Raw genomic sequence first — 227,201 nt, forward strand, 5'->3', positions numbered from 1 at the left:
CTTCGCTTGCGCAGAGTTTCCGCCAAATCCAGCCCGTCCATGTCAGGCAGATCGTGATCGCAAAGGATCAGGTCGACCGACGCATCCACCGCCCTCAGTGCTTCGGTGCCTGTGGCGCAAACCGTCACCTCGGCCCCCAAACGCCGCAGCTGCTTGTTCAGAATGGCCCGATTGACGGCCAAATCCTCGACCACGAGGACATGTTTCAGCCTGTCCGCCAAGGCAGGCGGTGCCGGTTGAGGGCCTTCGGCGGTGGGCAGTGTGATGCGGAACCCAAAGCACGACCCCTTGCCGGCCTCGCTCTCGACCCAGATCGAGCCACCCATCAAGGTAATCAGGCGTTTGGTGATGGCCAGACCAAGGCCAGTGCCGTCAAAGGCGCGGGTCTTTTCGTTTTCGACCTGATTGAACTCGCCAAATATGTGCTCGATCTTGTCCGCTTCGATGCCGATTCCGGTGTCTTCGATCGCAATGTGGATGTCGCAGGTCTTCTGATCGGCATGCGGTACTCCGGTGACCCGGATCAGAACATGGCCTTGGGCGGTGAATTTGACCGCGTTGCCCACCAGATTGGTCAGCACCTGACGCACCCGGCCCGGATCACCCACGAACAGCGTCGGCAGGAACAGGTCATAGTCGACCAGCAAGGTCAGCCCCTTGTCGCGCACCGTGGGCTGCAGCAGCATCGCAACTTCGAGAATGCAACGTTCAAGATCGAAATCCTCGGGATGCAGCACAAGCTTGTCCGCTTCGATCTTGGAATAGTCCAGAACGTCATTGATGATGACCAGCAGCGCGTCCCCCGAATTGCGGATCGTCTCTACATAAAGCCTCTGCTCCTCATTCAGAGGCGTTTCCGACAGCAGGTCGGTCATCCCGACGATGCCATTCATCGGGGTCCGGATCTCATGGCTCATATTGGCAAGGAAAGCCGACTTGGCCCGGTTGGCAGCCTCGGCCTTCTCGCGCGCGGCCTGCAGTTGCGCCTCATGCTGGACCGAGGCCGTGATGTTCAGGGCCAGACTGACCACATCGCCGCCCTGCCCGCGCTGGTCGATCAGCTTGATATATTGCCCATTCCACAGCTGGATCACTTCGGGCGGCGGGTTGATCCGGGTCCAGCGGCGCATCATGCGGGTTTTCCATGCCTCGACCGGTTCCGACCCGATATCGATGATGCCCTCGGTGGTAAGCAGATCAAGAATGCGGGGATAGGATATCCCGGGCGCGACCTCATCCAGTCCTTCGAACACGCTCAGATAGGCTGTATTTGCGCTGATCAACCGATCACTGCCGTCGAAGAAGGCGAAACCGTCCTGGATCGTCTGGATCGAGTGCCAGAGGCGGCGTTCGGCCACTTCGATCTTGGCATTTGCAACGGTCAGGTCCGATTTGACCTTTTCATTCTCGCCACGCACGGTTTCGACCTCGGCCTCAGTCTCGCCAATACGCTTGGTCAGGGCCATCGCGTATTCACCCAGTTTGCGATTGGCCTCGGACAGTTCACTCTGCTTGAGTGCAAGCATGCGTTCGGCGGCCAGACGCGCCCGCCGTTCCTGTGCCAGTTTTTCTGCAAGACTCATGGTCATCTTCCCGGTCGGTTCGGGATCAGCATTCCCGCAGACCGTGAAAATCTGTTTAAGGCCAAAGGTCGATCAGCGCCGTCCTTCGCGCAACCAGCCCGCCAGCAGGAAGCCACCCGCCAACAGCAGCACCAGCCAGGGCGGCAACAGTCCGGCTTGGGTCACGTCACGGGTTTCATATGCCTCGCGCGGGGTCAGACCGATCCAGCCACGCCCGGCCGCAGGGCGCCCGGCGCGTACGTTGCGGATTGCCGGCAGCCCATCCTCGACCCGGATTACCCCGCCGCGCATCCCGGCCATGACCGGTTCAAGGATTTCAGCTGTTGCGATGGTGCGTTCGAATTCCCGCGGCGCCGCAGGGCCAAGGCCGATGACCGAGGACAGCTCACCTTCCTGCAGGCGATAGAGCCCAATTTCAGGCCCGAAATACTGCGCCTCGAACCGGCCGGGGGACAATTCGCGCAAGGGCACTTCAAGCGTGTCGCCATTGGGTCGGGTGACCGTGACAGGGCCCACCTCTTCGTTCAGGGTCTGGCGGATGATGCGCATTGACTGCCCGTTGGCCTCGGCCCACAGCGCCTCTTCTTCAAGCTCGGGTTCCTTCATCATCCAGTGGGCAAGGCGGCGCAGCAGTTCCAACTGCGGGCCACCGCCCTCGTAGCCGCGGCTCCACAGCCAGGCGTGGTCCGAAGCCAGCAGCGCCACGCGTCCTTCCCCCACCCGGTCCAACACCAGCAGAGGTCGATCTTCGACGCCGGTCATCAGCAGCTCGCCCGAGCGCTGTTTTACGTCGATCTGGCGCAGCCATGCGCCCCAATCGCCCGTCTCACCCAGATCGGCGGTCACCGGATGACGCTGGCCCAGGTCTGTCACCGTGGGCACGTAGCGTTCTTCGATGACCCGGGCCGAGGGCTGCGCCGGCAGGATCGCAGACAGGGGCGAGCGGAAGATGCTGTCGGCGGTGGCAAAGTCGGGTCCGGCCGCAATCAGCACCGCACCTCCGTCATTGATGTAGTTGGTCACGTTGTCCAGATAGATCGCCGGCAGGATGCCGCGCCGCTTGTAGCGGTCAAAGATGATCAGGTCGAAATCGTTGATCTTCTCCAGAAACAGCTCGCGCGTGGGGAATGCAATCAGCGACAGTTCGTCCACCGGAACCCCGTCCTGTTTCTCGGGCGGGCGCAGGATGGTGAAATGCACCAGGTCGACCGAGCTGTCGGATTTCAGCAGATTGCGCCAGGTTCGCCCGCCCGGATGCGGCTCGCCCGAGACCAACAGAACCCGAAGCCGATCGCGCACGCCGTTCATCTGGATCAAGGCGGTGTTGTTGCGGTCGGTCAGTTCGCCATCGGCCTGCGGAACCGTGAACTGGATGACGTTGCGCCCGCCATGGGGCAGGGTCACTGGCAGCTCGACATCCACACCGATCGGGATGCTGAACTGCTGCGGCTCGCCCCCGTCCACCGCGATCTCGAGTGGGGCGGACGCCGGACCGGCGGGCACCGCGCCACTGTCCTCGACCCGCAAGGTCAGAGTGACGGGCTCATCGATGATTGCAAAGGCCGGCGCGTTGCGCACGATCAGGCGGCGGTCCCAGTCCTGCGCGCGACCGGTCTGCAACAGGTGCATCGGCGCGGGCAGGTCTGGGGCCTGATCGACGTCATGCACGATGCCGTCCGACAAGACCAGAATTCCGGCGATCCGGGCGCGCGGTTCCTCGGCCAGCGCGGCATTCAGCGCCGCCATCACCTGGGTGCCTTCGTCTCCGTCACCGTCGCCCACGGTGATGCGGCGCAGTTCGGTGTTGTCGCGGGCCTCGATCTCGGCGGCCAGGGCCTCGGCGGTCTGCGCGGTCTGTTCGGCGCGGTCCGACAGGGTTTGGCTGGCGCTTTCATCCTCGATCATCAACACGATGTCGGTCAGCGGAGCGCGGTCCTCGATCTGGTAGACCGGGCCGGACAGAGCCGCCAGCAGCACCAATGCCGCCAACCCGCGCAACGCCCAACCCGACAAACCGCGCCACAGCGCCAGAACCGTCGCGGCCAGGGCGATCGCCCCGACAACCGCCAGAACGGGCCATGGGATCAGCGGGTCAAAGATGACGGAACCGGTCATTGGCCCAACCTGTCAAGCAGAGCAGGCACGTGCACCTGATCGGATTTGTAGTTCCCGGTCAGCACGTGCATGACCAGGTTGACGCCGAACCGGTTGGCCAACTCGCGCTGGCGTTCTCCGGCATAGCCGCGCCCGACCGGCAGCAGCGCCTGCCCGTTTCGGTCGATTGCCCAGGCCCCGGCCCAGTCGTTGCCACCGATCACCACCGGGGTGACGTTATCGTTTAGGTTGCGGAAGGGCATGCCTTCGATCTGTTCAGCGTCCAGGGGCGCGGCTTCGACCCAGACCTCGGTTCCGGCAAAGCGGCCGGGGAAATCCTGCAACAGGTAGAACGCACGGGTCAGGACGTGATCGCGGGGAACAGGCTCTAACGCAGGGATATTCAGCGGCGCAGCCAGTTGCTGCAGCTTGCGCCCATTAGGGCTCGAGGCGCCGAACCCGGCGATGTTGGCGTCCCGCGTGTCAAACAGGATCATCCCGCCGGACCGCAGATAGGCGTTCAGCTTGGCATAGGCCTCGGGCGAAGGCTGGGGCTGATTCGGTGTGATCGGCCAGTAGAGCAGCGGGAAGAGGGCCAGTTCGTCACGTTCGAGGTCCACGCCCATGGGCTCGGCCGGTTCGACGGACGTGCGGTAAAACAGGGTTTGCGACAGGCCGCGTAGCCCGGCATGGGCGACGTCGTCAATCTGGGCATTGCCGGTCAGTACATGTGCCAGCACCAATTCCTTGGTTGCCTGCAGCGCGAATTCGGTCTCCTCGGGCGTCTGCGCCTGCGCTTGCGGTGCGATCAGAACCGCGCCCAGCGCGACCGCCGCCGCCCGCGCCAGCCCCAGACGCCCCGACAGCGCCAGCGAGGCCACGACGTCAACCGTCAGCAGGATCAGGGCCAGGCTCAGCAGCAGGCCCCCGATAGGAGTTTCGGCGCTGACCTCCTGCCCCTTGATGGGAACATCCGCAGGCCAGCTGATCGGGCGCAGCGTGCTATCCTCGTTCAACACGTTCAGGGCCAGCTTCTGCTTGCCGCTTTCATACAGACCCGGGCGCAGGTCGGGCCCCGGGGCGCCGGACACCAGCGCCGGGCCATCGACACCGGCCAGATTGCCCGCATCGGACAGGGTTCCGAACCCGTCCATCACCTGAATCGGCTCCCACGTGGTGCCTTGCAGCTGTTCGACCTGCCGCGTCTTGGCCGCCGAGGCCACGGCCAGCCTGTCGAGCATTTCGACGAACAGGCCCGACAGCGGTAGGGTCGACCATTCGGCATCGGCGGTGACATGGAACAGCACCACCTGACCCAGGCCCAGCGGCTTGCGCGTCACCAGCGGGGTGCCGTCCGACAGCGCGGCGATCACCCGGTCGGCCAGGTTCGGGTCGGGCTGCGCCATCACCTGGGTGCTGACGGTCACATCGTCGGGGATGCGCAACCCGTAGAAGGGCGAACCTTCCTGGAAAGGCGCCAGCCCCTTGGCCTCGCCCCAGCTCATCGCGCCGCCGACCGAGCGGCCACCGCTGCGCAGCCGCACCGGCAAAAGGGCGTCTTCGGCATCGCGGCCCAGATCGCTGGCCGCCATGTGCGGACCGGCAAAGCGCAGCAACAGCCCGCCCTGCTCGACCCATTCGACCAATCCGGCCTGTTCGGCGGGGGTCAGCTTGGCCACATCGGCCAGCACGATCACATCCGGGTTGGCGGGCAGAACCTCGGCCAGCCCGCCCTCGACGAAATCGGCGGTGGGGATCAGCACCTGCGTCAGATAGTGAAGCGGCGACAGCAGCTCCAACCCCTCGCGGTTGACGGTTCCGGCGATCAGGGCAACCTCGCGCCGGCGCAGGCTGTCATCGGTCAGCGACACCGCCCCGGCCGACCGCTGGCCCTGCAGCTCGAACCGCGTGATGCGGGCCCGCAGTTCGGACGGCAACGCCAGATCGGCCTGCGCCTGGGTCGCGCCGCTGTCGAAGCTGACCTCGACCGATTGCAGAAGGCGCATCACACCCGCCGGGTCGCGCCCCTGCGCATTGATGGTGACGGTCTGCGCCGGTCCGGGCGTGGCGCGCACCGCGGTGAGTCGGATAGCCCCGTCCTGATAGGTGGCCGGCAGCAGCGCCAGGATCGGCGCCGCCGCGCGATAGACCGTGACCGCGCCCCGCGCCTGCAGCGCGGACAGCAGGCTTTCACGGCCCGGATAGTCCAGCTTGTCCGTGAACCAGTGCGTATCGAACCCGCCCTCGACCGCCGACAGGTCGGCCAGGGCCTGTTCGATCTGCGCCGCGTCCGGCTGCCACGGCTGCGGAACCAGCCCGGGCAGGCGATTGCGCCAGGCTTCGGCGGCCTGGAAGACCGGCGGTTCCGGCTCGGTCAGGCGCAGGATCGACACGGGGCGCCCGGCCCGTCCGGCTTCGGTCAGCTGCGCGTCGATCTGATCCAGCGTGGCGGGCCAGCGCGTGGCCCCGGCCCAGCTGGCATCCAGAACCAGCAGCAATGGCCCCGATCCGGACTCATCGCGCGACGGGTTCAGTACCGGGCCGGCCAGCCCAATGATGATCGCCGCCGCCGCCAGCATCCGCAGCAGCAACAGCCACCACGGGGTGCGGTCAGATACGCTCTCGTCGTCCTTCAGGCCCAGCAACAGGGTCACCGCGGGGAACAGCCGGCGGATCGGCGCGGGCGGCACGGCGCGCAGGATCAGCCACAGGATCGGCAGCGTCAGCAGACCCAGCAGCACCCATGGTGCGGTAAAGCCGATGCCCGCCAGAACCGTCATCGCGCCCCTCCGTCCAGCGCACGATAGAGCCACAACAGGGCCGCCTGCGCGCTGTCGCCCGTATGGTTCAGACCCAGCTGCCAACCGGTCACCCGGCACAGGCGGGTCAGGTCATCCTTGCGCCGCGCCAGCCGCGCCAGATAGCGCTCGCGCAGGTCGCCCGCCTTCAGTGTCTCGTGCCGGACCGTGCCACCGACGCTTTCGAAGATGGTGCGCCCGCGATAGGGGAAGTTCTCCTCACCCGGGTCCAGAACCTGCAGCAGCACACCGCGCACGCCGCGGTCGGCGGCCTTGGTCAGGGCCAGTTCGACCTCGTCCAGAGGGCCGAGGAAGTCAGAGATGAACACGGCGCGGGCATGGGGGATCATGGCGCGGTGCTCGGGCGGGGCATAATCGGCCTCGATATCTTCGGACAGGGCCTGCGCCAGCCGGATGATCTGGGCATTGCCGCGCCGGGGCGGCAGGGTTGTTCCGGTCAGGCCCACACGCTCGCCCCCGCGCACCAGAAGGATCGCCGTGGCCAACCCCAGAAGGCGGGCCCGGTCGGCCTTGGTGGGCAGAGATTTGTCGGACGCAAAGCGCATCGAGGCGCCCTGATCGACCCACAGCATGATCGACTGCGCAATCTGCCATTCGCGTTCGCGCACATATTGCTGATCGCCGCGGGCCGAGCGCCGGTGGTCGATCATCCGCCGGCTGTCGCCGATCTGGGCCGGCCGGTATTGCCAGAAATCATCGCCCAGCCCCGAACGCCGCCGGCCGTGATCGCCCAGCAGCACGGTTCCGGCCAGGTGTTCGGCCCGCGCCAACAAGGGCGGCAGCCGGGACGCCTCGGCCTCGGATCTTTCGCGAAGGGTGCGGGCCGCGTTCACGCCGCCGCCTCGGCCCGGACAAGCCCGGCCGCGGTGGTTTCGATCAGGTCGGCCAAGCTGTCACCGCGTGCCCGCGCGGCGAAGTTCAGTGCCATCCGGTGGCTGAGCACCGGGCGCGCCATGTCCAGCACGTCTTCGGCATTTGGGGCCAGCCGGCCCTGCAGCATCGCCCGCGCCCGCACCGTCATCATCAGCGCCTGCGCCGCGCGCGGACCTGGACCCCAGGCGACCGTCTCGGACACGCGCTCGGACACGCCGGGTTCCTCGGGGCGGAACGCGCGCACCAGATCGAGGATCAGTTCGACCACCGACTCGCCCACCGGCATCCGGCGCAGCAGAACCTGCGCGGCCAGCAGTTCTTCTTTGGTGAAGATCTGATGCGCCTCCTCCTCGGCCGCGCCGGTGGTGGCCAGCAGGATGTCACGCTCGGTCTGGCGGTCGGGATAGTTCACGTCGATCTGCACCAGAAAACGGTCAAGCTGGGCCTCGGGCAGCGGATAGGTGCCTTCCTGTTCGATCGGGTTCTGCGTGGCCAGAACGTGGAACGGCACGCCCAGCGCGCGGTCTTCGCCTGCGACGGTCACCGTGCGTTCCTGCATCGCCTGCAGCAGCGCCGACTGGGTGCGCGGGCTGGCGCGGTTGATCTCGTCCGCCATCAACAGTTCACAGAAGATCGGGCCGGGAATGAATCGGAAATGGCGGCTGCCATCCTCGGCGGTGTCCAGAACCTCGGACCCCAGAATGTCCGCCGGCATCAGGTCGGGCGTGAACTGGATGCGGTTGCCATGCAGGCCCATGACGGTGGACAGGGTTTCCACCAGCCGCGTCTTGCCCAGGCCCGGCAGCCCGATCAGCAGGGCATGACCGCCACACAGCAGCGAGGTCAGCGTCAGGTCAACGACCCTCTCCTGCCCGATGAAGCGGCGGGTGATCGAGGATTTGGCCCGTTGCAGTTTCTCTTCCAGCGCTTCGATCTCGGAGACGAGGTCGGCAGGTTCGGTCATGACTTTCCCTTCCGTGGACTTATTATGGTTGAAGTGTATCGCGCTGAGAGGAAATGGCAAAAACAATGAGCGGACAAAATCCTGTGAAACCGTCCCCTGAGGGTCTGGCGGCCTCGATCAAGGCGGCCAAACCGCGGGGTCTGCCCCCTGTCGACAGCTGGAATCCTCCGTTCTGCGGCGATCTGGACATGCGCATCGCGCACGATGGCACCTGGTATTACCTAGGGTCGCCCATCACCCGGTTCGAGCTTGTGAAGCTTTTTTCCTCAATTCTTAAGAAAGAAGGGGACGCCTATTTTCTGGTCACCCCTGTCGAAAAGGTCGGCATCATCGTCGAAGACGCACCGTTTGTGGCGGTCGATTTCGACCGGACCGGCGCGAACGAGGATCAGATTCTGACCTTTACCACCCATGTCGGCGATACTGTGACGGTAGGTCCGGATCACCCGATACGGGTTGCCATTGACCCGGAAACAAACGAGCCAAGACCCTACATATTGGTGCGATCGAACCTTGAGGCGCGGATCGACCGCAAGAGTTTCTACCGCCTTGTGGACATTGCCACGGAACGCGCCGGGCAGGTCGGGGTCTGGTCCGGCGGGCAGTTCTTTGTCTTGGGTCGCGCCGAAGAAGCGCCTTAGGCAACCCGTCGTGCGGGACGGTCTTGCGCAAGGACAACCGCCAGCGCCACGACTCCGGCGCCCAGCGCCCGGGTCCAGTTCCACTCCGAACCCAGAACCACCATGATGAGCATCACGTAGAACGGTGCCACATTGATGTGGAATGACGCCAGAGCAACACCCAGCCGGCCGATCGAAGCGATGAACAGGACCTGGCTGAGGCCTAGAGAGATCACGGCGTAGATCGCCAGCATTCCTGCCTGCTGCGGGTCGATCGGCGACGATGGCCAGACTTCGAACCCGAGGACGCTCGACAGATAGAAGAGCGCGCCGGCCATGAACGTGCCGCCGATCAGCGTGATCGTGGTACGTCCGGTTTGGCTGAGGTCCGGGAAGTCCCGCGCGGTCGCCATGCTGGCCCAACAGAAAAGCGCGGTCGAGGCGATGGCGCAGAGCGCACCCAACCCCAGCTGGGCCGGCGCCACCGCGCTGGTTGCGATCAGGCCGCCGATGATCGAAACAGCAACGCCCAGCGCGAAGTTCCAGCGCAATCTGCGCGTTCCGGCAGCCAGCTCGAGCAGTGTCGCAACCAAAGGCGCGCAGGACGCGATGATGGCAACGGTAACAGGATCGGTCAGTTTCTGCGCCAGGATGATCAGGAACATGCCCAAGCCAAGGCCAAACCCGCCCACTCGCATCGCATGGGCCCAACGCGCCCGCAGAACCGCGTCCGCGCCATCGATCCACAGCCAGATCGGGATCATCACGGCCACCGCCAGCATCAGCCGCGCAGCCAGCAAGGCAACCGGCGGCCAGGTCTGCAGCAGGATTTCGGCCGCCGGGAATCCGGCCGCCCAGGTTAGCATCGACGCCACCGCCAGCCCGTTTCCGGACAAGGCGGATTGCCGCGCACCGGGCACAGCGAAACTGGGCCCGCGAACGGGGTCCGGACTCATCGCCATCGGTTTCAATCCTTTTGTTGGTGCAGCGCCACGAAAATGATTCGCTGCAATACCCCGACCCTTCACATTCGGCCCGCGCCGGTCTGGCCGATTTTCGACATATTGTCGTTTTCAAACCCTTTCTCTGCGCACCGCCCGCGACTAAGGTCAGCATGCCATCGGACCGAGAGGACAATGCCCCGATTTGCCGCCAATATCTCGCTGCTCTTTGCCGAGCTGCCCTATCTCGACCGATTCAAGGCGGCTGCGGATGCTGGGTTCAAGGCGGTCGAAATCCTGTTCCCCTACGATATCGCGGCCAAGGAAACCCGCCGCGCGTTGATGACCAACGGTCTGGACCTGGTGCTGATCAACGCGCCGCCGCCCAACTATACCGGCGGCCAGCCCGGCTATGCGGCCGTTCCGGGGGGCGAGGGGCGGTTCCAGTCCGACATCCGCCGCGTCCTGCGCTATGCCGAGGCGCTGAAGCCCGGCCTGATCCATGTGATGGCGGGCTATGCCTCGGGGGCGGACGCACGGGACTGTTTTGTGCACAACCTGCAATGGGCCGCGGATTTTGCGCCGCATCAACGGTTCACGATCGAACCGCTGAACCCCGTCTCGCAACCGGGATACTTCCTGAATGACTATGATCTGGCCGCCGCGTGCCTGGACCGGATCGACCGTCCGAATGTGGGCCTGCAGTTCGACAGCTTTCATGCCCGGATGATCCATGGCGATGCACAGGCCATCTGGGACAGATTCCGCGACCGGATCGTACATGTTCAGATCGGATCGGCCCCCGACCGGTCGGAACCCGGCCGGGATGAGACCGATTTCCCCGCGTTGTTCGCAGCGATCGACGACAGCGGCTATGACGGCTGGGTCAGCGCCGAATACACGCCCTCGACGCGGCGCACCGACGCCTCTCTGCACTGGATGCGATAGGCCTGTGCACCTGCGCACTGGAAATCACATCTTGGATATCGCATACGAAGCGGCAATTCAGTAGAGGAACAGCCGCATGATCCCCGCCCGCTTTGCCCCCGTCCTGTTCGGATTGATCCTGTCGGGGCTGATGTCCTGCATCGTGACCTGCATCGCAACGGTCAAAGAGATCGGGCTTGGCCCCGAGACCTTTGCCAGCTGGATGGGCGCGTGGAGCATCAGCTGGCCGGTGGCCTTTGCGGTGGTTCTGGTCATGGCCCCGCTGACCCGGCGGCTGGTCGCGCTGTTGGTCAGGCCCGAGGCCTGACCTGCCGCGAAGATGGCCCGCTGGGCCTGATGAGCGGCACGGCGCTTGCCTAATGCGCCTCGGCCCAGTTGGCGCCTTTGCCCGCATCCACCGTCAGTTTCACGTCCAGCTTCACCGCCGGATCGGGCGCGTTTTCCATCACGTCTCGGGCAATCTCGATGGTCTGATCCACCGCGTCTTCGGCCACCTCGAACAGCAGTTCGTCGTGCACCTGCAGCAGCATCTTGGCCGGCAGCCCGTCGATCGCCTCGGGCATCCGCACCATCGCCCGGCGGATCACGTCCGCCGCTGTGCCCTGGATCGGCGCGTTGATCGCCGCCCGGCGGGCAAACCCCGCATGCGGCCCCTTGGCATTGATTTCTGTCGTGTGGATCTTGCGCCCGAACAGGGTCTGCACATAGCCATGCTCTTTGGCAAACGCGATGGTGTCATCCATATAGCGCCGGATGCCCGGGAAGCGTTCGAAATATCGGTCGATGAAGCCCTGCGCCTCGGCCCGCGGAATGCGCAGGTTGCGCGCCAGACCAAAGCCCGAAATGCCGTAGATCACGCCGAAATTGATCGCCTTGGCCTTGCGGCGGATCTCGGGCGTCATCTCGTCCAGCGGCACGTCGAACATTTCCGACGCGGTCATGGCGTGAATGTCCAGCCCGTCGGCAAAGGCCTGTTTCAAGGCCGGAATATCGGCGATATGCGCGAGGATGCGCAGCTCGATCTGTGAATAGTCGAGCGACACCAGCACGTTGCCCGGCTCGGCAATGAAGGCCTCGCGGATGCGGCGGCCTTCTTCGGTGCGCACCGGGATGTTCTGCAGGTTCGGATCGGTCGAGGCCAGACGCCCCGTGTTCGCCCCGGTGATGGCATAAGACGTATGCACCCGGCCCGTATCGGGGTTGATATGGGTCTGCAGCGCGTCGGTATAGGTCGATTTCAGCTTGGACAGCTGCCGCCAGTCCAGCACCCGGCGCGGCAGCTCATGCTCGGTCGCAAGATCTTCCAGCACGTCGGCGCCGGTCGAATACTTTCCGGTCTTGCCCTTCTTGCCGCCCTCAAGACCCATCTTGTCGAACAGGATCTCGCCCAACTGCGCGGGCGAGCCGACGTTGAAGGTTTCTCCGGCCAGCTCGTGGATTTCAGCCTCTAACCCGGCCATTTTCTGGGCAAAGGCGTTCGACATGCGGCTCAGCACATCGCGATCGACCTTGATGCCATGCATCTCCATCTCGGCCAGAACCGGCACCAGAGGGCGTTCAAGCGTTTCATAGACGGTGGTCACCTGAGCCCGGTGCAACTGCGGCTTGAACAGCTTCCACAGGCGCAGGGTGATGTCGGCATCCTCGGCGGCATAGGCGGTCGCCTCGTCGATCGGCACCTTGTCGAAGGTGATCGCCGATTTGCCCGAGCCCAGCAGCGGTTTGATCGGGATCGGCGTGTGGCCCAGATAGCGTTCGGACAGGGTGTCCATGCCGTGCCCATGCTCGCCCGCATGCATGGCATAGGACATCAGCATCGTGTCGTCGATCGGGGCCACATCCACGCCGTAGCGCGCAAAGATCTTGGCGTCGTATTTCATGTTCTGCCCGATCTTCAGGATCGACGGATCCTCGAGCACCGGCTTGAGCATCTGCAGCGCCTCATCCAGCGGCATCTGCCCCTCGGCCAGCGCGTCCGAGCCGAACAGGTCGTCGCTGGCCCCGTCGCGGTGGGTCAGCGGGATATAACAGGCCTCGCCCGGCTCGATGCAGAGCGAGATGCCGACCAGATCGGCGATCATTTCGTTTAGGCCCGTGGTCTCGGTGTCCACGGCCAGCCAGCCGCGCTCATAGGCCTGATCGTTCCATTTCCGCAGCGCGGCCGCATCGCGCACGCATTCGTATTTGCTGGAATCGAACGGAATGTCTTCGGCCTGCGGCTCATCTGCCGCCGGCGCCGGAGTATCCGCGATCACCGGCGGTTCGACGCCCAGCTTGTCGGCGATCCGCTTGGTCAGAGTGCGGAACTCCATCTCGGCCAGAAACTCCATCAGCTTGTCCGGATCGGGATCGCGCAGCTCCAGATCATCCAGCGTGAAGTCCAGCGGTGTTTCGCAATCCAGCTGCACCAGCCTTTTCGACAACTCGATCTGATCTCGTTTCTCGATCAGGGTTTCGCGGCGCTTGGGTTGCTTGATCTCCTCGGCGCGGTCCAGCAGCGTCTCCAGATCGCCGAACTCGTTGATCAGCAGCGCCGCCGTCTTGATCCCGATCCCCGGCGCACCCGGCACGTTGTCGACGCTGTCACCGGCCAGCGCCTGCACATCGACGACACGCTCAGGATAGACGCCGAATTTCTCGAACACTCCCTCGCGGTCGATGCGCTTGTTCTTCATGGCATCCAGCATCTCGACACCGTCGCCCACCAGCTGCATCAGGTCCTTGTCGGAACTGACGATGGTTACCCGCCCCCCGGCCTGGCGCGCCTGGCAGGCCAGCGTGGCGATGATGTCGTCGGCCTCGTACCCCTCCAGCTCTTTGCAGGCGATGTTGAAGGCCTCGGTCGCCTGCCGGGTCAGCGGGATCTGCGGGCGCAGGTCCTCGGGCATCGCCTCGCGGTTGGCCTTGTAGAGGTCGTACATGTCATTGCGGAAGGTGTGCGAGCCCTTGTCGAAGATCACTGCCAGATGGGTCGGCGCATCGGGGCCGTGGTCGCCATCCACGTAACGCTGCAGCATGTTGCAAAAGCCCGAAACGGCGCCAATCGGCAACCCGTCCGATTTCCGCGTTAGCGGCGGAAGGGCGTGATAGGCGCGAAAGATGAAGGCCGATCCGTCGATCAGATGCAGATGGCAGCCTTTTCCGAATCCCGTTGTCATCGCGCGCCCTTTCCCTCGTCTTTGCCAACCCAACTCATGGCATGGGCGCGCCGTCAGGGCCACCCGTCACGCGTGGCCGTCTGCTGTGTTCGGTCAAATTCTTCCGACCCGACAGGCCATGGGTGGTCAGGCCGCTGCTTCGTGCCCCTTCAGCACGTACTTGCAATCGCAATAGGGGCACTCGACCCAGCCCTGATCCTCGGGGATCTGCAACCAGACGCGCGGATGGCCCAGCGCGCCCTCGCCGCCATCACAGGCGACACGGCTTGTCTCGACTATCTTGGTTTCCGGAGCTTCGATTGTCACGGCGTGCGATCCTTCACTGGTTGTCGGCCTCGCGGGCATGCATTAGGTGCGTTTATGAGGTATCAGGAAACCGGGGGCAAGAGCCAGCAATGACCGATGCAGCGATCAGCCTTCGCGGCCTGCGCAAAACCTATCGCGGCAGCAAGGGCCAGCCCGAGAAACACGCGCTGAAGGGCATCGACCTGGATATCCCGCGCGGGTCGGTCTTTGGCATGCTGGGGCCGAACGGCGCAGGCAAATCGACCCTGATCAACATCCTGGCGGGGCTGGTGATCAAGACCGCCGGCCAGGTGACGATCTGGGGCTATGACCAGGACCGCAACCCGCGCCAGGCCCGCGCCGCCATCGGCGTGATGCCGCAGGAACTGAACCTCGACCCGTTCTTCACCCCGCGCGGCGCGCTCGAGGTTCAGGCGGGGCTCTATGGCGTGCCGAAATCACAAAGACGCAGCGACGAGATTCTCAAACTGGTCGGCCTCAGCGACAAGGCCGAGGCCTATGCCCGCACACTGTCGGGCGGGATGCGGCGTCGGCTGCTGCTGGCCAAGGCACTGGTGCACCACCCGAAAATTCTGGTGCTGGACGAACCCACCGCCGGCGTGGACATCGAGCTGCGCCAGATGCTGTGGGCCAATGTGCGCAAGCTGAATCAGCAGGGCATGACCATCATCCTGACCACCCATTACCTGGAAGAGGCGCAGGAAATGTGCGACGAAATCGCCATCATCAACCACGGCGAGAAGGTGGCGCAGGACAGCACCGCCAACCTGCTGGGCCGCATGGACGGACGCACCATGGTCATCACCCCCGAGGCCCCGGTAACCGCCCTGCCCGCCGCCCCCGGCGTTCAGGCCAGCCTGCGCGACGACGGCAGCCTGGCGCTGCACTACCGCAGCCCGGAAACCAGCGCCGAGCAAGTGCTCGAGGCGGTCCGCCAGGCCGGCATCCGCATCCGCGACGTGCGCACCGAAGAGGCCGATCTCGAGGACGTGTTCCTTGCCCTCACCTCCTCGCGCGCCGACGATGCCCCGGCCGACGATCAGGACCAGCCGCGCCGGGGCCTGCACCGGGTCAAGCTGTGACCCGGTCGATCCGCGCCTGATAGCAGTTGTTCCGGGCCGAGCGTACATGGATATAGGCCACCTCGGGGCGGGCAAGTATTGCATCCACCGCCGCGCTGATCCGTCCGGTGGGTGTCACGACGCCGGTACCGTAGACAATCCGGTCATCGCGGCCATAGCCCTTGATCAGATAATCGGGCGATGAGGTCAGAACCTCTGGCAGATCAGTCCCTTGATACCGTTCACAAGGGCTTGCACACAGAAAGATCGGCCCCGTTTCGGCATAAGGATGTGTCTCTGCAAAAGGCCGATGGGCCAGAATCAGCATTTCTGCACCTTCGGGAATGTGCTGCAAGCAATGGCGGCACGGATTTCCGGTTCCGGTTGATACCGCGCGTTCAGGCGCGTGTCCGTAGGCATCGGGCGCGCCTGCCTGAAAGGCGCGTACTTCGTCGGTGGGCAGGGCGGTGATCTTGAACATCTCGAGTCTCCTTTTGTTGCCCTGACAATGCGCCTGCCACACGCGGGCAGACGACCCGTTTCCTGCGCAATGCAGACAAGGACTCGAAAAAGAACAAAACAAGAATATAATGACGACTCGCCATGTATGCCGAGCTATCGATCACGTCGAACTTCACCTTTCTCACCGGGGCCTCGCACCCCGAGGAGTACATGGAGCGCGCCGTCACCCTGGGCCTGCCCGCCATCGCCATCGCCGATGACAACTCGGTGGCGGGCATCGTCCGCGCCCATACCCAGGCGCGCGAGATCGCCCGCAAGGTGCGTGAGCGCCGCGCGTGGGAGGAGCAGAACACGCCCATCGGCCCGCCCTGCCCCGATCACATCCCGAAACCGCCCTCGTTCCCGGTGCATGCGGTGCCGCGCCTGATCCCGGCGGCGCGGCTGCTCTTTACCGACGCCCCGCCCGTCACCGCCCTGCCCATCAACCGGCAGGGCTGGGCCAACCTGTGCCGCCTCCTGTCCACCGGACGGCTGCGCGCGGCCAAGGGCGACTGCATCCTGCACCTGTCCGACCTGCTGGAGTTTTCCGACGGCCTCCACCTGCTGCTCTGGCCACAGGCGGGCCGTCCGACCGGCGGCGCGAGCGGGTGGCGGACACAGGCGCAACAGCTGACGCGCCGCTTTACCGGGCGCATGCATTTGCTGATGCATCCGCGCTATGACGGAGCGGATTCGGCGTTTTTCCATTTGTTAGAGACTGAATCGTGCCATCTGGGCCTGCTCACCATCGCCAGCGCCGCGCCGATGATGCATCACGGCTCGCGCCGCCGGCTGGCCGATGTGCTGACCGCGATCCGGCTGCGCCGCAAGGTGGACGATCTGGGCCGTCACGCGCTGGCCAATGGCGAACAGCGCCTGCGCTCGGAACCCGAGATGCTGCGCATCTTCAAGGGGCACGAAGGCGCCGTGGCTCGCGCGTATGCGCTCAGCGAACAGCTCACCTTCTCGCTGGACGAGCTGCGCTATGAATACCCCAGCGAGGTCAGCGGCACCGAAACCCCCGCCCAGCGCCTGCATCGTCTGGCGCATGAGGGGTTGAAATGGCGCTATCCCGCTGGCGCACCCGAAAAGGTCAAGGCGATGCTGGCGCATGAGCTGACCCTGATCGGCAAGCTGAAATACGAGCCCTATTTCCTGACCGTCCGCGACATCGTGCAGTTCGCCCGCGGCCGCGGGATCCTGTGCCAGGGGCGCGGCTCGGCGGCCAATTCGGTGGTCTGCTATTGCCTGGGCGTCACCTCGGTCAGCCCCGAGATGGGCACCATGGTCTTTGAACGCTTCGTCTCCGAGGCGCGGGACGAGCCGCCCGACATCGACGTGGATTTCGAACATGAACGCCGCGAAGAGGTGATCCAGCACATCTATGAACGCTATGGCCGCCACCGCGCGGGGCTGTGCGCCACGGTGATCCACTATCGCGGCAAGCGCGCCATCCGCGAGGTGGGCCGCGCCATGGGCCTGACCGAGGACACGATTTCCGCCCTGTCCTCGCAGCTGTGGGGGTTCTTCTCGACCGCGGGGCTCGAGGCGGAACGGATGCGCGAGATCGGCCTCGACCCCGAGGATCGACGATTAAAACAGACTCTAACACTGGTGTATGAGATCAACGGCTTCCCCCGCCACCTGTCCCAGCATGTGGGCGGGTTCATCATCACCGAGGGCCGTCTGGACGAGCTGGTGCCCATCGAGAACGCCACGATGGAGGACCGCACGGTCATCTGCTGGGACAAGGACGACATCGACAGTCTGGGCATCCTCAAGGTCGATGTCCTGAGCCTTGGCATGCTGACCTGCATCCGCAAGGCCTTCGACCTGATCGCCCAGCACCATCAGACGAGTTACACGCTCGCCACCCTGCCGCCCGAGGACCCGGCGGTCTATGACATGCTGTGCCGCGCGGATTCGGTCGGCGTGTTCCAGGTGGAATCACGTGCGCAGATGAACTTCTTGCCCCGGATGCGGCCGCGCAATTTCTATGACCTGGTGATCGAGGTCGCCATCATCCGCCCCGGCCCCATCCAGGGCGACATGGTGCATCCCTATATCCGGCGTCGGAACGGCGAGGAGGAGGTCAGCTTCCCCTCGGACGCGCTGGGCGAGGTGCTGGGCAAGACGCTGGGCGTGCCGCTGTTTCAGGAACAGGCGATGCAGATCGCCATCGTCGGCGCGGGCTTCACCCCCGAACAGGCCGACCGGCTGCGGCGGTCGCTGGCGACCTTCAAGAAGCACGGCAATGTCAGCGAATTCCGCACCCTGTTCCTGCGCGGGATGCAGCGCAACGGCTATGACGCCGAATTTGCCGAGCGCTGTTTCTCGCAGATCGAGGGGTTCGGCTCCTACGGCTTCCCCGAAAGCCATGCGGCCAGCTTTGCGCTGCTGGTCTATGCCAGCGCCTGGATCAAGTGCCACCATCCGGGGATTTTTGCCTGCGCGCTGCTGAATTCGCAACCAATGGGGTTCTATGCCCCCGCCCAGATCGTGCGCGATGCGCGCGAGCATGGCGTGCAAGTGCGTCCGGTCTGCATCAATGCCAGCTTCTGGGACAACGTGATGGAGCCAGACGGCCATGGCGGGCTGGCCCTGCGGCTGGGCTTTCGCCAGATCAAGGGCCTGAGCGAAGAGGACGCCAGTTGGCTGACCGCCGCGCGCGGCAACGGCTACCACCAGGTTGACGACGTCTGGCGCCGCGCGGGCCTTGGCCCCTCGGTGATCGAGCGTCTGGCCGAGGCCGATGCCTTTGCCGCCTGCGGCCTGACCCGGCGCGAGGCGCTGTGGCAGGCCAAGGCGATCGCCACCGCCAAACCCCTGCCCCTGTTCGCGCAGGATCTGGAAGGCGAGGCGCTGGACGAACCCGCCGCCCATCTGCCGCAGATGTCGCTGGGCGAGCAGGTGGTCGAGGATTACGTCGCCACCCGCCTGAGCCTGCGGGCACACCCGGTGGCCCTGTTGCGGCACCTGCTGACGCCGGGGCAGCGCGACAATTCCGCCCCTGCATCCGGGCCGGAAAACGCGGTATCTGCCCTGAACAGAGCCTGAATCGAAAGCCTCGACCATGACCCGGCCCGTGATGCCCCCACGTTTTCCCGCCACGCCCGACCAGATCCGCGCGCAGGTCACCGCATTCTACGCCCGCGTCCGGCAGGACGCCCTGCTGGGCCCGATCTTCAACCGCCACGTCACCGACTGGCCCGCGCATGAGGACCGGATCGCCGCCTTCTGGCGCAACGCCATCCTGTACGAGCGCGGCTACAGCGGCAATCCGCAGCGTGTGCATATCGAGCGTCCGGACGTGAAACCCGAAATGTTTGCCCATTGGCTGGACCTGTTCGAAGAGGTCGCCCACGGCACCCTGCCCCCGGAAACGGCCACGCCCTGGGTGGCGCTGGCCCGACGCATCGGCGCGGGGATGCAGGCCGGTGTCGCGGCCGCCCGCCAACCGGCCGGGGCTCCGCCGATCCTGCGCTGAACGGCCGGCCCCGCGGGGATGTTAGCGGTAAAGTTTGGACTATCCGACTCTGCCGATTGGGTTTAATCAGACCTCAGACACCTGCCACAGCATCCAACCGCCCGAGACCAGCCAGATGAGCACACAGAACTCGACCCTGCAGGGACTTGGCTTTGCCTTTCTCGGGTTTGCCGTCTTTGCCACCCATGACGCACTGATCAAGACGCTGGGCGGCACCTATTCCGTGCTGCAGATCATCTTTTTCGCCACGCTGTTTTCCTTTGTGCCGATGGCGGTCACGATTCTGGCGGACAAGGCCACCGGAAACTTCCTGCCCCGCCATCCATGGTTGGTCATGCTGCGCTCGGGGCTGATGGTCACGGGTATGTCCTGCGCATTCTACGCCTTCTCAGTCCTGCCCCTGGCCGAGGTCTATTCGCTGCTGTTTTCCTTTCCGCTGATCGTCACCGTCCTGTCGATCCCGATACTGGGCGAGGTCGTGCGCGCCCAACGCTGGGCCGCGGTGGGCGTGGGTCTGATCGGGGTGCTGATCGTCCTGCGGCCCGGCGCGACCGAGATCACCCTGGGCCACCTTGCCGCCCTGACGGCCGCCTTCTGCAGCGCCTTCGCATCCGTACTGGTGCGCAAGATCGGAAACGAGGAACGCTCGGCGGTGCTGATTCTATATCCGATGCTGCTGGCGATCGCGGTCATGAGCCTGGCGCAACCGGCGGTCTATCAGCCACCTTCGCTGATCCATCTGGCGATGATGGCCTTGGTCGGCGTGTTCTCGGTGATCGCCCAGCACCTGATCATCCTGGCCTATCGCGCGGCGCCCGCTGGCGTGGTCGCGCCCAGCCAGTACAGCCAGATCATCTGGGCCACGATCTTCGGCGCAGTGTTCTTTGGGGAAAAGCCCGACAAATGGGTGGCCGTGGGGGCCGCGATCATCATCGCATCGGGCATCTTCGTCGTCTGGCGCGAAAGCCGGGCAAATGTATCGCCGAACAAGCCGGTTTTGCGCGTCCGCTCGCCGCGCTCTGACACCGGCGCCTCGGCGCGGCCAGGGTCGTAGTGCGGCTGCTACTGATCTTTAAGCCTGATCTTCAGGCCGCCGTTTTCACCTGTTTCCTCGAATTTCCCGGTGGCTCGTACCAAGTCGCTCAGCCGCTTGAAGCCATAGGTTCGCGTATCAAAATCCGGATAGTTCATGCTCAGCTGACTGCCTACCCAGCCAAGGCCCGCCCATCCGTCCGGTTCCTCGGATTTGAGCACGACATTCCGGATTAACTGGAATGCATGATTTATCTCTTTTTTGAGCTGAGCTGTCTTTGCCCTCTCGCCGCCATTCGTTTCTTCCTTTTTGATGTTCTCAATGCGAATGAAGCGGTTGCAGGCGTTTTTGAAGGCGCTGGGCGTCTTTTCCTCGCCGATCCCGAACACGCTCAAACCCTGCTCGCGGATGCGGCTGGCCAGGCGGGTGAAATCGCTGTCGGATGACACCAGAACGAACCCGTCGAAGCGGCCCGAGTGCAGAATGTCCATCGCGTCGATCACCAAGGCGATGTCTCCCGCGTTCTTGCCGGTTGTGTTGGCAAATTGCTGGTGCGGTACGATGGCGTATTCCGCCAGTTTATCGGCGCTCCAGCCCTGCGGGATACCGCCGGAAAAATCGCCGTAGATCCGGCGCAGACTGGCCTCGCCCAGTGTGGCAACTTCTTCGAAGATTTCGGCGACGTGTTTTGCCGGAACATTCTCGGCGTCAATCAGAACGGCAAGTCGTTCTGTGGTGGTGTTGGTCAACTTGGTCTCTCAATTCAGACGTAAAATTCTGAACTGAACATAGGAGGAAAAGCGGGCGGGTGTAACCCCGCCCTTGCAATTTCCGGCCTCAGTAAATCACCACCGACCGGATGCTTTCACCCTTGTGCATCAGGTCGAAGCCGGTGTTGATGTCGTCCAGACCCATGGTGTGGGTGATCATCGGGTCGATCTCGATCTTTCCTTCCATATACCAGTCGACGATCTTGGGCACGTCCGTGCGCCCACGCGCGCCGCCGAAGGCGGTGCCGCGCCACGACCGACCGGTGACCAGCTGGAACGGACGGGTCGAGATCTCGGCCCCTGCGGGCGCCACGCCGATGATGATGGATTCGCCCCAGCCCTTGTGCGCCGATTCCAGCGCCGCACGCATCACCTGCACGTTGCCGGTGGCGTCAAAGGTGTAATCCGCACCGCCCTTGGTCAGGTTCACCAGATAGGGGACAAGATCGCCCTCGACCTCGGAGGGATTGACGAAATCGGTCATGCCGAATTTTTTGGCCATCTCGACCTTGGCGGGGTTCAGATCGACGCCGACGATCTGATCGGCCCCGGCCAGACGCAGGCCCTGAATCACGTTCAGGCCGATGCCGCCCAGACCGAACACGATGGCGCGGCTGCCGATTTCAACCTTGGCGGTGTTGATCACGGCGCCGATGCCGGTGGTAACACCACAGCCGATATAGCAGATCTTGTCGAACGGCGCGTCCTCGCGCACCTTGGCCAGCGCGATTTCCGGCAGGACCGTGTGGTTCGAAAAGGTCGAGCAGCCCATGTAGTGCAGGATCGGATCCCCATCCAACGTCGAAAAACGCGAGGTGCCGTCGGGCATCAGGCCCTTGCCCTGCGTCTCGCGGATCGCCTGGCACAGGTTGGTCTTTGGGTGCAGGCAGTATTCGCACTCGCGACATTCGGGGGTGTAGAGCGGGATCACATGATCGCCCGGCTTCAGGCTGGTCACGCCCGGGCCGACCTCGACCACCACGCCGGCGCCCTCGTGGCCCAGAATTGCCGGAAACAGGCCTTCGGGGTCGGCGCCCGACAGGGTGAATTCGTCGGTATGGCAGATGCCGGTGGCCTTGATCTCGACCAGAACCTCGCCCGCCTTGGGGCCTTCGAGGTTCACGTCCATCACTTCCAAGGGCTTGCCCGCCTGAACGGCGACGGCGGCACGGGTTCGCATGTTGCTTGTCTCCCTGTCTTGTTTGACCCGACCCTGCGTCAAATACAGGGTGTTTTCAACTGCGCTTTCATGGCAGTCTCTGTAAGCTTTTGATATTTCAGAAACGACATTGCCGAAAAGAGGAGCGCCAATGTACCGGTTCATCCCGATCCTGATCGTCCTGGCCGCCTGCGCCGAAACCGACCTGCCCGAACCGGGCTCTGCCGAGGTGGATGTCGCCCCGGTGGATCTGGCCTTCTGCAAGGGCGAACCGTTTGCCCAGTCCGTGGGGCAACCGGTCTCGACCATTCAGGCCAGCCTGCCGGAACGGAGCCGCGTTCTGGGCCCCGATGACATCGCCACGCAGGATTACCGCATCGACCGGCTGAACGTCTATGTGAACGGAGCCGGGGTCATTCAGCGGCTGACCTGCGGATAAGGGCGGACTCGACTCGGGGCATGATTCTCAGATAAGAACAAAGTGAGAACACTTTGATGTCTGCCCGATGCCCAAACGCCGAATACTCTCGCTGTGGTTTCCCCGTTTGGGGGCCGAACGGCTGATCCGCGCCGCGCGGGGCCTGCACTCCGGGCCGCTGGCGGTGGTGGCCGAACAGTCGAACATGCAGGTCATCACCTCGCTGAACACTGATGCACAAGCAGCCGGTCTGCGCGTGGGCCAGCCGGTGCGCGATGCCCATGCCATGTGCGCCGCCCTTGTGACCCGCCCCCGCAACGCCCCGGCCGAGGCCGCTTTTCTGACCGCGCTGCGCCGCTGGGCGGGCAAGTTCAGCCCCTGGGTCGCCGAAGAGTCCCCCGATGGCCTGATCGTCGATCTGTCGGGCTGCGCCCATCTGTTCGGCGGCGAAGAGGCGCTGCTGGACGTGATCGAGACCGACTGCGCCGACATGGGGCTGAGCGTGCAGATGGGCATCGCCGACACGCTGGGCGCGGCCTGGGCGCTGGCGCGCTATGCCGGGCAAGAGGCCACCTCGGACCGCAATGGCGACGCCATTTCCCAAGAGGCCCGCGCCACCCGCGCCCGGGCTGGCAAACGGCGGCACTGGACCAAGGGCGGCGGCGCGCCGCAGGTGGTGGCCGCGGGCGGCGGGGCCCGGATCGCGCCGCCGGGGCAGGCCTATGGCGCGCTCAGCCCCCTGCCCATCGCGGCGCTGCGGCTGGACGACCAGACCGTGGCGCAGCTGAACCGGCTGGGCCTCCGGCGGATCGGCGACCTGTTGGGCCAGCCGCGTGCCAGTTTGGCCCGCCGGTTCGGGCGCGGGCTGGTGCTGCGGCTGGATCAGGCGATGGGCAGCGCACCCGAGCCGGTCTCGCCCGCGCGGCCCCCGCATCACTTTGCGGTGCGGATGACCCTGCCCAACCCGATCGGCCTGGCCGAGGACGTGATGGCCGCCATCGACCGGATGCTGCCGACCCTGTGCACGCGGCTGGAAGAAAAGGCACGCGGGGCGCGGACTCTGCGGCTCGAGGCGCACCGCACCGATCAGGCGGCCGAGATCGTCGAGATCGGGCTGGCCCGCCCGAGCCATGACAAACACCGCATTCGCCCTTTGTTAGAGATGAAAATCGACCAGATCGACGCGGGCTATGGAATCGACATGCTGCGCCTTGCGGCGGTGCAGACCGAGCCGGTGCATGCCCGCACCCTGACCGGCCATGCCGAAGCCAGCCGCGCCGTCCGCAACCGGCTGGAGGGGAACACCGCGCTGGACGACCTGATCGGCAAACTGGGCGCGCGGGTGGGGCTCGAGGCGATCACGCGGCAGCACCCGGCGGCCTCGCACATCCCCGAGAAAACCGCCCAGACGCTGGCGGCGGCCTGGTCGGAACCGGCGCGCGACTGGCCCGCCCCGCCGCGCCCGCGCCCCCTGCTGATGTGGCGGCCCGAGCCGGTGATGGCCCCCGACCGCCCCGATGTGCCCGCCAATTTCCGCTGGCGCGGGCGCGACTGGCACCTGGCGCAGGCCACCGGCCCGGAACGGATCGCCCCGGAATGGTGGCTGGATGACCCCAACTGGCGCAGCGGCGTGCGCGATTACTGGGTGGTGGTGACCGAACAGGGCGAGCGGCTATGGCTGTTCTACGGCCATGGCGGCACCATGTCGGCGGGCTGGTTCTGCCAAGGACGCTTTGGTTAGAGTCTATTTTCCGCGATAGACCAGAAGATCCGGAAGGTAATCGATCAGCCGGATGACCCACGAGAACGGCGCCGGAAAGTCGGTACGGAAGCGCCGGCGCGCCATTGCGCGCAGCACGCGCTGCGCGGCGTCTTCGGGCTCCATCAGCATCGGCATCTTGAAGCTGTTCTTGTCGGTCAGCCGGGTCTTGATGAACCCCGGATTGACGATGCGCACCGTCACCCCGGTTCCCGCCAGGTCATGCCGCATCGTTTCGGCCAGCGAGACCAGCGCCGCCTTGCTGGACCCGTACCCGATCGCCGCAGGCAGTCCGTGATAGCCCGCCAGCGACCCGATCAGGGTAATGTCGCCACGTCCCGCCTGCACCATGGCCGGCACGGTTTCCCCCAGAACCCGCAGCGCGCCTGAATAGTTCACGTCGCTGACGGCCAGCGCGGCTTCGGTCTTCCAGTCCTGCGCGCGCATCGGCTCATAGGCCCCGGCGTTGTAGACCAGACCGTCCACCGGGCCGACCTCGGCCACGGCGCGGCGCACCTGCGCCAGATCGGTCACGTCCAGCGGCACCGCACGGGCATGAGGCAGCGCAGCGCAGATCTGCTCCAGCCGCTCGGCATTGCGCGCGGACAGCACTAGGTGCGCGCCCTGACCGCCCAAGGCTTCGGCAAGCATCCGGCCCAGACCTTCGCTGGCGCCGATGATCCAATAGGTTTTTCCGTCAAAACTGCTCATGCCGGGCGGTTCGCATGTGCCGAAGCGTGAACAGCCGCGGTCTTGGATTGGGTTGTCTCGATCATAACACCTTTCATTACGCGGACGGGCAGACCCCGGATCACCAGCAACCGCGATTGGTGCAATCCTGACGCACTGCCCGCCGATCAGCGGGAAACAGGGAAAAACATGGCCCGGATTTGATCCGCTCCGGCCTACCCTGCGTATCTTATTGTAAAATGTCGCATAAAGAGGATGGCATGTTCGACGAAACCCGGGGCGTACGGAAAAAAATCGCAATTGTAGGCGCAGGCATCTCAGGATTATCAGCGGCTTATTACCTGTCAGAGAGTCACGACGTCACCCTGTACGAGGCCGAACCCCGTCTGGGCGGACATGCGCGCACGGTGATGGCCGGCCGCAATGGTGATCAACCGGTCGATACCGGGTTCATCGTCTTCAACTATGCCACCTATCCATACCTGACCAAGCTGTTCAGCGAGTTGGACGTGCCGGTCATCAAAAGCGAGATGAGCTTTGGCGCCACAATCGACAATGGTCGAATTGAATATGGCCTGAACAACCTGCGCACGATCACCGCGCAGAAGCGCAACCTCGTGCGGCCCTCCTACTACAAGATGATCGCCGACATCCTGCGCTTTGGCAAAGAAGCGCCCGAGGCCGCTCGGGATGATGACACCACGATTGGTGAACTGGTTGACCAGATGCGTCTGGGCCACTGGTTCCGCAACAATTACCTGATGCCGATGTGCGGCGCGATCTGGTCCACGCCGGTAGAGTTCGTTGATCAGTTCCCGGCACGGTCGCTGGTGCAGTTCTTCCGCAACCACGCCTTGCTGTCCAGCAAACGCGGCGCCCAGCACCAGTGGTGGACCGTAAAGGGTGGCAGCATCGAATATGTCCGCCGGATCGAATCCGCTCTGCGCGGCCGGGGTTGCGACATCCGCCTGGGCGCACCGGTCTCGAGCGTCGAACGCGACGCCTTGGGCGTGACCGTTCAGGCGCAGGGGCGCTCGGATCAATATGACGAGATCATCCTGGCCACCCATTCCGACCAGTCGCTGGCCATTCTGGGCCAGAACGCCACCGCCGACGAGGCCGCGGCCCTGGGCGCGATCCGCTATCAGCCGAACCGCGCGGTTCTGCACTGCGACCCCAGCCAGATGCCGCGCCGCCGCGCCTGCTGGTCCAGCTGGACTTACCGCTCGCAGGCGGGCAACGTGGGCGTGACCTACTGGATGAACCGGTTGCAGAACATCCCCGAAAGCGACCCCCTGTTCGTCACCCTGAACCCGTCTTCCGACATCGCGCCCGACAAGATCTATGACGAGGTGGAATTTGCCCATCCGGTGTTCGACAAGGCCGCGCTGAAAGCGCAGGGCCAGATCCGGGAAATGCAGGGCCGCAACCGGACCTGGTTCGCCGGCGCGTACAACCGGCACGGGTTCCACGAAGACGGAATCGCCAGCGCGATGCATGTGGTCGGGCTGTTGAACGGCGATCCGCAAACCATCGGAGCTGAAAATGCGATACCTGATCCAAGCGTCGCTGTCCCGGTTACGGCCAGCCCGTAACGCAGCGATCCTGAGCCTGGTTCTGCTGGCCCCTGCCGGGCTGGCGGCCACGCCCGTCACCAACGTGCTGCCCGATGCCGAGCTGCGTGGCACCGCCACCTTCCGGTTCCTCGGTCTGCCGATCTACGACGCGCAGCTGTTCACCAAAGGCGGCGGCCCGCTCAGCTGGTCGCAGGATTTCGGCCTGAAGCTGACCTATCGGAAATCGTTGAAGCAGAAGACGCTGATCGAATCCACGCTGGACGAGATGGCTCGGCAGGGCAACAGCGCCCCGATCGAGGCGCAGTTGAAAACCTGTTATCAGGCGGTCGGTGGCGGTGACAGCTATCTGGCCGTCACCAAAGGCCCCGACGCGATCGAGTTCTGGCGCAACGGGCGCAAGACCTGCACCCTCTCCTATCCGGGGATCAAGCGCAGTTTCATGTCGATCTTTCTGGGCAACAACACCCGGTCCGCCGCCTTTACGCGACAGCTGCGGGGTCAGTGATGCTGTATCCGCGTGTCAGCCTCTATGCGCTGATGCTTGCTGCGGCGGGTATCCCGCTCTACATCCATCTGCCGCGTTTCGCGGCAGTGAACCTCGGGATCGGCCTGGGCGTGATCGGTACGGTTCTGCTGCTGATCCGGCTGGTGGATCTGGTGCAAGACCCGCTGATCGGTTGGGCCATTGACCGCTGGCCCGGCGGGCAGATGGGCTTTGCCGTCTTGGCCGCAGGGGGTCTGGCAGTGGGTTTTCCGCTGTTGTTCTCACTGCCGCAGGGGGCGAGCGTCGGCGCCCTCGTGACGATCCTGATCCTGCTGTTTTCCGCCTACAGCCTGGGCACGATCCTGCTTTATGGTCGCAGCGCGACGCTGGCAAAACAGGCCACCCCGCGCGAGTTGATGACGCTCGCCGCCTTTCGTGAGGGCGGGCAACTGGCCGGCGTGGTCCTGGCCGCCAGCGCACCGGCGCTGTTCGTCGCCTTGGGCGCGGGCGCGCAGGGCTATCCGGCCTTCGGGCTGTTTCTGGGCGCGCTGGCGGTGGTCACCATGGTGCTGACATTGCCGATCTGGCGGCGCGCGCCCATCACCGGTCAGGGGTTGTCGTTCGACGGGCTGGGTCAGGCCGGGGCCCTGCGTCTGCTGGCGCTGGCGCTCGTCAACAGCCTGCCGGTTGCGATCACCTCGACGCTGTTCCTGTTCTTCGTCGAGGACCGGCTGCAATTGCCGGGCAAGGCCGGGCCGCTGCTGATCCTGTTCTTCCTCAGCGCCGGGGCCACAGTGCCGCTCTGGGCGCGGCTCAGCAACCGGATTGGCCCGAAACAGACTCTGATCATCGCGATGCCGCTGGCCATTCTGGGCTTTGTCGGGGCGGCCATGCTGGCGCCCGGCAATCTGGTCGGGTTCGCGGTGATCTGCCTGGCGTCGGGAGCGGCGCTGGGGGCGGACATGGTGGTTCTGCCGGCCATGTTCTCGGTGGTGCTGACACGCGCGGGGCTGAATGCCTCGGCGGCCTTCGGCATCTGGTCATTCGCCGGCAAACTGGGGCTGGCTTTGGCCGCATTCTTCACCCTTCCGCTGCTGGAGCGCAGCGGCTTCGTGCCCGGTCAGACGAATTCGGCGCAGGCGTTGGAAACGCTCAACCTGGCCTATGCCGTGCTGCCCTGCATCCTGAAACTCGGCGCGTTCGGAATGGTCCTGACGCTGCCTACAGAGGTACCCGCAAAATGACATTCCTTCTGATTGCCGCACTGGCCGTATTGGCCCTGATCGCGGTCAAAACCCGCCTTCTCAGCTTTCGCGCGCAATCGCCGTCGGACTATGCCGGAACCGGCCCCGATTTCTCGTTGAAGGATAATCTGAACGGAGAAATCCTGTCCGAAGGGCTGATCTATGGCCCGACCGGCAAGATGTCGAACAGCTTCGTTGCGCGGATGATCGGGGAATGGAACGGCAATTCCGGCACCCTGACCGAGTATTTCACCTATTCGAACGGCAAGCAGATGACCCGCAAATGGTACCTGACCATGGGCACAGGCAACAGCTTTACCGCAACCGCCGACGACATCGTCGGCGAAGGCCGCGGCGTGATCTCGGGCGCGACGGTCAAGCTGACCTATCGCATCGTTCTGCCCGAAGACGCCGGGGGCCATACCCTGGATGTGACAGACTGGATGTACCTGACCGAGAGCGGGGCGATCATGAACCGCTCGGAGATGCGCAAGTTCGGCCTGAAGGTGGCTGAGCTTGTCGCCACGATGCGCCCCGCCCCGCCGGAAAAGGCAGCGCATGTGCCCGGTGCAAACGGTCATGACCGCACCGCCGACCCGAGGGCCCTGCAATGACCCATCTCATCAAACGACTGGCCTTCGCGTGCCTGCTGCTGACGGCGGCCTGTGCCTTCAAACCAAAAGTTCCGACCACTTTTCTGTCGGACCGCCAGCTGAACCTCGAAGAGTTCTTTGAGGGCCACACCGTGGCCTATGGGCAGTTCCAGGACGTTCTGGGCAACATCCCGCGCCGGTTCACGGTCGACATCAACGGGACATGGGCCGGCCAGACGCTGACCCTGGTCGAGGATTTCGTCTATGATGACGGCGCCACGGAACAGCGCATCTGGACCCTGACCAAAACCGGCGAGGATACCTGGACCGGCACCGCGCCCGGCGTTCTGGGCACCGCGTCGGGAACCGAGCGCGGCGACACGTTCAACTGGAAATACCGCATCGACCTGCCGGTGAAAGACGGCACGATGCGCGTCGATTTCGACGACTGGATGTGGCTGCTGGACGATGACCGCCTGCTGAACCGCGCCTATGTCTCGCGTTTTGGCATCCGGCTGGGCGAAGTCGTGCTGTTCTTCGAAAAGAAATAACCACGCCGCGCGGCGTCTTGGTCAGTCTTTGGAAAAAGTGGTGAGCCGTGCAGGATTCGAACCTGCAACCCACTGATTAAGAGTCTTATTTCTCTTTTTTCGACAGCATTATGGGCAGTTCGATTGAGTGGCATACTCCCCTGCAAAATTGGAGTATTCACGTGCTGTGGTTGCTACAAGGCTCTCCCTAACTCCCCGCATTTTGCTTACCCTATGCTTACCTAAGTCATCTGGATGCAATACGCCCAATGCCAGACTAACAAAATCAAGTATCGATCGCATTTCAGCAACAAACCGGACGGTCGAAACGCAAGACACTTGGGCGATATGGGCCGACCTTGTCTTTGGGCGCCGCCCGCGAAATGGCACGCGCGCTTCTTGCTGACGTGGTGCGCGGCGGGGATCCTGTTGCGGATGCTCAAACGCTCAGGCATTCACCAACGGTGAACTCACTTGCAGCGATACATGACCGAACATGCGGAGCCAAAGAAACGTCCCGGTAGTGTTCGGAATGATCGGTCGATGCTGGACCGATACATTCTCCCCAAGCTTGGGGATTTAAAGGCATTGAAGTGACGCGTCAGCATGTTCAAAAGCTTCACAATCAAATGCGTGATACGACATATCAAGCCAATCGCACTCTGGCCCTCATGTCGAAAATGTTTGAACTGTCTGTGCGCTGGGGTCAGCGTTCTGACAATCCGGCGCGCGGTATAGAAAAGTTTCCCGAGAAAAAGCGGGACCGCTGGCTGTCAGACGATGAGCTGCAAAGGCTTTTGGTGGCTCTGTCAGAGCATCCAAATCAGGTTGCAGCCAACGCTATACGCCTGCAACTCCTGACAGGTGCACGGATCGGCGAAGTCCTGACGGTAAAATGGGAAGACTTCGATTTGGACCGCGCGGTGTGGACAAAGCCGTCGCACCACACAAAGCAAAAGCGACAAAAGCACCTGCCGATTTCGTCAGCAACCTGTGATTTGCTTGCGGCAATGAAAGCAGGGGCATCTCCTGAAAGTCGTTGGTTGTTTCCGGGACGCTCTCCGGACCAACCGTACAAGGATCTGAAGAAATTTTGGAGCTAGTTCACCACATCTGCAGGTCTTCAAGACTACCGTATCCACGACAATCGGCATACACATGCGTCGCATCTGGTTTCCAGCGGTCTGAGTCTGCCTATAGTCGGTCGGTTACTTGGACACACGAACCCGTCCACCACGCAACGCCATGCGCACCTCGCAGATGACCCATTGCGGCAGGCAGCGGATGTTATGGATAAGAAGATCGGCGGTCGTAGTTCCTGAAACCTGAGAGCTTTCCTCTGCTCAAGACTCGCGAGCGACAATTAGACTGCAGCTGCCGACACAGTGTCGATGTTCGGGGCGGAAGGGAATGGACGGAGATCTAAGATGTCCAAATCTCTACTTCCCGTTGTCACAACGCGTGGTCCGCCCTGGAACAAAGGCAGACTATGTGGACAAAAGCGACCATTGCAGCCAAAGCAAGTTTGGGCCACTCGCGCTCGGCTCGAACTTGCAAACAAGCTGAGAGACCTGGCATTGTTCAATCTTGCCATCGATAGCAAGTTGCGCGGGTGCGATCTCGTCCGCCTGAGGGCTAACGATCTTGCCGTTGGCAACACTGTTCGCGATCGGGTTTCCGTTGTTCAAAGTAAAACTGCGAAGCCGGTGCAATTTGAAGTGACGGAGAATACACGTGAAGTCGTGTCGCAATGGGTCTCTTCTCAATACATGCATGGACAACGGTATCTATTTCCGAGTCGTATGCATGCTTTAACGCATCTTTCGATCCGGCAATACGCTAGGCTTGTCCGGGAATGGGTGTCAGCGATTGGTCTCGATCCGTCCAGCTACGGCACGCTATTCGCTTAGGCGCACCAAAGCGGCTTTGATATACAGAAAGACCGGAAACCTAGGTGCCGTTCAACTTCTGCTCGGTCACAGCAAAGTGGACAGTACGGCGCGTTACCTTGGGGTCGAGCTTGAAGACGCGCTGAGTAATGCCGAACGTATCGATCTTTAACGAAATAGGCGGGCGGGATCTCCCACTCGCTGCTCCCAAGCAGACATTCGAATTCTCCGGTTCATCTTCCGCTCAGAGCCCATACCTCCGGAATGCTGCGAGGATACGAACGGCAGCTTTGCAACTTAATGCATCACGAATAGTGTAGGCGCATGAACGAATTCCGAAACGCCTAACCTTCCGACGCAACTCGGTGCTTTGAGATCGAAACTGCAGCCTATGAAGGCGACGAAGCAGCAACCTTCGAAAAGATATTCAGGAGGATCGAGATCTATCCCGATGGTTTCCTCGTTCTTGAGGAAAAAGGCGAGATTGTTGGCTTTATAAATTGCGGATGTGCCCATGAAGTCGAAATGTCTGATGAGGAATTTAAGGAGCTTGTCGGACATGACCCCGACGCACCAAACGTCGTAATAATGTCCGTTGTTGTTGATCCCGCGCATCAGGGCAAAGGTCTGTCACGGTCCTTGATGGTCGAATTCGTGGAGCGCATGAAAAGGATGGGTAAGTCGACAATCCACCTCATGTGCAAAGAGCATCACATCCCACTCTACGAGGGGTTTGGATACAGTTATTTACAGCCATCCGCTTCCGACCATGGAGGAATGACTTGGCATGAGATGTCTATGAAACTCTAAACTCATTGGAGTGAGAGAAGTGATACAACTTGAAAAGCCTTTGCGATTGGCCGTTGAATCTGATGCCCATGCACTTGCGGACTTGGTGAACTTTGCAGGCGAAGGCCTGCCGCTCCATGTCTGGACCGGGTTGGCACAAGATGGCGAGGATGCTTGGGCGGTCGGTCGCGCGCGACAGGCTGAAAAGGCACGAGAGGGGCAAGTGGTCGTAGTTGACTTTGGCAACGGGGCGGTTGCCGGTCTTACAGGCTATGGGATCGGATCTGAACCAGAAGAAATTGGAGATGACTTCCCAGCCTTGTTCCGTCCCTTGCAGGAGCTGGAAAACAAAGCGTTGGACAGCTGGTATGTCAATGTTCTGGCTTGCTACCCAGAGAACCGTGGTCAGGGACTTGGTTCAAAATTACTTGAAGTCGCCGACGAGATAGCCCGCGACGCAGGATACAACACTATGAGTGTTATTGTCGCCGATGAAAACGTGGGAGCCAGACGTTTATACGAGCGAAAGGGATACTCTGAGTTGGACAAAGCCCCATGCGTCAAAGACGGCTGGGCGACCGAAACAGAAAACTGGGTTCTCCTCGTCAAGTCGCTGTCCTGATATCGGGCGTAACCGGTGTTTCTAAGCGGAGGCCGCTCTCGCTTTTCGGCCGAAGGGGTGTTGGTGCTAACAATCAATCATATATGCTGTGCCCCTCGAGAGCCGCCGTTGGTCTGAGAGCAACGAAGGTCGGGAGTGTCCGCATAACGGTCGTTCGTGGGGACTGTAGCGAACGACCGCTTTGAGCCCGATTGATTGATGCCGCGTGGCTCCCCAATTACAGAAATGCGCTGAAATCTGACTTTGCAAAGGTGCCGTTCAAGCTTTTGCTCGCCTAACCAGACCGGCCCAGATAGCCGGAGACCCCTCTTGGAAGTGCGGCGCTTTAGATTGTTGGCCTAGTTTGACAAAACTTAGGTACTGAGCATTGTTGGGCTACGTCAGCCAACGTTAGTGCTAGGGGAATAAGGGCAATAAAAACTCCACCAAACCAGACGATATTGGACGATATATTGGTCGATTGGCCTCTTTGTCCGAGCAATAGCTACCAGACAAGCTTCAGCGCTGTTTTCGTTTAACCGAAATAATGCACCCAGAGTGTTTTGGATGCCGTGCTGGTACATCCCGCGCCATAGCGTCCACGTTTCCGAGGTGCCGCAACGCTCCGCTGTTCAGCAATACACCACGCCCTGCGTCGTAACGGCGCTGTCCAAATCCGCTGGCAACGCATTCCCAGTTTTCCTTGGCCGCTGCGTTGCGGAACCTGGGTAAGTCGTGCGGGTCATGCCGTCCAGGTGTTGCTGCGACATGATCGTGTTTCTTTGAATTGCTTTGGTGGGTCAAATGGTGGGTCACCTGTGTTGTGCCAGTTGGCTGGACAGTACCGGTCGTCGGCCTTGGCTTTGGGCGCATAACTGTCACTACGCCTTGTGGTTTTGGATGTCCTGGGACGGCCACGTGAGTTGCCGTAGGTTTTGGTGTCAACTGTGGAACTTGGCCAGGGACCGCTGTGGGAACCTGATTGGGAGTCGCGGTTGGAACGAGCGGTGGCACAGCAGTTTGACCGCTGGGTTGAGGCGGAACCTGACCAGGAACCGCGACTGGTATTTGGTTAGGTGTTGCTGTCGGCACCAGGGGCGGCACATTGGGTTGAGGCGGAACCTGGCCAGGGACAGCTATCGGAACTTGATTGGGAGTCGCAGTCGGAACTTGCGGCGGCACAGCAGTCGGTCCGGTAGCCAACGGCGGAACCTGATTGGGAACGGCTGTCGGAACCCGGTTTGGTGTCGGGTTTGGCACCAATGGCGGAGCTAGTGTCGGCGCTACGATCGGCGTTGGAACCTGACCGGGAACCGCTATTGGCGTCGCGATAGGAACCCGACCGGGAATTGCGTTCGGAACCGCGCCCGGCGCAAGGACCGGCACTGCAACGGACGTGGGCGTTTGCGGCGTTCCCCGAGGTGGCAACTGATTTGCCACCGGCTGCGTTGGGCCGGTAATTTGATTGCCTGGCCCTTGCCCACCGGTCTGCCCGCATCCTTGGCCGGACTGGTGTGGGTTCCCTACACCTCGGCACCAACCGTATTGGTTTCCGCGGGCAAAGACCTGCGTAGCGGCCAGTCCGGCAATCAAACAAGCTGCGGAAAGTAAAGCAATGCGGTTCCGTTTCATAACATCCTCACCAACTTGTTGTCAGAGCAAGATACGCGCCAGGATCGCCAGAGTCGGTCAAAGGACCGTCCCTCAAAGGAACACCGACATATCCGGACAAGAATAGGTTCTGCTTAAACTCAATGTCCAAACCCAGACCAGTCGATGCCAGTGTAGCACTTTCAACTTCAAAACTCGCAGGGTCATTGTTCGAGATGTAACCCACGTCGAAAAAGGCAAAGGGCGTCAAGCGATGTATGCTCTGGGACCTGGGGAAGTAGGAATGAGACACTTCGAAAATCGCGGAGATCCCAGAATCACCATCTACCTCGTCAAAACGATATCCGCGCAAAGCATAACGATCACCAAGGAAGTACTCCTCTACCGAGGGCAGCCGGTCGGTTGTGAACTGGCCCCAGATCTCAGTGCGCCACGCTGTGTTGGGCGACAAGCCCGTAAGCGGGCTTTCGTATCCAATGCCGCCCCGTAGATGCCAGAATGAGGAGTCGCCGTCGTCAAAATTCGCGTCCGTCGTATTATTGTTGCCAAACGATAAGGTTAATCCCGCCTCCAAAGTTTGCCCTTTTGAATAGTTTTGCCCATAGAGATACGTTAGGCCGACGACACCTGCGTCACTGGATAATGGCACGCCGCCACTGACTGAGTCCGCTTCGGAAAGGCGATAATCCAGCAGAAGATATCCATAACGGGCCACATCGCGGATCACCGGGTAGCCCAACGCGACGGTGAAGTTCTCGCCATCAACATCTGTCCTTGCAAACTCCCCCGAGAGATCACGTTTTGCGTTTATGTTTCCGTAGAAAACCTCACCGTAAAGACCATCGCTGTTCAGCGGCGTGCGATAGGTAACAGCACCCCACAAAGAGTGTTCGTCGTCTTTGTCCCAATTGTAGTTGCCAGACCCCTCAAATCGCAGCAAATCCCCGACGGTCAGCGTCGAATAAAACTCTTGTACGACATAGAAGCTGAGCGCTTCTCCCAGCTCACGCGGAGGGTTGTCGAGTGTCGCACTACCGGCTTGTTTGCGCAGAGGTTCGCCCAGTACCCTCAACCGAGCGCCAGCCTGATCCGGGTAATCAAGTTCGGTCGACACGTCCAAGTCGGGTATGTCCTCGGCTAACATGACCGCCCGCTCAAATTGTTTGAGAGTTATCGGGTATGCGGTGGTGAGTGGGCGAAAGATCTTCTCCAGGGTTTGGAACGTGCGCGTATCTACACCTTCAATTTCGATGGTTTGAATGCGCCCTTCATCCACAACTATGCTCTGCCCATCGGGTCCAGGCCAGGCCTCAGCCAAGAAATAACCGTCTTCTCGGTAGATTTGAGTGATCGTTGATGCGACCCCGTCCGCCGTGATGCGACCTGACCGATTGAAGGCCAATTGGCCGGCATAAGTTAGCAACTCATCCGCATCATATACCGTTACGCCGCTGACGGAGTGCCGGGATGCGATGTCCCAAGTTTGGGCAATGCCGTATTTTGGAACTGATACGACGGCTATAACAGTGCAAATGATCGCAAATACAACCGAGCTGAATACGTGCATTTTTTATAACCTTACGGAAATCGGGCATGTTCAAGCCCAATCTTATTACGACGTGCGCATGTGTGAACTTGACGCTATTCAAGTTTGATCATGGTTGGTGCTTTCCGGATACACACCTGAAAGGTCACAATGCGCCTTCGTCGCCCGGGAACTCGATACCGGCTGTCGTGCCATCACTGTAGGCGATACAATTCCACGGAGCCCGACCCTCTCCGACACCAACGGTGGCTTGTGTTCCAGCCTCGCTGAACGCGGATGAGAGCACGACGACTTGCGCGACGACGCCCAAATTCCGAGCGCATCTTTTTGAATGCGTAAGCTGTGAACTTGTCTATTTTATCACGATCAAGTGCTTGTTTCTGCCAGACGGTCTTGCCGTACCAACCGCCCGCATACTCTTCGACAATTTTGAAACTTCAAAGGTGTGCTGGGAGAGCGCCTGCTGGAAAGCAACACGCTGTGCGTCGGTAGAAAAGCGTCGATCTTCGCCGGTATGATTGGCGAGTTCCCGGCTATGGTAGTAGTCCAGAGAGCGGTAAGTTAGCCGGGCAAAGAAATCCCGCGCGAGCCTCGCAAATTCATCTCTCGAGGCAAAACTCGCAAGTGTCCTACGGATTTCCTGCGGTGTCGGTTCAAACAGGGTTGGCAACCGGTCGCGCAGCTGAATGGACAGGGTTTCCCGCAGCGCGACCTTCGCCAATTCTCCTACATCGGAAGATCCTCGGAGATCGAAGCTGTTGCGATCAACGGCACGATCCAAACCGGCCAGCAAGCCGGTCACTGTAACTGAGTTCCGACGTCGCAATGCCCAAATCAGCCAAAGCGTCTTCGAAGCCCGGAGCCCTTGCAAGCAAAGGCAGCCTCACGAGGAGATCACTTACAAACTGAAACCTGGGGTCACGACTCGCCAGTGCGAGATCGCTCTCAGATGCATCCGCTGCGGCCTCGGCGATCTCTTCGACCGACGTATCGGTTGCGATCAAATCAACGACCTCGCGCCACTTCTTGGACCGAGGCAACGTGCCAAGCCTGATGTGTCCCATCAGCTCTTCCCTCGCCTGCAAAGGCATGCAACCCTCGGGCGAATGTAAAGGGAAATATGGGCTCAGTCGCTTACCCTGTGCTTACCTGAAAGGAGCGCCTGGCACGAGATCGCCTCTCTGAGTCTTTGAAAAAGTGGTGAGCCGTGCAGGATTCGAACCTGCGACCCACTGATTAAAAGTCAGTTGCTCTACCAACTGAGCTAACGGCCCACTCTTTTCATCGGATCGTTGCGATCCGTGGCGCTGTCTAAGGCATTTTCCCGACCGGGTACAAGCCCTTTCTCGCACCGCGTTCCGCCTGAAATCATTGTGTTCCCGGCGTCCCGATAGGCGGCCTAATTAGGGTTGAGGCGGCGGGGGGTCAACCCCTTTTTTCAGGAATCTTCGCGCCGGGCTGGATTCATGTCTGCGGCAAGGCTATATGCCCGCCATGCAGCAACGATCCGACACCGGTTTGCCCTTCATGAAGATGCACGGGCTTGGCAATGACTTCGTCATTGTCGACGCGCGCGCGCATCCGGTGCAGATCACGCCGGCGCTGGCGCGCGGGATCGGACACCGGCAGTTCGGGGTCGGATTCGATCAGCTGGCCGTCATCGAAAACGGCGAATCGGATGCACATCTGGTGTTCTACAATGCTGATGGGTCGATCTCGGCCACGTGCGGCAACGCCACCCGTTGCATAGCGCGGTTCCTGATGCAGGAAAGCGGCAAGTCCGAATTGACGCTGACCACCAGCCACTGCACGCTGCAGGCGCGGGACGCGGGCGACGGGCTGACCTCGGTCAACATGGGGCACCCGCAGCTGGACTGGGCCGATATTCCATTGGCCGAAGAGGTGGATACGCTGGAACTGCCGATTGAAGGCGGACCGGTGGCCACCGGCATGGGCAACCCGCATTGCACCTTCTTCGTCGAAGACGCCGAGGCGATTCCGCTGGCAGAGTTTGGCGCACGCTATGAGCATCACCCGCTCTATCCGCAGCGCACCAATGTGCAGGTCGCCCAGATCATCGGGCCGGATCACATCCGTATGCGCGTCTGGGAACGCGGCGTGGGCATCACGCTGGCCTCGGGCTCGTCGTCCTGCGCCACGGCCGTGGCCGCGGCGCGGCGCGGCCTGACCGGATGCAAGGTGCAGATCGAACTGGACGGCGGCACCATCTGGATCGACTGGCGCGAGGACGGCGTCTGGATGACCGGCCCCACCTGCCATGTCTTCTCGGGCACGCTGACGCCCGATTTCCTGAGGACGCTGGGATGAATCCGCCGAAATTCACCACGCTGGGCTGCCGGCTCAACGCCTATGAGACCGAGGCGATGAAGGAGCTGTCGCAGCAGGCCGGGCTGACGGACGCGGTGATCGTGAACACCTGCGCCGTCACCACCGAAGCCGTCCGCAAGGCCCGGCAGGAGATCCGCAAGCTGCGCCGCGAGAACCCCAATGCCCGGCTGATCGTCACCGGCTGCGCGGCCCAGACCGAGCCCCAGACCTTTGCCGAGATGGAAGAGGTCGATGCGGTGATCGGCAACACCGAGAAGATGCGCCCCGAAACCTGGAAGGGCATGGCCGCCGATTTCATCGGCGAGACCGAGGCGATGCAGGTCGATGACATCATGTCTGTCACCGAAACCGCGGGTCATCTGATCGACGGGTTCGGCACCCGCTCGCGCGCCTATGTGCAGGTCCAGAACGGCTGTGACCATCGCTGCACCTTCTGCATCATCCCCTATGGCCGCGGCAACTCGCGCAGCGTCCCGGCGGGCGTGGTGGTGGACCAGATCAAGCGGCTGGTGGACCGGGGCTATAACGAGGTGGTGCTGACCGGGGTCGACCTGACCTCATGGGGCGCCGACCTGCCGGCAAGCCCCAAGCTGGGCGATCTGGTCATGCGCATCCTGAAACTGGTGCCGGACCTGCCGCGCCTGCGCATCAGCTCGATCGATTCGATCGAGGTGGACGAGAACCTGATGCAGGCCATCGCGACCGAGCCACGCCTGATGCCGCATCTGCACCTGTCGCTGCAGCATGGTGACGATCTGATCCTGAAACGGATGAAGCGCCGCCACCTGCGCGACGACGCCATCCGCTTTACCGAAGAGGCCCGCAAGCTGCGCCCCGAGATCACCTTTGGCGCCGACATCATCGCGGGCTTTCCGACGGAAACCGAGGCGCATTTCGAGAACTCGCTGAAACTGGTCACCGACTGCGACCTGACCTGGCTGCATGTCTTTCCCTATTCCAAGCGAGAAGGTACGCCGGCGGCGCGCATTCCGCAGCAGGTCAACGGCAAGGTCACAAAGGAACGTGCGGCCAGGCTACGTGAGGCGGGTGATACGCAGGTAGCAAGGCACCTGGCGGCCCAACTGGGCAAGACCCATCACATTCTGATGGAGAATTCTCACATGGGCCGGACCGAGCAGTTCACCGAAGTGACATTTGCGAACGCGCAACCCGAAGGGCAGATCGTGACTGCCGCCATCACCGGGGTTCGCGATCAGCAGCTGGTGGCCTGACGCCTCTCAGGCCGGCCCGTCAGTCGCCAGAAGCTCTTCCATGAAAACACTGATCAGTTGGGCCCGCCCGTCCACGCCGGCTTTTCCATAGATCGAAGCCGATTGCGCGCGAACGGTACCCACGGCGCGGCCTCGGATCCGGGCGATATTCTCATTGTCGACGCCCTTGAGGATCAACAGGCCCACTTCGCGCTCGGCGCTGGTCAGGCCCCAGCGGGTAAAGAAAGTGTCGATCACGGCGCTCATTTCTCCCTGCGCCGCGCGCAGGCCTTGTTTTGTCTGGTCCATTCGCGCCAGCAACCTGCGCAGCTCAAGCATGAAGAACAGGATGCCAAGGCAAAGAACGGTCGCGACCAGGGATTCCAAAACGAGATGCGCCAGAGGCTCGCTGCCATCGAGGTCCAGAATGGCGTCGCCCATGTAGAATGCGGCACATAGACCCTGAACCACGATCATCGCCGCCATCAGAACGGCCCGGCGTGCATCCGCGTCGCCGGACCGCAGGTTTTCGGTGATCCATTTGATCATTTGGTCGACCAGCCATCAGGAATATTCTTGTCCCCTGATACCATGGCTTTGACCAGTGCGACACCGGTTCGACGTTGGTCCAAAAGCACGCCAAGCACGTGCAGAACAACGCTTAGCATCAGCCAGTTGAACGCCAGCTCGTGCGCATCCTCGACCCAACCCACCCCGAAGAAGGCCGTGGTACCCATCATTATGCCTGTGGCGCAGATGACGCCCAACGTCATCCAGATGTTGTAGACCATCAGCGCGCCCAGTGGATTGTGCGACAGGTGAACCAACCGGTCGCCCCGTACGATCTCACGCACATGGCGGACCGCAGCATTTGGGCTGAACGGGAATGACGAGAACCTGGCCGGTGCCGGCCCAAGGACGCCCCAGGCCAGGCGCAGCAGAACCAGCCCAAGAACGGCATAACCGACATATCCATGCAACAGCCCCTCGGCGTCGGTCACAGCGACGTTGAGCAGAATGCCCAGAACCACCGACCAGTGGATCAGGCGGACCAAAGGGTCCCAGATCCGGATGGTGCGGGCGCCCTCGCGCCCGCCCTGGTGCTGGATTGACTCAGACATTGCCGGTCACTTGTCCTCGATCTTTTGGATCTTGCCGGACGCGGGATCCACATAGACCTCGGCCATCTGTCCGTCTTTCACGACATAGGCCTCGATTTCACCGTCCTCCATTTCGATCTTGCGCACGTCATAGCCAAGCTCGGTCAGAGCGGTGCGCACCTCGGTCTCTGTCTTGCCCAGTTCCGTATCCGGCGCCAGATCCAGAGCCAGAACGGGAGTGGCCACAAGCAACGCGGCTGCAAGTATGGGTAGTTTCATGTCGGGTCTCCTCGATTTCGATCCTGCGTCAGACCACCTGACGCTGTCGAAAACCTGAGCAGCCCGGCCCCGCCGATGCCATGCGCATTCCGCTTAAAAGCTGTGAATAAGCCCGCGCTGATGCCCAGTTCGGCGAGTTTCCGACCGTACAAAGAAAAAACCCCGCGCCGTGCGCGGGGTTGTCTTGCTATTGCAGGTGACCTTTAGGTCAGACCGACTTTTTGCCTTTGACCGGCGCCCACAGACGCTTGTTCACCAGGTAGAGAAGCACCGACATGATGGTCAGGAACAGTACCCCGACAAAGCCCGAGGCCTTGCGATCCATCATTTTCGGTTCGGCGGCCCACATCAGGAATGCAGCGACGTCCTGGGACATGGCCTCGACGGTGTTTTCGTGTCCGTCGGCAAACTCGACCTGTTCGTCAGACAACGGCGGACCCATCGAGATCCAGCCGCCCGGGAAAGCGGTGTTTTCGTACAGGATCGTGCCGGCCTCTTCTTTTTCCTTGCCGGTATAGCCGTCCAGCAACGAGGCGATGTATTCAGCGCCACCCATGCCTTTGACCAGCTGGTTGATCCCCAGACCGTAGGGGCCGTGGAAGCCTGCACGCGCCTTGGCCATCAGGCTCAGGTCAGGTGCGCCCACGGCATCGTTGGCCGGGAAGTGATCGGTCGGCCTTGCCGGACGGAAATCGTCCAGCTCGGGATCGAACACCTCGAACGTGCCGGCGGCATAAGCGATGACTTCTTCTTCCGAGTAGCCCAGCGCCGTGAGGTCGCGCAGCGGAACGTATTTCAGACCGTGGCAGGCGGCGCAAACCTCAGTATAGATCTGCAGGCCGCGCTGAAGCTGGCTCTGATCGTAAGCGCCAAAGGGCCCTTCGAACGAGAAGTCGAAGTCCTCGATATGCTGCTCGCCGCCCCCGGCTGCGGATACCGCAGCAGGAGCAAGGGCGATGGCAAACGCGGCACCGATTGCAAGTTTCTTGAACATGGTTTCCGGTCCCTCTTCTTACTCGGCCGGCGTGGCGTCGGCGTCAGCCTTGCCATAATGCGCGTTGAAGTCTTCTTCGATGGTTTCCGGCTGGGCATCGGGCTTTTCGATGACACCCAGGATCGGCAGGATCACGAAGAAATAGGCGAACCAGTAGGCGGACGCGATCAGCGAGAAGGTCGCATAGGGCTCTTCCGCCGGCATCGCACCCAGCCACATCAGGGCAAAGAAGTCGATGACCAGAAGGTAGAACCACCATTTGAACATCGGGCGGTACTTGCCCGAACGCACGGTCGAAGTGTCCAGCCACGGCGCCAGCGCCATCGCCAGGATTGCACCGAACATCGCCAGAACACCAAAGAACTTGGCGTCGATGATGCCACCGGTGATGAAGCTGGCGAACTGCACGACCCAGACTTCGCTGGTGAAGGCACGCAGGATCGCGTAGAACGGCAGGAAGTACCATTCGGGCACGATGTGCGCGGGCGTGACCAGCGGGTTGGCTTCGATGTAGTTGTCCGGATGGCCCAGGTAGTTCGGCATGAAGCCGACGATCGCCCAGAACACGACCAGGATGACGGCCAGCGCGAACAGGTCCTTGATCACGAAATAGGGCCAGAACGGCAGCGTGTCTTTCTCGGCCTCGGCTTTCGACGTGCGGCGAACTTCAACACCCGTGGGGTTGTTGTTGCCGGTGGTGTGGAAGGCCCAGATATGCACGATGACCAGCCCTGCGATGATGAACGGCAGCAGATAGTGCAGCGAGAAGAAGCGGTTCAGCGTCGCGTTGTCGACGGCCGGTCCGCCCAGCAGCCAGGTCTGGATCGCTTCGCCCACGAAGGGGATCGCGCCGAACAGGCCGGTGATCACGGTGGCGCCCCAGAAGGACATCTGACCCCAAGGCAGAACATAGCCCATGAAGGCGGTGCCCATCATCATCAGGTAGATCAGCATGCCGATGATCCAGGTCACTTCGCGCGGCGCCTTGTACGATCCGTAGAACAGACCGCGGAAGATGTGGATATAGACCGCCACGAAGAACAGCGACGCGCCGTTCATGTGCAGGTACCGCAGCATGTAGCCGCCGTTTACGTTGCGCATGATGTGCTCGACGCTGGCAAAGGCCAGATCGACATGCGGGGTATAGTGCATCACCAGAACGATGCCGGTGACGATTTGCAACGCCAGGCAGAAGGTCAGGACGATGCCCCAGATCCACATCCAGTTCAGGTTCTTCGGGGTGGGGATCATCAAAGTGTCGTATAGAAGGCCGACGATGGGCAGACGGCTGTTCAGCCACTTCTCGCCGTTGGTCTTCGGTTCATAGTGATCGTGCGGGATACCGGACATGAGCGCGTCTCCTTAACCCAGCTTGATGGTGGTTTCGTCGAGGAACTCGGCGACCGGGATATGCAGGTTTTCCGGAGCGGGACCTTTGCGGATACGGCCCGCCGTATCGTAGTGCGATCCGTGGCACGGGCAGAACCACCCGTGAAAATCACCAGCGCCGTCGCCCAGAGGAACGCAGCCCAGATGGGTGCAGACGCCCATCATCACCAGCCATTCGCCGGCTTCGTCCAGCGTCCGGTTTTCATCGGTCGCGGGCAGGTTCGGCTTGTTTTCGTTCCGGTCGTTCTGATCCGGCAGATCCTCCAGCGGCACTTCGCGGCCCCAGTTGATCTCTTCTTCGGTACGGCGACGAATGAAGACGGGCTTGCCCAGCCACTTGACCGTGATCTGGGTGCCGATCTCGACGCCGCTGACGTCCACGCGGATCGAGGACAGCGCCTGAACGTCTGCCGAGGGGTTCATTTGGTTGACCAGGGGCCACACGGCGGCTCCCGTTGCAACGACACCTGCGCCGCCGGCGGCGTAGTAGAGGAAATCTCTGCGGGTGCCTTCGTGGTCTTCTGCGTGGGACACGAGGTTTTCTCCGATTCCAGCGCCCGGCTACGGGCAAACATGCATCAGCACCGCATCAAAGCGGCGTCTCATCGCGGGTATCTAGCTGGCGGAAATCGGTTCGTCCAGCGGTCATAGGCGCGCACTACGCCGCATCTGGGCATTCATGTCACAATGAAGGGGTCATTTTTCAAGAACTTCCTCGGATGTTGCGAAAATCGCCGTTCGAAGGCGCGAATCACTTCGCAGGTGATTCTCTGACCCTTCGCCACGGCTGTCGCCCCTGGCCCGGCCGAGCACCTGTTCACTCGGGTACCCGGCACGAGGCAAACATGACAGCAACCGGACCGCGCGGCTTCGGGCCCAGAGAACTCATGTAAACATCTATTCTGAAATTATTTTTTCGGTTGCGCTGCGGTGAATTTCCCGGTTGCGACCCCGGGGTTTTTCAAGCAAAGGCGGCGGGCGCGCGACCGACCTGAATGAGGACCCAAATGACTTTGTTTAAAAATTCCATTCTGCTGCTCGCGTTCACCGCCGCACACCACGCCGCCGCCGAAGGCGACGCCGCGCGCGGCGAGAAACTCTACAACCGCTGCTCGTCCTGTCACGCCATCATCAAGGATGGCGAGGTTCTGATCAAAGGCGGCATCACCGGCCCGAATCTCTATGGTGTGGTCGGCAGGGCCGCCGGAACCGAAAACGACTATCTGAACGGCAGTGAACGGCTGCCCATCGGCATGTTCACCGATGACATGATCCGCGCCGGTGAAAACGGCCTGGTCTGGACGCAAGAGAATATTGCCGCCTACGCCCGCGACCCGATCGGGTTCATCCAGGACTTCCTGAAGGACGAGACCGCCCGCCCGAACATGAGCGTCAAGCTGAAGACAGGTGCCGAGGATATCGCCGCCTATCTGGCCACGTTCACCGACTGAACCCAACCCGGCGCCGGTCAACTGTCCCGCATCAGGGCGGCCAGTTGACCAAGCTCGGTGCCGATCCCGGACTGCTCGACATTCTCGGCCGCGGCCAGTCGCGCCGCCTCGGGCTTGTTCTGGTTCAGTTTCCAGGTGCCGTCGATCTGGGTGATCTGCATGCGGCAGGGCACGATCATGCGCATCATCCGCTCCAGCGCCGCCGGGTCCATCTTATCGGCGCGCCAGGGCGGTTTGGGTTGCAGCCGCTGCTCAAAAAAGGCCGATTGCCGATCCAGAAGATCGCGCAGCCGGTCCTGGGGCTGCAATTCCAGGCGGCCCGTCAGGTGGACCGCCACATAGTTCCATGTGGGCACCTGATCCGCGACGCCATACCAATCGGGCGAGACATAACCGTCGGGCCCCTGAACCGCGATCCGCGCTTCCTTCGGGTTGGCCAGCGCCCGCACGATCGGATTCGACCGCACCAGATGCAGTTCGGCCACCGCGCCATCCTCGGACAGCAGAAAGGGCACATGGCTGATCAATGGCGGGCCGTCGACCGACAGCGCCAGTACGCCGAACCCCCGGCTGCGGGCAAACTCCACATGGCGCGCGCGGTCCTCGGCGCGAAAGGCTGGGTTGGGGTGCATGGCCGTCCTCCTGCAGACAGGTCTTGCAGATCGCGCGCACGCTTGGCAAGGTCACGCCGTTCTCAGGGCGGGGCGGAATTCCCCACCGGCGGTATGCGGGCACAGGCCCGCCAGCCCGCGAGCGGCTCTGCCATCCAACCGGCAGAGTGTCAGCAGATCTGGTGAGAAGCCAGAGCCGACGGTTACAGTCCGGATGAAAGAGAACGAGCAGCGCGCCCCGCCAAGGGCGCGTCTGTCCGTGATCGCCTTGGGTGACGTGTCATGCCGCGCTGGCAGCGAAACCGTTTGCCCCCGCCAGCAGGCCACCAAGCTGAAAGGAGATCACGATGACACACACCCGCTATGCTTTCGTCAAAGCCAACTGGCATGCCGATATCGTCGACCGCGCGCTGGACGGTTTTCTGGAGCTGATCCCCGCCGATCAGGTCGATGTGTTTGACGTGCCGGGCGCGTTCGAAATGCCCCTGCTGGCCCGCGACCTGGCCCAGACGGGCCGCTATGCCGCCGTAGCCTGCGCGGCCTTTGTCGTCGATGGCGGCATCTACCGGCACGATTTCGTGGCGCAGGCCGTCGTTGATGGGCTGATGCGCGCGGGGCTCGAGACCGGCGTACCGGTCCTGTCGGTGTCGCTGACACCGCACCAGTACCAGGAAACCGACCATCACACCGCCATCTACCGCGCGCATTTCGTGGAAAAGGGGCGCGAGGCGGCCCGGGCGGCGCTGAAAATCGTCGAAACCCGCGCCGCACTGACCCGTGCGGCCTAGGCACACCGGGTTGGGGCAGTGATGCCCCAACCGCAAATCCGCTTGAGGCGGCAGGCTCTCGCCGTTAATCACAACCCTCAAAGGAGCACGCCCCATGTCGATGAACAGCTTTGGACATCTTTTCCGCGTCACCACCTGGGGTGAAAGCCACGGCCCTGCGCTGGGCGCCACGGTGGATGGCTGCCCGCCCGGTGTCCCGATCGACGAAGGCATGATCCAGCACTGGCTGGACAAGCGCAAACCGGGCCAGAACAAGTTCACCACCCAGCGCCGCGAGCCCGATCAGGTGAAAATCCTGTCGGGCGTGTTCGAGGGCCAGACAACCGGCACCCCCGTCCAACTGATGATCGAGAACACCGATCAACGCTCGAAGGATTACGGGGACATCATGGACAAGTTCCGCCCCGGCCATGCCGACATCACCTATTGGCAGAAATACGGCATCCGAGACTATCGCGGCGGCGGGCGCAGCTCGGCCCGCGAAACGGCGGCGCGTGTGGCCGCGGGCGGGCTGGCGCGCGAGGCGATCAAGCAGATCGCGCCCAACGTCCAGATCACCGGCTACATGAGCCAGATCGGCCCGCACCGGATCGACCGCGCCAACTTTGATTGGGCGCAGATCGAACAGAATCCGTTCTGGACCCCGGATGCACAAGCCGCCGAGGACTGGGCGGCCTATCTGGACGATCTGCGCAAATCCGGCAATTCGGTCGGCGCGGTGGTCGAAGTGGTGGCGCGCGGCGTCCCCGCGGGCCTGGGCGCGCCGGTCTATGGCAAGCTCGACACCGATCTGGCCGCGGCGATGATGTCGATCAACGCGGTCAAAGGTGTCGAAATCGGCGAAGGCATGGCCGCCGCCGAACTGACAGGCGAGGCCAATGCCGACGAGATCTTCATGGGTCAGGACGGCCCGCAATACAGCTCGAACCACGCGGGCGGCATCCTGGGCGGCATCTCGACCGGGCAGAACATCGTGGTGCGTTTCGCGGTCAAGCCCACTTCGTCGATCCTGACCACCCGCAAGACCATCACCAAATCGGGCGAAGAGACCGAGATCATCACCAAGGGCCGCCACGACCCCTGCGTCGGCATCCGCGCCGTCCCGGTGGGCGAAGCGATGATGGCCTGCGTGATCCTGGACCACCTGCTGCTGCATCGCGGCCAGATCGGTGAAAACCGTGGACGGATTGGCTGAGCTGCGCGACCGCCTGCGCGCAGTCGTCGCGCAGCGGATGATCACCGACCCGGCCCACGACCTGGCCCATCTGGACCGTGTCTGGGTCAATGCCCGCGCCATCGCCGACGCGCAAACCGACAGGACCGTGCTGCTGGCGGCCTGCTATCTGCACGATCTGGTCAACCTGCCCAAAAACGATCCCGACCGACACCTGGCCTCGCGCCAGTCGGCTGCGGAATCCGAGCCTGTTCTGCGGGATCTGGGCCTGAGCGATGCCCAGATCGACGCCACCCGCCACGCGATCGAGGCGCACAGTTTTTCCGCCAACATCCCGCCCGAGACGCCCGAGGCGCGCATCCTGCGCGATGCCGACCGGCTGGATGCGCTGGGCGCCATCGGGATCGCGCGGAATTTCTCGGTGTCCGGCGCTTTGGGGCGGACGCTCTATGATCCTACCGATCCGTTCGCATCACACCGTCCGCTGGACGATCTGCACTATTCGATCGACCACTGGAAGGTGAAGCTGCTGGCCCTGCCCGACGACATGCTGACCGAGGCCGGACGGCAGATCGCGCAGCAACGGGTCCGGCGCATGATTCGGTTTCTGACCGAGTTTGCCGAAGAGATCGGCAGCCCGCTGCCCGACAGCTGGACACGCCCCAATCCGACCCGTTGATCTTTGCCGCGCAAGGGGGCAGGGTCGCGCCGATGGCCCAATCCCTGACCTCTCATCGCCCTTTGCTTGCCGTAACGCTGAAACTCAGCGCGCTGTTCCTGTTCACGGCGATGTCGGCGCTGGTCAAGGCGCTGTCGGCGGATTTCCCGCCGGGCCAGATGGTGTTTTTCCGTTCGCTTTTCGCGGTGCCGGTGATCGTGGCATGGCTGATCTCGCGCGGGGAACTGGCGCAGGGCTTTGTCGTCAGGAAGCCCATGGGCCATTTCTGGCGTGGGGTGCTGGGCACCACCGCCATGGGCCTGACCTTCACCGGGCTCAGCCTGCTGCCCCTGCCCGAGGTCACGGCGATCGGCTATGCCACCCCGATCTTCACCTTGATCCTGGCGGCGCTGCTGCTGGGCGAGCGCATCCGCCTGATCCGCATCGGCGCGGTGGCGATCGGGCTCTTGGGCGTGCTGATCATGATCTGGCCGCGGCTGGGATCGGCCGATCTGGGCACCGGCGCCACGATCGGCGCGCTGTGCGTGCTGGGCGCGACCGTGGCCCGCGGCTTCGTGCAGATCCACATCCGGCAACTGGTGCAGATCGATCACCCCGCCGCGATCGTCTTCTATTTTTCGATGACCGCCACGCTGCTGTCGGCGCTGACCGTGTTCTGGGGCTGGACCATGCCCACCCTGAACCAGCTGCTGATCCTGATCACGATGGGCCTGATCGGCGGCGTCGCGCAGATTCTGGTGACCTCGTCCTACCGGTTCGGGCAGGCCTCGATGCTGGCACCCTATGATTATACGTCGATGCTGTTTGCGATCTTCATCGGCTATGTCTGGTTTGACGAGCTGCCGACCCTAGCGATCCTGCTGGGGGCGGCGCTGGTGATCGCCGGCAATGCGGTGGTGATCTGGCGCGAACACCAGCTGGGTCTGGAGCGCGGCAAAGCGCGGTCACTGACCGATCACAAACCATGACTTTACCTTTCGCGCCCATCGCCTAGGTTGGCGCGGACAATCAACGAGGTTTTGCCATGAGCGACGCACAGGACCACAAACAGAAGATGCAACAGGTGCAGGCCCAGCACCGCAAGAAAGTGTCCGAGGCCGTGGATCCCGGCCGGGGGCTGGTGTTGATCAACACCGGCAAGGGCAAGGGCAAATCCTCGGCCGCCTTCGGCGTGGTGATCCGCGCATTGGGCTGGGGCCAGAAAGTCGCCGTGGTGCAGTTCATCAAGGGCAAATGGAAGACCGGCGAGCGGCGGTTCTTCGAAGAACGCGAACTGGTCACCTGGCACACGATGGGCGAAGGCTTCACCTGGGACACCCAGGACCGCGACCGTGACATTGCCGCCGCCACCGCTGCCTTCGACAAGGCGCGCGATTTGATGGCCAGCGGTGATTATGACCTTGTGGTGCTGGACGAGATCAACATCGCCCTGCGCTATGAATACCTGTCGGTGGACGCGGTGATCGAGGGGCTGAAGGCCCGCTCGGACCGGACCAGCGTGTTCCTGACCGGGCGCGACGCGCCGCAGGCGCTGCGCGAATATGCGGATCTGGTCACCGAAATGACCGAGGAGAAGCACCCGTTCCAGGCCGGCATCAAGGCCCAGCGCGGCGTCGATTTCTGATCGGTCAACGCGGGACGGCACCACTTGCCGGTGCCGCCGGCGTGCTCTGCGGGACAGTGGCGCTCCGGGCGTCCGCAACCCCGGCCGCCCGATCACAGCGTCCGTCCTGGCATTTGCAGTCCAGGTAGGCCACCAGGTCGCCATCGGCGCAACACCCGCTGCCAAGGGGCAGGTCTGAACTGGACAGAAGTTCGAGTATCGAGTCGCGCATCGCGTGGCCTCTCCGAAATCGTTTCCGAGACGGTGGCGCGCCCTCGCAGATGTTCGGCTTGGCGCGCAGGCCGTCTCGGAATCAAAGGCTTGATACCGGGTTATCTGGCGCTGGCCTATAACTGACAATTTTTGTCGATCTTTTCAAGGCCAAAATTCGCCCCGGCCAGATGGCCGGAGCAAGGGGTCAGGCGGTGGCTGTCTGGTCGGGCGCGCTGAGCGAGACTACGGCCACCACGGCGGCGCCATTCAGCCAGTAGTAGACCGCATCCAGACCGGTGAAGCCGAACAGGCTGGGCGCGAACAGGAAGGTGAGCCCCACCAGCAGATCGACGGCCAGGTGAAACCTGTAGGGCAGCACGCGCCAGACACCCAGGTGATGATCCGTCAGCACCGTCAACACGAAAGCCGCCACGCCGGTGGCCACCGACAACCACAGCGCAATCGGGTTCGACGCGCCCAGCCCCAGGGCAAAAGGCAGCCCCATCAAGGCGAGTGCCACCGGGTAGTCCAGATAGGCATGAATGGTGCGGGTAACGAAACGCAGAGACATGATATTTCCTTTCCTTGATTGACGATGGATCAAGGATAGGCTCGCCAACTCGAACGCAGCAGCCCAGATCGTTTGGGATATTTTGCAGATCGTCCGTCGAATCGCCGGATCAGTGCATCGCCCTGTAGGCGGCCGGAGAAAGACCGATCTGCTTCTTGAACACCCGCGAAAACGCCGCCTCGGAGGCATAGCCGACCTGAGCCGCCGCGTCGGCCACGTTCCAGCGGCCTTCGATCAGCCCGTGGCAGGCGATCTGCATGCGCCAGTCGGTCAGGTATTGCATGGGCGTGGTGCCCATCTTCTGGGTGAACAACTGCGCGAAGGTCGTGCGCGACATGCCGGCTTCACGCGCCAGCGATGCCACGCTCCACTCGCGGGCCGGGTCGCGGTGAAAGGCGCCCAGCGCGCGTGATATACGTGGATCGGCGAAGCCCGACAGGGCCGCATCGGTGGGGCTTTGATGTTCCAGATAGGCGCGGATCGCCTGGGCGAACAGAACCTCGGACAGTTTCAGCGCGATCAGGTCACCGCCGATCCGGGCGCCCGCAACCTCGGATTCGATCATCCGCAGCGTCGCCTCGATCCAGGCCCCGGCGGATTCGCCGTAGTTCTCGATCAGGATATAGGGCGGCAGGCGATCGATCAGCATGTGCCCGGTGCCGCGCCGCCCGGCCGGACCGGCAAACGAGAAATGCCCGCAGATCAGTTGGGTGTCACGGTCCTGCTCGGCTCCGCCATAGACCAGCACACCATCACCCTTGTAGCCGGCCCGGTCCAGGACCTGCTCCAGCGGCAGGGCATCCACGGGCCGGACCTCGTTGCACAGCAGCGCATGCGCGGCCCCGTGCGGGATCAGGATCAGATCCCCCTGCCGCAACCGCAGGGTCTCGCCGGTGGTGGACACATGCACCTTCAGCTCTCCGCGCTGGACGAAGTGAAACCGGGCGACGTTTTCGAATGCAGGTACCTGCACGCCGAAGGGCGGCGTGAACGAGGTCCGGAAATACAGGGTGCCCCTCAGGGAAAGGCGCGTCAGGATATCGCTGAGCAGGTCCAACATGCGCCAAGGATACGGATTCGCACCCGACCGTCCAGCGCTGCGGACGATCTGCAACAAGGTCCGGACGGGCGGCAAGGCCGGTTGGCCACCGCCCGCGCGGATGTCGGATCAGCTGCGGACCAGCTGCTCGTAATCGTTGGCGATCTCGCGGGTCAGGTCGCCGACCTCGAAGGTATACTCGCCGATCTGGCCCACCGGCGTGACCTCGGCCGCGGTGCCGGTCAGCCAGCACTGTTCGAAATCGGCCATCTCCTCGGGCAGGATGTGGCGTTCGTGTACGGTGATGCCCTTGTCTTTCAGCATCTGAATCACCGTCTGGCGGGTGATCCCGTTCAGGAAGCAGTCGGCCAGCGGCGTATGCACTTCGCCATCCTTGACGAAGAATACGTTGGCACCGGTCGCCTCGGCCACATAGCCGCGGTAATCCATGAACAAGGCATCCGAACAGCCCTTGGCCTCGGCCTTGTGCTTGGAGATGGTGCAGATCATGTACAGCCCCGCCGCCTTGGCATGGACCGGGATCGTTTCCGGGCTGGGCCGCTTCCACTCGGCAATGTCCAGCTTGGCGCCCTGCATCTTGGCGTCGCCGTAATAGGCGCCCCAAGGCCAGACCGCGATGGCCATGCGGACCGGGTTGCGCGCCGAGGCCACGCCCATATCCTCGCCCGAGCCGCGCCAGACCAGCGCGCGCACGTAAGCGTCTTTGAGGCCGCTTTTTTCCAGTGTTTCGGCCTTGGCCGCCTCGATCTGATCAACCGTGTAAGGCATCGGCATGTCCAGCGCCTCGGCCGATTTGATCAACCGCTCGGAATGTTCGCGGCTTTTGAAGATCTTGCCGTTATAGGCGCGCTCGCCCTCGAAGACCGAGCTGGCATAGTGCATCGCATGGGTCAGGACATGCACCTTGGCATCGCGCCAGGGCACAAATTCGCCATCCATCCAGATGACACCGTCACGATCGTCATATCCCGCCATCCGAAACCTCCTGACCCGGGCTACATTTCCGATTGTTGCGCCACTTAGGTCCGGCCCGGACACAAAATTGCGCAAAAACTGCGATTCGATACCTGTCCGCCCTTGGAATGTCAATAACGCTGACTTAAAGTCGGGGCGCGTAACGAATGAGGCCCGATATGTCCGAGATCCGCCCCGCCCCGGTCTTTGGCGGAGAAAGCCTGTTGTTTCTGACAGATGAACAGCTTCGGCAGGGGATCGAGGCGATGTTCTTTGCCTATCGCGGCTTTACCGCCGACCCCGACCGCATCTTAAGCGAAATGGCCTATGGGCGGGCGCATCACCGGGCGATCCATTTCATCAACCGCGCGCCGGGCACCACGGTGAACAACCTGCTGGCGATCCTGGGGGTGACCAAGCAGTCGCTGAACCGTGTGCTGCGCACGCTGATCGACGATGGCCTGGTCGAGAGCCGGGTCGGCACCGTCGACAAGCGCGAACGCCATCTGTACCTGACCGAAAAGGGCAAGGCGCTCGAGTCGCAGCTGTCGGACGCCCAGCGCGCCCGTATGCGCGCGGCCTACAAGGATGCCGGCCCCGAGGCGGTTGCCGGGTTCCGCAAAGTTCTTGAAGCGATGATGGATGCTGATATGCGTCGAGCCTATGTGAAACTGCGGGATTCAACTTCATGAGCGATGTGGACGCCCACCTTCTGATCGTCGATGACGATGAACGCATCCGCGATCTACTCAAGAAGTTCTTGATGCGCAGCGGATTTCTGGTGACGGCGGCGCGTGATGCCGCCCATGCGCGACGGGTCCTGTCGGGGCTGGATTTCGACCTGATCGTGATGGATGTGATGATGCCGGGTGAGGATGGCGTCAGCCTGACCCGAGCCCTGCGCGAGACGCACGACACGCCGATCCTTCTTCTGACCGCACGCGGCGAGACCGAGCACCGGATCGCCGGGTTGGAAGCCGGGGCCGACGATTACCTGGCCAAGCCGTTCGAGCCCAAGGAACTGCTGTTGCGGATCAACGCCATCCTGCGGCGGATGCCGGAAACCACGGCGCAGGATACGGCCGCCAAGATCCTGCATCTGGGGCCGATCCGCTATGACATTGAACGCGGCGAGATGTGGCAGGGCGAAGAGCCGGTGCGGCTGACCGCCACTGAAAGCCAGTTGATGAAGATCTTCTCGGCCCAGCCGGGCGAGCCGATCAGCCGGTCGAAGCTGGTCGAAGATCTGGGGCGCGACAAGGGGCAGGCGCAGGAACGCGCGGTGGACGTGCAGATCACCCGCTTGCGCCGCAAGATCGAGCAGGACCCCAAGCAGCCGCGCTATCTGCAGACGGTGCGGGGCGCGGGATATATGCTGGCGCCCGATTGATTTTGCCGCTGCGCGGCGTTTTCTTGCCTTCGGCGAGGGTATTGTTGGCCAGATGAAATGGGGGAGTTTCATGAAGACCGCTGTTTTGACGCATGCCGATTGTCTGGGTCATGTCACCCCCGAGGGGCACCCCGAGCGGGTGGCCCGGCTGGAACATATCCTGCATGCGCTTGAGCCGCTGGACCTGCAGCGGGTGACCGCACCGCTGGCGGCGGACGATGATCTGCTGCGCATCCATCCCGAGAGTTTCATCCGCGAAATCCGTGACAGCCGCCCGACCGAGGGGTTCCGCCAGATCGACGGGGATACGTTCATGTCGCCCGGCTCGGTCGATGCGGCCTATCGTGCGGCGGGGGCCGTGGTGCGGGCGGTGGACATGGTGCTGGGCGGTGAGGCGCCGAATGCGTTCTGCGCCATTCGGCCGCCGGGCCATCACGCCGAACGGGAAACCGCCATGGGGTTCTGCCTGTTCGGCAACGCTGCTCTGGCAGCGAAGCATGCGCTGGATCATCACGGGCTGGATCGGGTCGCGGTGGTGGATTTTGACGTGCATCACGGCAATGGCACGCAGGATCTGCTGTGGGACGAGACCCAGGCGCTGGTGATCACCAGCCAGCAGATGCCGCTGTGGCCGGGCTCGGGGCGACCGGATGAAACCGGTGCGCATGACACCATCGTGAACATCCCGTTGGCCCCCGGCACCGGCGGGGCCGAGATGCGCGCGGCCTACGAGGCGCAGGCCTTTCCTCGGCTGCGCGCGTTCAAGCCCGAGCTGATCATCATCTCGGCCGGGTTCGACGCCCATCAGGACGATCCGCTGGCCAATCTGAACTGGTCCACCGACGATTTCGCCTGGATCACCGCGCAGCTGTGCCGGATCGCCGATGAGCTGTGTGGGGGCCGTATCGTCTCGACTCTGGAAGGCGGGTATGATCTGAACGCACTGGCCAAGGCCACACGCGCCCATGTTGAAGAACTGATGAAGGCAGCCCGATGACCGAGACCCCCGTTGAACAGATGACATTCGAACAGGCGATGAAAGAGCTGGAGGCCGTGGTCGGCCAACTGGAGCGCGGAGACGTGGCGTTGGACCAGTCGATCGCCCTGTACGAGCGCGGCGCCAAGCTGAAGAAACGCTGCGAGGACGAGCTGAAGCGCGCCGAGGAGAAAGTAGCCGCCATCACGCTGGATGCCGATGGTCAGCCCACCGGGACGACTCCTGTCGAAGGCCTGTAATGTTTTCCGGAAGGCTGGTGCAGGATGCTGCGCTGATCCAGGCGCAGTTCGATCTGGTTCTGGGCGCGCTGGACGATGTCGATGTGACCCGCGCGATGGCCTATGCCACGCAGGGCGGCAAGAGGCTGCGCGGATTTCTGGTGCTGGAAAGCGCCCGGCTGCACGGAATGGACGAGACCTGCGCGATCTGGCCCGCGACCGGGATCGAGGCGCTGCACGCCTACAGCCTGGTGCATGACGATCTGCCCTGCATGGACGATGACGATCTGCGTCGCGGTCGCCCCACCGTGCACAAGCAATGGAACGACGGCATTGCGGTTCTGGCTGGCGACGCTTTGCAGTCGCTGGCATTTGAACTTTGCACCCGGCCCGAGGTCGGATCTGCAGGCGTTCGGGCCGAACTGGCGCTGACCCTCGCCCGGGCCAGCGGTGCTCAAGGCATGGTTCTGGGTCAGGCGTTGGACATCGCTGCCGAAACTGCCGAACAACCTTTGACCCTGCCGGAAATCACGCATCTTCAGGCCGGCAAGACCGGGGCGCTGATCGAATGGTCGGCGTGCGCCGGTGCTGTTCTGTCGGAGGCTGATCCGACCCCATTGCGCCAATATGCCCGTGCGCTGGGTCTTGCCTTTCAGATCGCCGACGACATCCTTGATGTGGAGGGTGACAGCGAAAAGGCGGGCAAACGATTGCAGAAGGACGCACAGGCGGGCAAGGCAACTTTCGTTTCGCTGCTGGGTCTGGATGCAGCGAAGGCGCGCGCTGCCGAGCTGGTCGAGCAGGCCTGCGCCGCGTTGGACGCGTACGGACCGCGGGCCGAAACCTTGAAGGACGCCGCCCGCTTCGTTATTGCGCGTGAAAGCTGAACCGTAAGGGATGCCATGTCAGACCGTCCGAACACCCCGCTTCTGGACCTTGTGAACCGCCCGGCGGATCTCAAGCAGTTTTCGGACGTGCAGCTGCATCAGCTGGCACACGAGTTGCGGGCCGAGACGATCTCGGCCGTATCGGTGACCGGCGGGCATCTGGGCGCGGGGCTGGGCGTGGTCGAGCTGACCGTGGCCCTGCACGCGGTGTTCGACACGCCGCGCGACAAGATCATCTGGGATGTCGGGCACCAGTGTTATCCCCACAAGATCCTGACCGAGCGGCGCGACCGCATCCGCACCCTGCGCCAGAAAGGCGGCCTGAGCGGGTTCACCAAGCGCAGCGAAAGCCCCTATGACCCGTTCGGCGCGGCGCACAGCTCGACCTCGATCAGCGCGGCGCTGGGCTTTGCCGTGGCCCGCGACCTGGGCGGGGTCACGCCCGAGGGGCTGGGCGACGCGATCGCGGTGATCGGCGACGGGTCGATGTCGGCCGGCATGGCCTTCGAGGCGATGAACAATGCTGGCCACCTGAAAAAACGCCTGATCGTGATCCTGAACGACAACGAGATGAGCATCGCCCCGCCCGTGGGTGCACTGTCGAACTATCTTTCACGCATCTATGCCGAAGAGCCGTTCCACGATCTGAAGGCCGCCGCCAAGGGGGCGGTGTCGCTGCTGCCCGAACCGTTCCGCGAAGGCGCCAAGCGCGCCAAGGAAATGCTCAAGGGCATGGCCGTGGGCGGCACGCTGTTCGAAGAGCTGGGATTCTCCTATGTCGGCCCGATCGACGGGCATGACCTGGACCAGCTGCTGCCGGTTCTGCGCACGGTCAAGGCGCGGGCGACCGGGCCGATTCTGATCCACGCGCTGACCAAAAAGGGCAAGGGCTATGCCCCGGCCGAGCAGGCCCGCGACAAGGGCCATGCCACCGCCAAGTTCGACGTGGTCACCGGCAAGCAGCAGAAGGCGCCGTCGAACGCACCGTCCTACACCTCGGTCTTCGGCAAGACCCTGGTGGATGAGGCCAGCCGCGACGACAAGATCGTGGCGGTGACCGCGGCGATGCCCGACGGTACCGGGCTGAACCTGTTCGCCGAACGCTACCCGTCGCGCTGTTTTGACGTAGCGATTGCCGAGCAGCACGGGGTCACTTTCTCGGCCGCGCTGGCGGCGGGTGGGCTGAAACCGTTTTGCGCGATGTATTCAACGTTTTTGCAGCGCGGCTATGACCAGGTGGTGCACGACGTGGCGATCCAGCGCCTGCCGGTGCGCTTTGCCATCGACCGCGCGGGGCTGGTGGGCGCCGATGGCGCGACCCATGCCGGGTCGTTCGACATCGCCTACCTGTCCAACCTGCCGGGCATGGTTGTGATGGCCGCCGCCGACGAGGCCGAACTGATGCACATGGTCGCCACCGCCGCCGCCCATGACGACGGCCCCATCGCATTCCGCTATCCGCGGGGCGAGGGCGTGGGCGTCGATCTGCCCGAACGCGGGCAGGTTCTGGAAATCGGCAAGGGCCGCCTGATCCAGTCGGGGGCACGCGTTGCGCTCCTGTCTTTCGGCACGCGCCTCGCCGAGGTGCAGAAGGCCGGCGAATCTCTGGCCGCGCGCGGTATCACCCCGACCATCGCCGACGCCCGGTTCGCCAAGCCGCTGGACCGCGACCTGATCCTGGACCTGGCCGCCAACCACGAAGCGCTGATCACCATCGAGGAAGGCGCCATCGGCGGGTTCGGCAGCCACGTGGCACAACTGCTGGCGGATGAGGGCGTGTTCGATCGTGGCCTGAAATACCGCTCGATGGTGCTGCCGGACATTTTCATCGACCAGGCCAGCCCCGCCGACATGTACGCGGTCGCGGGTATGAACGCCGAACAGATCGAAGCCAAGGTGCTTGCCGTTCTGGGCATCGCATCAATCGGAGAAAAGCGCGCCTGATTCCGACCGGATCGTCGGTTGCCCTCAGCCAGAGCGGCATTCGGGTCGAACGACGGGTGAACAAGGCCAGTCGCCCTCCAAGAAAACCTCACATTGGGGTCAACAACCGGTCTTGCCTACGCCCGTGGGACGGTTTAAACGATCCTTCGCACCGCATACCACGCCCCCACGGGCGCGGGTGCGCGTGGAAGAATGGGCCGCTGTAGCTCAGCTGGTAGAGCACGTCATTCGTAATGATGGGGTCGGGGGTTCGAGTCCCTTCAGCGGCACCATAGCTTCTCGGAACAAACTTCGGTGTTTCGCCGCCGGTTTTCCCGTCTGTTGATTCGGTTTCGCAATTTATCTGCCGTTCAATCTTTCCAGAAGTTTAGGTTGCTCATCCGCGAGGCGGCCCTAACTCGACGGAAATGACGCAGACAAACGAACGCTCCCCCAGCCGGCTCATCCTGGTGCTGGGCGACCAACTGAGCCAAGACTTGAGCGCCTTGAGCCAGGCGAAGATGGCGCGCGACACGGTGTTGATGGCCGAAGTCGCGGACGAGGCGGGATATGTTCCGCATCACAAAAAGAAGATCGCGTTTGTCTTTTCGGCAATGCGCCATTTCGCAGATGAGCTCGGTGCGGCGGGGTGGCAGGTTCGTTATGTCAGGCTGGATGACCCTGACAATACCGGCTCCATCACAGGCGAGATCGCGCGGGCCACCGCGGATCTGTCTATTGAGAGCGTTCAGGTGACCGAGCCCGGCGAGTACCGGCTGAAAGCCGCCTTGCTTGAGTGGGCGGACCAGAGCCAAACCGATCTACATATGCTGGAAGATGACCGGTTTGTCGCCACGCACCAAGAGTTCCGCAATTGGGCGGACGGACGCAAGCAGTTGCGGATGGAATTTTTCTATCGCGAGATGCGGCGCAAAACGGGGCTGTTGATGAACGGCGACCAACCCGAAGGCGGGCGCTGGAACTTTGATGCGGAAAACCGCAAGCCCGCCACTGCCGATCTGTTTATGCCCCAACCGCCCCGATCCGACCCGGATGACATCACCACCGAGGTTCTGAGCCTTGTCGAAACCCAGTTTGGCGACAACTTCGGACAACTGCGCCCGTTCTGGTTCGCAGTGACCCGCGCCGGCGCGCTCGAGGCGCTGGACCACTTCGTGGAACACGCTCTGCCTCTGTTCGGGGACCACCAGGACGCAATGCTACAGGCAGAGCCGTTCCTCTATCACTCGGTCCTGTCGCATTACCTGAACGCGGGTCTGCTGGGGCCGATGGAGATCTGCCGGCAGGTCGAGCGTGCCTACTATGAAGGCCGCGCGCCTTTGAATGCGGTCGAGGGCTTTATCCGTCAGATCATCGGCTGGCGAGAATATGTTCGGGGCCTCTATTGGCTGAACATGCCCGGGTACACGGAGCGCAACCACTTCGGGGCAACCCGCCCGCTGCCGGATTTCTACTGGACGGCCAAAACGGAAATGGCCTGCATGGCGGCCGCAATCGGGCAGACGCGCGACCACGCCTATGCCCACCATATCCAGCGCCTGATGGTGACTGGCAATTTCGCGATGCTGGCCGGGGTCGATCCGCACGAAGTCCACGAGTGGTACCTGGCGGTTTACGCCGATGCGTATGAATGGGTCGAGGCCCCCAACGTGATCGGAATGAGCCAATTCGCCGATGGCGGATTGCTTGGGTCAAAACCCTACGCAGCAAGCGGAAACTACATCAACAAGATGTCGGATCACTGTTCGCATTGCCGCTATGACGTGAAACGCAAGTTCGGTGCGAATGCCTGCCCTTTCAATCCACTGTACTGGGATTTCCTGGCACGCAACGCCTACAAGCTGCGTGGCAATCCCAGATTGGGCCATGCCTACCGAACCTGGGACCGGATGGACCCCGAAAAACAGGCCCAATACCGCGACAGCGCGCGCGAGATACTCGACAGCCTCTAACTCTGGCCGGTCGAAGATGATCGGGCTCGGCGGCAACGCTGCGAGCAGTGGCGGACCTCGTCCCAGACCTTCGCCCATTTTCGCCGCCAGGTGAAAGGGCGCCCGCATGTAGCGCAGGTTTTCGTCGGAAGATCCGACTTTTTCCGCATCCGCATCTAGTCCCCCAGATCCAATGACAATTGCGCCGGGTTGCGGGTGACCGCACGGCTGTTTCCTTTCCGCAAACGCCCTTTGCGACTGCCATGCCGGGCCAAGACCTTCGCAGCCTCGTCCCGGAAACCGTCCCCGCGCCGCACCGCCCAGATCCGATCCCGGGCGAACCGGGCCGCCGCGACGTGATCGACGATGGGCATCGGGTAGCGTTTGCCCAGCACGGCACCTGCGTTCTCGGCCTTCCACGGCTCTTGCAGATGGCGATCCGGGATATCAGCCAATTCCGGCAACCAACAGCGGGTAAAGGTCCCGGTCGGGTCCTGATCATGGCCCTGTTTCACCGGGTTGTAGATCCTCAGCGCGTTGATGCCCGTGGTGCCGGCCTGCATCTGCACCTGGCTCCAGTGGATGCCCGGTTCGTAATCGGTGAACAGGCGGGCGAGAACCTCACCGGGTGCGCGCCAGTCAAGCCACAGGTGATAGCTGGCCGTCGCCATCACCATCGCGCGCATTCGAAAGTTGAGCCACCCCGTTGCCCGCAAGTACCGCATGCATGCGTCAACAAATGGCAGGCCGGTCTCACCGTTGGCCCAGGCCTCCAGCCGATGCGAATCCGGGGCCGAGGGGCGGATCCCGTCATAGGCGCGATGCACGTTCTGGAACTCGATCCGGGGGTCATCCTCCAGTTTCTGGATAAAGTGGCAGTGCCAAAGCAGCCGGCCTTCGAACGAGGACATCGCCCCCCGCCACTGTTTGTCGGAGGTGTGGCTCAGCGCTTTTTGCCGCGCCCATGTGGCCTGCATCACCTCGCGCATCGACAGCGTTCCCCATGCCAGATGCGGGGACAGGCGCGAACACGCATGTTCCCCCAGCTGAGGTGAGGACATCGCGCTGCGATAGGTCCGGCCGCGCGTGCTCAGGAATGTGGTCAACCGGTCCGACGCCGCCGTGTGGCCGCCCGACTGCCGCCGTGGACATGGGTCCGGGTGCAACCCCAATTCCGTGCTGGACGGGATCCCACCCGGGTCCATCGGGATGGGCCGCAATATGGGTGCGGGCGTGATCGGTTCGCTCATGAAGCGATCCCACTCTTTGGCCCAGCCATCGCGCGAAGCCAGACGGCGGCGAACCCCGTGATTGCGCGGCTGGTGCCAGGGAATACCCTGGGTTCGGCACCAGGACGCCACGCGTTTGTCCCGCTGAAAGGTCCAGTCGTTTCCCGTTTCTTCATGCGACCACAGGGCCGTGAGGTCGAAACTTTGCGCAAGATCGTCCAGGACCGACAGCATCTCGCCCGTCCGTACGATCAGGGGCTGGCCCAGTTCCGCAAGCTGCCTGCGCAGCTCGACCAGGGTTTCGTGGATGAACGCCCATTGGCGAGCGGAGATGTCGGGTTGACGCCAAAGATCGGGTTCAACCACGTAAAGCGGCACCAGCGCCCCCCGCTGTGCCGCCTGAGCCAGGGCACGATTGTCCTGCACCCTGAGATCCCGCTTGAACCAGACGATCTGCAAAACCGTTCTCCGAACCAAATCTGGGCAATAGCTAGTCTGGTCCGGCCAGCCCTCAACCGTGTTCAATGCGCCCCGGCAGGGCCGGGACGCAAAAACCGCGCGGAACCGGTTCCGTCATGGCCCGGTGCGACCGAAGCCTGTCGGGAAATGGGCAGGCCAGTTCACAAAGCGCTGCCTTGACGGGCGCTTTTTCGGTTGCAATGATCAAAACATGGGCGCTTTGAAAACTATTTTCGTTTCAGCACTATGCACTTTCTCATCCATCGGATTGCTTCATGCTGAAACCGACATGGTCAAATCGTTTGCCGGCTGCGCCGGGCGTTTTTCGGCCGAGATGGAGCATGCCTGGCTTCTGAACGACCCCAAGGCGCAGGACTATGAGTTGCTTCGCGGCGGCTTCGTGTCCTTGCTTGAGGCGACCGTGACGGCAGAGGAGGCCGAACTGGTCCTGAGCCACCGGGTGAACTCAAAACACGCCCATGCGCGCTTGCTCCATACGGCAACCTTTGGCTCGGACATCACGGCGGCCAGCGCCGCGCGGCAAACGGCCAGCGACCTTCTCGATCAGTGCAGCCTGCTGATACTGGGCGGCGTCTAAGACCACTCTTCGCTGCAGCGCCGCATTTTTGGGCGAACCATGCGGCACCGCCGCAAATTTGGGCAACACGCTGAATCAATCCAAAAACTCACGCCACCGGACTCTGAGCCCCGGCAAAAGCTGACCTAGCAATGTGGTGCGCCGAAAGACGGCTTGGAAAATGTGCGAAGGTGCCCGGCCTAGGAACCTGATGACGCCCTCGCACACCGCAATTAAGCGTGGGGGGTATATGGGATGTTTCGGCGTTCCGGACAAGCCTGCTGCGCATCGCACAAAAGGAAACGCTGATGCACTCCAAACTACTCAACACTACTGCTGCTGTATTGTTCGCAACCGCCCTGCCCGCGCTGGCCGATTGCCCGATCAAAGTGGGCGTTCTGCACTCATTGTCCGGCACGATGGCCATCTCCGAGACCACGCTGAAAGACACGATGGAGATGCTGGTCGAACAGCAGAACGAAGCTGGTGGCCTGCTGGGCTGCGAACTGGAAGCCGTAGTTGTCGACCCCGCCTCGGACTGGCCGCTGTTTGCCGAGAAAGCGCGCGAACTGCTGACCGTACACGAAGTTGACGTGATCTTTGGCAACTGGACATCGGTCTCCCGCAAATCCGTGTTGCCGGTCATCGAAGAGCTCAACGGTTTGCTGTTCTATCCGGTTCAGTACGAAGGCGAAGAAAGCTCGAAGAACGTCTTCTACACCGGTGCCGCACCGAACCAGCAGGCGATCCCCGCAACGGACTACTTCCTTGAGGAACTGGGGGTCGAGAAATTCGCCCTTTTGGGCACCGACTACGTGTATCCGCGCACGACGAACAACATCCTCGAAAGCTATCTGAAGCAGAAAGGGATCGCCGAAGAGGACATCTTCGTGAACTACACCCCCTTTGGCCATTCCGACTGGTCCAAGATCGTGGCGGATGTCGTTGCGCTGGGCGCGGACGGCAAGAAAGTCGGCGTTATCTCGACCATCAACGGCGACGCGAATGTGGGCTTCTACAAGGAACTGGCCGCCGCAGGTATCTCGGCGGATGACATCCCAGTAGTTGCCTTCTCGGTCGGCGAGGAAGAATTGGCCGGTCTGGACACAACCAACCTTGTCGGGCATCTGGCGGCGTGGAACTACTTCCAGTCGGCAGAGAGCGAAGCGAACGAGGCCTGGGTTGCCGCCTGGAAAGCCCGCATGGGCGAAGATCGGGTGACCAACGATCCGATGGAAGCGCATTACATCGGCTTCAACATGTGGGTTAACGCCGCGACCGAGGCGGGCTCGACGGATGTCGATGCCGTGCGCGCAGCCATGTACGGCCAGGAATTCCCGAACCTGACGGGCGGCACGGCCGTCATGCTGCCGAACCACCACCTCGCCAAGCCGGTTCTGATCGGCGAAATCCAGGAAGACGGTCAGTTCGACATCATCAGCCAGACCGAAGAGGTTCCGGGCGATGCCTGGACGGACTACCTGCCCGAATCCGCGGTTCTGATCTCGGATTGGAAAGAGCTGGGTTGCGGTATGTACAACACCGAAACGAAAAGCTGCGTACAGATCAAATCGAACTACTAAGATCTGAACCGGAATACCTCGGGGCGCATCACATGTGCCCCGGGGCCCAATGCCGAGGTCTCCCCAAATGACGCTTTCGATTTGCCGGGCTTTGCTTGCCCTGCTGCTGTTCGTGGCCCCTGGTCTTTTGCAAGCCCAATCCTCCGACGCGCCGGTCCAGAAGCTTTTGCAGGCCCATGCGGAGGTCATTCAAAAATCCTCTCGCAAGACGATCGGCCCTGCGATTGACGCCCTGGCGCAGAGTGGATTGCCCGAGGCACAAACCGTCCTGGAGCGGTGGCAGGCCAAGGACATGTGGTTCAACCGGGATACGGGCCTTTTCGTTTTTGCGTCCAAAGCCGATGGCGGTTTGCGGGTTTTCGACATCTCGGATGGGGCCGAGATCGGTGTCGTCGACAAGAAAAACTACAAACAACTCAAGCCGAACTCGGGCATTCGCGGGTTGATCGCTTCGGCGCTGGTGCAGTTTCAATTGAACGACCCCGACCCGCTGAACCGAAGCGCAGCGCTGACGGCGATCGAGCGGGACGCGGAACGCTCGCACCTATCCGCCCTGCGCGGCGCCATTGCCGGAGAGCAGGACGCGGATCTGCGGGCCCGCAAGGACCGGCTCGAGCGTCTGTTGACGATCCGGTTTGATGATGACGCGGTCGCAAGGCTGGCTGCAATCGACAGCTTCGCCGGCGATCTGGGCGTTGACGTGCGCGCAACGCTCAATCCCCTTGTTGCATCTGAAATCAAGGTGTCCGACACGGCTCCGGATGGCGCTGTGACCATCGAGGCCGGGTCGGACGAACTGACACAGAAACAGGCCTATGACCTGTTGGTCGAGAACGGGTTGGCACCGGCCCTGGTGGACGACAGCACCATCAAAGAGACCCTGATTTCGAATATCGACGGTGACAGGGTCGCAGGCGTACAGGTGGCAAGTCTGGACGAAGATGCGGCACGACAAGCGGCATACCAGCTGCTGGCCGATCAGGGGCTCGCCGCTCCGCTAGTGACGCAGGACGACATCGCAGAGGCTGTGCAACAGTACAAGTTCTACCGAGTCTACACCTCGGCGCCGTTGCCGGTGGCGCTGGCGGCGCAGGCCGTGCTGGACAATATCGAGACGCAAGTCGCTCTCAACCAGACGGCGGATCTGGTTCTGGATGCGCTGTCGCTCGCCTCGATCTATTTCCTTGCCGCCATCGGCCTTGCCATCACTTTCGGCGTCATGGGCGTCATCAACATGGCGCATGGTGAGTTCATCATGATGGGCGCCTATACCGGATATGTGGTTCAACTGTTCATTCCGGACCTGACCCTGTCGATCATTGTCGCCATTCCCTGCGCATTCCTGGTGACCTTCGGCGCCGGTGTTCTGCTGGAACGTCTGGTCATTCGCTGGCTGTATCACCGTCCGCTGGAGACGCTGCTTGCGACCTTCGGGGTTTCCATCGCGCTGCAGCAACTGGCCAAGAACATCTTTGGAACCCAGGCGCGTCCCCTGACCGCCCCGGCCTGGCTGGACGGTTCGATGGTGCTGAACGATATCGTCTCCATCAGTTACATCCGCATCGCGATCTTTGTTCTGGCGCTGCTGTTCCTCGCGCTTTTCCTCATCGTCATGAACCGGACCCGGCTGGGGCTTGAGGTGCGCGCCGTGACGCAGAACCCGCGCATGGCGTCCTCGATGGGTATCAATCCCGACCGGATCAACATGCTGACCTTCGGCTTTGGCTCGGGCATCGCGGGCATTGCCGGCGTGGCAATCGGACTTTACGCCAAGGTCACGTCCGAGATGGGATCCGACTATATCGTGCAAAGCTTCATGACAGTGGTCGTGGGCGGTGTGGGCAACATCTGGGGGACGCTGCTGGGGGCCACGATGGTCGGCACGCTGCAGAAGGGGATCGAATGGTTCAACCCGTCCAATACCCTGGCGGCGCAGACCTACATGATCCTGTTCATCATCCTGTTCATTCAATTCCGGCCGCGCGGCATCATCGCGCTCAAGGGTCGGGCGGCGGAAGCGTGATATGGTTGACATGACATCCACAGCCAGCCCGATGCGAAAGCCATTTGTGCTGCGCTATCCCTCGGTCGCGATCTTTCTGATCGTCCTGGCGCTGTTCACGGCGACCATAACAGTGCTGGGCGAAGGGTTCGGGATCGGCCTGATATCCACCAGCTTCGTCAAGACATTGGGCAAGACCCTCTGCCTGTGCCTTGCGGCCCTGGCGATGGACCTGGTGTGGGGCTACACGGGCATCCTGTCCCTGGGGCATATGGCCTTCTTCGGTATCGGCGGATACGCCATCGGCATGTGGCTGATGTATGCGCGGACCGAGATCATCGTGATCGAAAGCCTCGCGTCCTCGGCCCTGCCACCAACGGCCCAGGAAATCTCTGACGGTATCGCCACCCAGATCTTCGGAGTCGTCGGCGCATCCGAGTTCCCACCGATCTGGGCTGTTGCGCATTCGCTGCCCTTGCAACTGGCTGCGGTCGTACTGGTGCCCGGCTTGCTGGCCCTTGTGTTCGGGTGGCTGGCCTTCCGCAGCCGCGTGACCGGGGTCTACCTGTCGATCCTGACACAGGCGATGACGCTGGCGCTGTCTCTGTACCTGTTTCAGAACGACAGCGGGCTGCGCGGGAACAACGGCCTGTCGGGTCTGCAGAATCTGCCGGGTCTGGATTCGGTGCCGCAATCGACGGTTTCGATCCTGTTCTTCTGGGCGTCGGCCCTGGCGCTGGGGCTGGGCTATCTGGTCTGCGCCTGGATGGTGTCCGGCAAGTTCGGATCGGTCATTCGCGCCATCCGGGACGACGAAAGCCGGGTTCGGTTCCTTGGGTATTCGGTCGAAGCCTACAAGCTGTTCATCTTCACCTTCACCGCCGTGATCTGCGGCATCGCGGGCGCCCTGTACTACCCTCAAGCCGGCATCATCAATCCAGCCGAGATCGCGCCCATTGCATCAATCTACCTGGCCGTCTGGGTGGCCATCGGCGGACGGGGCCGTCTGTACGGAGCGGTGATCGGCGCAGCATTCGTTTCTCTGCTGTCCACCTGGTTCACGGGTGGTCAGGCCCCCGACATCTCGCTGGGATTCTACACGATCCAATGGGTCGACTGGTGGACCATCCTGCTTGGGTTGTCATTTGTCGCGGTCACGCTGTTTGCGCCTCGGGGCATCGGCGGTCTGATCGACAGGTTTGCCGAACGGCGCGCCCCGGACCGCCACGGCGCCGATCTGGGGCCGGACCTTGGGTCGCTGCGCGAAAAAGAGGCCGACGAATGAGTACGTTACTTGAAGTCTCCGGCGTGTCCGTAACCTTCGACGGATTTAAAGCCATCAACAACCTGACATTCCAGATTGGCCCAGCCGAAATGCGCGCGGTCATCGGCCCGAACGGGGCGGGCAAGACGACGTTCATGGACATCATTACCGGCAAGACCAAACCGGATGACGGCCATGTTCTGTGGGGCGACAAATCCGTGTCGCTTCTGTCGATGAGCGAAAGCCAGATTGCCCAGGCCGGCATCGGCCGAAAGTTCCAGCGCCCCACCGTCTTCGAGGACCAGAGCGTTCGCGAGAACCTGATGCTGGCCCTCAGGAACAAACGCGGCCCGCTGGCGGTCCTGCGGTTTCGGGCCGGACAGGCGGATCATCAGAAGGTCGCTGACCTGGCCGAGGAAATCGGACTGCAGAATGCCTTGAACCGCAAGGCGGGTGAGTTGAGCCACGGGCAGAAGCAGTGGCTTGAGATCGGCATGCTGCTGGCGCAGGATCCGCAGTTGCTGCTGGTTGATGAGCCGGCCGCCGGAATGACCCCCGCCGAGCGTGAGCACACAACCGACATTCTTGTCGCGGCCGCCAAAACCCGCGCCGTGGTGGTGGTTGAACATGACATGGAGTTCGTCCGCCGCCTGAACTGCAAGGTCACGGTGCTGCACGAAGGGTCAGTTCTGGCCGAAGGGTCGCTGGACCACGTCACCAATAATGACAAAGTGATTGAGGTGTATCTTGGCCGCTGAGCTTCTGGAAATCTCGGACCTGTCCCTGCACTACGGCGGCAGCCAGATCCTGAGCGGGATCGACATCACCGCACGTCAGGGTCAGGTCACCTGCGTGATGGGCACCAACGGCGTCGGCAAGACCAGCCTGTTGAAAGCCATCTCCGGAACGCACCCCCGCAGCGGCGGTGAATACCGGCTTGGCGGCGAGCAGATCGGCAAGGCCACATCCTATGAGCTGGCTCGAAAAGGTGTGGCCTATGTTCCGCAAGGACGAGAAATCTTTCCGTTTCTGACGGTCTGCGAGAACCTGGAAACCGGTTTTGCCTGCCTGCCCCGCAGCGAACACAGGATACCTGATTACATCTTCGAACTGTTCCCGATTCTCAAAGAGTTCCTGTCGCGGCGCGGTGGTGATCTGTCAGGCGGTCAGCAGCAGCAGCTCGCAATTGCGCGGGCCTTGATCACGAAACCCAGGCTGCTTTTGCTGGATGAACCAACCGAGGGCATCCAGCCCAACATCATCAAGCAGATCGGCGAAGTCATCCGCCTGTTGCGCGATCAAGGTGAGATGGCGATTGTCCTGGTCGAGCAGTATTTTGATTTCGCGTATTCTCTGGGCGACAGTTTTCTGGTGCTGGAACGCGGGTCGCCATTCCTGAAAGGATCAAAATCCGAACTTGGTCAGCAGCAGCTCAGGGCGGCCGTTTCGGTTTGATCTTACCGGCCCAGTGCTTCGGGCAGGTGTTCCACCAAGGCCCGCTGCACGACGGCAAACCGCGGCGTGCGCGCAATCTCTTCAAGCGTGGCCACCCACAGAGGAACCTCGATTTTCGGATCGATGTCCGGCGCCCGCCGCAACCGCGGGTCCGCATCACCGATGAACGTCGGCAAAAATGCCTTGCCGACACCTGTCGCAGCCATCTGCTCGAGCACAAGGAAACTGTCCGCGCCGATGGTGGTGTCTTCATCCCGCACATGTTCGGCCATCCATCTGGCCGGGACCGAACCGCTCAGCGCCCCGTCCAACCGCATCCATTTTCGGTTGGGGGACCCATCGTCGTAGACCCCGAAGGCCAACGCGCCAGCCCGCTCGCCCACCAAGTCTTCGCCCAGGCGTATTGATGGACGCACGGCAATGTCAGCGGTCAGCCGCGACAGGTCATGGTGATTGTTCCCGCTCAGCAGACTCAGTTCCAAACCCGGATAAAGCGCAGAAATGCGGTTCAGTATCCCGGGCAGCACAAGCTGGCAAAGACTGTCGGTCGAGGCAATCCGCACCCGCCCGGTCGGCGAACGGTCTGCGCCCACGATTGCCCGTTCGACCGAAAGCACCGCATCCTCGACATTTTCCATGGCCGAAAGAATGGCCCGGGCCTCGGGCAGCGCACTGTAACCCGACGGGTTCTTTTGAAAGATCACGCACCCATGACGTCGTTCAAACGCCGCCACCCTGCGCAGCACCGTTGCATGGGTCACGCCCAGCGCTGTGGCCGCTGCGTTCAACGAGCCGTGCCGGCTTACGGCGAGGGCATATCGGATGTCGTCCCAGTTTTGATTGTTCATAAGTTAACAAGAAACGCAGAGAAATAAACAATTACAAGAAATTTCGATCAAGCTACCATTCGGCACATTCATGTGGGAGAGATACCATGATCAAGAAATTCTCAATCCTTGCGGCGAGTTTGATTTCTGTGGCCGTAATTGGCACGGCCGTAGCCCAGGAAAGCGAAAACCCGGCCGTCAAGGCGCGGAAGGCCGTGATGCAGCTGTATGCGTTCAATCTGGGCACGCTTGGCGGCATGGCCAAGGGCGAGGTGGAATACAACGCCGAGGCCGCGACGCGCGCGGCAAACAACCTGGTTGCCGTGACGCAGATCGATCAGTCGGCCATGTGGCCAGCCGGGTCCGACAATGTCTCCGACCCATCTTCTCGTGCGCTTCCGGCGATCTGGGAGAACTTCCCGGATGTCAGCGCCAAGGGCAAGGCAATGGCTGAAGCCGCGGTTGCGATGCAGGCCGCCGCCGGGCAAGATGTCGAAGCGCTGAAAGCAGCGATGGGACCATTGGGTGGAGCCTGTTCGGCATGTCACAAGGCTTACAGAGCCCCAAAGAACTGACAAGGCCCTGACGGTGCGGCGGCTTCTGTCGATTGCCGCGGGCGTCGCGGTCGTGGCCGGGCTGACCGGTCTGGTTCTGACCCGACCGCAACACGTCGATCCGGCCGAGTTGGACGGTATTGCCCCTGATCTTGTCAGGGGCGAGACCGTGTTCTTTGCGGCCGGATGCGCCTCGTGCCATTCAGCGCCGAACTCCGAGGGTGAGGAAAAGCTGGTGCTGGCGGGCGGACGCCGGTTCGAGACAGATTTCGGTACGTTCATAGCTCCGAACATATCCAGCGACCCAGAAGCCGGGATTGGGTCATGGTCGGCGCTGGAACTGGCGGATGCCCTGATCTACGGAACCGGGCCGGCCGGGCAGCACTATTACCCGGCCTTCCCTTACACGACCTATACGAACATGACGCCGGAGGATGTCGTGTCGCTGCACGCATTCCTCGGCACCCTGCCGGCCGCCTCGCAGGAAAGTATCGCGCATGAGGTCGGTTTCCCCTTCAACATCCGGCGAAGTTTGGGCGGCTGGAAGCTTCTCTACCTTGAACCAGGGTGGGTGGTGGACGGTGATCTCGATGCGCAGCAGCAGCGCGGGCGCTACCTGGTCGAAGCCTTGGGCCATTGCGCCGAGTGCCACACACCCAGAGATGGTCTTGGCGGCATGAACCGGGATCAATGGCTGACGGGTGCGCCAAATCCCAGCGGAAAAGGGCGCATCCCCGGCCTGACCACCAACCACCTGGATTGGTCCGAAGCCGACATCGCCGAATACCTGAAGTCCGGTTTCACTCCGGACTATGACAGCGCCGGCGGAGAGATGGCCGAGGTCATCGAGAACACTTCCCGTCTGTCCGATGACGACCGGTTGGCGATCGCCGCATATCTCAAGGTTGTTCCTGTACCGGCCAACGACGCCACAACAGACTGAGCCGACGCCTGCATTTCCCGGCTACCGATGAGCCAAGGCGGTTCGCCGGGCGGCGGGATCTTGGCACCTTGGGCCTTTTCGCTTCCCCTTTCGGACGTTTGGTTGGAAATTCGTCGGACCTAAGCCCGATGTGGACTGATCCAACCCGGCTTAGCCTCCCTACGACAACCAGACATTTGTCGAACAGCAAAGGAGGCTGAAATGATAGCAAACCGGAAACTGGGACAACTTCTCAGCACTGTGGCACTGGCGACGTTGATTTCGGCGGCGCCATACACTCCCAAGTTCAGCACCGAGGGCGGCTTGCAGCTTGAGCCCGCTTACGCGTTTGCCAAGAGCGGCAAAGGCAAGGGTGGCAACGGTCGGGACGACGATGATGACGATGACGATCGGGACGATGATGACGACGATCGGGATGACGACGACGACGATGATGATCGGGATGATGACGACGACGATGACGACGATCGATCAAGTCGCAGCGGCAGCAAAAAGGGATCGTCGCAATCCGGAAGCACCCCGACCGGGTCGACCGGCATAACCAAGGTCGAGACAACTGCAAACGGAATCGAAGTTCGCTATGCGGACGGAACCAAGGAAGAAATCGAAAACGGCCGGTACGAGAGAAAGAATGCTCAGAACCGGACCGTTGAGGAACGGCCAGCCACAGGAGCCGATATCTCAAGGCTTCGCTCTCTGGCGAACGGCATTTCGATCAAGAATGTAAGCGCATCCGGTCAAGGTGGTACGGCCGGAAGCCGCCCCACAAAGATCGAACGCCAGGGCAACAACATCGAAGTCAACTACGCCAACGGCTGGAAAGAAGAGATCGAGTTCGGGCGCTACGAGCTGAAAGACCCCTTCAACCGGACCGTTGTGGAAAGAACTGCCACGGCCGCCGATATTCGAAGGCTGCAATCGGTCGCGAACTGACGAACAGCGCCATTTTGCCGGACGGTCTCTCGGTCAGAGAGGCCGTTTCGGCGTTTGAAGGCTATGCGGGCTTGTTTTTCTTGCCCCACGCGTCGTGCGCGATAAGTGCGGCCTCGACCCGGTTCCGCGCGTGCAGCTTGGACAGGATCGCCGTCATATAGTGTTTCACCGTCTTTTCCTGAAGATCCAGTTCCACGGCGATCTCGCGATTGCTCAAACCCTTGGCCACGCGCCTGAGTATCTCCTCTTCGCGATGCGTGAGATCATCCAGGACATCGCTGCTGTTCGCAGGGCTTGCGTCGTTGTTGATCTGAAGAAGTACCCGCGAAGCCAGCCCCGGCGAAACGAACCCCTCCCCCGCGGCGATGCTATGCAGGGAGGCGGTCAGTTCACTCGCAGTTACGCCTTTGACAATATACCCAATCGCTCCGGCCTCGAGTGCATCGGCAACATCGCTGCTGTTCTCCGAAACCGTCAGAATCGCGATGCAGGGCGGTTTTTCCATTGCTGCGATCCGGCGTGTCGCGTTGATCCCACCGCCGGGCATCGAGAGATCGAGAATTGCGATGTCGGGCTGGTGCTGAGCGACAAGCGCAACCACTTCGTCGGCGCTGGATCCGGCCGCGAGAACTTCGAACCCTTCTGCCTCATCCAAGGTCCGCCGCAGCCCATCACGGAAGATCGGATGATCATCTGCTATGACAAGTGTCTTGGTCATGGTGAGCTCGTTTTGTTGGGAAACAGGGTCATTTCGACGGTGGTGCCCTGGCCGGGACTGGACGAGACCTGAAACCTGCCGCCGATGCTTTCGACCCGATCGCGCAGCCCCAGCAGCCCCTGGCCGCCATCATCGCGCAGAACAGTACCGTCCAAAGGATCAAAGCCAGGGCCATCGTCCTTGACCTGAATGACAATGCAATCGTCGCGAACATGGCAGGTGACGCTGCAGCGGGACTGCGGGGCATATCGCGCGGTATTCGAGAGTGTTTCCTGAAGAAAGCGGAAAACGCACAGTTTGTCAGACACCGACAAATCCGGCATGTCACCGCCATGAAACGAGATTTCAGGCCGCAACGGGCTGTGCTCCGCGTGGTCCTCGACCGCTCTTCTTACGACATCCACCAAGGTCAGGTTGTCGATATCGGGCGCAGACAGCCCCCGGGACAGCGCGCGGATTTCGGTCAAGGACTTCTGCAGCGACTGCTGGATTTCTTCGGCCTCCTTCGGTTTTGGGGATTTGTCCGAAAACGCGGCCTCCAACCGAAGGGCGGCAAGTGAAAGGTACTGCGCCGGGCCGTCATGAAGTTCGGCGCCGAGTTTCTTCAGAAACCGGTCCGTCTGCGCGGCATACCGCCCCGAGGCCTCGACCACCCGCGACCGCAGCATCGCATTCTGCGCCGCCATCCTTTCGCTTTCCGCCAGCCGTTTCTTCAATAGCCGCGCCTGCCGCCGGATGGTGTTGTCCCCGATCGCAACGATGCAAAACAGGACAACCGTGCTTGCCAGAAAGGCGGAACCGACCACCAACCAGCTTGTGCGCCTGGCTTTTGCCAGATCCATCTCCAATTGATCGGCCCTTTCATAGAACTCGGCCACGGCAATGATTTCACCGGACCACAGTTCACGAATGGGGCTGTAGACCTCAAGCAGCGGTATCCCCAAGGCCGCTTCGGCAGCGCTTTCATCGTGATCCAGTTCCTCGAACGAGCCCGAGATTTCGCCGATCCAGGCGCGCTGAAGGTCACCCGTCGGCTCGAAACGGTTTCCGATGATGCTTGTGTCCGAGGCGTGTACGACCACACCGCCCTGCTTCCAGAATTTGTACGAGACGATACGATCGCGCATCGGCTGGGTCATGAATATCTCGTCCAGCGCCCGCCTCGCCTGCTCGGACAGGCGGTCACCCAACGCCAGTTCCTGGCTGAGAGGTGAGACGATGCTTTCCATATACAGCGCCGCCGAATTGGCCGAGTTCTGCACGACCGCATTCTGGATTCGATTTGAAACCCATACACCGACGATCGCGGTTGCAGATCCCATAACAAGGATGCTTGCCGCAAGAAAAACTCGCGACAACGACCAATTCCCAATCGTCAGCTCAGCAACTTTCGTCCTCATCTTGGCCCCGACTATGACCCACAATCAAAAATCGCACCACAGACCTTGGTCTGACATGATCCAGATGTTCGCCCCAGCAAGCCCCGACCGCAGCCTCAGAAGCACACCCCGATTTGCTATGCCTTTTGCGACTTGAAAAACACCCCGCACGCCGCAAGCATTGATACAACCGTTGCCCATTTGGTTGAGCGTCGGCTGACCGGCGTTTCAGCGAAAATCAAATAGTTCAAAGGATTTTGATGCGCGCCGCCGTATTTTTCTTGTCGATCGTCTTTTTGGTTTTTTCCGGATCCGCTCAGGCTCAGAGCATCATTCCGCTTGCCCAGAAGGGCGGGCTGCACGCGGCATATGTGGTTCCAGTGGACGACTTCGACCGCGTGGATGTTCAGTTGATCGTTCTTTCGGGGTCGTATGACGACCCGGACCCGTCCGGCACAGCCCATCTGACCGAGCATCTCGCCGCGTTCTCGGCCGACGCCACCATTCTCAGAAAACCGCGCGAGCGCGATATCTACGCCACCACGCACAATGTCGCGACCGTGTACACGAATTCCGGGCTGCCATCCGAGGCGGAGATGTTGTTGCGGCTTTCCCGGGCCGTTCTGGACACGCCATCCGTATCCAGGCAATTTGCGGAGAGCGAAGTCGCTATCGTCCAGCGGGAAACCTTGCTGCGTGAACGGCAATATCCGTTTCGCTGGCTCAGCCGAATGGCACTTCAAAACCTCTACGGCACCTTGCGCGGCCGGGCAGACAACACCGTCGAGGATCTGCCCAAGCTGAGCCTCGAGAAGGCCTATCAGTTTCACAAGGAACACTATGTGCCGTCCAACGTGACGTTGATCGTCTCCGGAAACATTGAACCAGCCCGGGCCGAAGAACTGGTGGCGCGGGTGTTTGGCGATACCGAACCATCGGAGGCTCCGAAAAAACCGTGGTTGGATCACAAGCCGGATCCCGGGAAACAGTCCGTCGTGCGCCTGCAGTCGGATCGGTTGCAACGCGACACCGTGCTGTTCGCAAAATTCGTGGAGTTCGAAGACCGCTCCACGAGCATCGACATGCAAGGCGCGTTCTTCATCGCAAGCGGGATCCTGAACGAACGGATCGCCAAGGTCCTGCGCCACGAGGACACGCGGATACTCAACCATGGCGTCAACTGGTATTTTGCGAAGAATGCCGATGTTGAACTGGTGATCGACCTGCAACTCATGCCCGGCTTCAGCGTGGATGAAGCCAAGGATCTGCTGACCGAAACCTTGGCTGGCTTGCTGGACGAGCCGATCAGCAAATACGAAATTCATGAGCTCCGTCAAAAGGAGGTGGTCTGGTCCCAGAACATGGCCCGCCGTCCTTTGGCCTTTCTGTGGTTTCTGCAGAACGTCGCCGCGGACGGATTCCCGCCCATCAGCCCGTCGGTCTTTGCCGAAACACTGAGCAACACCACAGATCAGGAAGTTATCGATTTTGCGGAAAAAGTCTTGCAGCCCTCGGCGACATCTTTCGTTCTTGCAGAGAAAGCCGACTGACATGAGCGTTATCAAGGGCCGGCTTCTCACAGTTCTCTTTGTTGCGCTTACCTTGCTGCCGGGTGAGCAGGCACAGGCAGAACTGATTGCGACTGCAGGCGAAACGAAACTGGTCGAGCTCTCTCCGCTTGAGAACGGCACGTCCGCGCTGACCCTGGTTTGGACGATTGACCACCCGACGCTGGACCGCACTGCCGCCATGTCCGCCGCCATTGCGAGCGTGGTGACAGGCGGGACCTCGACCCGCTCATCCTACGAAGTCAGTTCGTTCCTGAAGCTGAAAGGTGTCGAACAGAAAATCGGCAGAAGCGGCAAGAACCTGACGCTCACCGTCTCGGCGCCAAGCGACGTCTTCCCGGAAGTCCTGGTGCACCTCGAGAACGTATTGCTCGAACCCCGATACACACCAAACTGGTACGCACGAGAGCTTGAGACGTCTCGCCCAGTTATCTCGACCAGAACCAGACAGCCGTCGGATGTGTTGAACGAGGTTACCAATTATCTGGAATTCGACCCTGCCGCCACGGACGAAGAAACCCTTGAAACCGACTTTCAGTTCGGACGACCTGCTCAGGTCATCCTCAGATCAGAGGAAGAAGAGGTAACGCGCCGCACCGTCCGATTGATCAATTCGCTGCCGGGCGCGCGGTTCCGGCTGGGGCGCGCCCTGAGCAAATGGGCCGAAGGGTGGACGGGCGCGAACGGGGCGCCCTTTGCCCTGCCCAAAGGTATCGTGCATCTCGCCGATCCCGACGCATCCGAAATGTTGATCCTGCTTGCCAATGCAAAGGCGTTTTCGAACGCACAGGACCAGCTTGGCTCGAACCTTCTTGTTGACTACATCGGCGCCAATCAGGGCTCGGAGATGTTTCGGGTCATCCGCCAGTCCATGCGTGCATCTTACGATCCACGTTCGGACTTTGTGGTCGTGGGCAAGAACAAGGGCGTGATCGCGCTGAGCGCGACCGTCGAAGCCAGCGCATGGCCCGAGGTCCACGGCAAGATCATGGAAATCTATCAAGGCGTCCGCGACGGAGGCGTTGTCCCGGAAAGTCTGGAAATCCAGAAAGATCGGTTGGACCGCACCTACTATCACAGATTCTTCACAGACCCCAACTGGGGCGCGCGCCAGTTTCTGGACGAACATCCCGACGGCGTAGAAGGCGAAATCACCCTTCCACTGTTTGAGGCATTCCGGACAGTCTCGACCGAAGAGACGATTGAGAACGCCGATACGCTGTTGCCCCCGGTTGAGGAGTTCCTGGTGATCTTGATCGGAGGAGGTGTTTCCCCGTCGGCCGACATGCGGTCGGACGGGTACTGTGCCCTGCCCAAAGGCGCACCGATCAGCCATTGCCTTAACAAGCTGTCAAACGCGGAATACTGACAGTCCGCGGGCCATTGCTGCGACGCTTCCAAGAACAGATGATCCCCGCGATACATCGTCTTGAAGGTACCGCGGGATTGACCCTTTGGGATTGTCTGCCGGTCACGTAAGCTTGGACTTGCCCGTCGCGCAGCAAGGAGAACGCTATGCGTGTTCTTGAGATACTATCTTTGGTTGGTCTGTGTTTGGTGTTGGTATCGCCACTTCCCGGAAGTGCGGCCCCAACGGCAGCAGAGTGCAATAGTGCGGGAGGAAAAACCGTCACGATCAAGGGAAAGACCGCTTGCGCGTTTGCGGGCGGAGCATGCCCAGAGGGGTGGCGCTCATACGATTCCTACCGAAAATGGCAGCCGAAAACCTGCGGTGGCGCGCAATGCACCGGGAATACCAAATGCACAACGAGCCGAGGTTGGTCCATAACCGCACCAGAATGCAGATTTGAGAGAGGCAGAAACTCTCAGGGCGACTGCACCAAAAGAAGTGTATGCACCGCAAACAGGATCGCCAGAACCGCTTGCACGAAGTGAGGTCGCCATCGCGGTTGAGCGGTGTAAACGAACCCGCAACCGGACCCGCGCTGAGTTGCTGGCGACCCCGGCAGGATTCGAACCTGCAACCTGCCCCTTAGGAGGGGGCTGCTCTATCCAGTTGAGCCACGGGGCCGCGCGGCGCCTTCTGTAGCCGGGTTTTTTCGGCTTGTCATGACCTTTGCACAACAGTTGAACAGATTGCCCTGTTCGCGCTAGCATCGGGGAAACAACAATGCAGGTATCCCCGGTGACAACAGAAACGAAACGCCCGCTTACCCTCCGTGATGTCTCAGAAGCGTCCGGTGTGTCGGAAATGACGGTCAGCCGGGTCCTGCGCAATCGGGGCGATGTGTCGGACGCGACCCGCACCCGGGTTCTGGCCGCCGCGAAAGAGCTGGGATATGTGCCCAACAAGATCGCCGGCGCGCTGGCCTCGAGCCGGGTGAACCTGGTGGCGGTGATTATCCCGTCGCTGTCGAACATGGTTTTCCCCGAGGTGCTGACCGGCATCAACCAGGTGCTTGAGGATACCGAGCTGCAGCCGGTGGTCGGCGTTACCGATTATCTGCCGGAAAAAGAGGAAAAGGTTCTGTACGAGATGCTCTCGTGGCGTCCGTCGGGCGTGATCATCGCCGGGCTGGAACACACCGAGGCCGCGCGGGCCATGCTGGATTCGGCGGGCATTCCGGTGGTCGAGATCATGGATACGGACGGAAAGCCAGTGGACGCGATGGTGGGCATTTCGCACCGCCGGGCCGGGCGCGAGATGGCGCAGGCGATCCTGAAGGCCGGGTATCAGCATATCGGCTTCATGGGTACCAAGATGCCGCTGGACCACCGCGCGCGCAAACGGTTCGAGGGCTTCACCGAAGTTCTGGGCAAGCACGGGATCGAAATCGAGGACCGGGAGTTCTATTCCGGCGGCTCGGCCCTGGCCAAGGGGCGCGAGATGACCAAAGCCATGCTCGACCGGTCCCCGGAATTGGATTTCCTGTATTATTCCAACGACATGATCGGTGCGGGCGGGCTGCTGTACCTGCTTGAGCAGGGAATCGACGTGCCCGGACAGATCGGCCTTGCGGGATTCAACAACGTCGAACTGCTGCAGGGTCTGCCGCGCAAGCTGGCCACCATGGACGCCTGCCGGCTTGAAATCGGTCGCAAGGCGGCAGAAATCATCGCCGCCCAACTGGCTGACCCGAATACCGAGATCGAAACTCGCATCACTTTAACCCCCAAGATCAGCTATGGCGACACGCTCAAGCGGCGCTGAACGGGGCAAGCTGCAACAACTCGACAACCGAACCGCCCGTGCGTTGTTCATGGACCGCCACGCGCTGGCGGAACAGCCCGCAGGCCCGGCCAAGGGGCCCGATCTGCTGCATCTGATCCACCGGTTGGGTTTCGTGCAGCTCGACAGCATCAACACCGTGGCGCGCGCCCATGACATGATCCTGTTCTCGCGACGCCCGTCCTATCGGCCGAACGACCTCAAACGCCTGTACGAGCGCGACCGCGGCCTGTTCGAACACTGGACCCACGACGCCGCCGTGATCCCGATGGCGTTCTACCCGCATTGGCATCTGCGCTTCCAGCGCGACGCCGAGATGCTGCGGGCCCGCTGGCGCAACTGGCGGCGCGACGGGTTCGAACAGCAGTTCGAAACCGTGCTGCGGCACATCCGCGACCACGGCCCGGTGTGCTCGGCCGATCTGGGGCAGGATGAGAAAAAGGGCTCGGGCGGGTGGTGGGATTGGCATCCCTCAAAAACGGCGCTGGAATACCTGTGGCGCTCGGGCGCGCTGACGGTGGTAGGGCGCCGAGGGTTTCAAAAGCAATACGACCTGACCGAGCGCGTGATCGATACCCATCTATGCCCCGGCGTGATGGAGTGCGATCATCAAGCGACGGTGGACTGGCTGTGCCACGCGGCGCTCGACCGGTTGGGCTTTGCCACCTCGGGCGAACTGGCCGCCTTTTGGGACACGGTCACCGCCGCCGAGGCGAAAGAGTGGTGCAAACAGGCTTTGACACGGGGTGATCTGCAGGAAATCGAGGTGGAATGTGCCGATGGTCGAATGCGCCGCGTGTTCGCGCCACCAGGCTTGGCGGACCAGGCTGCCGACCCTGCCCCCGCGCCGGGAAGAATCCGCGTGCTCAGCCCGTTCGACCCGATGCTGCGCGACCGCAACCGCGCCCAGCGCCTGTTCGGCTTCCACTATCGGATCGAGGTTTTCGTGCCCGAGGCCAGGCGCACCTATGGGTACTACGTCTTTCCGCTGCTCGAGAAAGACCGTCTGATCGGACGGATCGACATGAAGGCCCATCGCGACGAAGGCATCTTGCGGGTCCGCGCCCTGTGGCCCGAGCGCGGGGTCAAGTGGTCGCACGCCCGCACCCGGCGGCTCGAGGCCGAGTTGGACCGGGTACGCCGTTTTGCAGGACTGGAACAGGTCGCCTTTGCCACAGACTGGCTGCGCGCGCCTGTTTGAGCGGCTGAAAGCCCCTTCTTAGGGTCTATTCCGCCGGCCCGAGGGTCAGGCGGATGGGATCCAACCCGTCGATACCGCCGGTCAGCACATCTCCGGCGACGACCGGGCCGACACCGGCGGGCGTTCCGGTCAGGATCAGGTCGCCGGGCCGCAGGTGATAGAACCGGGACAGGTGCATGACGATCTCGTCGATCTTCCAGATCAGTTCGGACAGGGTGGCGTCCTGCCGGACCTCACCGTTCACGCTCAGATGGATGCGGATGTCATCGGTCGGCGCCCAATCGGCGGCGCGGGTCAGCGGCGCGAACACCGCGCCATTTTCCACATCCTTGCCCAGATCCCAGGGGCGCTGCTTGTTGCGCTCGCGGATCTGCAGGTCGCGCCGGGTCATGTCCAGCGCGCAGCAATATCCGAACACGGCATCCCAAGCCTGCTGCGACGTCGCCTGAAACACCGGGCGACCAATGGCCAGAGCCAGTTCCACTTCGTGATGATAATTCTCGGTGCCCGGCGGGTAAGGCACGGTTTGCCCGGTCAGAATGGCATTCTGCGGGGACTTGGTGAAATAGAACGGCGCCTCGCGGTCAACCTCGTTTCCCATCTCGGCCGCATGGGCGGCATAGTTCCGTCCCACGCAGAAGATGCGCCCCACCGGATAGGTGTTGGCCTCTCCAACTACTGGTATCTGCACCACATCCGGCAGGGAAAACAGAGATTTGGCCATATTGCATCCTTTCCTTCATATTGCAGCGCAGACTAAAGGAGACACTCCGCTGTTCAACCCGGCAAACACGCCGATTATTGCCGGCCCGCCTGTACGTTTCGGCGCGAAGTTGCCAAGGCCGCGGACCTGTGCGCAAACCAGTTTCATCCGCGCAGACTATCCGTCTTTATTCCAGGGAAACTTGGGACCGCCCTGTTTAATAAACCGCACAGGCCGCGCATCATGAACGGAAATATCGGGCAGATATTCGAAGGCAGCGCAACAGGCCCACTGGCCGCGTCACTTTATTGCGACTTGGTTTCGCGGTCAGGTGCGCTAGGTTTTCTTTCAGGCGGTCGGCGCGCCCAGCCAATCAAGCTTTGTTCATCAGCGTGCCACCGTCACGAATACCAAGGAAAAATTACGGTTTCGGAGAACCGCCGCTCTGGCCTCATCCCCCTGGGTGCTTGGGCTGCGCTGTCGGGGTGCAATTTGGGCACCTCACATTCTCCGATTCAGGGCCGGAGCCCTTCAACACAGGGATTCTTCGGCCCCGGGCCAGGCAAATAACTTCAGACACCGTCTGGCCACCCCGCCGGAGTCGACCCCTAGTTTCTCCGGCGGGGTTCTCCGATCCGCACAACCGGTGCGTTTTTCTTTATTAGAGCCTGAATTTGGATCGAACGGGCGCCACGGTCCCACCTCACAGCGCCCTCGTCGTCCGGAATTTGATTGACCTGCCCGCCTGCATCGCCATCACTTGCCCGCGAAAGATGCGAAGGCGGAAGGCAGGGCAGATGAGATGGGATGAATTCTCGGAATGGGGCAAACGCATTTCCGAGTGGACGCAACATTATCACCAAACCGTCGGCCAGCACCCGGTGCGCGCCCGGACCGAGCCCGGCGAGGTGCTGAACGCGCTTCCCGCGACGGCGCCGGAACAAGGCGAACCGATAGAAGGGATTTTCCAGGATTTCGAACAGATCGTGATGCCCGGCATCACCCACTGGCAGCACCCGCGCTTCTTCGCCTATTTCAACTCGAACGCCTCGGCGCCGTCCGTGCTGGCCGAGTTTCTGGCCAGCGCGATCGCGCCGCAATGCATGTTGTGGCAGACCTCGCCCGCGGCGACCGAGATGGAAACCCGGATGATGGACTGGCTGCGGCAGGCGCTGGACCTGCCCGAAGGCTTTGCCGGGGTAATCCAGGACTCAGCCTCGTCGGCCACGCTGGCCGCCGTTCTGACCATGCGGGAAAAGGCGCTGAACTGGCAGGGCAACCGTCAGGGCCTGTTCGGGCAGACACCCTTGCGCGTCTATTGCTCGTCCGAGGTGCACACATCGGTCGACCGCGCCATCTGGGTAGCCGGGATCGGGCAGGACAATCTGGTGCGCGTCCCGATCAAGGGTGACTGGCGCGGGATGGACCCCGCAGCGCTCGAAGCCGCGATCCGGGCCGATCTGGACGCCGGCCTTCACCCCACGGGAGTGATCCTGTGCGTCGGCGGCACCGGAACCGGCGCGACCGATCCGGTGGATGAGTGTCTGGAAGTCGCGCAGAAATACGGGCTGTACACGCATGTGGATGCAGCCTGGGCCGGGTCGGCGATGATCTGCCCCGAATACCGCCACTATTGGCCGGGGATCGACCAAGCCGACAGCATCGTCTTCAACCCGCACAAATGGTTGGGGGTTCAGTTCGACTGCTGCGCGCATTTCCTGAAAAACCCCGACGATCTGGTGCAGACGCTGGCGATCAGTCCCGAATATCTGAAAACCCATGGTCAGGACGGGATCATCAACTTTTCGGAATGGTCGGTGCCGCTGGGCCGCCGGTTTCGGGCGCTGAAACTGTGGTTCGTGATCCGCGCCTACGGGCTGGAAGGGCTGCGCGCGCGGCTGCGCAACCACGTCAACTGGTCGCGCGACCTGCATGACCGACTGGCGGCCGAGCCGGATTTTCGGATCGTCACCCCGCCTATGTGGTCCCTGTGGACCTTCCGCTATGAACCGGCCGATGCTGCGGATCTGGACGACCTGAACCTGCGGCTGGTCAACGCCATCAATGATGACGGGCGAATCTATCTGACCCAGACCCGGGTCGATGGCGACATCGTCATCCGCTTTCAGGCCGGCCAGTTCGAAACCACCGAGGAGGACGTCCGGATGGCCTTTGACGTGATCACCGAAATCGCCCGCACCTTGCCCACACCCCCGCAGGAGGACCGCTGATGCCCGCCCCCAAAAACCCGTTCAAACAGGCTCTGACAAAGGGCGAAATGCAGATCGGCTGCTGGATGAGCTTTGCTGAAGCCATCACCGCGGAAATCATGGGAACCGCCGGTTTCGACTGGCTGGTGATCGATGGCGAACATGCGCCGAATGACATCCGTTCGATCCGCGATCAACTGATTGCGCTGGCCAACAGCCCTTCGCACGCGGTGGTGCGGCTGCCCGTCGGCGAGACCTGGATGATCAAGACCGTGCTGGATGCCGGCGCTCAGACGATTCTGGTGCCGATGGTCGAAAGCGCAGATCAGGCGCGCGAGCTGGTTCGGGCCTGCCAGTACCCGCCCGGAGGTGTGCGGGGTGTCGGGGCCGCCGCAACACGGGCGACAATGTACGGCACGATCCCCGATTACGTGGCCACGGCCGACCCCGAGATCTGTTTGCTGGTTCAGGTGGAAAACCTTGCGGGCATGGCCGCGCTGGACGACATCCTTCAGGTCGAGGGCGTGGACGGCGTTTTCATCGGCCCGGCCGATCTGTCCACCGACATGGGTTACAAAGGCGACAGCACGGTGCCAGAGGTCCGCACCGCCATCGCGGATGCTTTGAAACGGATCCGGGCAGCAGGCAAGGCGCCGGGTATTCTGGGCACCAATGATGAAGCGGTTCAAGCGTATCGGGACATGGGCGCGCAGTTCCTGGCGGTCGGTATCGACGTCATGCTGCTGGCTCAGGCCGCCCGCGGGCTGGCCGCGAAATGGCGTCCCTGAGAGCGGCTCATCCCTGCATTTCGGCGGCGGCCTGCGCATAGCCGCCCGATGCACCATCGACGAAATGTACGTGATCGTCGCGCGTGGCGGCGGGCACGAAGCAGGTCATCATCGCCTCTTGCTGGGAATGGATGCCGTATCTGATTTTGCCGCGTCCGCGCGCATCTTCCAGGGTCCGGGCGATGCGCGACAGGGTCTCGTCGTCACAATCCAGCGTCATCTTCAACCCGTCATCAAACTTGCGGAAATCCGCATTTCGGCTGACCATGTTCTTGTAGTGACCCGGCTCAAACTCGCCCAGTTGCTTGCCTGATTTGAACAGCAGCCAAATCAGCAGGTTCTGCACAAGCAGCGCGGCCTTGCGCACGGCCAGATTGCGCCCAGCGCGCGAGACATGGGCATCCAGTGCAAGACCCGGAGGTGGCCACTTGATCGGAGGGCCGCCGGCCGGCACGGGATGGCCCGCGCGCTCCAGAGCCTCAGATGCGGACAGAACTGATTGCGCCAGATCAGCAAAATCGCGTTCTGTCGCCTGCGCAGTGGGCTGGATGACAAGTGACACGATCTGCCCATGCCGCGCAGGGCTGTTGGACCAGCGGCAGGACAGACCGGTCAGGTCGGGCTGCGCGTCTGACCCGGCGGGCGGAACCTCGTACCGGCCAGCTTTCATCTGCGCCTCGGCCCAGGCCAGTCCGCCACCGGTGAACATGGCATAATCCACCCCCGAGGACGGCGCATAGCGCGCTACCCGCAAGTCGTGCCCCTCCCCACGCACGTCGGACACAGGAACCAAAGCCGCACGTAGCGCGATGCCGAACTCGGTTTCCGCCCAACTGCGCAGCGCGGCCAAGGTGTCGCGCGCCATGTCGGCATCGCACTTCGGGATGGCAAATCCGGCACCGTCGCCACCAAATACATAGGGAAAAACCCGCCCGCCCAGCGCGTTGATCATGCCTGAGATCACCGCCGCACCAACCATGTTCACCGTCTTGTAGCGACCACGCGCGATTTCGCCGGTCGAGTCCACGATATCGGCGACGCCCACGATCCAGTCATCCGGGACCGGGGTGAATTGTTCTGGATCCGACAGGGCAAGAAAATCGCGCGTAATGGGTACGCGGCCATAGAATCCGATATCGGCGGTCTTCATTGTCCCTCCCGTTAGCTTGCCGCAATGATAGCGTAGTGCAGGGGCATTTCCCGATACTGCAACATATCACACGCGCTTGTGCATGGCATCGGGACGTGCCAAGCATCCCGGTGAGGCGGACGGCAGGGAGACTGACATGCAGGCAGGTTTGGTGATCTTGTGTCTGGCCTATGTCCTCAGCCAGTTCTTCCGCGCGTTCCTTGCGGTTCTGACCGCCGATCTGGCCCGCGACATCGGTGCCACGCCCGAGGATCTGGCCTGGGCCTCGGGTCTGTGGTTTCTGGTCTTTGCGGCGATGCAGATCCCGGTGGGGTGGGCGCTGGACCGGGTTGGCCCGCGGCAGACGGCGGCGGTTCTGCTGCTGATCGGCGGCGCGGGTGGAGCCGCGGTGTTCGCGTTGGCCACGACGCCCCTGCATGTAGCGGTAGCGATGGCGTTGATCGGGGTCGGGTGTTCGCCGGTTCTGATGGCCTCGTATTTCATCTTTGCCCGCGAATATCCGCCCGCGAAATTCGCGACCCTAGCGGCGGTGATGCTGGGTGTGGGGTCGGTTGGCAACCTCGTGGCCTCTTATCCCACGGCGCTGGCGGTCGAGCTGATGGGCTGGCGCGCGACGCTGGCGGGGCTGGCCGCGATCTCGGGCGCCGTGGCTGTGGGTATCTGGGTCACGGTCAAAGACCCCACGCGGGTCGTGTCCGAGCAGAAGGGTTCCGTTCTGGATCTGCTGCGCGAGCCTGCGCTGTGGGCGATTTTGCCGCTGATGCTGGTGGCCTATGCGCCCTCTGCCGCGCTGCGGGGGCTGTGGGCCGGTCCCTATTTGCTGGACGTGTTCGGGCTGAGCGCCACCCAGATCGGGCAGGCTACGCTGGTCATGGGCGCCGCGATGATCGCGGGCACCTTTGCCTATGGGCCGCTGGACCGGCTGCTGAACACCCGCAAATGGGTGATCTTCGGCGGCAACACGCTGGCGGTGCTGGCGCTGGGGCTGCTGGGGCTGTGGGTCGCGGACGCCGTCTGGCTGTCGGTTCTGCTGATGGCGCTGATCGGGTTTCTGGGGGCATCCTTCCCGGTGATCATGGCGCATGGGCGCGCCTTCATCCCGGCGCACCTGGTGGGGCGCGGCGTGACCCTGCTGAACCTGTTCGGGATCGGCGGCGTGGGGCTGGCGCAATTCGCCACCGGCCGCATCCATGCGGCGACGGTGGACATGGGGCCAACCGCACCCTACACAGCGATATTCGTCTTCTTTGCCGTCACGCTGACGATCGGCTGTGTGATCTACCTGTTCAGCCGTGACAGCATGGAGTGAGACCCCGCAGGAGCGCGCCCCGTGAACGACCCCGTTGTCCTTGCCCCAAACCTCAAACGCCGCCTGTCCGGCGTGACCGCGACGATCGCGCGGCTGGTGCCGTTGCAGGCGCAGTGGATCGACATCGCCGCCACCGGCCCGGGCCTGCCTGAAGACATCCCGCACATCCCGCTGGGCCGCCTGCCCTTTCTGTCGCGCAAGACGCTGCGGGTCTGGCACGCCCGCCGCAACACCGAGATGCTGCTGGGCCTGATCCTGCGCGACCTGCTGCGGCTGCGGCTGAAACTGCTGTTCACCAGCGCCTCGCAGCGGGCGCATACGGGCTATACCAAGTGGCTGATCGGCAAGATGGACGCGGTGGTGGCCACCTCGCGCAAGACGGCCGGCTACCTCGAGCGCGAAGCACAGGTGATCATGCACGGCATCAACCTGCAGGATTTCACGCCACCCGCGGACAAGGCAGCGCCGCGCGCGCAGATGGGGCTGCCCGACGGGCTGCTGCTGGGCTGCTATGGCCGCATCCGCCACCAGAAAGGCACCGACGCCTTCGTCGATGCGATGATCGACCTGTGCGGGCAGGTCCCCGACGTACATGGCATCGTCATGGGCCGCGCGACCGAGAAACACAGCGCTTTCCTGACCGAACTGAAGGACAAGGTGGCCCAAGCCGGCCTGTCCGACCGCATCCTGTTCAAGCCCGAGGTCACCGTGGACAAGATTGCCCAATGGTACCAGGTGCTGGATCTGTTCATCGCCCCCCAACGCTGGGAGGGGTTCGGGCTGACGCCGCTGGAAGCGATGGCCTGCGGCGTGCCCGTGGTGGCCACGGATGTGGGCGCGTTTTCCGAGATCGTAACCGACCCGGCGTTGGGCCGGGTGGTGCCGCCCGGCGACATTCTGGCGCTGGCCGCGGCCGCCGCCGAGATGCTGGCGGACCGTGATTCCCTGGCCCGCGCAGGCCGGGCCGCCCGCGCCCATGTGGAACGGAATTTCGACATCAACGGCGAGGCGCAGGCCCTTGTTGCGCTCTATCAGCAGCTGCTGAAGGCCTGAGTCGCCGCAAAACTGCGTCATTCGGTCAATTCCGCCGCGAAGGCCCTTTTTTATTTTCTGCAACGCGGCTATGAACGCGCGTCCTTAATTCAGGAGACTAGACATGGGCTATCGCGTCGTTGTCGTCGGCGCCACGGGGAACGTGGGCCGCGAAATGCTGAACATCCTGGCTGAACGCCAGTTCCCCGTGGACGAAATTGCCGTTCTGGCAAGCCGTCGTTCGCTGGGCACCGAAGTCAGCTTTGGCGACAAGACACTCAAGACCCAGGATCTGGACACTTTCGATTTCACCGGCTGGGACATGGCGCTGTTCGCCGTGGGGTCCGCCGCGACCAAGGATTACGCCCCCAAAGCGGCAGCGGCCGGCTGCGTGGTGATCGACAACTCGTCGCTCTATCGCTACGACCCCGAGATCCCGCTGATCGTGCCCGAGTGCAACCCGCAGGCGATCCACGACTACAAGAACAAAAACATCATCGCCAACCCCAACTGCTCGACCGCGCAGATGGTAGTGGCGCTGAAGCCGCTGCATGACCGCGCCAAGATCAAGCGCGTCGTGGTCTCGACCTATCAGTCGGTGTCGGGCGCCGGCAAAGAGGGTATGGATGAGCTTTGGGATCAGACCAAGGCCGTCTACAACCCGATCAACGAGGTTGCGCCGAAGAAATTCCAGAAGCAGATCGCCTTCAACGTCATTCCGCATATCGACGTCTTCATGGAGGACGGATCGACCAAGGAAGAGTGGAAGATGGTCGTCGAGACCAAGAAGATCGTCGACCCGTCGATCAAGGTCACCGCGACCTGTGTGCGGGTGCCGGTTTTTGTCGGACATTCGGAATCGGTGAACATCGAGTTCGAGGAATTCCTGGACGAGGACGAGGCCCGCGACATCCTGCGCGAAGCTCCGGGCGTGATGGTGATCGACAAGCGCGAGGCCGGTGGCTATGTCACGCCGGTTGAATGCGTCGGCGATTTCGCCACCTTCATCAGCCGGATCCGTCAGGACTCGACAGTGGAAAACGGCCTGAACCTGTGGTGTGTCTCGGACAACCTGCGCAAAGGCGCGGCCCTGAATGCAGTGCAAATCGCCGAGCTGCTGGGCCGCGAGGTCCTGAAGAAGGGCTGATAGCCGGACTAGACTGAAGCCTTAAAACCCCGCGGCATGGGCTGCGGGGTTTTTTCATTTTCGGCAATGCGAGAAGGAAGGCGCGCCAGGCATCACCACAGTTTCTGCCCAAGCAAAAGTAAATTCGCCAGGTGAATAGCTATTATTCACATAATCAATTTTTCATATTTCACAGCTGCTGGTATTTTTCCGCCCATTGAAGGTGCCTTCGTTTCAATCTCAGCCGAGGGGGAACGAGCCATGATTGACCAAACAGAACCTGACCTGTCGCAGGAACCGGGGTTCGACACCGCGCGATCCCACGTGCTCTGGAACCGCTGACTAGGCCGATGTTTTTCTGACCTTTAGTGCTCGACGCCGCACTGCCAGACAGTTCGGGCTAGGTTGGGCAGCATGGTTCGGATGCCCGCGTCAGAACACGCCTTTTTTCGGCAAACCCAGCTTTCAACGCCCCGTGCGGCTCATCGAATATTCAAAGGAGACCGTTATGACCAGATTGCCCATCTTTTTTCTGACCACCGCAGCAATATTTGCCGTTTTGGGCATGTTATGGGGTATCCAGATGTCCGCCAGCCATGATCACACGCTGTCTCCGGCACATGGCCACCTGAACCTGATCGGGTTCGTTGCGCTGGCAGTGTTCGGATTCTACTACGCTCTGACCCCCGAGGCGGCGCGCAGCGGTCTGGCGAAACTCCACTATGGGCTGTCCGTGGCAACGGTGCTGGTGCTCGTCCCCGGAATCGTGCTGGCAATCACCGAAAGGGGCGAAACCCTTGCCCAGATCGGATCGCTTCTGGCAGTTCTGACCATGGTCCTGTTCGTGTTCATCCTGCTGCGCCACGGTTTCGGAGCGACAGACGCGGACAACCGCAGGCCGGTGGCCGGCAACCCCAACCCAGCCGAATGAACAAGACCGCCCCGCCTGCGCGAGGCGGGGCTTCGCTTCACGGAACGACCGTTTATCCCGGGGTGTACCAGATCGGCGACGTATAGGCCCGTTCGGTCGTGATCATCGGAACATAGTCCGGCATCTCGATCCCGAACCGTTTGGCCTCGTAGGCGGTCCAGCGGGGGGTCGGGATCTCGATCACGCGGGCATAGTAGAACGCAGACAGGTTGGGATCGAAATCCGGATCCTGCCACGTGGTGATCAACTCACTTGCTCCGATAGTGTTGGTCCAGGTGGCGTTTTCGACGTCGACGGTGTTGCCGACTTCGGGCAGTTTGCCGTTCTCGTCCATCTGGCGATCGCCGGCCCAGACGACGTTGTAGACTTTCTCCTGCAAGGCCCCGTCGGCATCGACCCAGCCCTTGACGATCTGAATGCGATCCAGGTTGCCGGAAATCGGGTCCTTCAATGCAAAAACAAGGAAGTTCGGAGCCCGCCCATCGGGAGACGCCTGCAGGTTGCCCCCCATCGGTACGCCTTTTTTGTAGCCGGCATCCGCAGGAACACGGCTTGCGGCATCCTCATCGGTGAAGTCATAGCCGCCAAAAAACCGAACCCCCATACGCGACCCCGTGGTCGCGTAGGTCTCCCTGCGCTGCATCGCGTCAAAGATCGCCTCGCGGGTGTTTTCCGTCGCCCAGACCGCACCCAGTCCACCAGCGGCCTGTTTCCAGCCATAGATCGACAGCTCTGGATCGGGTGCTTCGATTACCAGGTGTTCCCAACGGTTCGGCCCGGGCTCGACACCGGAGTGTTTGCCGAAAAAGTTGTCTTCCTGGGCCGTTGCCATACCGGTATGCGAATCCGTCGCGCCGACCATCCCGAACTTGAACGGGTTCACACCCAGCTCCTGTTCGATCTTGAGCCCGCGCTTCAAAGCCTCGCGCGCGTATTCACCGGCCAGCATCTCGGGTTGCTTCAACTCGGTTCCGTTCAGATTGGCCGCGTCCCATGTGTCGAAATCTGCGAACTCGTCATCGGGGCTGAGGAACGGATGCGCCTCACCGTCACCCTTGATCTGCGTCGGTTCGTACAGCGGCTCGAACCGGGCGCGCAGGCTTGCGATCTCCTGAGTCAGCGCGGATCCATCGTAGGCGTTCAGAGAGAACATCCGCCCGTTCGACAGGTTGCCGTTATGCGCGATGGCCAGGACCTCTCCGCCTGTCCGTTCCTCGTATTCGGCCAGAAAGGCCCACAGGTCCTCGGGGTTCTTGCTGTCATATTGCGAGAACGGGCGGGTCTGGTTGGCCCGGTCGCGCCCATCGCGGAACAGCACGTTCCGGTGCAGGTTGTTGGCGCCCTCGGTGGTGTATTCATAGCCGATGATGGCTGAAAAGACCCCCGGCTCGTTGAAGCTATCGGCAAGCGCCGTGTACGCCTCCCACGCATGCTTGATGGCCTTGGGGTTGTCGATGGGCGGGACGTCATCCGACAACGAGGCGACGATCTCCATTGCCGTGTCAAACGCAAGCTGGCTGTCACCCGCCGTCAGCGCCTCGTACCAGGCCTTGCCCTGGGGTGTCGCCAGAACCTCGGCGTCTCCGGCCAGCAGTTGCGGCATCAGCCCGTACATCTCGGCATGGTCCGAGACGACCAGCCAGTCGAGCGGACGGGACAGCTTGGCCCGAAGGCCATGGGTTGTCGTGACCTCTTCGCCGCGGGCAAAGCGAAATGCCTGTTCCTGGGTCAGCCGGGTCATCGTGCCGGCGTCAACCGAAACCGAAGTATGCAGATGCGAGTCTCCCCACAGCGGCCGCTGGGGAAAGTTCCGCCCCGCATAGGGTGAGAAATCATCAGGCGCCAATACGACGTCGGTGCTGCCCTGCTCGGTCTGGAACTCCTGCGCGGACACGGATGTGGCGGTCAGCGCGGCCAGACAGGCCAACGTCCACAAAGGTCGTTGTGAAACGGTTGCGAAAGACTTGGTCATGAAATCCCTCCCAGGTGTGTCATTTCCATTCTGTTGGTTCCGGAAATGACGGGAGCCTATCACGGATTTGGATATTCGAATAAAATTACCTGATGACGTAACCCGAACCTCGCGCTGCAGTACCGCGGCGCGCGGGCGGCAGACCAATGCAGGGCTGAGGAATCACTCCCCGCTCTGGGCTAGGTCGGCGTTCTGTTGAAACTGGCCACAGGGACGGTCATTCGCAGGGGTCACCGTGGCGCCAGAGTTGGCTGGCACGTTAGGTTCGTCCCCGAACAGAAACCATCCACCGGTACGGCATCCAAGTTCGCGCGAGCCTTCTTTTGAGAGATGGCGACCGTCACGATAGTATGCCGTCGAGCCGTCGCTGGCGCGGCACATGCCATCGGCATCGCAGAGTATCCGATCCAGCCAGACGACTTTGTGACGGCCCTCGAGCTGGTGCAGCATCTCACCAACCTCAAGAAGCTCCGGCTGTATGTCCGCGAACGGATAGTCGCACAGATGCGGGTCAGCGCCTCGGAGTTCGGCATTCACCACGCAATAGCCCAGGTTTTGGCCATTCGAGGGGGGCGGAGACACGACGATCGGGGTTTTACCGGCAGACACAAGCCGTTCGAGCGTTTTTTCCAGGTTCCGCAGAACCGTGCTCTGCGGGCCTTCGGGGTCCGTTGCGCCGTCAACGGCAGCGAGGCCGCCCGGCTCGAACAGGTAGTAGAACGGCGATGAGACGATGACATAGTCAATGCTGTCGGTCGAAGTGACATAATCCAGCACCCGGTCGCTGAAATCCAGACAGGCCTGCGGGGATTCTCCGGTCCGGCCGCGATCGGCAAAGGCGATACCGGCGATCGGCGCGCAGAGCGACTTGGTCAGCTGGACGACCCCAAGCTCGGGGTAGGCCGTGGTCAGGCCGACCACCAGATGCATGGCGAAACTGTCCCCCCAAACCGCAACCTTGGGGGACTCGGAAGTCGCGCAGCTGTCAGGCACCGGCATTCGACCGTTGCACGCATTGCTCAAACCCCGGTTCGGAGCCAGGCTTTCGGTCAGTCTCGGCAGATCGATATTGCGCAGCGCCTTACGATCGGGCGCGCCATCGGTTGCGAAGATCGCCACCCCGACCGAGAACACCAAAGCCGATATCGCGGCGCTTCCGATGAAGATCCCCCGGCGGCTGAATAGACCTTCCCTATGACGACGAAAGGGTTGCTCGACGAAGCGCCATGTCAAGGCTGACAGCACAAAGGCCAGCACGACAAGGCTGGCGATGGTCAGCGGTGTTGGCGCCGGAACACTCCGGATCTTGGCAAAGACCAACAACGGGTAGTGCCACAAGTAAAGGCTGTAGCTGATCAGGCCGATCCAGACCATGATCCGCGACGACAACAGCGCCCCTATCGGGTCTCGGTGGCTGGCGAAAAGGATGACCAGAACGGTTCCCAGAACGGGCACGACCGTCAGGAATGACGGGTGCGGCGTGTACCGGTCAAACATCACGTAAGACACCAGCAGCCCGACCATGCCCAGCATTGGCAGCACCGTCGAGAACCGCCCCTTGTCCTGCCGCGGAACGAAGGCGCATATCGCGCCGGCCAAAAGCTCCCACGCGCGGGTATAGATCAGGTAGAACCCTGCCCTGGGTTCGTTTTCCGATGTCCACTGCGCCAGCAACAGACTGGCCAAAAGCATCACCGACAGGCCAATGATGCAGGTCCGGGTCCCTCTTCGAAACAGAAACAGCAGCAGCAGCGGAAACAGCAGGTAGAACTGTTCTTCCACCGCAAGGCTCCAGGTGTGGAGGAGCGGATGCATGTCGAATTCATCCGCGAAATAGTCCTTGTTCCGGAAGAAGAAGACGTTCGACAGGAATACCGCGACGGATGACAGGCTTCGCGAATAGACCCTGAGATCGGCCGGCAGCATCCAGATCCACGCCAGGCAGGTCGTCACGGCAAGAACCACGAAAAGGGCCGGAAGAATCCGCCTGGCTCGCCTTTCGTAGAAATCGACGATGGACAACTGTCCGCGTTGAATATCCCCGATCAGAAGCGAGGTGATCAAGTAGCCGCTGATGACGAAAAAGACATCAACACCCAGAAACCCGCCGGACAGCCATGACAATCCGGCGTGGTAGAAGACCACTGGCAACACAGCTATTGCCCGAAGGCCGTCAATTTCCCTTCTGTAGGCGATGCTCAAAACGGCCAACCTCAAGATGCTGGCTGAAATGCTAGCGCCCGTCCCGGTTGCCATCAACGATGTTTGTCAGTCAGCCGGCTCTGAAGGAAAATGTGTGGTTTTGCGAACAGGGATTTGCCTGTTCGCTCCGCACATCGTGCATGGGTCCACGCCATGACTCCCGAGGTTAGGCGCGCATCGGATCCCAAGCGCGCCGGGTCAGAAACGCTCGGCCCGCAGAACCTGGCAGTCGGTGACGCTTACAACCCCGATATGGCGATCAAGCACGGGAAGAATCGCGCTCAGCAGCCCGTCCAAGCGATCGGGGCGAATGATGCAGATGACCTGAACCATCCCGCTGGCGCGGCTGACCTGGCCAGAACGGCTCCATTCACCCGATCGTCCCGATCCGCCGAGCACCGGCAGGATCGTGAACCCGGTCACACCTTGATCGACCAGAGCATCCGTCAGACGGGATTTCACGATGGCTTCGATGGTGATCTCGACCCGTTTGGCCTCATGTGTCTGCATCGTCTTATCCTCCGGTAACGGCCCGGGCGACCGAGACGTAGATCGGCAGGCCCAGCGCCAGGTTGAATGGGAATGTGACGCCCAAAGACAGGGTCAGATAGATGGACGGGTTCGCCTCGGGCACGGCCACGCGCATCGCCGCAGGAACCGCGATGTACGAGGCGGAGGCGCCCAACACCATCAGCAACACCGCTCCACCGGTGGACAGACCCAACAGGAGCGCGGCCACCAACCCGGCACCAGCCCCGATCAGCGGCATCAGCACGCCGAAGCCAAGCAGACCCATCGTGATCAGCCCGCGCCCGGCACGCAACCCGCGCCCCGCGACGATACCCATGTCCAGCAGGAACAGGCACAGGACACCCTTGAACGGTGCGACCACGAAGCTGCTGATTTCGGCCAGACCGTCCTCGCCCGTGATCCAGCCGATTGCAAACGACCCGACAAGCAGAACGATCGAACCATTGAGGGCAATCTCGCGCCAGAGGTCCGAGTCCATCCGGCGGGCTCCGCCGCCGCGGGAGATCAGCCACAGAGCGGACAAGATCGCCGGCGCTTCCATCGCCGCCGCAACAGCCACCATGTAGCCCTCGTACATCAGGCCCTGACTTTCCAGAACCGACGTACCGGCCACAAATGTGACGATCGAGATTGAGCCGTAATGCGCTGCGACCGCTCCGGCGTTGACATGGTCCAGGTTTGTCAGCACCCGCAACAGGCCAAACGCCACCAGCGGCAGCAGTGCGGACAGAATGACACCTGCAATGAGGGACAAGCCAAGCGTGGCGTCGATCCCGTGTGCGGCAACACTGACCCCACCCTTGAAGCCGATCGCAAACAGCAGATAGATCGACATCGCCTTGGCGATGGCCTCGGGAATGGTCAGGTCAGATCGGGCCAATGCCGCTGACAGACCAAGCACAAAACTGAGAATGATCGGCGAGACCAGATTGTCGGCCGCCAGAGACAACAGGTTTTCCATACAGTCACCGCACCCTAATTGAACTAGCGTTCAATTAGGGTGCGTTTCTCCGATTTAAAGACTAAACCGGCAGGAATTTTTTTCCTGACGGATCATAATACTCCAGACCACCTTCGCCGATGTCGGTCCACAAGCCGTGCAGCGATATCGAGCCGTTCTGTACGGCTTCGGCCACGAACGGGAAGGTCATCAGGTTTTCGAGCGACGCGACAACCGCCTGACGCTCGAACTGGCGCGCCTGTTCGGCGGGGTCCTCGACATCGGAGACCAGATCGAATTTCGGTTTGAGGATGTCCATCCAGCGTCCGACAAAGCTCTCTTTGGCTTCCAGTTGCGGCGCTTCGCCTTTGCACATGTCGATACAGCCCTGCACCCCGCCGCATTGCGAATGCCCCAGTACGATCAGATGCGCCACTTTCAATGCCGTCACTGCATATTCGATAGTTGCACTGGTGCCGTGGCGCTCGCCGTCCGGTTCGTAGGGCGGCACCAGGTTGGCAATATTGCGGTGGATAAAAAACTCGCCCTGGTCGGCCCCGAAAATCGAGGTGACATGGACCCGGCTGTCACAGCAGGAAATCACCATCGCACGCGGACGCTGACCCTCGGTCGCCAGCCGGCGGTACCAGGCCTGGTTCTCGGAATAGGACGTGGCTTTCCAACCGTGGTACCGTTTTACCAGATAGCTCGGCAGAGGTTTGGCGTGGTGCATCGCGTTTTCCCAAATTTGCAGTTCGACCGCCGATCTAACGCAAGTTCGAACAAAATTCGAGACATTATCCCGATTGGCCGCAAGGAATTGCAAAGGTCTTTTGTGACAGGTTCGCAGATGCCGTGGGGGCAGAAAGATTGGGGTGAATGAGGTGGACAAGATCGTCACGCTTGAACAGAAGGAATCCGTGCGGCTGGATCCGGACCGGCTGAACGGGCTGTATCGGCAATTGGGTGACACGAACGCGGTCGACGTTCTGTGCCGAACGGTCGAGGAACTGGCAGTACGCCTGTCGAATTGTGAACGGCTCTGGCGTCAACGTGACTGGGCGGGGCTGCGGAAATGCGCCAAGTCTCTGGTCGCGATATCCGAACAGGTCGGCATGACGGCGCTGGCCCGGGTCGCCGGCGACGTGGCCCGGACGGTAGATGCCGGCGATGCGGTGGCGACCGGAGCTACGCTCAGCCGACTGATCCGGGTGGGCGAGCGGTCGCTGACCGCTGTATGGGATCAACAGGATCTTTCGATATGACGGGTTGCGGGCGAACAACAGGCGGCTAGTGTAGGCGTCACCAGAACAGTCCGAGGCGCCCATGTCCCTGTCTTTTGCACCTTCCGATGCCCCTGCCATTGATCTGCATGTTCTTGCGCAGGACGGGCTCGAGCCATGGCTGAAGTCTCAGCCCGATCAGACACAGGCCTGGGTGGCCGCGAACGGATTCACCGGCGCAATCGGGCAGGTTCTGCTGGTTCCCAGACCGACGGGCGCGCCGCAATTCGCGCTGGCAGGCTATGGAACAGACACCCGGCGCGCTCGGGTACGCTTTCCGCTTGCCGCCGCCGCCGAGGTTCTGCCCGAGGGCACTTACCGGATTGCGTCCGGTTTGCCGACTGACAGAGCCGAAATCGAAGCCCTGGGCTGGTTGCTGACCGGGTACAGTTTCGTCCGATATGCCGAACAGTCCGGCGCAAAAGCCCGATTGGTCGCGCCGGACGGTGTGAATGCTCCGCGGGTTGAGATCATGGCCAATGCCGAAGCTCTCACCCGTGACCTGGTCAACACTCCGACGGCCGACATGGGACCTCAGGCCCTGCAAGACGCCGTTGAAACGCTGGCGCAGGAGTACGGAGCTCGTTGTGCCGTCACCATTGGCGACACCTTGTTGGAACAGAACTTTCCCATGATCCACGCGGTAGGTCGGGCCGCTGAACAGGCTCCGCGCCTGATCGAGATGACCTGGGGCACAAGCGGTCCGAAGCTAACCTTGGTCGGCAAGGGCGTCTGCTTTGACACCGGCGGACTGAACCTGAAGCCGGGTGCCTCGATGGGGTTGATGAAAAAGGACATGGGCGGCGCGGCGAACGTGCTGGGACTGGCGCGCATGATCATGGCGCTGGACCTGCCGCTGCAATTGCGGGTGCTGATCCCCGCGGTGGAAAACGCGGTGGCGGGCAACGCGTTCCGGCCGGGTGACATCCTGACCTCGCGCAAGGGCCTGACGGTCGAGATCAACAATACCGATGCCGAAGGGCGTCTGGTGCTGGCCGACGCGCTGGCGCTGGCGGATGAGGGCGCGCCGGATCTGGTGATCTCAATGGCGACGCTGACCGGCGCGGCGCGGGTGGCGGTGGGGGCGGATCTGGCCCCGTTCTACACCGATGACGATGCCGCCGCGCAGGCTTTGGCACAGGCCGCTGTTCAGGCGGCTGACCCGGTCTGGCGGATGCCGTTCCACACGCCCTATGAGACGTTGATCGAGCCGGGCATCGCCGATCTCGACAACGCGCCGGCGGGCGGGTTCGCGGGGTCGATCACCGCGGCGCTGTTCCTGCGGCGGTTCGTGGAAAACAGCCGGTACATGCATTTCGACATCTACTCCTGGCAAAAGGCCAAAGAGCCCGGCCGCAGCAAAGGCGGGTTGGGGCAAGGGCCGCGCGCCCTGCTGACCGCCCTGCCCAGGATGCTGGGCCTGTGACCCGCGCGCGCATCATCCGCCCTGTCGTGGACCTGCTGCGCAGTCCGAAGGGCCCGCGCGACCGTCAGCTGCTGTATGGCGACGGCCTTGACATCACCGAACAGTCCGGCGGCTGGTGCCGGGTGGTTTCCGACAAGGATGGGTATCAAGGCTGGCTGCGCGCGGACCAGCTGGGCCCAGACGTCCCGGCCACGCATTGGATCTGGGCCCCGGCGACCCATGCCTATGCGCAACCCGACATCAAAAGCCCCGACCGGGTCAGCCTGAGCTTTGGCAGCCGGGTCGTGGTGTTGTCGCAGCAGGACCGCTTTGTCGAGACCGAGCTTGGGTTCATCCCCGCAGTGCATGTCAAACCGGTCGGAACCCTACTGAACGACCCGGTGGCCGTGGCCGAACTGTTTCTGGGCACCCCCTATCTTTGGGGCGGCAACAGCCGGTGGGGGCTGGATTGTTCAGGCCTGATTCAGGCCGGGCTGCTGGCCTGCGGCGTTGCCTGCCCCGGCGACAGCGGCGACCAGGAGCGGGAGCTTGGCACCGCACTGCCCCAAGGTACCCCGACGCAGCGTGGCGATCTGTTGTTCTGGAAAGGCCATGTGGCTTGGGTGTCTGGCGACAACATGCTGCTGCATGCCAATGCCCATCACATGGCGGTGGTATTTGAACCGATGGATCAGGCCATTGCCCGGATCGAAGCCCAGGGCGACGGGCCGGTCACGGCGCACAAGCGGCTCTAATCCGGGTCGACCGAGCGGATCAGCTTGCGTTCCAGTACCCGCAGGACGGCGCGCAGGTCGTGCCCGCGTTTCAGGATGCGCCCGTCCATGCCCACCACCGAATACATCCCCTGCTTTGAACGCAGCCGGGGGTGTTTTTCAACACGATAGATCGGGTGCTCGGCCGTACGTCGGAAGATCGAGAATATGGCAACGTCGCGCAGATTTGATATTCCGTAGTCACGCCATTCTCCGGCGGCGACCATCCGTCCATAGACGGAAAGAATCTGTGACATCTCTTGCCGGTTGAAGGCCACCGGCATCTGGACCGGGCTTGCAGGGTTCCGGCTGGGAGGCTGCATGTTCATGACTTCAGCCTTGCCGGAAAATGCGATCAGATCAAGCCTGTCACGACATGGTGTGGTATTTTTGAACCGCCCGTCAGTGCCGGCGCCCGACCTGGCGGCAGATCAGGATCACCGGCAGCAGGCCCACGGCCAAGATCACCAGCGACGGAACGGCAGCGCCCTCCAACCGTTCGTCCGAGGCCAGCCGGTAGGCCTGAACCGCCAGCGTGTCAAAGTTGAAGGGCCGCATGATCAGCGTGGCCGGCAGTTCCTTCATCACGTCCACGAATACGATCAGCAGCGCCGTCAGCAGCGAGGGCGTGAGGATCGGCAGATGCACCCGACGCAACGTGCCCAATGGCGTCTGCCCCAGCGAGCGGGCAGCGGCATCCATATTTGCATGAACGGTGCTCTGACCGCTTTCATAAGCGCTGAGCGCGGCCGCGAGGAAGCGCACCATGTAGGCCGCCACCAACAACCAGATCGAGCCGGTGACCAGCAACCCGGTCGACACGCCGAAGGTCTGCCGCATCCAGGCGTCCAGCGCATTGTCGAACCCGGCAAAAGGCACGATCAGCCCCACCGCGATCACGCCGCCTGGCACGGCATAGCCCAACCGCGCCGCATAAGCCGCCATGGCCGAACCGCGCCCGGGTCTCAGCCGTTGGAAGAAACCGACGCAGACCGCCGCGCAGACGGTGATCACCGCCGCCGTTCCTGCCAGAGTCAGAGAGTTCCGAATGAACCCGAGATAGCGGGCCGAAAGCAGGTTCTGCTCGGACTCCAATCCCATCTGAGTCAGCACGATCACCGGAAGTAGAAAGCCGAACAAAACCGGAATGGCGCATAAAACCCATGCCGCCACAGCCTGCCAGCCGCTCAGCTGTGCAGCGGGCAATGCCGCGTGGCGTTTGCCGGGTTGGTAGTATTTGGCCTTGCCGCGCTGGGTGCGCTCGGTCACGGCCATCACCAGCGCAAAGGCCAGAAGGCACAGCGCCAGCTGCGCCGCCGCCGCGCGGTCGGCCATCGAAAACCAGCTGGTGTAGATGCCGGTGGCAAAGGTCTGAACCCCGAAATAGGCGACCGTACCGAAATCAGCGATGGTCTCCATCACCGCCAGTAGAACACCGCCGGCAATCGCGGGCCGCGCCATCGGCAGCGATACCCGCCAAAAGGCCGACCACGGGCTGCTGCCCAGCGCCCGCGCCGCCAGAAAAGCGGTGGCACTTTGCTGCAGAAAGGCCGCGCGCGCCAACAGATAGACATAGGGGTACAGCACCAGGATCAGCATCACCGCCGCGCCCTCGGTCGAGCGGATCTCGGGGAACCAATAGTCGCGCGGGCCCCAGCCGGTCACCTGGCGCAGCGTGGTCTGAACGATGCCGGGATGATCGAGGATGAAGGTATAGGCATAGGCCAGCACATAGGCCGGAAAGGCCAGCGGCAGCACCAATGCCACCTCGAACAGGCGTACGCCGGGAAAACGGGTCATGGTGACCAGCCACGCGGCCCCGACCCCGATGGCGAAAGTCCCCACCGAAACCAATGAGACCAGGATCAGCGTGGTGGCCGCATAGCCGGGCAGGACCGTGTCCAGCAGATGCCGGATCGTGTCAGTGCCGCCGGTGACGGCCGCCAGCACCACGGCGACCATCGGCAACAGGCAGGCTGCTGCAACCAGATAGGCCAAGGCCCCGACGAACCGGGTGCCCAAGGCCCCACGGTTGCGCGATCCATGTTCTGAGAATTCGATCTGGGCCATGGCCTCGGGTCGGCAAAGGTTGCGGTTCCCCTTTAATCGACCAAAAAACTCGGAAACGCCAGTGGGCAGGCACAGGATTCTGCGGCGCATTTGGCCGCAGAACCCCGGGCCGGATCAGTCGTAGACGCGCTGATCCTCGATCACCAGCCCGTCCTTGGGCAGCGTGCCGGGTGGCACCACCTGAACGGTGCCCTTCAGCTTGAGAACCTCGACCACCGACTTGGCATAGGTGCCGTCATCGCCGCCGGGGCTTTCGATCTGCACGGTCATCGTGTCCATCTCGCCCTGCCGGGCAGCGATGACGCGGGCCTTGACGATCTCGTCATGCTTGGCGACCAGCGCGGCCACCTGTTCGGGGCGCACGAACATGCCCTTGATCTTGGTGGTCTGATCGGCGCGCCCCATCCAGCCCTTGATGCGGAGGTTGGTGCGGCCACAGGGCGACTGCCCGGGCAGCACCGCCGACAGATCACCGGTGGCAAAGCGGATCAGCGGATAGTCGGGGTTGAGGGAGGTCACCACGACCTCGCCGACCTCGCCTTCCGCCACCGGTGTTCCGGTGCCGGGGGTCACGATTTCGACGATGACATGCTCGTCGATGATCATGCCCTCCATCGCGGCGCTTTCATAGGCGATGTTACCCAGATCGGCCGTGGCATAGCATTGCAGGCAGGAAATTCCGCGATCGGCATAGGCCTGGCGCAGGCTGGGGAACAGTGCCCCGCCGCCCACGACCGCCTTCGAGAAGTTCAGAGCGACGCCCATCTCGTCGGCCTTGTCCAGGATCACCTTCAGGTAATCGGGCGTGCCGGCATAGGCGGTGCAGCCCACGTCGCGCGCGGCGGTGACCTGAAGTTCGGTCTGGCCGGTGCCCGCGGGCAGCACGGCGGCGCCCACGGCACGCGCGCCGTTTTCAAAGATCATGCCCGCGGGTGTCAGGTGATAGCCAAAACAGTTCTGCACGATATCGCCCAGGCCCACGCCCGCCGCATGCAGGAACCGGCCCATGCGCCACCAGTCGTGATCGACCCCGCCGGGTTCATAGATCGGCCCCGGCGACTGGAACACATGGGCAAAGCCATGGGCGGGTTTGACGGTAAATCCGCCAAAGGGCGGGTGCTGACCCTGCGCCTTGGTCAGGTCGGACTTGCGCAGAACCGGCAGCCTGGGCAGATCCGCGATGGTCTGGACCGCGTCCAGATCGACATCGGCGAAATGGGCCGCGAACCCGGGCGCGGATTTCGCCCGCGCCAGCTGTTCGCGCAGACCGGCCGATTGCTCGGCGGCGCGCTGATCGGCCGAACGGGTTTCCAGAGCATCGTAGAATGTCATCGCCAGATCCTCCATCCGCTCACAGCCACCTTTTGCGGCGACGATAGGACCGCACATCGCGGAAACTCTTGCGGCCTTCGTCGGACATGCCGAGGTAGAATTCCTTGACGTCCGGGTTCTCGCGCAGTTCGGCGGCAGGGCCGTCCATCACCACGCGCCCAGATTCCAGAATATATCCGTAATGGGCAAAGCGCAGCGCCACGTTGGTGTTCTGTTCGGCCAACAGGAAGGACACACCTTCCTGTTCGTTCAGGTCCTTCACGATGGTGAAGATCTCCTCGACCAGCTGCGGTGCGAGGCCCATCGAGGGCTCGTCCAGCAGGATCGTCTCCGGGCGGCTCATCAGCGCGCGGCCCATGGCGACCATCTGCTGTTCCCCGCCCGAGGTATAGCCTGCCTGTGACCGACGCCGCTCTTTCAAGCGGGGGAAATAGTTGTAGACCAGTTCAAGATCCTGCTGGATGGCGGCCTTGCCGTCCTTGCGGGTATAGGCCCCGGTCAGCAGGTTTTCCTCGACGGTCAAATGTTCGAAACAGTGGCGGCCTTCCATCACCTGGATGACGCCCTTCTGCACCAGGTCGGCCGGGTCGCGCTCGTGCACGTTCTGGCCGCGATACTTGATCGAGCCCTTGGTGACCTCGCCGCGTTCGGAATGCAGCAGGTTCGACACCGCCTTGAGCGTCGTCGTCTTGCCGGCCCCGTTGCCGCCCAGCAGCGCGGTGATCCCGCCCTTGGGCACGGTCAGGCTGACGCCTTTCAGCACGAGGATCACATGGTTGTAGATCACCTCGATATTGTTGACCTCAAGCAGGGTTTCCGCCTGCACGTCAGTGGTTTGTGCCGCATCCAGCATCAGCGCGTGTCCTCATGCCTGCCCCATTTCGGGGCTTGTCCGGTTCGGGACGGCGGTCAGCCGCCGTCCCGGTGTTCGTGCCGCTTAGTTGCAGCCCGGTTCGATGTTGTTTTCAGCCGCGTATGCGCTCGAGTCTTCCTCGATCAGCGGGCCGATCACGTCCGTATCGGTAGCCTTGAACTCCGAGATCAGAGTCCAGGTCTTGCTGTCTGCATCCCACTGGGTCACGCCCACAAGGGCATCCCCGCCGTGGTTTTCACAGCTGACCGAGAAGGTCGGACCAAAGTTCGGCAGGCCCAGTTCGGCCATCTTCGCTTCGGTCATCTCAAGCGCTTCCATACCGTCGCGCATGTCGCCCGAGGTGATGTCAGCCTTGCCCGAGATTTCCTGTGCCTTCTTTGCGGCCTCAGCGGCCAGCATCGCAGCATAGAGACCGCGGTTGTACAGGACCGTACCGACCTGATCGCCAGCACCGGCGGCCTTGCCAGCGTCGATGACGTATTTCTGCAGGTCGTCATACAGCGGATAGTCCGAGCCGACGTTGTGGAAGGTCAGCGCCTTGTAACCATCCGCGGCCGCACCGGCGGGCATCACGTCATGCTCAGCGCCCGACCACCAGATGCCGATGAAGTTTTCCATCGGGAACCGGATGTTCGCGGCTTCCTGGATGGCCACCTGGTTCATCACGCCCCAGCCCCACATCAGGACATAGTCGGGACGATCGCGGCGGATCTGCAGCCACTGCGATTTCTGCTCCTGGCCCGGGTGATCGACCGGCAGGGCCACCAGTTCGTAGCCGTGCTTCTTGGACAGCTCTTCCAGCGTACGGATCGGCTCCTTGCCGTAGGCCGAGTTGTGGTAGACCAGCGCGATCTTCTTGCCGCTCAGATCACCGCCGTTTTCCTCGAGCAGATAGTTGATCGCACCCGACGCACCGTCCCAGTAGTTGGCCGGATAGTTGAACGTGTGGCTGAACACCTTGCCGTTCTTGGCCGAGGTGCGGCCATATCCCATCGTGTGCATCGGGATGTCGTCAGCGGTGGTTTTCGGGATCAGCTGATAGGTGATGCCGGTCGACAGCGGCTGATACACCAGTGCACCTTCGCCCTTGGTCGATTCATAACATTCGACACCCTTCTCGGTGTTGTAACCGGTTTCGCACTCGATGACGTTGGCCGGAACACCACCGATGCCGCCGTCCCGCTCATTGAGCAGAGTGAAATAGTCCGCGTAGCCATCCGCGAAGGGGATGCCGCCCGCGGCGTAAGGCCCGGTGCGGTAGCTGAGCGACGGGAACACGAGGTCGGCCATTGCCGGCCCCGCGGCCATCAGCGCACCCAGCGCCATGGTTGCCAGTTTCTTGTTCATCGGGTGTCTCCTCCCTTGGTTTATCCGATGTTGGTTCGGGCTTTGCGCCCCCTTCTTGATTGGGCCGGTCCCTAGTGCGGGAAAGGCCAGAGTCTCAGTTTCTCCTTGGCGACGCGCCACAGCTGCGCCAGACCGTGCGGTTCTAGGATCAGGAACAGGATGATCAGCCCGCCCACGATCACCAGCTGCAGATGCGCCACGATGTCGGTGGGCCAGCCCAGCATGTCCGCGCCCACGACCTTGAGCACCACCGGCAGCAGGACCAGGAAGGCCGCGCCGGCAAAGGATCCGAAGATCGAGCCCAGCCCGCCGATGATGACCATGAACAGCACCAGGAAGGATTTCTGGATGCCGAAGGCCTCGCCCACCTCGACCGCGCCCAGGTAGATGGCGAAGAATAGCGCGCCTGACACGCCCACGAAGAACGAGCTGACGGCAAAGGCGCTGAGCTTGGCGCGCAGCGGGTTCACACCGATGATTTCCGCGGCGATGTCCATGTCGCGGATTGCCATCCAGGTGCGCCCGGTGGTGCCGCGGGTCAGGTTGCGGGCGATGATCGCGCAGGCGGTCAGGAAGATCAGGCAGAACAGATAGGTCGCCCAGGCCGGCGCGTTGGGGCCGGTGATGATGATGCCGAACACGTCGCGCTCGGGCGCGTTGATCTGCCCCGAGGCAGAATAGTTGTAGAACCACGGCACCCGGTTGAACAGCCACACCAGGAAGAACTGCGCCGCCAGCGTCGCCACCGCCAGGTAGAACCCCTTGATCCGCAGGCTGGGCAGGCCGAACAGCACGCCCACGATGGCGGTGATGCCGCCGGCCAGGATCACATGGATGAACATCGAAACGTCGGGAAAGGCGGTCATCAGCTTGTAGCAGGCATAGGCGCCCACGGCCATGAAACCCCCGGTGCCCAAGGAAACCTGCCCGCAATAGCCCACAAGAATGTTCAGCCCGATCGCCGCAATCGCATAGATCAGGAAGGGCAGCAGCAGCGCGTTGGCCCAATAGTCGTTGATGATGAACGGGATGATCCCGAACGCCACGGCCAGCACCACATAGTAGCGATACCGGTCGAACTTGATCGGGAAAGTCTGATTGTCGTCCCTGTAGGAGGTCTTGAAGTCTCCGGCCTCACGATAGAACATGTCTTACTTTCCCCATTGTTCCTGCGCCCGGTTGCGGGCTTCGGCGTCCAGTTGGTTGGACCGTTTGGCATATCCGCTCGCCTCCGAGGCGCGCACCAGTTTCATGTAGGCCAGAACACCCATCACCAGCCCGGCAAAGGCCAAAAGCGCGGCCACGGTCAGCTGATTGGCGGTCAGATCGTTCGAGGTCAGGGCGATGTACCCAAAGGCCCAGAACCCCGCCCACGCGATCACGTTGATGATGGCGATCAGCTTGGTCATGGCCTACACCCTCTCGATGATCTTCTCGCCGAACAGGCCCTGCGGCCGGAACACCAGGAAGATCAGCGCCAGCACATAGGCAAACCAGTTCTCGGTCGCGCCGCCTACCAGCGGGCCCACGGCGAACTCGAACAGCTTCTCGCCCACGCCGATGATCAGCCCGCCGACGATGGCGCCGGGGATCGAGGTGAACCCGCCCAGCATCAGAACCGGCAGCGCCTTGAGCGCGATCAGCGACAGCGAGAACTGCACGCCCGACTTGGTGCCCCACATGATGCCCGCGACCAGCGCCACGAACCCGGCCACCGACCAGACCATGATCCAGATGAAGTTCAGCGAGATACCGACCGACAGCGCGGCCTGATGGTCGTCAGCCACGGCCCGCATGGCGCGGCCCTGCTTGGTGTACTGGCTGAACGCGACCAGTGCCGCCACCAGAAGCGCCGCGATGACCGTCGCCACTATGTCCAGATTGTCGATGAAGAAGCCGTAGCCGAATATGTTGTAGGTGGTCTCGTCGATCCACAGGTTGATGCCTTGCGGCAGACCCACGTCCAGCGTCTTGATCTCGGATCCCCACATCAGGTCAGCCACGCCTTCCAGGAAATAGGCCAGGCCGATCGTAGCCATGAACAGGATGATCGGCTCCTGTCCCACGAGGTGGCGCATGACAAAGCGTTGCACCGCCCAGGCCAGCAGGACCATCACGCCCATCGTCAGCAGAATGGCTAGCAGCGCGGGCACGTTCCAGCCGAAGTAATGAATATGCGTACCGAAGATCGCGTTGATCAGATGGGAGAACGGCACTTGCCCGTTCATGATCCCCACCAGCGTCATCGCCGCAAACAGGGCCATAACCCCCTGGGCATAATTGAAGATCCCCGACGCCTTGTAGATCAGCACAAAGCCCAGCGCGACCAGCGCATACAGCACCCCGGCCATGAGGCCGTTCAGAAAGACCTCCATCGCGAAAATCAACTGATCAGGCATCTGCGCCTCCCCTCAATTCTGTGCGGTGCTCAGTCATGGCTGACCCCCAGATAGGCGTCGATGACTTCCTGGTTGTTGCGCACCTCGTCGGGCGTGCCGTCCCCGATCTTCTTGCCGTAATCCATCACGACCACACGGTCGCTTAGGTCCATCACCACGCCCATGTCATGCTCGATCAGGGCGATGGTCGTGCCGAATTCGTCGTTCACGTCCAGGATAAAGCGGCTCATGTCCTCTTTTTCCTCGACGTTCATGCCGGCCATCGGCTCGTCCAGCAGCAGCAGCTTGGGTTCGGCGGCCAACGCACGGGCCAGTTCGACGCGTTTCTTCAGGCCATAGGGCAGGCGCGCCACCGGCGTCTTGCGGATGTGCTGGATTTCCAGAAAGTCGATGATCTTCTCGACCGCCTCGCGGTTTTCCACCTCTTCCGCCTCGGCCTTGCCGCGCCAGATCGCCTGCTGCAGGATGTTGGTCTTCATGAAATTCAGGCGGCCGGTCATCACGTTGTCCAGAACGCTCATGCCTTCGAACAGGGCGATGTTCTGAAAGGTCCGCGCGATGCCCTGGCGGGCCACTTCATAGGGTTTCATCTGCGGGCGTTTCGCCCCGTGGAACCAGACCTCGCCTTCCTGCGGAATGTAGAAGCCGGAAATCACGTTCAGCATCGAGGACTTGCCCGCGCCGTTCGGACCGATGATCGCGCGGATCTCGCCCTGGCGGATGTCGAACGAGATATCCTTAATCGCCACCACGCCGCCGAATCGCAGGGTGATGTTTTTCATCTCCATCACCACGCCGCCGATCTTGCGGCCATCCTCGGTGACATATCCGTCGTCGGATGCATCCAGCATCGTCTACTCCTCAAACTGCGGGTGAACGGGACGGCGGGCGGGGCGATGGCCGCAGGCCGAGCGGCGCACGACCGGCCTCATTCCGCGGCCACCTTCTGATGCGACACCGGCACGACCGGCACGTCGACGATATCCAGCGTGGCGCTGATCGATCCCTTGCGCCCGTCCTCATAGGTCACCTCGGTCGTGGTCGATACCGCCTCAGACCCGTCATAGAGCGCGGCGATGATGTCGGCGTATTTGTCCTCGACGAACTTGCGGCGCACTTTTCGGGTGCGGGTGATCTCGCCATCATCGGGGTCCAGTTCCTTGTGCAGCACTACAAACCGGTGCACCTGGCAACCCGAAAGCATCTCGTCGGCGGCAACCGACTTGTTGACCTCTTCCACATGGCTGCGGATTGTCTCCAGCACCCGTGGATGGCCCGCCAGTTCCTGGTAAGACGCGTAGGCGATGTTGTTGCGCTCGGCCCAGTTGCCCACCGCCGTCAGATCGATGTTGATGAAAGCCACGCAGCGGTCGCGGCCATTGCCGAACAGCACCGCCTCCAGGATGTCGGGATAGAACTTCAGCTTGTTCTCGACATATTTCGGCGCGAACATCGAGCCGTCGGCCATCTTGCCGACGTCCTTGGCGCGGTCGATGATCCGCAGATGGCCGCTGCTTTCCTCGATGAACCCCGCGTCGCCCGTGGCGACCCAGCCTTCGGGGTCCTTGGTCGAGGCGGTGGATTCGGGGTTCTTGAAGTATTCAACAAACACGCCGGGCGAGCGATAGAAGATCTCGCCATTCTCGGCGATCTTCAGCTCGACGTCGGGGGCCGGAACGCCCACCGTGTCGGCGCGCACCTCGCCGTCGGGCTGGACGGTGATGAACACCGTCGCCTCGGTCTGACCATACAGCTGCTTCAGGTTGATCCCCAGCGAGCGGTAGAAATCGAAAATCTCGGGCCCGATCGCCTCGCCCGCTGTGTACCCGACACGGAACCGGCCATAGCCCAGCGTGTCTTTGAGCGGTCCGTAAACCAGGACATTTCCGATCGCGTATTTCAGGCGATCCATTAGTCCGACCGGGTGGCCGTCCAGGATGCGGCCGCCGACCTTTTTGGCGTGATCCATGAAATAGCGGAACATCCGCTGCTTCATCGGGCTGGCATCCTCCATCCGGATCATCACGTTGGTCAGCTGGGTCTCAAACACGCGCGGCGGGGCGAAGAAATAGGTCGGACCGATCTCACGCAGGTCGGTCATCATCGTGTCAGCGCTTTCGGGGCAATTCACGCAGAACCCGCACCAATAAGCCTGACCGACCGAAAAGATGAAATCGCCCACCCAGGCCATCGGCAGATAGGACAGGATATCCTCGTTCCGGGTCAGGTGGTCGAATTCGGCCGAGTTCTTTGCGCTCTCGATCACGTTGCGGTTCGACAGAACCACGCCCTTGGGCTTGCCCGTGGTGCCCGAGGTATATAGCATCACGCAGGTGTCGTCATAGGTGATTTCGGCGATGCGGCGGTCCAACTCGGCGTCGAGCCGGTGATGCCCAGCGCGCCCCTCGGCCATGATGTCGCTCAGCGCGTTCATCTGGCTGTGGTCGTATTTCCGCATGCCGCGCTTGTCGGTATACAGGATGTGCTTGATCTGGTTCAGGTTGCCCTGGATCTCGATGACCTTGTCGACCTGCTCCTGATCGCCGCAGACCACGTATTTCGCGCCGCAATGGTCCAGCACATAGGCCATCTCTTCAGCGACCGAGTCCTGATATAGCGGCACCGGCACCGCGCCCACCATCTGGGCCGCGACCATCGACCAGTAATGCGCCGGGCGGTTGCGCCCGATCACGGCGATATGGTCGCCCTTTTCAACGCCAATTTCCAGAAATCCCAGCGCCATCGCGCGGATCTCGGTGGCCGTTTCCGCCCAGGTCCAGCACTGCCAGATCCCGAATTCCTTTTCGCGGTAGGCCGGGGCATCCCCGAACTGCGCCGCATTGCGGTTTAGCAGCGCCGGAAGGGAGTGCACCCCCTCGGCGCCCGACTGCGTCTGAGCCAATTCTATCTCTCCTCCCCATCCGGCCCCGGTTTGGGCCGGAACGACGTCGCCGGGTCAGACCCGCGCGCCGCTGCCCCGATTAAGGACAAGGAGGACGATCAGCGTCAACTTTTTCGTGATGTTTTCCGGAATCTTACGAATTGTTACAGCCAGTCCCGCAAAATCGGGATCAACGGAACATCCGCCGCCGGCATCGGATAGTTGCGCAGGTCGTTCGCGCGCACCCATTTCAGCGCCTGACCTTCTTTCGACTGCGGGATTCCCTGCCATTTGCGGCAGGCAAACAGCGGCATAAGCAGGTGGAAATCGTCATAGCTGTGGCTGGCAAAGGTCAGCGGCGCCAGGCACGAGGCCCAGGTGTCGATGCCCAGTTCCTCGTGCAATTCGCGGATCAGAGCGGCCTCGGGGGTTTCGCCCGGCTCGATCTTGCCGCCGGGAAATTCCCACAGCCCGGCCATGGCCTTGCCTTCCGGGCGCTGCGCCAGCAACACCCGCCCATCCACGTCGATCAAGGCGACGGCAGAGACGAGCACCGTTTTCATGGTCGCAGTCCCGGACGCAACACCGGGCTCCACTTCTGCTGGAATTGCTCTGATGTCACGACCGGTAATCCGCGTTGATCTCGATGTACCCGTGGGTCAGATCGCAGGTCCAGACGGTGGCCTTGCCCTCACCCAGCCCCAGATCGACCGCGATCACCAGTTCCTGGCCTTTCATGTAGGCGGCGGCGTCTTCCTCGCGATAACTGGGGCTGACCCAACCTTTTTCGGCCACAAGAATATCGCCGAAAGAAATGCTGAGTGTGTCGCGATCGGCCGCCGCGCCGGATTTGCCGATCGCCATGACGACACGGCCCCAATTCGGGTCCTCGCCCGCGATGGCGGTCTTGACCAGCGGTGAATTGGCGATGGCCAGCCCGTGGACCTTGGCATCCGCGTCCGAGGCCGCGCCGGTCACGCGGATCTCGACGAATTTGGTGGCGCCTTCGCCGTCCTTCACCACCTGATGCGCCAGATCCAGCATCACCGATTCCAGCGCCCGCGCGAAATCGGCATTGCCGGTGGCCTCCACGCCCGACGCGCCCGTCGCGCACAGCAACAGGCTGTCCGAGGTCGAGGTGTCGCTGTCCACGGTGATGCAGTTGAAGGTCCGGTCGGTCTGCTCGGCCAGCATCCGTTGCAGCGCCGATTGGTCGATCTTCGCATCGGTGAAGATATAGACCAGCATTGTCGCCATGTCGGGTGCGATCATACCCGATCCTTTGGCAATCCCTGCAATAGAGACTGTTTTGCCGTCGATCTCCACCTGCGCGCTAGCGCCTTTGGGGAAGGTGTCGGTGGTCATGATCGCCCGCGCGGCCTGTTCCAACGCGTCGGCGCGCAGGCCGGCGGTCAGCTCGTCCAGCCGGGCCACGATCCGGTCATGCGGCAGCGGCTCGCCGATCACCCCGGTCGACGAGGTGAACACGCGGCTCTGCGCCACGCCGGTCGCCTGCGCCACGGCTTCGGTGATCTGCCCGACCGAGGCCCGCCCGTACTGCCCGGTAAAGGCATTGGCGTTGCCCGAGTTCACCAGAATCGCCGCCGGCCCGTCGCTGGGCCCGCCGATCTTGTCTTGGCAATCCAGCACGGGCGCCCCACGGGTGGCCGAGCGGGTGAACACCCCCGCCACCGCGGTACCCGGATCGAGCACCGCCAGCATCACGTCGGTGCGGCCCTGATACCGCACCCCGGCAGCGACGGCGGCGAACCGCACACCGTCGATGACCGGCAGATCAGGGAAGGCCGCAGGGGCCAGCGGAGACACCTTGGTGATCTTGGCCACTGGGGTTTACTCCTGAACCAGGTCCAGCTTGCGGACCACGTCCGGGGTCAGGCCCTCGACCTCGGGGCGCTCGACGCTGCCCGCCTGGGTCAGCTCGTCGATCTTGGCCTGAATGGCCTCCTGACGAACGGACTGGGCCAGTTCATCCCGCACCGCCGCAAACTCGGGCGCTTCGGATTTGCGTTTGTCGTTCAGGATCACCACATGCCACCCGAACTGGGTCTGCACCGGGTCCGAGACCTGGCCTTTTTCCAGCCCGATCACGGCCTGTTCGAACTCGGGAACCATCTGGCCCTTGCCGAACCAGCCCAGCGCGCCGCCATTGGGGCCGGACGGACCGGTGGATTTCTCTTTGGCCAGCTCGGCAAAATCGGCGCCGTCGTCCAGTTGCGCCTTGATCTCTTTGGCCTCGTCCTCGGTCGCGACAAGGATGTGGCTGGCGTTGAACTCGTCCTCGCCTTGGAACTCGGCGAACTGCGCGTCATAGGCGGCCTGGATCGCGTCGTCCGTCACCTCGGCATCGGTGATCTGGTTCACCGTCTGCACCGCTTTCAGCGAGCGCTCTTCGTTGGTCAGCATCAGCGCGTTCAGGCGGGTCAGCTCGTCCTGCTCTTGGCTGAGCAATTGTTGCTGGATCAGCTGCTCGACGATGAACTGGTACAGGACCTCGTCTTCCAACTGCTGATATTGCGGCGGCAGGCCAGCCGCAGTGGCAATCACGTGACCCAAAGTGATCTCGTCGCCGTTGACGCGCGCCACAACCGTATCGGCAGAGGGTTCGGTTTCAGCGGCGACAGGCAGGGCCATCATGGCCGCAAGAGCCAGCGATGGCAGAAAAGTGAGACCTTTGGGCATGAATTCATCCTATATTCTGGCCGCGACAGGGCGTGGCGTTGACACTCTGGAACCTGCCGCTTACATCGCTTGCAGCCTTTGACAGGACCATCTTTTCCTCCCAGCTATCTATGGGTTGCGCGCAAGGTGGGCAAGCCTGTCGCAACCAAGACAAGAAAAGATCCGCTGGAGTGAACATGCTGGGACTCGGTACGCTTGCCAAAAAGGTGTTCGGAACACCGAACGACCGCAAGATCAAGGCAACCCGCCCGCTGGTCGAAAAGATCAACGCGCTGGAGCAGGAGTTCGAACAACTCTCGGATGACGATCTGAAAACCAAGACCGAAGAGCTGCGCAAGCGGGCCAATGAGGGCGAGAGCCTGGACGTCCTGCTGCCCGAGGCCTTCGCCAACGTTCGTGAAGGCGCCAAGCGCGCGCTGGGTCTGCGGGCCTTTGACGTGCAGCTCATGGGTGGCATATTCCTGCATCAGGGCAATATCGCCGAGATGAAGACCGGCGAAGGCAAGACCCTGGTCGCTACCTTCCCGGCCTATCTGAACGCACTGACCGGAAAGGGCGTGCATATCGTCACGGTCAACGAATACCTGGCAAAGCGTGACGCCGAATGGATGAGCAACGTGTTCGGCGCGTTGGGTATGACCACCGGCGTGATCTGGTCGGGCCAGCCCGATGCCGAGAAAAAAGCGGCCTATGCCTGTGACATCACCTATGCCACCAACAACGAGCTGGGCTTCGACTATCTGCGCGACAACATGAAGGCGGATCTGAACGAGGTCTACCAAAAGCACCACAATTTCGCGATCGTGGACGAGGTCGACTCGATTCTGATCGACGAGGCACGGACCCCACTGATCATCTCGGGTCCATCTCAGGACCGGTCCGATCTCTACACGGCCATCGACGGTCTGATCCCGTCCCTGCAGGACGATCACTATACGATCGACGAGAAGTCCCGCAGTGTGACCTTCACCGATGAAGGCAACGAGTTCCTTGAAGAGCAGCTGCACGCCAGTGGCCTGCTGCCCGAGGGCCAGTCGCTGTACGACCCCGAAAGCACCACGGTGGTGCACCACGTCAACCAGGGCCTGCGTGCGCACAAGCTGTTCCAGCGCGACAAGGACTACATCGTACGCGACGGCAACGTCGTCCTGATCGACGAATTCACTGGCCGGATGATGCCGGGCCGCCGTCTGTCCGAAGGCCTGCACCAGGCGATCGAAGCCAAGGAAGGCGCGCCGATCCAGCCCGAAAACGTGACTTTGGCCAGCGTGACTTTCCAGAACTATTTCCGCCTCTATGACAAGCTGGCCGGCATGACCGGTACCGCCCTGACCGAGGCCGAGGAATTCGCCGAAATCTATGGCCTGGGCGTAGTCGAAGTGCCGACCAACAAGCCGATCGCCCGTATGGACGAGGACGATCAGGTCTATCGCACCGCGGCCGAAAAATACGCGGCCATGATTGAAGAGATCAAGAAAGCAAATGCCAAGGGCCAGCCGGTTCTGGTGGGCACGACCTCGATCGAGAAGTCCGAGATGCTCAGCGAGATGTTGACCAAGGAAGGCATCAAGCACAACGTCCTGAACGCCCGCCAGCACGAGCAGGAGGCCCAGATCGTGGCCGAGGCCGGACGTCTGGGCGCGGTAACCATCGCCACCAACATGGCCGGCCGCGGCACCGACATCCAGCTGGGCGGCAACGTTGAAATGAGCGTCATGCAAGCGCTGGCCGAGAACCCCGACGCCGACCCGGCCGAACTGCGCGCCCGGGAAGAGGCGCGCCATGCGGAAGAAAAGCAAAAGGTGCTTGAGGCCGGCGGTCTGTTCGTTCTGGCCTCGGAGCGCCACGAAAGCCGCCGCATCGACAACCAGCTGCGCGGCCGTTCGGGCCGTCAGGGCGACCCAGGCCGCACCGTGTTCTTCCTCAGCCTGGAAGACGACCTGATGCGCATCTTCGGCTCGGAACGGCTGGACAAGGTTCTGACCACCTTGGGCATGAAAGAAGGCGAAGCGATCGTGCACCCTTGGGTGAACAAGTCGCTCGAACGCGCGCAGGCCAAGGTCGAAGGCCGCAACTTCGACATGCGCAAGAACGTTCTCAAGTTCGACGACGTGATGAACGATCAGCGCAAGGTGATCTTCAGCCAGCGCCGCGAAATCATGTCGACCGACGATCTGTCCGAAATCGTTTCGGACATGCGCGAACAGGTCATCGACGATCTGATCGACCAGTACATGCCGCCCAAAACCTACGCCGACCAGTGGGACACCGACGGGCTGCACGCGGCCCTCAAGGAAAAGCTGAACATTGATGTTCCGGTTCAGGAATGGGCGGCCGAGGATGGGGTCGACGACGACGTGGTTCGCGAGCGCCTGATCAAGGCCACCGACGAGATGATGGCCCAGAAGGCCGCCGCCTTCGGCCCCGAGAACATGCGCAACATCGAAAAGCAGGTGCTGCTGCAGACCATCGACAGCAAATGGCGCGAGCACTTGCTGACCTTGGAACATCTGCGCTCGGTCGTGGGCTTTCGCGGCTACGCCCAGCGCGATCCGCTGAACGAATACAAGACCGAAAGCTTCCAGCTGTTCGAGAACATGCTCGACAGTCTGCGCGAAACGGTCACCCAGCAACTGGCCCGCGTCCGCCCGCTGACCGAAGAAGAGCAGCGCGAGATGCTGGCACAGATGCAGGCGCAGCAGGCCCAGATCAAGAAAGCCGCCGAACAGGCCGAGGCGGTGGCCGAGGCGCAGGCCTCGGGCGATGCGCGGCCCGGCTTTGTCGAGGACGACCCGTCAACCTGGGGTAACCCGTCGCGCAACGATCCCTGCCCCTGCGGGTCCGGCAAGAAATTCAAGCACTGCCATGGTCGGCTTGCCTGATCCGGTGAGATTCCCGACATAATGAGTCCGCGTCGCGGCCACATATTAGCCGCGATTGTTAAGCACTCTCCGACTCGCTCCTTCAACTGGGGAGGGTGTCTTGTTTGTAATACGGAACTACGTGACCACAGGTGGCACGGTCGCATGCGCCTTGGCCATCGGCTACCTGATGCAGAACGGACCGGCCTCGCAGCCGGACGTGCAGGAAACACGTCAGGCGATGATCCAGCCGTCTGGTGAAGGCACCGTGATTGCCGGGTTGGAAGGAATCGTGCTGACCTCGGCAACGCCGACCGCGTCCACGGCCCCCGAACCCTCGGCCAAGGTTCCGCCTCGGGCAGAGCCTGCCGTTCCTCAGGCGCAGGTCAACTGCGATCTCCGGGCCCGCGCAATGGCAGCCCCCAACGCGACAGCACGTTTGACCTTGAAGGCCCCCTGCAACCCCGATGAAACCGTCGAGCTGCACCACAGCGGCATGACGTTCAGCGCCCAAACCGACAAGGACGGCCGTCTGGACCTGTCCATTCCCGCCCTGTCGGAATATGCCATTTTCCTGATCTCGTTCAAAAACCAGCGCGGCACTGTCGCCACCACTCACATTCCTGATTTTTCAGATTATGACCGCGTTGCGCTGCAATGGACGGGGGACACCGAATTGCAACTGCACGCGTTGGAGTTCGGTGCATCCTATGGCGAAGCCGGGCATGTCTGGTCAAACGCCAGCAGTTCCGGCACCGGGCAGGTTGTCCACTTCGGCATGGCCGGCGAGCGCAATGTCGAGATCTATTCGATCCCCCGCAACGCGGCCGACGCAAATGGCACCGTCGCCCTGAGCGTCGAGGCCGAAGTGACTCCCCGGAATTGTGGACAGGACCTGGATCTGCAAGTGCTCGAGTTGCTGGACGATCAGGGGCTGCGGTCGCGAGAGCTGTCGATCACCCTGCCGGCCTGCGACAGCGGACAGGACTTTCTGGTGTTGAATAATCTGTTCCAAGACCTGACAATCGCCGCAAAGTAACGGCAGGCAGGTCAACAGGTCTTTATGAAGTATCTTCGCGCGACGATGACGGTGTTGTCGTTGATGGCTGGCGCTTCAGGCGCCCTCGCTCAGGACATCACGCTGACCTCGCATGACGGCAAGGTCGAGATCACCGGGAACCTGTTGGGGTTTGATGGTGAGTTCTACCGTGTGGACACCCAGTTCGGCGAACTGACGGTGGATGGATCCGGCGTTACCTGCGACGGTCCGGCTTGCCCAAACCTGATCGACTTTGTGGCCGAAGTGCACTTCTCTGGCGCATCGGTGATGGCCGAATCCCTACTTCCGGCGTTGATCGAAGGCTTTGCGCAACGAGAAAACCTGAACGTGCTAAGCGAAGGCACAGACCATGCGCAGCTTGTCTTTGCCCTGACGCAGCCGGATCGGACCGCCCCTTTGGCGCGGTTTTTCCTGCGCGTTTCGGACACCGATCGCGGTTTTGCCGATCTGACCGCCGATCAGGCAGACATCGCTTTGGCGATGCGCGAAATCCGCCCGCAGGAGGCCGCGGCGGCGCAAGAAAACGGTCTGGGCGACCTGTCCCGACCGCGCCGGTCGCGGGTGGTGGCGCTTGGCGCGCTGGTGCCGGTGGTCTCATTGGACAATCCGATCCAGCAGATCTCGGTTTCGGACCTGGCGCGGGTCATAAATGGCGAGGTCGCCAACTGGGCACAGCTCGGTGGCCCGGATGCCCCCATCGCCGTTCATCTGCCGGATGTGACAACCGGCGTTGGTCAGGCCGTACAAGACCAGGTGATGCAGCCAGCCGGTGTGCAGGCGCATGAGGCCGTGATCCGCCACACCCGCAGCGCGGAACTGGCAGCAGCGGTTGCGCGCGATCCCTTCGCACTCGGTATCGTCAGCCACGCTGACCCGCAAAACGTGCGCAGTCTGCCGCTGGCCGGCGGATGTGGTCACGCACTGCGCGCCACGCGCGCCGCCATCAAAACCGAGGACTATCCGCTGACCCTGCCGATGTTCCTGTATCTGCCGCAGCGGCGCCTGCCGAAGATCGCCCGCCAGTTTCTGGCCTATGTCCAAAGCCCCGAGGCACAGATGGTCATCCGGCAAGCCGGTTTCGTCGACCAGTCCCACGAACTGGTACGTCTCGGGCTTCAGGGCGACCGGTTGGCCAACGCCATCACCTCGGGTGGGTCCGAGGTGGGGCTGGAAGAGCTGCAACGGATGATCGAAACTCTGCGCCCGCTGTCGCGCCTGTCGGTGTCTTTCCGGTTCGAGCCGGGATCGTCGCGGCCAGACGCGCAGTCGCGGTCGAACATCCTGCAAATGGCGCAGGCGCTTGAATCGGGCCAGTATGACGGGCGCAAACTGGTCTTCGTCGGTTTCAGTGACGGAGACGGTGCTGCGGAAACCAATGCCCGCATCGCCTTGCGGCGCGCACAGACAGTGCGGAACGCGATCCTTGCCGCGATCGAGACCGCAGTCCCCGAAACCGTCGCGATCGCCGTCGAAGGTTTCGGTGAAGCCATGCCCATGGCCTGCGACGACACGGAATGGGGCCGCAAGGCCAACCGTCGTGTCGAAGTCTGGGTGCGCTAGCGGTCAGAGATAACCTTCCGAGCGGAAGCTCAGCTCGGTCGATTTGCCGATGATCAGGTGGTCGTGCAAGGTCAGCCCCAGTGCAGCGCAGGCATCGTTGATGCGGTTGGTCATGTCGATATCCGATTGCGAGGGGGTCGGATCGCCCGACGGATGATTGTGCACCAGGATCAGCGCCGAGGCGTTCAGCTCCAACGCGCGTTTGGCGACCTCGCGCGGGTAGACGGGTACGTGATCGACGGTACCCTTGGCCTGCTCCTCATCCGCGATCAGCACGTTCTTGCGGTCCAGATAGAACACGCGGAACTGCTCGATCTCGCGATGCGCCATGGTGGTGTGGCAATAGTCCAGCAGCGCATCCCAGCTGGAAATCACATGCCGCTGCATCACCCGGGCACGGGCCATGCGATGGGCGCAGGCCTCGAGGATCTTTAGGTCGGTGATGACGGTATCGCCCACGCCCTTGATCTGGCGCAGGCGTTCCACAGGGGCGGTCAGCACCCGGTTGAAGTCGCCGAACGCGTCCAGCAGCCGCCGCGCCAGCGGTTTCATGTCCTGCCGGGGGATCGAGCGGAACAGGACCAGTTCCAGCAGCTCGTAATCCGGCATCGCCCCCGCGCCGCCCGACATGAACCGTTCGCGCAGGCGTTGGCGGTGGTCCTTGATGTACGAGGGCAGCCGACCCTCAGGCAGCGGTGTGACCTGCGCTTCGTCAGTTTCGAACAGTGATGGGGCTTCGGCAAAGGCGTCCTTGGTCATGCGCCCATGATTGCCCCAGAATCGGTTTCCGAATGGTTAACGCGCCTCACCGGCCATGCGGGCCGTGGCGCGGCGCACTGCCAGGTGCAGAAGGATCGAGAACACCCCAAGCGTCAGCATCGCGGCAAACATCAGGTCGGTCTTGGCGCGGCCATTGGCCAGCAGCATCAGGTATCCCAGCCCCTGCGACGAGCCGACCCATTCACCGATCACGGCCCCGATCGGAGCATAGACCGCCGCCAGCCGCATCCCCGAAGCCAGCGAGGGTAGCGCCGCCGGGATGCGGATACGCCACAACACGCTGCGCGAGCTGGCCTGCATGGTGCGAGCCAGATCCAGATAGCCCTGCGGCGTGCGCATCAGCCCGTCGAAAAACGACGAGGTGATGGGGAAATAGATGATCAGCACCGCCATCGCGACCTTGGACCACAGCCCATAGCCCAGCCACAGGGTCAGCAACGGTGCCAACGCAAAAACCGGCAGTGCCTGGGTGAACACCAGCATCGGCTGCACCAGCACCCGCGCGGCGCGGGAATTGGCCAGTTGCAGCGCGGTGACGACGCCCAGCACAGTGCCGCAGGCCAGACCGATCAGCACCTCGATGGCGGTGATCCAGGTGTGTTCGGCGATCAGCCAGCGGTTCTGCCACCAGGTCTCTGCCACCAATGCCGGGCCGGGCAAGATGAATTTCGGCAGGCCGGTCAGGGTGACGATCGCCTGCCAGATGGCCAGCGCAAACAGGGTCGCGGCAAGGACCGAGAGCGTCTTCATGCCACTTCCTCGCGCAGCAGTTTCAGCAGCGCGCCCTGCGTTTCCAGCGTCTCGAGATCGTCCACCTTCCGCGGGGCCGGTGCATGAGGCGGTTGGCATGGGGTCAGGCCGTGTCGCGTCATCACCATGATCGACTGCCCCAGACGCGCGGCCTCGGCAGGGTCATGGGTGACCAGCAGAACGGTCCGGCCCTGCAATGCCTCGGCGGCTAAGTCCTGCATGTCGGCGCGTGTGCGCGCATCCAGCGCCGAGAACGGCTCGTCCAGCAGGATGATCGGCTTGTCCTCCATCAGGGTGCGGGCCAATGCCACGCGCTGACGCTGCCCGCCGGACAACTCCGAGGGCTTTTTGGTCATGTGGTCCTGCAAGCGCATCCGTTCGATCAGACGGGCGCGGCGGTCCTGATCGACCCGTTCGCCGCGCAGCCGCGCGCCCAGCGCCACGTTCTGCGCGACCGTGGCCCAGGGCAGCAGCAGATCGTCCTGCGCCATGTAGGCCACGCGCTCGGCCACCGGCAGCCCGTCGCTGGCGCGGATCTCGCCGGTGAATTCGGCCCCGGTCGCCAACCCGGCGATCAGACGCAAAACCGTGGTCTTTCCGACCCCCGATCCGCCCAGCAGACAGGTCCACTGCCCGGCCTTCAGCGACAGGGTCAGCGGCGCGAACAGAGGCGCGCCGTCGATACTAGCCTGTCCGCTGATGGTCAGATCGGGGGGCGGGGTCATGGGGTCAGGCCCATCTGCCAGAAATTGACCTCGAGCTCGGTCGCGGTGCGGAAGGTCTGGCACAGGCGATCCCAACGCGGTGTGGTACGGAAATCCGCCCCAAGTCGCCTTATTAGAGCCGAATCCAGCAGTTCACCCACAGCCTGACAGGCTTCCTGATATTCACTGCTGGAATAGGCGTCGATCCAATCGCGGTAGGTGTCCGAGGCGGCCTCGGCCGCCAGCCGTGTGCCGATTTCCCCGTATCCCATTACGCAGGGCGCCAGCGCCGCCAGCAGATCCAGCAGATCACCGCTGTAGCCGGCCTCGAGTACATAGCGTGTATAGGCCAGGTTCTCGGGGCGTTCGGGCGTGGCGAACAGCTCGTCCTGGCTGATGCCCTCGGCCTCGCAAATGCCGATATGCAACTTCATCTCTTCGCTGATCAGACCGTTCACCGTGCGCGACGCGGCCAGCATCTCGGCATGGGTTTCCGATTTCACCACCGCCAGCGCCCAGGCGCGCGAGAAATGGATCAGGAACACGTAATCCTGCCGCAGGTAATGCAGAAACGCCGCACGCGGCAGGGAGCCGTCCTTCAGCCCCTCGACAAAGGCGTGGCGGGTATAGTCCCGCCACGGCCCCTGCGCCGCATCGCGCATAAGCGCGAAGGCTTTGCCATAGTCGCTCATTGCGCGGTCACGTCGATGGTGATGTCGCTGACCGGGTTGATGCTGTCGATCATGCCGGAGTCTTTAAGAAAGGCCTCGAACCGGGCATAGCGGCCGGCATCGAATCCCGCCGGGCGCAGCGCGAAGCGCGGCAGGGTATCGACCCAGGCTCGGGCGTTCAGCTCGTCCTGCAACTCGGGCGAGGTGGCGGCGAAGATCTCCCAGCTTTTTTCCGGGTTGTTCACGATATACTGCGTGGCCTTCTCGGTGGCGGCCAGGAAGCGGGCAATCATGTCCTTGTCCATCGTTTCAGGGTTGGCCACATAGATCAGCTCGTCATAGGGCGGCACGCCTTCTTCCTCGATGTAGAAGCAGCGGCCCGGAACGCCTTCGATGTCCATCTGGTTCAGCTCGAAATTGCGGAAGGCGCCGATCACGGCGTCCACCTGCCCCGTCATCAGCGATGGCGACAGCGAGAAGTTGACGTTGATCATCTCGATATCGTCCAGCGACACGCCATGCGCATTCAGCATAGCGGTCAGGATCGCCTCTTCGACACCGGCGACCGAAAAGCCGATCTTCTTGCCCTTGAGGTCGGCCAGCGATTTGATCGGGCCACCCTCGAGCACCAGAAGGCAGTTCAGCGGCGTGGCGACCAGCGTGCCGACCCGTTTCAGCGGCAGGCCCTCGTGGATCTGCAGGTGCAGCTGCGGCTGGTAGGACACGGCCAGATCGGCTTGACCGGCGGCCACAAGGCGCGGCGGGGCCGAGGGATCGGCGGGCGGGACGATTTCGACCTCAAGCCCCCGTTCGGCGAAATAGCCGTTTTCCTGCGCCACGATGATCGGCCCGTGGTCGGGGTTCACGAACCAGTCCAACAGGACGGTCATCTTGTCCTCGGCCCAGGCAGGCGCGGCGGCCAGCAAGGCAAGGGCGGTGATCAGTTTCTTCATGGTCTGCGTTTCCTTTTGCTTCACGACGTTGCGGCGGCGACCAGAACGATCCGGCCGGGCCAATGGGGGTGGAGTTCCTCGGCCGCGCGCCAGGCGCGCAGCCCGGTGGCACAGCAGAGGGCCAGAGTTTTGCCCTTGTTAGGCTCTGTTTTCAGCGCTTCGACCGTCAGTCGGCGGGCGTTGGGGTGGATCGCTTCGGGCGCCTCATCGACGCTGCGCAGATCGACAACCAGGTCGTTCGGGGTCAGTTGCGAGGGGGCAACAAAGGGGAAATGGCCGTCCGGTTCCGGCGCGGTGTCAAAGCGGAAGCCGCTGCTGGTGCAACTGCGCCCGTCCACCTGCACCATCTGGCCCAGCGGCGAGGGATCGAGGCCCAGGATCACGCCCAGCGCCATCTGCGCCTGCATCGCGCCGATCATCGCCACGACCGGGCCCAAAACGCCTGCGGTGGCGCAACTGGCCCCGCTGTCAGGCGCGTCGGGGAACACCGCGCGCAACGACGGCGCGCCGCCGCAAAACCCGCCGACATATCCGGACAGGCCCAGAACCGAGGCGGTGATCAGCGGCTTGCCCTGCGCCAAGCAGGTATCCGAAAGCGTATAACTGGCCGCGTAGCTGTCGGCGCAATCCAGAACCAGGTCGACCTCGGCCACCAGATCAGCAGCAATTGCCGGTGTTAGACCCTGTTTTCGCGCTTCAACGGTGATCTCACCATTCAGCGCCCGACAGCGTTCGGCGGCCGCTTCGGCCTTGGGGCGGCCGCAATCGGACTCGGCAAACAGCGTCTGGCGATGCAGGTTCGACAGGTCCACCGTATCGGGATCGACGATGGTCAGATGCCCCACCCCGGCCCCGGCCAGCAGCGGCAGCACGGGCGCGGCCAGCCCCCCGGCGCCCACAACAAGAACCCGCGCGCGGGCAAGGCGGTTCTGCCCCTCGGCCCCGACCTCGGGCAGGATCATCTGGCGGGCGTAGCGGCTCATCGCGTGACCTCGATCCACTGGCGCACCCTGCCTTCGGGGTCGGGGTTCAGGGTGATGTCGGTGACGACGGAGACGATGTCGGCCCCGGCCTGAAACACGCCCGGCGCGCGCTCGACGCTCATGCCGCCGATGCCGACCAGGGGGATGTCGCCCACGCGCCGTTTCCACTCGGTCACACGCGGCAGGCCCTGTTGGTGCCATTTCATCTTTTTCAGGATGGTCGGGTAGACCGGCCCCAAAGCCACATAGTCCGGGTCCATCGCCAACACGCGCTCAAGCTCGTCATCGTCATGGGTCGAAACGCCCAGTTTCAGGCCGGCCTTGCGGATGCCATGCAGGTCGGCGGCGTCCAAATCCTCCTGCCCCAGGTGGATCCAGTCGCAGCCCGCGTCGATGGCGGCCTGCCAATAGTCGTTCACCACAAGCACCGCACCGTGGTCGCGGCACAGGGCCTGGGCGGTGGCGATCTCCGCGCGCACCACCGCGTCGGGCTGATCCTTGATGCGCAGTTGCACCAGTTTCACGCCCAGGGGCAGCATCCGCCACAGCCAATCGGCATGATCGAAGATCGGGTAGAAGCGGTCGAGCGTCATGACAGAAAGGCCTTTCCGATCACCGGGGTCGAGGCTTCGGCCATGTCGCGCGGCTCGATCGGGTCGGCCTGATGCGCCAGTTGCCCGGCCTGCACCGCCAGCGCCATGGCCTGCGCCATCGCCACCGGATCGCCGGCCCGAGCAACGGCGGTGTTCAGCAGAACCGCGTCATAGCCCAGCTCCATCGCGTGGGCGGCGTGGCTGGGCAGGCCGATGCCCGCATCCACCACCAGCGGCACATCGGGAAACTCCGCCCGCATCGCGCGCAGGGCGTATTCGTTGTTCAGGCCCCGCCCCGACCCGATCGGCGCGCCCCAGGGCATCAGCACCTGGCACCCGGCCGCCAGCAGACGTTCGGCCACGATTAGGTCTTCAGTGGTGTAGGGAAACACCTGGAACCCTTCGTCGGTCAGAATGCGCGCGGCTTCGACCAGTTGGAACACGTCGGGTTGCAGGCTGTCGGTGTGGCCGATCAGTTCCAGCTTGATCCACGGTGTGTCGAACACCTCGCGCGCCATGTGGGCGGTGGTGACGGCCTCTTTGACCGTGTGACAGCCGGCGGTGTTGGGCAGGATCAGCACGCCCAGATCGCGGATCATCGACCAGAACGCCTGACCCGCCCCGCCCGCGCCCTCGCGCCGCAATGACACCGTGGCCACGCCCGCGCCGCTGGCTCGGAAGGCCTGTTCCAGGATCGCCGGGCTGGGATATTGCGCGGTGCCCAACATCAGCGGGTTGGGCAGTTCGGTGCCGTAAAACGTTTTCATCCTCAGCCCCCCTGCATCGGTGCGACGACTTCAACCCGGTCGCCCTCGGCCAGTTTGTGCGCGATGCGCAGGCTGGAGGGCACGAATTCCTCGTTCACCGCGGTGGCGACGCGGCCGGAAAAGCCGCATTCGGCCAGCAGCTCGCCAAGGGTTTCGGCGCGCACTTCGCGCGGCTCGCCATTAATCACGATCTTCATCGACCATCTCCGAATGTGTGTTGTTCAACGCCAGATCGGCCACGCCTTGGGCCAAGGCCGGGGCCAGCAGGTAGCCGTGACGATAGAGGCCGTTGGCATAGATCGTCCGACCCAGCCGGCGGATGCGCGGCAGGTTGTCGGGAAAGGCCGGGCGCAGATCGACGCCGATCTCCAGCACCTCGGCCTCGCCAAAGGCAGGGTTCAGCGCATAAGCCGCGCTGAGCAGTTCCAGCATCGAGCGCGCGGTGATCCGGCTGCTGTCCTCGGTTTCGATCATCGTGGCGCCCAGCATGTAGATGCCCTCGCCGCGCGGCACGACATAGAGCGGCATCCGGGGATGCAGAAGGCGTACGGGCCGGGTCAGCGTCACATCGGGGCAGCGGATCACCAGCATTTCCCCCTTCACGCCGCGCAGGTCGTGCAGGATGTCGCGCGCGTGCAAGCCCCGGCAGTCGATGGCGTTTTCCAGCCGCGACGGGGCCAGCGTGCGGTGGAATTCGACCCCCTTGTCCTGCAGGCCGCGATACAGGTCCTGCAACGCGCGGCGAGGGTCCAGATGGGCCTCGTCGGTGAAGAACAGGCCTTGGGAATACCCGTGCAGATCAAGCTCTAATTCAGCTATTTTCGCTTGATCAACCTGCGTGAACCTCTCGGTCCGGCGGGCAAAGCGGCGCAGGTCGGGTAGGTCGCGCGTGTTGGCCACGACCAGCGTTCCCTGCCGCGCGACCGGGGTGCGGGCCGCCCACCAGTCGATCGCCTGCCGCCCCAACCTCAGCACCGGTTCCTCGGCATTTTCATACTCGCACCACGGCGCCAGCATGCCGCCCGCCCACCAGGAACAGCCATGCGGACCGGGAGGCCCGCCGGGATCGAACACCTGTACCTGCGCGCCCCGCGCGACCAGTTCCGAGGCCACGGCCAGGCCGGCGACCCCGGCACCTATGACCGACCAGACCGTCACGCCGGCCATACCCGGTGGAAGTGATGCACCGGCCCGAGGCCCGAGCCGACCTGCAGCTCATCCGCGCGGGTGATTGCGCCTTGCAGGTAGTCATGCGCCTGCGCCACCGCATCGACCAGCGGCAAGCCATTGGCCAGACCGGCCGCGACGGCCGAGGACAGGGTGCATCCGGTGCCGTGGGTGTTGCGCGTGTCCTGACGGGGCGCGGTAAATTCACCGATGATGCCGTTCTGGTCGATCAGCAGATCATGGCAAGTATCGCCCTTGCCGTGTCCGCCTTTCATCAGGACGGCCCCAGCCCCCAGGGTGCACAGATCATGGCCCTGCGCCACCATTTCCTCGGGCGTTTCTGCGACCAGTCGGTCCAGTAGACAGGCGGCCTCGGGCAGGTTCGGGGTCAGGACGGTGGCGCGGGGCAGCAGCACCTTGCGCAACGTTTGCACCGCCTCGCGCGCCAGCAGGGCATCGCCCGATTTGGCGATCATCACCGGGTCCAGCACGATGGGCCCGGCAAAGCCGGACAGGCCGTCGGCGACGGTTTGGATGATCTCGGGCGTGGCCAACATGCCGATCTTGACCGCGCGCACGTCCAGATCGGACAGAACCGCGTCGATCTGCGCGGCGATCACGTCCAGCGGGATACCATGCACAGCGGTGACCGCCTGCGTGTTCTGGGCGGTGACCGCGGTGATGACACTGGCACCGAACACACCCAGCGCCGACATCGCTTTGAGATCGGCCTGAATGCCAGCCCCGCCGCCGCTGTCGGATCCTGCGATGGTCAAAGCGATATGCGCCATGTCGCTCCCTTCTTGCATGTGGGGCAACGCGGGCATGGAAAACGTCTGAGTGTTTTAGACCGTTCCCTCCGCCGGTATTGCCCGGATCAGGTTCGATGGGTTGGCTCGCGCCTCTCAGCCCCGGTTCCGGGGCACCCCAACGGTTGGCGCGGACATTCTCAAGGCTGAGGCCGAGAATCAAGGGCCAATTCCGCGCAGTTTCGGGCCAAACTGGACTTAGAAAACAAAAAAGCCGGCGATGATACGCCGGCCTTTCGGGGTCTGGAACGCTGGGATCAGCTTTGCATCCTTTCCCAGAAGGATTTGACGGACGAGAAAAAGCTTTTCGATTCCGGGTGGTTGTCCTCTCCCAGATCGTCGAACTCCTGCAGCAGCTCTTTTTGCCGCGCGGTCAGGTTGACCGGAGTCTCGACCGCAAGCTCGATGAACATGTCACCGATACCGCCGCCCCGCAGCGCAGGCATGCCCTTGGCACGCAGACGCATCTGCCGGCCCGACTGGCTGCCGGCCGGAATCTGCACCCGACCACGGCCACCGTCGATGGTGGGCACTTCGATCGAGCCGCCCAGCGCCGCCTTCGCCATGCTGACAGGCACGCGGCAATACAGGTTCGGGCCGTCCCGCTCGAACAGTTTGTGCGGAGTCACCTCGACAAAGATGTAGAGATCGCCCGGAGGACCGCCGCGCATTCCGGCCTCGCCCTCGCCCGCCAATCGGATACGGGTGCCAGTTTCGACGCCCGCCGGAATGTTGACCGACAGCGCGCGTTCCTTCTCGACCCGGCCCGAGCCATGGCAGGATTTGCAGGGGTTCTTGATGATTTGTCCCAGACCAGCACAGGTCGGGCAGCTGCGCTCGACAGTGAAAAAGCCCTGTTGTGCGCGTACCTTGCCCATGCCGGAACAGGTCGGGCAGGTGGTTGGTTCAACTCCGCCCTCGGCGCCGGTGCCCTCGCAGGACGAACAGGCCACGGCTGTCGGGACGTTGATGGTTTTCTGCAGGCCGGAATAGGCCTCTTCCAGCGAAACCCTCAGGTTGTAACGAAGGTCCGAGCCGCGAGCGGCACGGCGACCGCCGCCGCCACGCTGTCCACCCATGAAATCGCCGAACAGGTCATCGAACACATCAGAAAACGCGCTGGAGAAATCGCCCGATCCAAAGCCGCCACCACGCTGGCCGCCGCCCATGCCATTCTCGAACGCAGCATGGCCGAACCGGTCATACGCGGCCTTTTTGTCAGCGTCGCGCAGAACGTCATAGGCCTCGTTGGCCTCTTTGAACAGGGCCTCGGCGTCCGGGTTGTCTTTATTGCGATCGGGGTGCAGCTCTTTCGCCTTCCGGCGAAAAGCTTTCTTGATCTCATCCGCCGAAGCACCCTTGGACACGCCGAGCACTTCGTAATAGTCGCGTTTTGACATCGGTATTTCCTTCTGCCTCAACGTAAACGGGCCGGCCCGGCATCCGGACCGGCCCGAATTGGCCCGGTTACCCGTTAGTTGCGCTTGTCATCGTCCAGGTCTTCGAACTCGGCATCGACGATGTCGTCATCGCCGGGCCCCGCATCCGCGGCTGCCGGTTCTTCACTGGCCTCTTCGGACTGCGCCTTGTAGATCGCCTCGCCCAGTTTCATGGACGCTTCGGTCACGTTCTGGATGCCGGCCTTGATCTTGTCGGCATTGTCCGATTCCAATTCGTCCTTGAGCGCGGCCACGGCCAGTTCGATCGCCTCGACGGTCGCCGGATCGACCTTGTCGCCATGCTCCTCGAGCGATTTCTCGGTCGCGTGGATCAGGCTTTCGGCCTGGTTCTTGGCTTCGACCAGTTCCTTGCGCTTGCGGTCGGCTTCGGCGTTCTCTTCGGCGTCCTTGACCATCTTTTCGATGTCTTCCTCCGACAGTCCGCCCGAGGCCTGGATCGTGATCTTCTGTTCCTTGCCGGTGCCCTTGTCCTTGGCCGAAACCGAGACAATGCCGTTGGCGTCGATGTCGAAGGTCACCTCGATCTGAGGCATGCCGCGCGGGGCCGGCGGGATGTCTTCAAGGTTGAACTGGCCCAGGATCTTGTTGTCCGCAGCCATTTCACGCTCACCCTGGAACACCCGGATGGTCACGGCGTTCTGGTTGTCCTCGGCGGTCGAGAAGACCTGAGACTTCTTGGTCGGGATCGTGGTGTTGCGATCGATCAGGCGGGTAAACACGCCGCCCAGGGTTTCGATACCCAGCGACAGCGGGGTTACGTCCAGCAGAACCACGTCCTTGACGTCGCCTTGCAGAACACCGGCCTGGATCGCAGCACCCATGGCCACGACTTCGTCCGGGTTCACGCCTTTGTGCGGCTCTTTGCCGAAGAACTTGGTCACCTCTTCGATGACTTTCGGCATTCGGGTCATACCACCGACCAGAACAACCTCATCCACATCGCTGGCCGAGATGCCGGCGTCTTTCAGAGCGGCCTGGCAGGGCTTCAGCGACTTCTTGATCAGGTCGCCGACCAGCGATTCCAGCTTGGCACGGGTCAGCTTCATGACCATGTGCAGCGGCTGGCCGTTCGCGCCCATCGAGATGAACGGCTGGTTGATCTCGGTCTGGGTGGTCGAGCTGAGCTCGATCTTGGCCTTCTCTGCGGCTTCTTTCAGACGCTGCAGCGCCATCTTGTCCTGGCTCAGGTCGACGCCGTGTTCTTTTTTGAACTCGTCCGCCAGGTAGTTGACGATGCGCATGTCAAAGTCTTCACCACCCAGGAAGGTATCACCGTTGGTCGATTTGACCTCGAACAGGCCGTCGTCGATTTCCAGGATGGTCACGTCGAAGGTACCACCGCCAAGGTCATAGACCGCGATGGTCTGGCTGTCCTGCTTGTCCAGGCCATAGGCCAGCGCGGCGGCAGTCGGTTCGTTGATGATCCGCAGCACTTCCAGACCGGCGATCTTGCCGGCGTCCTTGGTGGCCTGACGCTGGGCGTCGTTGAAATAGGCCGGAACGGTGATCACGGCCTGCGTGACTTCTTCACCCAGATAGCTTTCGGCGGTTTCTTTCATCTTGCCGAGGATGAAGGCCGAGATCTGGCTTGGGGAGTATTTCTGCCCGCGGGCCTCGACCCAAGCGTCGCCGTTGCCGCCATCGACGATGGCGTAGGGCACCATTTTCTTGTCCTTCTGGACTTCTGCGTCATCCACACGACGCCCGATCAGGCGCTTGACGCCAAAAATCGTGTTGTCGGGGTTGGTGACCGCCTGGCGTTTCGCCGGCTGCCCGACCAGTCGCTCGTCTTCGGTGAAGGCGACGATCGAGGGCGTGGTCCGCGCCCCTTCCGCGTTTTCGATGACCTTCGGCTGCGCGCCGTCCATGATGGCTACGCACGAGTTGGTGGTCCCAAGGTCAATCCCGATTACTTTTCCCATTTTTCGATCCCTTTCTTTTCAAGGCGATGTCCCGAGGCCGGAACCCGTTACGGCATCCCTGCCCCGATCTGCTGGGCGCGACAGGTCTACACCATCGCGCGTCCCGGCGTATATAAGGGCGAGGCCTGAGGCCTGCAAGCGTTGTGAAATGCAGGTTTTCGGGAATTTTGGGCCTTTTTCGGCAAGGATTTCAAAAGGAATGAGGTTTCTGTCATGACGCGCCTGAATTTACGGGGGTTCGACATCCGAAAAGGCCATCTGGACGGCGCCGCTCAGCGGCAGATCATCGAGCTTCTGCGGCCGATTCTGAAAGCCGCTCCGCTGTTTCATCCCAGCACCGCTTCGGGGCGCAAGATGTCGGTGCGCATGACGTCTGCCGGAACGTTGGGCTGGGTGTCGGACGGGGCCGGATACCGGTACCAGGACGCGCACCCCAAGGGCATGGCGTGGCCCGCCATTCCGGACCCGATCCTGTCGATCTGGCGCGACCTTGCCGGAACCTCTCGAGACCCCGATTGCTGTCTGATCAACTATTACGGCGAAGGCGCAAAGATGGGGATGCACCAGGACAAGGACGAGGCCGATTTCTCGTGGCCGGTCCTGTCGGTTTCGCTGGGCGATGACGCCTTGTTCCGGATCGGCAACACGACCCGCGGCGGCAAGACCGAGTCCGTCTGGCTGAGTTCCGGCGACGTGGTCGTCATGGGGGGTCCCGCTCGGTTGGCCTATCACGGCATCGACCGGATCCGGTTCGGGTCTTCGCGCCTGCTGCCCAAAGGGGGCCGGATCAACCTGACGCTGCGCGTGGCAACCTAACGGCGCGCATCCCAGCTTTTTGAGATGTGCTTACGGGTAAAGAACTCTCCCAGCAACCCGATCATCATCAGGGCGATGCCGACCCACAGCGCATATTCCCAGCTGGAGTTGCGCGGAAAGTAGTTGCGAAACACGAAACCGCGGCACTGATCGATCACGTGAAACAACGGGTTCCAGGCGAACATGGCCAGCATCCATCCGCCCAGCGCATTGCCTACGAACATCTTGCCCGAGAAGATCATGTTCATCCGGCGATAGACATTGCTCAGTATGGTGGAGGTCTGCGGCATCCACGGCTTGAGCGCCATGAAGACCAGACCGACCGCGCAGCCGGTGTACCACGCAAGGATCAGCATGGCGAACGCACCGCCCGGGTCCTGCATCTCGATCGGATTGACCGCAACGCTGTAGACGAACAGGATCACCAGGATTGAAACGACCTGCGTGTACAAGGTCCCGAAGGCCGCGGCCAAAAGCAGAACCATCATGTTCATCGGCGAATGCAGCATCATGGGATTGTTGGTGCCCCCAAGCCCCGCGATCGCACCGACGGACTTGATGTGCGTCATGAAAAGAAAGATGCCGGAAAGGATGTACAGGATGAACTCACCCCGGATCTTGGCCACCCGTCCGCCCAGAAACGACATGATGAAATAGAACACGGTCGCCATCAAAACGACTTGGACGATGTTCATCATGATGGCGACTACGGCGTTGGAATGCTGCGAGCGGATGTTGCGGACCACGGCGTGAAACACCAGTTCCGCAAGGTTGAATGCCCCACCCACAAGGCTGCTGCTTCGCTTGTAATAGAACACTCGAACGCTCTTTCCCGGTTTTGTTCCGCCAGCGTGGCACGAATTCCTTGCCGTTCCGTATCCGGCACAGCATAAGTTCGTCAGGTTTTCGGATCAACAAACCATGGAAACGGAGCATTTTTGTGACCTATGACGACCTCATCCCCGTGATCAGACGCCTGGCCCTCGAAGCGGGCGACAAGATCATGGAGATCTACAATGCCGATGATTTTGACGTGAAGGTCAAATCCGATTCCAGCCCCGTGACCGAAGCCGACGAAGCCGCCGATGCGCTGATCTCGGCCGGGCTGCGCGCCGCCTTTCCCGACATCCTGCTGGTGACCGAGGAGCAAGCCGCGTCGCACAGCAAGCAGGGCGATACTTTCCTGATCGTCGATCCGCTGGACGGCACCAAGGAATTCATCAACCGACGTGGCGATTTCACCGTGAACATCGCGCTGGTCGAAAACGGCGTGCCCACCCGCGGCGTGGTCTATGCCCCGGCCCGCGGGCGCATGTTCTATACCCTGGCCGATGGCCGATCGGTCGAAGAAATCGGCGCTCTGGACAAGGACAAACCGGGCGAGGTCACGCCGATATCAGTCTCTGATCCGGACAATTCGGCGCTTTTGGTGGTGGCCTCGAAATCGCATCGCGATCAGGCCACGGATGACTACATCAACAAATATAAGGTCAAGGACAGCAAGTCGGCGGGCTCGTCGCTGAAATTCTGCCTTGTGGCCACGGGCGAGGCCGACCTCTACCCGCGCGTGGGCCGCACGATGGAGTGGGACACTGCCGCTGGCCACGCGGTGCTGGCCGGTGCCGGGGGCCATGTGGTGCGTTTCGAAGACCACGCACCGCTGACCTATGGCAAGGAAGGCTATGCCAACCCGTTCTTCATCGCCTATGCCCCGGGCATCGAACTCAAGGAGGCCTGATGTCGGTTCTGATCGCGATCCCCGCCCGCTATGCCTCGACCCGCTATCCGGGCAAACCGCTGGTGCCGCTGACCGGCGCAACGGGAAAGCCCATGACCCTGATCGAGCGGTCCTGGCGCGCGGCCATGTCGGTTTCGGGCGTCGACCGGGTGGTGGTGGCCACCGATGACGACCGCATCCGCGCTGCGGCCGAGGGCTTTGGCGCCGAGGTGGTGATGACCTCGGAAAGCTGCGCCAACGGCACCGAGCGCTGCGCCGAGGCGCATGACAGGCTGGGCGGCGGGTACGAGATCGTGGTCAACCTGCAGGGCGACGCCCCCCTGACCCCGCATTGGTTCATCGAGGATCTGGTCAATGGCCTGCGCGCCGCGCCCGAGGCCGGCGTGGCCACGCCGGTGCTGCGGTGCGACGGCGAGGCGCTGAACGGGCTGCTGAACGACCGCAGGCATGGCCGGGTGGGCGGCACCACCGCCGTTTTCGCGTCCGATCACAGCGCGCTCTATTTCTCGAAGGAAGTGATCCCCTTCACCGCCGAAACCTATGCCGGGTCGGATCCGACGCCGGTGTTCCACCATGTGGGCGTCTACGCCTACCGCCCCGACGCGCTGGCCGCCTATCCGAGCTGGCCGGTCGGACCGCTGGAGCAGCTCGAGGGGCTGGAACAGCTGCGGTTCATGGAAAACGGGCGCAAGGTTCTGTGTGTCGAGGTCGAGGCAAAAGGCCGCCAGTTCTGGGAGTTGAACAATCCGCAGGACGTGACCAAGATCGAAAGCATGATGTCCGCGATGGGGTTGGAATAGACGCAAATTCCCCGTTCCCCGCGGGCAGCCTGGCAGCTAACCCATGACCGGCAGACATTCGGCAGGACCACGGATGACCAATATACTTGTGACCGGCGGCGCCGGATATATCGGATCTCATGCCTGCAAGGCGCTCGCGCAAGCGGGCTATGTGCCCGTGACCTATGACAACCTTGTCACCGGCTGGCAGGATGCGGTGAAATTCGGCCCGTTCGAACAGGGCGATCTGCTGGACCGCGCGCGGCTGGATCAGGTCTTTGCCACGTACAAACCGGCGGCGGTGATGCATTTCGCCGCGCTCAGCCAGGTCGGCGAAGCCATGAGCGAGCCGGGCCGGTACTGGCGCAACAACGTCACCGGATCACTGAACCTGATCGAGGCGGCCGTGGCCGCCGGTTGCCTGGATTTCGTGTTCTCGTCCACCTGCGCGACCTATGGCGACCACGACAACGTGGTGCTGGACGAAACCACGCCGCAGCACCCGCTGAACGCCTACGGCGCCTCGAAACGCGCGATCGAGGACATCCTGCGCGATTTCGAACAGGCGCACGGGCTGAACCACGTGATCTTTCGCTATTTCAACGTGGCCGGTGCCGACCCCGACGGCGACGTGGGCGAGTTCCACCGTCCCGAGACCCATCTGGTTCCGCTGTTGTTGGACGCGATCGACGGCAAGCGCGACGCGCTGACCGTCTATGGCACCGATTACGACACGCCCGACGGCACCTGCATCCGCGACTATGTCCATGTCTGCGACCTGGTGGATGCGCATGTGCTGGGCCTGCACTGGCTGGAACAGGGCAAGGGCAGCCGGGTTTTCAATCTGGGCACCGGCACCGGGTTTTCGGTGAAAGAGGTGATCGCGCAATCGCACAGCGTGACCAACCGCGAAGTGCCCTTCAATGTCGGTCCGCGCCGGGCGGGCGATTGCACCAAGCTGGTGTCAGGTTCGACCCGGGCCGTGGCCGAGCTGGGCTGGCGGCCGAAACGTTCGCGGCTGGAGGTGATGATCGCCGATGCCTGGCGCTGGCATCAGAATGGCCACTACGAAAAGTGATCGTGCCATGGGCGCAGCTGTGAAAACCGACGAAAACGCCCCGGGCTGGATTCGCAGATACCGCCTGCGCCTGAAACGCAAGCGCCTGTTGTGGCGGTCCTTCCGCAGCCGCCACGCGGTGACGCCGGTATCGGACAAGACCCGGCTGATCGCGCCCACCGACATTCTGGCCTTTACCACCCTGCGCAACGAGATCGCGCGCCTGCCCTGGTTCCTGCGCCACTATCGCCGGCTGGGGGTCGATCATTTCCTGATGGTCGACAACGGCAGCGATGACGGCTCGGTCACTTATCTGCTCAACCAACCGGACGTGTCGCTGTGGCAAACGCAGGCCAGCTATCGCGAGGCGCGGTTCGGGCTGGACTGGCTGACCTGGTTGCAGATGCGGCATGGCCACGGCCACTGGACCCTGATGGTGGATGCCGACGAACTTCTGATCTATGCCCATCACGACAGCCGCGACCTGCGCGATCTGACGGGATGGCTGGACCAAATCGGACAGCCGGCCTTTGGCGCGCTGATGCTTGATCTATACCCGAAAGGCCCGTTGGGCACGGCGCCCTATGACCCCGAGACCGACCCGACCGAAACTTTGAACTGGTTCGATCCCGCCCCTTACAGGGCGCGCCGGCAAGAGCCGCTGGGAAACCTGTGGGTGCAAGGCGGCGTTCGCGAACGCGCCTTCTTTGCCGATTGCCCGGACCGGTCTCCAACTCTGAACAAGATTCCGCTGGTGAAGTGGGACCGTCGCTATGCCTTCGTGAACTCCTGCCACTCGGCGCTGCCCCGACACCTGAATTTTGCCTATGACGGGCCTTCCGGGCAAACCCCCTCGGGCGTCCTGTTGCACACGAAATTCCTGCCGCAAGTCGTCGAGAAGTCGCGCATCGAAAAACAAAGGCGCCAGCATTTTCATGATCCCGACCAATTCGGGCCATACTATGATGGCATCATTGCCGGGCCCGACCTTTGGACTCCACAATCAGAACGGTATTCAGGCTGGGCGCATCTGCAGAGCCTTGGACTGCTGTCAGCGGGCGGGTGGACGTGAACGGGGAATCCTGTGCCCCAAAAACCCGTGCTTGGCTAACGGCTTTTAAATACATTGCTTCGCAAGGTGCGAAAATGTCATAAAACGTTAGTGTCCGGCTCCCGTCTGGCCAAATGCGGACCCCGGACATGCTCGCGTATTACAAGAAGGTTGGGCAGCGCGTGAGCCTTTTGGATTCTTACCGGATGAGACTGCGGCGCAAGCGCCGTCTTGTGCGCTGCATCCGCCGAAGACGCGATCTGCGCACCGTCCGCAACAACACCCGGCGGATCCGGTCCGGTGATGTTCTGCTGATGAGCGTCGTGCGCAACGAAAAGATCCGCCTGCCCTATTTTCTGGACTATTACCGCAAGCTGGGCGTCCGGCATTTCCTGTTCGTCGACAATGACAGCACGGATGGTACGCTGGACTATCTCAAGGCGCAGCCCGATGTCTCGGTCTGGTATACGAATGCCAGCTATCGCCGTTCTACATTCGGGATCGACTGGTCCAACTACTTGCTGCGGAAATACGCCCATGGACACTGGGTCCTGACCGTAGATCCGGACGAGTTCCTGATCTATCCGTTCTGCGACACACGTCCCATCGACGCGCTGACCGATTGGCTGGACGGCACCGGAGTGCGCAGTTTCGGGACGATGCTGCTGGACATGTATCCCGAGGGGCCGATTCAGGACGCCACCTATCACGAGGGGCAAGACCCCTTCGAGATTGCCGCATGGTTCGACTCGGGCAACTACATGATCACCAAGAACCCCGCCTATGGAAACCTGTGGATTCAGGGCGGGCCACGGGCAAGGGTTTTCTTTCAGGACAAGCCCGCGAAAGCGCCCGCGCTGAACAAGATCCCTCTGGTCAAATGGGATCGGCGCTATGTCTATGTCAGCTCGACCCATGCGCTGCTGCCGCGCGGCCTGAACCAGGTCTACGACGAGTGGGGCGGCGAGAAAACCAGCGGCGCATTGCTGCATGCCAAGCTGATCAACACGCTGGGTGACAAAGCCCGCGAAGAACTGCAGCGCGGTGAACACTACCGCGCGTCCGGCGAATACAGGGCCTATGTCGACCAGTTGGAGAGCAAACCGGTTTTCTGGTGCAAATGGTCCGAGAAATACATCAACTGGCGCCAACTTGAGATTCTGGGTCTGATGTCCAAAGGGAACTGGGCATGAGCGGGACCCTGGGCATCGTGATGCTGGTCCACACTGCGCTGGACCGGGCTGAGCAGGTTGCCCGGCACTGGACCGCGGCAGGTTGTCCGGTGGTCATCCACGTCGACCGCAAAGTCGACCCGGCCGTGTTCGAAGATTTTGTCGCGGCCTGTGGTGATGATCCGCTGATCCTGTTCTGCGACCGCCAGGCCTGCGAGTGGGGCGGCTGGGGTATCGTTGCGGCTTCGCAATCTGCCGCGACGCTGATGCTGGAGCGCTTTCCCGACGTACGCCATGTCTTTCTGTCATCGGGCTCTTGTCTGCCATTGCGCCCGGTTCAGGACCTGATCGATTACCTGAGCGACCGGCCTCGCGTGGATTTCATTGAAAGCGCCACCACCGCCGATGTCAGTTGGACCGTGGGCGGGCTGGACCTTGAACGCTTTACCCTTCGGTTTCCCTTCTCGTGGCGCAAACACCGCAAGCTGTTTGACCGCTTCGTCAAGCTTCAGCGCGCGGTCGGATATCGGCGGACAATCCCCAACGGACTGATCCCGCATATGGGCAGCCAGTGGTGGTGCCTGACTCGGCAGACCCTGACCGCGATCCTGCAAGACCCCAAGAGAGAGGTCTATGATCGATACTTCCGGCATGTCTGGATCCCCGACGAAAGCTATTTCCAGACGCTGGCGCGGCTCTATTCCACCCAGATCGAAAGCCGATCGCTGACACTGTCGAAATTCGACTATCAGGGCCGCCCGCACATCTTCTATGACGATCACCTGCAGTTGCTGCGCCGATCCGATTGTTTCGTCGCCCGCAAGATCTGGCCGCGCGCCGACCGGCTGTATCAGGCGTTTCTGAACGATCAGTCCCTCGCCGGAAAACCCGCCGAGCCCAATCCCGGCAAGATTGACCGCGTATTTTCCAAAGCGGTCGAGCGTCGTACCCGCGGCCGCGACGGCCTGTACATGCAAAGCCGTTTTCCCCGCCATGGCAGCGAAAACGGCCTGACCGCGTTTCCTTACTCCGTGTTTCAGGGTTTTTCCGAGTTGTTTGAGGGCTTTGAAAGCTGGCTGCGCAATGCGTCAGGCGCCCGCGTCCATGGGCATCTTTTCAACCCCAAGCGCGCCGAATTCGCCGAAGGAGAGACCATCCTGAACGGGTCCCTCAGCGACAACGCCATTTTGCGCGACTACAATCCGATGGCGTTTCTGTCGAACCTGATCTGGAACACTCGGGGAGAACGCCAGTGTTTTCAATTCGGCCCCGCTGACACCCAGAAGATCAATTGGTTTCTGGCGAGAGACAAGAACGCACAGGTCTGCGTGGTCACCGGTGCCTGGGCTGTTCCGCTGTTTCGGTCGAACATGAATTTCGCTGACATCCGCGCCGAAGCGGCCCGCCTGCAAAAGATCGAGACCGAACAGCTTGAGGTGCTGGATTCCGTGTGGACCAAAGCACGCGTGCATGTTTGGTCAATGGCCGAATTCGTTGAGTCTCCGATGGAACATCTGCAAACCGTTCTTGAAGAGATGGGCGCGACGCAGCCCAGCCATCTGATCGAGGCGCCGACGATGGTTGATCTGGCCGGTTTTGGAAAGTTCCTGCAAAACCTCAAGAACCAGGGAATGCACCCTCACCTGATGGGCGACTTTCCTGCCGACGATGTATTCGGCAATCAGACCCGCCCGTATCGCAAGCCCTACCTGGTGCAATGACCCCGCATGCCGACCGACTTTGACTATTTCATCATTCTTGCCGAAATGCGCACCGGGTCGAACCTGCTGGAGGCAAACCTGAATGCGTTGGACGGAGTGCAGTGTCATGGCGAGCCGTTCAATCCGCACTTCATCGGATACCCGAAAGCAACCGAAGTGCTGGGATTTTCACTGGAAGACAGGGATGCTGCGCCGGACCGCCTGATCGAAGCGATGCGTACCGCGCCGGAGGGTCTGCACGGGTTCCGGTTTTTTCACTCGCACGACCCGCGGGCCCTGGCGATGGCGCTGAACGATCCGCGCTGCGCAAAGATCATTCTCAACCGCAACCCGTTGGACAGCTACATCTCGCTCAAGATTGCGCGGGAGACCCAACAGTGGATGCTGACCAACGTGAAACGCAGGCGCGCCACCAAGGTTGCGTTTGATGGGGACGAGTTTCGGGACTACGTGGATGAGCAGCAGGCGTTTCAGCTGAGTTTGGTCAATCAGCTGCAAAAAACTGGCCAGACCGCATTTTACATCGGTTACGAGGATCTGACCCAACTGGATGTTCTGAACGGACTGGCGGCATGGCTGGGGGTTGAGGCGCGTCTGGATCAACTGGCCCCGGATCTCAAACCCCAGAACCCGGAACCGGCTTTGTCCAAGGTGACCAATCCCGAAGCCATGGATGCGGCCCTAGCGGCCCTGGACCGGTTCAACCTGCACCGAACGCCGAACTTTGAACCGCGACGGGGCCCGGCCGTTTCGCGTCATATCGCGGCCGCGGAAACGCCGCTGATGTATCTGCCGATCCGTGGTGGACCGGAACAAATCGTGGTTCAATGGATGTCCGAACTGGATGGCGGCGCGCTGATCACCGACCGAAACCAGAAGCAGGTGCGCCGCTGGATGAAGGCGCATCCGGGTCACCGGAAATTCACGGTCCTGCGACACCCGTTAGCGCGGGCACATTCGGTGTTTTGCGAACGGATCCTGGGCACCGGGCCCGGCGCATATGCCGGAATCCGCAACCGGCTGCGCAACGGGTTCAAGTTGCCGATCCCGGGCCAGGTGCGCGATGGGAACTATTCGCTCGAGCAGCACTATCAGGCGTTTTCGGCGTTTCTTGAGTTTCTGCAGCTGAATCTTTCTGGCCAGACCCCGATCCGAGTCGACGGGCTGTGGTGCACGCAGGCCCGCATGTTGGAGGGGATTGCGGGCTTTGCCCTGCCCGATCTCATACTGCGCGAAGAAGAGATGGCCACCGCGCTACCGAATCTGGCCCGCGGCCTGGGGCACAATGCCCCGCCGAAGCCCGGCGTGCCCGCGCCGGACCAGCCCTATTCGTTGGATCAGATCTACGATGACAAACTCGAGGCGCTGGCCGAGGAAACCTATCAGCGCGATTATCTGCAGTTCGGATTCGGGAAATGGCGGCCTATCAAGGCCGAACGGTGATCAACGTCCCTTCGTTCACCATCGCATAGATCTCTTCGATCTCTTCGTTCTTGACGGCGATGCAGCCAGCGGTCCAATCCGGTGTCTTCTTCGCGCGCTTGAACTCCTTGCGCAGGTTCGGTTGGCCGTGAATGAAGATATCTCCACCCGGGTCGAAGCCCATCGCCTTTGCCTTGGCGATATCCTGGCTGTTGGGATAGGAGATCCCCAGCGACAGGTGATATCGGCTGCGAGGGTTGCGGCGGTCGATCAGGTAGGTGCCTTCGGGTGTGCGACCGTCTCCGCGCTTGACCTTTGTGCCGCTTGGAGCGAACCCAAGCTCGACATCATATTCGCGCAAGATCTGCTCGTGATGCAGCAGGTACATCTTGCGCGCGCCCTTGTTCACCACGATGGATGTCACCTCGGGTCCGTTGTAGGTCAGAAACCGGGGGCCCGCACTTCCACAAGCCGAAAGGCTCAGTGTTGCCAGTGCACCCAATCCAAATGCTCGACGATCCATGATTTCACTGCCTGCTCGTTTTTTCGCATAATGCCAAAATCCGGCAGAAACGGAAATCACTTTTTGCTGTTCATATGCTCGGTCAGGCGGCGTTCGATCGATTCAAGCCGGTCCAGCACCTCGTCCCGATAGGCATCTGTCTTGACTTCATCCTCGGCGTGGTGGGCATCCTGCATCGAATTCACGATCAGACCGACCAGCAGGTTCACGACCGCGAAGGTCGTGACCATGATGAAGGGCACGAAGAACAGCCAGGCGTAGGGATAGACCTCCATCACCGGGCGCACGATGCCCATCGACCAGCTTTCCAACGTCATGATCTGGAACAGGGTATAGGCCGACAGACCCAGATCACCGAACCACTCCGGAAAGCTGTCCGAGAACAGTTTGGTCGAGATCACCGCGCCGATATAAAACAGGATCGCCATCAGCAGGAACACGCTGCCCATGCCCGGCAACGCCTGGATGAACCCCTCGACTACCCGGCGCAGACGCGGCGCAACCGAGATCACCCGCAGCACCCGCAGGATCCGCAACGCACGCAACACTGAAAGACCCGCACCGCCGGGCACCAACGCGATGCCGACGATCACGAAATCGAAAATGTTCCAGCCATTGAGGAAGAAACGGCGCCCGTTGGCGACCAGTTTCATCGCGATCTCGGCCACGAAGATGGTCAGGCAGATGGTGTCGAGCAGCACGATCACCGGCCCGAATTTCGCCATCAGGCCGTCCGAGGTTTCCATGCCCAGCAGAACTGCGTTCACCAGGATGACGCCGGTGATGAATTGCGAAAACCGCGGGTTTTCGACAAAGTCCTGCAGGCGCTGCCGGATCGTCATGCGAAGGGTCTCCTGTCGGGTCATGGATTCTCTGCCAGTTTGAAGCCGCCCACCAATTCGCTGTGGGATGACCATCGAAATTGGTCAACCACTTGGACCCATTCAAGGGCATAGCCCGCCTGAACAAGATTTTTTGCATCCCGCGCGAAGGTCACAGGGTTGCAGGACACATAGGCGATGACCGGACGGCGGGCCTGAGCCAGCTCGGCCACCTGGGCCTCGGCGCCGGCGCGCGGCGGGTCCAGAACCACGGCGTCAAAGCGGCGCAGTTCGTCCGGCATCAAGGGGCGGCGGAACAGGTCGCGCGCCTCGGTCGTGACCTGTTTCAATCCCGTGGACTTGCGCCAGCCCTGATCCAGCGCGCGGGTCATGTCGGCCGCGCCTTCAACGGCATGAACCTCGGCCCGTTGCGCCAGCGGCAACGAGAACGTGCCGCAGCCCGCGAACAGATCAACCACCCGTTTTGCCGGGCCGACAATCTCCAAAACTGCCAGTGTTAGAGCCTGTTCTCCATCTTTTGTGGCCTGGAGGAAAGCCCCCGGCGGCGGGACCACCGTGGCCGGACCAAAACGCTGTGCGGGTGGGTTGCGCATGGCGATCACCTCGCCATCCCAGGCCAGCCGCGCCAAGCCGTGCTGCTCGGTCGCCTGCGCAAGCGCCAGTTCCAGCGGGCCGTCCAGAGGTTTGCCGCCCTGCACCGCCACGTCCAGCCCGGCTTCGGATAGGGTCAGGGTGACAGACAACACGCCCTTGCGGCTGCCGCCCAGTTCGGCCAGCGCCTTGGCCACGGGGATGACGGCGGTCAGCGCAGGATCCAGCAGCTGGCAATCAGGAATCTCGGTGATCACGTCCGAGGCGCGGCCGTGGAACCCCGCCAGCGCGCCCTTCTTGGTGCGGCGCACCGCGATGGTGGCGCGGCGACGCGACTGCGGCGGCGACGTCAGGATCGGGCGCATCTCGGCCTGCAGCCCCTGAGCAGCCAGCGCGGTACGCACCACCTCGACCTTCCAATCGGCCACGAAGGCGTCCGAGGCGTGCTGCAACTGGCAGCCGCCGCAGCTTTTGTAGTGGCGGCACGGCGGATTGACCCGATCGTCCGACGGCGTCAGCACCTTGATATCGGTCAGCTCCGAGCCGTCCAGCAGGCCGCTGACCCGCTCGCCAGGCAGCGTTCGGGGGGCATAGACCGGGCCCTCGGCGATGCCGTCGCCCTGATGCCCGAGGCGGAGAATGGTGTATTCCTGCGTCATGGCCTGCCTGATAGCCGGGCTGATGCGCCAACAAAACCCTTATTCGGCGGCCTCGGTCTGGATGAACCCGCCCGACTGGCGGTGCCAGAACCGCGCATACAGCCCGCCCTGCGCCAGCAGGGTGTCATGCGGCCCGCTCTCCACGATGCGCCCGTGATCCAGAACGATGATCCGGTCCATCTCGCTGAGCGTGGACAGGCGGTGGGCGATGGCCAGAACGGTCTTGCCCTCCATCACCCGGTGCAGCGCGGTCTGGATCGCGGCCTCGACCTCGGAATCCAGCGCCGAGGTCGCCTCGTCCAGCACAAGGATCGGCGCGTCCTTCAGGATTGCGCGGGCCAGCGCGATGCGCTGACGCTGACCGCCGCTCAGCTTGACGCCGCGCTCGCCCAGATGCGCGTCATAGCCCTTGCGCCCCTGCCCGTCCTGCAGATCGAGGATGAAATCATGCGCTTCGGCCTTTTTGGCCGCGGCGATCATCTGGTCTTCGGTGGCATCGGGCCGGCCGTACAGGATGTTGTCGCGGGCCGAGCGGTTGAACATCGCGGTTTCCTGCGTGACCATGCCGATCTGGCGGCGCAGGCTGTCCTGCGTGACGCGGGCAATGTCCTGCCCGTCGATCAGAATCTGCCCATTTTCCCTGTCGTAGAGCCTGAGAAGCAGCGAAACCAGAGTGGATTTTCCCGCCCCCGAGGCGCCGACGATTCCCAGTTTTTCGCCCGGCTGCACCGTCAGTGTCAGGTCCGAGACCCCGCCCACGTCGCGACCATAGGCAAAGCTGACATCGCGAAACTCGATCCGGCCCTCGGGCACCGTCAACTCGGTGGCGTCCGGCGCATCCTCGACCCGGTCAGGCCGCGCCAGGGTTTTCATGCCGTTCTCGATCTCGCCCACATGGGCGTAGATCCCCATCAGAGTAAAGCTTACCCAGCCCGTCATCTGCGCGATGCGGATCGAAATGGCGCCCGCCGCCACGATATCCCCGGTGGTCGCCGACCCCGCCTGCCACAGCCACAAGGTGGCGCCCAACAGCAGAACCGGCAGAAGCCCCGCCAGTGTCATCAAAATGAACCGGAAACTGGCCGACAGTTTGCCAAAGGCCAGCGACTTGTCGCGCAGCGCAACCATCGAGTCGCGGGCGGCCTGATCCTCGAATTCGGAATGGGCAAACAGCTTGACCGTCTTGATGTTGGTGATCGTGTCAACAACCTGCCCCGACACCATCGCCCGTGCCCCGGCCCGCGCGGCCGAGCGTGTGCGGATCCGTGGCAGGTACCAGCGCACCAGCAGGAAATACACCGCCAGCCAAGCCACGAAGGGCAGCATGACCAGAGGATGAATAGACCCTAACAACAGCAAAGACCCCAAAAGCGAGGCGAGGGCAAAGACGATGGCGCTGATGGTTTCGGACACGACTGAGGTCAGCGCATTGGCCGTCTGCATCTGTTTCTGGGCGATGCGACCGGCAAAATCGTCGTCGAAATAGGTGACCGACTGGCCCAGCGTCCAGCGGTTCAGCTTGGCCAGCACCAGCGGCGGGATATTGGGCATGACGATATAGTTGTTCGAAACCGAGGACAGCCCGAACAGCAGCGGCCGGATCAGCATGAAGAACGCCACAGCGCCCAGGATCATCCACAGGTTTCGCGGTGTCAGAAAGTTCTCGGGTCCGCTGGCGGTCGCCATGTCGATCACCCAGCCCAGTATCCAGGCGGTTCCGGCCTCCATTGCACCTGCCAGCGCGGAAAACAGCGCGGCGGCGAACAACATGGGCCAGGCACCTGTCAGGCACCAGCGAATGAACGCCCCCAGCCTTTGCGGCGGGGGCGTCTGGGTGGGTTCAAATGGTTTGATCAGGTCTGCGACCGTCATTCTGCTGCCTCTTCCGCAGGCTCGGGGTTCATGAAGCCACCAGATTGGCGCGCCCAGAACTGGGCGTAAAGACCGCCCTGCTCCAAAAGATCGGCATGGGTGCCTTCCTCGACGATCCGGCCTCCGTCCATCACAAGGATCCGGTCCATCTGGGCGATGGTGCTGAGGCGGTGCGCAATGGCGATCACGGTCTTGCCCTGCATCATGCCGTACAACGTCTCCTGGATTGCGGCTTCGACCTCGGAATCTAGGGCGGATGTGGCCTCGTCCAACAACAAGATCGGCGCGTCCTTCAGGATCACCCGCGCCAGCGTCACCCGCTGCCGCTGTCCACCGCTCAGCTTGACGCCGCGCTCGCCCACATGGGCGTCATAGCCGGTGCGGCCCTGCGGGTCCTGCAGGTCGAGGATGAAGTCATGCGCCTCGGCCTGTTTGGCGGCGGCGATCATCTGGTCTTCGGTGGCATCGGGGCGGCCATACAGGATGTTGTCGCGCACCGAGCGGTGCAGCAGCGCGCCGTCCTGCTGAACCATGCCGATATTGCGGCGCAGGCTGTCCTGGGTAACGATGCGGATGTCCTGCCCGTCGATCAGGATCGCGCCGCTTTCCACGTCGTAGAACCGCAAGAGCAGCTTGACCAAGGTCGACTTCCCGGCCCCCGAGCGCCCGATCAACCCGACCTTTTCGCCCGGCTGGATGGTCAGATTGACATGATCCAGCCCGCCGGTCTCGCGGCCATAGTGGTGCGACAGGTCGCGGATCTCGATCCGGCCATCGGTCAGTTGCAATGGCTTGGCGCCCGGTGCATCCAGCAGGTCGACAGGCTGGGCGATGGTCTCCATCCCCTCGGCCACGACGCCCAGCTGGCGGAAGAAGCTTGTCAACGCCCACATGATCCACCCGGTCATGGCATTCAGCCGCAGCGTCAGCGCAGTGGCCGCCGCCACCACCCCGACCGAGGCGCTGCCCTGCATCCACAGGTAAATGGCCCAGCCGACCACACCGATGATCAGCACGCCGTTCAGCGCGACCAGAACGGCATCCATGATGGTGAAGATGCGCATTTCGATCTGGAAGGTGCGCCGGGTCTCTTCGATCGCTTCGCGCGCATAATCGAGTTCCTGCCGGGCATGGGCGAACATCTTGACCGAATGGATGTTGGTATAGCTGTCCACCACCCGGCCCGTCACCGTAGACCGCGCATCGGACGCGGCCTGCGACGCCGGCCCCACCCGCTGCACCGTCCAGCGCACCAGCAGCGCATAAAGCGCGAACCAGATCAGCAGCGGCAGCAGCAGGCGCGGATCAGCAGCCACCAGCAGGATCGCGGCGCCGATCAGATAGGCCAGCGAGAACGAAATCGCATCGAACACCTGGAACACCACCTCGCCCGCGGCGGGCGGGGTCTGCATGATGCGGTTGGCGATGCGCCCGGCAAAGTCATTCTCGAACCAGCCGACCGACTGGCGAAGAACGTGCTTGTGCGCCCGCCAGCGGATCAGCGTGCCGAAATTGGGCAGGATCGCATTGTTCAGCAGCAACACGTCCAGCACATGCAGGATAGGTCGCAGGAACAGGATGAACAGCGCGACCAGGACCAGCTCGGTCCCGTGGGCCTGCCAGACCTCGGACGGTGATCCGCCCAGCAGGTCGACGACCCGGCCCATGTAATAGATCAGCCCGATCTCGACCGCGGCCACGATGATCGACATCAGCGCGGCCCAGAAGAAGACACGCCGAAAAGGGCGGGAATAATCCAGCATGAAGGGCCACAGCCGTGTCGGCGGCCGGTCGACCTCTTCATAGGCAACAAAAGGGTCTACAAGGTTTTCGAAAAAGCGAAACATGGAGGTGCTCCGATTGAGCAGAAAAATTGAAAATGCGAAAGCAGATGGCGCCAAAACACCACCCGTACGGGTCAGGTGTTCTGGCTTTAGCCGAACCAGATCCCGTAATACATTCGCAGTCCTCCATCCATGTGACAGGCGCACCCTAGCCGGAAACCCAAAGGCTTGTCATCCCCTTTTGAGACTTCCCGTCAAACTTGCAGCAGCGCGTCCCGGTCCAGCGTGAAGTCCGAGGCGATCCAGCGGCTTTCCAGTTCGGTTAGTTTCGCGCCCAGCGCAGGGCCGGAGTAGCGCCCGAGCAGATCGGCGGCCTTGACCGGGAATGTCGCCGAGGCCCCTTTTTTAATGGCCGCGCCTGTCTCAGCCGTCCAGGGCTGTTCCAGAAAGGCACAGCGCAGCAGGGCCGCGTCCTGCCCGTCTTGCAGACCCAGCCGATAACCCAATTCGGCCGCCCCGGAACCGCCCTGCGCGCCGTCCCGGATCCGGGTCAGGCGGGCCAGTTGCGCCTTGCTGAGGCGAAGAGTCCCGGCAACCTCGGGCCCCGCGATGGCTGCCAGACGGAGCAGCGCGTCGGGGGCAAGTCCGGCCTGCGATTCAAGATGGATCAGGATCGGCAGCGCCCGATCGTCGGCGCCGGCCAGCAGATGGGCCAGAACGCCGATGCTGCGCATGGCGGCCACCGATGGGGCCGGGTCGGGCGCGGTCAGCAGTTTCAGCATCTCGGCCCCGACCCGTTCGCGCGACAGCCGGTCGAGCCCGTCCAGATCGGCCGCAATCGCCGCCAGAGCATCCGGGTCCATCCCGGCCTGCGCATCGCCATACCAGGCGTGAAACCGGAAATACCGCAACGAGCGCAGATAGTCCTCGCGGATGCGATCTTGGGCCGCACCGATGAACCGCACGCGCCGCGCCTGCAGGTCGGGCAGGCCGCCCAGCGGATCCAGAATGGTGCCGTCGGGGCGGGAATAGAGCGCGTTCATCGTAAAATCGCGGCGGGCGGCGTCCTCTTCCACCTGGTCCGAAAAGGCCACGACCGCGCGCCGCCCGTCGGTTTCGACGTCGCGGCGAAAGGTTGTGATCTCATGCGGTTTGCCGTCGCTGACCACGGTCACGGTGCCATGATCAATCCCCGTAGGAATCGCCTTCAGCCCGGCCCGTTCAGCCAGGTCCATCACCTGTTGCGGGCGGGCATCGGTGGCGATGTCGAGATCCGAGACCGGGGCCCCCAGCAGCGCATTGCGGACGCAACCCCCAACGAACAGCGCCAGCGCGCCGCCCTCGGTCAGCGCCGCACACACGTTCTGCGTGGCCGGGTTCGTGATCCAGTCTTCGGTGATCCGCATCATTCGTTCATCCGTGCCGCCAACCCGCGCAACATGCGGGCCGTGGCGCCCCAGATGTAGTAGGGGCCAAAGGGCACCGCGAAGTAATACCGCCGTGTTCCGCGCCAGATGCGCGATTCAACCACATAATTCGCAGGGTTCAGCACATGCGCAAGAGGAACCGAAAATACTTCGTCAACCTCGCCCGGTTCGGCCACCGGGTCAAAGCCGCGCTCCAGAACCGCCACCACCGGTGTCACGGCGAATGACGTGACGGTTTCATGCACCGGCAAGGTACCCAGAATGCGTGGCAGGTCCGGCGGCAGGCCGATCTCCTCCTGCGCCTCGCGCAGGGCGGTTGCGGTCACATCCGCATCGGTGTCATCCTGCTTGCCACCCGGAAAGGCGATCTGCCCCGGATGGTGTTTCAGGGCCGAAGACCGCTTGGTCAGAATCAGGCGCGGATCGTCGCGGGCCAGGTCCACGGCGATCAGAACACCCGCGGGGCGCAGCTTGCGCCCCGCAGGCAGAACCGTCCCGGGATTGAGGTCGAAGTCGCTGGACCCGTCACCGGGACGGGCCAGCGCCGCGCTCAGACGCGGGATCAGGTCAGCCGGCATCCGGATCTTCTGCCTCGAACCCGACGGATTTCGGATCCAGCACGTAATGCGCGCCGCAGAACTGGCAGTCGGCGGTCACGGTGCCTTCATCCGTGGTCATCTTCTCGATGTCCTGGGCCGAGTAGATCGACAGGCTTTGACGCACGCGGTCCTCGGAGCAGGTGCAGCCGAACTGCACCGACTGGGCCTCGTACACGCGGGGCTGTTCCTCGTGGAACAGGCGCACCAGCAGATCGGTCGGCGCCACGGATGGTCCGATCATTTCCAGATCCTCGACCGTGTCCAGAAGAATGTTGACCCGACCCCAGTTCTCTTCTTCCTGACCATCGACCAGATCGGCGGCTGTCAGAACTTCGCCCGTACCCTCGCCGCTGGCGACAAACGGAGACGCCTTTGGCATGTGCTGCAGCATGATGCCGCCGGCGCGCCAGCGTTCGCCCACACCCGGCTCGGTCGACCGGCCAAAGCTGAGCGAGAAGCGGGTCGGCAGCTGTTCGGACTGCGCGAAATACGCCTCGGCACAGGCGCTGAGCGATCCTCCGGCCAGCGGCGTGATCCCCTGATAGGGTTGCGTCCCCTTGCCCTGGTCGATCAGGATCGCAAAGTATCCCTCGCCCACCTGATCAAAGGGAGCACCTTCGGTCAGACGGTCGCGGTCAAAGCTGGCATAGGCCCTGATCTGCGCGGGCTGACCCTCTTCGCGCGGGGCGTAATAGTCGGTGGCGATCATCCGCACGGGCCCCTTGGACTGAACCTGCAGCGACAGCTTCCAGCGCAGCGCGACGGTCTGGCCGATCAGCGCGGTCAGCAAGGCCATCTCGGCCACCAGCGCCTCGACCTGTGCGGGGTAGTTGTGCTGCTTCAGGATGCCGTCCAGCACCCCGTCCAGCCGGGCCACGCGGCCACGCATATCCGATACATCAAGTTGAAAGGGCAGGACGGTATCGTCCCACGCGATTTTCGTTCCAAGAGACATGGGGTTTCCTTAAGCGCCGCAAGTTGGCATATCGCCACCATATAGGTCGTACATTCGGGGTTGAAAGGGTCCTTACATGATCAGACGGTTCGGCGAAACCCCGGAACCGGGACGGAAATACACGCGCCGGGTCGGCGTCTATGCGCTGCTGCCGCGCGGGGCCAGCCTGCTGCTGACCTGCCAGACCGAACCCGGACCCGACTTGCAGCTGCCCGGTGGCGGGATCGACCCCGGCGAGTCGCCAATAGTCGCCCTGCATCGCGAAGTGTTCGAAGAAACCGGATGGTCGATCGCGGACCCGCGGCGGGTTGGTGCGTTTCGGCGATTCACCTACATGCCCGAATATGATTTGTGGGCCGAGAAGGTCTGTCTGATCTACCGCGCTCGCCCGGTTCAACGCAAAGGACCACCGACCGAACCCTTTCACGAGGCGGTTTGGATGAACACCGGCGATGCGGTTCACATGTTGGGCAATGCAGGCGACCGGCACTTCGCGCGGCTGCATCTATCTGGGCTTTAGTTTCCGTTGTACTCGAAAAACACGGCTGAAACGTCATCCTCCATCCCGGCACCCGGCGGCATACCCTGAGTTAATCGCCAGAACATGTCGTCCAGAAACTCAGGCCCGCTGTTCGCACCAAGACATTCCAGCGCCATCCGTTGCAGCCCGTCCTCATCGAGCAGATCACCGTTTTTGACACGGCATTCGGTGAAGCCGTCCGAGTACAACAGCAGCTTGTCACCGCGCTGCAGATAGGTTTCGGTCTGCTGGAACGCCACATCGGGCAGCAATCCGATGGGCAGGCCGCCATCCCCAAGGAACTCTGCCCGGCCGGTCCGGCGCAACAGCAGTGGATGGGGGTGCCCAGCCTGAACCATCCTCAGGTGGCCGTTGCGCAGGTCCACGATGGCGTAGACCATGGTGAAATACTCCTCGATCCCCGTGTCGGCCATCAGGTGGGCATTCAGGATGGCGGCCACCTGCTCGGGTGGCAGCAAGGCGTAGAACTTGTTGAACCGCTTCTCCATTGCGACGTTCTGATCGAAATGCTGGCTGGTCAGATACCCGCCCAACCGCGCCGTCATCATTGCTGACGTGATACCGTGGCCGGAGACATCGATGCTGTAGAACCCGATCCGGTTCGCGCCCGGCGAAAACATCCCCACCAGGTCACCCCCGATGTGGCCGCAGGGTTTGAGCAGCAGGCTGACCCGGGACCTGCCAAATTCCCGATAGAGTTCCGGCACCAGTGATTCCTGTATCTTGCGCGCCTGGATCAGATCCTTGTCGATGGCGTCATGCGCAAGGCGCAGTTCGGACAATGCGGTTTCGATCAACCGGTTCTTGTCCGAAAGCTCGCGCTGCATATCAAGAATGCGGGCCCCTGCCGAAATGCGGGCCCGCAACTCGTCTGCTTCAAGCGGTTTGATCAGGAAATCATCCGCACCGGCATCCAGACCGCGCGCGACTTCCTGCTTCTCACTTTTTGAGGTCAGAAGGATGAAATAGGTATACTGGTCGTTCTCCAACGCGCGAAACGCGCGGCAGAATTCCAGCCCGCCCATGCCCGGCATCACCCAGTCACTGAGCACCAGATCAGGCAGGGCCTTTTTACAGATCTCGATCGCTTCTTCACCGCTGTCGGCCTCGACAACCGTGAATCCCCATTTCTTCAGCGACGCCACCAGAATACGGCGTTGCAGGCGGCTGTCATCGACCACCAGCACCGTCCGGATGGCTCCAAAATCCAGATCAGCCTTGGCCTCAATTTGGCTGGACACTCGCACGCGAAACCTCTGCGCATTTTCCAACGGGGGTGGGGCAAAGCTACGGCGCACGGCTTAACAACCGATGAAAGCTGTTCACCGCCGCGGCTTAACCCGGTTTTTACCCCTGGCCGGTATTCAGAGACGATACCGGTCAAGGTGGAGGACGGTGATGATACACTGGCCAAGGGTGCGCCAGCTGCGTGATGAAGTCGGGGCCGAGGAGTTCGACGAGGTCGTCCGGATTTTTCTGGATGAAGTCGGTGAGGTCATGGGCCGCTTGACGTCGGACACCGACCGGTCCGCGCTTGAGCAGAACCTGCATTTCCTCAAAGGCAGTGCATTGAGCCTTGGTTTTGAGAGTCTGTCCAAACTCTGTCAGGATGGCGAGCGGCGCGCTGCTGCGGGCCATGGGGCGGAAGTCGATCTGGACGCGGTCGTCGCGGCCTTCGACCGCTCGCGCGCGGAATTCATGTCCGGCTTGAAGGACAACCTGTAATCGGTCAGATCACAAACTGTGCCAGCGTCTCGTCCTCGGTGATGTCGGTATAGACGAACCCGGCATCGTCCAGATGTGCGAACAGGCGCAGGAAATTGTCCGGCTTGCTGGTCTCGATCCCGATCAGGACCGAACCGAAATTGCGCGCCGATTTCTTCATGTATTCGAACCGGGCGATGTCATCCTCGGGGCCGAGGATGTTCAGAAATTCCTTCAGCGCTCCGGGGCGCTGCGGCAGGCGCAGGATGAAGTACTTCTTGACGCCCGAGTAGCGCTGCGCCCGCTCCTTGACCTCGGGAAGACGCTCGAAATCGAAATTCCCGCCCGAGGTGACACAGACGACCGTCTTGCCGCGCACAAAGCTTTGGACGTCGCCCACCGCCTCGATCGCTAGGGCCCCGGCGGGTTCCAGCACGATGCCTTCCACGTTCAGCATCTCGATCATGGTGGTGCAGATGCGGTCCTCGGACAGAACGATCACGTCCGACAGGTGCCGGTCACGCAAGAGCTGGAACGGCTTGTCTCCGATCCGGCCCACCGCCGCGCCGTCGACGAAATTATCTACCTTGTCCAACGACACCGGATGTCCCGCCGCCAGCGCCGCGCGCAGGCAGGCCCCGCCCGCGGGTTCGACGAACAGGCAATGGGTGCGATCGCCGAACCACGTCGCCACGCCCGAGGACATGCCGCCCCCGCCCACCGGCAGCACCACGTGATCGGGCAGGCGGCCCAGCTGCTCTTCGATCTCCACGGCCAATGAGGCCTGCCCCTCGATCACGTCGTCATCGTCAAAAGGCGACAGGAAATACCCACCCTGCTGCGCGCACCAGTCCTGAGCCGCGGCAAGCGTGTGGTCGAAATAGTCGCCGGTCAGGTGGATCTGGATGTTGTCGCCTCCAAAGATTCGGGTCTTCTGGATCTTTTGTTGAGGTGTCGTCACCGGCATGAAGATCACGCCTTTGACCCCCATGTGCTTGCACATATAGGCCACGCCCTGCGCGTGGTTGCCAGCGCTGGCGCAGACGAACAGGTCCTGCCCCTGCTGCTTGCGCATGGCGTTGAACGCGCCACGGATCTTGTAGGACCGCACCGGGCTGAGGTCTTCGCGTTTCAGCCAGATGTCGGCATCATATTTCTCGGACAGATGGGCATTGCGCTGCAACGGTGTTGCAGGAAACACGGTGCGCATCGCCTGTTCGGCGGCGCGGGCGCGGGTCATGAAATCACTCATGCCGCATTCCCTGCCCCATCAGGCCGACAAGGGCAAGGAATACATCGGTGTACGGGCGATCAGCCCAGTTCGCGCTTTTCGATGAACACGCCGTACATCGTGGTCAGGATGCTGACGTTGATCATCGGCAGGATCAAGATTCCGAAAAACAGGGCGATCAATACACCCAGTACCGGAATGATCGACAAAACTCCGATCGCCAGCTGAACGAGGAACTGAAACAGGAACGAGACCACAATAAGGACGATGATTGTACCTGCGGTACCTAGCGTGTTGCTCCACGCCTCGCTCAACGTAATCGGCTGGCCGATTGCCGCAGCCGGCAGGATGATGGACAGCCGATAGAAGCAAATAGCCAGGAAAACCAGGTAGCCGATGGTCAGGATGATCGAAACGGCGATCAGTCCTTCGCCCAGCATGCCTGTCAGGATCCCCATCGGCAGGAACGCAATTGCCATCAGGATCCCCAGCATCAGCCCGCGTCCGAAATAGGCCAGAATGCGATCGAACCGAAAGGTGGGCAGCACGCCGGAAGGATACTCTTCCAGAAGAATGTATCTGTGCCAGGCCACCGCGATCCAGCCCATGACGAGGAGCATCACGACGAACAGGAGAAACGCGAACAGAATAAGGGCCCCCGGATTCACCCCCGGCGGTAGCCCGTTCGGATTGTCATCAAATGCCTCGAGTGGAATTCCGGACACCATGAACACGCCGATGATTGCAACCGTTCCGATTATGGCCGGACCGATAACGATTTGCGCCACCTGCTTGAGGTTGCCAAAAACCATCCGAAGCGAGTGGGCAAAAATATTCCATCCGAGCATTCCGAATTTTCCTTAATCAATCCATGGTTGCTACCGTTTGACTGCAAATCCGCCGCCCGGTCAATCCACAGCTTCTTGCCCCCACGTCGAAAACCCGCTAGGGGCCAATCGTCTTACGCATAAGGGGAAGTCAGATGTCCGCGCCCAAGAAAGTTGTTCTGGCCTATTCCGGTGGCCTTGATACCTCGATCATCCTGAAATGGCTGCAGACCGAGTATGGCTGCGAGGTGGTGACCTTTACCGCTGATCTGGGTCAGGGCGAAGAGCTGGAGCCCGCCCGCCAGAAGGCCGAGCTGCTGGGGATCAAGCCCGAGAACATCTATATCGAGGACATCCGCGAAGAGTTCGTCCGCAATTTCGTCTTCCCCATGTTCCGCGCCAATGCGCAGTACGAAGGGCTGTACCTGCTGGGCACCTCGATCGCGCGTCCGCTGATCTCGAAGCGCCTGATCGAGATCGCCAAGGAAACCGGCGCTGACGCAGTGGCGCATGGCGCCACCGGCAAGGGCAATGACCAGGTGCGGTTCGAACTGGCGGCCTATGCGCTGAACCCTGACATCAAGGTGATCGCGCCCTGGCGCGAGTGGGACCTGAGCAGCCGCACCAAGCTGCTGGAATTTGCCGAGGCGCACCAGATCCCGATCGCCAAAGACAAGCGGGGCGAGGCACCCTTCTCGGTGGATGCGAACCTCCTGCATACCTCGTCCGAGGGCAAGGTTCTGGAAGACCCCGCTGTACAGGCGCCCGACTATGTCTATCAGCGTACCGTCCACCCCGAGGACGCCCCGAACGAGCCTGAATATATCGAGATCGGCTTTGAAAAAGGCGACCCGGTCAGCATCAATGGCGAGGCGATGAGTCCCGCCACCCTGCTGACCAAGCTGAACGAATACGGCGGCAAGCACGGCATCGGTCGTCTGGATCTGGTCGAAGGCCGGTTCGTGGGCATGAAATCGCGCGGCATCTACGAAACACCGGGCGGCACCATCCTGCTGGAGGCGCATCGCGGCATCGAGTCCATCACCATGGACCGCGGCGCGATGCACCTGAAGGACCAGCTGATGCCGCAATATGCCGAGCTGATCTACAACGGCTTCTGGTACAGCCCCGAGCGCGAGATGCTGCAGGCCGCCATCGACAAAAGCCAGGAACATGTCACCGGCACCGTTCGCGTGAAGCTGTACAAGGGTCTGGCCTCGACCGTGGGCCGCTGGTCGGATCATTCGCTGTATTCCGAGGCGCACGTGACCTTCGAAGAAGACGCCGGTGCCTATGACCAGAAAGACGCCGCGGGCTTCATCCAGCTGAACGCGCTACGGCTCAAGCTGCTGGCGGCACGCGACAAGCGGTTGTCCAAGTGACCGAGGATGACGGCATAAACGAAGAACTGGAAATGTTCATCGAAGCGCAGGACACGGTTTGGTCCGATGTCCTGCGCGAACTGGAACAGGGGCAGAAGACCAGCCACTGGATGTGGTTCGTCTTTCCGCAACTGGCCGAGCTGGGCCAGTCGCACATGGCGCAGCTTTATGGGATCGAGGATCTGGACGAGGCCGCGGCCTATCTGGCCCACCCCGAACTGCGCCGCCGCCTGACCGAGGTGGCCCGGCTGATGCTGACACATGCGGGCAAGGACCCGGCCGATATTCTCGGCAAGGTGGATGCCAAGAAGCTGCGGTCGTCCATGACCCTGTTCGCCACTGTGCCCGATGCTCCGCCCGAATTCCAGGCGGTTCTGGATGCGTTCTATGACGGGCAGCCCTGCCCGCGCACGCAACAAGCCTTGGGCTGAGCGGTTTCCCGTAAGGTCACGCTTGCCCCGGCCCCTGCCCTCTGTCACCCCGAACGCAAGTGCGAAATAGGGAGGCAGGGATGCTGCAGGAGATCGCCGAGGGAATCCAAAAAGGGCTGGCCGACAAGCGCTTTGACGGCTCGTTGAAATTCGATTGCGGCGCCGATGGCGTGATCGTTCTGGCCGACAACACGGCCACCACCCAAGACCGCGAGACCGATTGCACCATCCGCATCTCGCGCGACAATCTGGGCAAACTGCTGACCGGCAAGCTGAACCCGATGACCGGGGTGATGATGGGCAAGCTCAAGATCTCGGGCGACATGGGTGTCGCGATGAAGCTGGGGCAGCTGCTGGGCTAGGCGATAAACTCGTCTCACCACCGCGTGACAAACGGTTTCAGCCGATTGTCATCCGCCCCGTTGCGCGGCAGCCTGAGGCGGAAAGGAGATCCGCCATGACCCGTTGCCTCGACCAGATCAAGCTGACCCTTCTGTTTGCGCTGATTGCGCTGGCGCTGATCCTGCGCGCTCAGCCTTCCCCGGCGGCCGGAACCGAGACGCTGACCGTGGCGGGCGGCTGTTTCTGGTGCGTCGAGGCCGATTTCGAATCCGTGCCCGGCGTGATCGAGGCGGTTTCGGGTTACACCGGCGGCACGACTCCGAACCCCGCCTACAGCCAGGTCACGAGCGGCGGCACCGGCCATTACGAGGCGGTGCAGATCACCTTCGATCCGGCCCGCGTTTCCCGTGAAACCCTGCTGAACCTGTTTTTCCGCTCGGTCGATCCCACCGATGCCGGTGGACAGTTCTGTGACCGGGGCGACAGCTATCGCACCGCGATTTTCGTCTCTGACACAGGCGAAAAAGCTTTGACTGAACGCAGCAAGGCCGAAGCACAGCGTGCGCTGGGTCAGGCCATCGTGACTCCGGTCCTGTCGCTTGGGGCGTTCTATCCGGCCGAGGCCTATCATCAGGATTACTACAAGGGCAAAAAGCTGGTGTTCACCCGGTTCGGGCCGAAACGCCAGCTGAATGCCTACAAGGCCTATCGCAAGGCCTGCGGCCGCGATGCACGGGTCCGGCAATTGTGGGGCAACGCCGCGCCGTTTGCCGGATCTTAATCCAGCGCGGCCTCGCGCACCTCTTTCAGATCGGGAATGACGTCCGCCGTACCAGGCCGCATCACCATCAGGGCAGCGGCCCGGTTGGCTTGGGTGATGGCCTGCGCCATCGGCATCCCCCGGTCCATTCCCGCCAGAACATATCCGGTAAAGGTGTCCCCGGCCCCGGTCGTGTCCACGGCCTTGACCTTGTGGGCGGGAAACTCTGCCGCCGCCTGCCCGCGTTGATGATAGCGGGCGCCTTTTGACCCCAGCGTGACGATCACATGCTCGACCGGCAGATCGGCCGGAGCCATCCCTGTGGCCTGTTGCAGCTGGGCGGCCTCGACCTCGTTCAGGATCAGGAAATCCAGATAGGGCAGCACCGCCTGCACCGCCGTTGCGCTGAAGGGGGCTGCGGCATAGCACACCGTCAGACCCCGCTCGCGGCCCAGTTTCGCGGCCTCGACCTGTGCGGTGGTCTCGTTCTGGAACACCAGAAGATCGCCCGTGTCAGAGTCTGCCAACGCAGCGTAAATCTGGTCGGCCCCGATCGCGTGGTTGGCGCCGGGGTACAGGATGATCAGGTTTTCGCCCTGCGCATCCACGGCGATGATCGCATGGCCCGTGGGCTGATCGACCTGCGCGATGTGCCGCGTGTCGACGCCGTATTCGGTCAACCGGTCGCGGGCCCACAGCCCGTCGGCCCCCACGGCGCCGATGTGGCGCACATGCGCCCTGGCCCGCGCCGCCGCAACCGACATGTTCGCGCCTTTGCCGCCCAGAAACCGCTGCAAACCGCTGGCCGCAAGGGTTTCACCCGGCGACGGCAGGTGCGGCAGCCCATAGACCATGTCGGCGTTGATCGAACCCAGGTTCCAGATTGCCATCGGATCACGCCATGTCGCACGAGGCCAGGATGGCCATGTTCAGGATGTCATTCGCGGTCGAGCCGGTCGAACAGATCTGGATCGGCTTGTCGATGCCGGTCAGGATCGGGCCGATCACCGTAGCATCGGCCATTTCCTGCATCAGCTTGGTGGAAATCGAGGCCGAGTGCCGTGCGGGCACGATCAGGATGTTGGCCGGCCCGGTCAGGCGGCAGAAGGGATAGGCCTCTTGCTGGTGGGCGTTCAGCGCCACGTCGACGGTCATCTCGCCCTCGTATTCGAAATCGACGCCGCGCGCCTCCAGCACCTGCGGGGCCTTGTACAGTTTCTCAGTCCGCTCGGAGACCGGATAGCCGAAGGTCGAGAAGCTGACGAAGGCCACCCGAGGCTCCAGCCCCATGTGGCGGGCAACCGTGGCGGCGCGTTCGGCAACCGTCGCCAGATCGTTCTCGTCGGGCCATTCATGCACCAGCGTGTCGCCGATCAGCACGATCCGGCCCTTGTGCAGCAGCGCGGTGATTCCGGCGGCGCCATGGGCGGCATCGGCGTCGAATACGTGATTGATCTGGTCCAGAACATGCGCCGATTTCCGGGTTGCACCTGTCACCAACCCGTCGGCGTGCCCATGGGCCAGCATCAGCGCGGAAAACACATGCCTGTCGCGGGCCGCGAGGCGATGTACGTCCTTGCCATCGAACCCGCGCCGCTGCAGGCGTTTGTAGAGAAAGTCCTTGTAGGTTTGCAGGTGCTGCGTGTTGGCGGCGTTGATCACCTCCAATTCACGCACCGCGTCGCCCAGACCAGCGCCCTCGAGCTTGGCTTTCACGTCATCGTGCCGGCCCACCACCAGGGCTTTGCCAAATCCTGACCGTTGATACATCACCGCCGCACGCAAAACGCGGGGGTCGTCACCTTCCGCAAAGACAATCCGGTTTTGTGCCGCACGCGCCCGGGCGTTCAGGCCGCGCAGAATGCTGGCGGTCGGGTCCATGCGCGACTTGAGGCTCAGCTCATAGGCCTCCATGTCGATGATCGGCCGCCGGGCCGCGCCTGTGTCCATCCCGGCCTTCGCAACCGCGGGCGGAATCCGATGGATCAGACGCGGATCGAACGGCGTGGGAATGATGTAGTCGCGCCCGAAGGTCAGCGATTTGCCATAGGCCAGTGCCACTTCGTCGGGCACATCCTCGCGCGCGAGACGGGCCAGCGCATGGGCGCAGGCGATCTTCATCTCGTCATTGATGGCGCGGGCGTGGATGTCCAGCGCCCCGCGGAACAGATAGGGAAAGCCCAGAACGTTGTTGACCTGGTTGGGGTAGTCGCTGCGCCCGGTGGCCACGATGGCGTCAACGCGCACCTCGTGTGCCTCTTCCGGGGTGATTTCCGGATCGGGATTGGCCATTGCGAAGATCACCGGATTGTCGGCCATGCTGGCGACCATCTCTTGCGTGACCGCGCCTTTGACGGATACGCCCAGGAACACGTCGGCGCCCTTCATGGCCTCTTCCAGCGTGCGCAGATCGGTCGCAATCGCATGCGCCGATTTCCACTGATTCATGCCCTCGGTCCGGCCCTGATAGATCACGCCCTTGGTGTCGCAGACGATGCAGTTCTCGTGCCGGGCGCCCATCGCCTTGAGCAGTTCGATACAGGCGATCCCTGCCGCTCCGGCCCCGTTCAGGACGATCTTCACATCCTCGATCTTCTTGCCCGAGATGTGCAGCGCGTTGATCAGCCCCGCCGCGCAGATCACCGCCGTGCCGTGCTGGTCGTCGTGAAAGACGGGGATGTCCATCTCTTCCTTCAGGCGCTGCTCGATGATGAAACATTCCGGCGCCTTGATGTCTTCCAAGTTGATGCCGCCGAAGGTCGGCCCCATCAGCCGCACTGCGCGGCAGAATTCGTCGGGGTCCTCGGTGTCCAGCTCGATATCGATCGAGTTCACGTCGGCGAAGCGTTTGAACAGGACCGATTTGCCCTCCATCACCGGCTTGGACCCTAGCGCCCCCAGGTTGCCCAGCCCTAGAACCGCCGTCCCGTTCGAGATCACGGCCACAAGGTTGCCCTTGTTGGTATAATCATAGGCGGTCTCGGGGTTCTCGGCGATGGCTTCGCACGGAACCGCCACGCCGGGGCTGTAGGCCAGCGACAGATCGCGCTGCGTGGTCATGGGAACGGTGGCCTGCACCTCCCACTTGCCGGGGGTGGGTTCCAGGTGAAAGGCCAGCGCCTCTTCTTTGGTGATCTTCGCTTTGGGCATTGTGACGGTCGGTTCCATGACTTGGGGGCTTTTCGCCTCATACCGCAGCCGGGGGCGCGCCTCAACGACTATGCGATTTCACCTTTCGTCGCGGTTGGGGGATTTGTAAGGTCGCGCCGGAATACGCCAGAGGGGAGCAGCCTTGTCCAACGTCACGCCGATGATGGCGCAATACCTGGAAATCAAAGAGGCCCACAAAGACGCCCTGCTGTTTTACCGCATGGGCGATTTCTACGAGATGTTCTTCGAGGATGCCGTGAACGCCGCCGAGGCGCTGGACATCGCCCTCACCAAGCGCGGCAAGCACAATGGCGAAGATATCCCCATGTGCGGCGTGCCGGTACATTCGGCCGAGGGCTATCTGCTGACGCTGATCCGCAAGGGCTTTCGCGTCGCCGTCTGCGAACAGATGGAAAGCCCGGCCGAGGCTAAGAAAAGAGGCTCTAAATCGGTGGTAAAGCGCGATGTCGTGCGCCTTGTCACCCCCGGCACCCTGACCGAGGACGCCCTGCTGGAGGCCCGCCGCCACAACTTTCTGGCCGCCTATGCCGAGGTGCGCGACGAGGCCGCGCTGGCCTGGGCCGACATCTCGACCGGGGCGTTTCACGTGATGCCGCTGACCTCGGTCCGCCTCAGCCCCGAGCTGGCCCGGCTGGCCCCGTCCGAGCTGATCGTGGCCGATGGATCCGAGGCCAGTCTGCGCGACACGGTCCAAGACCTGGGCATCGCGCTCACCCCCATCGGGCGGGCCAGTTTCGACAGCACTGCGGCAGAAAAACGCATCTGCGGCTTGTTTCACGTGGGCACGCTGGACGCGTTCGGCAGCTTTGGGCGGGCCGAGATTTCCGCCATGGGCGCGCTGATCGACTATCTGGAAATCACGCAGAAGGGCAAATTGCCGCTGCTGCAGACGCCGATGAAGGAATCCGAGGATCGCGTCGTGCAGATCGACGCAGCCACCCGCCGCAATCTGGAACTCACACGGTCCTTGTCGGGCGGACGGGCCGGATCGCTGCTGTCGGTGGTGGACCGGACGGTGACCCCGGGCGGCGCGCGCCTGTTGGAACAACGCCTGTCCAGCCCCTCGCGCAATCTGGATGTGATCCATGCCCGGCTGGATGCGGTGGATTTTGCCGCCCAGGACAGCCTGATCGCCGCCGATCTGCGCGAGGCGCTGCGCAAAACGCCCGATCTGGACCGCGCCCTGTCGCGCCTGTCGCTCGAGCGAGGCGGTCCGCGCGATCTGGCTGCCATCCGCAACGGGCTGGCGCAGGCGCAGGCGATTGCCGAAATCTGTGCCGGTCAGGATCTGCCGGTGCTGCTGGCGACCGCGGTGCAGAACCTCGTGGGCTTCGACGATCTGCTCGGCCTGCTGGATCAGGCGCTGGTCGCCGATCCGCCGCTGCTGGCACGCGATGGCGGCTTCATCGCCCCCGGTTTCGACGCCGAGCTGGACGAGGCCCGCACCCTGCGCGACGAAGGCCGCTCGGTCATTGCCGGGTTTCAGCAAAAATACGCGGAACATACCGGCATCGCTTCGCTGAAGATCAAGCACAATAACGTGCTGGGCTATTTCATCGAGACCACGGCCACCCATGCCGAAAAGATGCTGAACCCGCCCTTCAGCGAGACCTATATTCATCGCCAGACCACCGCCAACCAGGTGCGGTTCACCACGGTTGAGCTCAGCGAGATCGAAACCCGCATCCTGAACGCCGGCAACCTGGCGCTTGAGATCGAAAAGCGGCTCTATCAAAGGCTTTCCGACGAGATTCTGGCGCAGGCTGCCCGCATCAATCAGGCCGCGCGCGGGTTGGCTGAACTGGACCTGACCACCGCGCTGGCCGATCTGGCGCGGGGCGAGAACTGGTGCCGCCCACAGGTGGACGGCTCCCGCGCCTTTGATGTCGTTGCGGGGCGTCATCCGGTTGTGGAACATGCGCTGCGCCAGCAATCCGGTGATGCCTTCATCGCCAATGACTGCGACCTCAGCGCCGAGGACGGTGCGGCCATCTGGCTGCTGACCGGCCCCAACATGGCCGGTAAATCGACCTTCCTGCGCCAGAACGCACTGATCGCGCTGCTGGCGCAGATGGGCAGTTTCGTTCCGGCCGAACGCGCCCATATTGGGCTGGTCAGCCAGCTGTTCAGCCGCGTGGGCGCCTCCGACGATCTGGCGCGGGGGCGATCGACCTTCATGGTCGAGATGGTCGAAACCGCGGCGATCCTCAACCAGGCCGATGACCGGGCGCTGGTGATCCTCGATGAAATCGGGCGCGGCACCGCCACCTATGACGGCTTGTCCATCGCCTGGGCCACGCTGGAACATCTGCACGCCGCCAACCGCTGCCGGGCGTTGTTCGCCACGCATTACCACGAACTGACCGCGCTGGCCGGCAAGCTGGAGGGCGTCGAAAATGCGACCGTCGCGGTCAAGGAATGGGAGGGCGAAGTGATCTTCCTGCACGAGGTTCACAAGGGCGCGGCCGACCGCTCTTACGGCGTGCAGGTCGCGCAATTGGCCGGCCTGCCCGCCTCGGTGGTCGAGCGCGCACGCGTGGTTCTGGACCAGTTGGAGAAGACCGAGCGCGAGGGCGGCAAGCAAAAGGCGCTGATCGATGATCTGCCGCTGTTTTCCGCCGCACCGCCCCCGCCGCCACCGGTTGCGAAGGCCTCGCCGGTCACCGACATGCTGGACCAGATCCTGCCGGACGAGCTGACCCCCCGCGAAGCACTGGACCTGATCTACAAACTGAAAGAGGCGGCCAGATCCTGACCGCCCCATTCAATTGTCACTGAAGCACTGGCCCGTCAGCTGGCCGGGGTCGAGCTGACCCCCACCTGCGCCGGACGCAGCAGGCGGTCATGCAGCATGAAACCTTCGGCCGAGACCTGGATGATCTCGCCCGCCTTGGTGCCCGGCACCGGGGCTTCGAACATGGCTTCGTGCAGGTTCGGGTCGAACTTGTCGCCAACCTCGGGTGTGATGACCTCGATCCCGTGTTTCTGGAATACGTCCTTCAACACGCGCATGGTCAGCTCGACACCTTCGATCAGGCCGGCTGCGACCTCTTTCTGCTCGTCCGTAGCCGCCTCGAGCGCTCGTTTCATGTTGTCGTAGACCGGCAGCATGTCGCGCGCCAGTTTGGACCCACCATACTGTTCGGCCTCGCGGCGGGCCCTGTCGCCACGCTTGCGTGCGTTTTCCGCATCCGCGAGGGCGCGCATGAACTTGTCGCGCAACTCGTCGCGCTCGGCCTTCAGGGCATCCAGTTCCAGCGCTTCTTCGCTGATCTCGGCCATCTCCTCGGCCAGTTCTTCCGCCTCGGCAGTTGCAATGTCGTCCAGAAAGTCTTCGTTCTTCGGCTCTGCCATCTTTTACCCTCTAGCTCCGATCGGAAATCAGCTTCCCAACCAGTTGCGCCGTGTAGTCCACGATCGGCACGATCCGCCCATAGTTCAGACGGGTCGGCCCGATCACGCCAACGGCGCCGATTATCTTTCGATCAGCGTTCATATAAGGAGACACCACCAAAGAGGAACCCGAAAGTGAGAAAAGTTTGTTCTCGGAACCGATAAAAATGCGCACACCTTCGCCTTCCTCGGTCAATTCGAGGAATTCGGCAATGTCACGCTTGCGTTCCAGATCGTCAAACAAGACCCGGATTCGCTCCAGCTCCTCTTCTTGACCGGTTTCGCCCAGCAGATTCGCCCGCCCGCGCACGATCAGACGCGCCGAGTCCGACGCCTCACCCTCCCAGGCCGCAAGGCCGCTTTCCACAAGCTCGCGGGCCAGCACGTCGATCTCTTGCCTGCGCGCTGCGATTTCGGTCTGGATCATCCGGCGCACATCAGACAGTTTCCGTCCCTCGATCAGGGCGTTCAGGAAATTGGCGGCCTCACGCATCGAACTGGGCGTCTGACCCGGAGGTGGCGTGAACAGCCGGTTCTCCACATGGCCATCTGCGAAAACCAAAACCACCAGGGCCCGGTCATGACCCAGGGAAACGAACTCGATATGCTTGATTTCGGATTCGTGCTTGGGTGTCAGCACCAGCGACGCGCCATGCGTGACGTTCGACAAGGCAGCCCCGACGCGATCCAGCATACCGCTGACATCACCGGAATTGCTGCCCAGTGTTTCATCCAGCTTCTTGCGGTCGTCCTCGCCCAGGTCGCCAACTTCAAGCAGGCCGTCGACGAACATGCGCAACCCGACCTGTGTGGGCACCCGGCCGGCGCTGACATGCGGACTGCCCAAAAGGCCCAGAAATTCGAGATCCTGCATGACATTGCGAACCGTTGCCGCACTGACTTTTTCGCTGAGCGACCGGCTGAGGGTGCGGCTGCCGACAGGCTCACCGCTTTCCAGATAGCTTTCGACGATCAGGCGAAACACTTCCCGCGACCGGTCGTTCAACTCGTCCAGAATTTTGCTCGCTTCACTCATCGGTGGTTCCCTTGCTGGGTGGCCATTAAATAGCTGCCAACAGAAAGGTCAATCGGGGTTGCATCGCTGCCATGCCGGGCGTTATCCCCAAGCCAGCAGACAAAGGATATCTCATGCGACCCTCTGGACGAGATTTAAGCGAAATGCGCCCGGTTTCAATCGAGACCGGGTTTACCAAACACGCCGAAGGTTCCTGCCTGATCAAGATCGGCGACACCCATGTTCTGTGCACTGCCACGATCGAGGATCGTGTGCCGCCTTTCATCAAGGGGTCAGGCCTGGGCTGGGTCACCGCCGAATACGGCATGCTACCCCGCGCGACGAACACCCGGATGCGGCGCGAGGCCGCCAGCGGCAAACAGGGTGGCCGGACCGTCGAGATCCAGCGTCTGATCGGCCGCGCCCTGCGCGCCGGGGTCGACCGCGTCGCCTTGGGCGAACGCCAGATCACCGTCGATTGTGACGTGCTGCAGGCCGATGGCGGCACCCGCTGCGCCTCGATCACCGGCGGCTGGGTCGCGCTGCGGCTGGCGGTGAACAAGCTGATGAAGGCCGGCGACGTGATCACGGACCCGCTGGTCGATCCGGTCGCCGCCGTATCGTGCGGCATCTATGCCGGCCAGCCCGTTCTGGACCTGGACTATCCCGAAGACAGCGAGGCCGGCGTTGACGGAAACTTCATCATGACCGGCTCGGGCAAGCTGATCGAGGTGCAGATGAGCGCCGAAGGTTCGGTCTTCAGCCGCGCGCAGATGGATCAGCTGATGGAACTGGCAGAAAAAGGCGTGTCCGAGCTGGTGGCCGCGCAAAAGGCCGCCACCGCATGACCCGCCGGTTCGAAGGTGATCGGCTGCTGGTGGCCACGCACAACAAAGGCAAGCTCGAGGAGATGGCCCATCTGCTCGAGCCCTTTGGCGTGACCGTCGTGGGCGCGGCCGAGATGAACCTGCCCGAACCCGAAGAGACCGAGGACACGTTCGTCGGCAACGCGCGCATCAAGGCCCACGCGGCCGCACAGGCCACTGGCCTGCCGGCCCTGTCCGACGATTCCGGAATCACCATCGATGCGCTGGATGGCGCGCCGGGCGTGTACACCGCCGACTGGGCCGAAACCGGAAATGGTCGCGATTTCCTGATGGCCATGACTCGCGCCCACACCGAGCTTGAGGCGCGCAACGCTCCGCATCCACGCACCGCTCAGTTCCGCTGTACGTTGGTTCTGGCCTGGCCCGACGGCCATGACGAGGTGTTCGAGGGCGTCGCACCCGGTCATCTGGTCTGGCCGATCCGTGGCAAGGACGGGTTCGGCTATGATCCGATGTTCGTCCCTGACGGATTCGACATTACCTTTGCCGAGATGGATCGCTGGGAAAAGAACAAGATCAGCCACCGTGGTCGCGCGGTGGAGCTGTTCGTGAAAGGCTGTTTTGGCGGATGATTGGCGCAACGGGGGCTTTGGCCTGTACGTGCATTGGCCCTTTTGCGAGGCCAAGTGCCCCTATTGCGATTTCAACAGCCATGTTTCCAGAAATATTGATCAAAAACAATGGCTTGACGCATATCTGTCCGAGCTGAAGCGCTCGGCCACCGAAACCCCCGACCGGGTTCTGAACACGATCTTCTTTGGCGGCGGCACCCCATCGCTGATGGCGCCCGAAACCGTCGCCGCCGTGATCGACACCGCCCGCAGCCTATGGCGACCCGCCAATGACATGGAAATCACGCTCGAGGCCAATCCCGGCTCGGTCGAAGCCGGACGGTTCGCCGCCTATCGCGATGCGGGCGTGAACCGGATCTCGATGGGCATTCAGGCGATGAATGACGAAGATCTAAGGCGGCTGGGCCGCATCCATAGCGTGGCCGAGGCACGCGCCGCCTTCGACATTGCCCGCACCTGTTTCGACAGGGTCAGCTTCGACCTGATCTATGCCCGCCAGTACCAGACGCTTGAAGCCTGGCGCGCCGAGCTGACCGAGGCGCTGTCGATGGCGATCGACCATCTGTCACTGTACCAGCTGACCATCGAGGCAGGCACTGCCTTTGGCGACCGCTACTCGGTCGGCAAGCTGCGTGGCCTGCCCGAGGACGACAACGCCGCCGACATGTACGTGGCCACGCAAGAGGTCTGCGAAGCCCACGGCATGCCCGCCTACGAGGTGTCGAACCACGCCGTTCCCGGGGCCGAGTCGCGGCACAACCTGATCTATTGGCGCTATGGCGATTATGTCGGCATCGGACCGGGCGCCCATGGACGGATCACAGTAGATGGCCAACGGATCGCAACCGAAACCCATCTGGCACCGAACGCGTGGCTGAATGCCGCCGAGCAGGGAAATGGCGAGAAGCTGCGGACCCCACTGACCGACGAAGAACAAGCGAATGAATACCTCATGATGTGTCTTCGCTTGACTGAAGGTCTATATATGGACCGTTTCAATCGCCTGTCCGGGCACCCTTTGCCACAACCCAAACTGGACTACCTGCAAGACATCGGAATGATCGCCCAAGACGGACCCCGCGTTTCCGCAACTGCTGACGGCCGCGCGGTTCTCAATGCGGTGATCCGTGAGTTGCTGGATTAGACATGCACTATTTGTGGGCCACACTGGGATTGCTCTGCGTTGCGTTGGCCATGATCGGTGTTGCCCTGCCCCTGCTTCCCACCGTTCCGTTCCTATTGCTGGCCGCCTTCTGTTTCGCGCGCTCTTCTTCCCGGCTGCACAACTGGCTGATGTCTCACCGAACCTTCGGCCCGTTGATCCTTGATTGGCAAACCTCGGGCGCTATCCGGCCAGCCGCAAAAAAGGCGGCGACCCTGTCGGTTGCCGCCGTCTTTGGTTTGTCGGTTTTGGTCTCTGTGCCCAGCCATGTCCTGATTATTCAGGCCGTGACCTTGGGCGCGGTGATGATCTTTATCTGGTCACGCCCTAACGGCTGAGCTTGGCACACAGATCATCCAGTTGATCCAGGTTTTCATAGGTCAACACCACCTGCCCGGTCTCGGTTCCGGGCTTGTGGTTGATGACCACCTTCATCGCCAGAATCGCAGAAAGGTCTTTTTCCAAAGCCCGCGTATCCGCGTCCTTACCTGCATTGAGGTCCCGCGACCGCGGTGCGGGACGATCCTTGTCGCCCTGTTGTTGCTTCTTGACCAGCGCCTCGGTCGCGCGGACTGACAAGCCGTCTTTCACGACAATTTTCGCCAGTTCGGACGGATTATCCGCCGTGATAAGGGCGCGCGCGTGTCCGGCCGAAATTTTACCTTCAATAACAAGGGCTTGAACGTCACTTGGCAGTGAAAGCAGCCTCAGAAGGTTGGCAATATGGCTGCGGCTCTTACCCAGGGCTTCGGCCAGCTTTTCCTGGGTGTGACCGAACCGATCCATCAACTGCTTGTAGCCAGCGGCCTCCTCCACTGCGTTTAGATCAGCGCGCTGGATATTCTCGATGATGGCGACTTCAAGTACTTCGGTGTCGTCAAATTCGCGCACGACGACCGGAATGTCGTGCAACTGTGCCATCTGCGCGGCGCGCCAGCGGCGCTCACCCGCGACGATTTCATATTCGCCGCCGCCGACCGGGCGAACGATCAGGGGCTGGATGATCCCTTTCTCTTTGACCGAGGCAGCAAGCTCGTCCAGTTGATCCTGTGAAAATGTGCGGCGCGGCTGATTCGGGTTTGCCCGCAGCTTCTCGATCGGAACCTTCATGTCTGGCCGACGTGGTTCAGCTGTGACCCGGCCTTCAGGATCCTGTGATACATCCGCCATCAAGGCGGACAAGCCGCGCCCCAATCCGCGAGGTTTTCCTTTTCTGGCGCTCACTTCGCCCTCCTGACAGCCGCTCAGGCAGCCACTTTTTTGTTCTTTTGCATGATTTCGCGTGCCAGATGCCGGTACGCCATCGCCCCCAGAGACCCCGAGTCATATTGAAGGACCGGAAGTGCAAATGACGGCGCTTCGCTGACCCGGACATTTCTGGGTATCTTGGTTTTAAATACCATCTCTCCCAGATTGTCACGCGCATCCTTTTCGACCTGCCGGGACAAGTTGTTGCGGTTGTCATACATGGTCAACACAATACCTTCGATTCTGAGGTCTGGATTCGCAGACTGGCGAACCTCTCGAATCGTCAGCATCAGTTGCGACAGGCCTTCCAGCGCAAAGAACTCGCTTTGCAACGGAACCAACACCGAGTGCGCCGCCACCATCGCGTTGACTGTCAGCAGATTGAGGGACGGCGGGCAGTCGATCAGAACGAAATCAAAACCGAACTTGTCGATCGCCGGTTGCCTGAGCGCGTCGTGCAGCAAGTAGCTGCGTTTTTCATTCGAGATCAGCTCAATATCGGCCGAGCTGAGGTCAACCGTGGCCGGAACGATACTGAGGTTTTCGATTTCGGTTTCCTGCACGACGGCCTCCAAGGGCGCCTCGTCCAGGATCAAATCATACGTGGTCCAATCACGATCCTCGACCCCAAGCCCGGTGGACGCATTTCCCTGCGGGTCCAGATCCACGACCAGAACCTTGCATCCTGCCTCGGCCAAACCCGCCGCCAGATTGATTGCTGTCGTAGTCTTGCCGACCCCACCCTTCTGATTGGCAACCGCCATGATACGAGGTCCTGCAGGGCGCGACAGATCAACCACGTGAGACTCCTTTGATCTTCAGGATGACAGCTTGGGGGTCAGTTAAACTATTAGCCGGCTCCGTGGTAAAACTCCATTCCCGTTGTGCCGCGTCGATTTCTTTTTTCCAGGTGGCGCCTTTGGGAAACACGGCCACTCCATCTTCCTTTAAATGCCTGTCACAAAATGACAATAAGGTCGTCAGGTCCGCGAGCGCCCTTGCGGACAGGACATCAGCGCCCAAGGGATCCACAACCTCGATCCGCTTTGAAATCACCGAGCAGTTGGCCTTGGTTTCTCGAATGACGGTCCGCAAAAACGCCGATTTTCTCTGATCGCTCTCAACCAGGGTAAATTCCGTCTCGGGCGATGTTTCAGAGGCCAGTATCGCGCAGACCAGCCCGGGAAATCCGCCACCGCTACCCAGATCGACCCAGTGATTCTTTGGCTCAACCAAATGAAAGACCTGGATCGAGTCCTTTACGTGCCGCGACCAAACCTCAGGCAGAGTGCTGCGCGAAACCAAGTTTATCTTCGGATTCCACTTTCGCAGTAGATTGACAAAGATTGACAGCTTTTCGAATGTTTCACGTGAAACATTCAAGCCATCGGGCGAAGCGCACGAGTCGCCGTTCATGCCTTTTTTGCTCTCTGACTGCTTCTGAGTTTCGCCAGTACCAAGGTCAAAGCAGCAGGTGTAACACCCTCCACGCGGCTCGCTTGGGCAATGTTTGCTGGTCGCGCGGTTGACAGCTTCTGCTTCAACTCATTCGAAAGGCCTGTGAGCGAGGAATAGTCAAAATCCGCAGGTATGGCATGGGTTTCGTCGCGCTTCATGGCTTCGACATCTCGTTGTTGCCGAGCTATGTAGTTGGTGTATAGCGCGTCCCTTTCGATCTGCCGACGGGTGTCTTGGTCGACATCCTCCAGCTGCTGGATCAGCGGCACAAGGTCCTCGAAGCACACGTTCGGAAAAGCCAAGATTGCCATTCCGTCCCTGCGGTTACCATCCTGATTCACTTCGATGCCAGCTGCGCGAATTTCCTTGGGGGTATAAGTCCTTTCGGTTAGTACTGACTTCGCAGCGCCCAGCTTTTCCATTTTTGTTTCAAAAGCCAGGCGGCGATGATCCGATATACACCCAATTTCCAGGCCTTGCGGCGTAAGGCGTTGATCCGCATTGTCGGCGCGTAAGGACAGACGGAACTCGGCGCGCGAGGTGAACATCCGATAAGGTTCCGCTACGCCCCGTGTGGTCAGATCGTCGATCATGACACCAATATAGCTATTGGCTCGGGTAAAATGAATTACGTCTCGCCCCTGAACTTCCAGCGCCGCATTCAGGCCCGCGACCAGACCCTGAGCGGCCGCTTCCTCATACCCTGTGGTTCCGTTGATCTGCCCCGCAAGATATAGTCCTGGGATCTCCGGCAAGGCCAAGGATGCGTTCAACGCACGTGGGTCCACATAGTCGTATTCGATAGCATAACCCGGCTGCAGGATCTCTGCAGCCTCAAGGCCTTTGATGGATCGGACATACTCAACTTGTACATCCTGAGGCAGCGAAGTCGAAATCCCGTTTGGATACACCGTGTGGTCATTAACCCCTTCAGGCTCCAGGAAAATCTGGTGGGAGTCCTTGTCCGCAAACCGAACAATCTTGTCTTCGATCGAAGGGCAGTAGCGCGGGCCAACGCCTTCGATATGACCACCATACATGGCCGAGCGCTTCAGGTTTTTCTCGATGATGTCATGGGTGCGGCTGTTGGTATGGGTGATCCCGCACGCGATCTGAGGCGCTTCTACCGCCTTCGACAGGAAAGAAAACAAGGTGGGATCGGCATCCCCTTCCTGGCGCTCCAGACCACTCCAGTCAATTGTACGCCCATCCAGACGCGGCGGGGTTCCGGTCTTCAAACGGCCCATCGGAAGGTCATAACTGTCAAGACGTGCGGCCAACCTGACCGAGGGCCGGTCACCCATGCGTCCGCCAGGGCGTTGGGCATCGCCGATATGAATCACCCCCCGAAGGAACGTACCTGACGTCAGAATCACCGCCTTCGCAGGAATCTCCGAACCATCGCCCAGCACAACCCCGGCAACACGCTTTCCGTCCATCCGAAAATCAACGACTTCGCCGGTCACGACGGTCAGGTTTTGACGCTTCCGCGTTTCCGCCTGCATGGCGGCCCGGTACAATGCCCGGTCAGCCTGAGCGCGTGGCCCCTGAACGGCCGGCCCCTTGCGGCGGTTGAGCAGGCGAAACTGGATACCTGCCCGGTCTGCGACCCGCCCCATAACGCCGTCCAGCGCGTCGATCTCACGAACCAGATGACCCTTGCCCAGCCCTCCAATTGCCGGGTTGCAGGACATGACGCCGATATCCGTCTCGGACAGCGTGACCAGCGCCGTATTCGCGCCCATTCTCGCGGCGGCATGAGCCGCCTCTGCCCCCGCATGCCCCGCTCCGATAACGACGACGTCAAACTCCGAATGTTTCACGTGAAACACTCCTCACTTACCCAAACAAAAGCTGGCGAATATTTCGTCCAGAAGATTTTCCACATCTACTCGACCGACCAAAGACCCCAACGCGCGGATGGCGGTCCGCAGCTCTTCTGCTGCAATATCGTACAGGTCCGGGCCGGAATCCAGAACCCTGAGTGCTTCGGAGAGAGCGGCCGAGGATTTCAGCATTGCAACACGGTGGCGTTCCCGGGTGGCAATACCAGAACTTGCGGTTCTGTCTCTCAAAACTACCGATATGTTGTGAATCAGGCGATCGATTCCCTGACCTGTCTTCCCGGACACGCCTTCTGTCCCATCTAAACGAAGGTCGGACTTCGGCAGAACCTGGATGTCGCCGGATTGCATATCGATTCCCAAAGCTTTCGGGTCCTCGGTCAGAAATACGCGAAGGTCGGCATTTTCCGCCCGCTTTCTAGCCAGAGCGATCCCAAGACCCTCTACGTGATCCTCGGTTTCGCGCAACCCGGCCGTATCTAACAGCGTGACCGGCAGACCTGCCAAGTCCATCCGCACCTCGATAATATCGCGGGTGGTGCCTGCATATTCCGAAGTAATTGCCGCCTCTCGGCCCGCAAGCGCATTCAGCAAGGTCGACTTGCCCGCGTTCGGTGGGCCGACGATAGCCACTTCAAAGCCGGAGCGAATCCGCTCGGCAATCCTCACGCCCTTCGCCTCCCGCTCTAGATCCGCCATGACAGCAGTTACAAGCGATCGGACCTCGGGTGACACATCCGTTGGCACGTCTTCATCTGCAAAATCGATGACGGCCTCCAGCAATGAGGCCGCCCGGATCAAATCCCGCCGCCACCGTTCTGCCAGGTCGCCCAATTCGCCGGCCAGGATGGTCTGAGCCTGCTTACGCTGTGCCTCGGTCTCTGCGTCGATCAGATCGGCCAGGCCTTCGACCTGGGCAAGGTCCATCTTCCCATTTTCAAGAGCACGCCGGGTGAACTCGCCCGGTTCAGCCAGTCGCAGATCCGGCATTTCGGACAGGACGCGCAGAACCGCGTTGACCGAAGCCGTGCTGCCATGGATCTGCAGCTCGGCAACATCTTCGCCGGTAAAGCTGGACGGACCGTGGAAGGTCAGGACCAGCCCGTCATCCAGACGCGACCCGTCAGGTGCCTGCAACTCACGCAGGCACATGCCACGCAACGGCAAATCTCCACCCGACAGAACTTTGGCCGCGTGGTGCGATTGCGGTCCTGACAGGCGGATCACAGCGACCCCTGCCTTGCCTTGCGCGCTGGCCAAGGCGAATATCGTTTCCATTCGAAGGCCTCGCGTCGGTTACAAGACCGTATCAGGTATTCATCGAGTCGAAGAACTCGGAATTGGTCTTGGTCTGTTTCAGCTTGGACAACAGGAACTCGATCGCGTCGGTTGTGCCCATCGGGTTGAGGATACGGCGCAGAACGAAGGTTTTGGCCAGATCGCCCTTGTCGACCAGCAGGTCCTCTTTGCGGGTGCCGGACTTGAGGATGTCGATCGCCGGGAACACCCGCTTGTCTGCGATTTTGCGATCCAGAACGATCTCCGAGTTGCCGGTGCCCTTGAATTCTTCAAAGATCACCTCGTCCATCCGGCTGCCGGTGTCGATCAGCGCGGTGGCGATGATGGTCAGCGAACCGCCCTCTTCGATGTTGCGCGCTGCACCAAAGAATCGTTTGGGCCGCTGCAGGGCGTTTGCGTCCACACCACCGGTCAAAACTTTGCCGGAAGACGGGACCACAGTGTTGAATGCCCTACCAAGTCTTGTGATCGAGTCGAGAAGAATAACAACATCTCGTTTGTGTTCGACCAGGCGCTTGGCTTTTTCGATCACCATCTCGGACACGGCTACGTGGCGGGTCGCCGGTTCATCAAAGGTCGAGGATACCACCTCGCCCTTCACCGAGCGTTGCATGTCGGTCACCTCTTCGGGGCGCTCGTCGATCAGCAGGACGATCAGGTAGCACTCCGGATGGTTGCGCTCGATCGAATGCGCGATGTTCTGCAGGATCACCGTTTTACCGGTCCGCGGCGGTGCCACGATCAGCGACCGCTGGCCCTTGCCGATCGGCGCAACCAGGTCGATCACACGGGCGGATTTGTCCTTGATGGTCGGATCTTCGATCTCCATCTTCAGCCGCTCGTCTGGATAGAGCGGCGTCAGGTTGTCAAAGGCGATCTTGTGTTTCGCCTTTTCCGGGTCTTCGAAGTTGATCTTGGTCACCTTCGTCAGCGCGAAATATCGCTCGTTCTCTTCCGGGGCCTTGATCTCGCCCTCGACCGTGTCGCCGGTGCGCAGCGAGTGCTGGCGGATCATCTCGGGCGAGACATAGATGTCGTCCGGGCCGGGCAGATAGTTCGCCTCGGGCGAGCGCAGAAAGCCGAAGCCGTCCTGCAGCACCTCAAGCACACCGTCACCGCCCACGGTCCAGCCCTCATCCGCGCGTTCGCGCAGGATCTGGAACATCATCTCACCCTTGCGCATGGTCGAGGCGTTTTCGATCTCGAGCTCTTCGGCCATGGCCAGAAGGTCTTTGGGGCTTTTGGCCTTCAGATCGGCCAGATTCAGGGATTCGGTTGTCATTATGATACGGACCTTGGCCGCAAGGGTGCGGCACAGCGTTGAATTTCAAACAGGAAGATGCGCCATCCGGACGGATGGGTTGATACCTACATAAGGCCGGTCGCCGCCCGAGTCAAACCGGTGCGGAAATGGCCCTCAGAACTTCAGAATGACCGCCAGAACGATGATGACCATCAAAACGGTCGGAACCTCATTCATCATGCGGTACTGGCGCCCTGTGAGCGTATTGCGGCCTTCAACGAAATCCTTGCGCCGGGCCATCAGCCAGTGATGGAACCAGGTCATGCCGATCACCGCGGCGCCCTTGACCCAGGGCCAGGACCAGTCCCACCCGACGATGCCGGGAGTGAACACCATGATGAGGCCGCAGACCCAGGCCACGATCATCGCCGGGCGCATGATCACGCGCAGCAGCTTTTCTTCCATTTCAAAGAAGATCTCGGGCGCGCCGTCGACGGTCTGCGCCTTTTCGACGTGATAGACGAACAGACGAGGCAAATAGAACAAACCCGCCATCCACGAGATCACCGCCATGATGTGCAGCGATTTCACCCAAGGGTACAGCGTGAAGAGAAGATCGGTCATCGGGTTTCCCGGCACTGGTCGGACCCTCCCTAATAAAAAAAATAGAAAAGAGAAAGGATGATGGTTTTGTAGGGTGGGCAAAATCCGTGGATTATTTTCTTGTCCGCCAGTTTTCCCCAGGTGGATGAATAAATTCCAAAACTGGGTGATTCTGGTGATTTCATTTTTTACATAATAAAAACAAACAGTTAGATTATACATCGCGGACCTGGACTGGGGATAACTCAAGGGACATCTTTTGATGAACAGGAAGTCCCAAGATCCTGAGTTATCCTTGTCCCGACCGGACAGTCTTTGAGCGACTCAGGGAAGTTTCAGGCCGAAATCGCGGGCTTGCGTGTCAACCGGAAAACCATACAAACCGTTCAAGACCAATGATCCACTTGCCCACGGGGTTTTCCACATGACTGTCCCCATCATTCTTGCCTCGGGGTCCGAGATCCGCGCGCAGTTGCTGCGGAACGCCGGGGTGCCGTTTTCCGTCCAGATCGCCCGCGTGGACGAGGATACCGCCAAACGCGCGCTTCTGGCTGAGGGCGCGCCGCCCCGCGACATCGCCGATGCTCTGGCCGAGCTCAAGGCGCGCAAGGTTAGTGACAAGACGCCCGGCGCGATGGTTCTGGGCTGTGACCAGGTTCTCGATTTCGACGGACGTCTGCTGTCCAAGCCCGAAACGCCCGAAGAAGCGCTGTCGCAATTGAAGGCGATGCGCGGCAAGCGTCACATGCTGCTATCGGCGGCGGTGATCTATCAGAACGGCGAACCAGTCTGGCGCCATATCGGACAGGTCCGGTTGCGGATGCGTGCCAGTTCGGATGCCTATCTGAAGGGCTATGTCGCGCGCAACTGGGACAGCATCCGCCACGCGGTCGGGGCCTACAAGCTGGAAGAAGAAGGCGTGCGCCTGTTCACCAGCATTGACGGCGACTATTTTAACGTCTTGGGTATGCCCCTGCTGGAGCTGCTCAATTTTCTTGCGGTCCGAGGGGTGATCGAACAATGACCGAAAACCGCATTCCACTGGCCGGAGTCATCGGACACCCGATTGCCCATTCCCGATCGCCTGTCCTGCATGGCTATTGGCTGAAGACCTATGGTTTGCCGGGCCATTATGTGCCGATGGATGTTGCGCCCGCAGATCTTGAAACGGTCCTGCGTAGCTTGCCCAAGGCCGGGTTCGTCGGGGCCAATGTCACCGTTCCGCACAAAGAGGCCGCGATGCGTCTGGCGGATCATGTGTCGGACCGCGCCTCGGTGATCGGGGCGGCGAATACGCTGATGTTCCGGGCCGATGGCTCGATCCACGCGGACAATACCGACGGGTACGGGTTCATGCAGAACCTGCGCGCGGGCGCGCCGGATTGGGTGCCGCAGGATGGCCCGGCGGTGGTGTTCGGCGCGGGCGGGGCCGCGCGGGCGGTGCTGCAGGCGCTGGCCGAGGCCGGCGTGCCCGAGATCCTGCTGACCAACCGCACGCGGTCGCGCGCCGATCACCTGAAAGAGGAATTTGGTCAGCGCATCACCGTGGTCGATTGGGTCCAGGCCGGAAACGTGATCGAAAACGCCGAGCTGGTGGTGAACACTACGTCACTGGGCATGCAGGGTCAGCCCGAGCTGCGCGTCCCGCTGGACGGGTTGCAGCCGGGAACGGTGGTGACCGATCTGGTCTATACGCCATTGAAGACCCACCTTCTGGAACAGGCCGAGGCTGCGGGCTGCACGGTCGTCGACGGGCTGGGCATGTTGCTGCATCAGGCGGTGCCCGGGTTCGAGCGGTGGTTCGGCCTGCGCCCCGAGGTTACGGAAGAAACCCGCGCAGCGGTTCTGGCATGAGTTTCTCTCTGGGTCTGACCGGGTCGATCGGAATGGGCAAAAGCACCACCGCCGACCTGTTCGCACAGGAAGGCTGCGCCGTGTGGGATGCAGACGCCGCCGTGCATCGGCTGTATGCGGAAGGCGGCGCGGCGGTCGTGCCGATCCGCGCGGCATTTCCCGACGCGATCGAGGATGGGGCCGTCAGCCGTGACGCCCTGAAACGGATCATCAGCGCCGATCCGACCGCGTTGAAACGGATCGAATCCATCGTCCACCCGCTGGTGGCCCAAGATCGGGAAGCGTTTCGACAGGCGGCCAAGTCGGACATCCTTGTCTTTGATATTCCTCTGCTTTTCGAAACTGGCGGCGAGGCGCAGATGGATGCGGTGGCTTGTGTGTCAATTCCCCCAGACGAGCAGAAGCGCCGCGTCATGGCGCGGGGCACGATGACCGAGGCGCAGTTCGAGCAGATCCGCGCCAAGCAGATGCCGAATGACGAAAAATGCGCGCGGTCGGAGTTCGTGATCGTCACCGACACTCTGGACCATGCCCGCGCACAGGTGCAGGATGTGGTCAGGCAGATCAGGGCAGGATTGGCAGATGCGTGAAATCGTACTGGATACGGAAACCACTGGATTCGATCCCGAAAGCGGCGACCGGATCGTCGAGATCGGCGCCATCGAGCTGTGGAACCACGTCGCCACGGGCGAGACCTATCACGTCTACATCAACCCCGAACGTTCTATGCCGGCCGAGGCTTTCGGCGTGCACGGCATCGGCCCTGACCTGCTGGAGCCGCCGCAAAAACCCGAACCCGGCCAGATCACCCTGAAGGACAAACCCGTCTTTGCGAAGGTCGGGCAGGCCTTCCGCGATTTCGTGGGGGATGCGCGGCTGGTGATCCACAACGCGTCATTCGACATGAAATTCCTCAATGCTGAATTGGGATGGATGGGTCTGCCCCCGATCCCGATGGAGCAGGCGCTGGACACGCTCGCGATCGCGCGCAAGAGGTTTCCCGGCTCGCCCGCCTCGCTGGATGCCCTGTGCCGGAGGTTCAACATCGACAACTCGAACCGGGTTCTGCACGGCGCGTTGCTCGACTCGGAAATCCTGGCAGAGGTCTATCTGGAACTGATCGGCGGGCGGCAGCCCGATTTCGGCCTGTCCTCGGCGTCTGCCGAAAGCTCAACCGGTGGCGACATCTGGCGCCCCGGTCCACGGCCCAACCCACTGCAGCCCCGGATTACCGAGGATGAGCGTGCTGCGCATGATGCATTTGTCGAAAAGCTGGGCGAAAATGCCCTGTGGTCCCGCACCTGACCTGGGTCAGATGCGGGTTGCCTAGTCACGCTTCGGTTTTGTCGGACGCTTCGGCCTGACGGCGCATCAACTCGTTGCGGTACAGGCCGACGAAATCGATGTTGTCGAGGTTGACCGGCGGGTAGCCACCGTCGCGGGTGATGTCGCTGACGATGCGGCGCAGGTACGGGAACAGCATCCGCGGGCATTCGATCATCAGGAACGGGTGCAACTGATCATTCGGCACACCTTCTACGTGGAACAGGCCGCAATAATCGATCTCGCACAGGAACAGGATGTCCTCCAGACCCTTGGCCTTGGACTTGAGGTTCAGCTTGATCGACACCTCGTATTGGTGGTCTGCCGAGCGCTTTTTCGCATCCAGGTTCACCTGGACCGAGATCTCGGGCTGCACGTCGCCCGAGACGCCTTTTTGCGCCATCACGTTTTCAAAGGACATGTCCCGGATGAACTGTCCCAGAATGCGCATCTGGATTTGGGGGGCTGCCTGGGGCTCTGTTGTGCCGGCGGCGGTTTCTTCGGTCATGGATCCGCTCCAAAATTTAAATTCGCCACTGCTTATCAAGTTGGGCCGGGCACCTCAATGCTGGTGCGGCCCTTCCACCCATTTCGACGGTTGTGCGGGTTTTGTGCGCACTTCCGAATACTCTCCATCTATGATGTCATCCCCACCGAACGGATCGCGCGCCGCCCCGTATTGCGGGCTGGGGCCCATCTGGAACTGGGTAATCGTGACCCGCGACTTGAGATACCGAAAAACCGCGGCCCGCACCCCGGGAACCAGCAGCGCAAAGCCGATTGCGTCGGTGAAGAACCCGGGTGTCATCAGCAGAACACCCGACAGCAGGATCATCGCACCACTGGCCAGCGGTTCGGTCGGGTCGTCCAGTTCGGAAAAGGCGCGCTGTAGCTGACCCGTCGCCATGCGACCTTGTGTCCGCACCATCGCAGTACCCAGAACGGCGGTCAAAACCACGATTGCCAGCGTCGGCCACAGGCCGATCAGACCGCCGACCTGGATAAAAAGGGCGATTTCGATGATCGGCACCAATAAAAATGCCAAGAACAGATACATATGCGCTATCCTTTCCCATAGGCCGGGCTGTGGACTTGCCACCAACTGTCACCTACATAGTGACACGAGGCCGCGTGTACAAAGTCTCGGTGCTGAAAAGAGGACGAAATGAACTCACCCCTGATCCAGCTTCTGGTGCTGGCTGGCATAGCCATCTTCCTGATCCTGCGTCTCAGAAGCGTGCTGGGCACGCGCGAAGGCTTTGAAAAACCACCGGTGCCGCAGCAACCCGACACCGGGAAGTCGCGTCGTGATTTCGAAGTGATCGACGGCGGTCCGGATCGTGACATTACCGACCATGTTCCCGAAGACAGCGAATTGGCGCAGACGCTGGCTGCGATGAAGCGCGTCGAGTCGAGCTTTTCGGTCAGCGAGTTTCTGCAGGGCGCCCGTGGCGCCTATGAGCTGATCGTCATGGGGTTCGAGCGGGGCAACCTGGATGAAATCCAGCCCTTCCTGTCCGAGGAAGTGTTCGAAACCTTCGTCTCGGTTGTCGCCGATCGCGAGGACAAGGGCCTGACCATCGAGGCCGAATTCATCGGTGTGCGTGAGATGGGTCTGGTGGATGCCCAATTCGACAAGGATTCCAACCGCGCCGAGATCACCGTGCGGTTCGTCGGAGAGCTGACGTCGGTCGTGCGTGACCGGGGCGGCGACATCATCGAAGGCAGCCCCAACACGATCAAACGCCAGAAGGACAGCTGGACTTTCGCCCGCGTCATGGGCGCGGATGATCCGAACTGGCTGCTTGTCGCCACGGACGCATGATCGGAACGCTCCGGTCGCTGATGCTGGTGGCGGTTCTAACCGCCGCCAATGCCGCCGGAGCCGAGGCGACGCGATCCATCCTGTCATTTGCTGACCTTGACGGCTGGGCCGAGGATGACCACGGCGCGGCCTTGTCCGTTTTTCTGGACACGTGCGGGGATCTGGACGATCCGGACTGGCGTTCGTTGTGTGCAGCCGCAGGGACATACGAGCCCGATGCCGCGCGCGCCTTTTTCGAATTGTTCTTCCGGCCCATCCTGATCGAGGACGAAAAGGCCCCGCTGTTCACCGGATATTTTGAACCGGAATTGAACGGCTCGCGGACGCGGACTGAAACCTACAGATACCCGGTCTACAAGATGCCGCCCGAGGCGCGGGAGGCCGGGCAATGGCTCAGCCGGCGCGAACTGCTGACCAGCGACGTGATGAAAGGCCGCGGTTTGGAAATCGCCTGGGTCGATGACCCGGTCGAGTTGTTTTTTCTACAGATTCAAGGCTCGGGGCGCATCCGTTTGCCGGATGGCAGTTCCGTGCGTGTTGGATATGGCGGGGCCAACGGCCACCCCTATCGGTCGGTTGGGGTTGAACTGGTCCGGCGCGGTATTCTGGGTGCGCATGATGTGAGCGCCCGGATGATCCAGTCGTGGGTGCGCAAGAACCCCGAGATTGGGGCCGAGCTTTTGATGCACAACCCGTCCTACGTATTTTTCCGCGAGGTTTCGCGGGTGGCTGCAGACCGCGGTCCTTTGGGCGCAATGAACCGGTCGATCACCGCAATGCGCAGCATCGCCGTTGACCCGGCCTATACCCCGTTGGGCGCGCCAGTCTGGGTCGAAAAAGACGGTAAGACTCCGATGAGGCGCTTGATGATCGCACAGGACACCGGCTCGGCAATCAAGGGCGCACAACGGGCCGACATCTTTTTCGGAACCGGGGACGCCGCGGGACAGGCGGCGGGCCAGCTCAAGGATCCCGGTCGCATGATCGTTCTGCTGCCGATCCAGCGCGCCTATGCCATGCTGCCGGATGAGTTCTGATGACCCGCCGCAAGCTGACCGAAGACGAGATCGAATTGTGGCACAAGGTAACCCGGCAGACCGAGCGGCTGCACCCGGAGATTCCCCAATCCGTGCACCCATCGACCTTGCCGAAACCCAAGCCGCGAAAAACCCCAAAAGCGCGGATAGACGCCTTTGAACTGGGTCAGAATGCACCGACAAATGGGCGCGGCCACAGCTTGAAGCCCGCAATCGGCGACAGCCTGCGCGCCGCACCCGTACAGATGGACAGCAAGGCCTTTGCGCGGATGAAACGCGGCAAGCTGAAGCCCGAAGGCAAGCTGGATCTGCACGGAATGCGGGTCGATACGGCCCATCCTGCTCTGATCCGGTTCATCCTGTCGGCGCAGGCATCGGGAAAACGACTGGTTCTGGTGGTCACCGGCAAAGGCAAGGACAGAGACGAACCCGGCCCGATCCCGACGCCCCGCGGCGTGCTGCGCAACCAGGTGCCTCAGTGGCTGCATTTGCCACCGCTGGCCCAAGCGGTTCTTCAGGTCAGTCCCGCCCATATCAGCCATGGCGGTGATGGGGCTTACTACGTGTATCTGAGGCGGGTCCGCTAAAGCAGCCGCCGGGCCCTGTGAATACCGATCCAGACTATGCCGCACGTTGCCACGAAAAACCAGGCGATCCACAGGAACTGCGTGCTGAGTGGCACGCCCAGATCGATCAGCCCGCCAGTCAGGCCGGGCCCGACAGCAGACCCCAGCACCATGACGGCGGCAGCCATCGCCTTTATCGCGCCGATGTGACGGGTGCCGTAGAACTCGGCCCAGAACGCGGCGGGCAGCGTGCTGTTGGCGCCGACCGAAATGGCAAGACAGGACAAACCGATTACGGCGCCGGGGATTGTCTGGACAAACGCAAACAGGGCAAACCCGGCAGCCATCGGAATCTGATAGAACGGCATCATCCGCGCCGTTCCCCATCTGTCCAACGCCCAGCCCGAGGCGAACATCGCCAAGATCGACACTCCGGTGTAGACCGGAAACAACGCAACCAGTTGGATGTGGGCCCAGCCCTTGGTCTGCGCCAGATGGACCTGGTGAAAGAAGAACGCAGTAATGAATGCCGAAGGTCCCATGAGCGCCGGCATCATGAACCAGAAAAGCGGGTTCAATAGCGTTTCGCGCCGGGTCCAGTGCCGCCCAAGCATCCCGGTCGCGCTGGTTTCCCGGGCTAGGCTTTGTGGTGTCCGTTCCTGACGCAGCATTCGCATCAACGCCGGTATTCCCAACAACGCGATGGCGGCGGAGAGCGCCCAAAGAAAATGCCAGTCGACAAAGGCCATGGCGGCGACGAACAGCACCGGCAGCAGGGCCTCACCGACGGCAAATCCCAGCGTTGCGATGGAGAGTGCCCTGCCCCGCGTGGCCGTGAACCACCGGGCCATCGCAACCATGGCAATATGGCTGCACATGCCCTGGCCGAACAGACGCAGCAGAAAGATGACCACGGGCAACAGGATCACCCAATGATTGACCGCCATCGCCAGCGCGGCACACGCAAGCCCAAGCAGGACAGCCGGGCCCAGCACGCGGACACGATAAATATCGGTCAGCCCTCCGGCCCAGATCATGACGATCGCGGAAACAGTCGTGCCCAATGAATAAAGACCGCCCCATGCGCCGTGGCTGAGGCCGAACTCGGCCCGGATCTGCCCGGCGAAGATCGAAATGAAAAAAGTCTGCCCGAAACTGGACATGAAGGTCAGCAAGACCCCCGCGCCCAACCACGGAGCATTGTCCGCAAGGAATAGGCGGACCCCTCGCCCTATCACGGAGTGCTGACCCGCACCTGCCCGGTTTTGGTCAGAACAACCTCGGTCGCGCCGGCATCGTTTCGCACGGCCGGCGGCACCAGAAGATCAATGCCGCCTTGATCCCGGCCAAACGTCCTGCTGACCCGGCCCGCCGCGTTGAGAATCGACAGAAGTGCCGGAGATGTGGCGGCCACGAAATGCGAGGATTCCGCATCTTTGTTGAAGGCCGTGGTGTCGATAATGCTGACCGGGTACTGCGCCAGCTTCTCGGTCGAGCTGATGTTGCCCAGCCGCTCGCCTTTGGCAGTTCCGCGCAGGCGTCCGGACACGTTCAAGATCTTGTCTTTCCGCGAGACCATGATCACGAATGGCTCGGGCGGAGACTTGATCACCGCCATTTGCGACCGGAACACGTCAACGTCGAGATCGGGCGAGATCAGCAACACACCTTCCAGATTGCGCCGCGACCAGCCTGGCTCGCGCAGCTCGGCCTGGCGCATCATCTCCATGGTCAGCGCGCCTCCCATCGAGTGCGCAACGATCAGCACGCGCGGGACGCCCAGGGATTTCAGCGTAGATATGGTTTGTTGCAGCCCGTCGCGGGCAAACAGCATACTGTCCAGATCATAGGCATAGCCCGACCCGGCCCCTCGGCTGGGCCAGGAATAGACCAACGTCTTGCCGGGCAGGCCGATGTCGTGAGCCAACTGAGCCGCGCGAAAAACGGTTTCGGTCTGGGTGGCGTTGTAGCCATGAACAAATATCGTGACTTCCTTGGCGCCGTTCAGCCGTGCTTTCAGATCCTGCTCGGACGGAAATTCGCGCACACCGGCCAAAACGAACTGCCGGCTCGGGTTAGGGTCCGAATAGGAAAACTCAAGCGTCCCGGGGCGGTGGTTCGGCGGGATCGAGACGGTGGTTTCGAGGAATTGCAGGCGGTCAGCGCGACGATACCCGTATGAGCCATCGGCCTCGCGTGCGCGGGTGGTCGCCGCGAACACGGTCTGCGCGGTGCCGACGTCCAACGCTTCGGGCAAGGTGACCGAGATGGATCGGTCAACGCAGCCTCCCAAAACGGAAACCGTGACGAAAATGATCAGATAGCGCAGCACGGAACGATCCCAGACCAACAGTTACGTGCTACGCATAGCGTAACCTGCCGACGCGTCCAGATAATTGCGCAGGACCAACCGGCAAAAACCGGCTGATCATGTTACAGAACGTAACGGCTCAGGTCCGTGGATTTGGTCAGCTCACCAAGGTTTTCATCCACAAAGGCCGCGTTGACCACGATTTCCGCGCCGGCACGGTCCGGCGCGACAAAGGACAGATCTTCGAAAACGCGCTCCATCACGGTGTACAGGCGCCGGGCGCCGATATTCTCGACGCTCTGGTTCACCTCGGCGGCGATCCGGGCTAGCGCGGCGATCCCGTCCTCGGTAAAGCTGACGGTAACGTTTTCGGTGCCCATCAAAGCCGTATACTGGCGGGTCAGCGCGTTGTCCGTCTCGGTCAGGATGCGAACGAAATCCTCTTCGGTCAGCGCACGCAGCTCGACCCGGATCGGCAGACGCCCCTGCAGTTCCGGCAACAGGTCCGAAGGCTTGGCGATATGGAACGCGCCGCTGGCGATGAACAGAATGTGGTCGGTCTTGACCGGGCCGTGCTTGGTGGAGACGGTGGTGCCTTCGATCAGCGGCAGCAGGTCGCGCTGCACGCCTTCGCGGCTGACATCCCCTCCGCGGGTTTCTGCCCGTGCGCAGACCTTGTCGATCTCGTCCAAAAATACGATGCCATTCTGCTCGACCGATTCCAGCGCCGCGCGGGTGACGGCCTCGTCATCCAGCAACTTGTCGGCCTCTTCCCCGATCAGGATGTCATAGCTTTCGGCAACGCTCATGCGGCGCTTGACGGTGCGCCCGCCGAATGCCTTGCCGAAAATGTCGCCCAGGTTCATCATGCCCATCTGTCCACCCGGCTGGCCGGGAATGTCGAACATCGGCATCGGGTTGGACGTATCGGCCAATTCAAGTTCGATCACCGTGTCGTCCAGCTCGCCGGATTTCAGCTTCTTGCGGAACATCTCTCGGGTGCTCTCGCGGGCGTCCGAGCCGGCGATGGCCTCGATCACGCGGTCCTCGGCAGCCTGATGCGCCTTGGCTTTGACCTCTTCGCGCATGTATTCACGGGTCTGGATGATCGCGGCATCGGCCAGATCGCGGATAATCTGTTCGACATCGCGGCCAACATAGCCGACCTCGGTGAATTTGGTCGCTTCGACCTTGATGAAAGGCGCGCGGGCCAGCTTGGCCAGGCGGCGGCTGATCTCGGTTTTGCCCACGCCGGTGGGCCCGATCATCAGGATATTCTTGGGATAGACCTCGTCGCGGATGTCATCCGCCAACTGCTTGCGCCGCCAGCGGTTGCGCAGGGCCACGGCGACAGCGCGCTTGGCATCCTTCTGCCCGATGATGAAACGATCCAGTTCCGAGACGATCTCGCGCGGGGTCAGGTCGGTCACAGGGCAGTCCTTTCGATGGTCGGCAGTCAGCTGCGGCTTAGGTAAGCACGGGGTCGGCAAAAACAACCGAGACCGCACATTTGGCCGGGTTGGTTAACAATGACCAGGCGCCAATGCAATTCTTTCCTGACCTCCATGTTGGGAGATTTCGGTGTGCTCTGATAGGGTTGGCGGAATGTGCGCGGGACCCGGAGAGTGAAATGACCAAGATTGCCAAGATAACCCTGCTGTTTGTGGTGTTCGTGGACCTGATCGGCCAAGGGCTGGTTTTTCCGATCATCAACTCGCTGATCATGGAGACGAAATCGGGCTTTCTGCCGGAAAGCACGCCAATGGGCAGCCGTCACTTCTACTACGGTCTGGTGATCGGGTGTTTCTTCCTGTCCTGGTTTCTGGGCGTCGTCTATGTCTCGAAGGTCTCGGACTCCATCGGGCGCAAGAATGCACTTCTGGTCTGTCTGGGTGGCGCGCTGGCGGGCTATGCGATCACGATTGCGGCGCTGTATCTCAATAGCCTGATCCTGTTGATCGTGGGCCGGTCGATCACCGGGTTCACGGCCGGAAACCAACCCATCGCGCAGGCTGCCATGATCGACGGCAGCACGGATGCGGCCGATCGTGACCGGAACATGGGTTATATCGTGACAGGGGTCAGCTTTGGCCTGGTTGGCGGCCCGATCATCGGAGCGGTCCTGTCGGATGCGACGCTTTTGGGCAGCGTTGCCACGCTCAAGACCCCATTCTACGGCGCGTTTGTCCTGGTGCTCATCGCGATCCTGCTGGTGCTGTTCTTCTTCAAGGATACCCGAACCGAACGCGAGCCCTTCGTCTTTCGCCCCCGCGACGTGACCGACAGCCTGGTTGCCGTGCGCGGCCACCCCATGGTTCTGAAGATCCTGCCCGTCTACGCGTTCTTCATGATCGCGAACGTCACCTTCTACGTGTTTGTGGACAATTTCCTGACCAGCGCCTTTGGGTATGGCGTGATCGGTGGCAGCATGGCGATGGTCGTCATCGGTGTTGCGCTGGCCTTCTCCAGTACGTTTCTCGTGAAACCCGCGCAGGAACGGTTCAGCAAGCACAACATCATCTATGTTTCGCTGATCGTCATGGTGATCTGCGGCTTTGCCTTTGCCTTCAGTCCCAGCGGCGTGCTCAGCTATGTGCCGGTGTTCCTGTTCTATTTCCTGTTCGGCGTGGCCTACCCGACCCTCCTGGGCCTGTTTTCCTCGTCGGTCAGCGAGGCGGATCAGGGCTGGGTCATGGGCGTGACCACGGCTGTGTTCTGCCTAGCGGGTGGAATCATGTCGCTTATCGGCGGCGGGTTGATGAGCTTCGATATCCGCCTGCCCTATTACATCGTGATCGCCTCGGCCATTCTGGGGCTGATCGGGATGCACCGCCGGTGGAAGGGCAAGGAGATTTCGGCCCTGCTGGCCTGACCCCTAGCCCGAAATGCTCTCAACCGTCAGGTTGCCGTTGGTGTAGACACAGATATCCGCGGCAATCGCCATGGCCTCGCGGGCAACCTCCTCGGCGGACTTGTCGCTGTCCATCATCGCGCGCGCGGCTGCCAGGGCAAAGTTGCCACCCGACCCGATCGCCGCCACGTCATGTTCCGGCTCGAGCACGTCCCCGGCCCCGGTGATCACGAACAGGTCACGGCCGTCGGTGACGATCAGCATCGCCTCAAGCTTCTGCAGGTACTTGTCGGTGCGCCAGTCCTTGGCCAGCTCGACCGAGGCGCGGGCCAGTTGACCGGGCGTGGCCTCCAGCTTGGCTTCCAGCCGTTCCAGCAGTGTGAAGGCGTCGGCGGTCGAGCCGGCGAACCCGGCGACGATCTCGAACCCGCCGGGCGACAGGCGCCGCACCTTGCGGGCGGTGCCCTTGATCACGGTCTGGCCCAGGCTGACCTGCCCGTCACCCGCGATGACGATCTGGCCGCCTTTCTTGACGCCGATGATCGTGGTGCCGTGCCAACCGGGAAAGTCGTTCTCCGCCATTCAAGCCTCCGTATCCGTTGATGCCCTATATGGGCCGGAGGCGCGATCCGCGCAACCCGTTCTCAAACTGCCCAAAAGATATGCAATCCGTGCATCACGGGGTTGTCGGACCAGCAATTGTGAGTCGCCTGTCGCAAGACTAGATGAGGCTTACAACCGACACAGGGTCGGCTGTTTCAAAAAAGGAATGCGCAAATGGCAACCACCGCAAACATCCATGCGCCGCTCGGAGCAGCTACCATCCTGCGTGTAGTGGACGGCATCTCGCACGCTTTCGAAGCTGTCGCCGAATGGAACACCGCCCGCAAGACCCGCAAGCTGCTGTCGCAACTGAGCGATGCCCAGCTGGAAGATATCGGTCTGGTCCGCGAAGATATCGCCAAGATCTGAATTCAGACCGAATTCGACTAAAGACGAATGGCCGCTTGGATTTCCGGGCGGCTTTTTCTTTTTGCGCAGACCATGCACAAAAAAAGGCGCCCGATGAGGAGCGCCTTTTTTGTTGAGTTCCGTTCGGTATCAGATGGATTCGTCGATCCAGCTTTGCAGGGCGGCCTTCGGGGCAGCGCCTGCGCGGTTCGAAACCACCTGACCGTCCTTGAAGATGAATAGCGCGGGAATACCGCGTACGCCCATGGCTGCGGCCGAGTTGGGGTTGCTGTCCACGTCGACCTTGGCGATCTTGACCTTGCCGCCATATTCAGCCGCCAACTCTTCCAGAGCGGGGCCGATCTGCTTGCAGGGTCCGCACCACTCGGCCCAGAAATCCACCACGACGGGGACGTCCGAGTTCTTGACTTCGGCGTCAAAGGTTTCGTCGGTTACGGCTACGGTCGACATATTCTGTCTCCTGAATGACATGCGGTTGGGAGTCGAACGTAGGTGCGCCCATTGGGGAGGTCAAGATATCTGGGCCCGCACCAGCGCATCTGTCACAAGATCGTGTGGCAGCCACATCAGGCGCGCTGTGCGCGTCCACAAAATCGCGGTGCGGATCTCGCGGCCGGGATAGATCTGCGACAGCGCGGCGGCATAGGCGCCCATCTGGCGCAGCAGACCCTCGGGGCAGGTCTCGGCCCGATCAGGAACCGTGGCGTTCGATTTGAAATCAATGACTTGCACCGCGTCATCCGTCACGATCAACCGGTCGATCACCCCGTGGATCCGACGACCGTCCAGAGTGGCCGAGACGGGCACCTCGGCCAGCGCGGCCGGTGCAAAGACGGGGGCCAGGTCCGGCGCGGTCAGTACGCCCGCCGCCTCGGCCAGAAGGTCGCGGCGGTCACTGTCTTGCATATCGGGCAGAAGCCGGGCGCAGAGCTGATCCCACCGGTCGCGCGGCGCCTGGCCCAGGTGTTCGAGCAGCAGGTGCAGGCGGGTGCCGCGCAGCTTGGCGGCCTCTTCCTCAAGCCCGGTTTCGCCCGGCAGAGCCTTGGCCCCGCCCAGATCGGACGGGCTGAGCGTCTCGGGATCGGGCGTCGGCTCGGGCGCGGGCCGGTGGAACAGGTCCGGCAGGGTATCCTGCACCGGTTCCGGGGTCGGGCGATGGTCCAGTGGCAGATCCTCCCAATCGCCATGCGCCAGACGGCGGATGCCGGTGCCGGGGATCTCGGTGGCCCCTGCCCGGCCCATCGCCTCTTCGACCAGCTGGTACCAGCTGGACCCGTCCTTGCCCAGATCGCCGGCAGCCGCCACGATCAGCCATTTCTCGGCCCGGGTCAGCGCAACGTAAAGCAACCGCAGCCGCTCGTTCTCCTCGCGTTGGCGCGCGTCTTCGCGGGCGCGGGCGATGAGGCTGGGCGACAGGTCGGCGGGCACCTTCCACAGCGGCGTTCCGTCGGCGACCATGATCTCGGCATCGCGGGGCGGCTGCCGCTTGCCGGTGTCCGGTAGGATCACGATCGGCGCCTCCAGCCCTTTCGAGCCATGCACTGTCATCACCCGGATCATGTTGCCCACGCCGGTCATCTGGCGCTTGATCTCAAGGTCGTCGGTCTGCATCCAGACCAGGAAACCCGTCAGACTGGGAATGTCCGATCGCTCATAGGCCAGCGCCTGCGACAGCAACGCGTTGATGCCGTCCTCGGCCTCGGCGCCCAGACGACCCAACAGTTTGCGGCGGCCGTCATGGCGGGTCAGCACCCGTTCGATCAGGTCATAGGGGCGCAGAAAGTCCACCTGCCCGCGCAGATCGTTCAGTACCGCCAGCGTTTCGGGAAAATCCCCGGCTCGTTGGCGCAGCGCCGCCCACAGGTACCTTTCCTGCCGACGATGAGCCAGGTCGAACAGCATCTGCTCGGACCAGCCGAACAGCGGCGATTTCAGCACCGTGGCCAGTGACAGGTCATCCTCGGGCGTGGCGAGAAAGCTCAGCAGCGCGGCCAGATCCTTGACCGCCAGTTCCGCGCCCACCTTCAGCCTGTCGGCCCCTGCGATCGGCAAACCCTGGGCCTTGCAGGCGCGGATGATCTCGGCGAACAGGTCCGAGCGGCGCTGAACCAGGATCAGGAAATCCCCCGGCCGCACCTTGCGGCGCACGAAAGTGCCGCGCGTGGGGCCGTCTTCGGGGATGGTTTTGCCGGCGTCGATCATGGCCTTGATGCGCGCGGCTATCTGGTTGGCCAGGATCACCGTGTGATGCTGCGCCGCGGGCCGATCGACCGGGTCGGTCCAGTCGCCCTCGTCCGCGTCCTCGACCTTTTCCACCACCGGCCACAGATCGACCCGGCCGGGCAGATCGGCCTTGAAGGCGCGGTGCTGGGACTCTTTCTGAAACCCCGCATCGGCGCGGTTTTCGAACAGGATATCGACCAGCGACAGGATGGCGCTGGAGGAGCGGAACGAGTATTCCAGCGTCCAATCCCACAGTTTAGAGCCTGATTCCTTTAGTTTCCGCCCAAACTCGGCCTGCATCCGGTCAAAGGCCTGCGGGTCTGCCCCCTGGAAGGAATAGATCGACTGTTTCTTGTCGCCAACCACGAAGATCGTCCGCTCGACCCCGGACCGCGCGCCCTCGCCGCTGGTGAATTCCTGCGCCAGTTTCTCGACCACATCCCATTGATCGGGGCTGGTGTCCTGCGCCTCGTCCACAAGGATGTGGTCGATGCCGCCATCCAGCCGGTACAGAACCCAAGCGGCCACCGCCGGATCGTTCAGCAACAGGCGCGCGCGCAGGATCAGGTCGTCGAAATCCAGCCAGCCGCGCAGTTGCTTGCGGCGCTCGTATTCCGGCAGGAAGGCCGCCGCGAAGCGGTGCAGCACCAGAGATTTGCGTGCGGCTGCCAGCGCCAGTCGCCCTTCCCTTGCAGCTTCGACCCGCCGCATCAATGCCTCGAGCGGATCCATCTGCCCCGCCAGAACCCCCTCGCGTAGCGCCTTGGTGGGAAAGCTGTTGATCTTGGCGGTAAAGGGCTCTTTGGCGGATTTGCCGGTCAGGAACACATCTTCCAGCACCGGCAACTGACCCAAGGCGGGTTCGGTGAAGCCCGACAGTTTCTCGGCCGCCTTGGCGTCGGTCTTGCCGCCGCCCGCCAGCGCCGGAAGGATCGAACGGATCAGCTCGACTTCGCCGCCCAGAAACACCTGCGCCAGCAGCGCGTCCTCGTCGAACCCCTCGGGTAGGCCAAAACGGGCCAGCAGGTCGGGCCATTGCAGCGCGGGCGTGAACAGGGTGCGCTTCTGGGCGATCGCGGCGGTCAGCTTGTCAAAGCCGGTATCGGTGATGTGTCGGGCCACGTCCTCGATCAGGCGGGCCTGCGGGCCTTCGGCGAAATCCTGGACGATTTCCTCGCGCAGCAGGGCCGCGGCACGGTCTTCCATCTCGGAAAATTGCGGGCTGACCCCGGCCTCGAGCGGGAACCGCCGTAGCAGCGAGGCGCAGAACGAGTGGATCGTCTGGATCTTCAAACCGCCCGGCGTTTCGATCGCGCGCGCGAACAGGGTGCGGGCACGGGCCAGGCGGTCGGGGTCGATCACCCCTTCGACGCCCAGTTCGGTCAGTTGCCGCTGCAACGTGGCGTCGTCCAGCATCGCCCACTCGCCCAGCCGTTTGAACAGGCGGTTCTGCATCTCGCTGGCGGCGGCCTTGGTGTAGGTCAGGCACAGGATGTGCTGCGGCTGAACGCCGTCCAGCAGCAGCCGCGCCACGCGGTCGGTCAGAACCCGCGTCTTGCCCGAGCCCGCATTGGCCGCCAGCCAGGTCGACGCATCGGGCCGCGCCGCCTGAACCTGCCGTTCGGTCGCTTCGTCGCGCGGGGTCATGTCAGATCCTCGGGCTTGGTTTCGGCGGTGCGGTCCCATTCGCCGAACCGCGCCAGGTGGTCATAGTCGCCCACGTCGCTGTCCTTGTGCATCATCCGGCGCGACGAAAACCCCTGATCAGGCTCTAAATAAGAAGAAATCAGCTCTTTCAGCTCGGCCAGAACCCTGTCGGGCGGCTCTTTGTCCAAGGGTGCCGGGACCTCTTTGTAGGTGCCGCCCATACCGATGAACACGGCGCTGGCCACGGCCATCGGGTCAAATCCGTCGATCCCGCCCTGCTCGGCCATCGCGGCTTCGATCAGCAGCTGTTTGTCGAACTTGGCCTGCTGCGATTCCGAGGGCGGCGTGCCGGTCTTGTAGTCGATGATGGTCAGCGCGCCGCGGCTGTTGCGGTCGATCCGGTCGGCGCGGCCATTCAGGGTGAACCCAATCGGTTCCAGCGTCAGGCGCATCTTGGCCTCGAACGCGATCGGGCCGCCGTCGCTGCGGCGGCTGACCTCGGCGCGCAGAAAGTCGTCGACGATCCGCTCGAGCCGCGCCAGCCAAAGTTTCCGGGCGGTGGGCCAGGCGACATGCTCATCCAGCAACGCCTCGGCCCGTTTCAGGAAATTGTCGCGGGTCAGCAGCGCGCCGTCCAGCACGCTGTCCTTGACGAAATGTTCCAGGATCTCGTGGATCACGATGCCGCGCAGCAGGGCGTCGGGCGCCTGTACCAGCGCGTCCAGCGGTTTCAGGCGCAGAACGTGCTTGGCATAGATCGCATAGGGGTCGCGGATCAGCCGCTTGATCTCGGTCACCGACAGGCGGCGCGGGCGCGCGGCCACCGGCGGGCGCGGCGAGGGGCGCGGTGCGGCGGCGATCCGGGGCGCCTGTTCCAGCATCTCGGACCAGCGCAGCCATGTCTTGCCCCGGTCGCGCATCTGTTCAAGCGCAGCTCGGCCGCCCTGATCCGGCAGGCCCTGCAACAGGTTGGTCAACCGGTTCAGCCAGCGTGACGGAACGGTTTCGGCATCATCCGAGCGGACCGCGCGGGTCAGCCAGACCTCGGTCGCGCCGATGGCCTGCTGGAAATCATGCGCCGACAGGCCGATTCGCCGTTCCGGCAGCAACAGGCCGGCACGGTCGCGCATCTGGCGGTTCAGCCAGGGGTCTGGCGCGGGAGCCTCGGGCCAGCTGCCTTCGTTCAACCCGCCCAGGATCAGCAGGTCGGCACCCTGAACGCGCGCTTCGAGCGTGCCCCAGATCATGATCCGCGGGTGGGGGGCGTCGCGGTCGCGGACCTCTTGCCCGGCCAGCAGCGCGCCCAGCAGATCGGCGAAATCCAGCGCCGTCATCTCGCCGCCGTGCTCGGCCTCGTCTGCAAGTCCCGAGATCACCGCCAGCGCCGATTGACCTGCGTTCTTGTCCCACAACTCGCCCGCGCCGTCGGTTCCGGCGCTAGCAATCGCCTCGGCCAGATCGCGCAGGCGCTGCACCCAGTCGGTCAGGGGCAGGGTGCCGCTGATCTGCTGGTTGCAGAAATTGCGGATCAGCCACAGAGCCCACGCATCCGGCACGTCTTTTTCGACGGCAAAACCTGTCAGGCTGGCGCTGTCGGGGAAGGGCGGGCCGTTGCGGCGCAGGTGCAGTTCCAGATCGCGGCTGTGCAACAGATGCGCGCCGCGGTCGCCGGCGCTGTGACACAAAGGGTGTTTCAGCAGGGTCAGCAGTGCCTCGGCATCCAGACGGCGCGCGAACAGCCCGGCCACATGGCGCAGGAACCGGCCCGGTGGCGACAGTTGCAGCGGCAGGCCGGCGCTGTCATCGGGCAGGATGTTCCAGCGGTCCAGCGCGGCGCTGACCTGGCGGGTCAGCATCCGGTCGGGGGTGATCAGGGCGGCGGTCTGGCCGGTCTCGGCCGCCTGCCGCAGGCGCAGGGCGATGGCCAGCGCCTCGGCCCGCGGCGATTGCGCCTCGACCAAGGTGATGTTGCGAGTCGCGGCATCCAGATCGCGCAGCTGCGGGCCTTCGCTCATCCAGGCATCGGTGATCGGGGCAGGGCGCAATGCCAATGAAACCAGACGGTTGCGCGCGGGCGAGGGGGGCTGGTCCGGGGTCCAGGCTGCAATCTGGGCCGGCCCGATCCCCAGTTCGGTCATCAGCTTGCGGAACCGGTATTGCGGGTGATCCTCCGAGGTCATTGCCGAATCCAGCCGCTCCCAGACATGGGCGGGCTGGTCGAAATCGTACCCCGGCAGGATCAGCGCCCCCTGCGGTAGCCGCGCCACCGCCTGCATCAGCATCAGCGTGGTCCCGCGCGAGCCGGTGGACCCGGCCAGGATCACCGGGTGTTGCGGCGGCGCGTCCTGCCAACGGGCGATCAGGTTCTCGACCACGCGGCGCTGGCGGGCCTGCACGTCCAGGCTGCCATCCTCGGTCTTGAGGAACTGGTCGGCGATGCCGATGAAGGCCTGCGCCCGTGCCCAATGGCCCGACAGGTCGGTCACGTCCAGCTGCCGGATTGCCTCGGGCGGGACGCCTTCGCCCTGCATCTCTTCGATCAGGGCAGCGAGGCTGTCGGAAAGGTCAAACAGCGACGACCGCGCGGCCAGGTCCGGTTGCTGGTCCAGCAGTCGCGCCACCAGCTGCGTCAGTTCCAGCCGGCGACGCAAGGGCGGTACGGCGGGCGGTACACGATCAAGATCGACGCTTTCGCCCAGATCGGTGACCAGCGAAATGCGGGGCAAGAGGCAGGGCGGACCCTTATCGAACAGCTCGCGCACGCGGCGGGCCATGCGGCGGGTGTTCAGCACCAGTTGCACGCGGGCCAGCGCCTCGGGTGGGTGGCCGTCGCAGCGCACCCGCAGCCCGCGCACCAGCGCCCGCGGAAAATCCGCGCCGGGCGGCACCGCAAAGACCCGGGGGGTGGCGCTGGGGTCAAACATCGGCCAGCATCTCCTCGGCCAGGGCTATGCCTTCGGGGCGGCCCACATCGCACCAGCGCCCGGGATACTGCAGACCGTACAGCCGGCCATCGCGGTGCATCCGGTCCCACAACACATTGAGCGAGAATGCTTTTTCAGGAATGTCCGCCAGACCGTCGGCCTTCAGGATCTGAATGCCGCCATAGACGTGACCCGGCCCGCGTTCAAGCCGGCCTTGGGGGTCGATCCTGAAATCTCCGAGGCCTGCATGTCCGATCGTCTGTGCGATCGGCACGCAGATCAACAGAGCGTCCATCCGCGCCGGATCCCAAGCCGCCTTCAGCAACTCCAAAGGGTTGGGCCCGGACCAGATCGCATCGGTGTTCATCGTGAAAACCGGCCCCGGACCCAGCAGCGGCAGGGCCGCGCGCAATCCGCCGCCGGTTTCCAGGATGTCCGGCTGTTCGTGTGAAAGCAGGACACCACGTGGCGCCAAATGATCTGTCAGCTGATCAGCCAGGTAATGCAGGTTCGCGACCACCCGGCGCGGCCTTAGCGCATCCGTCAGGTCCAGCGCATGGTCGATCAGCGGCCGTCCGGCCACTGGGATCAGCGGCTTGGGTCGGGTGCGGGTCAACGCGCCCATGCGGGTGCCGAAACCGGCGGCAAACAGCATGATGGCCTCGGGTGTATTGGTCATCCGGCCCTCAGCCTTGCAAGGTTTTCGGGCGTTGGGGATGGCAGCGCCTGCCGAACCAGATCCGCGACCGAGACCAGCGCCGGATGCTCGAGATCGCGCATCAGATGAGCCCAGGCCGCCGGGATAAGATCCACGTAATGCGGTTTGCCATAGTCGGTGGCGAGGCGGGCAAATCCGCCCAATATCCGGAGGTTGCGTTGGGCGCCGAGGACACTGTACGCCGTGCGGAAATCGTGGTCATCCACACCTGTTGCCGTGATGTAGCGGTTGACCATGCTCATCTCGATTGCGGCCGGGACAGTGCGGCGGACATCCTGCAGCAACGACATCAGGTCATAGGCGGGATGGCACAGCATTGCGCTTTGAAAATCCAGCAGGCCGACCCGGCGAACCCCGTCGCGCTCAGGCAGCCAGATCAGGTTCTCGGCATGGTAGTCCCTTAGGGTCACCACCCGCGTGCCCGAGGTTTCCTGCAGCAATATGTCGGCGAACCGATGCTGAAAACGATCATGGGCGTCTACGTCATAGGCGCCTTGTATCCCTTGGGCATATTTGGTGAAGGCAAGGGCCGACAATTCCGCCATGAGGGACGGGTCATAGCTGTCCAACGAGGGCAGGGGCCCAGAGTGCAGGTGGACCAGCACGTCGGTTCCTGCCTCGTACAATTCACGCTCGACCTCCGGTTGCTTCTCGATCAGGCGGGCAAACAGATCGTCGCCGAAATCCTCCAGCAGGAGGAACCCGTTCTCGGCGTCCTCGGCAAGAATCTCGGGCGCGCTCAGACCGACGGACTGCAGGTATTTTGCCACCCTGACAAAGGGCTCCACGTCTTCCCCCTTATCCGAGGGCGCGTCCATCAAAACGGCGGTTTGCCCCGTGTCCGGGTCGGTCAGACGTTCATACCGGCGGTTCGAGGCGTCTCCGGCCAGCGGTGCGCGAGAGGCTTTGGCCCAAGGGGTCCGTGCGATCAGCGCCTCGGCCAGAACTGCGCGGTTGGTCATGCGATCCTCTTCAATTTGTCGGTCCACTTGGGATCGGACCACGTCAGGGTCAGGTGTCGGGTTTCTTCGGCAGCAGGGTCGGCATGAAACTGCACCAACAGGGCCGAGGCCGGCTGTAGCGGACCCAGCTTGTCAGGCCATTCCACCAGGCAGATCGCCGTGTCAAAGGCCTCGGTCAGGCCCAATTCCTCGATCTCATCCACCGAAGTCAGCCGGTACAGATCGGAGTGCCAGATTTCGCCGGCTTTGCCATCGTAAACCTGAACCAGCGTGAATGTGGGCGATGGCACATCTTCGGGCACAGGCAGTGCTGATTGGATCAGATTGCGTGCAAAATGGGTTTTGCCACTGCCGATTGGGCCGTCCAGCAAAATAACGTCGCCGGGCGCCAAATGGGCGGACAGGCGGCTGGCCAGATCGGCGGTTTCTTCCGGTGATGTCAGAGTGATCGAAGCGGGCGAATTCATGGCGCCACAATGAACGGGGCCCGAACCCTCTGCAACCCGGTTCAGGCGGTGATCTGCAACATATCCGGCGTTTCTCCAAGCGCGTGTTCGATCGTGAACCGGACGATGGTTGCGCCGTTCTGGATTGGGCTGACCGTGCACAAGAGCCGGGTGCCGTCGCGCTTGTACAGATCAGAGCTCCACTCGACCCGGTTGTTGCGCATTTCCACGAAGTCCCGAATGTCACCCAGAATTGGATTGGCCTGACATTGCGACTGCCACTGACGGGTGACGTCCAGAACCGTGGCTGGTTCAAAGCCGACCTCGTCCGAGTCTCCCCACAGCAGTTGGTAGGCGTAGTTGGTGAAGGCCAGCGTCCCGTCATCGGCAAACACGGCAACCGCATCCGCAAGCTTGTCGAGGATTGACTGCATAAGGTCCATCTCGGACCGGAATCGGCGGGTCAGGGTGATCTCGGCGGTAATGTCCTCGAACAGGAAGGCGACGGCGCCGTCGGGATGGGGGCGGCCGCTGACCGAATAGACTGAGCCCGACGGCAGTGACCAGGTTTCCTGGTAGTTTCCGTCCTCGGCCGCCTCCAGAAGATCGTTCATCTGCCGGCGCCAACTGCGGTAGTTCTTAGGTTCGGGCATCATGTGCTGATCCCGAAGGCGGTCAAAAAAGCTTGAGATATTCGGCCGGCAACTGAGGAAATCGGGCGGTAAAGCAGTCAGGTCGATCAAGGCGGGGTTGAACAGTGCCAACTGGCGGTTTCGATCAAAGATTGCCAGGCCGATCGACAGCTGCGCGAAGGTTTTCGTCATCGTCTGGACGAATTTGCGCTGGGCGGTCTCGGCCTCGACAATGGCGTTTACGTCGACCGCATAATGCAGGTGACCTTCGTCCAGTTCCACACGCGTCAGATCGAACCACAGCTTGTTGCTGCTATCCTTCACCGGAATTGAGACGCGGGTCTTCTTGCCGGGCCGCGCTTCTTCGGTCAGTTCAGGGAACATGGGTTGGGTCAGATCCGTGTCCGGCCCGCGCGCCTTGCGGGCCAGCGCGACATAGGCGGCGTTGCACCATCTTATCTTGTTGGCATGATCCAGAAGCCACACGGGGTAGGGCGCGCGGTCCATGGCCAGGCGGATCGGATCGTTCGGATCCCTCCTTGCTGGTTCGGTGATGCCGGTCAAATCACGCAACTGCACCCGGACGATGCCGTCGATCCATTCACACCGAACCTCGCGCTCGACCGTACAATCTATGGCCGAAACCACGATATTGCCCTGCTGGCGGACGGTTTCGTAAGTCTCGGGGAAGGCCGGAAAGTCGCGCTGCAGCAGGCGCCTGAGATCATCCCAGTCATTCACTGCCTCGAACCCGGACAGGGCGATGTCGGAGTGGCTGATCAGGCGGCTTCCGTTGAACAGAAACACCGCATCCAGCAACGAAGCCGGCGCAGACAAACCGAAATTGTCACCGCGCCGCGGACGGCGCGGCATGAGCCACTGCAGGGCAAAGCCCGACGAAACCAGGCTGATCGCCGCAAGTATGATCCAGTCGGCCACAGCGCCGCCTACCCCAAAAACAAACCGGACCCGAATTTGCGCTGAAATGGTTAACGGTGTCTTAACTCAGACCTGAAACCGTTCGTTCACGCCCGACGGAACCGGGTTGTCGCCTGTCTGCGCATCGATCAGCTTGCGCGGCCATGTCACCAGCACGATTGCACCGCGTCGCTCGGCCTGGTCCGTCACCGCCTGGTAAGGGTCAGACCCATTTGCAAATTTCAACTCGGCGCCGCTGCGCTCCAAGAGCGTTTTTGCGATGAATAGGCCCAACCCCATACCCTCGTATTCGGGGCGTGTGCGCAGATCGCTTTCGGCGCGTCTGCGGCGCATGAACGGGTCACCGATACGGCCGATGATGTGTGACGGATAACCGCGCCCGTCATCCATGATGCTGACGGTGATCCGGTCCGGCGTCCATTCGGCCTCGACCCAGACTTGTGCGCGAGCAAAGTCCACGGCGTTCTGGATCAGGTTTCGCAGGCCATGAATGATCTCGGGCTTGCGCAGGATCGAGGGCTGCTGGACATCCCCGTCAGGCCCCGGGCCTTCGTCAAAATGTACCTGTTTGCCCCTGTGTATGTGGGGCTCGGCCGCCTCGTGGATCACGGTGGACAAAGGTGCCTGGCGCAGGTGCAGGTCATCTTTGCCGGCCCGACCCATGTCGCGCAGAATGTCCCGGCATCGGTCGGCCTGCTCGCGGATCAGGGCGGCGTCTTCCTTCAGGTCCGGGCGGTCGTCCAATTCTTCGATCAGTTCTGAGCTGGTCAGCTTGATGGTGGCCAGTGGCGTCCCCAACTCGTGCGCTGCGGCGGCGACAACGCCGCCCAAGTCGGTCAGTTTCTGCTCGCGCGCCAGGGCCATATGGGTGGCGGCCAGCGCTTCGGACATCGACTGCACCTCGGCGCTGATGCGGTGCGAATAAGCGCCGATGAATACGATCGCGATCACGATGGCGGCCCAGTTGCCGAACAGCAGGATGTCGGGGATGTCCAGAACAAGGCCGAGATCGGTGCGCAACGGCAGGTGAAACTGGGCCAGAAGCGTCGCCAGTACGATTGCTGCGCCCCCGATGATCAGGGTCGACCGGGTGCTCATGACGTTGGCCGCAATCGTCACCGGGCCCAGCAAAAGCAGGGCAAACGGGTTGTTCAGACCGCCTGTGAGATACAGCAGGAAAGCCAGCTGCAGCAGGTCGAACATCACCATGAGGAAGTTTTCGAATTCCGACAGGCGCTTGTTCTGCGGGAACAGCAGGATGGCAGTCAGGTTGCCCATGACCGAAACACCGATGGCAAGGTAGCACAGCCCAAGCTCCAGCTGGACGTGATAGGTCTGCTGGGCCACGGTGATGGCCGTGATCTGGCCGATGATTGCCACCCACCGCAGCAGGATCAGCGTGCGCAGCCGGATCCAGCTGCTGCGTTCCTGTCCGCGCCAGAGGCTGGTGTTGGAATCCGTCATCGGGCGATTATGTCCTGTTGCGTCCGCTGGTCAACTTGATAGGTGTCCCGGCCGAACCGATCAACAACCCCATGTGTCAGGAATTTCGCCATGACCCGCCTTTATGCCATTCTTGCAACCGTCGTTCTGGCCGTGGGCCTGGGTGCCATGTGGCTGATGACGCGCGGCGGCGGTTCGGACGACAAGTTTGCCCAGTGCCGGTCCAGCCAGATTGCAGGCGGCACCGCAACCATCGGCGGCCCGTTCGAGTTGATCAACTCCAAGGGTGAAATCGTGACCGACAAGGACGTGATCACCGAGCCCTCGCTGATCTATTTCGGTTATACCTTCTGCCCCGATGTCTGTCCGCTGGACACCACCCGCAATGCCGAGGCCGTCGACTTGCTGACCGAGCGCGGTTATTCGGTCACTCCGATCTTCATCTCGGTGGACCCAGACCGGGACACCCCCGACGTCGTGGGGGATTTTGCCTACAACCTGCATGAAAAGATGATTGGCCTCACCGGCACGCCGGAACAGGTCAAGGCCGCGAGCCAGGCCTACAAGACCTATTACAAGGCCCAGGACAAGAGCGACGAGTACTACCTGGTCGACCATTCGACATTTACCTACCTCGTTACGCCGCAGGACGGGTTCCTTGAGTTTTTCAAACGCGACGCGACGGCCGAGCAGATGGCCGACACCGTTGCCTGCTTTGTGGACCAGGCGGCAGAGTAACCGTCGGTTTGACCTTTGGTGTGGCGCTGCTAATACTCATCTCAAAGCCTACCGGCATGAAATAGCAGAAAGACCACACCATGGCAGACATTGCTCAGCTTGACATCGGCCCCGACAAATCCCTGCTTCTGGTGGATGATGACGAGCCGTTTCTGAGACGTCTCGCCAGAGCGATGGAAAAGCGCGGGTTCGAGGTGGAAACCGCCGGTTCCGTCGCCGCCGGACGCGCGATCGCCACCGCCCGCCCGCCTGCCTTTGCCGTGGTGGACCTGCGGCTCGAGGACGGCAACGGGCTGGACGTGGTCGAGGTGCTGCGGGAAAAGCGCCCCGACAGCCGGGTCGTGGTTCTGACCGGATACGGTGCAATTGCGACTGCCGTGGCGGCGGTGAAAATCGGCGCCACCGACTATCTGTCGAAACCTGCCGACGCCACCGACATCACCAACGCGCTGCTGGCCAAGGGCGACGAACTGCCCCCGCCCCCCGAAAACCCCATGAGCGCCGACCGCGTGCGGTGGGAGCACATCCAGCGGGTTTACGAGCTGTGTGACCGAAACGTCTCGGAAACAGCGCGTCGCCTGAACATGCACCGCCGGACCTTGCAGCGGATTCTGGCGAAACGCAGCCCGCGGTAGCTTTTTGCCGATCGGCACTGTTCTGGCAACAGGCTTGGGAAATCAAGAAATTAAGGTTCGCCTACAACTTCCACTGAACCTTCGCCAATAAGGTCCTGAAGTTCTGTTGTAGAACGCCTGCCGGTCCGTCCGCTCGTGCGGATTGCTTCACCAGCAATTCGAACAACCTCAGGGGACGAAGCAAATTTCGAGTGACTTGTGCTTTGAGAGTCCTGGACTTGGCTGAGATCAATAACGGTGACTCCTGACCTTGCGAGTTCGGCGGCATCGGCTGCGCCAACACGGTCGACTCCGCCAGAAATGAACTTCGAAAAACTCAAGGCTCCGTCGTCCGAGGATACGAGAACAAAGATTTTCTGATTGTCGTGGGTGATAGTTGAGAGCTGGCTTTCGAATACCGCCAAATCGATATCGGGTGCTGCCAGAATTATGTTTCGAATTTTTTTGTTGGGATTAAACTCGCCAGCAATTTCGGCTTGTGAGATGGCTTCCATCGTAAGGAACGCTCCCATCGAAAACGCGAGTATGTCAAATTGTTGAGCCTGTGATCGCGAAATGATCTCACCGGCTTTCAAAAAGTCTGATCTGGCAGCGAGGGCGCTGTTGATATCGTAGACGTATTTCAGAGTCTCTGCAGCAGACGCCCATGACATCAATACGGGGATCCCGTCATACTCGGTATCCTCGACAAACTGTGCCAATCTAAGGATGGCATCGCTCAGGGTCGTGTTGTAGCCGTGCACAAAGACCAGAACGTTTCTGTCGGAAACGCTGAGGTTCAGTAACTGATTGTCAATTTCAGAAACAAAGGCGGCTTCCGAAACATAGACTTTTGGTTCAACTATGGTGAAGTGCTTTGAGGCAATAGGTGGCAGAGAGCTGGCTCTTTCAATTTTCCCTGCTTTGTGAATTGGCGGGATGGTGACGACTACTGAAGCCAAGCCCAAACCCTCACCGCGGTCACCGGAAAAGAAGACCCCTTCTGCACCGGACGCTTGACGCGTCGTGGCAATGAAGACTGTTTGGCGCTTGGCCTCTTTTACCTCAGATGCAGGAAGTCTTGGATTATCGATCCCTACCAATTCCGGCGGGCGGCCGCATGAAGCCGCTCCCAGCAACATCATCGTGGATAAACACAGAAGCCGGAATGCGCGCGGTAGATCCGAAGTTCCAATTCTGAGGCGTTTCATACAACGACGATCACTCGGCTCGGTTTCGCCTCATTAGACTGACGGTGTCGTTCTTCTGTCAACCGACGAACGCTGGAGCCGCTCTTTTTGGCTCAAGCAGTGTCTTCTCTGCGGTACGATATTGAGTAAATGAGGCCGTTCTTCGGAGTTTAGACACACGGACTGCGTGGGCGCCGCAAAGGCAAATATGCGGCTGGGGGCAAGCAAGATTCCGTTGCCATTCGAGTTTCAAAGCTCCGCCAGCAGCTCCGCATGGCGCGCCGTATATGCCTGCCGCACATCAACCGGTGGCCTGAGTGTGATCTGCAACCCCTCCATCACCGCCGCGTCCGGTCGGCCAAAGAACTTGGTCGCCTCGGCCTCGGAAAATCCCGCGATCTGGGTGGCCTCCATCCACGCGCTGATTTTGTCGGCCTTCTTGATCTGACGTTTCACCGTTTTCGGCACCGCCGCGGGCAGGCCAAAGCGGATGTGGATCGCCGCCGCCAGCCGGTCGTCCAGCGCGCCGTAGCCCGGGCCGACCGCGGCCTTCACCGGCGAGATCATGTCGCCGATCACATATTCCGGCGCATCGTGCAGCAGCGCCGCCAGCCGCCATTTCACCGGCGCCTTGGGGGCGATCCGGCCGAACAGCTCTTCGACCAGCAGGGAATGCTCGGCCACGGAATAGGCGAAATCACCCGCCGTCTGGCCGTTCCAGCGGGCCACGAATGCCAGCCCATGGGCGATATCCTCGATCTCGATATCCACCGGCGTCGGGTCCAGCAGGTCCAGCCTGCGGCCCGACAGCATCCGTTGCCATGCCCTGGGTTGTGTTGCCATTCTGCCATGCCCCATGTTGCCCACCGTGCCCGAGACCCGGTTTTGTGCTATGCTTAAGCCATCCTGATCACTGGCTGCCAACAATTTCTTGAGCAATCGTGCTTTGAACCGGCACCTTGTGATCACGACATGAAGACTGAGGGGGGCACGCGCTCCTCCCAGTGTGCCCCTCTCGGATTGAAACCCAACCGAAAGGAGCCTGTCATGTTCAAGCGTGTATTCGGACTGGCACTTGTCTTTGGAATGGCTGCGGCAGCGCCGCCTGCATTGGCACAGAACTGTGCCTTGCGCGGAGATGTGATCGCCAAACTGCAGCAATCCTATTCAGAGGAGCTTGCCTTTGGCGGCTTGCAGAACTCGCGAGGCGGACAAACGGTCATGGAGGTATGGGCCTCACGCGAAAGCGGGACCTATACCGTTCTGGTGACCCACGCCAACGGCATCAGCTGCATTGTCGCCGCCGGCACCGATTTCTTTGAAGCGATCCCAAAGATTCAAGCCGAGGGGACGCCCAGTTGAACTGAGCGCCGCTCGCGGTCCACTGCCACCCACATTGCCACTTTTCCCCAACGGTGTTAGGGGCTGCCCAAACCGTTGTTGATCGGAATGGAGCATCTGATGGCTGGCGACTACATCGTCAAAGACATTTCACTGGCCGGGTTCGGCCGCAAGGAATTGGATATCGCGGAAACCGAAATGCCGGGCCTTATGGCTCTGCGTGCGGAATACGGCGACAACAAGCCGCTGAAAGGGGCGCGCATCGTCGGGTCGTTGCACATGACGATCCAGACTGCCGTGCTGATCGAAACGCTGGTCGCGCTGGGCGCGGATGTGCGCTGGGCGTCGTGCAACATCTTCTCGACCCAGGACCATGCGGCAGCGGCCATCGCCGAGGCGGGCATTCCGGTCTTTGCCATCAAGGGTCAGACTCTGGAAGAGCACTGGGACTATCTCGACAAGTCTTTCCTGTTCGAAGATGGCCCGAACATGATCCTGGATGATGGCGGCGACGCCACGCTGTACATCCTGCTGGGCGCGCGCGCCGAAGCGGGCGAGGACATCATCCCCGTCCCGTCCTCGGAAGAGGAAGAGGTCATCAAGGCGCAGATCAAAAAGCGGATGGCCGCAAGCCCGGGCTGGTTCACCAAGGTGCGCGATCAGATCAAGGGCGTGTCCGAGGAAACCACCACCGGCGTCAACCGCCTGTATCAGCTGGTCAAGGACGGCCACCTGCCATTCCCGGCGATCAACGTGAACGACAGCGTCACCAAGTCGAAGTTCGACAACAAGTACGGCTGCAAGGAATCGCTGGTCGACGGTATCCGCCGCGCCACTGACACGATGATGGCCGGCAAGGTTGCCGTGGTCTGCGGTTATGGCGACGTGGGCAAGGGCTCGGCCGCCTCGCTGCGCGGCGCGGGCGCCCGCGTGAAGGTGACCGAGGTCGACCCGATCTGCGCCCTGCAGGCCGCCATGGACGGGTTCGAGGTGGTTCTGCTGGAAGACGTGGTTTCGACCGCCGACATCTTCATCACCACCACCGGCAACAAGGACGTGATCCGCATCGAGCACATGCGCGAGATGAAGGACATGGCCATCGTCGGAAATATCGGCCATTTCGACAACGAGATTCAGGTGGCCAGCCTGAAAAACCACAAATGGACCAACATCAAGGACCAGGTGGACATGATCGAGATGCCCTCGGGCAACCGCATCATCCTGCTGTCCGAAGGCCGTCTGTTGAACCTGGGCAATGCCACCGGACACCCGTCCTTCGTGATGTCGGCCTCGTTCACCAATCAGGTTCTGGCCCAGATCGAACTGTTCACCAAAGGCGACCAGTACGAGAACAAGGTCTATATCCTGCCCAAGCACCTGGACGAGAAGGTTGCACGCCTGCATCTGGACCGGATCGGCGTCAAGCTGACCAAGCTGGACAAGGAACAGGCGGATTACATCGGCGTTACGCCCGAAGGCCCGTTCAAGCCCGAGCATTACCGGTATTGATCCGTCAGAAATACGCGGAGAAGGCGGCCATTTGGGCCGCCTTTTTTGTTGCGCTCAGCGGAGCGGCGGCACGAAATCGCCGCGCCCCTGCGGCGTCAGGTCCAGAATGTTCCATAGGGGCCAGGCAGCATCGACATGGCGTGGATGCCAGTCGCTGGGCTGAAAGAACAGCTCGGAGCTCCAGAAATGGTGGATTCCCTGCGCATCGCGTTGAAACACGTTCAGAATCGGCAACTGGTTTCCGTCCTCGGTCTCGGCCAGATAGTCTTGCTGGTACGTCGTATCCAACGCGGAATACAGCGGCAGATCCTGCCAGCCCATGCGCTGGCTCAGCGCAGCCAGAGCATCCGGTGTATTCTGCGCCACGACCGCAAAGGCGGTTTTTCGGGTCAGATGTGCGACCTGCCCGGTCTGCCCGTCCAGAAAGGCCGAGCACATGGGGCAGGGGTCCTTCGCCTTTGGGCCAAACATCAGCGAATACACGACCAGAGTGTCATGATCACCGAACAGGCTGGAAATCGGGGCAATTTTGCCCCCGAGGTCCCGAAAGGAGTAATCCTGCGGGATTTGGCCGCCCTTGGGCAAGGTCCGGCGCAGCGCGGCCACTTCCTCGACCCGCGCACGCAGATCGGCTTCGGCGGCCAACAGGGCATTTCGGGCGGTTCGGTACTCGGCGCTTTCGTTCGGTAGGGCGATGGTCATGGCAGTCTCCTCGACTCAATGATTAACTAAAATGTTAAATAAATGTGAAACAATGATCAACCCACGGGTGCGCGTATCCCTGCCTTGGGGGGAAACCGTCGGATTTTTCCCTTTGTTGAAAAGCTGTCAGCCGTTACCGTTCAGCCAGCGCCGCAAAGGCCGGAACCCAACCCACACAGGAGAGGACAATGGGAAAACGTGACGAGTTGATCGCCAAATACGCGGATGATCTGAAGAACAAATGCGGTATGACGCCGGACATGGACCTGCTGACCAAGGTTACCATTGGATGCGGCCCGGCCATCTATGACGCGGATGCCGCAACCGTGGCCGCCAGCCAGGAAGGTGAGCTGGAAACGGTCAAGAACAACTTCCTGATCAAGAAACTGGGCCTGTCGGATGGCCCCGAGCTGATGGCAGCGATCAACAAGGTCATGGAGACCTATGGCATGTCCGAGCGCAACAAATACCGCGCGGTGGTCTATTACATGCTGACCAAGCATTTCGGCAAAGAGTCCGTCTACGGCTGATCCCGCCGCGACATTCGGAAACGCCCGCCTGACTGGTTCGGCGGGCGTTTTGCATTTGAATCATAATCTATTGATTTCACGTTTGAAAAATCGGCCCGCCTTGGGCTACGTTCAACCCGTGACCAGGACGGTCAGAACCAGAGATTTCTTTGCGTGTGGTGAGTAGGGAGCACGCGGGGTAGGGAAGGTTCTGCATCGTCAGGGCCTTCCCTTTTTTCTCAATCCGCCCGGGTCTGGCCCAGTTCGCAGATCACCGCCCATTCGGCATCCGAGACGGGCTGCACCGACAGGCGCGAGTTCTTGACCAGCACCATATCGGCCAGCCGTGGATCGGCCTTGATCTGGTCCAGCGTGACCGGTTTGGCGAAGGGGCGCACCGCCTTGATGTCCACGCAGTCCCACCGGTCGTCGTCGGTGGTGGTGTCGGGATGGGCCTCGGCGCAGACCTCGACGATGCCGACGATCGCCTTGTCCTTCTGCGAATGATAGAAAAACCCCCGGTCGCCCAGCTTCATCTGCCGCATGAAATTGCGGGCCTGATAGTTGCGCACCCCGTCCCATTCCTCGCCCGCGTCGCCCTTGGCGACCTGCTGGTCCCAGCTCCAGGTCGAGGGTTCGGATTTGAACAGCCAATACGCCATCAGCCGATGACCCTCTTCCACGGGATCAGTTCGACCGATTTGAACAGACCGGCCTTGGCATAGGGGTCGTTGTCGGCCCAGGCCTGTGCGGCGGCCAGGTCCTCGACATCCAGGATGACCAGCGACCCGATCATGGCATCGCCGTTCAGCAACGGCCCGGCCTGTGCGACCACGCCGGTTTCTTCGATATAGGCCAGGTGCGCGGCGCGGTTGTCCAGACGGGTCTGCAGGGCGCCGTCCTTGTCCCGGGCGATCAGGGCGATAAGCATGTCATTCCTCCTTGAGTGGGCGATTGAGCAGGGATTGCAAAGCCTCGGCAACACTGTAGGCGCCACGGCTGAGCTGCGCCACCGTCTGGCATATGGGCATGTCCAGCGCCTCGGTCGCGGCGATGGCGGCCATGGCATTTGCCGTGGCCACGCCTTCGACGGTGGTCGCGGCGTCAAAGGTCTCGTTGCGGCCCAGCGACAGGCCGAACCGGAAGTTGCGCGACAGGTCGGACGAGCAGGTCAGGACCAGATCGCCCAGACCCGACAGGCCCATCAGGGTCTCGGGCCGGGCGCCGCGCATCGCGGCAAAGCGCTGCATCTCGGCAAAGCCGCGGGTCATCAGGGCCGCGCGGGCGCTGTCCCCCAGACCCGCGCCGATGCAGGCTCCGCAGGCGATGGCCATCACGTTCTTCAGTGCGCCGCCCAGTTCGGCCCCGGTCACGTCGGTGGTTCGGTAGAGCCGCAGGTTGGCGGTGGTCAGGGCCTGTTGCAGCCGGGTGCCCAGGTCTGCGTCGGCACAGGCCAGGGTCAGCGCCGTGGGCAACCCGCGGGCGATGTCATCGGCAAAGCTGGGCCCGGTCAGCAAGGCAGTGCGGGCGCTGGGCAGCACCTGTTCGATCATGGCGATCGGACCGAGGCCGGTGGATAGCTCGATGCCCTTGCAACAGGCCACAAGGTTGCGACCCTGCAAGTCTGCCGCATGGTCCGACAGGACATCGCGCAGCTTTTGCATGGGCACCGCCAGCAGCAACACGTCGCTCTGACAGGCCAGGGTGATTTCGGCGGTCACGGTGATGGCGTCGGGCAGGGCGACCCCCAGCAGGCGGGTGTCATTGCGGCGGGTCGCCTGCATCGTCTGCGCCTGTTCGCCCGACCGGGCCCACAAGGTGACCGGACCCTTGCCCGCCAGCGAGATCGCCAGCGCGGTGCCGAAGGCGCCCGACCCAAGGACCGAGACACTCATGCCTTGGCCCCCTTGCGCCCACCGCCCAGCATGGCCGGGCTGGTTTGATCCAGCGGCCAGCGGGGTCGGGCGGTCAGGTCCAGCCCGTCGCGCGCGCCCAGCCGGAACCGTTCCAACCCTGCATAGGCGATCATTGCCGCATTGTCGGTGCAAAGGTGTAGCGGCGGGGCGGTAAACCGCGCGCCGGCATCCGCCGAAACAGACTCTAACGACGTCCGAATTGCGGTGTTGGCGGCAACGCCCCCGGCCACGGCAATCACCGGCTCGGCAGGGTTGGTTTCAAGATACAGGGCGATGGCGCGGCGGGTTTTTTCGGCCAGCGTATCCACGACCGCCTGCTGGAACCCGGCGCACAGATCGGCGCGGTCCTGACGCGTCAGCCCGCCCTTGTCGGCCACGATCTGGTCGCGCATCCGCATCAAGGCGGTCTTGAGCCCGGAAAAGGACAGATCGCATCCGGGCCGGTCCAGCAGCGGCCGCGGGAAGCGAAAGCGTTTGGGGTCGCCATCGCGCGCCTCGGCCTCGACCGAGGGGCCGCCGGGCTGGGGCAGGCCCAACAGGCGCGCGGTCTTGTCGAAGGCCTCGCCGGGGGCGTCGTCGATGGTGCCGCCCAGCCGGGTGAACCGCTCGGGGCCGTGGGCGATCAGGTATTGGCAGTGCCCGCCGGACACCAGCAGCATCAGGTAGGGAAAGGCGATCCCGTCCGTCAGGCGCGGGGTCAGCGCATGGCCGGCCAGGTGGTTGACGCCGATCAGCGGCAGACCGGTGGCCGCGCTGATCCCCTTGGCGCACATCACGCCGGACATGACCCCGCCGATCAGCCCTGGCCCGGCGGTTACGGCCACAGCGTCCATGTCCTGCAGGGTCAGGCCCGCCTGCTCCAAAGCCTGCTGCACGCAGACATCCAGCTTTTCGGCATGCGCGCGGGCCGCGATCTCGGGCACTACGCCGCCAAAGGCACTGTGCAGGTCCGTCTGGCCATGCACGACCGAAGACAGAACCTGCACCGGTTCGCCCTCGGTCTGCCGCACCACGGCCGCCGCCGTGTCGTCGCAGCTGCTTTCCAATCCCAGAACGGTAAGTGTTTGCACCATCGGCCTGAACCATTGCATCATGATCTGGTCGCGGGGTATCACCCCGCGCCGCAGCAAACAATCCTCAAGGCCCGATCGCCCGCCCGTGTACCTGTTGATGACCCGCCCCCGCGCCGCCTCGGAAAGGTTCGTGGCGCAGCTGCCCGAACGCATACGGTCGCGGGTTCAGGTGATCTATTCCCCGCTGCTGGATATCCGACCGATGGAACAGGCGGTGGACACGACTGGAATTCGGGGCCTGATCTTCACCTCGGCCAATGGCGTGGCGGCCGCCGCGGCGCAGGATGTGCGCCGGGATCTACCCGCCTATTGCGTGGGGCCGGCCACCACCGAAATGGCCCGCCAGGCCGGGTGGGAGGCCCGAATGGCCGGCGAAACCGCCGAGGAACTGGTCGCCAAACTGCTCAAAGAGCGCCCGGACAGCCCGCTGCTGCATCTGCGCGGCGAACACAGCCGGGGAAACATCGCGGCCCGGCTGACCGAACTGGGCCTGACCGTGCGGGAACAGCCGGTTTATCGCCAGCTGCTGCTGCCTTTGACGCCCGAGGCCCGGGCGGCTGCGGTTGGTTCGGCCCCGGTGATTGCGCCCTTGTTCTCGCCGCGAACCGCGCGACAATTTGCCGACCTTTGGCCCGGACCGGCACCGCTTTTGGTCGCCGCGATGAGCGGCCCGACCGCCAAGCCCCTTGAAAACTTGGCGATTGCCTGTTTGCGGATTGCCAAACGCCCGACGCCCAAGAAAATGCGGAAAGCCGTGAAAAAACTCGTTAAATACGCGATCCGGCTTGAGGGCGCGATGGGCGCGGATTAACTTGGACGCGTCTGCGCGTCAGGTTTTATGGGAATCGACAGGGGGAAGTGACGGTGGCTGCCAAGAAAGACACAGACCAGAAACCGGCCGACGACCCCAAGGTCGATGAGGTGTCCGAAGCGGTCGACGCCAAGACTGACGCCTACACACTTGACCCGGAAGATCGGCTTGAACAAAGCCCTTCCGAAGCCGAAGCCGAAGCCGAAGCCGAAGCCGAAGCCGAAGCCGAAGCCGAAGCCGATCGGGCTACAGCAACCGATCAGCAATCTGAGGCCAAGCGAAGCGGGTTCATGCCGGCGCTGATTGGTGGCGTCATCGCGGCGGCGCTGGGGTTCGCCGCGGGACGCAGCGATCTGCTTTGGCCGGCGGGGTCCGATCCGTCCGAGGCGATTGCGGCGCTTGAGACCAAGCTGTCCGACCAGGCTCAGCGACTCGCCGACCTGAGCAAGCAATTGTCTGAAGTTCCCGACCCGTCCGCAGATATCGCGGCGCTGAGCGCCAAGCTGACGCCGATCGAAAGCGACCTTTCCGCGCTCAAATCCAATGTCGACGATCTGTCCGGCAAGCTCGACCCCTTGGCGCAACGCGTCGCACAGCTTGAGGCGCGTCCGTTGACCGATGCGGCCTCGCCCGAGACCGTTGCAGCCGTCGAGGCCGAGCTGAAAAAGCTGCAGGACACACTGGCCGCCCAGCGTGCCGAAGTCGAAAAGATGGTCGCCGAAGCGCAAACCCTGGATGCGCAGGCCCAGGCCCGGGCACAGGCGGCAGAGAACCTGGCCGTGCTGTCCAAGATTCAGGGTCAATTGGATGCCGGCGCACCCTATGCCGATCTGGTGGCCCAGTTGCAGACCGGCGGCGTGCAGGTGCCAGAAGCCCTGTCCGCTCCGGCTGGCGAAGGTGTGCCGACACTGACGGATCTGCGCGAGAGTTTTGCGCCTGCCGCCCGAACTGCGCTGGCCGATGCGCGCGAAGCCGACAAGGGAACGGGCCTTGTCGCCTTTCTTCAGCGACAGACCGGTGCCCGGTCCGTCTCGCCAAAAGATGGCAATGATCCCGACGCCATCCTGTCACGAGCGGAGGCCGCGTTGGGCAAAGGTGACATCAGCACGGCTTTGACCGAGCTGGGCGCGCTTCCGGAAGCGGCGCAGCCAGCCATGGCCGAATGGATCGCGGCTGCCAAATCCCGCCAATCCGCGGTCGAAGCCGCCAATGCGCTTGTGACAAGCGTGAACTCGAACTGAGGGGCCTGCCATGCTCTGGTCATTGTTGAAGATCCTGGTTTTTGTCGCGATCGTCGGCCTTCTGGCCATGGGGGCAGGTGTTCTGATGGAAACCAGCGGTGGCATCCAGATCACCGCGATGGGAACCGAGGTCACGCTCAGCCCGCTGCAGTCGGTGATTGCGCTGGGCCTGCTGGTCCTGGCGGTTTGGCTGTTCTTCAAGCTGCTCAATCTGCTGATTGCGACCTTGAAATTCCTCAACGGTGATGAAACTGCCCTTTCGCGCTATTTCGACCGCAGCCGCGAGAAACGGGGCTATCAGGCACTGGCTGACGGGTTGATGGCACTGGCCTCGGGCGAGGGGCGGACGGCCATGACGATGGCGCACAAGGCAGAACGGCTGCTGAACAAGCCGGAACTGACGAACCTTCTGGTGGCCCAAGCGGCCGAAATGGTCGGTGACACCAAGAAGGCCTCGGAAACCTATAAGAAACTGGTGACGGATCAGGCCACGCGGTTCGTCGGCGTGCGCGGAATCATGAAACAGAAGTTGGCCGAGGGCGACGATGAAACCGCGCGCAAACTCGCCGAAAAGGCACTGGCGCTGAAGCCGCGGCATCAGGAAACGCAGGATGTGCTTCTGAAACTGCAGACCAAGGCACAGGACTGGGCCGGCGCAAGGTCGACCCTGACCGCCAAGTTGAAGTCCGGCGCGCTGCCGCGTGATGTGTTCAAGCGGCGCGACGCTGTTCTGGCCCTGTCCGAGGCCAAAGGAATTCTGGATGAAACCGCCAGTGTCGAACAGCAGGAGCGCGCGATCGAGGCAAACCGCCTCTCACCCGACCTGGTGCCGGCGGCCGCCATGGCCGCACGGGCCTACATCGCCAAGGGCAAGCCGCGCGCTGCGACAAAGATTCTCAAAAAGGCATGGGAGGCGCAGCCGCATCCGGATCTGGCCCATGCCTTTGCCGAGATCGTGCCCGACGAAACCGCCGAGGAGCGGGTCAAGCGTTTTACGGCATTGACGCGCATCCATCCCGAACATCTGGAAACCCGCCTGATCCTGGCCGAGCTGAACATCGTCGCCGAAGACTTTCCCGAGGCCCGCCGGGCGCTTGGAGATGTGGTCGAGAAAGGTGCCGATGCCCGAGCCTATACCCTGATGGCTGCCATCGAGCGCGGCGAAGGGGCCTCGGACGCGGTGGTTCAGGGCTGGCTGGCCAAAGCGTTGAATGCGCCGCGCGGGCCGCAATGGGTCTGCGACAACTGCCATGACATCCAGGCTGAATGGGCGCCGGTCTGCCCCAACTGTCACAGCTTTGACACGCTCAGCTGGCAGACCCCCAAAACCCCCGAGATCGCCACGGCGACGGGTGTTCACATGCTGCCTCTGATCGTAGGGACTCTGGAAGACCGGTCGGATATGGCCGAGGACGCCGAGATCGAGGATATCCCCGAGCCTGAGATTGTCGACGCCAGCATGGCAGATCAGGTACCCGAAGAGCCTGAGACCGAAGACGCCGGACCAAAACCCGCCTAGCGGGCGGTTTCGACGTCGAACGCGTCGTTCCACAGTTTGAACAACTCTGCCCTGCGGTTTGGGTCGCTGGCCACCAGAAGGGCCGGCGACAAAGGGATGAACCGTCGTGCGCTGGGCGTCAGTCCGGTCTCGGCCGAGTCCATTCGGGACACAAGCCCCGAGGTTGCGAGCAAGTCCTGCGCCCGGGCAGAGAGCAGGAAATCCAGCAAACGGGCTGCGGCGGCACTGTTGCCTGCATTCTTCGGGATCAGAAAGGCGCGGGACAGGACGAGGGTGTAGTCCTCGGGCAGGATCACCCCAACCGCGGGGTCCTGGGCATTCGCGACATAAGAGCCAAGCACGTTATAGGCGATCAGGAACCGGCCCTCGGCAACGTCGCGAATGATCTCGGCGGAACAACAGGTGGCGATGGCATCTATGCGCGCGAAACCTTCGATCAGTGACCCGAAGGTGGTGGCCTCGAGACTGTCTCCATAGGCAAACAGATACCCCAGCCCCGAGGCCGCGATGTCGTAGGTCGCCACGCGGCCGCGCAGCAGGTCGGGGCGGGTGCGCATCGCGTCCAGCAGGGCAAAGCGGCTGCGCGGCACCTCCAGATCGTCCAGACGATCCTTGTTGTAGACGATGACGGCGGGTTCGGTGGTGATTCCCCACAGCTCGTCCCGCCAGCGCCGGGCTGGGGGCAGGGCCTGCGTCAGGGCCGAGCTGTAGCGGTGGGCGCAGGCGGCATTCACCAACCAAACCATCTGCTGGACCGCCGAGGAGAAGACCGCATCCGCCGGGCTGTCGCCGGTCTTGCAGGCCGTCTTGCTGTGCTGGAACAGCGCGTTCGAGCCCCATTGTTCATAGGTGATGGTCAGGTCGGGGTTTTGCGCGGCGAACTGCTCCATCACCGGGCGAATGATCCCGATATCCGTGGTCGAGCGCACCAGCAGGGGGGTAGGCCCGGTGCCGAATTCGGTCACTGCCTCCTGCGCAGCAGTGCGGGAAGCGGGCATCAGCAGGCACAGGGTCAGCGGGATCAGAAACCGTATCATGCGCCTGTTCCTTCGGTGGCGGCCGGAAAGCTGAGCGATACGCAAAACCCGTCATCGGTGCGGGTCATCTCGACGGTGCCGTCAAAGGCTTCGGCGGTGGATTTGACGATCGACAGGCCCAGCCCGCTGCTGTCCTCGCCCGAGCCTGCGTTGCGGTTGAACCGGTCGCCCAGCCGGGCAGAGACCGACGTTTCCGGCCCCGGGCCGCTGTCGCGCACCCACAGAACGGCGCGGCCACCGTCCAGGCTGGCCCCGATGCTGACCGGGGCCTTGCCGTGGCGCAGCGCGTTGCCCAGCAAGTTCTTGGTGGCCTCGCCCAGCGAGAATGCATCGCCTCGCACCCAGACCGGGTCTTCCCCGATTTTCAGATGCACCTCGACACCGGGGGCGATCACCTCGTGGTCGCTCTGCTCCAGCGCCTCAAGCGCCACTTCGCGCAGATCGACCGGCAAGCGCGGGGCGCTGTCGATGCGGTGGATAACCATCGCGCGCGACAAAAGCTGATCCAGAAGCGTCCCGAGCGACCGCGTGCGGTTCAGCAGCCGGTCCAGCGCGCGGTGGCGAGCCGGGGCATCCGGATCCGCCTGCGCGATTTCGGCCTGCACCCGGATCGCCGCGACCGGGGTGCGCAATTGATGCGCGGTGTCGGCGATCAGGTTGCGCATCGACAGAACCTGCCGGTCCAGCCGCCCCATGAACCGGTTCATCGCCGCGATCATGACCTGCAATTCGCGCGGCAGCCCGTCACTGGCCACGGGCGTCAGGTCATAGGGGTCGCGGCGGATCAGGTCGTCCGACATCGCCTCGAGCGGGCGCAGCGCTGAACGGGTGACGAACCAGGACATGATCAGCAGCAACGCGCCGGCAACCGCCATCGGCAGCAGGGCATCCAGCATCAGCCCGGCGGTCATCGCGCGCCGCGCAAGCAAGGTCTGCCCGACCACGATTTCAACTTCGCCGGAAAAGTCGCGCTCGGCGAACAGGCGGGGTAGTCGTACGAACCGGGCCGGTTCCCCGTTCAGGTCTGCCGCGAAATATTGGGCCGACTGGCTGAAGGGCTGCGGGGGCGCGATCACCGTGTCCGGGTCCAGCCCGGTGATAAAGCGCCCGTCGGGCCCACGCACCGCGTAATAGATCCGGTCATCCGGGGCCTGGGCCAGCAGCTCAAAGGCCGAAACCGGAAGATCGACGATGGGCTGGCCGTCCTGGATGCGCACGGATTCGGCGATGTCGCTGGCCGCGCCCAGCAGCAGCCGGTCATAGGCCTGACGGGCCGCCAACCGGCCGTTGGCCCAGATCGACAGGCCGACCAGCACGCCGCCCAGAACAAGGATCAGCATCACCGCGCTCAGCACCCGGGCGGTCAGGCTGTGGGGCAGGGGCGGCCTAACCATGCAGGCCGATCCGGTACCCGACCCCGCGCTGGGTTGTGATGGTCACACCGCTGCCCGAGAATTTCTTGCGCAGCCGGGCGATATACAGCTCGATCGCGTTCACGCCCACATCGGCATCCTCGAACCCGTAAAGCGAGTCGTACAGCCGCGCCTTGGACAGGAACTGCCCCTCGTGCCGGATCAGGGCGTCCAGAACGGCGGCCTCGCGCGCGGTCAGGTTCAGGCGTTTGCCGCCCAGCGTGGCGCTGCGGTCCTTGGGGGCATAGACCAGCGGGCCCAGCGTGATCTGTTCGCTTTTACGGTCGGCATCTCGGCGCACCAGCGCGCGCAACCGCGCCTCGAGCTCGCGCTGATCGAAGGGTTTGCCCAAGTAGTCGTCGGCCCCTTTGTCCAGCGCGGCGACCCGGTCCTCGACCGCAGTCAGTGCGGTAAGCATCAAGACCGGAATGCGGTCACCCCCGCCACGGATTTCGTCCAGAAAGCCCAGGCCCGACCCGTCGGGCAGGTTGATGTCCAGCAGGATCGCGTCATAGACCTGGACCGCGCGGAAATCGCGCGCGGCCTCGACCGAGGTCGCCAGATCGCATACGACACCGGACCGGCCCAGATGGGCCACGACGCCCTCGGCCAGATCCTCGGCATCTTCGATCATCAATACGCGCATTGTCCCCCCGAACGCCCGTCGCAACATGACAGGTTCGTGACAGCATTATTCGTTAAAGAAAATCAACCTGCAAGGAAGGGCTGCGCGCCCGGCTCCCTGCAGGGACCGGTTTCGTCTGCGTATCAGCAGGCCAAGAAGACCCTAGGAGGAGAACCAAATGAAACTGTTTGGAACCGGCGGCATCGTAGCCGCTGCCGTATTCGCCCTGACCGGCTTTGCCGCCAGCGCTCAGGAATGCATTGCACCGGCCAACCCCGGTGGTGGTTGGGACTTTACCTGCCGTCAGGTGGGCAAGTCGCTGCAGGATCTGAACCTGATCGACCAGACCATGCAGGTCGTGAACCTGGCCGGTGGCGGCGGTGGCGTGGCCTTTGCCGAGGTGGTGAACAAGCGCAATGACGACAACAACCTGATTGTCGCCGCAAGTGCCGCAACTGCAACCCGTCTGGCCCAGGGCGCCTATCCGGGCAACACTATGGATCAGGTCCGCTGGCTGGCCGCGATCGGCGCCGACTATGGCGTGATCGCCGTGGCTGCCGACAGCCCGGTCAACACCCTGCCCGAGCTGCTGGACCAGATCAAAGCCGACCCGTCCTCGGTTTCGGTCGCGGGCGGCTCGGCCGTGGGTGGCTGGGACCACCTGAAGGTGCTGATTGCGGCCAACGCCTATGGCATCGACGATGTCCGCGCGGTCAAGTACATCGCCTTTGACGGCGGCGGCGAGGCGGTGACCCAGCTGCTGGCCGGCTCGGTCCAGGCCTTCACCGGTGACATTTCCGAAGCCAAGGGTTTCGTGGATTCCGGCGACATCAAGGTGATCGCGGTTCTGGCGCCCGAGCGTCTGCCCGGCGAATTCGCCGACTTCCCGACCGCCAAGGAACAGGGTGTGGATGCCATCGGCGCCAACTGGCGCGGCTTCTATGCTCCAGGCGGCATGTCGGACGAGGCCTACAACGACTGGGTCGCAAAAATCGGTGACCTGTATGCGTCGGACGAGTGGAAAGAAGTGATGGCCGCCAACGGTCTGGCTCCGCTGGACCTGCAGGGCGAGGACTTCCAGAACTTCGTTGCCGAGTCCGTCGGTCAGATCCAGACCATCTCGAAAGAGATCGGGATCATCAAGTAACCGCACCACTCACGTGCAGGCGGGTGCCGCGACAGCGTGGCGCCCGCACTTTTTCTACCCGAACAACAGGAGACACCGATGAGTGACCGCATCTTCGGGGTTGTCGGACTTCTTCTTGCCATTGGTTTCGCGATATCCGCGCTGGCGATCGAAGAAAGCTTTCTGTCCGATGCCGTTGGGCCCAAGGCCTTTCCTTTGATCATCGCCGCCATTCTGGGCGTGTCTAGCGCGGTGATCGCCCTGCGCCCGGACGCCGAGCCGGAATGGCCGGCCCTTGGCCGTCTGGTCGAGATCGCCGCCGCGGTGGTGGTCATGATCCTGTATGCCGAATTGCTGCCCGAGCTGGGCTTCGTCATCGCAACGGCCTTTGCCGCGGCCTACCTGGCCTGGCGATTGGGGTCCGGCCCAATCGAAAGCGTTCTGGTCGGCGTGGGCACCTCGGTTGGCATCTACGTCATTTTCCATCTGGTTCTGGGCCTGTCGCTGGCCAAAGGGCCGCTGGGTTTCTAGGGGGCGATCATGGAAACTTTTGCATCCTTGGCCGATGGGTTCGCCATCGCGCTGACTTGGCAGAACCTGATGCTGGCCCTGTTGGGCTGCTTTCTGGGCACGGTCATGGGCGCGCTGCCGGGGCTGGGCCCGTCGAACGGCGTGGCCATCCTGATCCCGCTGGCCTTCACGTTGGGGCTGGGCGCGACACCGTCGCTGATCCTGCTGACCAGTGTCTATTACGGGGCGATGTACGGGGGGCGGATCTCGTCGATCCTGCTGAACATCCCCGGCGACGAGCCTGCGATGATGACCTGTCTGGATGGGCATCCCATGGCCAAGAAAGGCCTGGCGGGTGAGGCTCTTTCGCTGTCCGGTATCGCCTCGTTCGTCGGCGCGTTCCTGGCGACCTGGGGCCTGATCCTGCTGGCGCCTCAGCTGGTCAAAGTGGCATTGCTGTTCGGCCCGGCCGAATATTTTGCCCTTTTCGCGCTGGCGTTCATGACGCTGGGCGGTGTGTCGTCGACCAACCAGGCCAAATCGGCCTTTGCCGCCGCGCTGGGGCTTGGGCTGGCGACCATCGGTGTTGATACCCAAACGGGCGTGCCGCGCTTTACCTATGGCGAGGTGCATCTGTACGACGGGATCGATTTCTTGGTGGCCATCGTCGGCCTGTTCGCCCTGTCCGAGGTGTTCATTTTCCTCGAACACCGGCATGGCGGGTCTGACGCCGAGGGCAGCAAGCTGAAAATCGGCAAGCTCTACCCTCCGATGTCGATGATCAAGAGCTGCACTCCGACGATGCTGCGCACCTCGTTCCTGGGCTTCATCGCCGGGGTTCTTCCCGGGGCCGGGGCATCACTGGGGTCGTTCATTTCGTACTCGATGGAAAAGCGGCTGGTGGACAAGAAAAACACCTTTGGCACCGGTGATCCGCGCGGCGTGGCCGCGCCCGAGGCTGGCAACAACGCCGCCGCCGGAGGCGCATTGGTACCGATGCTGGCGCTGGGCGTTCCGGGATCGGGTACCACGGCGGTGCTGCTGGCGGTGCTGCTGGCGCTGAACATCACGCCCGGGCCGCTGCTGTTCACGCAGAACCCGGATGTGGTCTGGGGCCTGATCGCGGCGCTGTTCATCGCCAACTTCATGCTGCTGGCCATGAACATCCCCATGGTGGGCCTGTTCACCCGCGTGCTGATGATCCCGTCGCGCATCCTGATGCCGATCGTGGCCATGGTCAGCTTTGTCGGCATCTACGGCATTTCCGGGTCCAGCTTTGACCTACTGGTGATGATCGGGTTCGGCGTGATGGGCTGGGTCCTGCGCAAGCTGGACGTGCCACTGGTGCCGATCATTCTGGGTACCCTGCTGGGCAACGCGATGGAGAACAACCTGCGTCGCGCCGTGACCATCGACAATGGCAACTGGTGGACGCTGATCGACAGCCCGCTGTCCATCGGGTTGTGGACAATCGCGATCATCGGCTTTGTCCTGCCCCTGATCGTGGGCGCCCGGGTCAAGGCCAAGATGCACCAGCGTCGTGACGAAGAAGGCGCGATTAGCGATTGATCTGCCTGCCCGCCGCCCGCCGAAATGGTCGGGCGGCGGATCTTTTGCCAGCCCGTGACCCGCAGGGTCCGCCTGCCGATTGTCCCAGACACGTCGCTTTGCTAACGTCACTCTCGCGTCGGGGAGGGCGTGCAAACCGAAATGCTGGATTACTCGCATAACGCTTGGCTCGTGGCGGCCTCGTTGGCCGTCGCACTCATGGCCGGGTTCACGGGCCTGTATCTGACGCATGGCGCCTCAAAGCTGGATGACCAGAGGCGGAAGTTCGTTGTCGCCTTGGCCGCGGTCATTCTGGGCGGCGGCATCTGGTCGATGCATTTCGTGGCCATGCTGGGCCTGCAACTGCCGATCCTTTTTTATTATGACGCGTTGATCACCCTGATCTCGGCCCTGGTCGCCATTCTGATGGTCGGGCTGGCGTTGCTGCTGTTGCACTTCCGCGCGCGTAGCCCGAGCACGATTGTCGGCGCGGGCATTATCGTGGGTCTTGGTATCGTGGTCATGCACTATATCGGCATGGCCGGGATGGAGCTGTGCCGCCCCGTCTACACCGCATCAGACGTTGCGATCGCGACCGTGGCTTCGGTGGTGCTGTCAGTGCTGGCGATCTGGGTTGCCTACGACAATCGCACCCAGCGCAATATCCTGCTGGGCACCGTCTGTTTCGGCCTGGCTGTGTTCACCATGCACTTCGTCGCCACGGGCCTGACCGATTTTACCGCCAGTGACAATGCAGGTGGCGCGGGCCCGGCTTTGAACAACCAGATTCTTGCGATGGGGGTGACCGTTGCGGTGTTCCTGATTTGCGGGGCATTCCTGCTGACCGGGATCACCTTTATCGGGCCCGAGCCGGCGGCCGAAGCGCCGCAGCCGGCTCTGCGCGCCGGCGTCCCGTTTGAGCGCGAGGGCCAGACCTTTTTCACCGAACCGGCGCGCATCGCCGCCATTCGGGCCGAGGGGCACTACACCGTTTTGTACATGGGCGCCGAGAAACTGTTCTGCCCATGGTCGATCACCGAGGCCGAAACCCGCTTGAAACCAGACGGCTTTTTGCGGGCCCACCGAAGTTACCTCGTGAACCCCAGACACGTTTCCCGGTTTGAGCGGCACAAGGACAACGGCACCTGTTATTTCGACCAGGTCGATGCGCTCAGCAAGGTGCCGGTCAGCCGATCCCGCCTGACGGACATCCGCGAGGCGCTGGGCCTCTGATCGCAACTCGTGCAGCCCATTCGCATTTCGTGAAACAACCCGCGCGCCCCGTTCCTGCGCGATAGCCTGCGCACGCCCTCAGGACTTTCCTTATTCCCAAGGCCCCGACGTGAACGGGCCAAGGGAGGAAAACATGATACCAGCCGGTTTCGAGTATCACCGGCCAGGCGACGTCGCCTCGGCCATCGGCATTCTGCAGGAACACGGGGACGAGGCGCGCGTGATCGCAGGCGGGCACAGTCTGATCCCGATGATGAAACTGCGCATGGCCGAGATGGGCCATTTGGTCGACCTGCAGGCCATCGAGGAACTCAAAGGCATCGAAGTCGGGTCCGATACCGTGACCCTGGGCGCGATGGTCACGCAGCACGAATTGATCACCCATGACGGTCTGGCCGACGCGATCCCGCTGATCCGCGAAGCGGCTCTGCAGATCGCGGATCCGCAGGTGCGATACATGGGAACGGTCGGCGGGAACGTAGCCAACGGGGATCCGGGCAATGACATGCCGGGTCTGATGCAGTGCCTGAACGCGTCGTTCGAACTGTCCGGCCCTGACGGCACCCGCAGCGTCCCGGCCCGCGATTTCTACGAGGCGGCCTATTTTACCGCCCGCGAGGACGAAGAGATCCTGACACGGATTTCCATCCCTGTTCCCGGCCCCGGTATCGGTCAGGCCTATGAAAAGCAGAAACGCAAGATCGGCGACTACGCAACCGCGGCCGCCGCAGTGATGGTTGGCAAAGGTCAGGCATCGGTGGCGATGACCAACCTGTCCGACACGCCCGTCTGGTCTGACGCGGCCAGTGCGGCACTGGCTTCGGGCGATGTCGACGGCTGCGTGGCCGCGATGCTCGCGGCGATCGACCCGGTGGCCGACAACCGCGGCCCCGTCGAATTCAAGAAACACGTGGCCGCCGTGATGCTGCGCCGCGCCATCGACCGTGCGCAGAGCCGCGCGGGCTGAGGGGAGGAACACAGATGTCGAAGATGCATGTCAAACTCACCGTGAACGGCAAGCAGGTCGAGGGTCTGGCCGAGCCGCGTACGTTGCTGATCCACTTCCTGCGGGAAGATCTGAAAATCACCGGCCCGCATATCGGTTGCGAAACCAGCCATTGCGGAGCCTGTACCGTAGATATCGATGGCAAATCCGTCAAATCCTGCACGACCTTCGTGGCGCAGGTGAACGGGGCCGATATCACGACCGTCGAAGGGCTGACCAATGACGATGGTAGCCTTGGCGTGTTGCAGGAAATGTTCCGCGAGCATCACGGGCTTCAGTGCGGTTTCTGCACGCCGGGCATGATCACCCGTGCGCATCGCCTGCTGCAGGAAAACCCCAACCCGACCGAAGAAGAAATCCGCTTTGGCATGGCCGGCAATCTCTGCCGCTGCACCGGGTACCAGAACATCGTCAAGGCGATCTCGGCCTCGGCTGACATGCTGAACGCGCAGAAGGAGGCCGCGGAATGAACGACCAGACCATGACCCCCGAAGAACGGGCCGCCAACCTCAAGGGGATGGGCAGCTCGCGCAAACGCGTCGAGGACGTGCGCTTTACCCAAGGCAAGGGCAACTACGTCGATGACATCAAGCTGGAGGGAATGCTGTTCGGTGCCTTTGTCCGTTCACCCTATGCCCATGCCCGGGTTGTCAGCGTCAACAAAGAGGCCGCTCTGGCCGTGCCCGGTGTCGTGGCCGTTCTGACGGCCGAGGACTTGGCGCCGCTGGGTCTGCACTGGATGCCCACGCTCGCCGGCGACAAGCAGATGGTGCTGGCCGATGGCAAGGTCCTGTTCCAGGGCCAGGAGGTGGCCTATGTGGTTGCCGAAGACCGCTATGTTGCCGCGGATGCCGTCGAACTGGTGGAAGTCGAATACGAGGAATTGCCGGTTATTACCGACCCGTTCGAGGCGCTGAAATCTGACGTGGTGCTGCGTGAGGATCTGGAAGGTCAGACCGAAGGCGCCCATGGGCCGCGCAAGCATCACAACCACATCTTCACCTGGGAACAGGGCGACAAGGACGCGACCGAAGCCGTTCTGGCCGAAGCCGATGTGGTGGCCGAGGAAATGGTCTATTACCATCGGACACACCCCTGCCCGCTTGAGACCTGCGGCTGCGTGGCCAGCATGGACAAGGTGACCGGCAAGCTGACGCTGTACGGCACCTTCCAGGCGCCCCATGCGATCCGCACCGTCGTGTCCCTGATTTCGGGCCTGGCCGAGCACAATATCCGGGTGATCAGCCCCGATATCGGTGGCGGTTTCGGCAACAAGGTGGGCGCTTATGCGGGTTATGTCTGTTCGGTCGTGGCCTCGATCGTCACCGGTCAGCCGGTGAAATGGGTCGAGAACCGGATGGAAAACCTGATGTCCACCGCCTTTGCCCGCGACTACTGGATGCAGGGCAAGATCGCCGCCACCAAAGACGGCAAGATCACGGGCCTGTGGTGTCATACAACCGCGGACCACGGTGGGTTCGACGCCTGCGCCGACCCGACCAAGTTCCCGGCCGGGTTCATGAACATCTGCACTGGGTCTTACGACATCCCGACCGCCTATCTGGCCGTGGACGGCGTCTATACCAACAAGGCGCCGGGGGGTGTGGCCTATCGCTGTTCCTTCCGCGTGACCGAGGCCGCCTATTTCATCGAGCGGATGATCGAGGTCCTGGCCATCAAGTTAAACATGGACGCGGCCGAGCTGCGCCGGATCAACTTCATCAAGGCCGATCAGTTCCCCTATCAGTCGGCGCTGGGATGGGAATATGACTCGGGCGATTACCACACCGCCTGGGACAAGGCGCTGAAAGCGGTCGACTATGACGGCTTGCGCGCCGAGCAGGCTCAGCGGATCGAGGATTTCAAAGCCGGAAAGACGCGCAAGCTTCTGGGGATTGGTCTGACGCATTTCACCGAAATCGTCGGGGCAGGGCCTGTGAAGAACTGCGATATTCTGGGTTTGGGGATGTTCGACAGCTGCGAAATCCGCATCCACCCGACCGGGTCAGCCATCGCGCGGTTGGGGACGATCTCTCAGGGTCAGGGTCACGCGACGACCTTTGCCCAGATCATCGCCAGCGAGATCGGTCTTCCAGCCGACGACATCACGCTGGAGGAAGGGGACACCGACACCGCGCCCTATGGCTTGGGCACCTATGGCTCTCGGTCCACGCCGGTTGCGGGGGCTGCAACAGCCATGGCTGCACGCAAGATCCGCGCCAAGGCGCAGATGATCGCGGCCTATCTGCTTGAGGTTCACGACGACGATGTCGAATGGGACGTGGACCGGTTCGCGGTCAAAGGCGCGCCCGAGCGGTTCAAGACGATGAAAGAGATCGCCTTTGCCGCCTACAACCAGGCCATCCCGGGGTTGGAGCCGGGTCTGGAAGCCGTCAGCTACTATGACCCGCCCAACATGACCTATCCGTTCGGCGCCTATATCTGTGTCATGGAGATCGATGTGGATACCGGCGAATGGGAAGTCCGGCAGTTCTATGCGCTGGACGATTGCGGAACCCGGATCAACCCCATGATCATCGAAGGTCAGGTGCATGGCGGTGTGACCGAGGCGCTGGCCATCGCGATGGGTCAAGAGATTGCCTATGATGAGATGGGCAACGTCAAGACCGGCACGCTGATGGACTTCTTCCTGCCAACCGCGTGGGAAACGCCCAACTACACGACCGATCACACGGTGACCCCCTCGCCGCATCATCCGATCGGCGCGAAGGGTGTCGGCGAAAGCCCGAATGTGGGTGGCGTGCCGGCGTTCTCGAATGCGGTGCACGACGCGTTCCGGCCCTTTGGCCTGGTTCAGAGCCACATGCCGCATGACCATTGGCGGATCTGGAAGATCGCCAACGGCTTGGGGATGCACGGGTAATCGGTTTCGGACCGGCTGGGCCCGGTCCGACCGAACGGAGGGGGTGCTGACCCCCTCCGACCCCCTCGGGATATTTTGGTCAAACGAAGATTGGACCCTGGTGTGACACTGAGTGACGTTCAGAACGGTTTGGCCCAGCAGGGCTATGTTGCCGACGACCGGTTGGCGATGGCGTTGCATTTGGCCCAGACCCTGGGACGACCGCTGCTGCTGGAGGGGCCGGCCGGTGTCGGCAAGACCGAAGTGGCCAAGGCGCTGGCGGCGTGGCGCGACGCCCGTTTGATCCGCTTGCAGTGTTACGAAGGGCTGGACGCCAGTCACGCGATCTATGAGTGGAACTACCAGCGGCAGCTGCTGGCCATCCGAGCCTCCGAGGCGCGTGGCGGAACCAGCGAGGCCCAGCTGTTTTCCGATGACTATCTGCTGAAGCGGCCGTTGTTGGAGGCGATCAGCGCCGATGATCCGCCCGTTTTGCTGATCGATGAGATTGACCGGGCGGATGAAGAATTTGAAGCCTATCTGCTTGAAATCCTGTCGGACTTTCAGATCACGATCCCGGAACTGGGGACGATTTCCGCCAAAACGCGACCCATCGTCATTCTGACCGCGAACGGCACGCGCGATCTTTCGGATGCGCTGCGGCGGCGGTGTCTGTACAGCTTTTTGAACTATCCGTCTGGCGAGACCGAAATGGCCATCCTGCGGGCACGGATGCCCGAAGTCGAAGGGCTGTTGGCGCGCCAGATCACCGGAGTGGTTCAGAACCTGCGCAAGGAAGATCTGGAAAAGACACCCGGCATTGCCGAAATGCTGGATTGGGCCGCGGCCCTCTCGGGTCTTGGCGTCAACGATCTGTCCCAATCACCCGAGGCCGTACAGGCCACACTGGTTTGTCTGCTGAAGACCGCTGCGGATTACGATGCCGTTCCACCCGAGGTGATGGATCGCCTGATCGGAAAGGTCGCGTGATGCAGGTGACACGGTTTCCATCGCGGGCGCATGGATTGGCCGATCGGATGGCGGGATTCGTTGCGCATTTGCGCGGGAACGGTTTGCGGGTCGGACCGCGGGAGACCGGAGATGCGCTGGCCGCACTGACCTCGGTCGAGGCCACTGATGTCGGGCAGGCGCGGAATGCCTTGTGTGCCGTGATGTCCGGGGATGCCGAGGCTTGGCGGCGCTTTGACGATTTGTTCGATGCCTATTGGTTCAACGCGGGCAAGCAGCGGAGCGGCGTGGCACAGAACACCCATGTCAGGGTCCAGTCGGCCAAGCCGATGATCTGGCAGCCCGAAGATCGCGGAGATTCCGCGGACGCTTCCCCCGATGCGCAGGATGCCAGCACCCCGGATTCCGGGGATGGACAGGCCGAAGGAACGGACGGCAAGCTGATCGCAACCCGGACCGACAACCTGTCACGCCGGGATCTGCGCGAGTTGATGGATGAGCAGTCTCTGCGCCGGGCCGAAGCCGCGGCGCTCGCCTTGGCGCGGGCGATCCGGGATCGACGTTCGCGCAGGCGCAAACAGGCCCGGCGGGGTCCGGCGCTGGACATGCGTCGCATTCAGCGGGCGAGCCTTGCGCGCGGGGGCGAGCCTTTGGAGCTGTTTCGCCGTGCCCGACCGCCACGCCCGATGCGGATCGTCGCGCTGTGCGATGTCAGCGGGTCCATGACCGTCTATTCGCGTGTATTTCTGGCCTTTCTCAAGGGCCTTGTGGCCAGCGGAACGGATGCGGATGCCTTTCTGTTTCACACGCGGTTGATGCGGGTCACCGATGCGTTGCGGGACCACGACACACTGCGCGCCGCTGGCCGGTTGTCGCTGATGGCCGAAGGTTTTGGCGGCGGAACCGACATCTCCGGCAGTCTCGAAAGGTTTCTGGACGGATACGGCGCGCGAGCGCTGAATGGGCGCACCATCGTGCTGATCCTTTCGGATGGCTATTGCAGCTCTGACCCGCAGGCGCTGGGTGCGGCTTTGGCGAGGATCCGGCGCAAGGCGCGCCGGATCGTCTGGCTGAACCCTCTGAAAGGTTGGGAGAACTATCAGCCCGTCGCCGCCGCCATGCAGGCCGCCTTGCCCCATCTGGATGCGCACCTTCCGGCAAATACGCTAGACGCGCTGTCCGCGTTGGAGCCCGAGTTTCAAAAGTTGTGAGAGGAACCGACCATGCCTGGTTTCGACATTTTCGACACGATTGACCAGTTGCGCAGCAGCGGCGAAGCGTTCTGCGTCGCAACGGTGGTGCGGACGGCAGATGCGACCTCGGCCAAGGCGGGCGCCAAGTCGGCGATCACCCGGGACGGGAGGATCCTTGGCCATCTGGGTGGAGCCTGTGTCCAGCGGGCGGTGCGCGCCTCGGCACAGGAAGCGCTGGCCAGCGGTGCGTCGCGGATGATCCGCGTGAAACCCTCGGACAAGGTGGTGGCAATGACCGATCCGGATGGCGTTCAGACCTTCAAGAGTGGCTGCCCATCTGGCGGTACGGTCGACCTGCTGGTCGAACCCTATCAACACGCGCCGCGCCTGGTGATCTTTGGCGACACCCCGATTGCACATGCGTTGGCGGACCATGCGGCATTGGCCGGGTTGCGCGTATTCGTTTCATTTGAGACCAGCGACGCGGCTGCGCAATCGTGTTTCGACCCAGACGACGTGGATGCGTTGGGGGTTGAGCCCCGCGATTTTGTCGTCGTCGCCTCGCAAGGCCAGAACGACCGGGCAGCGTTGGCCTCGGCGCTGGGAACGCCGGCAAGTCGGGTGTCGATGGTGGCCAGCCAGCGCAAGGCGAAGGTTCTGACGGACAGGTTGGTATTGCAGGGTATGGACACCGAGAAGGTTGCGCGCCTGAAGTCGCCTGCCGGGCTGGATATCGGGGCTATTGATCCGCACGAAATCGCCTTGTCGATTCTGGCCGAGATCGTGCGCTGGCGAAATGCGGACACCGCCGAGGAGACAACTCATGATGAAAAACTTGCGTAGCTGGGTGGAGCGGCTATGGCCGCCCCGACCCGCCCAAACCCCCGAGGATGCCGCGGAACAGGCGCTGCGCGTCTTTCCCAGATGTTGCTGAGCAGAGGAATACCCAATGGAACTGACTGACGAAATTCGTATTGCGGCCCCCCGGGACGCGGTTTATCGCGCGCTGAACGATCCCGAAGTTCTGCGTGAATGCATCCCCGGCTGCGAAGAGCTGACCCAGACCGCCCCCAACGAGCTTGAGGCCAAGGTGGTTCTGAAAATCGGTCCGGTGAAGGCGCGGTTCGCTGGCGAGGTGACACTGGACCAGACCAACGCCCCCGACGGGTTTTCGCTGGTGGGCGAGGGCAAGGGCGGCGCCGCAGGCTTTGCCAAGGGTGGTGCGGACGTAACGCTGACCGAGGATGGTGATGAGACCGTTCTGACCTATACCGCCAAAGTTGATGTCGGGGGCAAGATTGCCCAGTTGGGCAGTCGTCTGATTGCCGGAACGGCCAAGAAGCTCTCGGGCAAGTTCTTCACCCGGTTCGGCGAGGTCGTTGCCGCGCAAACCGCTGCCTGAGGCAGGCGCCAGGCGCCGTTCCGGTTGACGAATTGCGTGAGGGGGGTATGCACCTGCATAGTGTTTGGTGCTGATGCAGCAGGAGACAATGGTGCCCCCCACCTCGAAAATTGCCGAACTTGAGAATTGGCTGGTGATGAAGCCAGGTGATCTCAATTCGATTCGTCAGCTGGTCACACGGCTGGAACATGCGCCCAAGGCTCCGGGTTCGGCCGGGCGATTTTCTGCCGCACAAGCGGACATCGTTACCTCGCTGGGCGCCGATTGGCAGGCGGATCTATTTGAGCCCGAGCACATGGTCAAACAGTACCGCGCATGGTTGGCTGCATTGCGAAGCCGCGGCGTTTCGCAAGCGGTGCCGATCGGGCAGGTCTTTTCCGGGCGCGTTATCAAGGTACGCGGGCAGAACGCCTATTGCGGAGTTTTTCTGGACTTCTTCAAAGAGACCGGCGCCATCCCGGCGCTGTGCAATGACTGCTACAAGGTGCAGATTTTGCCGCATGACCTGCGTGCAATGTTCCAGACCTATGCCCTGCTGCTTAAGCTGGATCTACCCAATGACAACGCCCGCAAATGCATGATCGAGCTGCGCGACGGGATCAAATTTCCGTACAAGGCCTATATCTATTGCGACACCGTTGATGACGTGCGCGCCTGCCTGCAGGCGTTCCGCGATCTTCAGGCCAAGCATGGGATTGAAGGAATCAGCAGCAAGATCTCGCACGGATGTTCGGAATACGGGCAGAAGTATCCAGCATTCAAATTTCCGGAAACCGATGACGCGCCCGAGTTCGTTCCCGATCCGCAATGGCCCGCTATCGAAAAGGCCTATTTCAGGTCGATCAAGCTTCCGGCACAGACCCGGGACAGCAACACCCGTGGGCATGTGAGCCTGCGCGATGTCTTCGCCTTCTGCACATGGGTCAAATACGCCGACCTGATCGGCGACCCGACCAGCGAGGCCTACGCGGCGCTGCGCGGACCGGACCTTCCCCAGCAATTCATCAAGCGGGTGCGGTCTCAGGCAAAGATCCGTCGCCGCGAGATGGAGGAATTGCAGAAGACGGAATGAGAGCCGACCACCCGTTCGAGGGTGGTTTGCGCGGTCGTCATATCTGTTCGGGGATATGGTGCCCAGGAGAGGTTTTTTTTGATTCGTTAACCTTCGTTTTACTCATGGCCAAGCCATTGAGGGTATTCACAAAATCGTCGGTCACCAAAAGCTCCACGTGGAGGGCTGGTCTGCTGATGTGATACATTTTGTGAAACAAAGCCTGAGGAAAAAAACATGAGTTATCTTTGGTTGAGGGGGAAAATCTACTGGTTTCGAATGAGGACGCCAACGAAGTACCAATCAGTACATGAGCCTCGCTTCCTTACACAGTCGCTTGGCACTGATAGCTTAAAAACGGCTCAGGCATTAGCGTATCAAGTGCGTGAAAAACTTCTATCCGAACTTGAAGTCAAGCTGGTTATGGGACGTAGCAGGGGAGATGACACCCGTTATAGGGCCACAATCAAACTCGCGAAGGAAAACGGCATCTCGCCGATTTCCGCGTCAGATTTAGCAAAAGGAGAGTTGGAAGAACTGTTGTCGCG

The 227,201-nt window shown here is 62.3% G+C and carries 215 protein-coding genes, 3 tRNA genes, 2 pseudogenes and 2 riboswitches (2 of these 222 running past the window's edge); of the genes and pseudogenes, 109 read left to right on the forward strand and 111 right to left on the reverse strand.

Annotation, left to right across the window (positions count from 1 at the left end):
* The 5 genes from ACR0NY_RS12375 to ACR0NY_RS12395 all read right to left on the reverse strand — a co-directional run.
* On the reverse strand, window positions 1-1,583 hold the 5' portion of the coding sequence (locus tag ACR0NY_RS12375; protein WP_170369065.1) for a response regulator. 631 nt of this gene lie to the left of the window's left edge; 1,583 of the gene's 2,214 nt are visible here — the first part of the coding sequence; the start codon lies at window positions 1,581-1,583; its stop codon lies off the left edge, out of view.
* 72 nt (window positions 1,584-1,655) lie between these two features.
* The gene (locus ACR0NY_RS12380) at window positions 1,656-3,698 is read right to left on the reverse strand and encodes a hypothetical protein (RefSeq protein ID WP_170340960.1); all 2,043 of its coding nucleotides are present in this window, start codon (window positions 3,696-3,698) and stop codon (window positions 1,656-1,658) included.
* Entirely contained in the window at window positions 3,695-6,457 is a 2,763-nt protein-coding gene (locus ACR0NY_RS12385; RefSeq protein ID WP_170369064.1) for a DUF4159 domain-containing protein, read from the reverse strand. The genes ACR0NY_RS12380 and ACR0NY_RS12385 overlap by 4 nt, the downstream gene beginning before the upstream one ends.
* A complete protein-coding gene (locus tag ACR0NY_RS12390) occupies window positions 6,454-7,329 on the reverse strand; it encodes a DUF58 domain-containing protein (protein WP_170340956.1) in 876 nt (291 codons plus the stop codon). The genes ACR0NY_RS12385 and ACR0NY_RS12390 overlap by 4 nt, the downstream gene beginning before the upstream one ends.
* Window positions 7,326-8,333: an AAA family ATPase gene (locus tag ACR0NY_RS12395; RefSeq protein WP_170369063.1), complete on the reverse strand. Its 1,008-nt coding sequence runs from the start codon at window positions 8,331-8,333 to the stop codon at window positions 7,326-7,328. The genes ACR0NY_RS12390 and ACR0NY_RS12395 overlap by 4 nt, the downstream gene beginning before the upstream one ends.
* Window positions 8,334-8,398: 65 nt before the next feature.
* Between ACR0NY_RS12395 and ACR0NY_RS12400 the strand changes: the two genes are divergently transcribed.
* Entirely contained in the window at window positions 8,399-8,974 is a 576-nt protein-coding gene (locus tag ACR0NY_RS12400; RefSeq protein ID WP_170369062.1) for a DUF1285 domain-containing protein, read from the forward strand.
* On the opposite strand, the gene ACR0NY_RS12405 is transcribed toward ACR0NY_RS12400, so the two are convergent.
* Window positions 8,971-9,915 carry a DMT family transporter gene (locus ACR0NY_RS12405; RefSeq protein WP_254432929.1) on the reverse strand — a complete coding sequence of 315 codons (945 nt, stop codon included), beginning with the start codon at window positions 9,913-9,915 and terminating at the stop codon, window positions 8,971-8,973. The genes ACR0NY_RS12400 and ACR0NY_RS12405 overlap by 4 nt on opposite strands.
* A gap of 174 nt (window positions 9,916-10,089) precedes the next feature.
* Between ACR0NY_RS12405 and ACR0NY_RS12410 the strand changes: the two genes are divergently transcribed.
* Window positions 10,090-10,842: a hydroxypyruvate isomerase family protein gene (locus tag ACR0NY_RS12410; protein WP_170369061.1), complete on the forward strand. Its 753-nt coding sequence runs from the start codon at window positions 10,090-10,092 to the stop codon at window positions 10,840-10,842.
* A gap of 76 nt (window positions 10,843-10,918) precedes the next feature.
* Complete coding sequence (locus ACR0NY_RS12415; RefSeq protein ID WP_170340948.1) at window positions 10,919-11,149, forward strand: DUF2798 domain-containing protein; 231 nt, start codon at window positions 10,919-10,921, stop codon at window positions 11,147-11,149.
* A gap of 49 nt (window positions 11,150-11,198) precedes the next feature.
* Here ACR0NY_RS12415 and polA read toward each other — a convergent pair whose 3' ends face one another.
* Window positions 11,199-14,000 (reverse strand): DNA polymerase I, encoded by a 2,802-nt coding sequence (gene polA, locus ACR0NY_RS12420; RefSeq protein ID WP_170369060.1) that lies wholly within the window; start codon window positions 13,998-14,000, stop codon window positions 11,199-11,201.
* A gap of 126 nt (window positions 14,001-14,126) precedes the next feature.
* A complete protein-coding gene (locus tag ACR0NY_RS12425; RefSeq protein ID WP_093964387.1) occupies window positions 14,127-14,306 on the reverse strand; it encodes a zinc-finger domain-containing protein in 180 nt (59 codons plus the stop codon).
* 89 nt (window positions 14,307-14,395) lie between these two features.
* Here ACR0NY_RS12425 and ACR0NY_RS12430 point away from each other — a divergent pair, with 89 nt between their 5' ends.
* Window positions 14,396-15,388, forward strand: a complete 993-nt coding sequence (locus ACR0NY_RS12430; RefSeq protein ID WP_170369059.1) for an ABC transporter ATP-binding protein — start codon at window positions 14,396-14,398, stop codon at window positions 15,386-15,388.
* Here the strand turns inward: ACR0NY_RS12430 and ACR0NY_RS12435 are convergent.
* Window positions 15,378-15,848, reverse strand: a complete 471-nt coding sequence (locus ACR0NY_RS12435; RefSeq protein ID WP_170369058.1) for a DUF1203 domain-containing protein — start codon at window positions 15,846-15,848, stop codon at window positions 15,378-15,380. The genes ACR0NY_RS12430 and ACR0NY_RS12435 overlap by 11 nt on opposite strands.
* 122 nt (window positions 15,849-15,970) lie before the next feature.
* On the opposite strand from ACR0NY_RS12435, the gene ACR0NY_RS12440 reads away from it, so the two are divergent.
* The 3 genes from ACR0NY_RS12440 (at window position 15,971) to ACR0NY_RS12450 (ending at window position 20,409) form a co-directional block, all read left to right on the forward strand.
* The gene (locus ACR0NY_RS12440; RefSeq protein WP_170369057.1) at window positions 15,971-18,925 is read left to right on the forward strand and encodes an error-prone DNA polymerase; all 2,955 of its coding nucleotides are present in this window, start codon (window positions 15,971-15,973) and stop codon (window positions 18,923-18,925) included.
* A gap of 16 nt (window positions 18,926-18,941) precedes the next feature.
* Window positions 18,942-19,355 (forward strand): group III truncated hemoglobin, encoded by a 414-nt coding sequence (locus tag ACR0NY_RS12445; RefSeq protein ID WP_170369056.1) that lies wholly within the window; start codon window positions 18,942-18,944, stop codon window positions 19,353-19,355.
* Between the two features lie 115 nt (window positions 19,356-19,470).
* The gene (locus ACR0NY_RS12450; protein WP_170340936.1) at window positions 19,471-20,409 is read left to right on the forward strand and encodes a DMT family transporter; all 939 of its coding nucleotides are present in this window, start codon (window positions 19,471-19,473) and stop codon (window positions 20,407-20,409) included.
* An 8-nt stretch (window positions 20,410-20,417) separates the two neighbouring features.
* Here ACR0NY_RS12450 and ACR0NY_RS12455 read toward each other — a convergent pair whose 3' ends face one another.
* Window positions 20,418-21,137, reverse strand: a complete 720-nt coding sequence (locus ACR0NY_RS12455) for an NYN domain-containing protein (RefSeq protein WP_170340934.1) — start codon at window positions 21,135-21,137, stop codon at window positions 20,418-20,420.
* Between the two features lie 88 nt (window positions 21,138-21,225).
* The gene (locus ACR0NY_RS12460; protein ID WP_170369055.1) at window positions 21,226-22,338 is read right to left on the reverse strand and encodes an S-(hydroxymethyl)glutathione dehydrogenase/class III alcohol dehydrogenase; all 1,113 of its coding nucleotides are present in this window, start codon (window positions 22,336-22,338) and stop codon (window positions 21,226-21,228) included.
* Window positions 22,339-22,468: 130 nt separating this feature from the next.
* On the opposite strand from ACR0NY_RS12460, the gene ACR0NY_RS12465 reads away from it, so the two are divergent.
* Together ACR0NY_RS12465 and ACR0NY_RS12470 are read left to right on the forward strand one after the other, a co-directional pair.
* Window positions 22,469-22,756, forward strand: a complete 288-nt coding sequence (locus tag ACR0NY_RS12465) for an I78 family peptidase inhibitor (protein WP_170369054.1) — start codon at window positions 22,469-22,471, stop codon at window positions 22,754-22,756.
* 67 nt (window positions 22,757-22,823) lie between these two features.
* Window positions 22,824-24,476 (forward strand): Y-family DNA polymerase, encoded by a 1,653-nt coding sequence (locus ACR0NY_RS12470; protein ID WP_170369053.1) that lies wholly within the window; start codon window positions 22,824-22,826, stop codon window positions 24,474-24,476.
* Between the two features lie 3 nt (window positions 24,477-24,479).
* Here ACR0NY_RS12470 and ACR0NY_RS12475 read toward each other — a convergent pair whose 3' ends face one another.
* Complete coding sequence (locus ACR0NY_RS12475; RefSeq protein WP_170340920.1) at window positions 24,480-25,205, reverse strand: SDR family NAD(P)-dependent oxidoreductase; 726 nt, start codon at window positions 25,203-25,205, stop codon at window positions 24,480-24,482.
* Window positions 25,206-25,444: 239 nt separating this feature from the next.
* On the opposite strand from ACR0NY_RS12475, the gene ACR0NY_RS12480 reads away from it, so the two are divergent.
* From ACR0NY_RS12480 to ACR0NY_RS12525, 10 genes and pseudogenes are all read left to right on the forward strand, one after another.
* Window positions 25,445-26,779 (forward strand): NAD(P)/FAD-dependent oxidoreductase, encoded by a 1,335-nt coding sequence (locus tag ACR0NY_RS12480; protein ID WP_170369052.1) that lies wholly within the window; start codon window positions 25,445-25,447, stop codon window positions 26,777-26,779.
* Window positions 26,730-27,266, forward strand: a complete 537-nt coding sequence (locus ACR0NY_RS12485) for a hypothetical protein (protein WP_170369051.1) — start codon at window positions 26,730-26,732, stop codon at window positions 27,264-27,266. The genes ACR0NY_RS12480 and ACR0NY_RS12485 overlap by 50 nt, the downstream gene beginning before the upstream one ends.
* Window positions 27,266-28,489, forward strand: a complete 1,224-nt coding sequence (locus ACR0NY_RS12490; protein WP_170369050.1) for an MFS transporter — start codon at window positions 27,266-27,268, stop codon at window positions 28,487-28,489. The genes ACR0NY_RS12485 and ACR0NY_RS12490 overlap by 1 nt, the downstream gene beginning before the upstream one ends.
* Entirely contained in the window at window positions 28,486-29,103 is a 618-nt protein-coding gene (locus ACR0NY_RS12495) for a DUF3833 domain-containing protein (protein ID WP_093964038.1), read from the forward strand. Before ACR0NY_RS12490 ends, ACR0NY_RS12495 begins: the two co-directional genes overlap by 4 nt.
* Window positions 29,100-29,633, forward strand: coding sequence for a DUF3833 family protein (locus tag ACR0NY_RS12500; RefSeq protein ID WP_170340913.1), 534 nt, complete (start codon window positions 29,100-29,102; stop codon window positions 29,631-29,633). The genes ACR0NY_RS12495 and ACR0NY_RS12500 overlap by 4 nt, the downstream gene beginning before the upstream one ends.
* 275 nt (window positions 29,634-29,908) lie before the next feature.
* On the forward strand, window positions 29,909-30,136 hold the full coding sequence (locus ACR0NY_RS12505; protein ID WP_367646359.1) for an integrase arm-type DNA-binding domain-containing protein: 228 nt from the start codon (window positions 29,909-29,911) through the stop codon (window positions 30,134-30,136).
* Between the two features lie 156 nt (window positions 30,137-30,292).
* Window positions 30,293-30,934: pseudogene (locus tag ACR0NY_RS12510) on the forward strand (site-specific integrase).
* A gap of 105 nt (window positions 30,935-31,039) precedes the next feature.
* Window positions 31,040-31,673, forward strand: a pseudogene (locus ACR0NY_RS12515) (tyrosine-type recombinase/integrase).
* 203 nt (window positions 31,674-31,876) lie between these two features.
* Entirely contained in the window at window positions 31,877-32,311 is a 435-nt protein-coding gene (locus ACR0NY_RS12520; RefSeq protein WP_480771286.1) for a GNAT family N-acetyltransferase, read from the forward strand.
* Window positions 32,312-32,330: 19 nt separating this feature from the next.
* The gene (locus ACR0NY_RS12525; RefSeq protein WP_170369049.1) at window positions 32,331-32,912 is read left to right on the forward strand and encodes a GNAT family N-acetyltransferase; all 582 of its coding nucleotides are present in this window, start codon (window positions 32,331-32,333) and stop codon (window positions 32,910-32,912) included.
* 1,618 nt (window positions 32,913-34,530) lie between these two features.
* On the opposite strand, the gene ACR0NY_RS12530 is transcribed toward ACR0NY_RS12525, so the two are convergent.
* The 3 genes from ACR0NY_RS12530 to ACR0NY_RS12540 form a co-directional block, all read right to left on the reverse strand.
* Complete coding sequence (locus ACR0NY_RS12530) at window positions 34,531-36,069, reverse strand: ShlB/FhaC/HecB family hemolysin secretion/activation protein (RefSeq protein ID WP_170369048.1); 1,539 nt, start codon at window positions 36,067-36,069, stop codon at window positions 34,531-34,533.
* A 331-nt stretch (window positions 36,070-36,400) separates the two neighbouring features.
* Window positions 36,401-36,850 carry a hypothetical protein gene (locus ACR0NY_RS12535; RefSeq protein ID WP_174825053.1) on the reverse strand — a complete coding sequence of 150 codons (450 nt, stop codon included), beginning with the start codon at window positions 36,848-36,850 and terminating at the stop codon, window positions 36,401-36,403.
* A gap of 396 nt (window positions 36,851-37,246) precedes the next feature.
* Window positions 37,247-37,322, reverse strand: a tRNA-Lys gene (locus ACR0NY_RS12540).
* A gap of 211 nt (window positions 37,323-37,533) precedes the next feature.
* Between ACR0NY_RS12540 and dapF the strand changes: the two genes are divergently transcribed.
* Window positions 37,534-38,376, forward strand: coding sequence for a diaminopimelate epimerase (gene dapF, locus ACR0NY_RS12545; RefSeq protein ID WP_170369047.1), 843 nt, complete (start codon window positions 37,534-37,536; stop codon window positions 38,374-38,376).
* Window positions 38,373-39,629, forward strand: a complete 1,257-nt coding sequence (gene mtaB / locus ACR0NY_RS12550) for a tRNA (N(6)-L-threonylcarbamoyladenosine(37)-C(2))-methylthiotransferase MtaB (protein ID WP_170369046.1) — start codon at window positions 38,373-38,375, stop codon at window positions 39,627-39,629. Before dapF ends, mtaB begins: the two co-directional genes overlap by 4 nt.
* A 6-nt stretch (window positions 39,630-39,635) precedes the next feature.
* Here mtaB and ACR0NY_RS12555 read toward each other — a convergent pair whose 3' ends face one another.
* The 6 genes from ACR0NY_RS12555 to petA form a co-directional block, all read right to left on the reverse strand.
* Entirely contained in the window at window positions 39,636-40,157 is a 522-nt protein-coding gene (locus ACR0NY_RS12555; RefSeq protein WP_170340867.1) for a helix-turn-helix transcriptional regulator, read from the reverse strand.
* Entirely contained in the window at window positions 40,154-40,729 is a 576-nt protein-coding gene (locus ACR0NY_RS12560) for a cytochrome b/b6 domain-containing protein (RefSeq protein WP_170340865.1), read from the reverse strand. The genes ACR0NY_RS12555 and ACR0NY_RS12560 overlap by 4 nt, the downstream gene beginning before the upstream one ends.
* Before the next feature lie 6 nt (window positions 40,730-40,735).
* On the reverse strand, window positions 40,736-40,987 hold the full coding sequence (locus ACR0NY_RS12565; protein WP_170340864.1) for a PepSY domain-containing protein: 252 nt from the start codon (window positions 40,985-40,987) through the stop codon (window positions 40,736-40,738).
* A 208-nt stretch (window positions 40,988-41,195) separates the two neighbouring features.
* Complete coding sequence (locus ACR0NY_RS12570) at window positions 41,196-41,981, reverse strand: cytochrome c1 (protein ID WP_170340862.1); 786 nt, start codon at window positions 41,979-41,981, stop codon at window positions 41,196-41,198.
* Between the two features lie 18 nt (window positions 41,982-41,999).
* On the reverse strand, window positions 42,000-43,331 hold the full coding sequence (gene petB, locus ACR0NY_RS12575; RefSeq protein ID WP_093964026.1) for a cytochrome b: 1,332 nt from the start codon (window positions 43,329-43,331) through the stop codon (window positions 42,000-42,002).
* Between the two features lie 12 nt (window positions 43,332-43,343).
* Window positions 43,344-43,904: a ubiquinol-cytochrome c reductase iron-sulfur subunit gene (gene petA, locus ACR0NY_RS12580; RefSeq protein WP_093964025.1), complete on the reverse strand. Its 561-nt coding sequence runs from the start codon at window positions 43,902-43,904 to the stop codon at window positions 43,344-43,346.
* Window positions 43,905-44,377: 473 nt separating this feature from the next.
* Between petA and ACR0NY_RS12585 the strand changes: the two genes are divergently transcribed.
* Entirely contained in the window at window positions 44,378-44,821 is a 444-nt protein-coding gene (locus ACR0NY_RS12585) for a c-type cytochrome (RefSeq protein ID WP_170364034.1), read from the forward strand.
* Window positions 44,822-44,838: 17 nt separating this feature from the next.
* On the opposite strand, the gene ACR0NY_RS12590 is transcribed toward ACR0NY_RS12585, so the two are convergent.
* Window positions 44,839-45,453 (reverse strand): FMN-binding negative transcriptional regulator, encoded by a 615-nt coding sequence (locus ACR0NY_RS12590; protein WP_170369045.1) that lies wholly within the window; start codon window positions 45,451-45,453, stop codon window positions 44,839-44,841.
* A 54-nt stretch (window positions 45,454-45,507) separates the two neighbouring features.
* A riboswitch (FMN riboswitch) is annotated at window positions 45,508-45,662 on the forward strand.
* A gap of 117 nt (window positions 45,663-45,779) precedes the next feature.
* Here ACR0NY_RS12590 and ACR0NY_RS12595 point away from each other — a divergent pair.
* The 5 genes from ACR0NY_RS12595 to cobO all read left to right on the forward strand — a co-directional run bounded on the left by ACR0NY_RS12595 (window position 45,780) and on the right by cobO (window position 49,697).
* Window positions 45,780-46,220, forward strand: coding sequence for a 6,7-dimethyl-8-ribityllumazine synthase (locus ACR0NY_RS12595; protein WP_093964022.1), 441 nt, complete (start codon window positions 45,780-45,782; stop codon window positions 46,218-46,220).
* A gap of 94 nt (window positions 46,221-46,314) precedes the next feature.
* Window positions 46,315-47,415: a chorismate synthase gene (gene aroC / locus ACR0NY_RS12600; RefSeq protein WP_170369044.1), complete on the forward strand. Its 1,101-nt coding sequence runs from the start codon at window positions 46,315-46,317 to the stop codon at window positions 47,413-47,415.
* The gene (locus ACR0NY_RS12605) at window positions 47,399-48,073 is read left to right on the forward strand and encodes an HD domain-containing protein (RefSeq protein ID WP_170369043.1); all 675 of its coding nucleotides are present in this window, start codon (window positions 47,399-47,401) and stop codon (window positions 48,071-48,073) included. Before aroC ends, ACR0NY_RS12605 begins: the two co-directional genes overlap by 17 nt.
* A gap of 32 nt (window positions 48,074-48,105) precedes the next feature.
* Window positions 48,106-49,041: a DMT family transporter gene (locus ACR0NY_RS12610; RefSeq protein WP_170369042.1), complete on the forward strand. Its 936-nt coding sequence runs from the start codon at window positions 48,106-48,108 to the stop codon at window positions 49,039-49,041.
* Between the two features lie 56 nt (window positions 49,042-49,097).
* On the forward strand, window positions 49,098-49,697 hold the full coding sequence (cobO, locus tag ACR0NY_RS12615; RefSeq protein ID WP_170369041.1) for a cob(I)yrinic acid a,c-diamide adenosyltransferase: 600 nt from the start codon (window positions 49,098-49,100) through the stop codon (window positions 49,695-49,697).
* A 397-nt stretch (window positions 49,698-50,094) separates the two neighbouring features.
* Here cobO and ACR0NY_RS12620 read toward each other — a convergent pair whose 3' ends face one another.
* The 3 genes from ACR0NY_RS12620 to ACR0NY_RS12630 form a co-directional block, all read right to left on the reverse strand.
* A complete protein-coding gene (locus ACR0NY_RS12620; RefSeq protein ID WP_170369040.1) occupies window positions 50,095-50,460 on the reverse strand; it encodes a hypothetical protein in 366 nt (121 codons plus the stop codon).
* Between the two features lie 109 nt (window positions 50,461-50,569).
* Entirely contained in the window at window positions 50,570-51,520 is a 951-nt protein-coding gene (locus ACR0NY_RS12625) for an AraC family transcriptional regulator (protein WP_170369039.1), read from the reverse strand.
* 108 nt (window positions 51,521-51,628) lie between these two features.
* Window positions 51,629-52,495 (reverse strand): branched-chain amino acid aminotransferase, encoded by an 867-nt coding sequence (locus ACR0NY_RS12630; RefSeq protein ID WP_170340845.1) that lies wholly within the window; start codon window positions 52,493-52,495, stop codon window positions 51,629-51,631.
* A gap of 158 nt (window positions 52,496-52,653) precedes the next feature.
* On the opposite strand from ACR0NY_RS12630, the gene ACR0NY_RS12635 reads away from it, so the two are divergent.
* The 8 genes from ACR0NY_RS12635 to ACR0NY_RS12670 all read left to right on the forward strand — a co-directional run bounded on the left by ACR0NY_RS12635 (window position 52,654) and on the right by ACR0NY_RS12670 (window position 59,862).
* A complete protein-coding gene (locus tag ACR0NY_RS12635; protein WP_093964014.1) occupies window positions 52,654-53,166 on the forward strand; it encodes a MarR family winged helix-turn-helix transcriptional regulator in 513 nt (170 codons plus the stop codon).
* Complete coding sequence (locus tag ACR0NY_RS12640; protein ID WP_093964013.1) at window positions 53,163-53,864, forward strand: response regulator; 702 nt, start codon at window positions 53,163-53,165, stop codon at window positions 53,862-53,864. The genes ACR0NY_RS12635 and ACR0NY_RS12640 overlap by 4 nt, the downstream gene beginning before the upstream one ends.
* A 70-nt stretch (window positions 53,865-53,934) precedes the next feature.
* Window positions 53,935-54,861, forward strand: a complete 927-nt coding sequence (locus ACR0NY_RS12645) for a histone deacetylase family protein (protein WP_170340843.1) — start codon at window positions 53,935-53,937, stop codon at window positions 54,859-54,861.
* Window positions 54,858-55,100 carry an exodeoxyribonuclease VII small subunit gene (locus tag ACR0NY_RS12650; RefSeq protein ID WP_005979588.1) on the forward strand — a complete coding sequence of 81 codons (243 nt, stop codon included), beginning with the start codon at window positions 54,858-54,860 and terminating at the stop codon, window positions 55,098-55,100. The genes ACR0NY_RS12645 and ACR0NY_RS12650 overlap by 4 nt, the downstream gene beginning before the upstream one ends.
* Window positions 55,100-55,966 (forward strand): polyprenyl synthetase family protein, encoded by an 867-nt coding sequence (locus ACR0NY_RS12655; RefSeq protein WP_170340841.1) that lies wholly within the window; start codon window positions 55,100-55,102, stop codon window positions 55,964-55,966. Before ACR0NY_RS12650 ends, ACR0NY_RS12655 begins: the two co-directional genes overlap by 1 nt.
* Window positions 55,967-55,981: 15 nt before the next feature.
* Window positions 55,982-57,910 (forward strand): 1-deoxy-D-xylulose-5-phosphate synthase, encoded by a 1,929-nt coding sequence (gene dxs, locus ACR0NY_RS12660; protein ID WP_170340839.1) that lies wholly within the window; start codon window positions 55,982-55,984, stop codon window positions 57,908-57,910.
* A gap of 196 nt (window positions 57,911-58,106) precedes the next feature.
* A tRNA-Thr gene (locus ACR0NY_RS12665) sits at window positions 58,107-58,182 on the forward strand.
* A 135-nt stretch (window positions 58,183-58,317) separates the two neighbouring features.
* Complete coding sequence (locus ACR0NY_RS12670) at window positions 58,318-59,862, forward strand: cryptochrome/photolyase family protein (RefSeq protein ID WP_170369038.1); 1,545 nt, start codon at window positions 58,318-58,320, stop codon at window positions 59,860-59,862.
* Here the strand turns inward: ACR0NY_RS12670 and ACR0NY_RS12675 are convergent.
* Complete coding sequence (locus ACR0NY_RS12675) at window positions 59,859-60,011, reverse strand: DUF2256 domain-containing protein (protein ID WP_217354938.1); 153 nt, start codon at window positions 60,009-60,011, stop codon at window positions 59,859-59,861. The two genes, ACR0NY_RS12670 and ACR0NY_RS12675, sit on opposite strands and share 4 nt — an antisense overlap.
* Window positions 60,012-60,017: 6 nt before the next feature.
* Window positions 60,018-61,529 carry an FAD-binding domain-containing protein gene (locus tag ACR0NY_RS12680; RefSeq protein WP_170340834.1) on the reverse strand — a complete coding sequence of 504 codons (1,512 nt, stop codon included), beginning with the start codon at window positions 61,527-61,529 and terminating at the stop codon, window positions 60,018-60,020.
* A 289-nt stretch (window positions 61,530-61,818) separates the two neighbouring features.
* On the opposite strand from ACR0NY_RS12680, the gene ACR0NY_RS12685 reads away from it, so the two are divergent.
* The 6 genes from ACR0NY_RS12685 to urtE all read left to right on the forward strand — a co-directional run bounded on the left by ACR0NY_RS12685 (window position 61,819) and on the right by urtE (window position 68,410).
* Complete coding sequence (locus tag ACR0NY_RS12685) at window positions 61,819-62,127, forward strand: hypothetical protein (RefSeq protein ID WP_170340832.1); 309 nt, start codon at window positions 61,819-61,821, stop codon at window positions 62,125-62,127.
* 287 nt (window positions 62,128-62,414) lie between these two features.
* The gene (urtA, locus tag ACR0NY_RS12690; protein WP_170340831.1) at window positions 62,415-63,689 is read left to right on the forward strand and encodes an urea ABC transporter substrate-binding protein; all 1,275 of its coding nucleotides are present in this window, start codon (window positions 62,415-62,417) and stop codon (window positions 63,687-63,689) included.
* A 67-nt stretch (window positions 63,690-63,756) separates the two neighbouring features.
* On the forward strand, window positions 63,757-65,712 hold the full coding sequence (gene urtB / locus ACR0NY_RS12695; RefSeq protein ID WP_170369037.1) for an urea ABC transporter permease subunit UrtB: 1,956 nt from the start codon (window positions 63,757-63,759) through the stop codon (window positions 65,710-65,712).
* A gap of 10 nt (window positions 65,713-65,722) precedes the next feature.
* On the forward strand, window positions 65,723-66,976 hold the full coding sequence (urtC, locus tag ACR0NY_RS12700) for an urea ABC transporter permease subunit UrtC (RefSeq protein ID WP_437342588.1): 1,254 nt from the start codon (window positions 65,723-65,725) through the stop codon (window positions 66,974-66,976).
* The gene (urtD, locus tag ACR0NY_RS12705) at window positions 66,973-67,713 is read left to right on the forward strand and encodes an urea ABC transporter ATP-binding protein UrtD (protein ID WP_170342806.1); all 741 of its coding nucleotides are present in this window, start codon (window positions 66,973-66,975) and stop codon (window positions 67,711-67,713) included. Before urtC ends, urtD begins: the two co-directional genes overlap by 4 nt.
* Window positions 67,703-68,410: an urea ABC transporter ATP-binding subunit UrtE gene (gene urtE / locus ACR0NY_RS12710; protein WP_170369036.1), complete on the forward strand. Its 708-nt coding sequence runs from the start codon at window positions 67,703-67,705 to the stop codon at window positions 68,408-68,410. Before urtD ends, urtE begins: the two co-directional genes overlap by 11 nt.
* Before the next feature lie 2 nt (window positions 68,411-68,412).
* Here urtE and ACR0NY_RS12715 read toward each other — a convergent pair whose 3' ends face one another.
* On the reverse strand, window positions 68,413-69,258 hold the full coding sequence (locus ACR0NY_RS12715) for a LysR family transcriptional regulator (RefSeq protein WP_170340823.1): 846 nt from the start codon (window positions 69,256-69,258) through the stop codon (window positions 68,413-68,415).
* Between the two features lie 86 nt (window positions 69,259-69,344).
* Here ACR0NY_RS12715 and ACR0NY_RS12720 point away from each other — a divergent pair, with 86 nt between their 5' ends.
* From ACR0NY_RS12720 to ACR0NY_RS12730, 3 genes are all read left to right on the forward strand, one after another.
* Window positions 69,345-69,812: a c-type cytochrome gene (locus tag ACR0NY_RS12720; protein WP_170364019.1), complete on the forward strand. Its 468-nt coding sequence runs from the start codon at window positions 69,345-69,347 to the stop codon at window positions 69,810-69,812.
* Between the two features lie 13 nt (window positions 69,813-69,825).
* The gene (locus tag ACR0NY_RS12725; protein WP_170369035.1) at window positions 69,826-70,734 is read left to right on the forward strand and encodes a c-type cytochrome; all 909 of its coding nucleotides are present in this window, start codon (window positions 69,826-69,828) and stop codon (window positions 70,732-70,734) included.
* A gap of 201 nt (window positions 70,735-70,935) precedes the next feature.
* The gene (locus ACR0NY_RS12730; RefSeq protein WP_217354921.1) at window positions 70,936-71,667 is read left to right on the forward strand and encodes a hypothetical protein; all 732 of its coding nucleotides are present in this window, start codon (window positions 70,936-70,938) and stop codon (window positions 71,665-71,667) included.
* A 61-nt stretch (window positions 71,668-71,728) separates the two neighbouring features.
* On the opposite strand, the gene ACR0NY_RS12735 is transcribed toward ACR0NY_RS12730, so the two are convergent.
* Both ACR0NY_RS12735 and ACR0NY_RS12740 read right to left on the reverse strand, forming a co-directional pair.
* Window positions 71,729-72,385, reverse strand: coding sequence for a response regulator (locus ACR0NY_RS12735; RefSeq protein WP_170369034.1), 657 nt, complete (start codon window positions 72,383-72,385; stop codon window positions 71,729-71,731).
* Window positions 72,382-73,707 carry a sensor histidine kinase gene (locus ACR0NY_RS12740; RefSeq protein WP_170369033.1) on the reverse strand — a complete coding sequence of 442 codons (1,326 nt, stop codon included), beginning with the start codon at window positions 73,705-73,707 and terminating at the stop codon, window positions 72,382-72,384. The genes ACR0NY_RS12735 and ACR0NY_RS12740 overlap by 4 nt, the downstream gene beginning before the upstream one ends.
* Before the next feature lie 317 nt (window positions 73,708-74,024).
* Here ACR0NY_RS12740 and ACR0NY_RS12745 point away from each other — a divergent pair, with 317 nt between their 5' ends.
* Window positions 74,025-75,314, forward strand: coding sequence for a M16 family metallopeptidase (locus ACR0NY_RS12745; protein ID WP_170369032.1), 1,290 nt, complete (start codon window positions 74,025-74,027; stop codon window positions 75,312-75,314).
* Window position 75,315: 1 nt separating this feature from the next.
* Window positions 75,316-76,701 carry a peptidase M16 family protein gene (locus tag ACR0NY_RS12750; protein ID WP_170369031.1) on the forward strand — a complete coding sequence of 462 codons (1,386 nt, stop codon included), beginning with the start codon at window positions 75,316-75,318 and terminating at the stop codon, window positions 76,699-76,701.
* 586 nt (window positions 76,702-77,287) lie between these two features.
* Here the strand turns inward: ACR0NY_RS12750 and ACR0NY_RS12755 are convergent.
* Window positions 77,288-77,364, reverse strand: a tRNA-Arg gene (locus ACR0NY_RS12755).
* Between the two features lie 114 nt (window positions 77,365-77,478).
* On the opposite strand from ACR0NY_RS12755, the gene ACR0NY_RS12760 reads away from it, so the two are divergent.
* Together ACR0NY_RS12760 and ACR0NY_RS12765 are read left to right on the forward strand one after the other, a co-directional pair.
* Window positions 77,479-78,504 (forward strand): LacI family DNA-binding transcriptional regulator, encoded by a 1,026-nt coding sequence (locus ACR0NY_RS12760; RefSeq protein ID WP_170340809.1) that lies wholly within the window; start codon window positions 77,479-77,481, stop codon window positions 78,502-78,504.
* Window positions 78,479-79,723, forward strand: a complete 1,245-nt coding sequence (locus ACR0NY_RS12765) for a winged helix-turn-helix domain-containing protein (protein ID WP_170369030.1) — start codon at window positions 78,479-78,481, stop codon at window positions 79,721-79,723. The genes ACR0NY_RS12760 and ACR0NY_RS12765 overlap by 26 nt, the downstream gene beginning before the upstream one ends.
* A 25-nt stretch (window positions 79,724-79,748) precedes the next feature.
* Here ACR0NY_RS12765 and ACR0NY_RS12770 read toward each other — a convergent pair whose 3' ends face one another.
* The gene (locus ACR0NY_RS12770) at window positions 79,749-80,447 is read right to left on the reverse strand and encodes a fumarylacetoacetate hydrolase family protein (RefSeq protein ID WP_170369029.1); all 699 of its coding nucleotides are present in this window, start codon (window positions 80,445-80,447) and stop codon (window positions 79,749-79,751) included.
* Window positions 80,448-81,223: 776 nt separating this feature from the next.
* Here ACR0NY_RS12770 and ACR0NY_RS12775 point away from each other — a divergent pair.
* The gene (locus ACR0NY_RS12775; RefSeq protein WP_170369028.1) at window positions 81,224-82,657 is read left to right on the forward strand and encodes a pyridoxal phosphate-dependent decarboxylase family protein; all 1,434 of its coding nucleotides are present in this window, start codon (window positions 81,224-81,226) and stop codon (window positions 82,655-82,657) included.
* Window positions 82,657-83,424: an HpcH/HpaI aldolase family protein gene (locus ACR0NY_RS12780; RefSeq protein WP_170340803.1), complete on the forward strand. Its 768-nt coding sequence runs from the start codon at window positions 82,657-82,659 to the stop codon at window positions 83,422-83,424. Before ACR0NY_RS12775 ends, ACR0NY_RS12780 begins: the two co-directional genes overlap by 1 nt.
* Before the next feature lie 7 nt (window positions 83,425-83,431).
* On the opposite strand, the gene ACR0NY_RS12785 is transcribed toward ACR0NY_RS12780, so the two are convergent.
* On the reverse strand, window positions 83,432-84,574 hold the full coding sequence (locus tag ACR0NY_RS12785) for a DUF3095 domain-containing protein (RefSeq protein WP_170369027.1): 1,143 nt from the start codon (window positions 84,572-84,574) through the stop codon (window positions 83,432-83,434).
* Between the two features lie 136 nt (window positions 84,575-84,710).
* On the opposite strand from ACR0NY_RS12785, the gene ACR0NY_RS12790 reads away from it, so the two are divergent.
* The 4 genes from ACR0NY_RS12790 (at window position 84,711) to ACR0NY_RS12805 (ending at window position 88,972) form a co-directional block, all read left to right on the forward strand.
* Window positions 84,711-85,883, forward strand: coding sequence for an MFS transporter (locus ACR0NY_RS12790; protein ID WP_170369026.1), 1,173 nt, complete (start codon window positions 84,711-84,713; stop codon window positions 85,881-85,883).
* Window positions 85,884-85,904: 21 nt separating this feature from the next.
* Entirely contained in the window at window positions 85,905-86,936 is a 1,032-nt protein-coding gene (locus ACR0NY_RS12795; RefSeq protein ID WP_170369025.1) for a glycosyltransferase family 4 protein, read from the forward strand.
* 103 nt (window positions 86,937-87,039) lie between these two features.
* Complete coding sequence (locus ACR0NY_RS12800; protein ID WP_170340798.1) at window positions 87,040-88,062, forward strand: aspartate-semialdehyde dehydrogenase; 1,023 nt, start codon at window positions 87,040-87,042, stop codon at window positions 88,060-88,062.
* A gap of 487 nt (window positions 88,063-88,549) precedes the next feature.
* Window positions 88,550-88,972, forward strand: coding sequence for a hypothetical protein (locus tag ACR0NY_RS12805; protein WP_170340791.1), 423 nt, complete (start codon window positions 88,550-88,552; stop codon window positions 88,970-88,972).
* A gap of 52 nt (window positions 88,973-89,024) precedes the next feature.
* Here the strand turns inward: ACR0NY_RS12805 and ACR0NY_RS12810 are convergent, their stop codons facing one another.
* The 5 genes from ACR0NY_RS12810 to ACR0NY_RS12830 form a co-directional block, all read right to left on the reverse strand.
* A complete protein-coding gene (locus ACR0NY_RS12810) occupies window positions 89,025-90,944 on the reverse strand; it encodes a DUF3604 domain-containing protein (protein ID WP_170369024.1) in 1,920 nt (639 codons plus the stop codon).
* Window positions 90,945-91,106: 162 nt separating this feature from the next.
* Window positions 91,107-93,200 (reverse strand): acyltransferase family protein, encoded by a 2,094-nt coding sequence (locus ACR0NY_RS12815; RefSeq protein ID WP_302478021.1) that lies wholly within the window; start codon window positions 93,198-93,200, stop codon window positions 91,107-91,109.
* 144 nt (window positions 93,201-93,344) lie between these two features.
* The gene (locus ACR0NY_RS12820; RefSeq protein WP_170340785.1) at window positions 93,345-93,656 is read right to left on the reverse strand and encodes a P-II family nitrogen regulator; all 312 of its coding nucleotides are present in this window, start codon (window positions 93,654-93,656) and stop codon (window positions 93,345-93,347) included.
* A gap of 4 nt (window positions 93,657-93,660) precedes the next feature.
* On the reverse strand, window positions 93,661-94,638 hold the full coding sequence (locus ACR0NY_RS12825; RefSeq protein ID WP_170340783.1) for a sodium-dependent bicarbonate transport family permease: 978 nt from the start codon (window positions 94,636-94,638) through the stop codon (window positions 93,661-93,663).
* A 61-nt stretch (window positions 94,639-94,699) separates the two neighbouring features.
* The gene (locus tag ACR0NY_RS12830) at window positions 94,700-95,350 is read right to left on the reverse strand and encodes a carbonic anhydrase (RefSeq protein WP_093963954.1); all 651 of its coding nucleotides are present in this window, start codon (window positions 95,348-95,350) and stop codon (window positions 94,700-94,702) included.
* Between the two features lie 142 nt (window positions 95,351-95,492).
* On the opposite strand from ACR0NY_RS12830, the gene ACR0NY_RS12835 reads away from it, so the two are divergent.
* The 3 genes from ACR0NY_RS12835 to ACR0NY_RS12845 all read left to right on the forward strand — a co-directional run bounded on the left by ACR0NY_RS12835 (window position 95,493) and on the right by ACR0NY_RS12845 (window position 98,060).
* Window positions 95,493-95,882, forward strand: a complete 390-nt coding sequence (locus ACR0NY_RS12835; RefSeq protein ID WP_170340773.1) for a hypothetical protein — start codon at window positions 95,493-95,495, stop codon at window positions 95,880-95,882.
* Window positions 95,883-95,943: 61 nt separating this feature from the next.
* A complete protein-coding gene (locus tag ACR0NY_RS12840; protein WP_170369022.1) occupies window positions 95,944-97,326 on the forward strand; it encodes a leucyl aminopeptidase family protein in 1,383 nt (460 codons plus the stop codon).
* A complete protein-coding gene (locus ACR0NY_RS12845) occupies window positions 97,323-98,060 on the forward strand; it encodes a C40 family peptidase (RefSeq protein WP_170340770.1) in 738 nt (245 codons plus the stop codon). Before ACR0NY_RS12840 ends, ACR0NY_RS12845 begins: the two co-directional genes overlap by 4 nt.
* On the opposite strand, the gene ACR0NY_RS12850 is transcribed toward ACR0NY_RS12845, so the two are convergent.
* The 13 genes from ACR0NY_RS12850 to ACR0NY_RS12910 all read right to left on the reverse strand — a co-directional run bounded on the left by ACR0NY_RS12850 (window position 98,057) and on the right by ACR0NY_RS12910 (window position 111,681).
* Complete coding sequence (locus tag ACR0NY_RS12850; protein ID WP_093963950.1) at window positions 98,057-98,407, reverse strand: DUF2794 domain-containing protein; 351 nt, start codon at window positions 98,405-98,407, stop codon at window positions 98,057-98,059. The two genes, ACR0NY_RS12845 and ACR0NY_RS12850, sit on opposite strands and share 4 nt — an antisense overlap.
* Before the next feature lie 73 nt (window positions 98,408-98,480).
* Complete coding sequence (locus tag ACR0NY_RS12855) at window positions 98,481-100,148, reverse strand: ABC transporter permease (RefSeq protein ID WP_093963949.1); 1,668 nt, start codon at window positions 100,146-100,148, stop codon at window positions 98,481-98,483.
* Between the two features lie 114 nt (window positions 100,149-100,262).
* On the reverse strand, window positions 100,263-101,480 hold the full coding sequence (locus ACR0NY_RS12860; RefSeq protein ID WP_170340769.1) for a phenylacetate--CoA ligase family protein: 1,218 nt from the start codon (window positions 101,478-101,480) through the stop codon (window positions 100,263-100,265).
* A 19-nt stretch (window positions 101,481-101,499) separates the two neighbouring features.
* On the reverse strand, window positions 101,500-102,333 hold the full coding sequence (locus tag ACR0NY_RS12865; protein WP_093963948.1) for an ABC transporter ATP-binding protein: 834 nt from the start codon (window positions 102,331-102,333) through the stop codon (window positions 101,500-101,502).
* Between the two features lie 84 nt (window positions 102,334-102,417).
* Window positions 102,418-103,701, reverse strand: coding sequence for an ABC transporter substrate-binding protein (locus tag ACR0NY_RS12870; RefSeq protein ID WP_093963947.1), 1,284 nt, complete (start codon window positions 103,699-103,701; stop codon window positions 102,418-102,420).
* A gap of 71 nt (window positions 103,702-103,772) precedes the next feature.
* A complete protein-coding gene (locus tag ACR0NY_RS12875) occupies window positions 103,773-104,849 on the reverse strand; it encodes a branched-chain amino acid ABC transporter permease (RefSeq protein ID WP_005979938.1) in 1,077 nt (358 codons plus the stop codon).
* Window positions 104,850-104,852: 3 nt separating this feature from the next.
* Window positions 104,853-105,110 carry a hypothetical protein gene (locus tag ACR0NY_RS12880; RefSeq protein ID WP_170340767.1) on the reverse strand — a complete coding sequence of 86 codons (258 nt, stop codon included), beginning with the start codon at window positions 105,108-105,110 and terminating at the stop codon, window positions 104,853-104,855.
* A gap of 3 nt (window positions 105,111-105,113) precedes the next feature.
* The gene (locus ACR0NY_RS12885; RefSeq protein ID WP_170340766.1) at window positions 105,114-106,100 is read right to left on the reverse strand and encodes a branched-chain amino acid ABC transporter permease; all 987 of its coding nucleotides are present in this window, start codon (window positions 106,098-106,100) and stop codon (window positions 105,114-105,116) included.
* Window positions 106,101-106,129: 29 nt separating this feature from the next.
* Window positions 106,130-106,951, reverse strand: coding sequence for an ABC transporter ATP-binding protein (locus ACR0NY_RS12890; protein ID WP_093963943.1), 822 nt, complete (start codon window positions 106,949-106,951; stop codon window positions 106,130-106,132).
* Window positions 106,952-107,028: 77 nt separating this feature from the next.
* On the reverse strand, window positions 107,029-109,002 hold the full coding sequence (locus tag ACR0NY_RS12895; protein ID WP_170369021.1) for an AMP-binding protein: 1,974 nt from the start codon (window positions 109,000-109,002) through the stop codon (window positions 107,029-107,031).
* Window positions 109,003-109,145: 143 nt separating this feature from the next.
* Window positions 109,146-109,544 (reverse strand): 8-oxo-dGTP diphosphatase MutT, encoded by a 399-nt coding sequence (gene mutT, locus ACR0NY_RS12900; RefSeq protein ID WP_005979926.1) that lies wholly within the window; start codon window positions 109,542-109,544, stop codon window positions 109,146-109,148.
* A 55-nt stretch (window positions 109,545-109,599) separates the two neighbouring features.
* Entirely contained in the window at window positions 109,600-110,826 is a 1,227-nt protein-coding gene (gene argJ, locus ACR0NY_RS12905) for a bifunctional glutamate N-acetyltransferase/amino-acid acetyltransferase ArgJ (RefSeq protein WP_170369020.1), read from the reverse strand.
* A 6-nt stretch (window positions 110,827-110,832) separates the two neighbouring features.
* On the reverse strand, window positions 110,833-111,681 hold the full coding sequence (locus ACR0NY_RS12910; RefSeq protein WP_170369019.1) for a peptidylprolyl isomerase: 849 nt from the start codon (window positions 111,679-111,681) through the stop codon (window positions 110,833-110,835).
* Window positions 111,682-111,857: 176 nt separating this feature from the next.
* Between ACR0NY_RS12910 and secA the strand changes: the two genes are divergently transcribed.
* The 3 genes from secA to ACR0NY_RS12925 all read left to right on the forward strand — a co-directional run bounded on the left by secA (window position 111,858) and on the right by ACR0NY_RS12925 (window position 117,162).
* Window positions 111,858-114,563: a preprotein translocase subunit SecA gene (gene secA / locus ACR0NY_RS12915; protein WP_170369018.1), complete on the forward strand. Its 2,706-nt coding sequence runs from the start codon at window positions 111,858-111,860 to the stop codon at window positions 114,561-114,563.
* 100 nt (window positions 114,564-114,663) lie between these two features.
* A complete protein-coding gene (locus tag ACR0NY_RS12920) occupies window positions 114,664-115,581 on the forward strand; it encodes a hypothetical protein (RefSeq protein WP_170369017.1) in 918 nt (305 codons plus the stop codon).
* Window positions 115,582-115,605: 24 nt separating this feature from the next.
* Entirely contained in the window at window positions 115,606-117,162 is a 1,557-nt protein-coding gene (locus tag ACR0NY_RS12925; protein WP_170369016.1) for a phosphate ABC transporter substrate-binding/OmpA family protein, read from the forward strand.
* A 3-nt stretch (window positions 117,163-117,165) separates the two neighbouring features.
* Here the strand turns inward: ACR0NY_RS12925 and radC are convergent, their stop codons facing one another.
* The 13 genes from radC to dnaK all read right to left on the reverse strand — a co-directional run bounded on the left by radC (window position 117,166) and on the right by dnaK (window position 128,721).
* On the reverse strand, window positions 117,166-117,921 hold the full coding sequence (gene radC, locus ACR0NY_RS12930) for a RadC family protein (RefSeq protein ID WP_170369015.1): 756 nt from the start codon (window positions 117,919-117,921) through the stop codon (window positions 117,166-117,168).
* A 36-nt stretch (window positions 117,922-117,957) separates the two neighbouring features.
* On the reverse strand, window positions 117,958-118,692 hold the full coding sequence (locus tag ACR0NY_RS12935) for an ABC transporter permease (protein WP_170369014.1): 735 nt from the start codon (window positions 118,690-118,692) through the stop codon (window positions 117,958-117,960).
* The gene (locus ACR0NY_RS12940; RefSeq protein ID WP_170369013.1) at window positions 118,689-119,417 is read right to left on the reverse strand and encodes an ABC transporter ATP-binding protein; all 729 of its coding nucleotides are present in this window, start codon (window positions 119,415-119,417) and stop codon (window positions 118,689-118,691) included. Before ACR0NY_RS12940 ends, ACR0NY_RS12935 begins: the two co-directional genes overlap by 4 nt.
* Window positions 119,414-120,088, reverse strand: a complete 675-nt coding sequence (tenA, locus tag ACR0NY_RS12945) for a thiaminase II (protein WP_170369012.1) — start codon at window positions 120,086-120,088, stop codon at window positions 119,414-119,416. Before tenA ends, ACR0NY_RS12940 begins: the two co-directional genes overlap by 4 nt.
* A complete protein-coding gene (locus ACR0NY_RS12950) occupies window positions 120,085-121,020 on the reverse strand; it encodes an ABC transporter substrate-binding protein (protein WP_170369011.1) in 936 nt (311 codons plus the stop codon). Before ACR0NY_RS12950 ends, tenA begins: the two co-directional genes overlap by 4 nt.
* 20 nt (window positions 121,021-121,040) lie before the next feature.
* The gene (locus tag ACR0NY_RS12955) at window positions 121,041-122,003 is read right to left on the reverse strand and encodes a ThiF family adenylyltransferase (RefSeq protein WP_170369010.1); all 963 of its coding nucleotides are present in this window, start codon (window positions 122,001-122,003) and stop codon (window positions 121,041-121,043) included.
* Window positions 122,000-122,596: a thiamine phosphate synthase gene (locus tag ACR0NY_RS12960; protein WP_170340742.1), complete on the reverse strand. Its 597-nt coding sequence runs from the start codon at window positions 122,594-122,596 to the stop codon at window positions 122,000-122,002. Before ACR0NY_RS12960 ends, ACR0NY_RS12955 begins: the two co-directional genes overlap by 4 nt.
* On the reverse strand, window positions 122,593-123,363 hold the full coding sequence (locus ACR0NY_RS12965; RefSeq protein ID WP_170340740.1) for a thiazole synthase: 771 nt from the start codon (window positions 123,361-123,363) through the stop codon (window positions 122,593-122,595). Before ACR0NY_RS12965 ends, ACR0NY_RS12960 begins: the two co-directional genes overlap by 4 nt.
* 2 nt (window positions 123,364-123,365) lie before the next feature.
* Window positions 123,366-123,560 (reverse strand): sulfur carrier protein ThiS, encoded by a 195-nt coding sequence (gene thiS / locus ACR0NY_RS12970; RefSeq protein WP_170340738.1) that lies wholly within the window; start codon window positions 123,558-123,560, stop codon window positions 123,366-123,368.
* Entirely contained in the window at window positions 123,544-124,521 is a 978-nt protein-coding gene (locus ACR0NY_RS12975; RefSeq protein ID WP_170340736.1) for an FAD-dependent oxidoreductase, read from the reverse strand. The genes thiS and ACR0NY_RS12975 overlap by 17 nt, the downstream gene beginning before the upstream one ends.
* Window positions 124,518-125,321 carry a bifunctional hydroxymethylpyrimidine kinase/phosphomethylpyrimidine kinase gene (thiD, locus tag ACR0NY_RS12980; RefSeq protein ID WP_170369009.1) on the reverse strand — a complete coding sequence of 268 codons (804 nt, stop codon included), beginning with the start codon at window positions 125,319-125,321 and terminating at the stop codon, window positions 124,518-124,520. Before thiD ends, ACR0NY_RS12975 begins: the two co-directional genes overlap by 4 nt.
* Window positions 125,322-125,367: 46 nt before the next feature.
* Window positions 125,368-125,470, reverse strand: a riboswitch (TPP riboswitch).
* 126 nt (window positions 125,471-125,596) lie between these two features.
* Entirely contained in the window at window positions 125,597-126,739 is a 1,143-nt protein-coding gene (gene dnaJ, locus ACR0NY_RS12985; RefSeq protein WP_170340732.1) for a molecular chaperone DnaJ, read from the reverse strand.
* A gap of 74 nt (window positions 126,740-126,813) precedes the next feature.
* Window positions 126,814-128,721 (reverse strand): molecular chaperone DnaK, encoded by a 1,908-nt coding sequence (gene dnaK, locus ACR0NY_RS12990; protein WP_170340730.1) that lies wholly within the window; start codon window positions 128,719-128,721, stop codon window positions 126,814-126,816.
* Window positions 128,722-128,934: 213 nt separating this feature from the next.
* Between dnaK and ACR0NY_RS12995 the strand changes: the two genes are divergently transcribed.
* Window positions 128,935-129,537 carry an alpha-ketoglutarate-dependent dioxygenase AlkB family protein gene (locus ACR0NY_RS12995; protein WP_170369008.1) on the forward strand — a complete coding sequence of 201 codons (603 nt, stop codon included), beginning with the start codon at window positions 128,935-128,937 and terminating at the stop codon, window positions 129,535-129,537.
* Here ACR0NY_RS12995 and ACR0NY_RS13000 read toward each other — a convergent pair.
* Window positions 129,534-130,355 carry an ABC transporter permease gene (locus ACR0NY_RS13000; RefSeq protein ID WP_170369007.1) on the reverse strand — a complete coding sequence of 274 codons (822 nt, stop codon included), beginning with the start codon at window positions 130,353-130,355 and terminating at the stop codon, window positions 129,534-129,536. The two genes, ACR0NY_RS12995 and ACR0NY_RS13000, sit on opposite strands and share 4 nt — an antisense overlap.
* A gap of 122 nt (window positions 130,356-130,477) precedes the next feature.
* Here ACR0NY_RS13000 and cysQ point away from each other — a divergent pair, with 122 nt between their 5' ends.
* The 7 genes from cysQ to ACR0NY_RS13035 all read left to right on the forward strand — a co-directional run bounded on the left by cysQ (window position 130,478) and on the right by ACR0NY_RS13035 (window position 138,498).
* Window positions 130,478-131,275, forward strand: a complete 798-nt coding sequence (cysQ, locus tag ACR0NY_RS13005) for a 3'(2'),5'-bisphosphate nucleotidase CysQ (RefSeq protein ID WP_170369006.1) — start codon at window positions 130,478-130,480, stop codon at window positions 131,273-131,275.
* Window positions 131,275-132,075, forward strand: a complete 801-nt coding sequence (locus ACR0NY_RS13010; protein WP_170340725.1) for a 3-deoxy-manno-octulosonate cytidylyltransferase family protein — start codon at window positions 131,275-131,277, stop codon at window positions 132,073-132,075. The genes cysQ and ACR0NY_RS13010 overlap by 1 nt, the downstream gene beginning before the upstream one ends.
* Before the next feature lie 73 nt (window positions 132,076-132,148).
* Window positions 132,149-133,132 carry a UDP-glucose 4-epimerase GalE gene (gene galE / locus ACR0NY_RS13015; RefSeq protein WP_170369005.1) on the forward strand — a complete coding sequence of 328 codons (984 nt, stop codon included), beginning with the start codon at window positions 132,149-132,151 and terminating at the stop codon, window positions 133,130-133,132.
* Window positions 133,133-133,139: 7 nt separating this feature from the next.
* Window positions 133,140-134,183: a glycosyltransferase family 2 protein gene (locus tag ACR0NY_RS13020; protein WP_170369004.1), complete on the forward strand. Its 1,044-nt coding sequence runs from the start codon at window positions 133,140-133,142 to the stop codon at window positions 134,181-134,183.
* Window positions 134,184-134,368: 185 nt separating this feature from the next.
* Complete coding sequence (locus tag ACR0NY_RS13025; protein WP_170340720.1) at window positions 134,369-135,355, forward strand: glycosyltransferase family 2 protein; 987 nt, start codon at window positions 134,369-134,371, stop codon at window positions 135,353-135,355.
* A complete protein-coding gene (locus ACR0NY_RS13030) occupies window positions 135,352-137,055 on the forward strand; it encodes a DUF5927 domain-containing protein (RefSeq protein ID WP_170369003.1) in 1,704 nt (567 codons plus the stop codon). The genes ACR0NY_RS13025 and ACR0NY_RS13030 overlap by 4 nt, the downstream gene beginning before the upstream one ends.
* Before the next feature lie 6 nt (window positions 137,056-137,061).
* Window positions 137,062-138,498 (forward strand): nodulation protein NodH, encoded by a 1,437-nt coding sequence (locus ACR0NY_RS13035; RefSeq protein ID WP_170369002.1) that lies wholly within the window; start codon window positions 137,062-137,064, stop codon window positions 138,496-138,498.
* Here ACR0NY_RS13035 and ACR0NY_RS13040 read toward each other — a convergent pair.
* The 8 genes from ACR0NY_RS13040 to hslO form a co-directional block, all read right to left on the reverse strand.
* Complete coding sequence (locus ACR0NY_RS13040; protein WP_093963918.1) at window positions 138,482-139,000, reverse strand: L,D-transpeptidase family protein; 519 nt, start codon at window positions 138,998-139,000, stop codon at window positions 138,482-138,484. The genes ACR0NY_RS13035 and ACR0NY_RS13040 overlap by 17 nt on opposite strands.
* A gap of 56 nt (window positions 139,001-139,056) precedes the next feature.
* Entirely contained in the window at window positions 139,057-139,842 is a 786-nt protein-coding gene (locus ACR0NY_RS13045; RefSeq protein WP_170369248.1) for an ion transporter, read from the reverse strand.
* Between the two features lie 20 nt (window positions 139,843-139,862).
* Window positions 139,863-141,092 (reverse strand): class I SAM-dependent RNA methyltransferase, encoded by a 1,230-nt coding sequence (locus ACR0NY_RS13050; RefSeq protein ID WP_170369001.1) that lies wholly within the window; start codon window positions 141,090-141,092, stop codon window positions 139,863-139,865.
* Between the two features lie 39 nt (window positions 141,093-141,131).
* Window positions 141,132-142,964: an ABC transporter ATP-binding protein gene (locus ACR0NY_RS13055; RefSeq protein ID WP_170369000.1), complete on the reverse strand. Its 1,833-nt coding sequence runs from the start codon at window positions 142,962-142,964 to the stop codon at window positions 141,132-141,134.
* Window positions 142,961-144,811: an ABC transporter ATP-binding protein gene (locus ACR0NY_RS13060; RefSeq protein ID WP_170340711.1), complete on the reverse strand. Its 1,851-nt coding sequence runs from the start codon at window positions 144,809-144,811 to the stop codon at window positions 142,961-142,963. The genes ACR0NY_RS13055 and ACR0NY_RS13060 overlap by 4 nt, the downstream gene beginning before the upstream one ends.
* 191 nt (window positions 144,812-145,002) lie before the next feature.
* Window positions 145,003-146,157 carry a CCA tRNA nucleotidyltransferase gene (locus ACR0NY_RS13065; RefSeq protein WP_170340709.1) on the reverse strand — a complete coding sequence of 385 codons (1,155 nt, stop codon included), beginning with the start codon at window positions 146,155-146,157 and terminating at the stop codon, window positions 145,003-145,005.
* The gene (locus ACR0NY_RS13070) at window positions 146,154-146,753 is read right to left on the reverse strand and encodes a CoA pyrophosphatase (RefSeq protein WP_170364380.1); all 600 of its coding nucleotides are present in this window, start codon (window positions 146,751-146,753) and stop codon (window positions 146,154-146,156) included. Before ACR0NY_RS13070 ends, ACR0NY_RS13065 begins: the two co-directional genes overlap by 4 nt.
* Window positions 146,743-147,729: an Hsp33 family molecular chaperone HslO gene (hslO, locus tag ACR0NY_RS13075; protein WP_093963913.1), complete on the reverse strand. Its 987-nt coding sequence runs from the start codon at window positions 147,727-147,729 to the stop codon at window positions 146,743-146,745. Before hslO ends, ACR0NY_RS13070 begins: the two co-directional genes overlap by 11 nt.
* A gap of 76 nt (window positions 147,730-147,805) precedes the next feature.
* On the opposite strand from hslO, the gene ACR0NY_RS13080 reads away from it, so the two are divergent.
* Window positions 147,806-148,249, forward strand: a complete 444-nt coding sequence (locus ACR0NY_RS13080) for an NUDIX hydrolase (RefSeq protein ID WP_170340705.1) — start codon at window positions 147,806-147,808, stop codon at window positions 148,247-148,249.
* Here ACR0NY_RS13080 and ACR0NY_RS13085 read toward each other — a convergent pair.
* Window positions 148,246-149,511: a PP2C family protein-serine/threonine phosphatase gene (locus ACR0NY_RS13085; protein ID WP_170368999.1), complete on the reverse strand. Its 1,266-nt coding sequence runs from the start codon at window positions 149,509-149,511 to the stop codon at window positions 148,246-148,248. The two genes, ACR0NY_RS13080 and ACR0NY_RS13085, sit on opposite strands and share 4 nt — an antisense overlap.
* Before the next feature lie 157 nt (window positions 149,512-149,668).
* Between ACR0NY_RS13085 and ACR0NY_RS13090 the strand changes: the two genes are divergently transcribed.
* A complete protein-coding gene (locus ACR0NY_RS13090; RefSeq protein ID WP_093963910.1) occupies window positions 149,669-149,995 on the forward strand; it encodes an Hpt domain-containing protein in 327 nt (108 codons plus the stop codon).
* A 4-nt stretch (window positions 149,996-149,999) separates the two neighbouring features.
* On the opposite strand, the gene ilvA is transcribed toward ACR0NY_RS13090, so the two are convergent.
* Complete coding sequence (ilvA, locus tag ACR0NY_RS13095) at window positions 150,000-151,226, reverse strand: threonine ammonia-lyase IlvA (RefSeq protein WP_170368998.1); 1,227 nt, start codon at window positions 151,224-151,226, stop codon at window positions 150,000-150,002.
* A gap of 59 nt (window positions 151,227-151,285) precedes the next feature.
* The gene (locus tag ACR0NY_RS13100) at window positions 151,286-152,053 is read right to left on the reverse strand and encodes a hypothetical protein (protein WP_170368997.1); all 768 of its coding nucleotides are present in this window, start codon (window positions 152,051-152,053) and stop codon (window positions 151,286-151,288) included.
* 134 nt (window positions 152,054-152,187) lie between these two features.
* Here ACR0NY_RS13100 and ACR0NY_RS13105 point away from each other — a divergent pair, with 134 nt between their 5' ends.
* From ACR0NY_RS13105 to msrA, 4 genes are all read left to right on the forward strand, one after another.
* A complete protein-coding gene (locus ACR0NY_RS13105; protein WP_170368996.1) occupies window positions 152,188-153,414 on the forward strand; it encodes an argininosuccinate synthase in 1,227 nt (408 codons plus the stop codon).
* 32 nt (window positions 153,415-153,446) lie between these two features.
* A complete protein-coding gene (locus tag ACR0NY_RS13110) occupies window positions 153,447-153,845 on the forward strand; it encodes a DUF1810 domain-containing protein (protein ID WP_170369247.1) in 399 nt (132 codons plus the stop codon).
* An 80-nt stretch (window positions 153,846-153,925) separates the two neighbouring features.
* Window positions 153,926-154,207, forward strand: coding sequence for an SCP2 sterol-binding domain-containing protein (locus ACR0NY_RS13115; protein WP_093963906.1), 282 nt, complete (start codon window positions 153,926-153,928; stop codon window positions 154,205-154,207).
* A gap of 95 nt (window positions 154,208-154,302) precedes the next feature.
* Window positions 154,303-154,968: a peptide-methionine (S)-S-oxide reductase MsrA gene (gene msrA / locus ACR0NY_RS13120; protein WP_170368995.1), complete on the forward strand. Its 666-nt coding sequence runs from the start codon at window positions 154,303-154,305 to the stop codon at window positions 154,966-154,968.
* Here msrA and ACR0NY_RS13125 read toward each other — a convergent pair.
* Both ACR0NY_RS13125 and ACR0NY_RS13130 read right to left on the reverse strand, forming a co-directional pair.
* Window positions 154,965-155,837: a ribokinase gene (locus ACR0NY_RS13125; RefSeq protein ID WP_170368994.1), complete on the reverse strand. Its 873-nt coding sequence runs from the start codon at window positions 155,835-155,837 to the stop codon at window positions 154,965-154,967. The genes msrA and ACR0NY_RS13125 overlap by 4 nt on opposite strands.
* Before the next feature lie 4 nt (window positions 155,838-155,841).
* Window positions 155,842-158,097: an NADP-dependent malic enzyme gene (locus ACR0NY_RS13130; protein WP_170368993.1), complete on the reverse strand. Its 2,256-nt coding sequence runs from the start codon at window positions 158,095-158,097 to the stop codon at window positions 155,842-155,844.
* Between the two features lie 160 nt (window positions 158,098-158,257).
* On the opposite strand from ACR0NY_RS13130, the gene mutS reads away from it, so the two are divergent.
* Window positions 158,258-160,873, forward strand: a complete 2,616-nt coding sequence (mutS, locus tag ACR0NY_RS13135) for a DNA mismatch repair protein MutS (protein WP_170369245.1) — start codon at window positions 158,258-158,260, stop codon at window positions 160,871-160,873.
* Window positions 160,874-160,908: 35 nt separating this feature from the next.
* Here mutS and ACR0NY_RS13140 read toward each other — a convergent pair whose 3' ends face one another.
* Together ACR0NY_RS13140 and hrcA are read right to left on the reverse strand one after the other, a co-directional pair.
* The gene (locus ACR0NY_RS13140; protein WP_093963902.1) at window positions 160,909-161,472 is read right to left on the reverse strand and encodes a nucleotide exchange factor GrpE; all 564 of its coding nucleotides are present in this window, start codon (window positions 161,470-161,472) and stop codon (window positions 160,909-160,911) included.
* 10 nt (window positions 161,473-161,482) lie between these two features.
* Window positions 161,483-162,547, reverse strand: a complete 1,065-nt coding sequence (gene hrcA, locus ACR0NY_RS13145; protein ID WP_093963901.1) for a heat-inducible transcriptional repressor HrcA — start codon at window positions 162,545-162,547, stop codon at window positions 161,483-161,485.
* Between the two features lie 113 nt (window positions 162,548-162,660).
* On the opposite strand from hrcA, the gene rph reads away from it, so the two are divergent.
* The 4 genes from rph to ACR0NY_RS13165 are packed head-to-tail and all read left to right on the forward strand — an operon-like array spanning window position 162,661 to window position 165,485.
* Window positions 162,661-163,374 carry a ribonuclease PH gene (rph, locus tag ACR0NY_RS13150; protein ID WP_005979825.1) on the forward strand — a complete coding sequence of 238 codons (714 nt, stop codon included), beginning with the start codon at window positions 162,661-162,663 and terminating at the stop codon, window positions 163,372-163,374.
* Window positions 163,371-163,985, forward strand: a complete 615-nt coding sequence (gene rdgB, locus ACR0NY_RS13155) for an RdgB/HAM1 family non-canonical purine NTP pyrophosphatase (RefSeq protein WP_093963900.1) — start codon at window positions 163,371-163,373, stop codon at window positions 163,983-163,985. Before rph ends, rdgB begins: the two co-directional genes overlap by 4 nt.
* A complete protein-coding gene (hemW, locus tag ACR0NY_RS13160) occupies window positions 163,975-165,129 on the forward strand; it encodes a radical SAM family heme chaperone HemW (RefSeq protein ID WP_170340689.1) in 1,155 nt (384 codons plus the stop codon). Before rdgB ends, hemW begins: the two co-directional genes overlap by 11 nt.
* Window positions 165,130-165,131: 2 nt before the next feature.
* Window positions 165,132-165,485, forward strand: a complete 354-nt coding sequence (locus ACR0NY_RS13165) for a YbaN family protein (protein WP_093963898.1) — start codon at window positions 165,132-165,134, stop codon at window positions 165,483-165,485.
* Here the strand turns inward: ACR0NY_RS13165 and ACR0NY_RS13170 are convergent.
* From ACR0NY_RS13170 to ACR0NY_RS13200, 7 genes are all read right to left on the reverse strand, one after another.
* Window positions 165,475-166,371 carry a ParB/RepB/Spo0J family partition protein gene (locus ACR0NY_RS13170; RefSeq protein WP_170340687.1) on the reverse strand — a complete coding sequence of 299 codons (897 nt, stop codon included), beginning with the start codon at window positions 166,369-166,371 and terminating at the stop codon, window positions 165,475-165,477. The genes ACR0NY_RS13165 and ACR0NY_RS13170 overlap by 11 nt on opposite strands.
* 20 nt (window positions 166,372-166,391) lie before the next feature.
* A complete protein-coding gene (locus ACR0NY_RS13175; protein WP_315901682.1) occupies window positions 166,392-167,195 on the reverse strand; it encodes a ParA family protein in 804 nt (267 codons plus the stop codon).
* Window positions 167,188-167,811 (reverse strand): 16S rRNA (guanine(527)-N(7))-methyltransferase RsmG, encoded by a 624-nt coding sequence (gene rsmG, locus ACR0NY_RS13180; protein ID WP_170340683.1) that lies wholly within the window; start codon window positions 167,809-167,811, stop codon window positions 167,188-167,190. Before rsmG ends, ACR0NY_RS13175 begins: the two co-directional genes overlap by 8 nt.
* The gene (mnmG, locus tag ACR0NY_RS13185) at window positions 167,808-169,676 is read right to left on the reverse strand and encodes a tRNA uridine-5-carboxymethylaminomethyl(34) synthesis enzyme MnmG (RefSeq protein WP_170368992.1); all 1,869 of its coding nucleotides are present in this window, start codon (window positions 169,674-169,676) and stop codon (window positions 167,808-167,810) included. The genes rsmG and mnmG overlap by 4 nt, the downstream gene beginning before the upstream one ends.
* A 12-nt stretch (window positions 169,677-169,688) precedes the next feature.
* Window positions 169,689-170,975, reverse strand: coding sequence for a tRNA uridine-5-carboxymethylaminomethyl(34) synthesis GTPase MnmE (gene mnmE, locus ACR0NY_RS13190; protein WP_170368991.1), 1,287 nt, complete (start codon window positions 170,973-170,975; stop codon window positions 169,689-169,691).
* Between the two features lie 31 nt (window positions 170,976-171,006).
* Entirely contained in the window at window positions 171,007-172,278 is a 1,272-nt protein-coding gene (gene rho / locus ACR0NY_RS13195) for a transcription termination factor Rho (RefSeq protein ID WP_093963893.1), read from the reverse strand.
* A gap of 135 nt (window positions 172,279-172,413) precedes the next feature.
* Window positions 172,414-172,863 (reverse strand): CopD family protein, encoded by a 450-nt coding sequence (locus ACR0NY_RS13200; protein ID WP_170340679.1) that lies wholly within the window; start codon window positions 172,861-172,863, stop codon window positions 172,414-172,416.
* Window positions 172,864-173,266: 403 nt separating this feature from the next.
* Between ACR0NY_RS13200 and ACR0NY_RS13205 the strand changes: the two genes are divergently transcribed.
* From ACR0NY_RS13205 to dnaQ, 4 genes are read left to right on the forward strand one after another with little or no spacing between them, the layout of a single operon-like run.
* Entirely contained in the window at window positions 173,267-173,866 is a 600-nt protein-coding gene (locus ACR0NY_RS13205) for a Maf family protein (protein ID WP_170340677.1), read from the forward strand.
* On the forward strand, window positions 173,863-174,696 hold the full coding sequence (locus ACR0NY_RS13210; protein WP_170368990.1) for a shikimate dehydrogenase: 834 nt from the start codon (window positions 173,863-173,865) through the stop codon (window positions 174,694-174,696). The genes ACR0NY_RS13205 and ACR0NY_RS13210 overlap by 4 nt, the downstream gene beginning before the upstream one ends.
* Window positions 174,693-175,286 carry a dephospho-CoA kinase gene (coaE, locus tag ACR0NY_RS13215; protein WP_170340675.1) on the forward strand — a complete coding sequence of 198 codons (594 nt, stop codon included), beginning with the start codon at window positions 174,693-174,695 and terminating at the stop codon, window positions 175,284-175,286. The genes ACR0NY_RS13210 and coaE overlap by 4 nt, the downstream gene beginning before the upstream one ends.
* Window positions 175,279-176,001: a DNA polymerase III subunit epsilon gene (gene dnaQ, locus ACR0NY_RS13220; RefSeq protein ID WP_170368989.1), complete on the forward strand. Its 723-nt coding sequence runs from the start codon at window positions 175,279-175,281 to the stop codon at window positions 175,999-176,001. Before coaE ends, dnaQ begins: the two co-directional genes overlap by 8 nt.
* Before the next feature lie 25 nt (window positions 176,002-176,026).
* Here the strand turns inward: dnaQ and secB are convergent, their stop codons facing one another.
* Together secB and ACR0NY_RS13230 are read right to left on the reverse strand one after the other, a co-directional pair.
* Complete coding sequence (gene secB, locus ACR0NY_RS13225; protein WP_170342607.1) at window positions 176,027-176,527, reverse strand: protein-export chaperone SecB; 501 nt, start codon at window positions 176,525-176,527, stop codon at window positions 176,027-176,029.
* Window positions 176,528-176,581: 54 nt separating this feature from the next.
* Entirely contained in the window at window positions 176,582-177,076 is a 495-nt protein-coding gene (locus ACR0NY_RS13230; protein ID WP_170368988.1) for an FxsA family protein, read from the reverse strand.
* 108 nt (window positions 177,077-177,184) lie between these two features.
* Here ACR0NY_RS13230 and ACR0NY_RS13235 point away from each other — a divergent pair, with 108 nt between their 5' ends.
* From ACR0NY_RS13235 to ACR0NY_RS13245, 3 genes are read left to right on the forward strand one after another with little or no spacing between them, the layout of a single operon-like run.
* Window positions 177,185-177,844, forward strand: a complete 660-nt coding sequence (locus ACR0NY_RS13235; RefSeq protein WP_170368987.1) for a Tim44/TimA family putative adaptor protein — start codon at window positions 177,185-177,187, stop codon at window positions 177,842-177,844.
* Window positions 177,841-178,881 carry a murein transglycosylase A gene (gene mltA, locus ACR0NY_RS13240; protein WP_170368986.1) on the forward strand — a complete coding sequence of 347 codons (1,041 nt, stop codon included), beginning with the start codon at window positions 177,841-177,843 and terminating at the stop codon, window positions 178,879-178,881. Before ACR0NY_RS13235 ends, mltA begins: the two co-directional genes overlap by 4 nt.
* Window positions 178,881-179,468 (forward strand): Smr/MutS family protein, encoded by a 588-nt coding sequence (locus ACR0NY_RS13245; protein ID WP_170340663.1) that lies wholly within the window; start codon window positions 178,881-178,883, stop codon window positions 179,466-179,468. The genes mltA and ACR0NY_RS13245 overlap by 1 nt, the downstream gene beginning before the upstream one ends.
* Here ACR0NY_RS13245 and ACR0NY_RS13250 read toward each other — a convergent pair.
* From ACR0NY_RS13250 to hslU, 3 genes are all read right to left on the reverse strand, one after another.
* The gene (locus ACR0NY_RS13250) at window positions 179,465-180,610 is read right to left on the reverse strand and encodes an MFS transporter (RefSeq protein ID WP_217354918.1); all 1,146 of its coding nucleotides are present in this window, start codon (window positions 180,608-180,610) and stop codon (window positions 179,465-179,467) included. The two genes, ACR0NY_RS13245 and ACR0NY_RS13250, sit on opposite strands and share 4 nt — an antisense overlap.
* 71 nt (window positions 180,611-180,681) lie before the next feature.
* Complete coding sequence (locus tag ACR0NY_RS13255) at window positions 180,682-181,779, reverse strand: alpha/beta hydrolase (protein WP_170368984.1); 1,098 nt, start codon at window positions 181,777-181,779, stop codon at window positions 180,682-180,684.
* A 101-nt stretch (window positions 181,780-181,880) separates the two neighbouring features.
* Window positions 181,881-183,188 carry an ATP-dependent protease ATPase subunit HslU gene (hslU, locus tag ACR0NY_RS13260; protein WP_170340657.1) on the reverse strand — a complete coding sequence of 436 codons (1,308 nt, stop codon included), beginning with the start codon at window positions 183,186-183,188 and terminating at the stop codon, window positions 181,881-181,883.
* Window positions 183,189-183,388: 200 nt separating this feature from the next.
* Here hslU and ACR0NY_RS13265 point away from each other — a divergent pair, with 200 nt between their 5' ends.
* Entirely contained in the window at window positions 183,389-184,630 is a 1,242-nt protein-coding gene (locus tag ACR0NY_RS13265) for an MFS transporter (protein ID WP_170368983.1), read from the forward strand.
* A 3-nt stretch (window positions 184,631-184,633) separates the two neighbouring features.
* On the opposite strand, the gene hslV is transcribed toward ACR0NY_RS13265, so the two are convergent.
* Entirely contained in the window at window positions 184,634-185,191 is a 558-nt protein-coding gene (gene hslV / locus ACR0NY_RS13270) for an ATP-dependent protease subunit HslV (RefSeq protein WP_093963878.1), read from the reverse strand.
* Window positions 185,192-185,386: 195 nt separating this feature from the next.
* On the opposite strand from hslV, the gene ACR0NY_RS13275 reads away from it, so the two are divergent.
* Entirely contained in the window at window positions 185,387-185,581 is a 195-nt protein-coding gene (locus tag ACR0NY_RS13275; RefSeq protein WP_093963877.1) for a DUF1127 domain-containing protein, read from the forward strand.
* Window positions 185,582-185,710: 129 nt separating this feature from the next.
* On the opposite strand, the gene trxA is transcribed toward ACR0NY_RS13275, so the two are convergent.
* The 8 genes from trxA to regB all read right to left on the reverse strand — a co-directional run bounded on the left by trxA (window position 185,711) and on the right by regB (window position 197,536).
* Window positions 185,711-186,031 carry a thioredoxin gene (gene trxA / locus ACR0NY_RS13280; RefSeq protein ID WP_093963876.1) on the reverse strand — a complete coding sequence of 107 codons (321 nt, stop codon included), beginning with the start codon at window positions 186,029-186,031 and terminating at the stop codon, window positions 185,711-185,713.
* 60 nt (window positions 186,032-186,091) lie between these two features.
* Window positions 186,092-189,451, reverse strand: a complete 3,360-nt coding sequence (gene addA, locus ACR0NY_RS13285; RefSeq protein ID WP_170368982.1) for a double-strand break repair helicase AddA — start codon at window positions 189,449-189,451, stop codon at window positions 186,092-186,094.
* Complete coding sequence (addB, locus tag ACR0NY_RS13290) at window positions 189,448-192,375, reverse strand: double-strand break repair protein AddB (RefSeq protein ID WP_170368981.1); 2,928 nt, start codon at window positions 192,373-192,375, stop codon at window positions 189,448-189,450. The genes addA and addB overlap by 4 nt, the downstream gene beginning before the upstream one ends.
* On the reverse strand, window positions 192,368-193,054 hold the full coding sequence (locus ACR0NY_RS13295) for a nucleotidyltransferase family protein (protein WP_170368980.1): 687 nt from the start codon (window positions 193,052-193,054) through the stop codon (window positions 192,368-192,370). Before ACR0NY_RS13295 ends, addB begins: the two co-directional genes overlap by 8 nt.
* Entirely contained in the window at window positions 193,051-194,055 is a 1,005-nt protein-coding gene (locus tag ACR0NY_RS13300; protein ID WP_170368979.1) for an aminoglycoside phosphotransferase family protein, read from the reverse strand. The genes ACR0NY_RS13295 and ACR0NY_RS13300 overlap by 4 nt, the downstream gene beginning before the upstream one ends.
* Window positions 194,052-194,522 carry a tRNA (adenosine(37)-N6)-threonylcarbamoyltransferase complex ATPase subunit type 1 TsaE gene (tsaE, locus tag ACR0NY_RS13305; protein ID WP_170340647.1) on the reverse strand — a complete coding sequence of 157 codons (471 nt, stop codon included), beginning with the start codon at window positions 194,520-194,522 and terminating at the stop codon, window positions 194,052-194,054. Before tsaE ends, ACR0NY_RS13300 begins: the two co-directional genes overlap by 4 nt.
* Before the next feature lie 41 nt (window positions 194,523-194,563).
* On the reverse strand, window positions 194,564-196,072 hold the full coding sequence (locus ACR0NY_RS13310) for a PAS-domain containing protein (RefSeq protein ID WP_170340644.1): 1,509 nt from the start codon (window positions 196,070-196,072) through the stop codon (window positions 194,564-194,566).
* A gap of 66 nt (window positions 196,073-196,138) precedes the next feature.
* Entirely contained in the window at window positions 196,139-197,536 is a 1,398-nt protein-coding gene (regB, locus tag ACR0NY_RS13315) for a sensor histidine kinase RegB (RefSeq protein ID WP_170340642.1), read from the reverse strand.
* Between the two features lie 90 nt (window positions 197,537-197,626).
* Between regB and ACR0NY_RS13320 the strand changes: the two genes are divergently transcribed.
* Window positions 197,627-198,253 (forward strand): SCO family protein, encoded by a 627-nt coding sequence (locus tag ACR0NY_RS13320; RefSeq protein ID WP_170368978.1) that lies wholly within the window; start codon window positions 197,627-197,629, stop codon window positions 198,251-198,253.
* 80 nt (window positions 198,254-198,333) lie between these two features.
* Window positions 198,334-198,888: an ActR/PrrA/RegA family redox response regulator transcription factor gene (locus tag ACR0NY_RS13325; RefSeq protein WP_170368977.1), complete on the forward strand. Its 555-nt coding sequence runs from the start codon at window positions 198,334-198,336 to the stop codon at window positions 198,886-198,888.
* A gap of 50 nt (window positions 198,889-198,938) precedes the next feature.
* On the opposite strand, the gene ACR0NY_RS13330 is transcribed toward ACR0NY_RS13325, so the two are convergent.
* Both ACR0NY_RS13330 and ACR0NY_RS13335 read right to left on the reverse strand, forming a co-directional pair.
* Window positions 198,939-200,078: an alpha/beta hydrolase gene (locus ACR0NY_RS13330; RefSeq protein WP_217354917.1), complete on the reverse strand. Its 1,140-nt coding sequence runs from the start codon at window positions 200,076-200,078 to the stop codon at window positions 198,939-198,941.
* 228 nt (window positions 200,079-200,306) lie between these two features.
* Window positions 200,307-200,900: an HD domain-containing protein gene (locus ACR0NY_RS13335; protein WP_170368976.1), complete on the reverse strand. Its 594-nt coding sequence runs from the start codon at window positions 200,898-200,900 to the stop codon at window positions 200,307-200,309.
* A gap of 204 nt (window positions 200,901-201,104) precedes the next feature.
* On the opposite strand from ACR0NY_RS13335, the gene ACR0NY_RS13340 reads away from it, so the two are divergent.
* Window positions 201,105-201,419, forward strand: coding sequence for a hypothetical protein (locus ACR0NY_RS13340; protein WP_170361060.1), 315 nt, complete (start codon window positions 201,105-201,107; stop codon window positions 201,417-201,419).
* 99 nt (window positions 201,420-201,518) lie between these two features.
* A complete protein-coding gene (gene ahcY / locus ACR0NY_RS13345; protein WP_170368975.1) occupies window positions 201,519-202,907 on the forward strand; it encodes an adenosylhomocysteinase in 1,389 nt (462 codons plus the stop codon).
* A 54-nt stretch (window positions 202,908-202,961) separates the two neighbouring features.
* On the opposite strand, the gene ACR0NY_RS13350 is transcribed toward ahcY, so the two are convergent.
* Entirely contained in the window at window positions 202,962-203,609 is a 648-nt protein-coding gene (locus ACR0NY_RS13350) for a DUF899 family protein (protein ID WP_170368974.1), read from the reverse strand.
* 188 nt (window positions 203,610-203,797) lie between these two features.
* Between ACR0NY_RS13350 and ACR0NY_RS13355 the strand changes: the two genes are divergently transcribed.
* Entirely contained in the window at window positions 203,798-204,139 is a 342-nt protein-coding gene (locus ACR0NY_RS13355; protein WP_170363933.1) for a DUF2853 family protein, read from the forward strand.
* A gap of 218 nt (window positions 204,140-204,357) precedes the next feature.
* Here the strand turns inward: ACR0NY_RS13355 and ACR0NY_RS13360 are convergent, their stop codons facing one another.
* Genes ACR0NY_RS13360 through tsaD form a run of 4 tightly spaced genes read right to left on the reverse strand, consistent with a single transcriptional unit; the run spans window position 204,358 to window position 207,107 of the window.
* Complete coding sequence (locus ACR0NY_RS13360) at window positions 204,358-204,780, reverse strand: EVE domain-containing protein (RefSeq protein WP_170368973.1); 423 nt, start codon at window positions 204,778-204,780, stop codon at window positions 204,358-204,360.
* Complete coding sequence (locus tag ACR0NY_RS13365) at window positions 204,780-205,049, reverse strand: YciI family protein (RefSeq protein ID WP_170368972.1); 270 nt, start codon at window positions 205,047-205,049, stop codon at window positions 204,780-204,782. The genes ACR0NY_RS13360 and ACR0NY_RS13365 overlap by 1 nt, the downstream gene beginning before the upstream one ends.
* Window position 205,050: 1 nt before the next feature.
* Complete coding sequence (locus ACR0NY_RS13370; protein WP_170368971.1) at window positions 205,051-206,013, reverse strand: NAD(P)H-dependent glycerol-3-phosphate dehydrogenase; 963 nt, start codon at window positions 206,011-206,013, stop codon at window positions 205,051-205,053.
* A complete protein-coding gene (tsaD, locus tag ACR0NY_RS13375; protein WP_170340625.1) occupies window positions 206,010-207,107 on the reverse strand; it encodes a tRNA (adenosine(37)-N6)-threonylcarbamoyltransferase complex transferase subunit TsaD in 1,098 nt (365 codons plus the stop codon). Before tsaD ends, ACR0NY_RS13370 begins: the two co-directional genes overlap by 4 nt.
* Before the next feature lie 97 nt (window positions 207,108-207,204).
* Here tsaD and ACR0NY_RS13380 point away from each other — a divergent pair, with 97 nt between their 5' ends.
* The 3 genes from ACR0NY_RS13380 to ACR0NY_RS13390 are packed head-to-tail and all read left to right on the forward strand — an operon-like array spanning window position 207,205 to window position 210,678.
* A complete protein-coding gene (locus tag ACR0NY_RS13380; protein ID WP_217354916.1) occupies window positions 207,205-207,918 on the forward strand; it encodes a uroporphyrinogen-III synthase in 714 nt (237 codons plus the stop codon).
* Window positions 207,919-207,971: 53 nt separating this feature from the next.
* Entirely contained in the window at window positions 207,972-209,159 is a 1,188-nt protein-coding gene (locus ACR0NY_RS13385; protein WP_170368969.1) for a COG4223 family protein, read from the forward strand.
* 10 nt (window positions 209,160-209,169) lie between these two features.
* Window positions 209,170-210,678: a heme biosynthesis protein HemY gene (locus ACR0NY_RS13390; protein WP_093963858.1), complete on the forward strand. Its 1,509-nt coding sequence runs from the start codon at window positions 209,170-209,172 to the stop codon at window positions 210,676-210,678.
* On the opposite strand, the gene ACR0NY_RS13395 is transcribed toward ACR0NY_RS13390, so the two are convergent.
* Genes ACR0NY_RS13395 through ACR0NY_RS13405 form a run of 3 tightly spaced genes read right to left on the reverse strand, consistent with a single transcriptional unit; the run spans window position 210,675 to window position 213,773 of the window.
* Window positions 210,675-211,715 carry an ABC transporter substrate-binding protein gene (locus tag ACR0NY_RS13395; RefSeq protein ID WP_170368968.1) on the reverse strand — a complete coding sequence of 347 codons (1,041 nt, stop codon included), beginning with the start codon at window positions 211,713-211,715 and terminating at the stop codon, window positions 210,675-210,677. The genes ACR0NY_RS13390 and ACR0NY_RS13395 overlap by 4 nt on opposite strands.
* Window positions 211,712-213,109 (reverse strand): sensor histidine kinase, encoded by a 1,398-nt coding sequence (locus tag ACR0NY_RS13400; protein WP_170368967.1) that lies wholly within the window; start codon window positions 213,107-213,109, stop codon window positions 211,712-211,714. The genes ACR0NY_RS13395 and ACR0NY_RS13400 overlap by 4 nt, the downstream gene beginning before the upstream one ends.
* Window positions 213,102-213,773 carry a response regulator transcription factor gene (locus ACR0NY_RS13405; protein WP_170368966.1) on the reverse strand — a complete coding sequence of 224 codons (672 nt, stop codon included), beginning with the start codon at window positions 213,771-213,773 and terminating at the stop codon, window positions 213,102-213,104. The genes ACR0NY_RS13400 and ACR0NY_RS13405 overlap by 8 nt, the downstream gene beginning before the upstream one ends.
* A 157-nt stretch (window positions 213,774-213,930) precedes the next feature.
* Between ACR0NY_RS13405 and ACR0NY_RS13410 the strand changes: the two genes are divergently transcribed.
* The 13 genes from ACR0NY_RS13410 to ACR0NY_RS13470 all read left to right on the forward strand — a co-directional run.
* The gene (locus tag ACR0NY_RS13410; protein ID WP_170340611.1) at window positions 213,931-214,899 is read left to right on the forward strand and encodes a Bug family tripartite tricarboxylate transporter substrate binding protein; all 969 of its coding nucleotides are present in this window, start codon (window positions 213,931-213,933) and stop codon (window positions 214,897-214,899) included.
* Window positions 214,900-214,977: 78 nt separating this feature from the next.
* Window positions 214,978-215,409 carry a tripartite tricarboxylate transporter TctB family protein gene (locus ACR0NY_RS13415; protein WP_170340610.1) on the forward strand — a complete coding sequence of 144 codons (432 nt, stop codon included), beginning with the start codon at window positions 214,978-214,980 and terminating at the stop codon, window positions 215,407-215,409.
* Window positions 215,410-215,418: 9 nt separating this feature from the next.
* Window positions 215,419-216,957, forward strand: coding sequence for a tripartite tricarboxylate transporter permease (locus ACR0NY_RS13420; RefSeq protein WP_093963852.1), 1,539 nt, complete (start codon window positions 215,419-215,421; stop codon window positions 216,955-216,957).
* A 141-nt stretch (window positions 216,958-217,098) separates the two neighbouring features.
* A complete protein-coding gene (locus ACR0NY_RS13425) occupies window positions 217,099-218,169 on the forward strand; it encodes an MHYT domain-containing protein (RefSeq protein ID WP_170341444.1) in 1,071 nt (356 codons plus the stop codon).
* 133 nt (window positions 218,170-218,302) lie between these two features.
* Window positions 218,303-219,136, forward strand: a complete 834-nt coding sequence (locus ACR0NY_RS13430; protein WP_170368965.1) for an FAD binding domain-containing protein — start codon at window positions 218,303-218,305, stop codon at window positions 219,134-219,136.
* Between the two features lie 14 nt (window positions 219,137-219,150).
* Window positions 219,151-219,645 (forward strand): (2Fe-2S)-binding protein, encoded by a 495-nt coding sequence (locus ACR0NY_RS13435; protein WP_093963851.1) that lies wholly within the window; start codon window positions 219,151-219,153, stop codon window positions 219,643-219,645.
* Window positions 219,642-222,059, forward strand: coding sequence for an aerobic carbon-monoxide dehydrogenase large subunit (locus ACR0NY_RS13440; RefSeq protein WP_170368964.1), 2,418 nt, complete (start codon window positions 219,642-219,644; stop codon window positions 222,057-222,059). Before ACR0NY_RS13435 ends, ACR0NY_RS13440 begins: the two co-directional genes overlap by 4 nt.
* Window positions 222,060-222,227: 168 nt before the next feature.
* Window positions 222,228-223,028 (forward strand): AAA family ATPase, encoded by an 801-nt coding sequence (locus tag ACR0NY_RS13445; RefSeq protein ID WP_254432939.1) that lies wholly within the window; start codon window positions 222,228-222,230, stop codon window positions 223,026-223,028.
* On the forward strand, window positions 223,028-224,218 hold the full coding sequence (locus tag ACR0NY_RS13450) for a vWA domain-containing protein (RefSeq protein WP_170369241.1): 1,191 nt from the start codon (window positions 223,028-223,030) through the stop codon (window positions 224,216-224,218). The genes ACR0NY_RS13445 and ACR0NY_RS13450 overlap by 1 nt, the downstream gene beginning before the upstream one ends.
* Before the next feature lie 12 nt (window positions 224,219-224,230).
* The gene (locus ACR0NY_RS13455) at window positions 224,231-225,043 is read left to right on the forward strand and encodes an XdhC family protein (RefSeq protein WP_170368962.1); all 813 of its coding nucleotides are present in this window, start codon (window positions 224,231-224,233) and stop codon (window positions 225,041-225,043) included.
* A 106-nt stretch (window positions 225,044-225,149) separates the two neighbouring features.
* Window positions 225,150-225,602, forward strand: coding sequence for an SRPBCC family protein (locus ACR0NY_RS13460; protein WP_093963846.1), 453 nt, complete (start codon window positions 225,150-225,152; stop codon window positions 225,600-225,602).
* A gap of 91 nt (window positions 225,603-225,693) precedes the next feature.
* Window positions 225,694-226,674, forward strand: a complete 981-nt coding sequence (locus ACR0NY_RS13465) for a hypothetical protein (RefSeq protein ID WP_170340600.1) — start codon at window positions 225,694-225,696, stop codon at window positions 226,672-226,674.
* A gap of 216 nt (window positions 226,675-226,890) precedes the next feature.
* A protein-coding gene (locus ACR0NY_RS13470) for a DUF6538 domain-containing protein (RefSeq protein ID WP_170368961.1) crosses the window boundary here: on the forward strand, window positions 226,891-227,201 show its 5' end (the start). Its footprint extends 1,108 nt past the window's final position; only the first 311 of its 1,419 coding nucleotides appear in the window; it begins with the start codon at window positions 226,891-226,893; its stop codon lies off the right edge, out of view.

It is taken from the genome of Ruegeria sp. BJ5, from assembly GCF_056537865.1.

Bases quoted from the DNA above. Each gene is read 5' to 3' on its own strand.
- ACR0NY_RS12670 (WP_170369038.1), top strand. From the start codon at position 58,318: ATGACGCAGACAAACGAACGCTCCCCCAGCCGGCTCATCCTGGTGCTG.
- rdgB (WP_093963900.1), top strand. From the start codon at position 163,371: ATGACCCGCCGGTTCGAAGGTGATCGGCTGCTGGTGGCCACGCACAAC.
- urtB (WP_170369037.1), top strand. From the start codon at position 63,757: ATGACGCTTTCGATTTGCCGGGCTTTGCTTGCCCTGCTGCTGTTCGTG.
- ilvA (WP_170368998.1), bottom strand. From the start codon at position 151,226: ATGAGTGATTTCATGACCCGCGCCCGCGCCGCCGAACAGGCGATGCGC.
- ACR0NY_RS12560 (WP_170340865.1), bottom strand. From the start codon at position 40,729: ATGTCTGAGTCAATCCAGCACCAGGGCGGGCGCGAGGGCGCCCGCACC.
- tsaE (WP_170340647.1), bottom strand. From the start codon at position 194,522: ATGAATTCGCCCGCTTCGATCACTCTGACATCACCGGAAGAAACCGCC.
- ACR0NY_RS12750 (WP_170369031.1), top strand. From the start codon at position 75,316: ATGAGCGTTATCAAGGGCCGGCTTCTCACAGTTCTCTTTGTTGCGCTT.
- ACR0NY_RS13200 (WP_170340679.1), bottom strand. From the start codon at position 172,863: ATGACCGATCTTCTCTTCACGCTGTACCCTTGGGTGAAATCGCTGCAC.
- thiS (WP_170340738.1), bottom strand. From the start codon at position 123,560: ATGAAGATCGTGATTAATGGCGAGCCGCGCGAAGTGCGCGCCGAAACC.
- ACR0NY_RS13265 (WP_170368983.1), top strand. From the start codon at position 183,389: ATGACCAAGATTGCCAAGATAACCCTGCTGTTTGTGGTGTTCGTGGAC.
- ACR0NY_RS12950 (WP_170369011.1), bottom strand. From the start codon at position 121,020: ATGAAGAAACTGATCACCGCCCTTGCCTTGCTGGCCGCCGCGCCTGCC.
- ACR0NY_RS12440 (WP_170369057.1), top strand. From the start codon at position 15,971: ATGTATGCCGAGCTATCGATCACGTCGAACTTCACCTTTCTCACCGGG.
- ACR0NY_RS12880 (WP_170340767.1), bottom strand. From the start codon at position 105,110: ATGACCAAGCTGATCGCCATCATCAACGTGATCGCGTGGGCGGGGTTC.
- ACR0NY_RS13325 (WP_170368977.1), top strand. From the start codon at position 198,334: ATGGCAGACATTGCTCAGCTTGACATCGGCCCCGACAAATCCCTGCTT.
- ACR0NY_RS12480 (WP_170369052.1), top strand. From the start codon at position 25,445: ATGTTCGACGAAACCCGGGGCGTACGGAAAAAAATCGCAATTGTAGGC.
- ACR0NY_RS12415 (WP_170340948.1), top strand. From the start codon at position 10,919: ATGATCCCCGCCCGCTTTGCCCCCGTCCTGTTCGGATTGATCCTGTCG.
- dapF (WP_170369047.1), top strand. From the start codon at position 37,534: ATGCCCGCCATGCAGCAACGATCCGACACCGGTTTGCCCTTCATGAAG.
- ACR0NY_RS12495 (WP_093964038.1), top strand. From the start codon at position 28,486: ATGACATTCCTTCTGATTGCCGCACTGGCCGTATTGGCCCTGATCGCG.
- ACR0NY_RS13295 (WP_170368980.1), bottom strand. From the start codon at position 193,054: ATGACCAATACACCCGAGGCCATCATGCTGTTTGCCGCCGGTTTCGGC.
- ACR0NY_RS13050 (WP_170369001.1), bottom strand. From the start codon at position 141,092: ATGACGCAGGAATACACCATTCTCCGCCTCGGGCATCAGGGCGACGGC.
- ACR0NY_RS13065 (WP_170340709.1), bottom strand. From the start codon at position 146,157: ATGATGCGGATCACCGAAGACTGGATCACGAACCCGGCCACGCAGAAC.
- ACR0NY_RS13425 (WP_170341444.1), top strand. From the start codon at position 217,099: ATGCTGGATTACTCGCATAACGCTTGGCTCGTGGCGGCCTCGTTGGCC.
- ACR0NY_RS12940 (WP_170369013.1), bottom strand. From the start codon at position 119,417: ATGACCCCGCCCCCCGATCTGACCATCAGCGGACAGGCTAGTATCGAC.
- ACR0NY_RS13320 (WP_170368978.1), top strand. From the start codon at position 197,627: ATGACCCGCCTTTATGCCATTCTTGCAACCGTCGTTCTGGCCGTGGGC.
- msrA (WP_170368995.1), top strand. From the start codon at position 154,303: ATGACCCGTTGCCTCGACCAGATCAAGCTGACCCTTCTGTTTGCGCTG.
- ACR0NY_RS12590 (WP_170369045.1), bottom strand. From the start codon at position 45,453: ATGCACCCCAACCCAGCCTTTCGCGCCGAGGACCGCGCGCGCCATGTG.
- dnaQ (WP_170368989.1), top strand. From the start codon at position 175,279: ATGCGTGAAATCGTACTGGATACGGAAACCACTGGATTCGATCCCGAA.
- ACR0NY_RS12865 (WP_093963948.1), bottom strand. From the start codon at position 102,333: ATGCTGGATGCGGCACAAACCACTGACGTGCAGGCGGAAACCCTGCTT.
- ACR0NY_RS13340 (WP_170361060.1), top strand. From the start codon at position 201,105: ATGTTCAAGCGTGTATTCGGACTGGCACTTGTCTTTGGAATGGCTGCG.
- ACR0NY_RS13435 (WP_093963851.1), top strand. From the start codon at position 219,151: ATGTCGAAGATGCATGTCAAACTCACCGTGAACGGCAAGCAGGTCGAG.
- petB (WP_093964026.1), bottom strand. From the start codon at position 43,331: ATGTCCGGTATCCCGCACGATCACTATGAACCGAAGACCAACGGCGAG.
- ACR0NY_RS12765 (WP_170369030.1), top strand. From the start codon at position 78,479: ATGGCGACACGCTCAAGCGGCGCTGAACGGGGCAAGCTGCAACAACTC.
- ACR0NY_RS12785 (WP_170369027.1), bottom strand. From the start codon at position 84,574: ATGAAGACCGCCGATATCGGATTCTATGGCCGCGTACCCATTACGCGC.
- ACR0NY_RS13020 (WP_170369004.1), top strand. From the start codon at position 133,140: ATGGGCGCAGCTGTGAAAACCGACGAAAACGCCCCGGGCTGGATTCGC.
- ACR0NY_RS12385 (WP_170369064.1), bottom strand. From the start codon at position 6,457: ATGACGGTTCTGGCGGGCATCGGCTTTACCGCACCATGGGTGCTGCTG.
- ACR0NY_RS12500 (WP_170340913.1), top strand. From the start codon at position 29,100: ATGACCCATCTCATCAAACGACTGGCCTTCGCGTGCCTGCTGCTGACG.
- ACR0NY_RS12570 (WP_170340862.1), bottom strand. From the start codon at position 41,981: ATGTTCAAGAAACTTGCAATCGGTGCCGCGTTTGCCATCGCCCTTGCT.
- secA (WP_170369018.1), top strand. From the start codon at position 111,858: ATGCTGGGACTCGGTACGCTTGCCAAAAAGGTGTTCGGAACACCGAAC.
- ACR0NY_RS13235 (WP_170368987.1), top strand. From the start codon at position 177,185: ATGAACTCACCCCTGATCCAGCTTCTGGTGCTGGCTGGCATAGCCATC.
- ACR0NY_RS12395 (WP_170369063.1), bottom strand. From the start codon at position 8,333: ATGACCGAACCTGCCGACCTCGTCTCCGAGATCGAAGCGCTGGAAGAG.
- ACR0NY_RS13055 (WP_170369000.1), bottom strand. From the start codon at position 142,964: ATGACGGTCGCAGACCTGATCAAACCATTTGAACCCACCCAGACGCCC.
- ACR0NY_RS12430 (WP_170369059.1), top strand. From the start codon at position 14,396: ATGACCGATGCAGCGATCAGCCTTCGCGGCCTGCGCAAAACCTATCGC.
- secB (WP_170342607.1), bottom strand. From the start codon at position 176,527: ATGACCGAAGAAACCGCCGCCGGCACAACAGAGCCCCAGGCAGCCCCC.
- ACR0NY_RS12745 (WP_170369032.1), top strand. From the start codon at position 74,025: ATGCGCGCCGCCGTATTTTTCTTGTCGATCGTCTTTTTGGTTTTTTCC.
- addB (WP_170368981.1), bottom strand. From the start codon at position 192,375: ATGTTTGACCCCAGCGCCACCCCCCGGGTCTTTGCGGTGCCGCCCGGC.
- ACR0NY_RS13300 (WP_170368979.1), bottom strand. From the start codon at position 194,055: ATGACCAACCGCGCAGTTCTGGCCGAGGCGCTGATCGCACGGACCCCT.
- tsaD (WP_170340625.1), bottom strand. From the start codon at position 207,107: ATGGTGCAAACACTTACCGTTCTGGGATTGGAAAGCAGCTGCGACGAC.
- ACR0NY_RS12485 (WP_170369051.1), top strand. From the start codon at position 26,730: ATGCGATACCTGATCCAAGCGTCGCTGTCCCGGTTACGGCCAGCCCGT.
- trxA (WP_093963876.1), bottom strand. From the start codon at position 186,031: ATGTCGACCGTAGCCGTAACCGACGAAACCTTTGACGCCGAAGTCAAG.
- addA (WP_170368982.1), bottom strand. From the start codon at position 189,451: ATGACCCCGCGCGACGAAGCGACCGAACGGCAGGTTCAGGCGGCGCGG.
- ACR0NY_RS12645 (WP_170340843.1), top strand. From the start codon at position 53,935: ATGAAGACCGCTGTTTTGACGCATGCCGATTGTCTGGGTCATGTCACC.
- ACR0NY_RS13025 (WP_170340720.1), top strand. From the start codon at position 134,369: ATGAGACTGCGGCGCAAGCGCCGTCTTGTGCGCTGCATCCGCCGAAGA.
- dnaJ (WP_170340732.1), bottom strand. From the start codon at position 126,739: ATGTCAAAACGCGACTATTACGAAGTGCTCGGCGTGTCCAAGGGTGCT.
- ACR0NY_RS12470 (WP_170369053.1), top strand. From the start codon at position 22,824: ATGCCCAAACGCCGAATACTCTCGCTGTGGTTTCCCCGTTTGGGGGCC.
- ACR0NY_RS12805 (WP_170340791.1), top strand. From the start codon at position 88,550: ATGACCAGATTGCCCATCTTTTTTCTGACCACCGCAGCAATATTTGCC.
- ACR0NY_RS12450 (WP_170340936.1), top strand. From the start codon at position 19,471: ATGAGCACACAGAACTCGACCCTGCAGGGACTTGGCTTTGCCTTTCTC.
- ACR0NY_RS12850 (WP_093963950.1), bottom strand. From the start codon at position 98,407: ATGAACATGCAGCCTCCCAGCCGGAACCCTGCAAGCCCGGTCCAGATG.
- ACR0NY_RS13045 (WP_170369248.1), bottom strand. From the start codon at position 139,842: ATGACGATCCGGCAGCGCCTGCAGGACTTTGTCGAAAACCCGCGGTTT.
- ACR0NY_RS12840 (WP_170369022.1), top strand. From the start codon at position 95,944: ATGTCCCTGTCTTTTGCACCTTCCGATGCCCCTGCCATTGATCTGCAT.
- ACR0NY_RS12830 (WP_093963954.1), bottom strand. From the start codon at position 95,350: ATGCACCACGCCAAACCTCTGCCGAGCTATCTGGTAAAACGGTACCAC.
- ACR0NY_RS12770 (WP_170369029.1), bottom strand. From the start codon at position 80,447: ATGGCCAAATCTCTGTTTTCCCTGCCGGATGTGGTGCAGATACCAGTA.
- ACR0NY_RS13115 (WP_093963906.1), top strand. From the start codon at position 153,926: ATGCTGCAGGAGATCGCCGAGGGAATCCAAAAAGGGCTGGCCGACAAG.
- ACR0NY_RS12780 (WP_170340803.1), top strand. From the start codon at position 82,657: ATGCCCGCCCCCAAAAACCCGTTCAAACAGGCTCTGACAAAGGGCGAA.
- ACR0NY_RS13400 (WP_170368967.1), bottom strand. From the start codon at position 213,109: ATGGTTAGGCCGCCCCTGCCCCACAGCCTGACCGCCCGGGTGCTGAGC.
- ACR0NY_RS12995 (WP_170369008.1), top strand. From the start codon at position 128,935: ATGACGCGCCTGAATTTACGGGGGTTCGACATCCGAAAAGGCCATCTG.
- ACR0NY_RS13125 (WP_170368994.1), bottom strand. From the start codon at position 155,837: ATGGCAATCTGGAACCTGGGTTCGATCAACGCCGACATGGTCTATGGG.
- ACR0NY_RS12715 (WP_170340823.1), bottom strand. From the start codon at position 69,258: ATGAACAATCAAAACTGGGACGACATCCGATATGCCCTCGCCGTAAGC.
- ACR0NY_RS12405 (WP_254432929.1), bottom strand. From the start codon at position 9,915: ATGGCGATGAGTCCGGACCCCGTTCGCGGGCCCAGTTTCGCTGTGCCC.
- ACR0NY_RS12870 (WP_093963947.1), bottom strand. From the start codon at position 103,701: ATGAACAAGAAACTGGCAACCATGGCGCTGGGTGCGCTGATGGCCGCG.
- ACR0NY_RS12955 (WP_170369010.1), bottom strand. From the start codon at position 122,003: ATGAGCCGCTACGCCCGCCAGATGATCCTGCCCGAGGTCGGGGCCGAG.
- rph (WP_005979825.1), top strand. From the start codon at position 162,661: ATGCGACCCTCTGGACGAGATTTAAGCGAAATGCGCCCGGTTTCAATC.
- ACR0NY_RS12800 (WP_170340798.1), top strand. From the start codon at position 87,040: ATGGGCTATCGCGTCGTTGTCGTCGGCGCCACGGGGAACGTGGGCCGC.
- ACR0NY_RS12885 (WP_170340766.1), bottom strand. From the start codon at position 106,100: ATGCCTGATCAGTTGATTTTCGCGATGGAGGTCTTTCTGAACGGCCTC.
- polA (WP_170369060.1), bottom strand. From the start codon at position 14,000: ATGACAACGGGATTCGGAAAAGGCTGCCATCTGCATCTGATCGACGGA.
- ACR0NY_RS13335 (WP_170368976.1), bottom strand. From the start codon at position 200,900: ATGGCAACACAACCCAGGGCATGGCAACGGATGCTGTCGGGCCGCAGG.
- ACR0NY_RS12815 (WP_302478021.1), bottom strand. From the start codon at position 93,200: ATGGCAACCGGGACGGGCGCTAGCATTTCAGCCAGCATCTTGAGGTTG.
- ACR0NY_RS12650 (WP_005979588.1), top strand. From the start codon at position 54,858: ATGACCGAGACCCCCGTTGAACAGATGACATTCGAACAGGCGATGAAA.
- ACR0NY_RS13350 (WP_170368974.1), bottom strand. From the start codon at position 203,609: ATGACCATCGCCCTACCGAACGAAAGCGCCGAGTACCGAACCGCCCGA.
- ACR0NY_RS13010 (WP_170340725.1), top strand. From the start codon at position 131,275: ATGTCGGTTCTGATCGCGATCCCCGCCCGCTATGCCTCGACCCGCTAT.
- ACR0NY_RS13390 (WP_093963858.1), top strand. From the start codon at position 209,170: ATGCTCTGGTCATTGTTGAAGATCCTGGTTTTTGTCGCGATCGTCGGC.
- ACR0NY_RS12790 (WP_170369026.1), top strand. From the start codon at position 84,711: ATGCAGGCAGGTTTGGTGATCTTGTGTCTGGCCTATGTCCTCAGCCAG.
- radC (WP_170369015.1), bottom strand. From the start codon at position 117,921: ATGACCAAGGACGCCTTTGCCGAAGCCCCATCACTGTTCGAAACTGAC.
- ACR0NY_RS12595 (WP_093964022.1), top strand. From the start codon at position 45,780: ATGACACACACCCGCTATGCTTTCGTCAAAGCCAACTGGCATGCCGAT.
- dxs (WP_170340839.1), top strand. From the start codon at position 55,982: ATGTCAGACCGTCCGAACACCCCGCTTCTGGACCTTGTGAACCGCCCG.
- ACR0NY_RS12565 (WP_170340864.1), bottom strand. From the start codon at position 40,987: ATGAAACTACCCATACTTGCAGCCGCGTTGCTTGTGGCCACTCCCGTT.
- rsmG (WP_170340683.1), bottom strand. From the start codon at position 167,811: ATGAACGGCGACTCGTGCGCTTCGCCCGATGGCTTGAATGTTTCACGT.
- ACR0NY_RS13105 (WP_170368996.1), top strand. From the start codon at position 152,188: ATGTCCGCGCCCAAGAAAGTTGTTCTGGCCTATTCCGGTGGCCTTGAT.
- ACR0NY_RS12965 (WP_170340740.1), bottom strand. From the start codon at position 123,363: ATGAAAACGTTTTACGGCACCGAACTGCCCAACCCGCTGATGTTGGGC.
- aroC (WP_170369044.1), top strand. From the start codon at position 46,315: ATGTCGATGAACAGCTTTGGACATCTTTTCCGCGTCACCACCTGGGGT.
- ACR0NY_RS12935 (WP_170369014.1), bottom strand. From the start codon at position 118,692: ATGAAGACGCTCTCGGTCCTTGCCGCGACCCTGTTTGCGCTGGCCATC.
- mutT (WP_005979926.1), bottom strand. From the start codon at position 109,544: ATGAAAACGGTGCTCGTCTCTGCCGTCGCCTTGATCGACGTGGATGGG.
- ACR0NY_RS12925 (WP_170369016.1), top strand. From the start codon at position 115,606: ATGAAGTATCTTCGCGCGACGATGACGGTGTTGTCGTTGATGGCTGGC.
- ACR0NY_RS13100 (WP_170368997.1), bottom strand. From the start codon at position 152,053: ATGCTCGGATGGAATATTTTTGCCCACTCGCTTCGGATGGTTTTTGGC.
- regB (WP_170340642.1), bottom strand. From the start codon at position 197,536: ATGACGGATTCCAACACCAGCCTCTGGCGCGGACAGGAACGCAGCAGC.
- mtaB (WP_170369046.1), top strand. From the start codon at position 38,373: ATGAATCCGCCGAAATTCACCACGCTGGGCTGCCGGCTCAACGCCTAT.
- ACR0NY_RS12740 (WP_170369033.1), bottom strand. From the start codon at position 73,707: ATGGGATCTGCAACCGCGATCGTCGGTGTATGGGTTTCAAATCGAATC.
- ACR0NY_RS12655 (WP_170340841.1), top strand. From the start codon at position 55,100: ATGTTTTCCGGAAGGCTGGTGCAGGATGCTGCGCTGATCCAGGCGCAG.
- ACR0NY_RS12380 (WP_170340960.1), bottom strand. From the start codon at position 3,698: ATGACCGGTTCCGTCATCTTTGACCCGCTGATCCCATGGCCCGTTCTG.
- ACR0NY_RS13070 (WP_170364380.1), bottom strand. From the start codon at position 146,753: ATGCCGGCTGACCTGATCCCGCGTCTGAGCGCGGCGCTGGCCCGTCCC.
- ACR0NY_RS12910 (WP_170369019.1), bottom strand. From the start codon at position 111,681: ATGCCCAAAGGTCTCACTTTTCTGCCATCGCTGGCTCTTGCGGCCATG.
- ACR0NY_RS12610 (WP_170369042.1), top strand. From the start codon at position 48,106: ATGGCCCAATCCCTGACCTCTCATCGCCCTTTGCTTGCCGTAACGCTG.
- ACR0NY_RS12960 (WP_170340742.1), bottom strand. From the start codon at position 122,596: ATGACGCTCGACCGCTTCTACCCGATCTTCGATCATGCCGATTGGCTG.
- ACR0NY_RS12475 (WP_170340920.1), bottom strand. From the start codon at position 25,205: ATGAGCAGTTTTGACGGAAAAACCTATTGGATCATCGGCGCCAGCGAA.
- ACR0NY_RS13040 (WP_093963918.1), bottom strand. From the start codon at position 139,000: ATGGATCGTCGAGCATTTGGATTGGGTGCACTGGCAACACTGAGCCTT.
- ACR0NY_RS12410 (WP_170369061.1), top strand. From the start codon at position 10,090: ATGCCCCGATTTGCCGCCAATATCTCGCTGCTCTTTGCCGAGCTGCCC.
- ACR0NY_RS13370 (WP_170368971.1), bottom strand. From the start codon at position 206,013: ATGAGTGTCTCGGTCCTTGGGTCGGGCGCCTTCGGCACCGCGCTGGCG.
- mutS (WP_170369245.1), top strand. From the start codon at position 158,258: ATGATGGCGCAATACCTGGAAATCAAAGAGGCCCACAAAGACGCCCTG.
- ACR0NY_RS12490 (WP_170369050.1), top strand. From the start codon at position 27,266: ATGCTGTATCCGCGTGTCAGCCTCTATGCGCTGATGCTTGCTGCGGCG.
- cobO (WP_170369041.1), top strand. From the start codon at position 49,098: ATGAGCGACGCACAGGACCACAAACAGAAGATGCAACAGGTGCAGGCC.
- ACR0NY_RS12730 (WP_217354921.1), top strand. From the start codon at position 70,936: ATGATAGCAAACCGGAAACTGGGACAACTTCTCAGCACTGTGGCACTG.
- ACR0NY_RS13110 (WP_170369247.1), top strand. From the start codon at position 153,447: ATGTTCATCGAAGCGCAGGACACGGTTTGGTCCGATGTCCTGCGCGAA.
- coaE (WP_170340675.1), top strand. From the start codon at position 174,693: ATGAGTTTCTCTCTGGGTCTGACCGGGTCGATCGGAATGGGCAAAAGC.
- ACR0NY_RS13380 (WP_217354916.1), top strand. From the start codon at position 207,205: ATGACCCGCCCCCGCGCCGCCTCGGAAAGGTTCGTGGCGCAGCTGCCC.
- ACR0NY_RS12890 (WP_093963943.1), bottom strand. From the start codon at position 106,951: ATGCTGGATGCATCCGACGACGGATATGTCACCGAGGATGGCCGCAAG.
- galE (WP_170369005.1), top strand. From the start codon at position 132,149: ATGACCAATATACTTGTGACCGGCGGCGCCGGATATATCGGATCTCAT.
- ACR0NY_RS13140 (WP_093963902.1), bottom strand. From the start codon at position 161,472: ATGGCAGAGCCGAAGAACGAAGACTTTCTGGACGACATTGCAACTGCC.
- urtC (WP_437342588.1), top strand. From the start codon at position 65,723: ATGACATCCACAGCCAGCCCGATGCGAAAGCCATTTGTGCTGCGCTAT.
- ACR0NY_RS12860 (WP_170340769.1), bottom strand. From the start codon at position 101,480: ATGACATTCTACGATGCTCTGGAAACCCGTTCGGCCGATCAGCGCGCC.
- ACR0NY_RS13450 (WP_170369241.1), top strand. From the start codon at position 223,028: ATGCAGGTGACACGGTTTCCATCGCGGGCGCATGGATTGGCCGATCGG.
- ACR0NY_RS12630 (WP_170340845.1), bottom strand. From the start codon at position 52,495: ATGGCGGGATATGACGATCGTGACGGTGTCATCTGGATGGATGGCGAA.
- ACR0NY_RS12735 (WP_170369034.1), bottom strand. From the start codon at position 72,385: ATGACCAAGACACTTGTCATAGCAGATGATCATCCGATCTTCCGTGAT.
- ACR0NY_RS13035 (WP_170369002.1), top strand. From the start codon at position 137,062: ATGCCGACCGACTTTGACTATTTCATCATTCTTGCCGAAATGCGCACC.
- ACR0NY_RS13250 (WP_217354918.1), bottom strand. From the start codon at position 180,610: ATGTCCAGTTTCGGGCAGACTTTTTTCATTTCGATCTTCGCCGGGCAG.
- ACR0NY_RS13210 (WP_170368990.1), top strand. From the start codon at position 173,863: ATGACCGAAAACCGCATTCCACTGGCCGGAGTCATCGGACACCCGATT.
- ACR0NY_RS13330 (WP_217354917.1), bottom strand. From the start codon at position 200,078: ATGAAACGCCTCAGAATTGGAACTTCGGATCTACCGCGCGCATTCCGG.
- ACR0NY_RS13205 (WP_170340677.1), top strand. From the start codon at position 173,267: ATGACTGTCCCCATCATTCTTGCCTCGGGGTCCGAGATCCGCGCGCAG.
- ACR0NY_RS13245 (WP_170340663.1), top strand. From the start codon at position 178,881: ATGACCCGCCGCAAGCTGACCGAAGACGAGATCGAATTGTGGCACAAG.
- ACR0NY_RS13415 (WP_170340610.1), top strand. From the start codon at position 214,978: ATGAGTGACCGCATCTTCGGGGTTGTCGGACTTCTTCTTGCCATTGGT.
- ACR0NY_RS13430 (WP_170368965.1), top strand. From the start codon at position 218,303: ATGATACCAGCCGGTTTCGAGTATCACCGGCCAGGCGACGTCGCCTCG.
- ACR0NY_RS12620 (WP_170369040.1), bottom strand. From the start codon at position 50,460: ATGTCTCTGCGTTTCGTTACCCGCACCATTCATGCCTATCTGGACTAC.
- ACR0NY_RS13030 (WP_170369003.1), top strand. From the start codon at position 135,352: ATGAGCGGGACCCTGGGCATCGTGATGCTGGTCCACACTGCGCTGGAC.
- hslV (WP_093963878.1), bottom strand. From the start codon at position 185,191: ATGGCGGAGAACGACTTTCCCGGTTGGCACGGCACCACGATCATCGGC.
- ACR0NY_RS13405 (WP_170368966.1), bottom strand. From the start codon at position 213,773: ATGCGCGTATTGATGATCGAAGATGCCGAGGATCTGGCCGAGGGCGTC.
- ACR0NY_RS12445 (WP_170369056.1), top strand. From the start codon at position 18,942: ATGACCCGGCCCGTGATGCCCCCACGTTTTCCCGCCACGCCCGACCAG.
- ACR0NY_RS12530 (WP_170369048.1), bottom strand. From the start codon at position 36,069: ATGCACGTATTCAGCTCGGTTGTATTTGCGATCATTTGCACTGTTATA.
- ACR0NY_RS13395 (WP_170368968.1), bottom strand. From the start codon at position 211,715: ATGATACGGTTTCTGATCCCGCTGACCCTGTGCCTGCTGATGCCCGCT.
- ACR0NY_RS12585 (WP_170364034.1), top strand. From the start codon at position 44,378: ATGACTTTGTTTAAAAATTCCATTCTGCTGCTCGCGTTCACCGCCGCA.
- ACR0NY_RS12820 (WP_170340785.1), bottom strand. From the start codon at position 93,656: ATGCAGACACATGAGGCCAAACGGGTCGAGATCACCATCGAAGCCATC.
- ACR0NY_RS12640 (WP_093964013.1), top strand. From the start codon at position 53,163: ATGAGCGATGTGGACGCCCACCTTCTGATCGTCGATGACGATGAACGC.
- ACR0NY_RS12855 (WP_093963949.1), bottom strand. From the start codon at position 100,148: ATGGCCCAGATCGAATTCTCAGAACATGGATCGCGCAACCGTGGGGCC.
- ACR0NY_RS12460 (WP_170369055.1), bottom strand. From the start codon at position 22,338: ATGCGAACCCGTGCCGCCGTCGCCGTTCAGGCGGGCAAGCCCTTGGAA.
- ACR0NY_RS12775 (WP_170369028.1), top strand. From the start codon at position 81,224: ATGAGATGGGATGAATTCTCGGAATGGGGCAAACGCATTTCCGAGTGG.
- ACR0NY_RS12400 (WP_170369062.1), top strand. From the start codon at position 8,399: ATGAGCGGACAAAATCCTGTGAAACCGTCCCCTGAGGGTCTGGCGGCC.
- hslO (WP_093963913.1), bottom strand. From the start codon at position 147,729: ATGTCTCTTGGAACGAAAATCGCGTGGGACGATACCGTCCTGCCCTTT.
- rho (WP_093963893.1), bottom strand. From the start codon at position 172,278: ATGACAACCGAATCCCTGAATCTGGCCGATCTGAAGGCCAAAAGCCCC.
- ACR0NY_RS13355 (WP_170363933.1), top strand. From the start codon at position 203,798: ATGGGAAAACGTGACGAGTTGATCGCCAAATACGCGGATGATCTGAAG.
- ACR0NY_RS12635 (WP_093964014.1), top strand. From the start codon at position 52,654: ATGTCCGAGATCCGCCCCGCCCCGGTCTTTGGCGGAGAAAGCCTGTTG.
- ACR0NY_RS13060 (WP_170340711.1), bottom strand. From the start codon at position 144,811: ATGTTTCGCTTTTTCGAAAACCTTGTAGACCCTTTTGTTGCCTATGAA.
- mnmE (WP_170368991.1), bottom strand. From the start codon at position 170,975: ATGGAAACGATATTCGCCTTGGCCAGCGCGCAAGGCAAGGCAGGGGTC.
- ACR0NY_RS13360 (WP_170368973.1), bottom strand. From the start codon at position 204,780: ATGGCGTATTGGCTGTTCAAATCCGAACCCTCGACCTGGAGCTGGGAC.
- ACR0NY_RS12825 (WP_170340783.1), bottom strand. From the start codon at position 94,638: ATGGAAAACCTGTTGTCTCTGGCGGCCGACAATCTGGTCTCGCCGATC.
- ACR0NY_RS12435 (WP_170369058.1), bottom strand. From the start codon at position 15,848: ATGTTCAAGATCACCGCCCTGCCCACCGACGAAGTACGCGCCTTTCAG.
- ACR0NY_RS12555 (WP_170340867.1), bottom strand. From the start codon at position 40,157: ATGATCAAATGGATCACCGAAAACCTGCGGTCCGGCGACGCGGATGCA.
- ACR0NY_RS13090 (WP_093963910.1), top strand. From the start codon at position 149,669: ATGATACACTGGCCAAGGGTGCGCCAGCTGCGTGATGAAGTCGGGGCC.
- ACR0NY_RS12625 (WP_170369039.1), bottom strand. From the start codon at position 51,520: ATGTTGGACCTGCTCAGCGATATCCTGACGCGCCTTTCCCTGAGGGGC.
- dnaK (WP_170340730.1), bottom strand. From the start codon at position 128,721: ATGGGAAAAGTAATCGGGATTGACCTTGGGACCACCAACTCGTGCGTA.
- thiD (WP_170369009.1), bottom strand. From the start codon at position 125,321: ATGGCGCATATCGCTTTGACCATCGCAGGATCCGACAGCGGCGGCGGG.
- hrcA (WP_093963901.1), bottom strand. From the start codon at position 162,547: ATGAGTGAAGCGAGCAAAATTCTGGACGAGTTGAACGACCGGTCGCGG.
- mltA (WP_170368986.1), top strand. From the start codon at position 177,841: ATGATCGGAACGCTCCGGTCGCTGATGCTGGTGGCGGTTCTAACCGCC.
- ACR0NY_RS12875 (WP_005979938.1), bottom strand. From the start codon at position 104,849: ATGTTCTATCGTGAGGCCGGAGACTTCAAGACCTCCTACAGGGACGAC.
- ACR0NY_RS12465 (WP_170369054.1), top strand. From the start codon at position 22,469: ATGTACCGGTTCATCCCGATCCTGATCGTCCTGGCCGCCTGCGCCGAA.
- urtA (WP_170340831.1), top strand. From the start codon at position 62,415: ATGCACTCCAAACTACTCAACACTACTGCTGCTGTATTGTTCGCAACC.
- ACR0NY_RS12720 (WP_170364019.1), top strand. From the start codon at position 69,345: ATGATCAAGAAATTCTCAATCCTTGCGGCGAGTTTGATTTCTGTGGCC.
- tenA (WP_170369012.1), bottom strand. From the start codon at position 120,088: ATGAGCGACTATGGCAAAGCCTTCGCGCTTATGCGCGATGCGGCGCAG.
- ACR0NY_RS13455 (WP_170368962.1), top strand. From the start codon at position 224,231: ATGCCTGGTTTCGACATTTTCGACACGATTGACCAGTTGCGCAGCAGC.
- ACR0NY_RS13130 (WP_170368993.1), bottom strand. From the start codon at position 158,097: ATGCCCAAAGCGAAGATCACCAAAGAAGAGGCGCTGGCCTTTCACCTG.
- ACR0NY_RS13275 (WP_093963877.1), top strand. From the start codon at position 185,387: ATGGCAACCACCGCAAACATCCATGCGCCGCTCGGAGCAGCTACCATC.
- ACR0NY_RS13420 (WP_093963852.1), top strand. From the start codon at position 215,419: ATGGAAACTTTTGCATCCTTGGCCGATGGGTTCGCCATCGCGCTGACT.
- ACR0NY_RS12685 (WP_170340832.1), top strand. From the start codon at position 61,819: ATGGTCAAATCGTTTGCCGGCTGCGCCGGGCGTTTTTCGGCCGAGATG.
- ACR0NY_RS12810 (WP_170369024.1), bottom strand. From the start codon at position 90,944: ATGACCAAGTCTTTCGCAACCGTTTCACAACGACCTTTGTGGACGTTG.
- ahcY (WP_170368975.1), top strand. From the start codon at position 201,519: ATGGCTGGCGACTACATCGTCAAAGACATTTCACTGGCCGGGTTCGGC.
- ACR0NY_RS13080 (WP_170340705.1), top strand. From the start codon at position 147,806: ATGATCAGACGGTTCGGCGAAACCCCGGAACCGGGACGGAAATACACG.
- ACR0NY_RS13460 (WP_093963846.1), top strand. From the start codon at position 225,150: ATGGAACTGACTGACGAAATTCGTATTGCGGCCCCCCGGGACGCGGTT.
- ACR0NY_RS13365 (WP_170368972.1), bottom strand. From the start codon at position 205,049: ATGCTTATCGCCCTGATCGCCCGGGACAAGGACGGCGCCCTGCAGACC.
- urtD (WP_170342806.1), top strand. From the start codon at position 66,973: ATGAGTACGTTACTTGAAGTCTCCGGCGTGTCCGTAACCTTCGACGGA.
- ACR0NY_RS12675 (WP_217354938.1), bottom strand. From the start codon at position 60,011: ATGCGGAAAAAGTCGGATCTTCCGACGAAAACCTGCGCTACATGCGGG.
- ACR0NY_RS13230 (WP_170368988.1), bottom strand. From the start codon at position 177,076: ATGTATCTGTTCTTGGCATTTTTATTGGTGCCGATCATCGAAATCGCC.
- ACR0NY_RS13165 (WP_093963898.1), top strand. From the start codon at position 165,132: ATGCACTATTTGTGGGCCACACTGGGATTGCTCTGCGTTGCGTTGGCC.
- ACR0NY_RS13410 (WP_170340611.1), top strand. From the start codon at position 213,931: ATGAAACTGTTTGGAACCGGCGGCATCGTAGCCGCTGCCGTATTCGCC.
- ACR0NY_RS13445 (WP_254432939.1), top strand. From the start codon at position 222,228: ATGGCGTTGCATTTGGCCCAGACCCTGGGACGACCGCTGCTGCTGGAG.
- ACR0NY_RS13440 (WP_170368964.1), top strand. From the start codon at position 219,642: ATGAACGACCAGACCATGACCCCCGAAGAACGGGCCGCCAACCTCAAG.